This is a genomic window from uncultured Cohaesibacter sp., assembly GCF_963556055.3.
Lineage (GTDB): Bacteria > Pseudomonadota > Alphaproteobacteria > Rhizobiales > Cohaesibacteraceae > Cohaesibacter.
The window spans coordinates 56,841-287,526 of record NZ_CAUVYE020000013.1; the positions used below are offsets into that span (position 1 = coordinate 56,841).

At 52.5% G+C, this 230,686-nt stretch carries 212 protein-coding genes, 1 tRNA gene, 1 other RNA gene, 2 pseudogenes and 1 CRISPR repeat array (2 of these 217 only partly in view); of the genes and pseudogenes, 87 read left to right on the top strand and 129 right to left on the bottom strand.

Translation table 11 applies throughout. The features are described from left to right. Together ACHZB8_RS08940 and ACHZB8_RS08945 are read right to left on the bottom strand one after the other, a co-directional pair. Window positions 1-395: the 5' portion of a TRAP transporter small permease gene (locus ACHZB8_RS08940; RefSeq protein ID WP_316859915.1), read on the bottom strand. It extends 130 nt beyond the left edge of the window; only the first 395 of its 525 coding nucleotides appear in the window; the start codon lies at window positions 393-395; its stop codon lies beyond the left edge, outside the window. A 228-nt stretch (window positions 396-623) separates the two neighbouring features. Then, window positions 624-1,604, bottom strand: coding sequence for a DctP family TRAP transporter solute-binding subunit (locus tag ACHZB8_RS08945; RefSeq protein ID WP_316859916.1), 981 nt, complete (start codon window positions 1,602-1,604; stop codon window positions 624-626). A 572-nt stretch (window positions 1,605-2,176) separates the two neighbouring features. On the opposite strand from ACHZB8_RS08945, the gene ACHZB8_RS08950 reads away from it, so the two are divergent. After that, window positions 2,177-3,529 (top strand): sigma-54 dependent transcriptional regulator, encoded by a 1,353-nt coding sequence (locus ACHZB8_RS08950; RefSeq protein ID WP_316859917.1) that lies wholly within the window; start codon window positions 2,177-2,179, stop codon window positions 3,527-3,529. 27 nt (window positions 3,530-3,556) lie between these two features. Here ACHZB8_RS08950 and ACHZB8_RS08955 read toward each other — a convergent pair whose 3' ends face one another. Continuing rightward, on the bottom strand, window positions 3,557-5,230 hold the full coding sequence (locus ACHZB8_RS08955) for an ATP-binding protein (RefSeq protein ID WP_316859918.1): 1,674 nt from the start codon (window positions 5,228-5,230) through the stop codon (window positions 3,557-3,559). 250 nt (window positions 5,231-5,480) lie between these two features. Here ACHZB8_RS08955 and ACHZB8_RS08960 point away from each other — a divergent pair, with 250 nt between their 5' ends. Beyond that, the gene (locus tag ACHZB8_RS08960) at window positions 5,481-5,885 is read left to right on the top strand and encodes a hypothetical protein (RefSeq protein ID WP_316859919.1); all 405 of its coding nucleotides are present in this window, start codon (window positions 5,481-5,483) and stop codon (window positions 5,883-5,885) included. Between the two features lie 368 nt (window positions 5,886-6,253). On the opposite strand, the gene ACHZB8_RS08965 is transcribed toward ACHZB8_RS08960, so the two are convergent. The 9 genes from ACHZB8_RS08965 to ACHZB8_RS09005 form a co-directional block, all read right to left on the bottom strand. Then, window positions 6,254-6,793: a hypothetical protein gene (locus ACHZB8_RS08965; protein WP_316859920.1), complete on the bottom strand. Its 540-nt coding sequence runs from the start codon at window positions 6,791-6,793 to the stop codon at window positions 6,254-6,256. Window positions 6,794-6,883: 90 nt separating this feature from the next. Further along, window positions 6,884-7,126, bottom strand: a complete 243-nt coding sequence (locus tag ACHZB8_RS08970; RefSeq protein WP_316859921.1) for a hypothetical protein — start codon at window positions 7,124-7,126, stop codon at window positions 6,884-6,886. Beyond that, window positions 7,123-7,854, bottom strand: a complete 732-nt coding sequence (locus tag ACHZB8_RS08975) for a DNA/RNA non-specific endonuclease (RefSeq protein ID WP_316859922.1) — start codon at window positions 7,852-7,854, stop codon at window positions 7,123-7,125. Before ACHZB8_RS08975 ends, ACHZB8_RS08970 begins: the two co-directional genes overlap by 4 nt. Before the next feature lie 120 nt (window positions 7,855-7,974). Next, window positions 7,975-8,196: a hypothetical protein gene (locus ACHZB8_RS08980; protein WP_316859923.1), complete on the bottom strand. Its 222-nt coding sequence runs from the start codon at window positions 8,194-8,196 to the stop codon at window positions 7,975-7,977. Between the two features lie 2 nt (window positions 8,197-8,198). Beyond that, window positions 8,199-8,387: a hypothetical protein gene (locus tag ACHZB8_RS08985; RefSeq protein ID WP_316859924.1), complete on the bottom strand. Its 189-nt coding sequence runs from the start codon at window positions 8,385-8,387 to the stop codon at window positions 8,199-8,201. Window positions 8,388-8,396: 9 nt separating this feature from the next. Beyond that, entirely contained in the window at window positions 8,397-8,981 is a 585-nt protein-coding gene (locus ACHZB8_RS08990; protein ID WP_316859925.1) for a glycosyl hydrolase 108 family protein, read from the bottom strand. A gap of 61 nt (window positions 8,982-9,042) precedes the next feature. Further along, on the bottom strand, window positions 9,043-9,420 hold the full coding sequence (locus tag ACHZB8_RS08995) for a phage tail assembly chaperone (RefSeq protein ID WP_316859926.1): 378 nt from the start codon (window positions 9,418-9,420) through the stop codon (window positions 9,043-9,045). Window positions 9,421-9,423: 3 nt separating this feature from the next. After that, on the bottom strand, window positions 9,424-10,560 hold the full coding sequence (locus ACHZB8_RS09000) for a hypothetical protein (RefSeq protein WP_316859927.1): 1,137 nt from the start codon (window positions 10,558-10,560) through the stop codon (window positions 9,424-9,426). Further along, window positions 10,560-11,330 carry a hypothetical protein gene (locus ACHZB8_RS09005; RefSeq protein ID WP_316859928.1) on the bottom strand — a complete coding sequence of 257 codons (771 nt, stop codon included), beginning with the start codon at window positions 11,328-11,330 and terminating at the stop codon, window positions 10,560-10,562. The genes ACHZB8_RS09000 and ACHZB8_RS09005 overlap by 1 nt, the downstream gene beginning before the upstream one ends. A gap of 136 nt (window positions 11,331-11,466) precedes the next feature. Between ACHZB8_RS09005 and ACHZB8_RS09010 the strand changes: the two genes are divergently transcribed. Then, entirely contained in the window at window positions 11,467-11,847 is a 381-nt protein-coding gene (locus tag ACHZB8_RS09010; protein ID WP_316859929.1) for a hypothetical protein, read from the top strand. Window positions 11,848-12,056: 209 nt separating this feature from the next. On the opposite strand, the gene ACHZB8_RS09015 is transcribed toward ACHZB8_RS09010, so the two are convergent. The 14 genes from ACHZB8_RS09015 to ACHZB8_RS09080 all read right to left on the bottom strand — a co-directional run bounded on the left by ACHZB8_RS09015 (window position 12,057) and on the right by ACHZB8_RS09080 (window position 30,137). Further along, the gene (locus ACHZB8_RS09015; RefSeq protein WP_316859930.1) at window positions 12,057-13,958 is read right to left on the bottom strand and encodes a hypothetical protein; all 1,902 of its coding nucleotides are present in this window, start codon (window positions 13,956-13,958) and stop codon (window positions 12,057-12,059) included. Between the two features lie 282 nt (window positions 13,959-14,240). Further along, entirely contained in the window at window positions 14,241-18,029 is a 3,789-nt protein-coding gene (locus tag ACHZB8_RS09020; protein ID WP_316859931.1) for a hypothetical protein, read from the bottom strand. After that, complete coding sequence (locus ACHZB8_RS09025) at window positions 18,029-20,677, bottom strand: hypothetical protein (protein WP_316859932.1); 2,649 nt, start codon at window positions 20,675-20,677, stop codon at window positions 18,029-18,031. Before ACHZB8_RS09025 ends, ACHZB8_RS09020 begins: the two co-directional genes overlap by 1 nt. 9 nt (window positions 20,678-20,686) lie before the next feature. Beyond that, the gene (locus ACHZB8_RS09030) at window positions 20,687-21,211 is read right to left on the bottom strand and encodes a hypothetical protein (RefSeq protein ID WP_316859933.1); all 525 of its coding nucleotides are present in this window, start codon (window positions 21,209-21,211) and stop codon (window positions 20,687-20,689) included. A 2-nt stretch (window positions 21,212-21,213) separates the two neighbouring features. Then, the gene (locus ACHZB8_RS09035) at window positions 21,214-21,681 is read right to left on the bottom strand and encodes a hypothetical protein (RefSeq protein WP_316859934.1); all 468 of its coding nucleotides are present in this window, start codon (window positions 21,679-21,681) and stop codon (window positions 21,214-21,216) included. Next, window positions 21,681-23,726 (bottom strand): hypothetical protein, encoded by a 2,046-nt coding sequence (locus ACHZB8_RS09040; protein WP_316859935.1) that lies wholly within the window; start codon window positions 23,724-23,726, stop codon window positions 21,681-21,683. The genes ACHZB8_RS09035 and ACHZB8_RS09040 overlap by 1 nt, the downstream gene beginning before the upstream one ends. After that, complete coding sequence (locus ACHZB8_RS09045) at window positions 23,726-24,331, bottom strand: hypothetical protein (RefSeq protein ID WP_316859936.1); 606 nt, start codon at window positions 24,329-24,331, stop codon at window positions 23,726-23,728. Before ACHZB8_RS09045 ends, ACHZB8_RS09040 begins: the two co-directional genes overlap by 1 nt. A gap of 76 nt (window positions 24,332-24,407) precedes the next feature. Beyond that, a complete protein-coding gene (locus ACHZB8_RS09050; RefSeq protein WP_316859937.1) occupies window positions 24,408-24,689 on the bottom strand; it encodes a hypothetical protein in 282 nt (93 codons plus the stop codon). Continuing rightward, window positions 24,682-25,110, bottom strand: coding sequence for a Bbp16 family capsid cement protein (locus ACHZB8_RS09055; RefSeq protein ID WP_316859938.1), 429 nt, complete (start codon window positions 25,108-25,110; stop codon window positions 24,682-24,684). Before ACHZB8_RS09055 ends, ACHZB8_RS09050 begins: the two co-directional genes overlap by 8 nt. 20 nt (window positions 25,111-25,130) lie before the next feature. Beyond that, a complete protein-coding gene (locus ACHZB8_RS09060) occupies window positions 25,131-26,165 on the bottom strand; it encodes a major capsid protein (protein ID WP_316859939.1) in 1,035 nt (344 codons plus the stop codon). An 11-nt stretch (window positions 26,166-26,176) separates the two neighbouring features. Then, entirely contained in the window at window positions 26,177-26,887 is a 711-nt protein-coding gene (locus ACHZB8_RS09065; RefSeq protein ID WP_316859940.1) for a hypothetical protein, read from the bottom strand. Beyond that, window positions 26,884-27,213: a hypothetical protein gene (locus tag ACHZB8_RS09070; protein ID WP_316859941.1), complete on the bottom strand. Its 330-nt coding sequence runs from the start codon at window positions 27,211-27,213 to the stop codon at window positions 26,884-26,886. The genes ACHZB8_RS09065 and ACHZB8_RS09070 overlap by 4 nt, the downstream gene beginning before the upstream one ends. 8 nt (window positions 27,214-27,221) lie before the next feature. After that, on the bottom strand, window positions 27,222-28,883 hold the full coding sequence (locus tag ACHZB8_RS09075; RefSeq protein ID WP_316859942.1) for a portal protein: 1,662 nt from the start codon (window positions 28,881-28,883) through the stop codon (window positions 27,222-27,224). A 246-nt stretch (window positions 28,884-29,129) separates the two neighbouring features. Beyond that, entirely contained in the window at window positions 29,130-30,137 is a 1,008-nt protein-coding gene (locus tag ACHZB8_RS09080; RefSeq protein WP_316859943.1) for a hypothetical protein, read from the bottom strand. A 39-nt stretch (window positions 30,138-30,176) separates the two neighbouring features. On the opposite strand from ACHZB8_RS09080, the gene ACHZB8_RS09085 reads away from it, so the two are divergent. After that, on the top strand, window positions 30,177-30,377 hold the full coding sequence (locus tag ACHZB8_RS09085) for a hypothetical protein (protein WP_316859944.1): 201 nt from the start codon (window positions 30,177-30,179) through the stop codon (window positions 30,375-30,377). A 112-nt stretch (window positions 30,378-30,489) separates the two neighbouring features. Here ACHZB8_RS09085 and ACHZB8_RS09090 read toward each other — a convergent pair whose 3' ends face one another. After that, on the bottom strand, window positions 30,490-30,972 hold the full coding sequence (locus ACHZB8_RS09090; RefSeq protein WP_316859945.1) for a terminase small subunit: 483 nt from the start codon (window positions 30,970-30,972) through the stop codon (window positions 30,490-30,492). Beyond that, the gene (locus ACHZB8_RS09095; RefSeq protein WP_316859946.1) at window positions 30,972-31,244 is read right to left on the bottom strand and encodes a hypothetical protein; all 273 of its coding nucleotides are present in this window, start codon (window positions 31,242-31,244) and stop codon (window positions 30,972-30,974) included. Before ACHZB8_RS09095 ends, ACHZB8_RS09090 begins: the two co-directional genes overlap by 1 nt. Window positions 31,245-31,617: 373 nt before the next feature. On the opposite strand from ACHZB8_RS09095, the gene ACHZB8_RS09100 reads away from it, so the two are divergent. After that, window positions 31,618-31,794, top strand: a complete 177-nt coding sequence (locus ACHZB8_RS09100; protein ID WP_316859947.1) for a hypothetical protein — start codon at window positions 31,618-31,620, stop codon at window positions 31,792-31,794. Window positions 31,795-32,169: 375 nt separating this feature from the next. On the opposite strand, the gene ACHZB8_RS09105 is transcribed toward ACHZB8_RS09100, so the two are convergent. The 10 genes from ACHZB8_RS09105 to ACHZB8_RS09150 all read right to left on the bottom strand — a co-directional run bounded on the left by ACHZB8_RS09105 (window position 32,170) and on the right by ACHZB8_RS09150 (window position 38,016). Beyond that, complete coding sequence (locus ACHZB8_RS09105; protein WP_316859948.1) at window positions 32,170-32,496, bottom strand: hypothetical protein; 327 nt, start codon at window positions 32,494-32,496, stop codon at window positions 32,170-32,172. 239 nt (window positions 32,497-32,735) lie between these two features. Further along, a complete protein-coding gene (locus ACHZB8_RS09110; protein WP_316859949.1) occupies window positions 32,736-33,311 on the bottom strand; it encodes a hypothetical protein in 576 nt (191 codons plus the stop codon). A 341-nt stretch (window positions 33,312-33,652) separates the two neighbouring features. Further along, window positions 33,653-34,555, bottom strand: a complete 903-nt coding sequence (locus ACHZB8_RS09115; RefSeq protein ID WP_316859950.1) for a helix-turn-helix domain-containing protein — start codon at window positions 34,553-34,555, stop codon at window positions 33,653-33,655. Further along, window positions 34,552-34,938: a thermonuclease family protein gene (locus ACHZB8_RS09120; RefSeq protein WP_316859951.1), complete on the bottom strand. Its 387-nt coding sequence runs from the start codon at window positions 34,936-34,938 to the stop codon at window positions 34,552-34,554. The genes ACHZB8_RS09115 and ACHZB8_RS09120 overlap by 4 nt, the downstream gene beginning before the upstream one ends. Then, on the bottom strand, window positions 34,935-35,330 hold the full coding sequence (locus ACHZB8_RS09125) for a hypothetical protein (protein WP_316859952.1): 396 nt from the start codon (window positions 35,328-35,330) through the stop codon (window positions 34,935-34,937). Before ACHZB8_RS09125 ends, ACHZB8_RS09120 begins: the two co-directional genes overlap by 4 nt. Further along, window positions 35,327-35,590, bottom strand: coding sequence for a hypothetical protein (locus tag ACHZB8_RS09130; RefSeq protein ID WP_316859953.1), 264 nt, complete (start codon window positions 35,588-35,590; stop codon window positions 35,327-35,329). Before ACHZB8_RS09130 ends, ACHZB8_RS09125 begins: the two co-directional genes overlap by 4 nt. Continuing rightward, on the bottom strand, window positions 35,583-35,849 hold the full coding sequence (locus tag ACHZB8_RS09135; protein WP_316859954.1) for a hypothetical protein: 267 nt from the start codon (window positions 35,847-35,849) through the stop codon (window positions 35,583-35,585). The genes ACHZB8_RS09130 and ACHZB8_RS09135 overlap by 8 nt, the downstream gene beginning before the upstream one ends. After that, a complete protein-coding gene (locus ACHZB8_RS09140) occupies window positions 35,846-36,535 on the bottom strand; it encodes a hypothetical protein (RefSeq protein ID WP_316859955.1) in 690 nt (229 codons plus the stop codon). The genes ACHZB8_RS09135 and ACHZB8_RS09140 overlap by 4 nt, the downstream gene beginning before the upstream one ends. Window positions 36,536-36,751: 216 nt before the next feature. Then, a complete protein-coding gene (locus ACHZB8_RS09145) occupies window positions 36,752-37,333 on the bottom strand; it encodes a hypothetical protein (RefSeq protein WP_316859956.1) in 582 nt (193 codons plus the stop codon). 155 nt (window positions 37,334-37,488) lie between these two features. Further along, window positions 37,489-38,016 carry a hypothetical protein gene (locus ACHZB8_RS09150; RefSeq protein ID WP_316859957.1) on the bottom strand — a complete coding sequence of 176 codons (528 nt, stop codon included), beginning with the start codon at window positions 38,014-38,016 and terminating at the stop codon, window positions 37,489-37,491. Between the two features lie 688 nt (window positions 38,017-38,704). On the opposite strand from ACHZB8_RS09150, the gene ACHZB8_RS09155 reads away from it, so the two are divergent. From ACHZB8_RS09155 to ACHZB8_RS09190, 8 genes are all read left to right on the top strand, one after another. After that, entirely contained in the window at window positions 38,705-39,484 is a 780-nt protein-coding gene (locus ACHZB8_RS09155; protein ID WP_316859958.1) for a helix-turn-helix transcriptional regulator, read from the top strand. A gap of 223 nt (window positions 39,485-39,707) precedes the next feature. Beyond that, window positions 39,708-40,169 carry a hypothetical protein gene (locus ACHZB8_RS09160; RefSeq protein WP_316859959.1) on the top strand — a complete coding sequence of 154 codons (462 nt, stop codon included), beginning with the start codon at window positions 39,708-39,710 and terminating at the stop codon, window positions 40,167-40,169. A 449-nt stretch (window positions 40,170-40,618) separates the two neighbouring features. After that, window positions 40,619-43,825: a type II CRISPR RNA-guided endonuclease Cas9 gene (cas9, locus tag ACHZB8_RS09165; RefSeq protein WP_316859960.1), complete on the top strand. Its 3,207-nt coding sequence runs from the start codon at window positions 40,619-40,621 to the stop codon at window positions 43,823-43,825. Beyond that, the gene (gene cas1, locus ACHZB8_RS09170; RefSeq protein ID WP_316859961.1) at window positions 43,801-44,721 is read left to right on the top strand and encodes a type II CRISPR-associated endonuclease Cas1; all 921 of its coding nucleotides are present in this window, start codon (window positions 43,801-43,803) and stop codon (window positions 44,719-44,721) included. The genes cas9 and cas1 overlap by 25 nt, the downstream gene beginning before the upstream one ends. Then, window positions 44,718-45,047, top strand: coding sequence for a CRISPR-associated endonuclease Cas2 (gene cas2 / locus ACHZB8_RS09175; protein ID WP_316859962.1), 330 nt, complete (start codon window positions 44,718-44,720; stop codon window positions 45,045-45,047). Before cas1 ends, cas2 begins: the two co-directional genes overlap by 4 nt. 58 nt (window positions 45,048-45,105) lie before the next feature. Further along, window positions 45,106-46,990: a CRISPR direct-repeat array (repeat unit 36 nt; unit sequence AGCTTACCACAGGGAAATCGGTAGGGAAGCCACGGC). Window positions 46,991-47,287: 297 nt separating this feature from the next. Next, on the top strand, window positions 47,288-47,734 hold the full coding sequence (locus ACHZB8_RS09180) for an HNH endonuclease signature motif containing protein (protein ID WP_316859963.1): 447 nt from the start codon (window positions 47,288-47,290) through the stop codon (window positions 47,732-47,734). Between the two features lie 495 nt (window positions 47,735-48,229). Further along, window positions 48,230-48,484, top strand: a complete 255-nt coding sequence (locus ACHZB8_RS09185) for a DUF2312 domain-containing protein (RefSeq protein WP_316859964.1) — start codon at window positions 48,230-48,232, stop codon at window positions 48,482-48,484. 62 nt (window positions 48,485-48,546) lie between these two features. Continuing rightward, window positions 48,547-48,711: a hypothetical protein gene (locus ACHZB8_RS09190; protein ID WP_316859965.1), complete on the top strand. Its 165-nt coding sequence runs from the start codon at window positions 48,547-48,549 to the stop codon at window positions 48,709-48,711. Here ACHZB8_RS09190 and ACHZB8_RS09195 read toward each other — a convergent pair. From ACHZB8_RS09195 to gpt, 3 genes are all read right to left on the bottom strand, one after another. Next, window positions 48,695-50,038: a DUF6538 domain-containing protein gene (locus tag ACHZB8_RS09195; protein WP_316859966.1), complete on the bottom strand. Its 1,344-nt coding sequence runs from the start codon at window positions 50,036-50,038 to the stop codon at window positions 48,695-48,697. The genes ACHZB8_RS09190 and ACHZB8_RS09195 overlap by 17 nt on opposite strands. A 147-nt stretch (window positions 50,039-50,185) precedes the next feature. Beyond that, window positions 50,186-50,271, bottom strand: a tRNA-Leu gene (locus tag ACHZB8_RS09200). Window positions 50,272-50,560: 289 nt separating this feature from the next. After that, window positions 50,561-51,052, bottom strand: coding sequence for a xanthine phosphoribosyltransferase (gpt, locus tag ACHZB8_RS09205; protein WP_316859967.1), 492 nt, complete (start codon window positions 51,050-51,052; stop codon window positions 50,561-50,563). A 354-nt stretch (window positions 51,053-51,406) separates the two neighbouring features. On the opposite strand from gpt, the gene ACHZB8_RS09210 reads away from it, so the two are divergent. Continuing rightward, complete coding sequence (locus ACHZB8_RS09210) at window positions 51,407-52,396, top strand: alpha/beta hydrolase (protein WP_316859968.1); 990 nt, start codon at window positions 51,407-51,409, stop codon at window positions 52,394-52,396. 146 nt (window positions 52,397-52,542) lie between these two features. Here ACHZB8_RS09210 and ACHZB8_RS09215 read toward each other — a convergent pair whose 3' ends face one another. Further along, on the bottom strand, window positions 52,543-53,301 hold the full coding sequence (locus ACHZB8_RS09215; protein ID WP_394706153.1) for a competence/damage-inducible protein A: 759 nt from the start codon (window positions 53,299-53,301) through the stop codon (window positions 52,543-52,545). A gap of 166 nt (window positions 53,302-53,467) precedes the next feature. Between ACHZB8_RS09215 and sfsA the strand changes: the two genes are divergently transcribed. From sfsA to radC, 3 genes are all read left to right on the top strand, one after another. After that, window positions 53,468-54,169 carry a DNA/RNA nuclease SfsA gene (sfsA, locus tag ACHZB8_RS09220; RefSeq protein ID WP_316859969.1) on the top strand — a complete coding sequence of 234 codons (702 nt, stop codon included), beginning with the start codon at window positions 53,468-53,470 and terminating at the stop codon, window positions 54,167-54,169. A 121-nt stretch (window positions 54,170-54,290) separates the two neighbouring features. After that, the gene (map, locus tag ACHZB8_RS09225) at window positions 54,291-55,124 is read left to right on the top strand and encodes a type I methionyl aminopeptidase (RefSeq protein WP_316859970.1); all 834 of its coding nucleotides are present in this window, start codon (window positions 54,291-54,293) and stop codon (window positions 55,122-55,124) included. 17 nt (window positions 55,125-55,141) lie between these two features. Beyond that, window positions 55,142-55,840, top strand: coding sequence for a DNA repair protein RadC (gene radC, locus ACHZB8_RS09230; RefSeq protein ID WP_316859971.1), 699 nt, complete (start codon window positions 55,142-55,144; stop codon window positions 55,838-55,840). A gap of 19 nt (window positions 55,841-55,859) precedes the next feature. Here radC and cueR read toward each other — a convergent pair whose 3' ends face one another. Next, a complete protein-coding gene (gene cueR, locus ACHZB8_RS09235; protein WP_316859972.1) occupies window positions 55,860-56,258 on the bottom strand; it encodes a Cu(I)-responsive transcriptional regulator in 399 nt (132 codons plus the stop codon). 468 nt (window positions 56,259-56,726) lie between these two features. Between cueR and ACHZB8_RS09240 the strand changes: the two genes are divergently transcribed. The 11 genes from ACHZB8_RS09240 to ACHZB8_RS09290 all read left to right on the top strand — a co-directional run bounded on the left by ACHZB8_RS09240 (window position 56,727) and on the right by ACHZB8_RS09290 (window position 66,902). Then, entirely contained in the window at window positions 56,727-57,641 is a 915-nt protein-coding gene (locus ACHZB8_RS09240; protein WP_316859973.1) for a branched-chain amino acid ABC transporter permease LivH, read from the top strand. Between the two features lies 1 nt (window position 57,642). Further along, window positions 57,643-58,935, top strand: coding sequence for a high-affinity branched-chain amino acid ABC transporter permease LivM (livM, locus tag ACHZB8_RS09245; RefSeq protein WP_316859974.1), 1,293 nt, complete (start codon window positions 57,643-57,645; stop codon window positions 58,933-58,935). Further along, window positions 58,932-59,801, top strand: a complete 870-nt coding sequence (locus ACHZB8_RS09250; RefSeq protein ID WP_316859975.1) for an ABC transporter ATP-binding protein — start codon at window positions 58,932-58,934, stop codon at window positions 59,799-59,801. The genes livM and ACHZB8_RS09250 overlap by 4 nt, the downstream gene beginning before the upstream one ends. Beyond that, window positions 59,798-60,523, top strand: coding sequence for an ABC transporter ATP-binding protein (locus ACHZB8_RS09255; RefSeq protein ID WP_316859976.1), 726 nt, complete (start codon window positions 59,798-59,800; stop codon window positions 60,521-60,523). Before ACHZB8_RS09250 ends, ACHZB8_RS09255 begins: the two co-directional genes overlap by 4 nt. 15 nt (window positions 60,524-60,538) lie before the next feature. Further along, the gene (locus ACHZB8_RS09260) at window positions 60,539-60,871 is read left to right on the top strand and encodes a DUF6867 family protein (protein ID WP_316859977.1); all 333 of its coding nucleotides are present in this window, start codon (window positions 60,539-60,541) and stop codon (window positions 60,869-60,871) included. Between the two features lie 244 nt (window positions 60,872-61,115). Continuing rightward, window positions 61,116-62,222: a branched-chain amino acid ABC transporter substrate-binding protein gene (locus tag ACHZB8_RS09265; protein WP_316859978.1), complete on the top strand. Its 1,107-nt coding sequence runs from the start codon at window positions 61,116-61,118 to the stop codon at window positions 62,220-62,222. A gap of 169 nt (window positions 62,223-62,391) precedes the next feature. Further along, entirely contained in the window at window positions 62,392-63,396 is a 1,005-nt protein-coding gene (locus tag ACHZB8_RS09270; protein WP_316859979.1) for a P1 family peptidase, read from the top strand. 195 nt (window positions 63,397-63,591) lie between these two features. Continuing rightward, the gene (locus ACHZB8_RS09275) at window positions 63,592-64,065 is read left to right on the top strand and encodes an Lrp/AsnC family transcriptional regulator (RefSeq protein ID WP_316859980.1); all 474 of its coding nucleotides are present in this window, start codon (window positions 63,592-63,594) and stop codon (window positions 64,063-64,065) included. Between the two features lie 175 nt (window positions 64,066-64,240). Further along, window positions 64,241-64,918 carry a ribulose-phosphate 3-epimerase gene (gene rpe / locus ACHZB8_RS09280; RefSeq protein ID WP_316859981.1) on the top strand — a complete coding sequence of 226 codons (678 nt, stop codon included), beginning with the start codon at window positions 64,241-64,243 and terminating at the stop codon, window positions 64,916-64,918. A gap of 65 nt (window positions 64,919-64,983) precedes the next feature. Next, window positions 64,984-66,312, top strand: coding sequence for an adenylosuccinate lyase (purB, locus tag ACHZB8_RS09285; RefSeq protein WP_316859982.1), 1,329 nt, complete (start codon window positions 64,984-64,986; stop codon window positions 66,310-66,312). A 35-nt stretch (window positions 66,313-66,347) separates the two neighbouring features. Further along, entirely contained in the window at window positions 66,348-66,902 is a 555-nt protein-coding gene (locus ACHZB8_RS09290; RefSeq protein ID WP_316859983.1) for an alpha/beta hydrolase, read from the top strand. Between the two features lie 139 nt (window positions 66,903-67,041). Here the strand turns inward: ACHZB8_RS09290 and ACHZB8_RS09295 are convergent, their stop codons facing one another. From ACHZB8_RS09295 to ACHZB8_RS09305, 3 genes are all read right to left on the bottom strand, one after another. Beyond that, window positions 67,042-67,254, bottom strand: coding sequence for a hypothetical protein (locus tag ACHZB8_RS09295; RefSeq protein WP_316859984.1), 213 nt, complete (start codon window positions 67,252-67,254; stop codon window positions 67,042-67,044). A gap of 412 nt (window positions 67,255-67,666) precedes the next feature. Next, window positions 67,667-67,888, bottom strand: a complete 222-nt coding sequence (locus tag ACHZB8_RS09300) for a hypothetical protein (protein ID WP_316859985.1) — start codon at window positions 67,886-67,888, stop codon at window positions 67,667-67,669. A 499-nt stretch (window positions 67,889-68,387) separates the two neighbouring features. Continuing rightward, window positions 68,388-68,711 carry a DUF1476 domain-containing protein gene (locus ACHZB8_RS09305; RefSeq protein WP_316859986.1) on the bottom strand — a complete coding sequence of 108 codons (324 nt, stop codon included), beginning with the start codon at window positions 68,709-68,711 and terminating at the stop codon, window positions 68,388-68,390. A 619-nt stretch (window positions 68,712-69,330) separates the two neighbouring features. On the opposite strand from ACHZB8_RS09305, the gene purC reads away from it, so the two are divergent. The 7 genes from purC (at window position 69,331) to grxD (ending at window position 74,594) form a co-directional block, all read left to right on the top strand. Further along, the gene (gene purC, locus ACHZB8_RS09310) at window positions 69,331-70,098 is read left to right on the top strand and encodes a phosphoribosylaminoimidazolesuccinocarboxamide synthase (protein ID WP_316859987.1); all 768 of its coding nucleotides are present in this window, start codon (window positions 69,331-69,333) and stop codon (window positions 70,096-70,098) included. Between the two features lie 92 nt (window positions 70,099-70,190). Beyond that, window positions 70,191-70,430: a phosphoribosylformylglycinamidine synthase subunit PurS gene (purS, locus tag ACHZB8_RS09315; protein WP_316859988.1), complete on the top strand. Its 240-nt coding sequence runs from the start codon at window positions 70,191-70,193 to the stop codon at window positions 70,428-70,430. 80 nt (window positions 70,431-70,510) lie between these two features. Further along, window positions 70,511-70,696: a phosphoribosylformylglycinamidine synthase-associated small membrane protein gene (locus ACHZB8_RS09320; RefSeq protein ID WP_316859989.1), complete on the top strand. Its 186-nt coding sequence runs from the start codon at window positions 70,511-70,513 to the stop codon at window positions 70,694-70,696. Between the two features lie 44 nt (window positions 70,697-70,740). Then, window positions 70,741-71,430 (top strand): phosphoribosylformylglycinamidine synthase subunit PurQ, encoded by a 690-nt coding sequence (gene purQ / locus ACHZB8_RS09325; protein WP_316859990.1) that lies wholly within the window; start codon window positions 70,741-70,743, stop codon window positions 71,428-71,430. Continuing rightward, window positions 71,427-73,625, top strand: a complete 2,199-nt coding sequence (gene purL, locus ACHZB8_RS09330) for a phosphoribosylformylglycinamidine synthase subunit PurL (protein WP_316859991.1) — start codon at window positions 71,427-71,429, stop codon at window positions 73,623-73,625. The genes purQ and purL overlap by 4 nt, the downstream gene beginning before the upstream one ends. A gap of 313 nt (window positions 73,626-73,938) precedes the next feature. Further along, window positions 73,939-74,172 carry a BolA family transcriptional regulator gene (locus tag ACHZB8_RS09335; protein WP_316859992.1) on the top strand — a complete coding sequence of 78 codons (234 nt, stop codon included), beginning with the start codon at window positions 73,939-73,941 and terminating at the stop codon, window positions 74,170-74,172. A gap of 101 nt (window positions 74,173-74,273) precedes the next feature. Then, entirely contained in the window at window positions 74,274-74,594 is a 321-nt protein-coding gene (gene grxD / locus ACHZB8_RS09340; RefSeq protein ID WP_316859993.1) for a Grx4 family monothiol glutaredoxin, read from the top strand. Between the two features lie 107 nt (window positions 74,595-74,701). Here grxD and ttcA read toward each other — a convergent pair whose 3' ends face one another. The 6 genes from ttcA to alaS form a co-directional block, all read right to left on the bottom strand. Next, a complete protein-coding gene (gene ttcA / locus ACHZB8_RS09345) occupies window positions 74,702-75,586 on the bottom strand; it encodes a tRNA 2-thiocytidine(32) synthetase TtcA (protein ID WP_316860731.1) in 885 nt (294 codons plus the stop codon). Between the two features lie 199 nt (window positions 75,587-75,785). Then, window positions 75,786-76,403, bottom strand: coding sequence for a 30S ribosomal protein S4 (gene rpsD / locus ACHZB8_RS09350; protein WP_316859994.1), 618 nt, complete (start codon window positions 76,401-76,403; stop codon window positions 75,786-75,788). Between the two features lie 253 nt (window positions 76,404-76,656). Continuing rightward, window positions 76,657-77,475, bottom strand: a complete 819-nt coding sequence (gene murI / locus ACHZB8_RS09355) for a glutamate racemase (RefSeq protein WP_316859995.1) — start codon at window positions 77,473-77,475, stop codon at window positions 76,657-76,659. A gap of 41 nt (window positions 77,476-77,516) precedes the next feature. Beyond that, window positions 77,517-78,260 (bottom strand): RNA methyltransferase, encoded by a 744-nt coding sequence (locus ACHZB8_RS09360; RefSeq protein WP_316859996.1) that lies wholly within the window; start codon window positions 78,258-78,260, stop codon window positions 77,517-77,519. 338 nt (window positions 78,261-78,598) lie between these two features. After that, a complete protein-coding gene (locus ACHZB8_RS09365) occupies window positions 78,599-78,880 on the bottom strand; it encodes a hypothetical protein (RefSeq protein ID WP_316859997.1) in 282 nt (93 codons plus the stop codon). Window positions 78,881-79,138: 258 nt separating this feature from the next. Continuing rightward, on the bottom strand, window positions 79,139-81,799 hold the full coding sequence (alaS, locus tag ACHZB8_RS09370; protein WP_316859998.1) for an alanine--tRNA ligase: 2,661 nt from the start codon (window positions 81,797-81,799) through the stop codon (window positions 79,139-79,141). A 182-nt stretch (window positions 81,800-81,981) separates the two neighbouring features. Here alaS and ACHZB8_RS09375 point away from each other — a divergent pair, with 182 nt between their 5' ends. Beyond that, complete coding sequence (locus ACHZB8_RS09375) at window positions 81,982-82,218, top strand: hypothetical protein (RefSeq protein ID WP_316859999.1); 237 nt, start codon at window positions 81,982-81,984, stop codon at window positions 82,216-82,218. A gap of 48 nt (window positions 82,219-82,266) precedes the next feature. On the opposite strand, the gene recA is transcribed toward ACHZB8_RS09375, so the two are convergent. From recA to ACHZB8_RS09405, 6 genes are all read right to left on the bottom strand, one after another. Next, complete coding sequence (recA, locus tag ACHZB8_RS09380) at window positions 82,267-83,334, bottom strand: recombinase RecA (RefSeq protein ID WP_316860000.1); 1,068 nt, start codon at window positions 83,332-83,334, stop codon at window positions 82,267-82,269. A 342-nt stretch (window positions 83,335-83,676) separates the two neighbouring features. Beyond that, window positions 83,677-84,825 carry a lactaldehyde reductase gene (gene fucO, locus ACHZB8_RS09385; RefSeq protein WP_316860001.1) on the bottom strand — a complete coding sequence of 383 codons (1,149 nt, stop codon included), beginning with the start codon at window positions 84,823-84,825 and terminating at the stop codon, window positions 83,677-83,679. A gap of 152 nt (window positions 84,826-84,977) precedes the next feature. Then, window positions 84,978-85,292: an L-rhamnose mutarotase gene (gene rhaM, locus ACHZB8_RS09390; protein ID WP_316860002.1), complete on the bottom strand. Its 315-nt coding sequence runs from the start codon at window positions 85,290-85,292 to the stop codon at window positions 84,978-84,980. Between the two features lie 59 nt (window positions 85,293-85,351). Continuing rightward, window positions 85,352-86,197 (bottom strand): rhamnulose-1-phosphate aldolase, encoded by an 846-nt coding sequence (gene rhaD, locus ACHZB8_RS09395; RefSeq protein WP_316860003.1) that lies wholly within the window; start codon window positions 86,195-86,197, stop codon window positions 85,352-85,354. Between the two features lie 12 nt (window positions 86,198-86,209). Continuing rightward, a complete protein-coding gene (locus tag ACHZB8_RS09400) occupies window positions 86,210-87,457 on the bottom strand; it encodes an L-rhamnose isomerase (protein ID WP_316860004.1) in 1,248 nt (415 codons plus the stop codon). After that, window positions 87,454-88,959 (bottom strand): rhamnulokinase family protein, encoded by a 1,506-nt coding sequence (locus ACHZB8_RS09405; protein WP_316860005.1) that lies wholly within the window; start codon window positions 88,957-88,959, stop codon window positions 87,454-87,456. The genes ACHZB8_RS09400 and ACHZB8_RS09405 overlap by 4 nt, the downstream gene beginning before the upstream one ends. A gap of 175 nt (window positions 88,960-89,134) precedes the next feature. Here ACHZB8_RS09405 and ACHZB8_RS09410 point away from each other — a divergent pair, with 175 nt between their 5' ends. Then, window positions 89,135-90,148, top strand: coding sequence for a helix-turn-helix transcriptional regulator (locus tag ACHZB8_RS09410; protein ID WP_316860006.1), 1,014 nt, complete (start codon window positions 89,135-89,137; stop codon window positions 90,146-90,148). Here the strand turns inward: ACHZB8_RS09410 and ACHZB8_RS09415 are convergent. The 6 genes from ACHZB8_RS09415 to ACHZB8_RS09440 all read right to left on the bottom strand — a co-directional run bounded on the left by ACHZB8_RS09415 (window position 90,138) and on the right by ACHZB8_RS09440 (window position 95,400). After that, on the bottom strand, window positions 90,138-90,992 hold the full coding sequence (locus ACHZB8_RS09415) for an SMP-30/gluconolactonase/LRE family protein (protein WP_316860007.1): 855 nt from the start codon (window positions 90,990-90,992) through the stop codon (window positions 90,138-90,140). The two genes, ACHZB8_RS09410 and ACHZB8_RS09415, sit on opposite strands and share 11 nt — an antisense overlap. Window positions 90,993-91,123: 131 nt before the next feature. Beyond that, the gene (locus tag ACHZB8_RS09420) at window positions 91,124-91,888 is read right to left on the bottom strand and encodes an SDR family oxidoreductase (protein ID WP_316860008.1); all 765 of its coding nucleotides are present in this window, start codon (window positions 91,886-91,888) and stop codon (window positions 91,124-91,126) included. Between the two features lie 110 nt (window positions 91,889-91,998). Beyond that, window positions 91,999-93,435 (bottom strand): deoxyribodipyrimidine photo-lyase, encoded by a 1,437-nt coding sequence (locus tag ACHZB8_RS09425; RefSeq protein ID WP_316860009.1) that lies wholly within the window; start codon window positions 93,433-93,435, stop codon window positions 91,999-92,001. After that, the gene (locus ACHZB8_RS09430) at window positions 93,432-94,166 is read right to left on the bottom strand and encodes an SDR family NAD(P)-dependent oxidoreductase (protein WP_316860010.1); all 735 of its coding nucleotides are present in this window, start codon (window positions 94,164-94,166) and stop codon (window positions 93,432-93,434) included. The genes ACHZB8_RS09425 and ACHZB8_RS09430 overlap by 4 nt, the downstream gene beginning before the upstream one ends. Window positions 94,167-94,174: 8 nt before the next feature. Beyond that, window positions 94,175-94,849 (bottom strand): ChrR family anti-sigma-E factor, encoded by a 675-nt coding sequence (locus ACHZB8_RS09435; RefSeq protein WP_316860011.1) that lies wholly within the window; start codon window positions 94,847-94,849, stop codon window positions 94,175-94,177. After that, entirely contained in the window at window positions 94,846-95,400 is a 555-nt protein-coding gene (locus tag ACHZB8_RS09440; protein WP_316860012.1) for a sigma-70 family RNA polymerase sigma factor, read from the bottom strand. The genes ACHZB8_RS09435 and ACHZB8_RS09440 overlap by 4 nt, the downstream gene beginning before the upstream one ends. A gap of 232 nt (window positions 95,401-95,632) precedes the next feature. Between ACHZB8_RS09440 and ACHZB8_RS09445 the strand changes: the two genes are divergently transcribed. Genes ACHZB8_RS09445 through ACHZB8_RS09455 form a run of 3 tightly spaced genes read left to right on the top strand, consistent with a single transcriptional unit; the run spans window position 95,633 to window position 99,117 of the window. Beyond that, window positions 95,633-96,988 (top strand): FAD-dependent oxidoreductase, encoded by a 1,356-nt coding sequence (locus tag ACHZB8_RS09445; protein WP_316860013.1) that lies wholly within the window; start codon window positions 95,633-95,635, stop codon window positions 96,986-96,988. 28 nt (window positions 96,989-97,016) lie between these two features. Further along, window positions 97,017-97,877, top strand: a complete 861-nt coding sequence (locus ACHZB8_RS09450; RefSeq protein ID WP_316860733.1) for a DUF1365 family protein — start codon at window positions 97,017-97,019, stop codon at window positions 97,875-97,877. Next, window positions 97,861-99,117 carry a cyclopropane-fatty-acyl-phospholipid synthase family protein gene (locus ACHZB8_RS09455; RefSeq protein WP_316860014.1) on the top strand — a complete coding sequence of 419 codons (1,257 nt, stop codon included), beginning with the start codon at window positions 97,861-97,863 and terminating at the stop codon, window positions 99,115-99,117. Before ACHZB8_RS09450 ends, ACHZB8_RS09455 begins: the two co-directional genes overlap by 17 nt. Window positions 99,118-99,202: 85 nt before the next feature. Here ACHZB8_RS09455 and ACHZB8_RS09460 read toward each other — a convergent pair whose 3' ends face one another. From ACHZB8_RS09460 to ACHZB8_RS09470, 3 genes are read right to left on the bottom strand one after another with little or no spacing between them, the layout of a single operon-like run. After that, window positions 99,203-99,643, bottom strand: coding sequence for a nuclear transport factor 2 family protein (locus ACHZB8_RS09460; protein ID WP_316860015.1), 441 nt, complete (start codon window positions 99,641-99,643; stop codon window positions 99,203-99,205). Next, complete coding sequence (locus ACHZB8_RS09465) at window positions 99,640-100,401, bottom strand: SDR family NAD(P)-dependent oxidoreductase (RefSeq protein ID WP_316860016.1); 762 nt, start codon at window positions 100,399-100,401, stop codon at window positions 99,640-99,642. Before ACHZB8_RS09465 ends, ACHZB8_RS09460 begins: the two co-directional genes overlap by 4 nt. 49 nt (window positions 100,402-100,450) lie before the next feature. Next, the gene (locus ACHZB8_RS09470; protein ID WP_316860017.1) at window positions 100,451-100,978 is read right to left on the bottom strand and encodes a CBS domain-containing protein; all 528 of its coding nucleotides are present in this window, start codon (window positions 100,976-100,978) and stop codon (window positions 100,451-100,453) included. A gap of 418 nt (window positions 100,979-101,396) precedes the next feature. Here ACHZB8_RS09470 and ACHZB8_RS09475 point away from each other — a divergent pair, with 418 nt between their 5' ends. From ACHZB8_RS09475 to ACHZB8_RS09505, 7 genes are all read left to right on the top strand, one after another. Then, entirely contained in the window at window positions 101,397-102,746 is a 1,350-nt protein-coding gene (locus ACHZB8_RS09475; protein WP_316860018.1) for an extracellular solute-binding protein, read from the top strand. Window positions 102,747-102,884: 138 nt separating this feature from the next. Further along, window positions 102,885-104,210 carry a carbohydrate ABC transporter permease gene (locus ACHZB8_RS09480; RefSeq protein WP_394706183.1) on the top strand — a complete coding sequence of 442 codons (1,326 nt, stop codon included), beginning with the start codon at window positions 102,885-102,887 and terminating at the stop codon, window positions 104,208-104,210. An 11-nt stretch (window positions 104,211-104,221) separates the two neighbouring features. Further along, window positions 104,222-105,058 carry a carbohydrate ABC transporter permease gene (locus tag ACHZB8_RS09485; protein ID WP_316860019.1) on the top strand — a complete coding sequence of 279 codons (837 nt, stop codon included), beginning with the start codon at window positions 104,222-104,224 and terminating at the stop codon, window positions 105,056-105,058. Further along, entirely contained in the window at window positions 105,058-106,116 is a 1,059-nt protein-coding gene (locus tag ACHZB8_RS09490; protein WP_316860020.1) for an ABC transporter ATP-binding protein, read from the top strand. The genes ACHZB8_RS09485 and ACHZB8_RS09490 overlap by 1 nt, the downstream gene beginning before the upstream one ends. Further along, the gene (locus ACHZB8_RS09495; protein ID WP_316860021.1) at window positions 106,116-107,651 is read left to right on the top strand and encodes a glycerophosphodiester phosphodiesterase family protein; all 1,536 of its coding nucleotides are present in this window, start codon (window positions 106,116-106,118) and stop codon (window positions 107,649-107,651) included. Before ACHZB8_RS09490 ends, ACHZB8_RS09495 begins: the two co-directional genes overlap by 1 nt. Then, window positions 107,648-108,670, top strand: coding sequence for a LacI family DNA-binding transcriptional regulator (locus ACHZB8_RS09500; RefSeq protein ID WP_316860022.1), 1,023 nt, complete (start codon window positions 107,648-107,650; stop codon window positions 108,668-108,670). The genes ACHZB8_RS09495 and ACHZB8_RS09500 overlap by 4 nt, the downstream gene beginning before the upstream one ends. A 4-nt stretch (window positions 108,671-108,674) precedes the next feature. Further along, entirely contained in the window at window positions 108,675-109,508 is an 834-nt protein-coding gene (locus ACHZB8_RS09505) for an inositol monophosphatase (RefSeq protein ID WP_316860023.1), read from the top strand. A gap of 34 nt (window positions 109,509-109,542) precedes the next feature. Here ACHZB8_RS09505 and ACHZB8_RS09510 read toward each other — a convergent pair whose 3' ends face one another. Further along, window positions 109,543-110,424 carry a LysR family transcriptional regulator gene (locus ACHZB8_RS09510; protein ID WP_316860024.1) on the bottom strand — a complete coding sequence of 294 codons (882 nt, stop codon included), beginning with the start codon at window positions 110,422-110,424 and terminating at the stop codon, window positions 109,543-109,545. A gap of 137 nt (window positions 110,425-110,561) precedes the next feature. On the opposite strand from ACHZB8_RS09510, the gene ACHZB8_RS09515 reads away from it, so the two are divergent. The 3 genes from ACHZB8_RS09515 (at window position 110,562) to ACHZB8_RS09525 (ending at window position 114,101) form a co-directional block, all read left to right on the top strand. Continuing rightward, window positions 110,562-112,064 (top strand): CoA-acylating methylmalonate-semialdehyde dehydrogenase, encoded by a 1,503-nt coding sequence (locus tag ACHZB8_RS09515; RefSeq protein ID WP_316860025.1) that lies wholly within the window; start codon window positions 110,562-110,564, stop codon window positions 112,062-112,064. A 173-nt stretch (window positions 112,065-112,237) separates the two neighbouring features. Beyond that, on the top strand, window positions 112,238-113,164 hold the full coding sequence (locus ACHZB8_RS09520; protein WP_316860026.1) for a carbohydrate kinase family protein: 927 nt from the start codon (window positions 112,238-112,240) through the stop codon (window positions 113,162-113,164). Between the two features lie 19 nt (window positions 113,165-113,183). After that, window positions 113,184-114,101 carry a pseudouridine-5'-phosphate glycosidase gene (locus ACHZB8_RS09525; RefSeq protein ID WP_316860027.1) on the top strand — a complete coding sequence of 306 codons (918 nt, stop codon included), beginning with the start codon at window positions 113,184-113,186 and terminating at the stop codon, window positions 114,099-114,101. Between the two features lie 113 nt (window positions 114,102-114,214). Here the strand turns inward: ACHZB8_RS09525 and cckA are convergent, their stop codons facing one another. The 7 genes from cckA to flgB all read right to left on the bottom strand — a co-directional run bounded on the left by cckA (window position 114,215) and on the right by flgB (window position 120,452). Next, window positions 114,215-116,848 carry a cell cycle histidine kinase CckA gene (gene cckA, locus ACHZB8_RS09530; RefSeq protein ID WP_316860028.1) on the bottom strand — a complete coding sequence of 878 codons (2,634 nt, stop codon included), beginning with the start codon at window positions 116,846-116,848 and terminating at the stop codon, window positions 114,215-114,217. A gap of 69 nt (window positions 116,849-116,917) precedes the next feature. Further along, window positions 116,918-118,003: a flagellar biosynthesis protein FlhB gene (gene flhB / locus ACHZB8_RS09535; protein ID WP_316860029.1), complete on the bottom strand. Its 1,086-nt coding sequence runs from the start codon at window positions 118,001-118,003 to the stop codon at window positions 116,918-116,920. A 40-nt stretch (window positions 118,004-118,043) separates the two neighbouring features. After that, the gene (fliR, locus tag ACHZB8_RS09540; protein ID WP_316860030.1) at window positions 118,044-118,805 is read right to left on the bottom strand and encodes a flagellar biosynthetic protein FliR; all 762 of its coding nucleotides are present in this window, start codon (window positions 118,803-118,805) and stop codon (window positions 118,044-118,046) included. A 43-nt stretch (window positions 118,806-118,848) separates the two neighbouring features. Further along, a complete protein-coding gene (gene fliQ / locus ACHZB8_RS09545; RefSeq protein WP_316860031.1) occupies window positions 118,849-119,112 on the bottom strand; it encodes a flagellar biosynthesis protein FliQ in 264 nt (87 codons plus the stop codon). Between the two features lie 67 nt (window positions 119,113-119,179). Beyond that, entirely contained in the window at window positions 119,180-119,500 is a 321-nt protein-coding gene (locus ACHZB8_RS09550) for a flagellar hook-basal body complex protein FliE (protein WP_316860032.1), read from the bottom strand. Window positions 119,501-119,560: 60 nt separating this feature from the next. After that, on the bottom strand, window positions 119,561-119,971 hold the full coding sequence (flgC, locus tag ACHZB8_RS09555) for a flagellar basal body rod protein FlgC (RefSeq protein ID WP_316860033.1): 411 nt from the start codon (window positions 119,969-119,971) through the stop codon (window positions 119,561-119,563). Between the two features lie 73 nt (window positions 119,972-120,044). Then, entirely contained in the window at window positions 120,045-120,452 is a 408-nt protein-coding gene (gene flgB, locus ACHZB8_RS09560) for a flagellar basal body rod protein FlgB (protein ID WP_316860034.1), read from the bottom strand. A 310-nt stretch (window positions 120,453-120,762) separates the two neighbouring features. Between flgB and ACHZB8_RS09565 the strand changes: the two genes are divergently transcribed. Further along, on the top strand, window positions 120,763-121,833 hold the full coding sequence (locus tag ACHZB8_RS09565) for a flagellar biosynthetic protein FliO (protein WP_316860035.1): 1,071 nt from the start codon (window positions 120,763-120,765) through the stop codon (window positions 121,831-121,833). Continuing rightward, entirely contained in the window at window positions 121,830-122,648 is an 819-nt protein-coding gene (gene fliP, locus ACHZB8_RS09570) for a flagellar type III secretion system pore protein FliP (RefSeq protein WP_316860036.1), read from the top strand. Before ACHZB8_RS09565 ends, fliP begins: the two co-directional genes overlap by 4 nt. A 34-nt stretch (window positions 122,649-122,682) precedes the next feature. On the opposite strand, the gene ACHZB8_RS09575 is transcribed toward fliP, so the two are convergent. The 5 genes from ACHZB8_RS09575 to ACHZB8_RS09595 all read right to left on the bottom strand — a co-directional run bounded on the left by ACHZB8_RS09575 (window position 122,683) and on the right by ACHZB8_RS09595 (window position 129,788). After that, complete coding sequence (locus tag ACHZB8_RS09575; protein ID WP_316860037.1) at window positions 122,683-126,708, bottom strand: hypothetical protein; 4,026 nt, start codon at window positions 126,706-126,708, stop codon at window positions 122,683-122,685. A gap of 143 nt (window positions 126,709-126,851) precedes the next feature. Next, complete coding sequence (locus ACHZB8_RS09580) at window positions 126,852-127,565, bottom strand: magnesium transporter MgtE N-terminal domain-containing protein (RefSeq protein WP_316860038.1); 714 nt, start codon at window positions 127,563-127,565, stop codon at window positions 126,852-126,854. Then, the gene (locus ACHZB8_RS09585) at window positions 127,562-128,113 is read right to left on the bottom strand and encodes a DUF6468 domain-containing protein (RefSeq protein ID WP_316860039.1); all 552 of its coding nucleotides are present in this window, start codon (window positions 128,111-128,113) and stop codon (window positions 127,562-127,564) included. Before ACHZB8_RS09585 ends, ACHZB8_RS09580 begins: the two co-directional genes overlap by 4 nt. Beyond that, window positions 128,113-129,282: a flagellar motor switch protein FliM gene (gene fliM / locus ACHZB8_RS09590; RefSeq protein ID WP_316860040.1), complete on the bottom strand. Its 1,170-nt coding sequence runs from the start codon at window positions 129,280-129,282 to the stop codon at window positions 128,113-128,115. The genes ACHZB8_RS09585 and fliM overlap by 1 nt, the downstream gene beginning before the upstream one ends. A gap of 8 nt (window positions 129,283-129,290) precedes the next feature. Then, a complete protein-coding gene (locus tag ACHZB8_RS09595) occupies window positions 129,291-129,788 on the bottom strand; it encodes a flagellar basal body-associated FliL family protein (RefSeq protein ID WP_316860041.1) in 498 nt (165 codons plus the stop codon). 293 nt (window positions 129,789-130,081) lie between these two features. Here ACHZB8_RS09595 and ACHZB8_RS09600 point away from each other — a divergent pair, with 293 nt between their 5' ends. Genes ACHZB8_RS09600 through flgH form a run of 4 tightly spaced genes read left to right on the top strand, consistent with a single transcriptional unit; the run spans window position 130,082 to window position 133,436 of the window. After that, window positions 130,082-130,822, top strand: a complete 741-nt coding sequence (locus tag ACHZB8_RS09600) for a flagellar hook-basal body complex protein (protein WP_316860042.1) — start codon at window positions 130,082-130,084, stop codon at window positions 130,820-130,822. A 25-nt stretch (window positions 130,823-130,847) separates the two neighbouring features. Next, the gene (gene flgG, locus ACHZB8_RS09605; protein ID WP_316860043.1) at window positions 130,848-131,633 is read left to right on the top strand and encodes a flagellar basal-body rod protein FlgG; all 786 of its coding nucleotides are present in this window, start codon (window positions 130,848-130,850) and stop codon (window positions 131,631-131,633) included. 10 nt (window positions 131,634-131,643) lie between these two features. Next, on the top strand, window positions 131,644-132,675 hold the full coding sequence (flgA, locus tag ACHZB8_RS09610; RefSeq protein WP_316860044.1) for a flagellar basal body P-ring formation chaperone FlgA: 1,032 nt from the start codon (window positions 131,644-131,646) through the stop codon (window positions 132,673-132,675). A gap of 2 nt (window positions 132,676-132,677) precedes the next feature. After that, window positions 132,678-133,436 carry a flagellar basal body L-ring protein FlgH gene (gene flgH / locus ACHZB8_RS09615; protein ID WP_316860045.1) on the top strand — a complete coding sequence of 253 codons (759 nt, stop codon included), beginning with the start codon at window positions 132,678-132,680 and terminating at the stop codon, window positions 133,434-133,436. 248 nt (window positions 133,437-133,684) lie between these two features. Here flgH and dksA read toward each other — a convergent pair whose 3' ends face one another. Together dksA and ACHZB8_RS09625 are read right to left on the bottom strand one after the other, a co-directional pair. Beyond that, window positions 133,685-134,101 (bottom strand): RNA polymerase-binding protein DksA, encoded by a 417-nt coding sequence (dksA, locus tag ACHZB8_RS09620; RefSeq protein WP_316860046.1) that lies wholly within the window; start codon window positions 134,099-134,101, stop codon window positions 133,685-133,687. A gap of 150 nt (window positions 134,102-134,251) precedes the next feature. Then, window positions 134,252-134,674: a flagellar assembly protein FliX gene (locus ACHZB8_RS09625; RefSeq protein ID WP_316860047.1), complete on the bottom strand. Its 423-nt coding sequence runs from the start codon at window positions 134,672-134,674 to the stop codon at window positions 134,252-134,254. A 329-nt stretch (window positions 134,675-135,003) separates the two neighbouring features. Here ACHZB8_RS09625 and ACHZB8_RS09630 point away from each other — a divergent pair, with 329 nt between their 5' ends. From ACHZB8_RS09630 to flaF, 8 genes are all read left to right on the top strand, one after another. Further along, window positions 135,004-136,113 carry a flagellar basal body P-ring protein FlgI gene (locus ACHZB8_RS09630; RefSeq protein ID WP_394706163.1) on the top strand — a complete coding sequence of 370 codons (1,110 nt, stop codon included), beginning with the start codon at window positions 135,004-135,006 and terminating at the stop codon, window positions 136,111-136,113. Next, window positions 136,113-136,427 carry a rod-binding protein gene (locus tag ACHZB8_RS09635; RefSeq protein ID WP_316860048.1) on the top strand — a complete coding sequence of 105 codons (315 nt, stop codon included), beginning with the start codon at window positions 136,113-136,115 and terminating at the stop codon, window positions 136,425-136,427. The genes ACHZB8_RS09630 and ACHZB8_RS09635 overlap by 1 nt, the downstream gene beginning before the upstream one ends. Before the next feature lies 1 nt (window position 136,428). After that, window positions 136,429-136,935 (top strand): hypothetical protein, encoded by a 507-nt coding sequence (locus ACHZB8_RS09640; RefSeq protein ID WP_316860049.1) that lies wholly within the window; start codon window positions 136,429-136,431, stop codon window positions 136,933-136,935. A 556-nt stretch (window positions 136,936-137,491) separates the two neighbouring features. Further along, the gene (locus tag ACHZB8_RS09645) at window positions 137,492-137,878 is read left to right on the top strand and encodes a hypothetical protein (RefSeq protein WP_316860050.1); all 387 of its coding nucleotides are present in this window, start codon (window positions 137,492-137,494) and stop codon (window positions 137,876-137,878) included. 510 nt (window positions 137,879-138,388) lie between these two features. Continuing rightward, window positions 138,389-139,807, top strand: a complete 1,419-nt coding sequence (locus ACHZB8_RS09650) for a flagellin (RefSeq protein WP_316860051.1) — start codon at window positions 138,389-138,391, stop codon at window positions 139,805-139,807. A gap of 358 nt (window positions 139,808-140,165) precedes the next feature. After that, window positions 140,166-141,518, top strand: coding sequence for a flagellin (locus ACHZB8_RS09655; protein WP_394706165.1), 1,353 nt, complete (start codon window positions 140,166-140,168; stop codon window positions 141,516-141,518). A gap of 268 nt (window positions 141,519-141,786) precedes the next feature. Then, complete coding sequence (flbT, locus tag ACHZB8_RS09660; RefSeq protein ID WP_316860740.1) at window positions 141,787-142,185, top strand: flagellar biosynthesis repressor FlbT; 399 nt, start codon at window positions 141,787-141,789, stop codon at window positions 142,183-142,185. Next, window positions 142,163-142,531, top strand: coding sequence for a flagellar biosynthesis regulator FlaF (flaF, locus tag ACHZB8_RS09665; protein ID WP_316860053.1), 369 nt, complete (start codon window positions 142,163-142,165; stop codon window positions 142,529-142,531). The genes flbT and flaF overlap by 23 nt, the downstream gene beginning before the upstream one ends. A gap of 167 nt (window positions 142,532-142,698) precedes the next feature. On the opposite strand, the gene ACHZB8_RS09670 is transcribed toward flaF, so the two are convergent. The 3 genes from ACHZB8_RS09670 to ACHZB8_RS09680 are packed head-to-tail and all read right to left on the bottom strand — an operon-like array spanning window position 142,699 to window position 147,506. After that, the gene (locus ACHZB8_RS09670) at window positions 142,699-144,198 is read right to left on the bottom strand and encodes a hypothetical protein (RefSeq protein WP_316860054.1); all 1,500 of its coding nucleotides are present in this window, start codon (window positions 144,196-144,198) and stop codon (window positions 142,699-142,701) included. A gap of 37 nt (window positions 144,199-144,235) precedes the next feature. Then, window positions 144,236-146,095: a flagellar hook-associated protein FlgK gene (flgK, locus tag ACHZB8_RS09675; RefSeq protein WP_316860055.1), complete on the bottom strand. Its 1,860-nt coding sequence runs from the start codon at window positions 146,093-146,095 to the stop codon at window positions 144,236-144,238. 58 nt (window positions 146,096-146,153) lie between these two features. After that, a complete protein-coding gene (locus ACHZB8_RS09680; RefSeq protein ID WP_316860056.1) occupies window positions 146,154-147,506 on the bottom strand; it encodes a flagellar hook-basal body complex protein in 1,353 nt (450 codons plus the stop codon). A 674-nt stretch (window positions 147,507-148,180) separates the two neighbouring features. Here ACHZB8_RS09680 and ACHZB8_RS09685 point away from each other — a divergent pair. From ACHZB8_RS09685 to ACHZB8_RS09700, 4 genes are all read left to right on the top strand, one after another. Further along, complete coding sequence (locus ACHZB8_RS09685; RefSeq protein ID WP_316860057.1) at window positions 148,181-148,759, top strand: histidine phosphatase family protein; 579 nt, start codon at window positions 148,181-148,183, stop codon at window positions 148,757-148,759. Window positions 148,760-148,980: 221 nt separating this feature from the next. After that, a complete protein-coding gene (locus ACHZB8_RS09690) occupies window positions 148,981-150,546 on the top strand; it encodes a YcjX family protein (protein ID WP_316860058.1) in 1,566 nt (521 codons plus the stop codon). Continuing rightward, window positions 150,543-151,637 carry a TIGR01620 family protein gene (locus ACHZB8_RS09695; protein ID WP_316860059.1) on the top strand — a complete coding sequence of 365 codons (1,095 nt, stop codon included), beginning with the start codon at window positions 150,543-150,545 and terminating at the stop codon, window positions 151,635-151,637. Before ACHZB8_RS09690 ends, ACHZB8_RS09695 begins: the two co-directional genes overlap by 4 nt. Window positions 151,638-151,816: 179 nt before the next feature. After that, on the top strand, window positions 151,817-153,022 hold the full coding sequence (locus tag ACHZB8_RS09700; RefSeq protein WP_316860060.1) for an MFS transporter: 1,206 nt from the start codon (window positions 151,817-151,819) through the stop codon (window positions 153,020-153,022). A gap of 14 nt (window positions 153,023-153,036) precedes the next feature. Here the strand turns inward: ACHZB8_RS09700 and ACHZB8_RS09705 are convergent, their stop codons facing one another. From ACHZB8_RS09705 to ACHZB8_RS09715, 3 genes are all read right to left on the bottom strand, one after another. Then, entirely contained in the window at window positions 153,037-153,690 is a 654-nt protein-coding gene (locus ACHZB8_RS09705; protein ID WP_316860061.1) for a class I SAM-dependent methyltransferase, read from the bottom strand. A gap of 221 nt (window positions 153,691-153,911) precedes the next feature. Continuing rightward, window positions 153,912-154,232 carry a 2Fe-2S iron-sulfur cluster-binding protein gene (locus tag ACHZB8_RS09710; protein ID WP_316860062.1) on the bottom strand — a complete coding sequence of 107 codons (321 nt, stop codon included), beginning with the start codon at window positions 154,230-154,232 and terminating at the stop codon, window positions 153,912-153,914. A 123-nt stretch (window positions 154,233-154,355) separates the two neighbouring features. Next, window positions 154,356-154,679 (bottom strand): Hpt domain-containing protein, encoded by a 324-nt coding sequence (locus ACHZB8_RS09715; RefSeq protein ID WP_316860063.1) that lies wholly within the window; start codon window positions 154,677-154,679, stop codon window positions 154,356-154,358. A gap of 557 nt (window positions 154,680-155,236) precedes the next feature. On the opposite strand from ACHZB8_RS09715, the gene ACHZB8_RS09720 reads away from it, so the two are divergent. Then, the gene (locus ACHZB8_RS09720; RefSeq protein ID WP_316860064.1) at window positions 155,237-160,351 is read left to right on the top strand and encodes a hypothetical protein; all 5,115 of its coding nucleotides are present in this window, start codon (window positions 155,237-155,239) and stop codon (window positions 160,349-160,351) included. Between the two features lie 189 nt (window positions 160,352-160,540). Here ACHZB8_RS09720 and ACHZB8_RS09725 read toward each other — a convergent pair whose 3' ends face one another. Next, complete coding sequence (locus ACHZB8_RS09725; protein WP_316860065.1) at window positions 160,541-161,881, bottom strand: protein phosphatase CheZ; 1,341 nt, start codon at window positions 161,879-161,881, stop codon at window positions 160,541-160,543. Between the two features lie 117 nt (window positions 161,882-161,998). Between ACHZB8_RS09725 and ACHZB8_RS09730 the strand changes: the two genes are divergently transcribed. The 5 genes from ACHZB8_RS09730 (at window position 161,999) to ACHZB8_RS09750 (ending at window position 167,618) form a co-directional block, all read left to right on the top strand. Continuing rightward, window positions 161,999-163,183 carry an MFS transporter gene (locus ACHZB8_RS09730; RefSeq protein WP_316860066.1) on the top strand — a complete coding sequence of 395 codons (1,185 nt, stop codon included), beginning with the start codon at window positions 161,999-162,001 and terminating at the stop codon, window positions 163,181-163,183. A gap of 176 nt (window positions 163,184-163,359) precedes the next feature. Next, window positions 163,360-164,514, top strand: coding sequence for an ABC transporter permease (locus ACHZB8_RS09735; RefSeq protein WP_316860067.1), 1,155 nt, complete (start codon window positions 163,360-163,362; stop codon window positions 164,512-164,514). A 10-nt stretch (window positions 164,515-164,524) separates the two neighbouring features. Beyond that, window positions 164,525-165,355, top strand: coding sequence for an ATP-binding cassette domain-containing protein (locus ACHZB8_RS09740; protein WP_316860068.1), 831 nt, complete (start codon window positions 164,525-164,527; stop codon window positions 165,353-165,355). A gap of 3 nt (window positions 165,356-165,358) precedes the next feature. Further along, window positions 165,359-166,756 carry an MlaD family protein gene (locus ACHZB8_RS09745; protein WP_316860069.1) on the top strand — a complete coding sequence of 466 codons (1,398 nt, stop codon included), beginning with the start codon at window positions 165,359-165,361 and terminating at the stop codon, window positions 166,754-166,756. Between the two features lie 256 nt (window positions 166,757-167,012). Further along, complete coding sequence (locus ACHZB8_RS09750) at window positions 167,013-167,618, top strand: ABC-type transport auxiliary lipoprotein family protein (protein ID WP_316860070.1); 606 nt, start codon at window positions 167,013-167,015, stop codon at window positions 167,616-167,618. 290 nt (window positions 167,619-167,908) lie between these two features. Here the strand turns inward: ACHZB8_RS09750 and ACHZB8_RS09755 are convergent, their stop codons facing one another. From ACHZB8_RS09755 to ACHZB8_RS09765, 3 genes are all read right to left on the bottom strand, one after another. Beyond that, a complete protein-coding gene (locus ACHZB8_RS09755) occupies window positions 167,909-168,913 on the bottom strand; it encodes a glycosyltransferase family 1 protein (RefSeq protein WP_316860071.1) in 1,005 nt (334 codons plus the stop codon). Further along, window positions 168,910-169,719, bottom strand: coding sequence for a UDP-2,3-diacylglucosamine diphosphatase (locus tag ACHZB8_RS09760; RefSeq protein WP_316860072.1), 810 nt, complete (start codon window positions 169,717-169,719; stop codon window positions 168,910-168,912). The genes ACHZB8_RS09755 and ACHZB8_RS09760 overlap by 4 nt, the downstream gene beginning before the upstream one ends. A gap of 383 nt (window positions 169,720-170,102) precedes the next feature. Next, the gene (locus ACHZB8_RS09765; protein ID WP_316860073.1) at window positions 170,103-171,008 is read right to left on the bottom strand and encodes a DMT family transporter; all 906 of its coding nucleotides are present in this window, start codon (window positions 171,006-171,008) and stop codon (window positions 170,103-170,105) included. A gap of 523 nt (window positions 171,009-171,531) precedes the next feature. Here ACHZB8_RS09765 and ACHZB8_RS09770 point away from each other — a divergent pair. Together ACHZB8_RS09770 and ACHZB8_RS09775 are read left to right on the top strand one after the other, a co-directional pair. Next, window positions 171,532-172,467 (top strand): DMT family transporter, encoded by a 936-nt coding sequence (locus tag ACHZB8_RS09770; protein ID WP_316860074.1) that lies wholly within the window; start codon window positions 171,532-171,534, stop codon window positions 172,465-172,467. A gap of 100 nt (window positions 172,468-172,567) precedes the next feature. Next, window positions 172,568-173,014 carry a GIY-YIG nuclease family protein gene (locus tag ACHZB8_RS09775; RefSeq protein ID WP_316860075.1) on the top strand — a complete coding sequence of 149 codons (447 nt, stop codon included), beginning with the start codon at window positions 172,568-172,570 and terminating at the stop codon, window positions 173,012-173,014. Window positions 173,015-173,111: 97 nt separating this feature from the next. Here ACHZB8_RS09775 and ACHZB8_RS09780 read toward each other — a convergent pair whose 3' ends face one another. Continuing rightward, entirely contained in the window at window positions 173,112-174,662 is a 1,551-nt protein-coding gene (locus ACHZB8_RS09780) for a 2-isopropylmalate synthase (protein ID WP_316860076.1), read from the bottom strand. Window positions 174,663-175,299: 637 nt separating this feature from the next. Here ACHZB8_RS09780 and ACHZB8_RS09785 point away from each other — a divergent pair. After that, entirely contained in the window at window positions 175,300-177,012 is a 1,713-nt protein-coding gene (locus ACHZB8_RS09785; protein ID WP_316860077.1) for a methyl-accepting chemotaxis protein, read from the top strand. Between the two features lie 130 nt (window positions 177,013-177,142). On the opposite strand, the gene ACHZB8_RS09790 is transcribed toward ACHZB8_RS09785, so the two are convergent. The 7 genes from ACHZB8_RS09790 to miaA all read right to left on the bottom strand — a co-directional run bounded on the left by ACHZB8_RS09790 (window position 177,143) and on the right by miaA (window position 184,782). Then, entirely contained in the window at window positions 177,143-177,814 is a 672-nt protein-coding gene (locus ACHZB8_RS09790) for a hypothetical protein (protein ID WP_316860078.1), read from the bottom strand. Window positions 177,815-177,909: 95 nt separating this feature from the next. Further along, window positions 177,910-178,833 carry a PhzF family phenazine biosynthesis protein gene (locus ACHZB8_RS09795; protein WP_316860079.1) on the bottom strand — a complete coding sequence of 308 codons (924 nt, stop codon included), beginning with the start codon at window positions 178,831-178,833 and terminating at the stop codon, window positions 177,910-177,912. A 190-nt stretch (window positions 178,834-179,023) separates the two neighbouring features. Next, a complete protein-coding gene (gene ilvC, locus ACHZB8_RS09800) occupies window positions 179,024-180,043 on the bottom strand; it encodes a ketol-acid reductoisomerase (RefSeq protein WP_316860080.1) in 1,020 nt (339 codons plus the stop codon). A 162-nt stretch (window positions 180,044-180,205) separates the two neighbouring features. Next, window positions 180,206-180,949, bottom strand: a complete 744-nt coding sequence (locus tag ACHZB8_RS09805) for a pyridoxine 5'-phosphate synthase (RefSeq protein ID WP_316860081.1) — start codon at window positions 180,947-180,949, stop codon at window positions 180,206-180,208. Window positions 180,950-181,068: 119 nt separating this feature from the next. Further along, window positions 181,069-181,611: an acetolactate synthase small subunit gene (gene ilvN / locus ACHZB8_RS09810; RefSeq protein WP_316860082.1), complete on the bottom strand. Its 543-nt coding sequence runs from the start codon at window positions 181,609-181,611 to the stop codon at window positions 181,069-181,071. A 41-nt stretch (window positions 181,612-181,652) separates the two neighbouring features. Next, the gene (locus tag ACHZB8_RS09815) at window positions 181,653-183,422 is read right to left on the bottom strand and encodes an acetolactate synthase 3 large subunit (protein ID WP_316860083.1); all 1,770 of its coding nucleotides are present in this window, start codon (window positions 183,420-183,422) and stop codon (window positions 181,653-181,655) included. Window positions 183,423-183,813: 391 nt separating this feature from the next. Next, window positions 183,814-184,782 carry a tRNA (adenosine(37)-N6)-dimethylallyltransferase MiaA gene (miaA, locus tag ACHZB8_RS09820; protein ID WP_316860084.1) on the bottom strand — a complete coding sequence of 323 codons (969 nt, stop codon included), beginning with the start codon at window positions 184,780-184,782 and terminating at the stop codon, window positions 183,814-183,816. Between the two features lie 48 nt (window positions 184,783-184,830). Here miaA and serB point away from each other — a divergent pair, with 48 nt between their 5' ends. Then, window positions 184,831-185,724 (top strand): phosphoserine phosphatase SerB, encoded by an 894-nt coding sequence (gene serB, locus ACHZB8_RS09825; RefSeq protein WP_316860085.1) that lies wholly within the window; start codon window positions 184,831-184,833, stop codon window positions 185,722-185,724. A 45-nt stretch (window positions 185,725-185,769) separates the two neighbouring features. Here the strand turns inward: serB and ACHZB8_RS09830 are convergent, their stop codons facing one another. The 6 genes from ACHZB8_RS09830 to ACHZB8_RS09855 form a co-directional block, all read right to left on the bottom strand. Further along, window positions 185,770-187,311 (bottom strand): Do family serine endopeptidase, encoded by a 1,542-nt coding sequence (locus ACHZB8_RS09830; protein WP_316860086.1) that lies wholly within the window; start codon window positions 187,309-187,311, stop codon window positions 185,770-185,772. A gap of 140 nt (window positions 187,312-187,451) precedes the next feature. Then, window positions 187,452-187,637: a DUF2065 domain-containing protein gene (locus ACHZB8_RS09835; protein ID WP_316860087.1), complete on the bottom strand. Its 186-nt coding sequence runs from the start codon at window positions 187,635-187,637 to the stop codon at window positions 187,452-187,454. A 130-nt stretch (window positions 187,638-187,767) separates the two neighbouring features. Then, window positions 187,768-188,727 (bottom strand): protease modulator HflC, encoded by a 960-nt coding sequence (locus ACHZB8_RS09840; RefSeq protein ID WP_316860088.1) that lies wholly within the window; start codon window positions 188,725-188,727, stop codon window positions 187,768-187,770. 2 nt (window positions 188,728-188,729) lie between these two features. After that, a complete protein-coding gene (gene hflK / locus ACHZB8_RS09845) occupies window positions 188,730-189,848 on the bottom strand; it encodes an FtsH protease activity modulator HflK (protein WP_316860089.1) in 1,119 nt (372 codons plus the stop codon). A 320-nt stretch (window positions 189,849-190,168) separates the two neighbouring features. After that, the gene (locus tag ACHZB8_RS09850; protein ID WP_316860090.1) at window positions 190,169-190,690 is read right to left on the bottom strand and encodes a dihydrofolate reductase; all 522 of its coding nucleotides are present in this window, start codon (window positions 190,688-190,690) and stop codon (window positions 190,169-190,171) included. Window positions 190,691-190,703: 13 nt separating this feature from the next. Further along, window positions 190,704-191,498 (bottom strand): thymidylate synthase, encoded by a 795-nt coding sequence (locus tag ACHZB8_RS09855; protein ID WP_316860742.1) that lies wholly within the window; start codon window positions 191,496-191,498, stop codon window positions 190,704-190,706. A gap of 124 nt (window positions 191,499-191,622) precedes the next feature. Here ACHZB8_RS09855 and ssrA point away from each other — a divergent pair. The 4 genes from ssrA to ACHZB8_RS09875 all read left to right on the top strand — a co-directional run bounded on the left by ssrA (window position 191,623) and on the right by ACHZB8_RS09875 (window position 193,179). Next, window positions 191,623-191,993: a transfer-messenger RNA gene (gene ssrA, locus ACHZB8_RS09860) on the top strand. A gap of 139 nt (window positions 191,994-192,132) precedes the next feature. Further along, window positions 192,133-192,711, top strand: a complete 579-nt coding sequence (locus ACHZB8_RS09865; RefSeq protein WP_316860091.1) for a ClpXP protease specificity-enhancing factor SspB — start codon at window positions 192,133-192,135, stop codon at window positions 192,709-192,711. 46 nt (window positions 192,712-192,757) lie between these two features. Then, complete coding sequence (locus ACHZB8_RS09870; RefSeq protein ID WP_316860092.1) at window positions 192,758-192,952, top strand: DUF4169 family protein; 195 nt, start codon at window positions 192,758-192,760, stop codon at window positions 192,950-192,952. 11 nt (window positions 192,953-192,963) lie between these two features. Continuing rightward, window positions 192,964-193,179 carry a ribbon-helix-helix domain-containing protein gene (locus ACHZB8_RS09875; RefSeq protein WP_316860093.1) on the top strand — a complete coding sequence of 72 codons (216 nt, stop codon included), beginning with the start codon at window positions 192,964-192,966 and terminating at the stop codon, window positions 193,177-193,179. Window positions 193,180-193,308: 129 nt separating this feature from the next. Here ACHZB8_RS09875 and ACHZB8_RS09880 read toward each other — a convergent pair whose 3' ends face one another. The 5 genes from ACHZB8_RS09880 to ACHZB8_RS09900 all read right to left on the bottom strand — a co-directional run bounded on the left by ACHZB8_RS09880 (window position 193,309) and on the right by ACHZB8_RS09900 (window position 199,290). After that, window positions 193,309-194,169, bottom strand: coding sequence for a hypothetical protein (locus ACHZB8_RS09880; protein ID WP_316860094.1), 861 nt, complete (start codon window positions 194,167-194,169; stop codon window positions 193,309-193,311). Next, complete coding sequence (locus ACHZB8_RS09885; RefSeq protein WP_316860095.1) at window positions 194,093-194,425, bottom strand: hypothetical protein; 333 nt, start codon at window positions 194,423-194,425, stop codon at window positions 194,093-194,095. The genes ACHZB8_RS09880 and ACHZB8_RS09885 overlap by 77 nt, the downstream gene beginning before the upstream one ends. Beyond that, complete coding sequence (locus tag ACHZB8_RS09890; RefSeq protein WP_316860096.1) at window positions 194,376-194,624, bottom strand: hypothetical protein; 249 nt, start codon at window positions 194,622-194,624, stop codon at window positions 194,376-194,378. Before ACHZB8_RS09890 ends, ACHZB8_RS09885 begins: the two co-directional genes overlap by 50 nt. Before the next feature lie 31 nt (window positions 194,625-194,655). Then, window positions 194,656-197,505, bottom strand: a complete 2,850-nt coding sequence (locus ACHZB8_RS09895) for an AsmA family protein (protein ID WP_316860097.1) — start codon at window positions 197,503-197,505, stop codon at window positions 194,656-194,658. A 363-nt stretch (window positions 197,506-197,868) separates the two neighbouring features. Then, complete coding sequence (locus ACHZB8_RS09900; protein WP_316860098.1) at window positions 197,869-199,290, bottom strand: FAD-linked oxidase C-terminal domain-containing protein; 1,422 nt, start codon at window positions 199,288-199,290, stop codon at window positions 197,869-197,871. A gap of 305 nt (window positions 199,291-199,595) precedes the next feature. Here ACHZB8_RS09900 and ACHZB8_RS09905 point away from each other — a divergent pair, with 305 nt between their 5' ends. From ACHZB8_RS09905 to ACHZB8_RS09920, 4 genes are all read left to right on the top strand, one after another. Continuing rightward, entirely contained in the window at window positions 199,596-200,981 is a 1,386-nt protein-coding gene (locus ACHZB8_RS09905) for a chloride channel protein (protein ID WP_316860099.1), read from the top strand. 222 nt (window positions 200,982-201,203) lie between these two features. Beyond that, on the top strand, window positions 201,204-202,832 hold the full coding sequence (locus tag ACHZB8_RS09910) for a chloride channel protein (protein WP_316860100.1): 1,629 nt from the start codon (window positions 201,204-201,206) through the stop codon (window positions 202,830-202,832). A gap of 287 nt (window positions 202,833-203,119) precedes the next feature. Beyond that, window positions 203,120-205,459, top strand: coding sequence for a UvrD-helicase domain-containing protein (locus ACHZB8_RS09915; protein WP_316860744.1), 2,340 nt, complete (start codon window positions 203,120-203,122; stop codon window positions 205,457-205,459). Between the two features lie 67 nt (window positions 205,460-205,526). Beyond that, entirely contained in the window at window positions 205,527-206,402 is an 876-nt protein-coding gene (locus tag ACHZB8_RS09920) for a 50S ribosomal protein L11 methyltransferase (protein ID WP_316860101.1), read from the top strand. A 670-nt stretch (window positions 206,403-207,072) separates the two neighbouring features. On the opposite strand, the gene ACHZB8_RS09925 is transcribed toward ACHZB8_RS09920, so the two are convergent. Beyond that, the gene (locus ACHZB8_RS09925; protein WP_316860102.1) at window positions 207,073-207,207 is read right to left on the bottom strand and encodes a hypothetical protein; all 135 of its coding nucleotides are present in this window, start codon (window positions 207,205-207,207) and stop codon (window positions 207,073-207,075) included. Window positions 207,208-207,510: 303 nt separating this feature from the next. Here ACHZB8_RS09925 and ACHZB8_RS09930 point away from each other — a divergent pair. Next, window positions 207,511-209,335: pseudogene (locus ACHZB8_RS09930) on the top strand (aminopeptidase P family protein). Window positions 209,336-209,426: 91 nt separating this feature from the next. Here the strand turns inward: ACHZB8_RS09930 and ligA are convergent. From ligA to ACHZB8_RS10015, 17 genes and pseudogenes are all read right to left on the bottom strand, one after another. Then, a complete protein-coding gene (gene ligA, locus ACHZB8_RS09935) occupies window positions 209,427-211,547 on the bottom strand; it encodes an NAD-dependent DNA ligase LigA (protein ID WP_316860105.1) in 2,121 nt (706 codons plus the stop codon). A gap of 3 nt (window positions 211,548-211,550) precedes the next feature. After that, window positions 211,551-213,231, bottom strand: a pseudogene (recN, locus tag ACHZB8_RS09940) (DNA repair protein RecN). A gap of 164 nt (window positions 213,232-213,395) precedes the next feature. Further along, window positions 213,396-214,220, bottom strand: a complete 825-nt coding sequence (locus ACHZB8_RS09945; RefSeq protein WP_316860106.1) for an outer membrane protein assembly factor BamD — start codon at window positions 214,218-214,220, stop codon at window positions 213,396-213,398. Window positions 214,221-214,584: 364 nt separating this feature from the next. Continuing rightward, on the bottom strand, window positions 214,585-215,550 hold the full coding sequence (gene lpxC / locus ACHZB8_RS09950; RefSeq protein ID WP_316860107.1) for a UDP-3-O-acyl-N-acetylglucosamine deacetylase: 966 nt from the start codon (window positions 215,548-215,550) through the stop codon (window positions 214,585-214,587). A gap of 298 nt (window positions 215,551-215,848) precedes the next feature. After that, window positions 215,849-217,735, bottom strand: a complete 1,887-nt coding sequence (ftsZ, locus tag ACHZB8_RS09955; RefSeq protein WP_316860108.1) for a cell division protein FtsZ — start codon at window positions 217,733-217,735, stop codon at window positions 215,849-215,851. Between the two features lie 202 nt (window positions 217,736-217,937). After that, a complete protein-coding gene (ftsA, locus tag ACHZB8_RS09960; RefSeq protein WP_316860109.1) occupies window positions 217,938-219,263 on the bottom strand; it encodes a cell division protein FtsA in 1,326 nt (441 codons plus the stop codon). Continuing rightward, window positions 219,260-220,192 carry an FtsQ-type POTRA domain-containing protein gene (locus ACHZB8_RS09965; protein ID WP_316860110.1) on the bottom strand — a complete coding sequence of 311 codons (933 nt, stop codon included), beginning with the start codon at window positions 220,190-220,192 and terminating at the stop codon, window positions 219,260-219,262. Before ACHZB8_RS09965 ends, ftsA begins: the two co-directional genes overlap by 4 nt. After that, window positions 220,180-221,103, bottom strand: coding sequence for a D-alanine--D-alanine ligase (locus ACHZB8_RS09970; RefSeq protein WP_316860111.1), 924 nt, complete (start codon window positions 221,101-221,103; stop codon window positions 220,180-220,182). The genes ACHZB8_RS09965 and ACHZB8_RS09970 overlap by 13 nt, the downstream gene beginning before the upstream one ends. A 225-nt stretch (window positions 221,104-221,328) precedes the next feature. Then, window positions 221,329-221,700, bottom strand: coding sequence for a phosphoribosyl-ATP pyrophosphohydrolase (locus ACHZB8_RS09975; protein WP_316860112.1), 372 nt, complete (start codon window positions 221,698-221,700; stop codon window positions 221,329-221,331). 77 nt (window positions 221,701-221,777) lie between these two features. Further along, a complete protein-coding gene (gene murB, locus ACHZB8_RS09980) occupies window positions 221,778-222,737 on the bottom strand; it encodes a UDP-N-acetylmuramate dehydrogenase (RefSeq protein ID WP_316860113.1) in 960 nt (319 codons plus the stop codon). A 12-nt stretch (window positions 222,738-222,749) separates the two neighbouring features. Continuing rightward, the gene (gene murC / locus ACHZB8_RS09985; RefSeq protein ID WP_316860114.1) at window positions 222,750-224,159 is read right to left on the bottom strand and encodes a UDP-N-acetylmuramate--L-alanine ligase; all 1,410 of its coding nucleotides are present in this window, start codon (window positions 224,157-224,159) and stop codon (window positions 222,750-222,752) included. After that, window positions 224,156-225,262, bottom strand: a complete 1,107-nt coding sequence (murG, locus tag ACHZB8_RS09990; RefSeq protein WP_316860115.1) for an undecaprenyldiphospho-muramoylpentapeptide beta-N-acetylglucosaminyltransferase — start codon at window positions 225,260-225,262, stop codon at window positions 224,156-224,158. The genes murC and murG overlap by 4 nt, the downstream gene beginning before the upstream one ends. Before the next feature lie 47 nt (window positions 225,263-225,309). Beyond that, window positions 225,310-226,449: a putative lipid II flippase FtsW gene (gene ftsW, locus ACHZB8_RS09995; RefSeq protein WP_316860116.1), complete on the bottom strand. Its 1,140-nt coding sequence runs from the start codon at window positions 226,447-226,449 to the stop codon at window positions 225,310-225,312. A 2-nt stretch (window positions 226,450-226,451) separates the two neighbouring features. Next, on the bottom strand, window positions 226,452-227,876 hold the full coding sequence (gene murD / locus ACHZB8_RS10000) for a UDP-N-acetylmuramoyl-L-alanine--D-glutamate ligase (RefSeq protein ID WP_316860117.1): 1,425 nt from the start codon (window positions 227,874-227,876) through the stop codon (window positions 226,452-226,454). 77 nt (window positions 227,877-227,953) lie between these two features. Continuing rightward, window positions 227,954-229,039 carry a phospho-N-acetylmuramoyl-pentapeptide-transferase gene (mraY, locus tag ACHZB8_RS10005; protein ID WP_316860118.1) on the bottom strand — a complete coding sequence of 362 codons (1,086 nt, stop codon included), beginning with the start codon at window positions 229,037-229,039 and terminating at the stop codon, window positions 227,954-227,956. A gap of 33 nt (window positions 229,040-229,072) precedes the next feature. Then, window positions 229,073-230,488 (bottom strand): UDP-N-acetylmuramoylalanyl-D-glutamyl-2,6-diaminopimelate--D-alanyl-D-alanine ligase, encoded by a 1,416-nt coding sequence (locus ACHZB8_RS10010; RefSeq protein WP_316860119.1) that lies wholly within the window; start codon window positions 230,486-230,488, stop codon window positions 229,073-229,075. After that, a protein-coding gene (locus tag ACHZB8_RS10015; RefSeq protein WP_316860120.1) for a UDP-N-acetylmuramoyl-L-alanyl-D-glutamate--2,6-diaminopimelate ligase crosses the window boundary here: on the bottom strand, window positions 230,485-230,686 show its final stretch. Its footprint extends 1,295 nt past the window's final position; 202 of the gene's 1,497 nt are visible here — the last part of the coding sequence; its start codon lies beyond the right edge, outside the window — the gene reads right to left on this strand; the stop codon is at window positions 230,485-230,487. Before ACHZB8_RS10015 ends, ACHZB8_RS10010 begins: the two co-directional genes overlap by 4 nt.

Genomic DNA, 230,686 nt, shown 5'->3' on the forward strand with positions numbered 1-230,686 from the left:
ATCATATAGACATAGCTCATCGAAATGCCGAGGCCCGGCGATGTCTGGAAGGTCATCGTCTCGGTCATTTTCCAACCCTGAGTGATCAGAAGAAAGATGAAGACATAACCGCAAACGTTGATGAAAAGGTTGAGTGCAAAACCCGGCACTGTGCCTTTCAGAAGGCGCGGCAGCAGTTCCACCGCCAAATGCCCGTCTTCCCCCATGATCAGCGCAGACCCAAGGAAAACCACCCAGACGAACAGGAAGCGCGCCAATTCTTCAGACCATTCCAGAGAGAAGCCGAAAACATACCGGGTGATCACTTGCATGAAGATGATTGCCAGCATGACAAGCATCGCAACAACGGAAATCCCATAAAGGGTTTTGCGCAGGGCTTTGAAGATGATTTCCATGAAATGAAACCTTTTTTAAGGGCGCGAGAAAAGCGCATCGCTAACACCCGGACCCATCATTCTTATGGCCCGCGCACAATTGAAGAGATGCGATGGGCCGATCCCAGTGTGGGAGCCCGGCAACTGGCCTTGCATGGTCCGGGATAGCCAGCTCGCAACGAAGGAAACGGGCCGGAGGAAGAGGAATGCAAAGGCTTGGGGAACCGGGCCCCCGGGGGCTATTGGATGTTATTTGGCTGCCAGGGCGTTGATCTTGTCGATATTGTCCTGACCGACAGTTTTGGCAAACATTTCAATTACAGGGGCAGTGGCTTCCTTGAATTTGGAGCGGTCGACGTCAATCACTTCCATTTTTCCGGTTGCGATGATCTGATCCCAGTATTTGTTGTCCTGATCTTCAGAAACTTTGCGCTGCCATGCGATTGCTTCTTTCGCTGCATCCTGGATGATCGCTTTTTGCTCATCATTCAGTTTGGACCAGCTGATCATGGAAATGATCATAGGTTCCGGCGAATAGGCATGTGCGGTTTTGGAAGCATATTTCTGAACTTCATAGAAGCGCTTGGTAAAGATGTGAGCTGATGGGTTTTCCTGCCCGTCAACGGCACCCTGCTGCATGGCAGAATAGAGTTCGCTAAAGGCCATTGGAGTTGGGGAAGCACCCAGCGCTTTCATCATCTCAACAAAGATCTTGTTGGTCATGACGCGGATCTTCAGATCAGCCATATCGGCAGGCTCATTGATCGGACGCACATTGTTGGTCACATGGCGGATCCCATTTTCCATATAGCCAAGCAGCTTGATGCCACGTTCTTCAAGTTTCTTGCCAAGGTCCATGCCAACGCTATCAAGCGACTTGTAGGCGTGTTCGCGGTCTTCAAACAGGAATGGCAGATCGAAGATGGAAATCTGTGGCTGGAACTGACCGAGCACGGCGGTACCGACCAGAGCCATGTCAACGGCACCGAAAACCATGCCTTCAATCAGATCCTTCTGGCCACCGAGCTGCGAGCTAGGGAATACCTTCACTTCCATGCTGCCATTGCTTTTTTCCGCAACCAGTTTGGCGAAATAGTCTGCACCCTTGCCATAAGGATGATCGGACACTGCGATATGGCCAAGTTTCAAGGTTACATCAGCTGCCCAGGATGGAGCGGCAAGTGACATAGCCACAAGGCCGGCACCGAGGATGCTTACAAAACGGTTCATTAGGTTTCCTCCCTATATTGCCGTTGGTCAAATTTGATCTCTGGCAAACCCTGCTTTCCTTCGAAACAGCAGACTTCACCTCCCAAAACCGTCTGATGGCCAAAAGTATGACCGCAGATTTCATTCGGCTCATGCGGCAAAGTCAGCAAGCCCCGTGCCAACCTGAATTTGAGGAAGTCCAGATTAGAGTTTCATTGAAACCGAAACAAGTTCCCGTCAAGCATTCTGAAAAGATAAACCCTTCAGTCTTAGATCTTTTTTATCCCTGACAGAAAAATCTTGCTGCGTTAATTTAGACGAATGAGCACCAAACAGTAAGACCAAAGTTGCAACCAAGAAACGGCAATGAAAATCAGGACACCCGGAACAGTCTTGTCAAGATGTGCAAGATCCCAGCCAACGAAGAATTAAGTTGTCACAAAATCCGCACACTTTCTTCGGTGAGTTATGAATTGGTATGCTGGATTTATTGCGAGTTCACAATCTGTCACTCTATTTAAACTTTCCGATTAAACTGAAATAGGCCTATCATGGCCCCAGAATCCAAATACAGTCCGTAGTGAGTCCTGTCAGTGAACCAGATTGAAATCTCAGTCATTTACGTAGAAGACGATGCCAGCGTTCAATTCGCATATCTCCAGTCCATGCAGATGGCGGGCTTTTCAGTCGTGGCCACAGACAATGCCGAAGATGGACTGGAGCAACTGAAGAAAAATCGAAACGCGATCATTCTTTCCGACATTCGCCTGCCAGGCATGTCCGGCATAGAGCTCGTCAAGAAGGTTCAGAAGATCGACAGCACCATTCCGGTTATCCTGATCACCGGTCATGGCGATGTGGAAATGGCTGTGACGGCCATGAAGATCGGTGCTTATGACTTCATTGAAAAACCCTGCAATAACCAACGCCTCACTGAAATCCTGCATCGAGCAATCGAGAAACGCAGGCTTGTTCTGGAAAATACGCAAACAAGATTGGCGGAAAATGCAGAACGTGGTCCGGTCATGCTGGGTCAGAGCAGCGCCATGCGGAACATCAGGGAGATGATCCTGAATATCTCCGACACCAATGCCGATGTTCTGATCGAAGGCGAAACAGGCACCGGCAAGGAGGTCGTTGCCAATACGATTCATGCCTGGAGCAAGGGGCGCAACGGGCATTTTGTTCCCCTCAATTGTGCTGCCTTTGCCGAAACGCTATTCGAAAGTGAAATGTTTGGCCACGAAGCCGGATCATTCACCGGTGCCACCAAAAAACGCGTTGGCAAAATCGAATATGCCCACCGCGGAACGCTGTTTCTCGATGAGATCGAAAGCATGCCCATAGACATTCAGGCCAAATTCCTGCGCGTGCTCCAGGAACGCACCGTCGCCAAACTGGGCACCAACGAGCTGATCCCTGTCGACTGCCGTGTCGTGGCAGCAACCAAGGAAGATTTGCACACGCTTTGCGAAAGGCGGGGCTTCCGGCAAGATCTCTATTACAGGCTCAACGTTGTCACGATCCATATCCCTCCCTTGCGGGACCGGCGAGATGACATTCCCGAGCTATTCCACCATTTCGTTTACAAGGCTTCCCAGCAATATCGACGGCCCATGCCAGACATCAAGCCAGAACAGATCATCTGGCTGCAATCTCAGGCGTGGCCGGGAAATGTGAGAGAGCTGAAGCATTTTGCGGACCGATATGTCCTCGGCTTTGTCGCACCCGATAGCGAGAGCTTTGTTCTCTCGGAAGATCACCGCATGAGCCTTACCGAATGCCTGGACCAGTTTGAGAAAAGACTGATAGAGGACGCCCTGCAACAAACTGGCGGCCATGTCGGCCGCGCGGCCAAGAGCCTGATATTACCGCGCAAAACTCTTTATGACAAACTCAACAAGCATGATATCAAACCCGACACCTATCGCTCCGGAGCGCATTAACCCTTGCGCAAGCGCAGTCACTCGTTATTAACGCTCGTCGTTGCCCTTCCCTCGCCACTCTTGCCATTTGATGACGAACTCCGCCCCGCCTTCAGGGTGGGTCCGCGCCTTGATCGTTCCATGAGAATGTTCGATGATGCCTTTGACAATCGCCAGCCCCAAACCGGTTCCCGACTGTTTGGTCGAATAGTAGGATTCAAAAATCCTGACAGTGTCCGGCAACCCTGCCCCATTATCCCGAACCGTTAGCAAGACCTTGCCATCGGTTTTGTTGATCAACACGGAGAGTCGTTTCTTTTCCTGACCTGCCAACGCCTCGATTGCATTTGTAATCAGGTTGCTCAAGATCTGCTCAAGGCCGATCTCATTACAGGGCACGTAAATAATATTGTGACTGGACTGAAAAAAGAGCTGGATATTGTTCTTCTTCAGGATCGCCTCGAACAGACTGATCGAAGAATTGGCAACAGCAACGATATTGGCACTCCCGCCGGGTACCCGATGACGGCTGGCAAAGGATTTGAGATTGGAAATCTGCGTGGTCATGCGCTCGATGTGAGACGAAATCAGTGCCAGATTGTCATCAACCTGCTCGTAAAGCTTACGTCCGAGCAAAAGCCGGGTCGTATCCAGGAGCATATAGATTGCTGAAAGCGGCTGATTGAACTCATGCGACAATTCAGTTGCCATCTGGCCGATGGAAGCCAGCTTACTATTCTCGACAAGCTGATTTCTGAGCAGTTGCAGACTTCTCTTGTGTTTGTTCTTGAAGTTGCGATAGGCGAATATGATGATCACATAGAGCAAGATCGCCACAGTAAAGGCGACAAAGGCAAACAGGAAATAGATCCTCAGATCCTGAAAATGCAATACAGTCCAGCCATACTCGATAATGCGTTCCTCAATCGAGATTTTTCCCGGAACAAGGCAGCCAAACATGGAGTCGCTGTATAAGGTGATGCTGCCGAAATGATAGCATTGGGAAATATTGACCGGCTGAATGAGATTTTTCGCAAACCTGTTTTCTGATTCAACCCTCTTGATTGCATTGGCGCTGATGTCACCAATCGACTTGTTCTTCCAATCGGGATTGGTGCTAATGAAAATGATATTGTTGACATCCATGACGACAACATCATCGGGGCCTGAACTCCAGATTTCTTCGAGATCGGACAAATTGATTTCGATGACAATCGCACCAATGATGGCCTCCCCCGATTTCAGGCCGTAAGAAATGAAGAAACCCGGCTTGAGTGACGTTTTGCCGATACCATAAAACTGACCGAGCCGGCCTTGCATCGCCGCATTAAAATAGGGCCAGGACGCATAATTCTTGCCGATATAGCTCTCTTGCTTGTACCAGTTGCTCGATGCCACCACGGTGCCTTGATGATCCATCACAAATACGGTGGAAACATTCGTCGCATATTTGATCCGCTGCAAGAGATAACCACTGGATGTCCGGTCCAGATCACCAGTCGCAATATCGACGACCCTGTTATTCTGGGACAGGATGAAAGGCAGGAACTTGTAGCGGTAAATCGCAGATTCGAGGCTCGTTTTATACATGTCGATGTTGAGCTCGCTCGCAATCAGCCGGTTCTTGATTTCACCGTAAAACAGAAACGAAACCGCCACGATGGTTACACTTACCATCAGCAGATGAAACAGGACGATCTTGGCTTTTTGAAAAACCCGCATTTTTCTTCCGATTGCAATCGAAGCACAAGGCTGAGCAAAACAAGGCTTGGGCTCATAATCAAGCATAAAGATTGCTGACTGTGATTGACAGGGCTCTCCGAATGGCCAAGTGCGTCACAAATTGGCACGCCACGATCAGCGAAGACGACCTGCAACCGTCAGAACCGTGTTTTAACGACTACACCAGCCCCCATTTTCGCTGTAAAGAATTGACGATACTCAAGATCTTTTTTTTTGAGAGGTTTGAAGAATGCGTCTCTTTTCAGCTTTGCTTTTTTGTTGCCTGATATCGACTCCCTTGCTGGCAGATGAACTGGAAATTCCAATCGATGGCGCTTTTGCACTGGAGCGGTCGTGGGTGGAAACCAAGGAGATCGATCCCGCCAATGACACACCCGAGCTATTGATCGTTGATTATTCGGGCGGCGTGCATTGCTGTTCCGACTTGACGGTCATCACCAAGACGGACAAGGGCTGGAAGCTGCTGAGTTTCCCCTTCCATCTTGATGGTGAGAACTTCTTCAATGATGTCGACGATGATGGCATTCCCGAATTGCTCGCCGACAAGGTCTATCAGGTCCGTGGTGGCAAGGTCTATTCCCGCCCCTGCAAAGACTGGGTCGAGTGGAATGACATGAAATATTGTGGCGGATAGCGCGGCATTGTTGTCAAGCTCGCACTGAAAGCTAATATCTGGCAAATCCACCGGCTCGAGATCTGCTTCATTTCAACGGCAAGGCAGGCATCCAGCCCGTTCCCCTGGGCCCGGCAAAATAGCAGCTTTCACATTTTTGGGTGGTACGGGCGGCGGGAATCGAATGGCCTTGACAAGTATTGAATTTACTATCTTTTTCCAAAAATAATAATTAAGTGATACCCATTTTGATACCCATTTTGATACACAGATGGTGCGGAAAAATTGAACACTTTCTCTAACGTCAGACTCCATTCATTTCATTTCGCTGTTTTTGCTTCAGCTTGCTATCCAAGCGTCTCTGTTTAATCAGAAGAATGGTTCTGTATCTATTCTCTCTCAGAGAGTTGGAACTCATGACGAACGGCATCCACTTTCTCAGCGAATTGGTCTATGTTTACAGCTTCAGTAAGTTTCTCTAATACTGTTTGTCGAATTTTCTTCGTATTTGGCAAGGCTCGCTCAGGAACAACGTAAAACAGCCATTGGTGAGGATTGCAGTGATCAGCGCTCTCATCCACTATCGGATGATAAGCAAAAACATACAGATTTGCTTTTCGCCCTGGAGCCGAAACCCATCTATTGTCTCGCCATTCTTTTTTTCGTGCGGCTATATCGAACTCACACTTTGTTCGATCGGTATCTTTGGTATGCCAACTCTGTCTTGCCGCCGATTGTTTAACCTCTAGTTTCGTTCCGTCGATGTGCTCAAAATCCCAAAGTGACCAATCTTCAGAACACCACTTCCAGCCGTCGTCTAAAAGCAGATGAACAATAGCTTCGGCAACAATACCGCGCTGCACATTATTTATCAGTGGCTTCTCGAAGCTTGCCTTAGAAGCTGCTTCCATCACTTGAGTTCTATCCATAAGCCTCCCCGAATTTTTATTTCAATTTGGTCCTCCTAAACTTATATCACCGATAATTTTCCAATCTTTAAAAGCCAATTTTTTCTTCGTTCATGGCAGCAAGGCAACGATTTTAGTCCTGAAATAATACAGGATCGCAGAGACGGAAGCGAAGGCGCCAGCGAACCAGATCATCTTCTTCTCAACCTTTGAAACTCGTCCATCAAGCGAAGTGACTGTATCCTTCAAGGTTGCATGATCTTTTGCCAGTCTGTCCATGTTTGAGAGGATGAGATCCTGCTTTCCTTCTATGCGGCCTAAGGATCTGTTCAAGGCGTTTTCGTCATCACTCATTGGACCTCCTCCCGAAGACAGCCTGTAACCGGCTCAGGAATCCAGCGGAACTGCTTTTGATCTTCGCTGAGAGCTGGAACCATATAGGCTCCTCGTTCCGCTTCTAATCGATCGATCGATGTCAATCTGCATTCAATAGGCTCATGGTTTGTGGCCACGTATGCCCAAGCCCCTTTCTCTGTAACGACGATTTTGAAGATGGCCTCTGGGATCGGTATTCTCTGGGATAGATAGTCAGGAACCCCGCCGTAGAGAGGCCCAGAAATAATGAAAGCTCCACCATGTTCTTCTGCAAGGTCTCTGGTTTGGCGTTCTATTGATCGCCATAGCTTTCGATTAAGGTCTGGCAACTGCGGAACCATGTTAGCTAGATGACAGGTTTGCTGTTGGTTTATTCCAAAGTCACCGGCTGGAGCCATATGACCACGATCATATCCAGAATGCTCATAATCGCTGTTCTCTGCCCCGTCCGTTACTCCATCGAAAGCTTTGATATAGCAGTCACGATTGTACGCCTCTGCTTCTTGAATGCTCGCCGGTGTGAGATATTGCGCGACCCATAAAGGTGAACGGAGCAAATCTGAATAACCGATGGTATATCCAGGTTCACAAATTCTCGTATCGATCACAAGTGTTGGTTCTCTGCCGCCCATAAGCGGAGAGGAACAGTCAGCCAAGGCCGGCCAAGATAGGCATAATAGAATGGAAGTAATGAAAAGCCTCATCATTTGTCTTCTTCCTTGCATAACGCATCCCACTTTGCATTGTGCTTTCTGATTTGATTGATGGTTTCCAAGCTGTCTTGACTTGCCGAGTATGTGATAGAAACAAAAGCAGAACAAGAGGTATCAATCACGGTTGTGCGGGTCGTCAGACAGCCCGTCAAGATCAACGACAGGCTCAATACGATTGGCAGCATTAAGGGCCTTTTCAAAACGCTCCAATTGAAGTTTGAGGGCTTCATTTTCTGCCTCTGCTTTGCCTGCCTGAATGAGTTCGCGGTTGCGTCTGTTCTCGACAATGATCAAGACAATTTGCAGCAGCAACCGCGCGAATTTTAGCCAGTTCATTTTTATTCAGCGGAAGCGGATTTGATGGTTTCCTTATTGTGGTAGAACCACCAGATGAAGGCACCGGCATCAATCAAACCGCCGATAGCCGCCTGATAAGAAGCACCGTCCGCGATATCCTGCCCGAGAAGTGCAGAGCCAACCGCATACATACCAATACGGATTACCTGTTGAATTACGTCCCAAGTCATGGGTCTCTCCTATTTGAGTTCAGATTTTGTTTGAGGGATTGGGGAAGCAAACCGCTTTGAATGCTCCCGGACGTCATGGACACGACTAGACCAGCCACGCCCAAAGTCTTTCCATGCTCTCAGCCCTTGCATGAAGGCCAAGCGCTGATCGCAAATTTCATCAATGATCTGGAATGCCGATTTCCCGCATGATTGGATAGCTTCCAAGGTCTTTGGCCCAACCGTGCCATCAGCCTTGGCGCCAACAACCTTTTGCAAGGTCTTTGCCGCCCTGCGAGTCCCAGAGTTCACCGAGTAGTCAGCAACGCAATAGTCAATGCCTGCTGGCAGATTGTCCGCCTTCACAGCATCCCAATATTTGCGTTTGAGGATGAATTCAGCCTGATCCCGGCTAAGCTCCATCATCTCATCGCGAGTTATTTCACGATGACGGATTGCCTTTAATGTTGGAGCAGACACACCATGATTGGTCCCAACGAGGCGGCCAATGCCAATTTTCCCACCGGTCCAGTTGCCGGGGTCTTTGAAATTGTTTGTGTAACCACCCTCATGTTCAAACAACAAAGGTTTGATTTGAAGGAATGTGTCATACATTGCTCACTCCATAAAAAAAGGCCCCTTGCGGGACCGGTCAAACTGCTGGATTTTTGGGGTGTTAGGCTAGAGGATCGTCAGGCCACGTTACGCTTGACGGGAAGCCTGATTGCTCTGGCACAGCACGCAAGGCCGCTCGATAGGCCAGCAACGCTGTTCGATCTTCGGTCAAAGTGGCGCCTAGCTCTGTTTCCTCATCGGAACGCATAACGCGCCAGTCAGTGGCAGACAAAAGAGCGTCTCGTTGAGCCCTTACCTCTGCTTCGGTCGCTTCAGGCTCTTCATAAGCGTCAGGCGTTGGCGATCCATCAGCCACCCACTGTTGCCACACGCGTCCGCCGCCTGCCGGTCCCCCGGTCTCAGGGTTCCAAGGCACGATTGCCCCGTCGCTTCGTTGAACAATATTCTGGTCTTCATTCGAAAATTGATATGTGTTCATGACCTATAACTCCGCGTCTGCTTCATAAATGCCCTGAAGGGCTCGATAGGTTCCTGCACTGGTAACGGTCAGCCTGTGCGCAAGCCCTCTTTTTGAGGAGACGAGCGAGCCACTTGAGCAGCTTGAATATGTAGGGGCAGTCAGGATTGACGCCGTTGGCTCTGTTCTCATTTCTGTTTGAAAGCTCGCAACTGGACCTTGCATGCCGCTACTCGCAGAAGCGTACAAATAGGAAAGCCCTTGGTCATCCGCATCCCCCTGCCAATAATACCGCTGGCAGAGCAGTATTTCGATGCCATCAGAACGCGGCTCGAATGTATCAGTTTCAGAGCTGGCATCCCCTTCAACGAGACTCATATGGGCGATTTCATAAATACCTGCCTGGCGGGGAGACAGTTCCCAGGCAAGGGCGAGATAATCGTCACCATTGGAGCCGTAAGTCATGCCGGAAATCGAAGGAACATTAAAAACCGCCGACCGCGCCATGCTGGATGAATTATAGATGGTTGCAACATCAAGACTCGTTGCCCCTGCGGTAACCTCGCTTGAGGGAGAGCCACCTGTGCCGAAATTCTGCACCACCTCCGCAGCAAGTGTTTCGGCACCAGTGGGCCCATAGAAATAGCCCCGCGCCGTTGCCGTCTTCCCTGCCAGTTTTTGAACACCCTCCACGCGCTGTTCGACGCGAATGGTCCCGCTGGTCGGAGCCGTGGCAAAGGTCAATTGTACCTTATATCTTGGATTACCGGGAATGTCGGTTTGGCCGAGGGTAACCTCGCTTTGATCGACCGTCACAGACTGATCGGTATCGTTGGTCACAAGCCATCGATCGAGGATATAGGCAGAACCACTCGCCGCGATGGTGAAGCTGGTTCCTCGCTGCGCAACAACAAAATCGCCGTTGATCAAGTAGTTCTCAGGCGGACGCTCGGATACTTCATCTTGAATTGCATCGACAACATCTTGGATATTCTCCAATTCCTGGTCATAAGACCGGATGGGGAACCCTCCCACCGTCAAGCCATCATGCAGCCTGAGCGCAGGTGTTTCCTTGTCAATAGTGACCTCGCCTTCAGCGCCGGTAAATGCGTCGTTTTTTGCCTTGGTGTCTCTGCGCCATTGCCATGGAATGCCAGTCATTAACTCAAATCTCCTAAATCAGTGGGGAAGTATGTATCGCCGGAAAGGTCGCCAAGATCATAAGCGCCACCATTGAGAGCAAAGCTGACTTGTGTCCATTCGGTCAGTTGCTCTTGAACGGCCTGTGCAGATGCAAGCGTTGAGGTGGCAATAGCAGCATAGGTCTTTGCGGTTTTCGCCTCATCTTCGGCATCCTCAGCCGATTGCTCAGCGTCTTTTACAGCCTCTTCAGCCGCCGCTTGGGCTGCTTGAGCCTCCGCAACGTATGTTGGCGCCATTTCGAGGTAATAGGCTGTTGGCCCCGCGACAATCGATGTGCCATCGTCATCGGCAATCAAAACCTTGCCTGCCTCGATTTCTGTTAGCAGGATACCGGTCAAACCGGAACTTATGGACGTTTTGACGTTTCTGTCTGCTGACCCTGCAATGTCCTGAACCTGCATCGCCAACAGGTCCAAATCTTCCTCAACCTGTGCAGGAGGAACCGCCCCTTGGTTTGAATAATCGGTTTCTTGTGTGTTTGGAACATCGCGGGAAATGTAATAGATCAAACCATCCGCAGGGGCAGTGTCAAACGTAATTTCACCAGAACTGTCCGTGAGCAGATCAATCGAAAACCCATCAGTCACTTCAACATCGCTACCAGTTGAAGTCTCTAAAACGCTCAAGTGGCTTTCATCGACAACCCGCATCCCTGTCCATGAAAACACGGTTGTTGCCCCATTCCCAAGAAAAGGCCCCTTGGTACTGGCGCTATTTGAAACCGTCATTTGCTAACCTTTCCGACATAGAAAAAGGCCCCTTAAAGAGGAGCCTTGGAATTAATCTGTAATTTCAAAGCAAAAACCAGACTCGTCTACCCGTTGCGTTGTGCTACGCTACTCGCAAGAGCAGGAGGATATTGCTGTGCGTGTTTTTATTCTTGTTTTGAGTCTTTTGTGGTGTTCACCGACGCTAGCTTTCGACGATTTCACAATGAAAGCAAAAACGGCGCTCGAGCTATGCTTATCCGTAAATATTTGGCACTACGCAGGCCAAACCTGCGAAACCGTCGAAGCAGTTGCCGTTGCGGCAAGAGGTGCATGTTCAAAATCAGAAGAAAAGTTGTTATTAGCCATACAGACAGATAAGTCTGTGCCAAACAGAATTAGCGAAAAAGAGGCACGGACAATGATCAACGGTTTGTTTGAGCAAGCAAAGCCATCCTTGTATTCATCAGCAATTGAACACCGCATAAAATCCGGCAAGCGATGTGGCGTGCAAAAAAAGCGACTTTTAGCACGATGAGCTATTTGCTACTCCGTAACAAGCTCCATTCTCACCAAAGTATGAAACACCATTGATCCCCCCGATGAAGAATAGAGCAATGAAGAACAGAAAAACACAAATGAGAACTGGCTTGCTACCAGACAACCGCAATTGATATGTCAAGTAGTCGTGAAGCTTGTACAATCCCCACGTCCAAACTGCAAATCCAAGAATCTCGATCGCCCAGATCACTCCACGGCCTCATTTGCCCAAGGTTTGACACCTGCATACATGCCAGTTCTAACCCCCGGCAAAGACCCTCCGGGAACTTGCCGAATGATTGCTCCAACACCTGATTTCTTCAAGTCTCCTTTAGACAATTGGCTTGCAATGGTGGCTATATCCTGAAACGCCCCGGCAGAAGGCCCCAGAACGACCCCTAATTGATTTCTCTGTGCGTAACGGGAGACACTCCCAGACCGATCCGGATCGCCCGCAGCGGCTTGCATACCCGTTTGGATACCAAATGGAATTCCAAGCTTTTCAGCCGAATTGCTTATTTCGAATGGAACTGCAAGGATGCCGGATCTGTCCAACCCTTCCGTAACCCATAGGCCGGGATTCTCGATAAGACGGTTTGCTCCTGCTTCATCGCCTCTCTCGATGTATTTCAGATAGCCAATCATCATTCCAAGCGCAGAAGCGAATACCATATTCTCAGCCAGTCTAAGCGGGTTTTCCTGAAGACCTGCAATCAGAACTCTTTGGTGTGTGGCAAGGGCAAAACTTTTGAACTGTGTGATCAATTTGCCTGTGTTAGTGCGCGTCCAAAGGGGTTGATCTGCAACGCCTTTGGTAACAATCGTCCGATCAACGTCCTTATTCAGTGCCGCCGCCCATGTGCGAGCCGCAACAGCATCGTCCCATTTGCTTACATTTGCGCCCCAGATGCCTTTTTCTTGAATGCCGTGTCTCTGGATCTGTTTGGCAATGCGCCCCGCCATCATTTCGTCAATGCCGAGGAAGGCCATATAAGCCTGTTCATTTTTTCCAGCCGCTTTCCAGTTCATTGCATTTTTTGCCATTCGGTTCTGTGTCATGACCGAAGCAATGGTTTTCATACCATCGTTCCAATATGCAAGACCTGTTGCCTTTGAAAACACATTGGATGCATTGGAAAGAAACCGCTCATAAACAGAGCCGTGAGCATATGGGTCTTGGATATCGGCCAAGGAAGCAAGACGGGTTTGAAGAACCGCTTCAGTTATCGCGCCCAGGTCCCTTGCATCGGCCCGAGAAATCTTGGCTGACTTAATGCCAGAAACAAGGGCAGGAAGAGCTTCGCGCATGGTTGCTCGGAGCCCATGCACCCCTACAAGCCTTGCTGCATCCGTCATGCTGGTGAGCGTCACACCACCCAACAGACGCATATAGTTCCAGGTCAAAGCAGCTCTTGTAATTCTGGTCCAATCGCTACTTTCTTCCGCCGCACGATAAGTGCCGCGAATTAGGTCTCTAAACGCGGTCAGGTTTTGAATATCGCGCTTCTCAGCCTTGGTTAGTTTGTTTTTTTCTTTCTCTGATTTTGCAGCAAGCCTTAGGTCATCATATTCTCTTGAAATGGCTTCTAGCTGGTCCTTCATGTCAGCGCGGCCGAACTTCTTGGCGAGCTCCACTTCAGCGCCCATCGTGCGCGTGTAGTAGCGCAAAACCTGCTCCATGTCATTTTCAAGGAAGTCTTCGACCATCTCATCTGGGATGTTGAAAGTTCTTTCCTTGAGCGGACCACGAGTAACCGGGACGATATAGTCAGGAACATCGCCGCCCCCGCGCCCTGTCAGGTTATCAAATACGGAGACAATAACCTCGTCTATATAATCGTCTCTGTCCGCATCGTCGATAAATTCAGGCAATTCCTTCCTGATATCCGGTGTCATTGCCTTAAGCTTATCGGCCTGTTCTTTGGCCTTGATCACCCGCCCGTCAATATCGGTCTTCTGGCTCCAAAGCTTTTGACGCTCAAAATATAGGTCATCGGTCAGCTTGCCGACTTTTTCAACGCCATCAATAGCCTTTATCCGGTTCTCTACTTTGACTTGCTCGTACCGTGCCTTTCCGTAAGCCCGCCGAGCGAGAGCATAGTCAACCATGATTTTGACTTTTGGGGAGGCATCGACAAGATCGCGAATGCCTGCAATTTCCTTCTCAAGATCTTCCAGAGCGTCTGAAAAGTTTTTGGCTTCACCTTCGGCAGTAAGCCTTTCCCTGCGAAGCCATTCCGTTGCTTCGTCAAACCTGTCAAGGTCTTGCTCCATGCGAGTAATCGCCGATCTATTTCGGACAGCCCTTTCTCCGCACGGGATATTTCATTGAGGTGTTTGCGAACGTCTCCGATTGTAGCACCATCATCCAGCCCGATGCTTTTAAGCCATTCAGAAATGTTTTCTTCCGCAGCTTCGAAGGCTAATGCCCTCATCACTTCGGATTGGATTGCCAGCCATTTCGTCGGCAATTGCGTCAAGAATAGCTTCTTGATTGACATAGCCGTTTGCGTCGGTCGGAAAATTGCGAAAAAGGTCGTCTTCACTGGCAACAAGGTTATCGACTGCCTTTAATCCGCCGTTGGCCTTGAACAGTCCAGGAGCTGTATGAGAACTAACACCAATTGCCCTCAGCTCATCTGCAAGCATAGAATTCTTATCAACCCCACCCATGGCTTTCAGTTTGGCTAGCAGAGGCTTTTTGACCGCCTTCGGAGCTTTTGGTATGCCCTTCATTACAGTAATCAGAGTATCGCTGTCCTTGGCTTCAGAAACGGCCTTAAGCACGTCTCGCGATGGGCGAGAAGACAACAGTTTTGTTCGAGCAGATTCCTTCTGTTTGATGGCGCCAAGTTTGTCGGCCCGCACCGCTTCACGTTCCTTTAGTCTCACTTCAAACGAGTCAAGACGGGACAAGGCTTGTTGCAGCTTTTCCTCTGCATCAAGCGCCCGAACAACGGTCTTGCCTGCTTTCGCTTCATCTTGCCTAAACTGGACCTTGTCGAGCATGTCACTGAAATATCGCTTAGCAATTGCTCGGAATTTATCCTCTTGAGCAATCAGCATTTGCCTATTCCACATGCGAGTAAGATAGCTCATTGCAGTTGTTACGTGGACATCATCCGGCAGCAGTCCGGCATCTATCGCCTGCTGCAAGGTCGGGTCAAAGATATATTCTCGCGCATTCTGCGCTGCTTTAGAAACAAACTCATTTCCAAACTCATCAGTATCGCCCCGACGCGCAGCGCGAGCTATTCGCGTGTAAAAGTCCTTCTTGGTCCCGTCCCATCCTGCTTTTCTGGCCTGTTTCCAGAGGTCTTTGGTTTCCCCGATCCATTTTGCCAAAGCCCCGCGTTGAAGCTGTTTCACAAGGTTTTCGGCGGATGGGCCGAGCGTTTTGCCTTCCATTTCCATTTTCGTGTAAATGCCATTGTCAACCATTTGCTGATAGGTGGTCCGAACCGTCTTGGAAGGGCTGTACATGGTCTGAACACCGGGATTGATTGCCAGATATTCCGTTGCCTTGGCAACAGACTGCGCAGGCTTGCCACCCCCAACGCCAAGATCGGAAATATCAATCTCGTCAACAGATGACGCGCCAACTGACTGCATGCGGGAAACCCCGATGTCGATCACGTCAACAGGATCATCATAGGCCAGCATGTCATCAAAGACCTTGCGGACCTCATCCGAAGGCTGGACATTGAGGTTTGCCAGGTTGCCATAGACTTCCTTGAGCCATTCTGCAAAGCGCTCGAAGACGTTTTTCAGCTCCGGCGTCGGTGCCTTGCCAGTGCCGAGATAGGTCTCGAAGGCCCTTGCAAACTGCTCATGGGTGGCGCGGGAAATAGCCTCATCCTTTGCCGCATCGCCAGTTGTGCCAAATTCCAGCCAATCTTCGATATCGGCCTTTGAATGGCCTTCTCCAGCCTCTGTGGCAATAGCATCGCCATTGTCCTTCCACCAGCCGCGCACAGTATCGCGCATTCCCTTGATGTCTGAAGGAGCATCTCCAGCCCTGGCCATGTCATCCATGACACTCAGGAAAAAATGCCCCGTTTCATGCAGGAATGTTGATTTGTTCGCGGTTTCAAAAAGGGAAATCACCGCCTTGCTGTCAGGACCTTTGGGCAGATGAATGGAGCCTTTTACCCCTCCTTGATACAGCCACGGCTTGGCGTTATCGGGAATTTCTGTTATTCTGATAGCCTTGCTGGGGTTGCTTTCTACAAAGCTTCTGCCCAGACGCCCGTCCCCCGGCAACGTTTCGGACGTAGAGATGAGGCTGTTGATTATTTCATCAGATTTAATCCCCGGGGGCATCTTTCTCATGGAGACGTTTGCCATCTGACGCCTGCCTGTGCGGGCTTCCTCGATATAATAAAATCGACCGTCCGCACTCTCAGACAAATACCCAAAGCGCTCGCGCCCCCTCCAAGGCTCAAGACCGGTTACCACATGGGTAGCTCTGCTCAGGAGTTCCGGGATTGCCTCAATATCAGCATCAGTTATTGCGACCTGTCCGCGCGATTTTTCAACCTTGGCATTGCCGTGACGTTTGAAAATATGGCGAATGGCATGGGCATCAATGGTATGGTCAAAACCGTGAACATCAATGCCGGTCTGTTCTTTGATGATATTGGCTATACCATCTGAGACCTTGGCCACCTCAACAGTCTTGGTCTTGTCCCCTGGGTTGCTTCTCACGAAATCCAGCAATCCCTGCATTTTCCCACGAGCCTTGGTCAACTTCTTGCGCAAGGTGGCCTGATACAGAATCCTTGCATCGTTGGGGTCGAACGTTCCGCGATTGTTGACGGATTTGATCTGCGTTGAATTGAAGGCAACATACGTGTCAGCGACTTCACTATCAGCATTCCAGCCGTCGCGGATACCTTTAATGATAATACCATCATGACCGCCCTGTCGCGCACGGTAAACAACATCCCTCATAGTCCCATAATCAAACATGCTGTAATCGTTAAAGCGCTTGTTTTCCAGAACATTACCGTCAACCTCAAACGATTTTGTTTCAGACGGCCAATCAATGATAAACGGGTTATTCAGCGTGAGGTAAGTTTCATGCACAACACCATCCCCGGCACCGGCATATTCGCGCGCAAGAGCTTTCGACGATGAGAAGAAAATTCCCAAATCCCCATCCGCAAGATCTGGGTCAAAGAAATCAAGCTTTTCGCCAGTCCCGTGATAGACAACCAGCGGCTTACCATCGGCATCAACAACCTTACTATCACCAAACCAGCTCTTGAATTCTGGCGTGTCAATGGCGGGAGATGACTGGAACAAACCCTCCTCTGCATCGGCAGCAGCGGCCTTTTTCAGCTCTGGCAATGGATAGCGCTTCATCATGGTGTCAATAGACATACCGGCACGATCGGACATGGTCTGATAAAATGAGCCGTAAAGCGTAGCATTGGCGTCGGCTTCGTCCGAAGACATGCCGATATCTTCCAAGCTTTTCTTGACGCTGCTCTTTACTTCAGGCGAAAGCCGGTTTTCCATGCCAAGCGCTTCGTTGCGTGCAATCGCGCTCAATCTGGTCCATTCGCCCTTGGTCAGAAACTTGGCGATCCCGAAGCCAAAGGCTCCGCCAAGGATTGCAGAGCCGCCAATAGCCGCAGCACTTTCAATCCCGGATCTGATTTCCTGTGTTGCCTGAAGCCCGGCCTCTTGAACAGCCGCGCCAGATGCCGCGCCAAGAGCCACAGCCCCCGCAGACTTCAAAGCCCCATATCCGACCCTTCCAGACCGAACCAAGGCCCCTCCTGGGACAAGAATAGTCGGGTCTGCCATAGCAGCGCCCATGGAAAGGGCCGCCCCGGTCAATCCGCTTTCGTCCAGAATTTGGCGGTCTTCTCTTTCCCGGTCTATGTTGGCTTTTATCGCATCTGTTTTTTGTGGGTTATAGGATTCCGTGAAGTGGTCAACATAGTCTTCATACCCCTTCAGAATGTCGCCTTCATACGGGTTATATCCCTTCTCAACCCGGTTCAGCTCAAATGATGAAATATCCGTTGTATGATCAACCGCCACCGAGCCGATCAGATTTTCTTGGCGAAAGGCTGCACCAAGCGTATCAAGAAAAGCCGGGGCTGGATCGTCATATTCGGACACGCCAAACCCGACATTTGCAAGGCGCTGGCTTTTATCGACTGGCATTAGCGGTTTTTCCTTCTGGACCGACGCGAGCGAGGATCGCCGCCTTTTGGCTCTTCTGGAGTGGATTCAATGATGGGCGCTGCATTCTCTACAAATGGAGTCACATCTTCCGCGCTAAATCCGAGCAAGCCTTGAGGCTTTTCAGATTCTTCCCCACCATTGATAAAATCCGATAGCATTTCCACGGTCGGTGTGGCCCGTGCCTTGTCGCGCCGCTCTTTGCGAGTTTCTCCAAACTCTTCCCTGTGCCGGAGATTTTCGGCATATTCCTGCTCTGCTTCCATTGCCTTTGTCTCTTGGTCAAGCATGGCCTTTCCTTTGACCTGCTTCATTGCCGTGGCAGGATCACCATAGAAAGGAAATGGATAGGCATCGTCTTGCCCGTCTTTGCGATAGACAATTCTGTAAGGAACGTCCTTACCTGATCTGGCGGCCTTTGCAGTGCTTACGCCACTGCTTTTCTCTGGCATGATTGGTTCAAGATAGACATCATCAAATTCAATGCCATCCGCTTGAAGGGCTTCTTTTGCCTGATCCAAAAGATATTCGTGCGATCCATTGACTATAGGATAGGTCTTTTCTGGCGGATAAGGGATCACGATATCTTCGCCAATCCGGGCGAGGCTCGTTGCCCCGTAAGAGCGGTTGAAGCGTGTTGTTGCCAGCTTTTTAGCCAAGGCATCATCACCGTTTGTCTCAACAATCGCTTCTTCATAAAGACCTTTGTAAGTCGACGTCATTGCATCACCAGCCACATCATTAATCCCAAGCTTGAAATCAAAGACATTGCCGCTACCAATAGAAACCTGATCAGCGACAAAATCACGGTCTATGGCCTTTAGATTTTTTTTGACGGGATCGGATTTCAAAAGCGCTTCGCTCTTGGCAATGCGCTCGGGGTCGTTCATATCAACGAATTTCCGGCCAATTTCTTCGTCACCCAAACCAAGATCAAATTTATAATGCTGGAAGGCTGTTGCCGCGTCTTCGATATCTTTGCCATTTTCTGCCCCAGCGACGGCTTGCTGAGCATTGTCATTGAGGCGATAGGCAAGTGCAGCCGCTTCGAATGTGGCCGCCGCGTTGGTGCTGTTAAGACCATTTCTAAGGCTGTTTATGTAGGTTTTGGGAATGATCCCCTTTTCAACTGCCATTCCTTCGGCGGCTTGCTGAGCACTTGCTCCCTTGTCGACTAGATCATTATAGGCCCTGTCGGCCAAAGCCCGGTCATCTGTATCAAGCGGATTGGCACGATCCCCAGACGTGAGGAAATCAGTTGCTTTCTGGCTTTCTTTGAAGCGGGCCATTTCTGTCCGCAACTTCCCGATCATCGCGTCTTTCTGGCCTGCATCAAGATACTGATCATTTAGAATATCATTCTCGCTAACCGACGCCGGGTCTGTTCTGATTTGCAAGCCCATTTGCTCTTTATGCTGAATAATCACCGCGTTTCGGGCAGTCTTGGCATCGTTCTGTTGTTGCTCACCCCAATTCAACAACTTTTGACGGGTCTCTGGCGTGATCGCCGAAAAGTCACTTGCGCCACCGACTTTCTTCACTGTCCATGCTTTGATATCGCCAACAGTTTTACCGCGGAGAATTGGGTTTGCCTTGATAATGGCAGGTGCCACAATGTCAGCCATCTTGGTATCATCAGAATGGCGTAGAACATTGACCGCCCCTTGAGCCCCGAAAAAGTGGGCCATATACAGGTTGCCATTTGTCGTTTCAATCCCGTTTGCAGTAAGGATTTTGGCATTGTCGGCCGTAAAGGCCCTCATTGCCTTTTCTTGCTGATCCGGGTCGTTTTTCCCCGCGACGGTTAACCCAAGCTCAGGATGGGCTCGCATTACGCCTTTCCATGTCCCATCAGTGAATTGGTAAAGTCCCGATGCAGTTTGCCCCGGCATTGGATTTTTTGCGTTTGGGTTGCCGCCACTCTCGGACATTTTGACTGCGCCGTAATAGTCGCCACTTGTTTTTAGATCTTTTACGGCTTGCTCTGGGTTTTGTGTGAATTTCCATTTCCAATTGCTGATCTGGGCGTCTTGTTCCCACGCAACCAAACGCTGAAGCTTCCAGCTTTTATCACGGTTGGCGGAGTTGATCAGATCAACCCCTTCCTGTTTCAATAGGCCTATATCGCCGCCGTTCTGGATTTGTTGCCTGAAACCATCAAGCCCCTTGTTGGTCATCGTGTCATAATAGACACCCTTGAGCTGGTTTTCGTGGCTATCGGCTTTTGCAAAAAGGGAATTGCTATAGGAAATAACGGAAGACTGATACTTGGCGAGCTGGCTCTTTGAAAGGCCCGCAAAATTCTGCTCACCAAACTGTTTGACCCGTTCAGCGTAGCCATCCATATAGGTTTTCGTAAAACCAATACCTGACTCACTCGCATTGTCCTGTGCTTCCAGGAACCGCTTGGTTTCATCTGCCTGAAACTGAGCCCATTTGACCTGGGCATTAAAGCCGGCATTGTCTTTCGCACTTTGAACGGTCTTCTCTTCGAGCCCTGAAAGAGCATCTCCAAAAGACGCCAATCCCTGCACGAGTGCAGAGACGTCGACCTGTGCCGCTTTGCGAGGGACTAAGCGTTGTGGCTGAGTAACCGCAGTGCGTTCAATTGGCTTGATTATTGGGACCATGAGTTACCCTCAATAAGCATAGGACGCGTAGCGTTTGCCGACTGACGAAAAGCCGGAAAACAGGGTTCCGATAAGACCAATCCCGGCAGAGGACCGCGCAGAATCCGCCATATTTCGATAATTTGTCGCCTCTTCTTCATAAGCGTTGCCTTTTCGAGTCCCGCTTTCACGCATGGCAAAGGTATCTTCTTCAAGTATGGTTCTCTGATCATCCAGCAAATCCATTGCAAATTCGCCAGACACATCAATTCCTTGAGCGGCAAGAATGGCTTTGTTCTTCGCAATCTGGGAAACACCTTGTCTGCGACGAATATCGCTTTCGTCTTCGGACTCTTCCAATGATTGGATTGCCGATTTGTGCGCGGCTTCGGCGGATGCTTCATAAGCCGCCGCTTGCGCCATTGCATTTTGATATTGCGCGATACCGCCAATAATCGAACTACCCAGAGAAGCGATAGTCCCAAGACTACCGAGCAGAGACGTCGACCCGGCTGTACCAGCCGCCGCGCCAAGCCCAAGCATTGCAAAACACATGATTAGCGCTCCATCTTGAATTTCAGAAACCGGTTGCCATCGATTTCAATATTTGACCCGTCGAATTCAAACCCAAGCCACTTAAGCCACCTGATAGCGATGACGTTTTTTTCGCTGCACACATTCCAGAGCAACCGGAAAGGAAAAGACACAAGCTCAAATTCGGATCTGGAATGCTGAATGAATGCCCTTCGGCCTTCCCTGGTTTCAACAAGTGGCGTTGCACACAGCCAGGGGCTTCCAACTGTTGAAAGTGCAGACATCGCAGGAACCACCCCGCCAATCGCCAAAAGCTTGCCATCAAGATATGCGGCTTTTGCTACAAGCGTTCGTCTGTCCAGATCTTCCAGACAGTCGCGCATGGACCAGCCGCCAGACATCAAATCGAATTCAAAGCGATCCATCGGGCGCATTTGCTTTTCCATGCGTCGCAGATCTTTTTTGTCAATAAGCTTGGTTTGATAATCCATCAGCTCCGCCCTACCGAAATTTCGGGCGAAATGCCTAGGATTGTCATGGGAAGAGGGTAATCCTGGCGCACGGTTATTGTCCCGGCTTTGTTCCAAGACGGTTTCAAATCAATGCTGTCCATACCGGTTGTGAGCGGAATCTGTAGTGCAAGATCCCCAGACGCCTGAATATATTCGGTACTTTCTTCAGTATCAGCAGCCCACGCTTTTATACCTCGCGTTTTTTCCATCTGGAAATAGGCTTTGGTGATCTTGTGCGGCCGACCGCGACTTGAGCCAACATCCTGCAAATCAAGCGCAGGAGGAAGAGTTTCAAATTCAGCATAGTAAGGAAGGCCCACATGCACCGTTTCGGCAGATCGCCCGAGACTAACGGTCCCACCGCTCACCGTCAGCCCGGCAATGACATTACCATCAGCCAAAGCAACAACTTCCTCACCTTCAAGATGATCGAGCCCGGAAACCTCCGTGACCGCGGCTCCCTCATATGTCAGGCCACAATCAACGAAATAGCAGTCTTCGGGAGTGTCATCGGTGAAGCTTCTCTCATGGAGGCGTTCAACATAGCGCCTGGTATCCCCGTTGATCGTCCGCTTTACAATCATATAAACGGCATCGAACGCGCCTTCGGTCACAGAAGCAATGCTTTCGACGTCCCCGCCTAAATCGTGCTCACACCAAGCCCACACTTGATGCTCGCGCTTGTAGGTGAATGAAAGCAATGTCCCGTCGTCTAAAACAACCCAGACAATTGAGAACGGGTTTTTTGCATAAGCCCAGTCTTTGATTTGTTTGCCTTCGAAAAAGTGAGGCGCCCAAACACTCAAGTCGTTCCCGGTATAGTTGTCAGACTCATAGGTGTATCGGAGATCGCGGACATTGCGCCCGGTTCGATCAACAAAAAGAGCTGTATCGTCAACAACAAGCGGTTTCAGCGCGATTGACCCGGAGTAGCCATACTGTGTCTGGATCGGTTGAGTTGCGTCCATGACGCCATCTGGACCACTCAAAGAGAATTCACCGGCAGAGGTGAAAATAAGAAGCTCTTGAAGCTGAAGCATCCCCCGAATGGCGTTGAGTTCTTCGCCGGAAATATCAAGCTCAATACTGTCCGTGGCTTTGAGTGTGCGGGACGAAGTGAAATTGCGATAGTCGCCAGTCCTTGACATCCAAAGCGTTTCCGGCTGTTTGTTGGAAGCCCCAAAAATCAATCTTTGTTGATAGAGAATTGCCCGCGCCGGGTAATTCCCAGCTGACCCAAAAAAATCCGACGCCTCAACTGGTGTTGTCGTCAAGTCTGCATCAATATAATCGTCTCTAAACGAAGTACGGTCTGTATAGCCAATATAGCCGTAGACATTGTTGCGCTCACGATAGACATAATATTCGTCAGCGCCGGTATCATTCCATTCAATGGTGTTGCGAGCTTCCGTTTCTGGCAAATATTGGCACAAGGTTCTGGTGAACGCGGAAGATGGAAAACCCTCAACACCATTTTTAATCGCCGCGACCTTGTATTTGTATGTGTAGCCCCCTTCAGCTCTCGGCGTGACTGCGCTGATAGTTGGTGCAGTCACATCCGGATCAATCACAAGATCCGAGAATGTCCAACTCGTTGCACTGGCCCTTTCCATTTCTTTTGGATAATGGCCAGGATGAGCAAAGAACATTACATCAACCGATTGCACATAGGACAAGGCCTCAATCTGTTCTGACGTGAATGGAGTAGATGGATTGTAATCGGCACTACCGCTCTGGACCATGCCACCCTCGAAGATGATTTTCATCTCTTCATCGCCCATGAGCATCACATAATGCTGATCGCCATCGCGCTTGAACGGGATGAGGCGGTGCTTTTTATCGCTGTCCATAACTTCGCAGATAAACTCTGTTCCGGCACGGTTTGAAACCCCGCCATGAGCATGGACAAAAACGTTATAGCCTTCCTTCAGGCCAACATCATATTTGGCGGTATCAATTCGGCCATGCAGCCCTGGACCCAAGACCCCAGCGGCAAAGGACGGCTGAAACTTTGCAGTCGGCACTAGAGGCCCCTCAATTTCAAATGGTGTGGAATGCTTTTGTGCTTGACGGGATATTCATTAGCACTGTCGAGCATGATCGCCTGATCGATCAGGCGTTCATATTGCTGGTAGGCGAATTCTGCTTTCTTGATATTCTCGGTCAAGGCGAGACAAATGTTTGCAGCCAGAGCAGCGCTCACCAGATTTGCAAAATAGGCCGGGTAAGAGGACGGATCGCTAATCAGCTTCGTAAACTGGCAAGCCGCATAACCGACATCCGAATAGACATATTCGCCAAAGACTTCTCTTGGCGTGTCAGGGCTTTCCCCACGATCAATGAGGTAGCGTGCCGTTTCACCAACATTTACCCACTGGATCGTTAGCGCACTGGCAGGCCTGATATATTTATAGGCCCACTCGTTTTCTCTATCGTTTTCGGTTTCCGCGAGGATTTGCCGACCTCTGGCAAATGTCCAATCATATGTTTCAAAAACAGTCTGCAGCACGTCATCATAATGGAGATTGCATTCTTTGGCCCTTGAGTTGTCCTCAGTCAGGCTGTTAATGCGAGAGGCCCCCAAATAGGCAGACAAAGCGCGGTTGCAAATTTGAATTTTCGACGTCATGAGCTTACCTCAGATATAAAAAAGAGGGACAAGAAGCCCCTCTTTCATTGGTATGTTTTGCAAATTCAGTCCGGGATTATTCAGGTTCGGTCGCTTCTTCGAGAGCTTCTTTCAAACTCTCGATGGACGAACGCCGATCCTTCTCAATCCCCAACTCAGCAAGCTGAGCAATCAGAGTATCTTTCTCCGCGTTTTCAGCTTCCTTGTCGGTTGCCGACGCGGTCGCCTCTTGCTCGACCTTCACCATCCAGCCAGAAGAGAACTTGTCTTCATCGATCGTGAAGACTTCACCTTCCTTCGCCCATCGACGGTTCGGCTTTTGGCCCCTTTTAAGAGCCTTCACCTTGATATCAGCCATTGGTTTGAAGCCCTCCTGCAATCCCTGCCGTAATTGCGCCGGCAGTCGGAGCGGTACCCGTCACCGTGTAGTAGAGGCGCATATACTGCTCGTTTGTTTCGAGCGGGATATTGAAAGGAGGAATCTTCTTCCCAGCGACCAGGTTCGCCAAGAGCACAGTTTCGCTCACAACAGTCGTTGGAGAGGAGAAAGAAGGATTGTCATCAACCTGAACAGCCACGGTAAGGCTCGTCAGATTGTCAAAAGCTTCCGTCACCTGGATCAAAAGCGGGATGTTCTGCGCACCCCCGTAATCCCGATTGAGTGCGGCAGGAGCGCCGGGAGGAGTGACAACATCACCAAAATTGATGTAATTGGTTGACGCTGCCGTTGCGGTAATCGCCTGATCATCAGAGAACAGGGCTTGAGCATCAAGTAGCATAATTATGTTCCAATCTTGGGTTAGAAGGTGATCGCAGCTTCCGCATCGGAAATGGAGTCGATACGGCGGACCATGTAGTCACCCCACATCGTCACGCGTTTCCCGGCAACCTGCTCAACCGTCAGGTTGACATTGGTTTTGTTGAGTGCCTGCTTGCGCAAAAACTTGGCGATAGTCCGACCGACATAGATCACGGTTTTGCCTTCAACCAAATTCCCGTTCATGTCGATGCCAACCGCCGACGTTGTATCAAGCAATTCTTCAGCATCGATCATCAGGTCGAGGAGATCCGCACCAGAAGAAGCATCTTTGGTCAGGTTCGAAACATCGATGTTGCAAATACGGGAACAGGACCGCCAGTCGCCAAGCGTCAGGCCAATATCCCACTTCATGTGATCAAGATAGATCTGCTGAAGCTCGCGGGATGTTCCGGAGCCTTCCTGTTTGGTGGTTGTGCCAAGGTCATTGTGCTGGAAGCCAGCCTTTGAGCCTTTTGGATAAAGCAACTGTGTGCCACGCGGACCCCAAGTCACGAAGAAAATTGAGGTATTGTCAGAGCCAGTGCCTCCACCATCAACAAGCTGACGACCTGATGCTGCTGTTGGATCATTCAAGCGAGCATCAAGCCCAAGAAAGCCCTCTGGTGTCACGTCAGTGTCACCATAGAACATGTTGTGAGCCACAAAGTTGTTGAAGCCCTGCACTTTTGCGACCACTTCAGAAGCACGGAAAGACGAAGCGTTGCCGGACAGATCGGCCAAAGCCTTGTCCACCTCGCTGTAATCTTCAATCATGCCAGTGGTATCAACGACTGGGACAGTGGTCGATTTGGAAGGCTGGACGCCCTGGTTATATTTACGGAATGCCGGTTCTGGGATGCCGGTACGAATGACGGTCTGATGTTTCGAACCATCATTACATTCTACAAAAACCGCGTCAGCGATGATCGGGTTTGATTTTTCCGCCACTTCAAGAATGGTGGAGATTTTGCCATCAGGGTCAGTGCGTGAAAGCACATCCGCCAATGTCGGGTTTTGAATGCCAACTTCAGCCATTTGCTAGGCTCCTATTTGTCGCCGTAGATAGCGTTCGAGAAATTCTTTCTCCCCTTGCCACCTACATTCTGTTTTGCTGGGGATTCTGCGAGGAACTTTTGCGCATAGAGAGCGAGTGCCTTGATCACGACCGGATTAGAGCCGTATCCAGATTGCTCAAGAAGTCCAAGGAGTTTGCCGTCATCACCCGCATGCTCAACGGCTTTCATAGCAAGGGCTGTTGTTTCCCCCAGCTTCTCGCCGCCAAATTGAGGGTCCGCCTTTAGTGCCTCGGTCCATTTGTCTACGTTTGCATTGCGTTCGGTCGCAAATTCATCGGCCTTTTTCATCTGCTCGTCATGAGCAGCCTTGGCCCTTTCCATCTGCTGACCAGCAGCCCACTGCAAGGCCTCGCGTGCCGTTGCGTCCGGGTGCTCTTTGCTCCAGTCAGCAAAACTTGTTTCAAACGCCTTTACGTCGTCGTTGAAAATTTCGTTCCCTTTCGGAACATCGATTTTGAACGCTTCGATGACGTCTGGCTCTATATTTTCGTCGCCCTGATCCGCTCCACCATCAGGAGCAGGTGTTCCTTCGGCCTCATCTGTTGACTGCTCAGCGTCAGGCGCTGGCGTTTCGGGAGTGGGTTCGGCAGGCGTTTCAGGCGCTGTAGCTTCAGGGGCAGGCGTGCCGCCTGTCTCTGCTTCATGGGCAATCCGGATCATGCCGAGAGTCTTGAAAATCATTCTTCTGTCCCTTCCGTGTCTTCTTCGATTGCCCGAAGAATTTGCTTGTTGCGCTGTTCTGCTTCGAGCAGCATGTCAGTGTAAAATTTCATGCCATGAGGGAAGACAAAGCGCTCAAGCACGTCACCGCCAACCGATCGCTTGCCATTGGCGAAGCTGTCTCTTTCATCGCCGAAAAACTCGTGATTTGAGTAACCAGTCAGATCAAGGATTGACCACAAAATGAGCCGTCCCGCCGCCTGATTGAGAAGTCCGGACCATGCATTTTGCAGCTCTTCCTCATGCACCCGATTAACCAGATCTTGCTTGGTCTGTTCGTCCTGCATTCAATGTCCTAGAGAGTGTCGGAGGCTTCGACGCTGCGAGCGTTGGCTTCCGAAATGAGTTTTGCGGCATTGGCCATCGGCTGGACTTGCTCCATTGCCTGTTGCATCTGAGCCGCTTGTGCCTGTTGTGCCGCCTGTTTCTGCGCTTCTTCAGTCGTGACAATCATTTTCGGAGGTGGTCCGGCCTGATCAACAAACTCGTCGATTGCCTCAAACGCATTCAGCTTGAGCAAAGCCTCCGGCTTGAGTTGTGCCAGTGTACCGACAAATCCGATTGTCCGTTCAATGGCAGAAATGCCGACTGCCTTTTGTGCCTGTGCCAGCAGGGAAACAAACTCGACCTTGATCGGAGCGCCGATCAGAGATTCAGGAGCAGGAGGGATGATCCTTGCTTCCTGCATGTAGTGGAACACATTTTCAATAAGAGGCGTCAACAAGCCATGGTCCAAGCCTTCAAGGACAGGGCCAAGAGCAATCAGCTTTTCTTCATGCATTTCCGCCATTGCTGTCGCCGTGACGTTCTTCAAGCCCTCAACGCCGAACTGAGACGCCATCCGGAACAGATCCACATAGAAAGCGGCTTCAATACGTTGTTGTGTTTCCTGAATGTCCAACACAAGGCCGGAAATGTCTGGCCGGACCTCATGAGTTGGACGCAAGCCGCCCTTCTGAATATCTGACGAAGAGATTTTTATCACGCGGCCCGGTATGGCCTTATAGCCAAGAGCAAGGTTTTGAGCCGGTGCCTGCATCGGCGGATCATAGGCGAGCTTATTCGCCATAGCCTTGTCTTTATGCTGCTCTTGGAGTTGCAATGCATCCCCCAGCGCTTCCATACCAGGCGAAGAAATCGACCAACTTTCGCCTTGGATGACTTCCCACCGAGGAGCAAGCAGCCCATTGATGACACGCCCGCCATTCTGCAACAGTTTGTCTGTCTGCCCCTGCTCCCAAGCATAGACAGCGAATGGCTTCTCTGAATTGAGAGGTGATCCAGGAACATGGTTTTCGCGTGGCTCTATCGCACACCGAATGTCAACATATTCCGAGTGGTTGCCCGCTTTATATTGGTTCTGGACACGAGTTGAACACTGCTCAAAACCAAACTCGTTGACGCACTGACGAACAGTCATTCGACGGTCCCAGTGCAGCACGTCAACAAGCTGATCCTCATTGTCTGAAATCAGATACAAACCAATCGGGAAAGACTGGCACTTGAAAACAAGCTCGTAATCTTGTGACATGAGCCCTGCAAATGTGCCAAAAAGCCCAAGATCCGCATAGCATGCATCCAACATCCGATATGTGTTGGTGCCGCGAATGACCGTATACATCCGGCTTTGAACCGTATGCAGCCACGCCTTGACCTCCGGATTTTCCTTGGCTTCCTCATCATACAGGGAAAGGACGAACCAAGGCCGTGAAGGCGAAGTCATTCCCGCCATTAAACCAGAGCGAAGCGTCCGCAGCCCTCTCCGCGCAGTTGCATCAATCAATCGCTTGTTGAGCGTCGAGCTTGACCGGCTCTCACCAAGAGAAAACCGCCCTCTGCTTGGCTGAATAGCATCCCGGAGTTCTCGAAAGTGAGGCTCCCAAGATTCATATTCGTTCCTCATGCTGGAACGGTGACGCTCTAGCTCTTTGATAATGTTTCTGTCTTCAGAGGACATTTAGGCCTCACTGCCCGAGGAGCGTTTTTTTGCTGGTTGACGTGGAAGACCCGCTACTTGTCCCACTTGTCAAAATCGTTGAGCGCCGACCAACGGACGAAGTGGAAGACGAGGATGCATAGTCAGGCGTCTTGGCCGTCTGATACGTGGTTGTGTCGGTACTTTCGTATGATGGAGTGGAAAAGCACATGTTGACCTCACCGCCACAAAATGCAGCAGCGCCTTTTGTTAAATTGCTGTGTTTGGTTAGTTATGCCGGAACCCGAATGGATCGTATTCGTCCGCTTGCCGGTCTTCTTCCGCCTGTTGAATGGCGTGAGCAATGACCGGATAAGAGTAGGTCAGTGCGAGAGCATCCGCGATATCCGGCGAACTGATCCCGCGCTTCTTCATGTCCTCTTTTTTTTCAAGGAGGATTGCATTGTTTGAATCGTATGAGTAATTCGGTGCAAGCAGTTCAAAGGCAAGACGATCATCATCGCGGATTGCAAGACCAGTTTTTAGAGCCTGGTTCATGTTCTCCCAAATCTGGGAACGCTTGTTTGCTGTCTTTCTTGCCCCATCAACAGAGTGATCAGCAGCAGCCCCAAAATTGATCCCAATCGCGTCAAAACCAAGCTGTCTCAACCGATCGACAACACCCGCGCCCAAACCCGTTTCATCAACAAACACAGCATCTGCTTTGTATTTGTTGATTGCCTCCGCGACCCTTGCCGACAGTTGCATCGTATCCAGCTTTTCGTAAAGCTCATAAGGCATGGTCTGTGCGTCACGACCACGACGCGGATAAATGCAAGACTTGTCATCACCAAAGCGGGCGACGTCAACGCCAAGAACCATCGGATCATCAATCGCAGATACCGCTTCCAGTTTGCGAGCCCTCGCAACAGCCTCAGAGGAAATAAACTGCTCGTCAGTATCCGCCTCAAATGAGCAACCATATTCCTGATCAATGCGGTTTTCGCTCATGCCGGAATCCCGTTCCCTCTGGATATCTTCCGCACTCAACAACCCAGTGTCATACCAAGCCAGCCGTTCAGCCAACCAGTCATCGTTATGGACTGCCATCTGATGCGTCGAGTAAGCGTGGTTTCGTCCTCGCGGAGTGGTGATGAACAGAGCCCAGCCTCCATTCTCAAGAAGGATTGGCCGGATATAATCCCAGGCGGCAGGGTTTGCGAGCGCCCATTCCGAGAAGACAACTCCAACCGGGTTAGACCCAACCAAGCTGTCATAGTTGTCAGAGCCAGCCATTTGCCACATAGACCCGCATTTAAGCTCTATGAGCATTTCTTGCTGGCTAACGCGGCTTACAATCCCTTGACCCTGTTGCCGGTTGACTGCCTTTCGGAAGCCGGGAAAGACCTGATCAAGAATGCGCCTTCCCTGCTTGTCGATCCCATTCCAGATTGCCTTTCTGGCTTGCGTCTGCTCTGGGAACAGGTGCCAATAAGTACCCGGCCTTTTGTGCATATCCCGGCATGTCAGGTTTAGGCCGGTGCTGTCCTTCCCAGCCCTTCGATGCCAAATGATCGAGCCTCTTTGATATCGTTTCCCATGCCCGAAATTGTTATAAAGGTTGAGCTGATGGGGTCGCGGCTTCCAATCATTTGGTATCCGGATCTTCGAAATTGTCGATCACCTCAATTGTAACAGCACTTTGTATAGCGCCGCCATTCTTGCCGGTTAGCTCGCTTTTATCCGCGAGGCCCAATTCGCGGGCAATTATGTTGGAATTAAGCAGATCCGCAGCCGCCCCGGTAAACTTCTGTTCGAAGATTATGTCTTCTACGCGTGTGATGACTCCGAGAAAATCTTCCCCTCTGTCCTTGTAATTTTCCAAGGTCTGCTGGTCGATACCAAGATGCAAACAAAGACCTCTCTTGGTCATTGCTCGCATTTTATTGAGTTCAATGCGCTCAAAACTGTCCTTGTATTTTACAATTTCTTCTTGTTGCAAAGGATTATCTTCACACCACTGAAAATATTTGACGCAAGCCTTCCAGAGCTTTTGTGGTGTATCAAAGACCGGCTTACGGCCAGAAGAAGACCGCAGCGTCCAATAACTGTTTCCCTTTGGTGCGGGCATCAGACGGACAGCTGCGCCGAGCTAAGGTCATCAGCCATGACCTTGAGCTCTCCAATGGTCGAGTAGCCTCCGCTCACCCCGGCTTTCCAACGGCTGTGACTGTCGTCCGCGTGGTAGGCAACGCAGAAAAGCCCCTGCAAGTCACCTGACCGTGCATCCGATAACATCCTCTGCAGCGTCTCGATCACATCTTGACACACTTCCCCTGCTTGAGGCACAGGACCTCCATCGAGCGACACAACATTGCTTTTGCCACCGCTCTCTTTTGTCATGTCCTGCCTCCTTTCGAGCAGACGGGATTCACCCGTGTCTACGCCCGCCTTTGCCATGTTTGACAGGCCCACGCCCCGCCTGCTCGTCGCTGGGAAATTGCCAATAAAAAACCCGGCAACCGTTTCCGGTTCCGGGCGCACTTCTTGATTATGCCAGAACCATGGTCTTGATCTGTCACATTGTCAATCGAGCCTTCATGCGGGTGTGGATTGCAGAAAAATACCAATGTGCCGCCCCTTGAGCGAATTTCTCATGACTGGCATTTTTCAGAACCGGTAGTTTAATTCCATCCGCATTTTTAAATCTGGAAGTGCATGACAACAGCCTTACACCAACTCTATAATTGGTTCTGTCAATTTGGAGGATGATGTGATGAGCGAAAAGCCTTGGCAACAAATCAACACCTTGCTGAATCGTGCCCGCCTGCTTTGTGAAGATAGAGAAGAAGCCGCGCTTTTGCGCTACATAATTGACCAAGCATGTGATGAGCTTGAAAACCTAAAAACCCAGATAACGATTGAGCGTAAGGACCCGTTCCTCTTTCACTAGGTGACTTTCATTCCGCTCCTATCACGCATTCGCTTAACTCATGAAATTCGCGATTTTGTTCTTGTGGCAGATTGAGCATTGAAGGCTCCGTGTCTCAATCCCCTCTAGTAGTGGCATTCTTTTCTTTCGTGAACGAACCGAAAGGACTAATGATGGCAAGCTCTATCGAAATCTTTGCCGGCTTAAGTGCACTCGCAGCAGTTATTGGTGCTGTGGCTACGCTCATTACGGCTTATCTAGCGCTTAAGAAGTGGAAGAAACAGTCTTCGGAAAAGTGAGAAGCGCCCCGCCGCTAAAGCGGGGAGATGACTCAAGCGAAAATGTGAGCGGCCCAATCACTGGGGCCGCTCTGAGAACTAGGGTTTGACCTGCCGCCTAGTAGATAAAATGCCTATCCCTTATTTCTCTCCATATTTCTCGGTCACGATAGATAAAGTCTGTTTGAACAGGGCCCTCAGTAGGCTCTAAAGCAACAAGTCTTTTATCCAAATCCTCACACGTTTTTGCAATGTCTCGGAGGCTTTTGTTGATGTCAGAGAGATGTGCCCTCAGTTGCTCTTTAAGCTCTTCATAATCCTTGTCGCTTTTGTCCTGGGTGGAGCGCAGGTCTTTAACTTCAAACTCCGTAATATGCATAAACCCAAGCTCTTGAATTAGCTTTTGTAGAATTCCTTTATCCATTCTGGTGATATCTTCAGCCATGTTGTTCCCCTCCATCTTGGCTACAAGTATTTTTAATAAGACCAATCATGGATAGAAAACTTTTGATTGTTCAACTAATTTTATGCAATGAGTTTTTAATGCGACTTTATGCCGCCAAGAACCTCAACCTAATCTTCAGCCCTTGGCCTTGCGTCTGCGGTTCTCCAGACTTGAACTTGACCCGTCTTTTCGCAAAGCCACGATGTCTAAGAAAACCAAATCAATTTTTCAAATCCTATTCACCTCACTATAAGCCCGAAGCTCTCGGCAACCGCATTAAGCCCCATGAACAAACAGCGGTTGACATAAGTCCGCGCCCCTCGGCTTACCCCGCCATTTTTCAAGTCATCCACCTTGCAAGCATAATCCATCGCAACAGCAGACACCCCTTCCCCATATCCGGCAATGCGTCGAACAATGTTGAAGCCGTTCCGACCAAGTTCCAGGCAAACGGCCTCTTCCACTTGTTTCAGTGTCTTGGCGGCTGTGAGCATGCGCATGGTCATATCTCCAGATCCGCTACAATCAACACGAACGCGCTCTGGATCAATTGAACCAATGCAAACTCCCATCCCTTCGACAGCCCGCCGCACGATGTGCGCCGCCTTATGCTGCGCATCGTCCAGATCTCCGCGTGAAAACAGCTTTTCAATCGGGTCCGCCACCCGCTTCAGGACTGGCTCCATGGAGCCTTTGCAATATGGATTTTCCACCAGGTCCGAAATCAGATCCTGTTCGGATGCCATCACGCCAGCGGTTTTTGGAGCAGCTTGTGTTTTCCGCCGTACCTTCTCGCTTGCTGCCCGATCAACCATAGTAAGGGCTCCGCTCGATCTGGTCTTCTGGTTCTCTGAATTGTTTGTAAATTTTGTTGACCCGATTGACGACATCACCATGAAAAACTCTGAGCTTTTTCGCGATTTGGCGGTAAGAGGCATCCCCGCCCCTCATTAGAAAAATGATATCGTCATATTCGCCGCGTCGAACTGCCTTACAGCGTTTGCTGTAGTCTATCTCCGCCTGGGTTGGCCTCTTGCTTTGTACTGTCATCCTCAAACCTCTTTTCGCCGGTTTGAGTGTGCTGGCATTCCCGTTTTCTTTTCCGGATGGGCTGTTTTGCCTCTTTCCGGTTTATGCTTCGGCGCTAGTGGCGTCGTTAGCTTGCATTGCGATGTTCATCATTTTGGCCCGGAGGAAACAGGCTGTCAAACCACCATCCCGGTTTTCCATTGTCTGGATGATGCGTGATCGGGATAGGTCGCTGTCGATGCTTTCGCCACGCATCCCACCCCGCACTATCCTGCACAACGAAGACCTGTTTTCGGACTCCACCGCTGGCGCCGGCAGTCTCAAAGCCCTCCCACAAATGCTGACCCAGATAGGTCCGCGCAGCCGTTTTGCGGCTGTTGCCCTTTGCTGTGTTCTGATAGCGCTCTGCAAATTTGACGGCCTTGCCTTGGTCAAACACATCCAGCTTCTGCCACGCCCGTTTGGCTCGCTCGAAACTGTCCCCCGGAGCCAATCTCCATTTCTGACAAAAGCGGTCCCAATCCGATCCAAGATCCTCTTCAGCCAGCGCAGCGCCCCTCCCAGCCCCCTTGGGGGTTAGGGGGGTATTATTTATTCCGGTTATTATTCCTATTAATGGGGTGTCACCAGTGTCACCCCCGAGGGTGTCAGCAGTGTCACCCTCCTCCGTGTCAGATTGACACCCTCCCCCCGACATTTCGTTCTCTTCCTGTTCTAGGGAGGGTGACAATTTGGCACCCTCATATTGTGTTTCACAGCGGTCCAAATTGAGACGATAACGGTTAGAGGTTTGACGGCAATCTCTATCGAAAGATCGCTCAATCGTGAGGTAATTTTCGTCTTCCAACCATTTGATATGGCGCTGCACAGACCGCCGCGACATGCTTGCTTCAAGGGCCAGATTGTCAATTGATGGAAAGGCATAATCCATCCTGCTGTGAATGTGGTTTGCAATGCACACCAACACCAGTTTCGCGCCGGGGTTTTGAATGTCCTGGTCAAGCACCCACCCAACATCTTGTATGCTCATTTACGCCACCACCTTTCCCCGTCTGGCCATTCTCGCGCCAAGCGGTTATTGATCAGCATCGGGCCAATCTCCTGCCCGTCAGACCAGACGCGCACAAGCGAGCGCCCGAACCGGTCTTTCCCCATCGGCAAGAAATAGAGCTGGTGTCCACTCAGGGCATCTCTGAGAGCAATTGTAGCCTTCCGGGCCAGTTCCCTGCCCTGCTTGTTCTTCTCGTCCGTTTCCGGCGTATCTACACCATGCAGCCGGTATTTCACGCCACCGAACCAGAAAGTGTCTCCATCCACCACACAAGTGATCCGCTTCGCTTGCCCACAAATAGGCATGGCCACCGAAGGGCAAGCAACAAACAGCAAGAAAATGAAAAGCCCTATTCTTGTCATTCACTCTCCTCCAGCTTCAGCATGGATATGACGCGGGCGGTGTAGTGATCTTGAGCGGCAGCTTGTGCAACCGTTGCGGATCCTCCAACTTGATGCCCAATTGAGCCGTTATCAGACCAAAAGCCGATGCCGTTTCTCTCCCACACAGTGTATGTGCAAAATTCTGTATGGGCCTCCCAATCAAGTGAAGGCCGGTCAATATTTCTCCACACCAGCTCCTTAACGATGCTCTCAGGCTTGTCTTTCGGTATCAGTTGATAGTCTTCCTTGATGATGAAAAGGGCTGCACGTGCTTGTGCGTGTCTGTCGATCACAACCGTGAATAAACCAGATTGCGTTTCAGATACTGCACTGGAAATAGCTGTCTGAATCTTCTCGATAATGTCAGTCATGACGTATGCCCTCCGACAAACATGCATGAGATGGCATTTTCAGGCGATAGAATGAGATAAGTTTGGCCGTGTTTTATGTAGCTCTTTGATTTAACATGATTGATAAGATCCATTTCAGTCACGCCATCAAACCCATTGAACCAATCGACGTTTAAGAATGGAATTTGTTGCCCACTGCCAAAGCAAAAGCCGCTGCTCAATTTTTTAGGAAGTTCATAAACAAAAACCATTGTTTCATTTTGCAGTATTTGCTTAGTCATGGCTGTCTTCCTCCACACGGCAGGCGTGAGCGAAAAAGCGAAAGGCTAGGTCACGCTTCATCTGTTTACGAATGCGGCCATCTGGAACACAAGCAAGACGCTCAGCCTGCATTGCGACAAGCGCCACCATCACTGAGTTTGAGATAGGCGTTTCGAAGCTTTCGGACGCGGAGTAAACAGCCTCACGCATTGCTGTAAAATATGCTTGAGCTTGCGCCTCGTATTCCTTCTGGACTTCTGTTGAAATTGTAATGTTCATGCCACAATCCTTTGCGCCGTGCCTTCTGTGATTGGCTTCCACTGGTTGGCCATTGCCTGGGCAATTCCGGGAAAAAACCGGGACCGCTCAATGCTTCGTTCCGGGCCGGGAGGAAGACGGTGTACCCGATTCCATGCTTTCCATTCGTCAGACCCTTTTTCAGGAACCTTCAGTTGGTTCGTCGGCACGAGTGAAGGAAGATTTTTCAGATAAAGGCCTGTTGCCTTGAACTCCGGGTGTCCGAATTGATGTGGCTGTACGATCTGCGGTTTCGGCAAATCATCAGGCATGCGATCCTTTGCAAGATCGTGCATTTCTGGATTTTCGACGGCAATGTGTGGAACAGGAGCATTCCAACAGGCCGAAAACAGCTCAACACCCGCCTCAAACTCTTCAATCAGACTTTCCCATGTGCGCCCTTTTGGTAGCTTTTTTGGCGGTGTCATCTTGCCGGGACCGGATAGCCAGCGCCGACCAGATCGGCAATTCCTTGTGCAAGGCGGATGAGCAACCACCAAAAGGTCCCAGCCCGCATCAAGATGATTGCGCACATCGTCAGTTATGTGCCGATTTTTGTGACGATGCTGGGCAGGTTCAATGTCGCAAGAAAAGGCGTTGTATCCCGCCTCGAGCAAAGCCTCCAGCACGGTGCCGAATTGTTCGCAAGCAACAAGTGCATCAGCCATCACAACTCCCTCATCTTCCAATTATGGATTCTCTTGAAAAGCTCTATCGCCGCATCCCCGCGCTTGAGAACCTCGCCTAGATTCATGCTAAAGGCATTGCCAATGCTGTATTGTCACTCGCCCTAATGACCTCCTGACAGCAATCGAGAAATTCGGTGTCTTCCTCTAACCCGAGATCCTTTGCCCGCCTCAATAGCCCTGCGTGATAGCTTTTCATCACCCATCCCGCCGCAGAAAATGAACTTCCGGATTGCCTTCAAATCCGCGCTGCCAGACAAACCATGCAAAATCCTTGGTCCCGCCACCCGGCTCAATATTGGCCTCGACAACAGGTCCCGGAGGCATAGAAGGACGAGGAGCAAGAATATGGACCCTACAAAGGGGCGTAGCTTCCAAAAACCGCGAGCGTTTGGCTCCTGTCAGCCAGGAGAGCGGCAACAGAAAAACAACCTTGCCATCTGCCAGCCGTAGAGCATGGCGCAAAAACTCTTCAGCTCTCCCAAAAGGAGGGTTGGAAACAATATTCCGCCCTCGCGGCGTATAACATTCGAGAAAATCAATCACCTTGTCACAGAACGCTGACCGCTCAACAATATCGCTCCCCGTTGTCGGGAGCCCTGCGCATTCGGCAGCATGGAGCACACGACCAAGCCCACAGGCAGGGTCCCAGATTGCCCCGTCAAACTCTTCAGCCTCAAACAGGCGTCTGTTGCACCAGTGCGGTTCTACATACCAGTCTTCCGGGTGCCGCTCCCAGATGTGGGCCTTCAACTCTTTTTTCTCAGCTGAATGTTTCATCGAAAAACCCCTTTACCCTAGGCAAAGTGACGATATTTTTAGGAGAATAGTTGCCAAGCCGATAGACAAACTGAGGCAGCCCAGCAGAATTAACCCGGCGTTTCTTGGTCCAATTCTGATTGGAATATCCAATAGCGCTCTTGCGCCGCTGCTTCTCAGGCTTTGACATTTTTTGCCTCCATCTCTCTGCGATAATTGCGCTTTGCCTTTTCCTCTATCTCGGCAAAAGCATCTTTTGCATCCGCTGCTTCCTTGGCGATCTGTTGCCATTCCTCAAGCGTTTGCTTTCCGTCCGCTTCTGCTTCCAGAATGGTTTCATGCGCTTCAGCCGCTTCCTTGACGCTCCTCGCCATCAGACCGAGAAGGCTGTCTCCCCGACCAGCGTTTCTCTTGACAAGATCGTAGCCCTGAACATCAGCCAGAAAGGATGCAAAATGCGGATAATCGAGAAGAGCCTCCATCTCCACCGCAATATCCAGCGGCATGATGAGAGGGTCTCCTTCATCCTCATAGCGCTTGATTTGTGTGTTGCTGACCCGTGTCACACTCGCCAGAGCGTCCCGCCCTCTATGGCGCCCATTGCGACAAAGCCGCATGTAACGCTTCGTCATGCGAGAAATGTCCTGAACATCTTCGAGGGATATGAGCCGTTGGCTCCCGTTCGGATTGACTATCGCGGTCATGGCCTACCGTTCTTTCTGCCTGAACTCATCCGGTGACAGGACAAGTGAGGCGTGAGATAAAAAACTCAGGCCACTAAGGCCTGAGAGGTGGAGGGGCTGAAAAGCTTGGGAATGCCAGCACACCTCAAATTCATTTGCCCGGCGGGAAGATCAAAGGGGACAGATGATCCCTCCCGCCGAGCATCAACGGACCTCAGGTCCGCCGCATTCATCGCGCTTCGCGCTAAATTTGGAGAGAGAGACAGGCCGCAGCGTTGCCTGGTTTTGCCTGTCTCTCTCCGCTCCTCTTCGGGAGCCCCAGTTTCGGGCTAGTGCCAAACCCGCACTGGTTAAACTCTTTGATGACCGTCAAGCCGCGTCTGTTCGCTCCGCCACCGATGGGCGAGGAACATCAGAAGGCCACTCAACATCAGAGGGCCAATGGTCAGAGAAAGCCTGCATGGTGCTTTCAAAATTACGGACCGTTAGTGTCCCCCCTGCTTCAATTGCGGCCAACCTTGAGCCGTTGTTGAAGAATCTGCGAGATACTGCACTTAGGGGCTTTTCTGTTGCTTCACTGTAGGTACAAGCAACTGCCAAAAGTTGTTCAGTAAGTGTCATCATAAAACAATAATGGGATTAAAATACCATCCTGTCAAGGTATTTTAATCCCAGTGAACAATGTTCATAATTGGGATAATATACCCACATGAATCAGACACTCGCCGACCGCATAGAAACACGTCTTCAAGACTTGAATCTTTCCGTCACCGCAGCAGCAAAGCGTGTGGGGAAGTCTCGAGATCTCATTCGCCCTTTGCTATTGATCAGAAGCCGGGTGCCGAGAGCAGATAATTTGAAGCTTATTGCCGAGGCTCTGGAAACCTCTCCTGAATGGCTCCTTGAAGGCAAAGGTCCAAAGGAAGCCACCGACCGGGTGACCCCCACCAATCATGATCATTTCTTCGAGGAACAAATAACACTGCCGCGTCTCGGTACCGTTGCTGCTGGGCTCTGGCGAGAATATCAGAATACTCAGGAATTTCCGGGAGAGCATCGGTCCCACATGTCTCCCAATCCGAAGTATCCGCTCAATGCGCAATTCACCGTCATGGTCGATGGGCCATCGATCAACAAGCAATACCCACATGGCTCAGAACTGCTCTGCGTGGAATTGGCTGGATATGGACTGAGCGTCGAAGACCTGAAAAACAATGACCTGGTAATCATAGAACGCCACCGAGAGGACGACGGTACCTTCGAATATACCGCCAAATATGTTTTCCTGAATTTTGATCTTAACCGGATAGAGTTTCACCCCTGGTCGACAGACCCAAATTTCCAGAAGCCGCTCGTACTGCCAGAACACTACCGGAATGCTCCAGACAAAGAAGAGCTCATCCAGGTCAAGGATTATGAATCCGTATTCGTGAAGGCTATTGTGATAAGTGGCATTGTTCCGGCCAGCGCAGCTCGCCCTTTCGGATAAACGGCCCACCCCAAGCAGTCGCTGGATGAGCTATGCAGCAACTGCGTTCCAGAAATTTGCCATTGGTTCCAAAAACAGTGTGCCGCGGGCGTCGGACGTCTGCTATGCGGGCGAAGTTGCCATTCAATCCAAAGGACAAAGGGGACGGGCTTTAAAACAATCGTAGAATGTTCGACAACGCTTTTTCCTATATCCTAATAAAAAGAATTTACGGGAGGTTTTAATGTTTGGGCTTCGTAAGAAAAACCGCAATATTGAAACACTTCTAAATGATTGCGTAGTTTTCACAGAAAAATCTGAGAAAAACACTCAAAATCTCGGAATCTATACATGTGATGGATTATCTTTGATTCTCAACACATTAAATATTTCTTATTTTGACAACGACATAGAAGATGTTATGTCGCGTATTGAAACTGCTCTGCCTGAAGCAAATCTTCGTGAAATTCATTCTGCGATAATGGCTGATATTGAAAATGAGGAATTCTGTGAGGCAAAAAAGTTGGGATGGGGGTTAGTAGCTTTTTGGTTACTGCGCGCCGCAGATTGTTTGCATAAGGATCAAAAAAACCGAAGATTTTATGAAGCATACAAAAAGATTGTTCTAAATAGTTGGCAGGTCTTCTCACCACAATACAAAAATCTCATAGATAAAAAGAACAAAAAAGAGCCAAACTTCGGATAAAAATTTTTACTTTTGATCTGAAACGATCATTTAATATCGCTGTATTCGAAAACTTCCTCGACGCCTTTCTTTAACTTATCGAAGTTCCAAAATGGGATCAAACCGGTCTGACGCACCTAATCATTGCCCGAAATTGCACATCTGGGATCATGATTAGTATTTGAGACCCATTGCGGATTCTCGCGTACCAACAGATGCAACATTCCATACCCATGTATTTCTAAAGCAAAATAGCTGGATCGCGAAATACCTCAACGACAACACGCTGCAGCCAAAGCATACAAACCCACCAAAAAGGAACGCCCGGAACATTTGCATGATCCGGGCGTGAACCTCCGATGGGATTACCATTTACCGTGGCTTTCCTACCGATTTCCCAATTTCAATTTACATAGATTTGTTTCTCTGTCAATATAAAATCACAGGTTGCATATGTACTGGGTGATTTTATGCGTATTCTTGGTTTGGATGGCGGAATTTCAAGTGTTGGCTGGGCAGTGGTTGATCTTGATGTCGAAGCAGGCACCGGACGGATTGCGGCGTGCGGAACGCGCATGTTCAATTCGCCCGAGGGTCAGAGCAGCACAGGCAAACCAGTTTTAAAGAACGCCGAACGCCGAACAAGCCGGGGCCAAAGAAGGGTGATAAGGCGACGCCGTCAACGCATGGCGCAAATACGCTCTCTCTTCCAGAAGCATCTGTTGCTGCAATCCGATGCAAAGGACGCTCTTGCCGGACAAGGATCAGATCCTTGGGACTTAAGAGCATTGGCACTGGATGAAGCACTCAGCCCACGGCATTTTGCCCTCATTCTGGGCCATATCGCCAAACATCGCGGTTTCAAGTCCAACAAAAAGGGCGCGCGAGCCAACAAGGCCGATGATGCCAGTAAAATGCTGACCGCGATTGATGCCACGCGGGACAAGTTGGCGCAATATCGCACGGTGGGAGAGATGTTCGCACGCGATCCGGCATTTGCGGCGCGCAAACGTAACCGTGAGGGCGATTATACGCGCTCGATTCTGAGAGACGATCAGGCACTGGAAGTGAAAGCAATTTTTGCTGCACAGCGCAGATTTGGCAATGAGCGAGCAACAGCAGAGCTTGAGGAAGCATTTAATAGCATTGCTTTTTTCCAGCGTCCCTTGCAGTCAAGTCTCGAACTGATTGGTGATTGCCCCTTCGTCGAAGGGCAGAAACGGGCAACGGCCTTCGCTCCATCCTTTGAGATATTCCGTTTTCTGAGCAAACTTGTCACGGTGCGGATTGTCGAGGGTCATGATTTGCGCGCCCTGGCACCGCAGGAAATCAAGAATGCCTTCACTCATTTTGGAAAAACCAAAGCCTACACCTGGAAAAGTCTTCGCAAGGCGATAGCTCTTCCCCCTGCCGCATCCTTTGCCCATGTCAGCCCGGATAAAGAAAGCAAAGATTTTGTGCGCACCTCAGGAGCAGCAGCAGGAACCAAGACCCTGATGGATATTCTGATCCCCATCCTTGGTGCAGTGGAAGCAAAGTCGCTTCTAGCTAGGGCCAGGCCTCTCGACGAGGCCATGACCGTCATTGCCTTCAACGAGGATATGGAAGAAATTGTCAAAGGCCTGAAGCAGTGTGATCTGCCCGCCATGGCCGCAGATGCCCTGTGTGAGGCGGCAGCGCATAACAGCTTTCAGTTTGTCAAAGGGACAGGGCATATCTCCAGCGCGGCGGCGCAGCGGCTCAATCCGCATCTGGCGGAAGGTCTTCGCTATGATCAGGCCTGTGCAGCCGAGGGGTGGGACCATGCCGCCCAAAAGGTCTGGGAACTCGATGACATCACCTCGCCTGTGGCCCAGAAGGCTGCGCGGGAAATACTCAAACAGGTCAAGATACTGGAGCGGGAAAATGGCCCCATTGATCGGGTCCACGTGGAAATGGCGCGCGATGTTGGCAAGAGCATTGAGGAGCGGGGGGAAATCGAACGGGGCTTGAAGAAGCGGACAGACCAACGTGATCGCGTGGCGCAAGATTTGAGAGACACGTTTGGCCTTGCTCGTGTGGCTGGTGATGACATTCTGCGTTATGAACTCTGGAAGGAACAGGGCGAACGGTGCCTTTACAGCGGCAAGGGAATAGAAGCCGGACAATTGTACGCCAGCGACAATGTTCTGCAGGTTGATCACATACTTCCCTTCAGCCGCTTTGCAGACAATTCTTTCCATAACAAAACTTTGTGCTTCACCGTAGCCAACCAGCAAAAGAAAAACCGCACCCCCTTTGAATGGATAGGCGAGGAAAAGCCCGGTGACTGGGAGCGCTTCCGCCTGGAGGTCGAAGGCCTCAAATATCTCAAGGGAATCAAGAAGCGTAACTATCTGCTGATGGATGCTCCGGAGAAAGAGGAAAAGTTTCTCAACCGCAACCTCAACGATACCCGTTATGCATTGAGGGTCGTGCTTGGCTTGCTGCGACAATCCTATCCGGATATTGCAGATGGAGTGGATAAAGAGGGCTACCAGATCATGCGGCGGCGGGTTTTTGCCCGCCCGGGCGCGATCACTTCTGCCCTGCGCAGGGCCTGGGGAGTGGAGAGCCTAAAAAAAGATCCCGAGACAGGTGAGCGGCTTCCCGATGATCGTCATCATGCGCTTGACGCGATAGTGACCGCCTGTTGCTCCGAGACCTTATTGCAGCATGCAACACGCCATGCCCAGGCACAGAAAAGGCGGGGAGAGACCTTTGAGTTGCGAAATTTGCCGCCGCCTTGGGGTGAGCCTGGCGCTTTCCGGCGCGAGGTCATGCAGGCGGTCGAATCCGTATTTGTTTCAAGACCGGAATCTGGGCGCTTACGCGGCAAAGGACACGAAGCCAGCATCAAGCAGATTCGTGACATAGATGGGGAAGAAAAAATCTTTGAACGCAAAGCTGTCACGGATCTGACGTTGGCCGATATCGATAATATTCCAACACCCGAGCCTTATGGGAAGATTGTTGATCCCGCAAAATTACGCGACCAGTTGGTGGAAAATCTGCGTACCTATATCAAACAAAGAGAGGCACTCAAGGTAGCGATCAAAGCAATCAAAGGCAGATCGGATGAAAAGACCGCTCTTCAGGACCGGTTGGCTGGCCTCTTCCCCCTGTCACCGAAGGGGGATGTGGTTAAGAAGGTACGTCTGCAAGCCAAGTCTAAAAAAGCAGTTGAGGTGCGCGGTGGCAGCGCGGACCGATCAGATATGGTGCGAGTGGATATATTCACCAAAGCCAATAAGAAGGGTGTGAAGCAAAATTATCTGGTGCCAATCTATCGTAGTGATGTCTACACAGCAGATTCTGCTTTTATCCAGAACCCACCCAATCGTGCTGTTGTCGCCAACAAAGCTGAAGAAAACTGGCCTGTGATGGATCGAACATATCAGTTTCTCTTTTCGCTTCACAGTTTTTCCCTGATTGAAATTGTGCGCCCCGATGGTGAGATCCTGCTGGGATATTTCCGTGGTTTGGATCGAAGCACAGGTGCAATTGCAATCTCATCGCATGAAAATTCCACACGTCTGATCCGGGGCATCGGTGCGAAGACATTGCGTTCGTTCAAAAAAATCCGTGTAGATCGCCTTGGAAACCGCTTTGAAGTCAAAAGGGAGAAGCGCACATGGCGTGGAAAGGTGTGCATCTGACGCGCCCTGCGCGTCTCTCGGTGAAATCTAGGCAGCTATTTGTTAATCAGGATGATGGAGATACATTCGTCGCGCTTGAAGATATCGCCTGGATCGTTGCGGACAATCACCAGACAACCCTGAGCGTTGCCTTGCTGTCGGCCTGCGCGGAAGCGGGCATAGCGATTATCACATCTAACAGCAGACATATCCCGTCTGCCCTCACACTTCCCTTCCACTCGCATCATCGCACTGCCGCAGTAGCCCAATTGCAAGTGGCTGCAAAAGGCCCATTGCGTAAGCGGCTGTGGCAAGCAATCACAAGAGCAAAAATCCAAAATCAAGAGGCTGTGCTGCACCGGCTAGAGCGCAAGAAGCCCCCGCCTCTTTCGCAAATGGCGGCAAAGGTCCGCTCAGGTGACCCGGATAATGTGGAAGCAAGGGCCGCCAGGGATTACTGGCCATGCCTGTTCGAGGGTTTTGTGCGCAATGACGAAAATGATCTGCGCAACAAAGCCTTGAATTATGCCTATGCGGTGCTGCGTGGATGTGTGGCGCGCGCATTAGTGGCGGTGGGGTTGATACCTGCAATCGGCCTGCATCATGGAAGCCAGACAAATGCGTTCAATCTTGCAGACGATTTGATCGAACCATTTCGCCCATTGGCCGATCTGATCGTATTTCGACTATTACAGGACAGCGATCCAGAGACAGATCTGAGCCGGGATATGCGCCAAGTTCTCGCTGCCATTCCCATGTGCGACGTGGAAGTGAGTGGTGAAGTGCTATCCATCCTGCATGGCTGCGAAGTTGTGGCGCAGTCTCTTGTTCGTGTTTTGGAATGTGGGGATGTCAGCAAATTTCAGCTGCCCACTCTTCCGTCTGCGCAAGTCGAGATGCAAGGGCTTGTGCCATGAAACCAGAGGAGGCGCGCTTCATGTGGTTGATGGTATTTTTTGATCTTCCCGTTGGGTCGAAAACCGAGCGGCGCACCGCGACTCGTTTCCGCAACTTTCTCAAAAATGACGGCTATCTGATGCTGCAATTTTCGGTGTATGCTCGGGTCTGTCGAGCAGAGGAAGGTGTGGATAAGCATCTTTCAAGAGTGAAAGCCAATTTGCCTTCCAAGGGAAGCGTGCGAATCTTGCAGGTAACCGACAAACAATATGCACGGATGAAGCTACTTGTGGGCGAATCGAAAAAATCCGAGAAAAAAGCCACTGAACAGCTGGTTTTGCTATGATTTTTATTCTGATTATTCGAGTAACAACACAGCAAATTCAACATCTTGTAGGCAAGGCAGCTTACCACAGGGAAATCGGTAGGGAAGCCACGGCCCACGATCCTTGCGGAACATCTTGCATTCAAAGCTTACCACAGGGAAATCGGTAGGGAAGCCACGGCCAAGACCGCCTGTTGCATCTTCTGGGCGGCAGCTTACCACAGGGAAATCGGTAGGGAAGCCACGGCGCATGGGGCGGGTTCGAGAACGATGCGCAAAGCTTACCACAGGGAAATCGGTAGGGAAGCCACGGCCCAAACAGCTGCAATCTGCCTTGGGAATGGAGCTTACCACAGGGAAATCGGTAGGGAAGCCACGGCTTCCTGAGCGTCAACAAGTGGCTTGACGGCAGCTTACCACAGGGAAATCGGTAGGGAAGCCACGGCTCAGTGACGCTCCTAGGCCCGTTGCGGAGCAGCTTACCACAGGGAAATCGGTAGGGAAGCCACGGCAGCAGGAACGGCATTGACAAACGAGAAGTAAGCTTACCACAGGGAAATCGGTAGGGAAGCCACGGCCCAGATCTACCACCAAACGAAGACGCGTTAAGCTTACCACAGGGAAATCGGTAGGGAAGCCACGGCGCGGATCAGATGGACAGCCATTGACCATTCAGCTTACCACAGGGAAATCGGTAGGGAAGCCACGGCTGGCGATGAAGTGATAGGCGATCTTGCCAGAGCTTACCACAGGGAAATCGGTAGGGAAGCCACGGCACGTCCCCCCGACAGTGTTTGACACGCTGCAGCTTACCACAGGGAAATCGGTAGGGAAGCCACGGCGGCAGAGCCGGTGCGCGAAGCGCCAGAGTGAGCTTACCACAGGGAAATCGGTAGGGAAGCCACGGCTGTCTTCTAAGGGCAATGCGTACCGCAATAAGCTTACCACAGGGAAATCGGTAGGGAAGCCACGGCCCGCTAAAAAAAAGCGCCTGAGAGAGCTTTAGCTTACCACAGGGAAATCGGTAGGGAAGCCACGGCCCAAGAAAGAAGCGCTCAAAAGCTTCCCGGAGCTTACCACAGGGAAATCGGTAGGGAAGCCACGGCTGCCGGAATGGCATTGACAAACGAGAAGTAAGCTTACCACAGGGAAATCGGTAGGGAAGCCACGGCCAGCCTAGAGGTTTGGTTCTGTGGTCTGTCAGCTTACCACAGGGAAATCGGTAGGGAAGCCACGGCCAACCCGCACACCGTCGCCCCAAATCGTCAAGCTTACCACAGGGAAATCGGTAGGGAAGCCACGGCTGACTTTCAGCTTCACGCCGCGTCGCTTCAAGCTTACCACAGGGAAATCGGTAGGGAAGCCACGGCCAGCGCCCCGGCCCGGATGATGCGCGCGATAGCTTACCACAGGGAAATCGGTAGGGAAGCCACGGCCTGGAAGGAAGACGCAAAGACGGTCACATTAGCTTACCACAGGGAAATCGGTAGGGAAGCCACGGCACATCAGAAGAGCGGCCGCACCGGCCATCTAGCTTACCACAGGGAAATCGGTAGGGAAGCCACGGCAGGGTGAATGGGGTAGACACTCCCGAAAAAAGCTTACCACAGGGAAATCGGTAGGGAAGCCACGGCTTTGTGCATCACCACATCTCATCTTCAATTAGCTTACCACAGGGAAATCGGTAGGGAAGCCACGGCACGGGAATTCGTTGATGGACAGCCTGAAAAAGCTTACCACAGGGAAATCGGTAGGGAAGCCACGGCACACTTGGACCGTGCAAACAAGGAAGCATAAGCTTACCACAGGGAAATCGGTAGGGAAGCCACGGCGTCCATTGCCAAGGCAATCAGGGAAGGCAAAGCTTACCACAGGGAAATCGGTAGGGAAGCCACGGCGGCAGGCTTGATCGAAAGCAATCGGTTCAGAGCTTATCACAGGGAAACCGGTAGGGAAGCCACGGCACAAGAATGCGTGTGCGGCGCGACCATACGAGCTTACCACAAGAAAATCGGTAGGGAATGTGCATACAGAAGCAAGATGAGTAGTTATTAAGAAGCTCATCGCAATATTGCGATGCATCATGTCCTCTATCCACCCACTCTGTCACACCTAGTCATGCCCAATAGTCAATTACGAAGTTTCTATGACCACATCTGGCTTGCATTCATAATTGGTATTTTAATCCCTAATTATTCTTGACTGGTATTTAAATCCCATTTATATTGCTCCCCATCGAACGCCACCGATGAGGGTAGAAAATGCTTGCCGTACTCGAAAAAGAACCGGCTCAGAAGCTGGTGACTGTCAGAGAAGAGTTTTCCAAGAAGACCAAAGCAGAAGCCTTCCTGCGTGATGGTGGCCGCTGTGTGAAATGTGGCACCAAGCTTTCTCCTGATGCCACCGAATATGATCACATCGAGCCTTGCGGTCTGGGTGGAGATAATTCACTCGATAACTGTCAGTGCCTTTGTGGCGAGTGCCACAAGGAAAAAACCAAGGGCGATGTAAAGACCATTGCCAAGGTCAAACGCATACACAACAAGCATGTTGGTATCGAGACCCGCAAAAAGCAAAAGCTCCCCTCCCGCCCATTTCCCGGTTCCAAACAATCCGGCTGGAAAAAGAAGTTGGATGGCTCGGTCGAGCGCAGACAGAGCGCACCTGGTTCCAAGGCCCTCGGGAGACAGATGAATGATTATTCGTGACATTCTGGCACTTGGTTCCCTGATCACTTTCCTTTCAATGCTGATGACCTGGACTGCAATCTTCTGCGGCTAGCAAAGCGGAACAAGTCAATTCAACCCGAAAAGTAAAAAGGATCTCGCTATGGTCTCTGCTGTCTCCTTTTCAGCTCACCTAACCTGCTCAGACCTCCTTGAGAATATCCGCAAGACCCAACTCGGGCAGGCCCATTTTGCCGGAACAGGACCTGTTGGCAAAACATGTAGGGAGTGCGAACACTTCTATTGCAAAACTCAGGATGGAAAGAAGCAACACCGCTATCGCTCAATCGACAACAAACCCGATGGGCCGGAAAAGCTCGTTCACCTGCAGTCCGCTCATTGCAACTGCCCAATTCCGAACAAGGCACACAGGCTTATACCGCCAAACGCGGAATGCTGCCGTCATTTCAAGGCGAGCCTTACCCCCCCCTCAGAAACGCGCAAAGACCAGCGTTACAAGCAGAATAGGAGCAAATCATGACTAACCCCGGTGGAGTAGCAGCCGATCAGTTACGTGCCTTTGTCGAGCGTATCGAACGGCTCGAAGAAGAGAAAAAGGCTATTTCCGACGATATCAAAGATATCTATGCCGAAGCCAAGGGCAACGGCTATGACGTGAAGGTTTTGCGTCAGGTTATCCGTATGCGCAAACAGGACAGCAATGAACGCCAGGAAATGGACGCTCTACTAGACCTCTACCTCCATGCCCTTGGAATGGCTGGCGAAGATTAAACACCTTCACAGGATGAGAAGACACCACAAGCCACCGAAAACCAGTCAAACCGTATGCGACAATGAAACAGCAGGAAGAAATCACGGCAGAGCGGATATATGCCGCCATAGTGAAGCTGGCTCAGATCCATAAGATCGATCCGCATCCGGCTCACTATTGCCTGCTGGAAAGACTGGAAAAAGAATATGCCGCCAGAACACAGGACCCGTTCAACAAATATCTTTGAAGAGTGCCTTATCAAAAGGAAGCTCGATCTTTTTCACCGCTTCCCATTTTTTCTTCAGGCTTGCAAACGAACCATACTTCTCGCGGTCGATCTCATGACCCATGAGGTACTTGCGCATTTCCACATCAACATCAGCTTCCTTCATTCGGTCCTCGAAAGAATGTCGAATGCTGTACATGGATTGCCCCGCTTCAAAGAAGCTATTTTCGCGGCAGAACTTATTGAGCGCCGTAGAGAGCCCTTTCCTCCTGGGGCGATAATGAGGGAAGCCACCGACTTTTTCCGCAATCTTAGCCGCTTCCAATGAGATCCCTACCAGAGGCAAAATCCTGTTGGAGTTTTCCGTCTTGAGAATGCGGCCCTCTCGCTCAAATATCATGACGTGGGGATAGTCACCCTCCAACCTGAAGTCTTCAGCCTCCAGAGTGGCAAGCTCGCTCATTCTGGCACCCGTTTCAATCATCATGTAGGCAATGAGGCGTGCTTCAAGGTTCATTTTCTGAAACGCCCCAGGCTTCAGAAACAACGCTTCGATCTGCGATACCCGAAGTGGAATCCTCTGCCCCTTCTGCTTTTCACCAAAAGAGAAACCGTCAAAGGGATTCTGGTGGTCCTCACCGACATGAGCCCAATAGTCCTTCAGCAATGAGCGCAAATTGCCGATATGCCGGTTTGCATACTTGCCCGTGATCTTGGGCCCGTCATTCCCGAGAACACGCTCTTTCCAGTAATTGAAGAATGTGCGCCCATCCTCTCGGGTGATGCTTCCAATTGGGATGTCACCACAAACCTGCACAAACAGATCGATGGACATCTGCTTGAGCTTGGTCCAGTCCTCTTTGCCTTCCTTGTCCTTGCCAGCCAGTTCCGCCGCCCTAATCTCGTTCTGCAAAACCTTGAAAGCATCGGCCAGGCTCACATCCGGTTTGGAAACACGACCAAGCAGGGCGTCGGAGTTCGCCTTACTGTAGTCTTCTCCGGCGGGCAGTTCCTCTACTCGCTTAACGATCTCAGCGAGATCTGCACCAGCCGCCAGCTCAGACGCTGGAACATATTTATAGCTAAGTGCAATTGCCCGATTGATTGCCTGATCATAGCGCCGCGATGCAACGTCACTCGCCTGCCCTTCCATTCTCATGTCAGACCACAAGGCATCATCGGCATACTCCATTGCATCACGCCTGATTCGAGCCTCAGCCAAATCAGAAGTTTTCAACCGCTTGCGAATATACTTTGCAGAATAGTGATCGGTAAGGTCGATGGGAACGCGACGAACATAGTACCAGCGCTTTCCCCGCTGCTGTAGAAATCGGTCGGCTCGATCCACTTTTTGTCCCCTCGACAATCAAGATGATACCCAAAATGATACCCATTTTGATACACAAAAATTCGAGACGACGCAAGACGCAAAAACAGCATCTCTGTTTAAGTGACTGAATTTAAAAGGAAAATAGAAATTCTTGGAAAGGAATTTTGGTACGGGCGGCGGGAATCGAACCCGCACGGCCTAGGGCCTCAGGATTTTAAGTCCTGTATGTCTACCAATTCCATCACGCCCGCGCATAGATGGTTCGAACATTGCTAATGCGCTTGTCAGAGAATTGCAAGCAATGGCGATTGCCCCATCCACAAGGCATGAAACGGCATATCGCATGCGACGCGTTCAGATTGTAAAAATCATCATGTAAAAGCTTTGCAGGGACTGGGAGCAAGGACTGGGAGCAAGGACCGGGAACAAGAAAAGGGACCGGGGTTTGACCCTGCGTTAAGCAAGGCCAGAAAGGGCATACGGCTCCATCGCAGGAGAACCGTTTTGGATACCACCAGATCCCCTGATCTCGCCATGGGCCTAGGCAATCGGCGCCTGAAACTGAAGGCCCATATCCCAGGGGAAATAGATCCAGGTATCCTGAGATACTTCGGTCACGAAGGTATCAACCAAAGGCCGCCCCATGGGCTTGGCATAAACGGTTGCAAAATGCGCCTTGGGAAGCATCGCACGCACCACTTTGGCGGTCTTGCCGGTATCGACCAGATCATCAATGATCAGAACGCCCTCGCCTTCACCACCCTCGACATCAATGACCGAGGCGTCAATGGGCTTCAGAATCTGCATTTCACCCTGACTCTCGTAATCATGATAGGACGCCACACAGACGGTATCGATCATGCGGACACCCAGCTCCCTTGCGATGATGGCGGCAGGCACCAGCCCGCCACGGGTGATGCAAACAATCGCCTTCCACTCCGACACGCCTTTCAGCCGCCAGGCAAGCGCCCGGCAGTCGCGGTGAAATTGCTCCCAGTAAACGGGAAAGGCATTGGATGTTTGATCGACCATTATTCTTCCTTTTGCTTTCTCTGCTTGGTTCCCTTGTAGCGACAACTCAGATAAGACATAAATGCCCAGATCAGGCAATCCCCTATCCGGAAACCAGTATCCACGTCATAAATCTGTATGTGGAACATGAGTCTGCCGCAACTTTTGGCATCTTGGACCCAAAGGGCAAGATTTTTCTCTTCATAGCCTCAATGTACAAATGTGAAGACAAATAGAAAAGATCTTAATACACATTTTTGATCGCAATTTGGGTCAAAGCCTGTCATCATCGCCAGCAAAGAAACCAAGCTTCGAATCCCGTAACAATCGGAATTTCATACCAATTCATAGTTGCCAATCATATTTGCCAGAAAAATGCCCACGAATTTGCCTAATGAAATCCTGTTCAACATGCCTGCCCGCCTGTATTCAGCCCTGAAGAAAACCGGCCTTGTCCTTGTGATTGCCATGTTGGGGCTGGCGGTAGGGTCATGTGCGATGATGCTGCCTGAACGCGATGTTCCTGCGCGCAAAATCGCTCTGAAGAACCACGACGGCAAACAGACGATAGAGCTCAATATTGAAGAATACGGCAAGCGGGGCACGCCCATTCTGCTGATCCACGGATTTGCCGGAACGACCTATAGCTGGCACAAGATCATACCCAAACTTGAAAAAAAACATCGGGTCTTTGTCGTTGACCTCAAGGGTTTTGGCCATTCGGACAAGCCATTTGACGGCCACTATTCCCTTTACGATCAGGTAGATCTGATCAATCAGCTGATCGACAAGCTGAAGCTTAGAAATCTGACTGTGGTGGGCCATTCCATGGGTGGCAGCGTGGGGATGCTTCTTGCGATTGAAGAAACCAAAACAAGACAGCGCCGCATCAAAAAACTGGTTGTTGTCGAAGGACCTGCACTCGATCAGGAAAATCCGTCGCTTGTTTCGGTTCTGTCAGTGCCGGTTCTCTCCCCACTGATGATTGCGGCTGGCCCTCCCGAGCTGATTTCGAAAATCGGCTCCAAGATGACCCATCCAAGAGGATACAAGACCAATCGTGAAGAAGTCTTGCGTCAGGCCCAGCAATTCTATGAGCCGGGCGGAAAATATGCCTTGCTGAAAACAGCAACCAGTATGATCAGCTTCGACACAAGCGAAGTCGCCTCATCCTATCGCAAAATGAATTTGCCGACCTTGCTGGTCTGGTGTGACAATGACGAAATCGTGCCGATATCCGTGGCCGAAAGGCTGAACGAGATCTTGCCGAATTCTCGCCTGCAAACGCTCAAAGGATGCGCACACGCACCGCAATATCTTCAGCCCGACGAGTTGGCCAAAGCCATCGCCCGATTTGCAAACTGATCACCGGACATTGAACCGAGCACGAGCAACGCGCAAAAGCGAGGTGCCACGGCATTTCAGGCTATCCTGACCTAAAAAAGAGACGACGCTTGTTTCAGACCCGCGCCGTCTCTTTTTCGGACAAGCAGAAATGCAAAAGCCCTGATTTACAAGATCATTTGCTTCTTGCCGCGCAAACTCTCAATCATGGCGTGAACAGCAGCCTCGGCTGTATCGAGATCATCCTTTTGCCGACAGCGCAACACGATATTCGTGGCAAAGACGTCATCCTTCATATAAGGATAAGAACCGATGATGACAGCCGGATGCTCCTTTGCTAGCTCGGCAAGCGGACCGGCAACCAGCCCCTCACCCATACCGCTATCCACCGTCACACTCAGAACCTGAGAATTGGTTTCGAGCGTCGGAGCGATGGCATCCATCATCGCCTGCATCACCATTGGTACACCTGCCATGACAAACACATTGTCCAGCTTGAAGCCCGGCGCGCTCGAAACCTTGTTCTCTATAAGATCCGCTCCAAATGGAATGCGGGCCATGCGTTTGCGGGCTTCATTGAATTCCATGTTGGCAGAGCGATCATAATAGGCCTTCAAAATCGCCATGGCCCGTGGATCATGATCGATACCGACACCAAACGCCGCCGCCATGGCATCTGCGGTAATGTCATCGTGGGTGGGGCCAATTCCTCCGGTCGAAAAAACATAGGTCCAGCGCGCTCTCAAGGCATTGACCGCCTCGACAATCGCATCCTGATCGTCCGCAACAATGCGAACCTCTTGAAGGTCGATCCCCATTTGAGTGAGATAGTCTGCAATGAAGCCGATATTCTTGTCTTTGGTCCGCCCAGAAAGGATCTCGTCTCCAATGACAAGAATGGCTGCTGTAATCACGTCTGTATTCATTATTCTGTCTTCCAATAAGCTAAATGATCGCTCGAGAGAGTCCGCTTGAAAGCTGTCTTGACTGGCGAAAACGCATTTGGCTGGTCAAATTGTCGAAAACAAGATAGCACAACCACCAAATCCTCCAAGTGAGGCACATGCAACCCCAAAGACTTAAGACGAGCCCATGAAATTCGACAAGCCCCTTATCCCCGGTCGCCTTCTGAAAAGATATAAGCGCTTTTTGGCAGATGTCGAACTGGAAGATGGCCAGATCATCACAGCCCATTGCGCAAATCCCGGCTCGATGCTCGGTCTGAAGGATCCCGGAATGCGCGTCTGGCTCTCCAGATCGGACAACCCCAAACGCAAGCTAGCCTACAGCTGGGAATTGCTGGAACTGGAGGATGCCATGATCGGCATCAATACCGGCCACCCCAACAGAATCGTCGAGGAAGCGATTCTTGCAGGCACGATCGAAGAACTCAAAGGCTATGAGATCCTGCGTCGGGAAGTGAAATATGGCACGAACAGCCGGATTGATCTGCTTTTGCAGGATGATGCCAAACCGGACTGCTATGTCGAGGTCAAGAATGCTCATCTGTTGCGCCAACAGGGTCTCGCCGAATTTCCCGATTCGGTCACAAAGCGCGGTGCCAAGCATCTGGACGAGCTCGCCGCGATGGTTAAGGCTGGCAAGCGAGCGGTCATGCTCTACCTCATCCAGCGCACGGATGCGAACCGCTTTGCCCTTGCCGCCGACATTGATCCCAACTATGCCGAGCGCTTCAGGCTGGCCCATGATCAGGGCGTCGAAGCATATGCCTATCTTTGTGAGATCACGACAAGCGAAATCAAACTGACCAATGCCGTCCCCATCCTCTTGTGACCCCTTATGGCAAAGCCCCTCAACGACTGCGCCAAATTCGCAAAACTTGCATTTCCGGTTTGCACATTCTTCCTCAGAGCGATATCCATAAGAAAACCAAGAAAATTCGGAAAAGGCCAAGATGGTAAACTATATTGACGCAAACAGTGCTCCCTTGCGCAACACCGGCGATATTCGCCTCTATGACGAAGAGGCTTTTGAAGGAATGCGCCGCGCCGGGCAAGTTGCTGCCAGAGCATTGGACGGCATCGCAAAGATCGTCAAACCCGGGGTTAGCACACAAGTTATCGATGATTTTGTCCGAGACTTCGGCGAAGAGAATGGCGCACTGCCTGCAACCCTCAACTATCGCGGCTACAAGAAATATACCTGCACATCAATCAACCATGTCGTCTGTCACGGCATTCCAAACGACAAGCCCCTCAAGGAAGGGGACATCATCAATGTCGATGTCACCTATATTCTGGACGGTTGGTACGGCGATAGCTCGCGCATGTATACGGTCGGCGCAATCAAGCGTGCAGCTGAACGCCTGATTGAGGTGACCTACCAATCATTGATGATCGGTATCGAGCAGGCCAAACCGGGCAAGACAACCGGCGATATCGGTGCCGCCATTCAGGAATATGCGGAAGGCGAGAGATGCGGCGTGGTGAGGGATTTTTGTGGCCACGGTGTCGGTCGCCTGTTTCATGATGCCCCCAATATCCTGCATTATGGCCAATGGGGACAGGGCATCGAACTGAAACCGGGCATGATCTTCACAATCGAGCCAATGATCAATCTGGGCAAGCCCCACGTCAAGATTCTCAATGATGGCTGGACGGCTGTCACTCGGGACCGGTCCCTGTCCGCCCAGTTCGAGCATTCCATAGGCATCACGGAAACGGGCTGTGAAATCTTCACCCTGTCGCCGGAAAATCTCCACAAGCCCCCTTACGATTGCATCGACTGAAGAAAAGGGCTGCCATCATGACTGACAAGAAGGATGGATCGAGCCAACCACATTATGCCGGTCACCGGGAAAGGCTGCGCCAGAAATTCCGGGATGCAGGGCCTGAGGCCCTGCATGATTATGAATTGCTGGAGCTGATCCTGTTCCGCTCCATCCCGCGCAAGGACACCAAACCCATCGCCAAAGATCTGATCGATCGGTTTGGCTCCTTTGCCGAGGTGCTCTCGGCCCCCGAAGCCCTGTTGATGGAAATGTCGGGGATCAAGCAGTCTGTTGTAACAGACCTGAAACTCATTCAGGCAGCAGCAACCAAATTCACCCACGGCCAGGTCAAAGACAGACCCATTCTGTCCTCATGGACGGCCTTGATCGATCATTGCCGTACGGCAATGGCCTTCAATGAAATCGAGCAGTTCCGGATCCTCTTTCTCGACAAGAAGAACGCCCTGATTGCCGATGAGGTTCAGCAAACCGGCACGGTAGACCATACACCGGTCTATATCCGGGAGGTGGTCAAGCGGGCGCTCGAACTCTCTGCAACGGCAATCATCATGGTGCACAATCATCCAAGCGGAGATCCGACCCCGTCTCGCGCCGATATTGACATGACAAAACAGGTGGCCGACGCCGCCGAACGCCTAGGCATAACACTGCACGATCATCTCATCGTCGCCAAAAACGGCCACACCAGTTTCAAGGGGCTCGGGTTGCTATAACAGCCTCCGGCAAGACGGCTCACCGCCCCTTTCCGGATTGCGCCAAATCATTCAGGATCGCGCAATCCGCATCATCATCACCTCGACAGGCGGCGACAAGGGGGGCAAGATCCTCTCGCATCATCTGTAATTCAGCTATTTTCTGATCGATTTCCTCAAGATGGGCCAATGCAATTCGTTTGACATCGGCACTGGCCCGATGCTGATCTTCATAGAGCAACAGCAGATTCCGGCAATCCTCAATCCCGAACCCGAGTTTTCGGGCCTTGCCGATGATTCTCAGCCGATTCACATCTTCATCGCTATAGTCGCGATATCCATTGCCTTTTCTTGAAGGCACAACCAGACCGATATCTTCGTAATAGCGCAGGGTTTTTGAAGGGAGGCCAATTTTCTCTGCCGCTTCCCTGATTTGCATGGACGTCTCCCTTTCTCAAAGCCACTGCAATGATAGGCAATCCTGACGCACACTGCAAAACCGATCAGACACGCACCAGCGATCCGTCTGGCAGTAAAACCAAATGCTTTTGCATAAATTTCGTGCAAAACCAAACAAAACCTCACCCAAAACCGGCAATATTGCAAATGAATTAGACATGCGAGAAGGATTATCCCACAAAAGACGGTTATTAAGCAGCCATTCTTCTAATATACGGCCAGAAGCACGCAAAAAAATAGAGCAAAACAGCAATTTCTGACTATATTTTGATCAATTTTACGTCAGGTCACTAATATTGACCATTTTTCGTACTGAAGCAATTGTATCCAATCCGAGTTCTTGCTAGAAATTTTTAAGGGAAACTTTTCTCAAAAAAAATTAACAACAACACCTTCCTACCAAATAAGCGGAGATTAAGCCGCAGAGAGTTTAGGAACAGCGAGTCAAATGGAATATTTTATACAACAGCTGATTAATGGCGTCGCATTGGGGTCAATCTATGGCCTGATCGCCATCGGCTACACCATGGTTTATGGCATCATCGGCATGATCAACTTTGCCCATGGTGACATCTTCATGGTCGGTGCATTTATTGCATTGATTTCACTCCTGGCAATTACAGCAATGGGGGTCACTTTCCTCCCGGTCGTTCTGTTGATAGTGCTGATCGTTTCCATGTTGATGACATCGGTTTGGGGCTGGAGTGTTGAGCGCATCGCTTATCGCCCATTGCGTGGCTCATTTCGCCTTGCGCCACTCATCACCGCCATTGGCATGTCAATTGTGCTGCAAAACTTCGTGCAGGTTGTTCAGGGTGCACGCGTCAAGCCTCTTCCGCCGCAAATCACCGGTGGTTTCACCCTCATGGAGAAAGACGGCTTTCTGGTTCAGCTTTCCTACATGCAGATCCTGATCATCGTCACAACCGTGCTGCTCATGGCTGGCTTCACAATGCTCATCAACAAGACCTCTCTTGGCCGGGCCCAGCGTGCCTGTGAACAGGACCAGAAGATGGCTGCTCTTCTGGGCGTGAATGTTGACCGCACCATCTCCCTCACCTTCGTGATGGGGGCAGCGCTTGCCTCAGTGGCTGGCGTCATGTTCCTGCTCTATTATGGCGTGATCGACTTCTATATCGGCTTCCTTGCCGGTGTTAAGGCGTTTACCGCGGCAGTATTGGGCGGCATTGGATCGCTACCGGGCGCCATGCTCGGCGGATTGCTCATCGGGTTGATCGAAACCTTCTGGTCTGGCTATTTCACGATCGAATACAAAGACGTGGCCGCCTTCTCGATCCTCGCAATCGTGCTGATCTTCATGCCATCCGGACTTCTCGGCAAGCCAGAAGTGGAGAAAGTGTAAGATGTCAGCTTTCACTCAAACCCGGATGGGATCTGCATTGAAAGATGCAGCACTCGCCGCGGTGATCACGCTTCTGCTTGCCTCGATCATGGTGGGCATGAAGACAGAAACCGCAATGGGCGGGTTGATCCTGAAAAGCCAATGGCAAATGGTCGCGATCATGGTCATCGTCGTCTTTATCGGCCGCCTGATCATGAGCCTGTTTGTCTTCCAAGGCGAAAACGCGCTTTCTGGGGCCTTCAAAACCGTCACTCCCAGCAGCGAAACATTGTCGAAAATTGGCAAGCTGGTTGGTCCGGCGCTGTTGCTCTTCGCTGTGACCCTGCCAATCTATGGCAACCGCTACGCCATTGACCTCGGCATTCTTGTGCTGACCTACATCATGCTCGGCTGGGGTCTGAACATTGTGGTTGGACTGGCCGGACTGCTCGACCTTGGATACGTGGCCTTCTACGCAGTTGGTGCCTATTCCTATGCCCTGTTCGCGCAGTATTTCGATCTTTCCTTCTGGATCTGCCTGCCACTTGCCGGCATACTCGCAGCCTTCTGGGGCATGATCCTCGGCTTCCCGGTCTTGCGTTTGCGCGGTGACTATCTGGCCATCGTCACTTTGGCCTTTGGCGAGATCATTCGTGTGGTTCTGCTCAACTGGTATGAATTCACCGGTGGTCCTGATGGCATCTCGCGCATTCCGCGGCCATCATTCTTCGGCCTTGAATTCGATCGGAAAAATGGCTTTGCAGACTTTTTCGGCATCGATTACTCGTCCATGCACAGGGTTATCTTCCTGTTCTACCTCATTCTCGTTCTGGCCCTGGTCACCAACTTCGTAACCATGCGATTGCGCAAGTTGCCTATCGGCCGCGCATGGGAAGCCCTGAGGGAAGACGAAATTGCCTGCCGCTCACTGGGCATCAATACGACCAACACAAAGCTGACAGCCTTTGCGCTCGGGGCGATGTTTGGCGGCTTTGCCGGTGCCTTCTTTGCAACACGACAGGGCTTTGTCTCGCCTGAAAGTTTCACCTTCATGGAATCGGCAATCATTCTGGCGATTGTGGTTCTTGGTGGCCTTGGCAGCCAACTCGGCGTCGTCGTTGCCTCCATCGTCATGATTGGCGGGTTCGAAGTCTTCCGTGATCTTGAAGATCTCCGCATGCTCGTCTTCGGCCTTCTGATGGTTGGCATCATGATCTGGAAACCACGCGGCATCGTCTCCAGCAGGGCACCATCGGTCTTCCTTAAAGAGAAGAAGTCCGTTTCCGGCGATCTGGTAGCGGAGGGCGAAGGATGACCACCTGGCAAGACAATCCCATTCTGACCGTTGAGCATCTGACCATGCGGTTTGGCGGTCTGGTCGCAGTCGATGACCTCTCATTCGAGGTTGGTCGGAACGACATCACCGCCCTCATCGGCCCGAACGGCGCAGGCAAAACCACCGTATTCAACTGCGTCACCGGCTTCTACAAGCCGACCGAAGGCCGCATCACGATGAAGCGATCCAACGGGGAAGAGTTCCTTCTCGAACGCATTCCCGACTTCCAGATTGCCCATCATGCGAGGGTTGCCCGAACCTTCCAGAATATTCGCCTCTTTGGCGGCATGACCGTTCTGGAAAATCTCATGGTGGCCCAGCACAACAAGCTGATGGACGATTCCTATTTCTCGATCGGAGGGATTTTCGGCATCAAGTCTTTCCGGAATTCTCAAAAGGAATCCATCGAAAAGGCACAGGCCTGGCTCGAACGCATTGATCTGATTGATCGGGCGGATGATCCGGCCGCTGACCTGCCCTATGGTGATCAGCGTCGTCTCGAAATCGCCCGAGCCATGTGCACCAACCCCGAGCTGCTTTGCCTTGACGAACCGGCCGCAGGCCTGAACCCGAGGGAAACTCAGGAGTTGAACGGTCTTTTGCGCTCAATCCGCGAGTTGGATGACACCGCCGTTCTGTTGATCGAACATGACATGTCCATGGTCATGGAAATTTCCGACCATGTTGTGGTGCTCGATTATGGCGTCAAGATCTCCGATGGCGATGCCAACTTTGTTCAGAATGATCCCAGCGTGATTGCCGCCTATCTCGGCGTCGATGATGACGAGGTGGAAACGGCCGAAGCAGAAGCACGTTTTGAGCATGCAGAAGGAGAAAAATCATGAGCGATATACTCCTCAGCCTCAAGGGCGTGAAAACCTATTACGGCAAGATTGTTGCTTTGAGAGGCATCGACCTTGAAGTGCACAAGGGCGAAATCGTCACAGTGATCGGTGCCAACGGTGCTGGCAAATCCACCACCATGATGACCATTTGCGGGGTAACCCGTGCCCGTGAAGGGCAGATCATCTATAATGGCGAGGATATCACGTCCCTGCCGACCCATACCATCATGCACAAGGCGATTGCCCAGTCGCCCGAAGGACGCCGCATTTTCGGCCGCATGACCGTGATGGAAAACTTGCAGATGGGTGCCTCCATCATCAACTATGAGCATTTCGATGAAGACCTGCGCATGGTATACGACCTTTTCCCAATTCTGGAAAAGCGGCAGAATCAGCGCGGCGGCACCCTGTCAGGCGGAGAGCAGCAAATGCTTGCAATTGCGAGAGCCTTGATGGCCCGTCCAAGATTGCTGATGCTTGACGAACCCTCTCTTGGTCTGGCCCCACTTGTGGTCAAGCAGATTTTTGAGGTGGTCAAGGAACTGAATGAAAAGCAGGGCCTGACTGTTTTTCTGGTGGAACAGAACGCCTATCATGCATTGCGCCTTGCACATCGGGGCTATGTCATGATCAACGGACAAATCACGCTGTCGGGTGGCGGGACCGAGCTTCTGGCAAATCCGGAAGTTCAGGCCGCCTATCTCGAAGGTGGTCGACATTAACACGAGGCAAGAAACATGATTTGGGAAACAACCTTTGGCACTTTCTTGCTGATGACAGTCATTCTGGGTGGCGGTGCTGCATGGATGGCAGGCCGCGGCATTGCCCTGTCCTGGAAACCGGCCAAGCAGATTATCATATACATGATACTGTTGGCAGCAGCCGTTCGCTTTTTGCATTTTGCCCTGTTTGAGGGCACTCTGCTCTCGCTTCATTATTATCTGGTCGACCTGATCACGCTCTTGATCATCTGCGCGCTGGGCTTCCAATTCACGCGCACCAACCAGATGGTGAGGCAATATCATTGGCTCTATCAAAAAGTCAGTCCTCTTTCATGGAAAGACCGCTAGACTGATAGCCAATTTTGACACGATTGGGAGTGACGGCCACCGCCACTTTCATACTTCCATCAAGTTGAATGGAAAAAATTCCAAGGCTTCAGACGGTTACATATAGGCCCGAATTCGTGTTCCGATCTCGACTGAGCCGGAACTCCGGGTAAAAGACCGTATGGTTCAAAAATAATAACACCTAAAGAGTTGTGCCGATGATTGGCACAATGGAACACAGCAAACATCTCATGGGAGAGTTTTCATGAAAAAAGCACTTTTGGCAGGCGTCGCTCTTGCAGCATCTGTAGCTATGTCTGGCGCGGCAATGGCCGAAATTCTTATCGCGACCGCAGGTCCGATGACCGGTCAGTATGCTTCCTTCGGCATGCAGATGAAAGCCGGCGCTGAACAGGCCGTTGAAGATATCAACGCAGCCGGTGGCATCAACGGCGAAATGCTCAAACTGGAAATCGGCGATGACGCTTGCGACCCGAAACAGGCTGTTGCTGTTGCCAACCAGATGGTCAGTAAAGGCGTAACCTTCATGGCTGGCCACTTCTGCTCTGGGTCTTCTATTCCTGCTTCTTCTGTTTATGACGAAGAAGGCATCATCCAGATTTCTCCTGCTTCCACCAACCCGAAATTCACCGACGAACGCCCAAATCCAGATGGCGGCGTTTATCGTGTTTGCGGTCGTGATGACCAGCAGGGTGCTGTTGCAGGTCAATTGCTCTGGGACGAATACAAAGACAAGAACGTAGCGATCATCCAGGACAAGACCGCTTACGGTAAAGGCCTGGCTGACCAGACCAAAGCTGCGTTTGAAGCTCTTGGTGGCAAACCGGTGATGTATGAAGCATACACCGCTGGTGAAAAAGACTACACCGCTCTCGTTTCCAAACTGAAACAGGCCAAAATCGATGCTCTGTATGTCGGTGGTTATCACACCGAAGCAGGTCTGATCGTTCGTCAGATGCGCGAACAAGGCATGGACACCGTTCTGATTTCTGGTGACGCTCTTGTGACCGACGAATACTGGTCTATCACCGGTGAAGCAGGCGAAGGCACTCTGATGACCTTCTCTCCTGATCCGTCTCTGAACCCTGAAGCTGCACAGGTTGTTGAGAAATTCAAAGCCAAAGGCCAGACCACCGAAGGCTATGTTCTCTACACCTATGCTGCCATCCAGGCTTATGTAGACGCTGTCAAAGCCGCTGGCTCCACCGATTACGACGCCGTTATGGAAGCTCTGAACGAAGGCGAATTCGCAACCGTTCTTGGCAACCTGTCCTTCGACGAAAAAGGCGACGTCACCCTGCCAGGTTACGTTTGGTACAAATGGAGCGATGGCAAATACGCTTACAAATAAGCAGTTGGCTTCCTTGAGAAGCTGATATTTGCCCTAGCTTTGAACAATCTGGAAAGCCCCTTTCAAAGGGGCTTTCTCTTTTTTTGTCCCGCCCTTATGCTGTTTCTATTCCACAGAGCGATAACAAATTACGCCACCGGCATCTTGGCCAGAAGCATCGGACAGCAGTATGAAAAATCTGATCACCGACATCGACGGCATTCTCGTGGGCAATGCCAGCAATGAAGCCCTGAAATCGGGGACGACAGCGTTGATTTGCTCCCACCCGATGGTTGCCTCCTATGCGGTTCTTGGCGGGGCTCCCGGAACAAGAGAGACAGACCTGCTCATGCCAGACCAGACCGTTGAGCAGATCGACGCCTTGGTCCTTTCAGGCGGCTCGGCGTTTGGCCTTGATGCGGCTGGCGGGGTTCAGGGCTGGCTGAGAGATCAGGGACGAGGGTTTGCCGTCGGGCCGGTCCATGTCCCGATCGTTCCGGCTGCCATCCTGTTCGATCTCATCAACGGCGGCGACAAGGCCTGGCAGGGACAGAGCCCATACTGGGATCTTGGCTGGCAAGCAGCTGCCGAAGCCAAAAGCGACTTTGCTCTGGGCAGTCATGGCGCGGGAACGGGAGCATTGATTGCTGGCCTCAAAGGCGGACTTGGCTCGGCATCCATGCGTCTGGACAATGGCATAACCATCGGCGCTCTGGTCGCGGTCAATGCTCTGGGGCAAGCAACGATGGGGAGTTCCAGGCATTTCTGGGCAGCCCCCTTCGAGAAAAATGGCGAGTTTGGCGATCTGGGCCTGCCCGCAACTCTTCCCGCTCATGTGAGCAGGCCCTTGACCAAGGGCGATGCCATGAAAAATGGCGGCGCAAAAAACGCCAACACAACAATCGGAATCATCGCAACAGATGCCCGTATCGGCAAAGCGGCTGCACGACGTCTCGCCATCATGGCTCACGACGGATTTTCTCGCGCCCTTTGGCCTTCCCACACACCGATGGATGGCGATCTGATTTTTGCTCTGTCATCAGGTAAAAAAGATCTACCCAATGATGATAAGGCCTTCCTCGAATTGGGAGCCGGTGCTGCGGCCACTATGGCCCGCGCCATTGCAAGAGGCATCTATGAAGCGCAAGCAAGGCCGAATGACATATTTCCCACCTGGCAAGATAAATTCGGATGACAAACGTGGTTCGGCAACCTCCAAGGCATAAGATAAAAGTCATCCCAAATTTTACCTGTTCAGAATTTATTTCGTGATATCGAAGCGATTTGCACCAGAATTTTCCCACTTCTTCCCATTTTTATCAAAAACCTTGTATACAAATCTTCCTTTTCTCGATAGCTTCTTACGAAGTCATTCCAAAGAGAGCGAGATATGGACAAAACGACACTCGATTCCGGTGACATTCGCATATTGAAAGTTCTGCAAGACGATGCCTCCCTATCCATCGCGGATATTGCCAAAAAAGCTGGCATGTCTCAGACCCCCTGTTGGCGGAGAATAAAGAAACTCAAGGAAACCGGTGTTTTAAAGCAGATCACAGCAATCATTGATCGCGAGTCGGTGGGCCTTGGATTCGTGTCCTATGCCTTTGTCAAACTGACGGTCCCAAGCCGGAAAAACATGGATGAGTTTGACAAGCTGATGCATGAATGGCCAGAAGTTGTGATTTGCGAACGCATCACCGGTGCTGTTGATTACATGATCAAAGTCGTCACCGAAGACATCAAGTCTTATGACAATTTCCTTCGCAACAAATTGCTGAATTCTGAACTGGTCTCTGACGTTCAATCTCGAATTGTCGTTTCAACGGTTAAAGATACCGTGTCGCTACCTCTTTATGAATAGCAGATGGACTGACGGTCACGTTCCAAGCCCGACCGTCAAATGATGACAATTCGGCATCATAAGATAGTATATTTGGCAACATTTATATCGAACATCTTTGGCCTTCGCCTTGCCCGCCTCCTCGCAATATGCTACCGCGAGGCCAGTATTCTCTCTGCAAAGGATGTTTGATATCATGGTGCGACCAATAAAAATCGCTCCCTCCATTCTTGCCTCTGATTTCGCCCGGTTTGGCCAGGAGGTCAAAGCCATCGACGAGGCTGGTTGCGACTGGGTTCATGTTGATGTCATGGATGGCCATTTTGTCCCCAATATCACATTCGGGCCTGAGGTCGTTCGGGCAATCCGTCCCTATACGCAAAAAACCATTGATACCCATCTGATGATTTCGCCCGCCGATCCATATCTGGAGGCTTTTGCAGAAGCCGGGGCGGACATGATCACGGTCCATGCCGAAGCCGGGCCCCATCTCGACAGGTCCTTGCAGGCGATCCGCGCCATGGGCAAGAAGGCCGGTGTTTCAATCAATCCGGCGACCCATGAAAGCGTTCTGGACTATGTGCTGGACAAGATCGACATGGTGCTGATCATGAGTGTCAATCCCGGATTTGGCGGCCAGTCCTTCATTCCATCAACCATTGAAAAAACACGCCGCGTCCGCGCCATGATCGGCGACCGCGACATTGATATCCAGATCGATGGCGGCGTGACGACAGAAACAGCTCCACTTGTTGCGGCGGCAGGCGCCAATGTTCTTGTTGCTGGATCGGCCATTTTCAAAACCGGCTCGGTTGAAGGCTATCGCGACATGATCGCACGCATTCGAGACGCAGCTGAAAAGGCTCAGGCCTGATAGCGCCGACACAAGCAAGCACTCTTCATCTCATCTCATAACCCCATGTTTGACAGGCAAACCTCATGATCCCTCGTTATTCCCGCCCCGATATGGTCAACATCTGGACACCGGAAACCAAGTTCCGCATCTGGTTTGAAATCGAAGCCCATGCCTGCGATGCCCTGGCCAAACTCGGTGTCATTCCGACTGACGCTGCCAAGACGATCTGGGAAAAAGGCAATGCCGCAACCTTCGATATTGACCGGATTGATGAAATCGAGCGCGAAACCAAGCATGACGTCATCGCTTTTCTCACGCATCTGGCAGAGATTGTCGGCCCAGACGCCCGTTTTGTGCATCAGGGCATGACCTCATCTGACGTGCTCGATACCTGCTTCAATGTCCAGCTGACCAAAGCCGCCGACATTCTGCTTGCCGATATCGATGCGCTGCTCGCCGCATTGAAGCGCCGGGCGCTCGAGCATAAGGATACCGTCTGCATTGGCCGCTCGCACGGCATTCATGCTGAACCCGTCACCTTTGGTCTCAAAATGGCAGAAGCCTATGCGGAATTTGATCGCTGCAAGACCCGCCTCATCGCCGCCCGTGAAGAAATCGCCACCTGCGCAATCTCAGGCGCGGTCGGCACCTTCGCCAACATTGACCCCACGGTAGAGGAACATGTGGCAGAGGCAATGGGGCTGAAAGCCGAACCAGTCTCAACCCAGGTCATTCCGCGTGACCGCCATGCAATGTTCTTCGCAACCCTTGGCGTCATTGCGTCCTCAGTCGAACGCCTCTCAACGGAAATTCGCCATTTGCAGCGCACCGAAGTGCTGGAAGCGGAGGAGTTTTTCTCCAAGGGCCAGAAGGGCTCTTCGGCCATGCCGCACAAGCGCAACCCGGTACTGACCGAAAATCTGACCGGCCTCGCGCGTATCGTCCGCTCAGCCGTCACTCCTGCACTTGAAAATGTCGCCTTGTGGCACGAGCGGGACATCTCCCATTCGTCCGTCGAGCGCATGATCGGTCCGGATGCAACCGTCACTCTCGATTTTGCCCTCGTTCGCCTTACCGGCGTTATCGACAAGCTGCTGGTCTATCCAGAACGCATGATCGGCAATATGGATCGCCTTGGTGGACTGGTCCATTCCCAGCGCATTCTGCTGGCTTTGACTCAGGCAGGATCGTCCCGCGAAGACGCCTATCGCCTCGTCCAGCGCAATGCCATGAAAGTCTGGGAAAGCTATCATGTAGCAGGCAGCGCATCGGTCGACTTCCTCACCGAACTTCTCAATGACAAGGATGTGCGCAAATATCTCTCTGAAGACGAGATCAAGAGCCGCTTCGATCTTGGCTATCACACCAAGAATGTCGACGTGATTTTCAAACGGGTTTTCGGTCAGGACTGAATACCTGACCATGTGGGAATGAAAGGTTTGTAGGAATGAAAGCAGCAGAAGCAGACATTTTTATTATTCCCGGGCTGGATAATTCCGGCCCCACCCACTGGCAATCCCGCTGGGAAGACAAGATCCGCTCTGCCCGTCGCATCGAGCAGGAAGACTGGTCAAATCCACAGATGGAAAGCTGGGTCTCAAAGATCATCGCAGATGTCGAGCAGGCGACCAAACCGGCCATTCTGGTTGCTCACTCCCTTGGTGTTGTGGCCGCAGTCAAGGCAGCCCCGGCGATCACGCCCGGTATCGTCAAGGGTGCCTTTCTCGTCGGCATGCCAAATGTCGAAAGCGATGATCATGTCCCATCTCATATTCGACATTTTGCACCAATCCCGGAAGAGCCATTGCCCTTCCCTTCCCTTCTCGTCGCCTCAAGGTCTGATCCTTACTGTGCCTTTGAAACGGCCGAGCATTTCAGCAAAAAATGGGGATCAACCTTCATTGATGCAGGCGAAACCGGCCACATCAACGAGCATAGCGGACAAGGCCCATGGCCCGAAGGGCTGATGACCTTTGCCAAATTTCTCAGCAATATTAACTGAACAGGAAGTGACAGATCGATCACACCTGCCCCGTGGCATCGCAAGCCCATTCAAGGGCCAGCACCAGCCGACGACCTGTTGAACAGATTGCTAAAGTACAACAAAGGGCAAGAGACGAGATCGCTTGCCACCTTCAGGATCAGGCTGCCTTTTTTGCCGAAATGAGAGCGTCCACCCGCTTGGCAACAAACCATGAGACCGGAAGCGCCAACACGGTTCCCGCCACGACAAATGCGATCAGCATATTGGGATCAACAGACAGGGTGCCAACCATGGTCAGAGGAACCAGAGCAAAAATTCCGGCGAGCGTTGGCGCAATAACGATGAAAAAAAGAGCCATAAGCTTAAGCATGTCGGTCTCCTGGACATTGACTTGATTCGGTCACAAAAAAGTGTATCTCGCGAGTGAAAACCCGGAATGTCCGGCGCGACCACCCCGTCGCTTCAGACACTCCGATAGCCATTACCCTCATGCTATCCCAACAGCCCATCACGTCGCTGCCGAGGCATCACCCATTAAGATGCAACATGCTTGCATGATTTCGAACTTTCGATGATGTAAATCAAACAGCAGACACCTCGTGCCTTCCTTTAGCCCAAGGGATGAGAGACAGCCTCAGACTGTCCCCGAGCCGCTCCTCCAACTGTTCATATCACGCAAAAAAGCCCACCCGATTGGGTGAGCTTTCAAAACAAAAAGCCCTGATCACAGCCTGCTCAACCAGCTTGCATCTGAAAAGATAGTGCTGATAGCGCGCACGGAATTACAGGGACAAGGAGGTGTCCCGCTTCAGGATTGTCGTATAAACGTATCTTGCGGTCATCCAGGCAAGCAGCAAGGACAAAGATACGCTGAACACCCAGTAAATGCCAAAAATGAGTGGTTTGAACTCATCGATACCATGAATGATCATGGAAACGACAGTGCACATACCAACAATGATCGGGGCGATGATGACAAACAATAGACCTGTTATCTTGAGCATAACAGTCTCCCTCCCTTTAACTTGCATCAACAACAGCCAACGTTCCGTCGTTGATGACTAACCGGCCAGTTCAAACCGATCAGGCCCCCTACCAAGAGCCTTGACCGATCTTAAGAACCTGATCTTGCAAGATGTCTTCCTTCCATCTCGCAAGTCTTGCCTCTTAATGGCCACTTCCTTTGTGATCTTTGCATAGCATTGCGGCGAGTTACCCTTCCCCGGCTTTGCCGCATGTCGCTAAAAGACCTTCTGCATTACTTCAAGGATCAACCATCCTGTAAAAACGACCAAGAAGCTCAAAAAACTTGAAGCCGATAGTCTGACCTCATTCCACGTCAAAAGTAGAATTAAAAGCTTCGATAGCTCCCCTAAAGGACAATTGCAAGAAGAAAAACCGAAATGGATTCCGCCTCCTCAGCGAAAAACTTTCAGATGCACCTCCTAGCCGTGAGTGTACAAAAGAACATCGCCGAGTCCAGATATTCGAAAGGCCATGTTGTTATTGATTACTTGCCAATTGCCGCAGTGCAACATTCATCATTTCGCGAAGTTTCTGACGAATTCTTCTTCTCGGTGTTTCAACACGGTATTTATTGAAATCATTACTAATTTTACCAACAAGTTGTTCGTCCCCGGCAGGCTGAAACGCGGATTTCACAGCCTCTTGTGCATATTGCTCCGCATCATCATCGACATATCCGAGTTTCTGTGCGGCCCAATGCCCCACCAATTTGTTGCGCCGCGCAGTCGCTCTGAACAGAGCTTCCTGATCGCGAACGAACTTGGCTTCAAATCCGGCTCTTCTTTTGTCAAAGATTGTCATGACACCCCTCCTTCTCGGTCCTCCATCCGAACAAGCAAATTGACTAAGACCAATGGATTTGAAGAAAATGTCAGAAAATCAATTCATGTTTGAAAGACTGATTAATCTTTAGAATAAGGGCGTTCCCGTAAGTAGATATTACCATATTTTACCGGAAACGGAAAGATCTGAAATGCACGGACACGGGATTCTCGATGGATATGTGCATGCCCGTGCACTCATCTTGAGAATTCCGAAGGCGGGTTTGATGCCGATTGGTCAGCACCTGCGAATTAAAGGCAGAAATCTGCGCTTGTTCGCACTTCAATGATTGTATAACGCGCCAGAATTCGCTAATCAGCAGCGCAAGGAAACACCGCTCGCCAGAAATGCGCTGTTGTGAAAAATACCGTACAATCCCACCTTGGCCTTCAAATGGGATATAGTGCGATTGCAGCATGGCTTGATTCTCATTGTCGGCTTCCATCTCCTGATTTCGGGAGCAGAAACCGGACAGGAAGACATTCGCCCGAGCGATTAGGAAATTTCAAGATGAAGCTGAACGCACTCCCTATGATGCAGCGAGGCTTTCCAACCTAATAACCGCCCAATTCGGGCAGAACTGAATGGTAAAACGCTCATGAACCGTCGTCGTAAGATATATGAAGGAAAGGCAAAAATTCTTTATGAGGGCCCGGAACCCGGAACCCTTGTTGCCCATTTCAAGGACGATGCCACCGCATTCAACAACAAGAAGCACGAAGTCATTGACGGCAAGGGCGTTCTGAACAACCGAATTTCGGAATATATCTTTGCCAGCCTGAATGACATCGGCGTTCAGACCCATTTCATCAAGCGCCTGAACATGCGTGAACAGTTGATCAAGGAATGCGAGATCATTCCTCTTGAAGTCATCGTGCGCAATGTTGCCGCAGGCTCCATCGCAAAACGGCTGGGCATTGAGGAAGGCACCCAGTTGCCGCGCTCCGTCATCGAGTTCTGCTACAAGAATGACGCCCTTGATGATCCGATGGTCTCTGAAGAGCATATCACCGCATTCGGCTGGGCAAGCCCACAGGAAATCGACGACATCATGGCCCTGGCCATCCGCATCAATGACTTCCTCTCCGGCATGTTCCGCGCCGTCGGCATCCGCCTTGTCGATTTCAAGATCGAATGTGGCCGCTATTTCGAGGGTGACACCATGCGCGTCATTCTGGCCGACGAGATTTCTCCTGACTCCTGCCGTCTGTGGGACATCGAATCCAATGACAAGATGGACAAGGATCGCTTCCGCCGCGACATGGGTGGCATGATCGAAGCCTACCAGGAAGTTGCCCGCCGCCTCGGCATCATGATCGAGAACACTCCCGAGCGCAAAGGCACCGGCCCTGTTCTGGTAAAATAGAGTTTGAACTCAAGGCAGGGCAAAGGTCCTGCCTTTTTGCATTTTTCCCGGCATACTCATCTGACAGACCGGAAACCAAGGAAAGCATGAAGATGAAAGCACGCATCACCGTCACACTGAAAAACGGCGTACTGGACCCTCAAGGCAAGGCCATTGAAAGCTCACTTGGCGCGTTGGGATTTGACGGGGTCAATTCCGTTCGGCAGGGCAAGGTGATCGATATCGAGCTGGCCGACAGCGACAAGCAGACCGCCAAGACCAGACTTGCCGACATGTGCGAAAAACTTCTCGCAAACACCGTCATCGAGAATTACCACATCGACATTCTCTGATTGGCCAAGCGGATCAGTTTGCTTTGTTTCCAGCTGAACCAGAGCAAGCCAAACGGAAATGAAGAAAAGGGATGAGAGGCATGAGCGGGCCTGAAAAGGGAAATGACGGCGAGCCAATGGCGATCATCGCGGAAACCCCATCTCAATCCACTTTCAATCAGAAAGAAGAAGCTGCAAAAGCCCTGCGCTTCATGGCCATCAAGGCGGCGATCTTCATCCTCATTCCCGTTGTCGCGTCAGCACTCGCAGTCATTTTTCTTATGTAACGGAGGCCCCGCCTCCCCAATTTGAAACAAGGAGCAGATCTTTCATGAAAACTGCCATCCTCGTATTTCCCGGAACCAACCGTGAGCATGACATGGCTGCTGCCGTGCGCTCCGTTTCCGGCAAAGACCCCATGATGGTCTGGCATGCGGAAACCGAAATCCCCGATGCAGATCTCATCATCCTGCCTGGAGGCTTCTCTTATGGCGACTATCTGCGCTCTGGTGCGATCGCCGCACGATCGCCAATCGTGGCCGACCTTCTGGAAAAGGCCAAACAGGGCGTTCGGATCCTTGGGGTCTGTAACGGCTTCCAGATCCTTGCCGAAACCGGAATTCTGCCCGGCGCGTTGATGCGCAATGCAGGACTGCACTTCATCTGCAAGGAAACCCTATTGCGCATCGAACGCAACGATACCATCTTCACCTCTCGCTATACCAAGGGCCAGGTCATGCGCTGCCCTGTCGCTCATCATGACGGCAACTTCTTTGCTGATGACGACACCCTGAAAATGCTTGAAGAAGATGGACGCGTTCTGTTCCGCTATTGCGACGAAAAAGGCGAGACAACGCCCCAAGCCAATATCAATGGCTCGCGCAACAACATCGCCGGCATAATGAATGCTCGCGGCACAATCCTTGGCATGATGCCGCACCCCGAAAATCTGATTGAAGACCTGCATGGTGGCCTTGACGGTCGCGGCCTGTTTGAAAGCCTGTTGGAGAAGGTGGCATGATTCCAAATGAAATCCAGATCACCCCGGAACTGATCGCCGAACATGGCCTGAAACCGGAAGAATATGACCATATTCTCGAACTGATCGGTCGCGAACCAACATTTACCGAGCTTGGCATTTTCTCGGCCATGTGGAACGAGCATTGCTCCTACAAGAGCTCGAAAAAATGGCTGCGCACCTTGCCCACCAAAGGCCCGCGCGTATTGCAGGGCCCCGGTGAGAATGCCGGTGTCGTCGATATCGATGATGGTCAGGCCGTTGTCTTCAAAATGGAAAGTCACAACCACCCCTCCTATATCGAACCCTATCAGGGAGCAGCCACAGGCGTTGGCGGCATTCTGCGCGATGTCTTCACCATGGGAGCCCGTCCGGTTGCGGCAATGAACTCCCTTCGTTTCGGTGAGCCTGACCATGAGCGCACCCGCCACGTGCTTTCCGGTGTTGTGGCTGGCGTTGGTGGCTATGGCAACAGCTTTGGCGTTCCGACCGTCGGCGGTGAGGTCAATTTTGATCCGTCCTATAACGGCAACTGTCTTGTCAACGCCTTTGCGGCAGGTCTTGCCGACAGCGACAAGATCTTCCTCTCGGAAGCCAAGGGCGTCGGAATGCCTGTGGTCTATCTGGGTGCCAAGACAGGCCGCGATGGTGTTGGCGGCGCAACCATGGCCTCAGCCGAATTTGACGATGACAGCGAAGAAAAGCGTCCAACTGTTCAGGTCGGTGACCCCTTCAGCGAAAAACGCCTGATGGAAGCCACCCTCGAGTTGATGCAGACCGGCGCAGTTATCGCCATTCAGGATATGGGGGCAGCTGGCCTTACATGCTCTGCCGTTGAAATGGGGGCAAAAGGCAATCTCGGCATCGACCTTGACCTCGACAAGGTTCCGGTTCGCGAAGAGAATATGTCCGCCTATGAAATGATGCTGTCCGAATCCCAGGAACGCATGCTGATGGTGCTGCATCCTGAAAAGCGCGAAGCGGCAGAAGCTGTCTTCCGCAAGTGGGAACTGGATTTCGCAGAAGTGGGCAAAACCACCGACAGTCTGCGTTTCTGCATCTTCCATCACGGCGAGCAGGTCGCTGACCTGCCGATCAAGGAACTGGGCGACGAAGCCCCTGAATATGATCGTCCATGGGTCGAAAGCGCCAAACTCGACAAGCTCGACAACGCCACGGTCGCAGCGCCTGAGGATCTGCTCGAAAGCCTTGTTGCGATGATTGGCAGCCCCAATCTTTGCTCGCGCCGCTGGGTCTGGGAACAATATGACACCATGATTCAGGGCAACACCAAGCAGCGCCCCGGAGGCGATGCTGGCGTCATCCGCGTCGACGGCACGCAAAAAGGCCTCGCCTTTACCGTTGATGTCACCCCGCGCTATTGCAAAGCCGACCCATTCGAAGGCGGCAAACAGGCGGTTGCAGAAAGCTGGCGCAACCTTAATGCCGTTGGTGCAGAGCCTCTTGCAACAACCGACAACCTCAATTTCGGCAATCCCGAAAAACCTGAAATCATGGGCCAGTTCGTCGGCTGTATCAAGGGCATTGGCGCTGCCGTCGAAGCCCTCGACATGCCAATCGTTTCGGGCAACGTCTCCCTTTATAACGAGACCTCAGGTGAAGCAATTCTGCCGACCCCGGCTATTGGTGCCGTTGGCCTGCTGCCTGACGTCTCGAAATCTGTCGGCAACAGCTTTGTTTTTGAAGGCGATGCCATTTTGCTGGTTGGTGGTCATGGATCTGAAATGGGCCAAAGCCTCTATCTGGCCGAAGCATTGGGACGCCAGGAAGGCGCACCGCCACCGGTTGATCTCGAAACAGAGAAAAAACATGGTGCCTTTGTCCGCGAAGCGATCCGCTCAGGCGAAGTCAATGCAGCCCACGACCTCTCTGACGGGGGCCTTGGCATAGCACTGGCCGAAATGGCACTTCGCTCGGGTTTGGGATGCACCATTGACCTGCCATCCGAGACACCCCATATCGCCTTCTATGCAGAAGATCAGGCCCGGTATCTGATCACCTGCACCAAGGACGAGACAGACGCATTGATCGCCAAGGCACAGGCGACGGGCGTTTTGGTCGAACAAATCGGAACTGTTGCGGGCGATGCTCTTTCCGTAACCGGCCATGGTTCGATCACTGTGTCCAAACTTGTCGAATGCCATGAAGGTTGGTTCCCCGCTTACATGGCAGGGTAAACGAGGAAAATCAGGTCAAGTGCCAAAAGTTTGGATGGTGATTGTCCGAATTTTCAACTTGACCTCACCCCTGCAATCAGGGGACGCTGGGCATAACCATCTCGCTTTGAGAGTGGCTCAAAAAGCGGGATGGGCCAGGACACAGAAAAGTACATACGAACAATTGCGTATCAACACTTTCTCTGCCAATATCATCCCGGCCTGCATGCGCAAGGAAGCTTTTGGAACCCAACAGCGCGTCAGGCAAAAGCAATGACTGGAATATCCGTCTCTCGGTCGTGACTGAGGATTGATATTCTGCGAGGAGACCAGCATGCCAATGGACGCAAGCGAAATTGAAACCCTGATCAAAGAGGCGCTTCCGGATGCCAAGGTCGTCATCCGCGATCTTGCCGGCGATGGCGATCACTTCGCCGCCGAGGTTGTCTCTGAAAGCTTCAGAGGGAAATCTCGAGTGCAACAGCATCAACTGGTCTATGAAGCACTTCAGGGCAATATGGGCGGCGAACTGCATGCTCTTGCGCTGCAAACATCGGTTCCGGAATAGTCTGGCTTCCCACCACCCATATAAAAGCATGTGGTGACTGCTATATCCTGGCAGGATGGCCAATGCTGATGGTTAAATGGCAAAGTTTTAAGGACGGATATATGAGCGAAATTCAGGCCTGGATTGACAATGAAGTGAAAGCCAACGAAGTGGTTCTCTTCATGAAAGGCACCCCAACTTTCCCGCAATGCGGATTTTCCGGCCAGGTTGTTCAAATTCTGGACTATTTGGAAGTGCCTTACAAAGGCATCAATGTGCTGGAAAATGACGATTTGCGGCAGGGTATCAAGGATTATTCCAACTGGCCGACCATCCCTCAGCTCTATGTGAAGGGTGAATTCGTCGGCGGCTGCGACATCATCCGCGAAATGTTCCAGAGCGAAGAATTGCAGGAAATGCTCGGCAAAAAGAACAAGGCCTAAGGCATCTTGCAAATCAACCGCTGTGTCATGAAGACAAAACCCGGACCATCGCGTCCGGGTTTTTTGTAAATGCTGGCAACCCGGAAAGAAAACGACCAGCCCCTCACTTAGTCCTCATGCATCCGTAAGAAGCCCTCGGAAAGCTTCGAGACTGCGGCGCAACCATCCCCGTCATCACTGTCATCCCCAGCCCTGTCATCCTCCACAGAGAGCCCCTGAAAATCGAAGAGCTTTGTATCAAGCATATGCGAAGGCCTGATATTGGCAAGCGCCCGGAACATAACCTGCGTACGTCCCTTATGCTGTGCTTCGAAGCCTGCGAGCATCGCCTTGACTTCCTGACGTTGCAGATTGTCCTGCGAGCCACAAAGTCCGCAGGGAACAATGGGAAACTGCATCAAATTGGCAAATTTGGCGAGATCGGCCTCCTCGCAATAGGCAAGAGGCCGGAACAGCATCAAGTCTCCTTCCTCATTCTTCAATTTTGGTGGCATGGTCGCAAGACGTCCACCATGCAGCAGATTGAGAAAGAAGGTTTCCAGAATATCGTCCCGATGATGACCCAGAATGACCGCATCGCACCCATGCTCGCGCGCCACACGATAAAGGTTGCCGCGCCTCAGTCTTGAGCAGAGCGAACAATAGGTATTGCCCTCGGGGATCTTCTGCTTGACGATCGAATAGGTGTCCTGCCTCTCGATATGATGGGGAATGTCATGCTCTTCGAAAAAGCGGGGCAAGACATCGGCGGGAAAGCCTGGCTGAGCCTGATCCAGATTGCAGGCGAGCAGCTCCGCATCCAGCAAGCCACGCCATTTCAGATCGAGCAGAACGGCCAGCAAGCCGTAGGAATCCTTGCCTCCCGACATGCAGACAAGCCATTTCTGTTTTTGGCTACGCATATTGTAATCATCGATAGCCGCACGGACATTGCGCAAAAGCCGCTTGCGCAGCTTCTTGAAGGAGACGGAACTGGGCGCAGTCCGAAACATCGGATGACACAGATCGTCCTCATCCACCTGAATGGTCAGGCTATCGGAGGCGGGCGATGCAAGATCGTTCATGAGCGTATTTCCCGGTCAATTCATGTGCCCTGCTTTATCAAATCGGGCATCAAGCCTCAACAAAAACGACAAAAGGCTGCCCGCAACAGGCAGCCTTTCTTGAAAACTCGACAGTAAGCCCGGTCTCTTAACGAGAATAATATTCGACAACCAGGTTCGGTTCCATCACGACAGGATATGGAACGTCAGCCAACTGAGGAAGAGCTTTGAATGTAACGGTCATTTTGTTGTGATCGGCTTCAACATATTCAGGCACGTCACGTTCAGCAAGCTGGATGGATTCCAGAACGATGGCGAGCTGTTTGGAGCGATCACGAATTTCGATCACATCGCCAACTTTACAGCGATAGGAAGGAATATTGACGCGCTGGCCGTTTACTTTGACATGGCCATGGTTCACGAACTGACGGGCAGCGAATACGGTGGGAACAAATTTCGCACGATAAACGATGGCGTCCAGACGGGATTCCAACAGACCGATCAGATTTTCCGAGGTATCGCCTTTCATGCGGTTTGCTTCTTTATAGATGCGCAGGAAGTGTTTCTCGGAAATGTTGCCGTAGTAACCTTTCAGCTTCTGTTTTGCACGCAGCTGCAAACCGAAGTCGGACAGTTTGCCTTTACGACGCTGACCATGCTGGCCAGGAGCATATTCGCGGCGGTTAACAGGAGACTTTGGACGGCCCCAGATATTCTCGCCCATGCGGCGATCAATTTTATACTTCTGTGAATGGCGCTTTGACATTCGCGTGTTTTCCTTTTTCTAGGATATTATAAGAAAACGCGCCCCTCCTAGGATCTATATCGGCCAAGGCCGGATCCGACAGAAGACAAAGGATGCGCCCCTTCATCTTCGCGGGTGCGTTAAAATCAAAGGGGGCCCGACAAAAGGCCCCACCAAGATTGGATGCTGTTTAGAGCCTTTACTCGCCTGAGTCAAATCGAATCCGAGAAAATACGGTCAAACCGTCAAAAAACTGCAACAGAATGTGCCAATTTCATCTAACCATGTGAGAAAGAGCATCCCAGGCACGACGCAATCGATCTGCGCCGCCGCTCGTCGCAGTAAATTCGCAATATCCACTCCGATCTTCCTGACCGGGTGTTGTTGAGACAATACAGTCCTGCCACTCCTGCCCAAGTAGATGCATGACCCGACGCGCCACCGCATGTGCCGGATCGATCCAGAGCACGGACCTTGGTGCCACGCCCTCCAGAACGGGCAGTAAAAGCGGATAATGCGTACAACCAAGAACAATAACATCTGCTTGCTCGCCATGTTCCCCCGAAAAGGCCGGAGCGATTTCCTTGCGGATTGCCTCCATATCGCTCAGACCTTGCAACAAGTAGTCTTCTGCCAAGCGAGCCAGGCCTGTACAAGCAATCAGACTCACGTCACAATCGCCCGCAAACTCGGTAATCAGGTCACGTGTATAAGACCGGCGGATTGTTCCCGGCGTCGCCAGCACCGAAAAAGCCCCCGTCTGCGTAGCATTTGCGGCTGGTTTGATCGCCGGCACGATCCCCACGATGGGAAAGGCAAATCGGTGCCTCAAGGCACCAAGAGCAATGGTCGATGCAGTGTTGCACGCCACGACAAGCAGATCGGGGCTCTTGACCAGGCAAGCCTCTTCGACAAGGGTAACAAGCCCGTCAATCAGATCCTCGTCTGCCAGATCCCCATATGGAAATCGCGCGTCATCCGCCAAAAAGACATAATCCGCGAACGGCATGGTCTTGACGAGGGCACGCAAAACCGACAAGCCCCCCAGCCCGGAGTCAAAGACCAGAATTCTGGGATTCCGTTTTCTGACCATCCCTTATCCCCTTCCGCCCAAACGAGTGGAGCAAACAAACATCAAGAGGAGCTGCGATCACGCAAATGGCGACGCTGCAAGGCGGCGATGACACCACGCAAGGTCTTGACCTCTTGCTCGGCCCAATCGCCCTTTTGCATGATATTGCGCAAATTCTGCACCATATGCTGCTTTTTTTCTGGAGGGCGGAAGAAGTTGACCTCATCAAGAGCTTCCTCCAGATGGTCAAAAAGCCGAACCATATCATCCTTGCTGGCCCGTGGAACATCGGGGGTCTCAAATGGCAACTGCTCCTGCCGATCGCTCCCCGACATGCGCCATTCATAGCAGATGATCAAGACCGCCTGCGCGATATTGAGCGAGGAGAAGTCAGGGTCTACCGGCAGGGTGAGAATTTCATTTGCCAGTGCCACCTCATCATTGTTGAGCCCCCAACGCTCGCGCCCGAACAGAATGCCGACCTTGCCACCCTTGTTCACGGTCTCGCGCATGATGTGCGCCGCCTCCACAGGATGACGAACAGGCTTGAGCATGTCCCTTTGCCGCGCTGTAGTGGCATAAACCAGCTCCAGATCAGCGACAGCCTCTTCCAGCGTTTCGAAATTCAGCGTCTTCTCGATCACATGATCGGCCCTGCTCGAAGCATTCCGCGCCTTCTCACTGGGCCATCCATCGCGCGGCCGAACAAGCCGCAAATCTGTAACACCAAAATTGGCCATAGCACGCGCGGCCATGCCGATATTTTCACCCAGTTGTGGTTCAACCAGTATGATGACCGGATCCATCTCTTTTCTTTCTTCTGGTTCAAATGGAAACGATATCAAAGCCGTCAAAAGGACAGGATCGTTTGAAGCTGTTTCATGATATCGAGACGAAGTAGTGGCGCATGTGCGTGCAAAATTCAAGCCCTCAAGAATAAATCAAGACTATACGCATCATAGGCAAAAAGAATTGGCAACGTAAATTACTTATAACTTTACGTAATGATGGAATGACAAAAATGAACTTGGAAATAGAAAGATATTAAATTTAGTAAAAAAAATAATTCCAAAAACAAATCAAGTTGTACAATTACTTATGGCCAAGCTGGGTGATTTCCAAAAATATTTCCAATTATTGAAATCTAGAAGCGCAATAAATAGAGAATTGTCTGGATTAAGTAAAAAAGCGCATTTACTAAGGTAATTTTTTTCCTAAAGTCAAATTGGCCAATATGGCCCGTGACTACCCAGTCACCCGCTTGCCCACCACCAAAATTGACTGGGTAGTCACATACCGCTTCAGTATTTGAAGAGAAGACATTGCGCATTAGTCTTGAAGCTCGATCCGTTGAAACGTTTCTAGACCAGACCGCCTCGTTGGCCCCAATCAAGGTGCAAATCAACATATGAACATAGTCAGGCATTAAATGCCCTTCCTCGATATCGCATCTCTTCTGGAAGCCCATTTCGTAAAGTGATCTCACAACCCAAGCCGGAAGTCCCCATAAAGACATTTGATACGGCATCCAGCCCGAGAATCACGCCAATGGTTCAAGTAAGGAAGTCTCTTACTGAAAATGCATAACTTGCCCAGTCCGCCACCGGAGGTGGAGATCCATTTCAGATAAAAAAAAGGCCACCAATTGGCGGCCTTTCTTTCTGCATAAACATGATACAGAACATTATCCCGCAAGAATCATCTGCTTGATGGCATCAATAGCCGCATCCGCCTTGTCGGCATCCTTGCCGCCAGCCTGCGCCATGTCGGGACGTCCACCACCACCGCGTCCGCCGAGGACCTCAGCAGCCTTCTTGACCAGATCAACGGCGCTGAAACGATCTGTCAGATCTTTTGTCACACCAACAACAATACCGACCTTGTCATCTTCTGCGACAGCGATCATTACAACAACACCAGAGCCAACACTCTCCTTGCCCTGATCGACGAGCCCCTTGAGATCTTTTGGAGATACGCCTTCTGCCACTCGCGCCATGAATTTGACGCCGTTGACATCTTCCGGGGCATCCCCTCCGGCGCCACCGCCACCCATGGCAAGCTTGCGTCTGACGTCGGCCAGTTCTTTTTCCAGCTTGCGACGATCCGCAACCAGTGTCTCGACACGCTCGACCAGATCGGAAGGCGCGATTTTCAAGACCGAAGCGGCATCTCTCACACGCTCATCCTGCATCTGCAAATAGTTGCGGGCTTCCTTGCCGGTCAACGCTTCAATTCTTCGCACACCGGCTGCCACGGCACTTTCGGAAACGATAGTGACCAGCCCGATATCACCTGTGCGATTGACATGAGTGCCGCCGCAAAGCTCAACTGAGTAGGCTTTGCCAACCTTTTCGCCACGGATGGCCTTGCCCATCGAAACCACACGCACCTCGTCGCCATATTTCTCGCCGAACAAAGCCATTGCACCGGCTTCGATGGCATCATCTACAGCCATGACCCGTGTCTCTACAGGACTGTTTTGCAAGACAATTTCGTTGACCAGTTCTTCGATGATAACCGTCTCGTCAGCGCTTACCGGCTTCTGATGAGAAAAGTCAAAACGCAACCGCTCCGGCGTAACCAGAGACCCTTTCTGAGCCACATGATCGCCCAAGGTTGCGCGCAACGCCTCATGCAGAAGATGCGTTGCCGAATGGTTGGAACGAATGGCAGTCCGCCGACCGGTATCCACCAGAAGCTCCAGCGCATCACCAACCTTTACCGTACCCTCGACAAGCTTGCCAGCATGCAGGAACATGCCATTGGCCTTTTTCATTGTATCGCGTACTTCAAAGCGCACACCGTCAGCCAGCATCAGCCCCGTATCGCCCACCTGGCCACCGGACTCGCCGTAGAATGGTGTCTGGTTGAGAATGACGACGCCTTCTTCGCCTTCTCCCAACTGTTCCGCCGCATCGCCGTCTTTCACCAGTGCGACCACAGCCCCTTCGGTTCGTTCCCTCTCATAGCCGAGAAAATCAGTTGCCCCGACCTTGTCAGCAAGATCGAACCAAATCGCTTCTGTCGCCGCTTCTCCGGAACCGGCCCAATTGGCACGCGCTTCGGCCTTTTGGCGCGACATGGCTTCGTCGAATCCATCGGTATCCACGTCGATGCTTCGCGCCCGCAACGCATCCTGAGTCAAATCGAGCGGGAACCCATAGGTATCATAAAGCTTGAAGGCAGTCTCACCATCAAGACGATCCCCCTTGCCCATGCCATTGGTCGCATCGTCCAGCAGTTGAAGACCGCGGCTGAGGGTTTTACCAAAGCGTGTTTCTTCAAGCTTGAGGGTTTCGGTGATCAGCGCTTCCGCACGCGCCAGCTCAGGGAAAGCCTGCCCCATCTCGCGAATGAGGGCTGGTACCATTTTATAGATGACCGGATCTTGAGAGCCGAGCAGCCGCGCATGACGCATGGCTCGGCGCATAATGCGGCGCAAAACATATCCTCGACCGTCAGATGAAGGCAAAACACCATCGGCAATCAGGAAGCTGGTCGAGCGCAAATGATCGGCGATAACGCGATGGCTTGCCTTTGCATCACCAACCTCATCCGTCCCTGTAAGATCGACGCTGCTCTGAATGAGTGCACGGAACAGATCCGTCTCATAGTTGTCATGGGTGCCTTGCAGAACCGCCGCGATGCGTTCCAGCCCCATCCCGGTATCAATGGAAGGGCGCGGCAAATCAATGCGCTCATCCTTGGTAATCTGCTCATATTGCATGAAAACGAGGTTCCAGATTTCGATAAATCGATCTCCATCTTCCTCCGGGCTACCCGGAGGACCACCCCAGATATGGTCGCCATGGTCATAGAAGATCTCGGAACATGGACCACACGGGCCAGTCTCCCCCATCGACCAGAAATTGTCACTTGTCGGAATGCGAATAATCTTGCTCTCAGGCAACCCGGCAATTTTCTTCCAAAGATCAAAGGCCTCGTCATCTTCGGAATAAACCGTCACGAGCAGTTTCTCTTTTGGCAGACAGAATTCTTTGGTGATCAGATTCCACGCCAGATCAATGGCATTTTCCTTGAAATAGTCACCAAAAGAGAAATTACCCAACATTTCGAAGAAAGTGTGATGACGCGCAGTATAGCCAACATTGTCGAGATCGTTATGTTTGCCACCGGCCCGCACACATTTCTGAGAGGACGTCGCACGGGAATAGTCGCGCTGTTCAAGTCCGGTAAACACGTTCTTGAATGGCACCATGCCAGCATTCGTAAACATCAAGGTCGGGTCATTACGCGGGACCAAAGGCCCTGATTCCACGATCGAATGCCCGTTCTTTTCGAAATAATTCAAAAAAGTCGATCGAATTTCATTAACACCGCTCATGATGCACCAATTTTCTTTGCCTGAGGAAAGACTTGAAGCCTCTCGTCCAATTGGGCAAACCCTCTCATCTGATCTGATCACAAAAGACGAAAATGTCTGCCATTCCCAACAATCGCTGAAACAGAAACCTGCCCCAAAACATGCCTTTTTTTCGGCGTCTCCGCCCCAAGAGCGCGTGTTTCATGGAAATTGAAACCACCTGCTTTGGTGTCGAAGGTATTTTATCTTTTCGAGGTTTTAGCGAGCCTCAGCTCGCCTGTCTATCATTTTGCATTCTTTGCCGCGAGCTTTCGGCGGATTTTTTTGAAATCATCCTCAAAATCATGTGGGATTTTGGCAAACACGGCCAAAATTTCAAAACCGGCTTCAGCAAAAGAGAAAGGGCTGCAAATTGCAGCCCTATGCCTTGCATTGCCTAACATGGCACGAACAATTTGCATGCGTGCTTCACAAGCACACCATACAACTCATGCCTCATCTTCGGCGTCAGGGGAGGCCTGATCAATCAAACCAGCATTAAGCCCAGCGCTCTGTCGGATTGCCACCTCGATCTCATCTGCCACTTGAGGATTTTCGCGCAAGAAGGTCTTGGAATTCTCACGCCCCTGCCCGAGCCGTTGGCTATCGTAAGAGAACCATGCGCCGGATTTTTCGACGATACCGGCTTTCACCCCAAGATCAAGCAATTCGCCAAGCTTGGAAACGCCCTCACCATACATAATGTCAAACTCGACCTGTTTGAAAGGAGCGGCAACCTTGTTCTTGACGACCTTGACGCGGGTCTGGTTACCGACCACTTCATCACGATCCTTGATGGACCCGATTCTGCGAATATCCAAGCGAACAGACGCATAGAATTTGAGAGCATTGCCACCCGTCGTGGTCTCGGGGCTGCCGAACATGACGCCGATTTTCATGCGGATCTGGTTGATGAAAATCACCAGGCAGTTGGTGCGGGAAATTGACCCGGCCAGTTTGCGCATGGCCTGGCTCATCAGACGCGCCTGCATACCGGGCAACGCATCGCCCATTTCCCCTTCAAGCTCGGCACGAGGTGTCAAAGCAGCAACGGAGTCGACAACCAACACATCAACTGCCCCGGAACGCACCAGTGTATCGGCGATCTCAAGAGCCTGCTCGCCGGCATCAGGCTGGGAAATCAAGAGATTGTCGATATCGACACCCAACTTGCGCGCATAGATCGGATCAAGGGCGTGCTCTGCGTCAACAAAGGCGCAAATCCCGCCCCGTTTCTGGGATTCAGCAACCACATGCAGGGCCAATGTCGTTTTACCGGACGATTCCGGCCCGTAAATCTCGACAATCCGCCCTTTGGGCAAACCGCCAATACCGAGCGCAATATCAAGCCCCAGCGAACCGGTCGGAATAGATTCAATCTCAACCACCTCACGCTGACCCAGCCGCATCACGGAGCCCTTGCCAAACGCACGGTCAATTTGTGATAGGGCGGCATCCAATGCCTTTGTCTTGTCCATGCTGCTTCCTTCAACCAACCGAAGACTATTCTGTGCCATTTTGGGTTCCATTCTTCATAGCAGACGCAACTGTGCAACCATGATTAATGTACACATTTTGTTCTCTTTCGCAAGACAAAATATAACATATTGAATAATTATATCTATTTTGATTTGTTCACGACATGTCTCAGTGGAAAAGCCAATAGTCGACACGAGAGGACAGATGTCACGCCAAGCAGGCAAGGACGATGATTCGAACAAACCGAAGCGTAGATCCTGCACCTCACTTCCAAGTGAACAGGCCCGGCACGCTTGCCAAAAAATGGAAAACCGCTGCCGATCCGACAGCGGTTTCGGATTGAACGAACGAGGCCATCAACGGGCCCGCCCTCACATCGACTACATCAAGGAGCGATACAGCTCCTTGACATCTTCGATCTTTGCTTCGCGCGGATTGCCGCCCGTGCAGACATCTGCCATGGCAGCTTCTGCCAAAGCATCAATATCTTCAGCTTTTGCGCCCACATCCGTAAGCTTGGTCGGGATTTTCACATCAATCGACAGCTGACGAACGGCATCGACCGCAGCCTTTCGTGCTTCTTCCAAAGACATCTCGGCAACGCCCTCAACGCCCATGGCAACAGCAATGTCGCGATATTTCTCACCTGTAAAGTCAGCATTGTATGCCATCAGTGTCGGAAGCAGAATTGCATTGGCAACCCCGTGTGGCGTGTCGTAGAAAGCACCCAGCGGATGCGCCATGCCATGCACCAGTCCAAGGCCAACGTTGGAGAAGCCCATGCCGGCCACATATTGGCCAAGCGCCATGCCTTCAACGCCTTCTGCCTTGCCCGCGCAGGAATCCCGCAAGGATCTGGCAATAATCTCTATTGCCTTAATATGCAGCGCGTCGGTAAGCTCCCATGCCCCGAGCGTGATATATCCCTCAATCGCATGTGTGAGAGCATCCATGCCCGTAGCTGCCTTGAGCGAAACCGGCATGGATTCCATCAACTCGCTGTCGATGAATGCGACTACTGGAATGTCGTGCGGGTCGATGCAAACGAATTTACGACGATTTTCCTCATCCGTGATCACATAGTTGATTGTCACTTCCGCAGCGGTACCGGCGGTTGTCGCAACTGCGAGGATGGGAACCGATGGCTTCTTGGTCGGAGCAAATCCCTCAAGACTGCGAATATCCTCAAATTCCGGGTTGTTGACCACGATGCCGATCCCCTTACAGGTGTCCTGGGGGGACCCGCCACCAATGGCGATAAGATAATCGGCCGCCGCTTCCTTGAAAGCGGCGATACCGTCTTTCACCGCATCAATGGTCGGGTTCGGCATGACCTTGTCATAAATGGCATAGCCAAGACCGGCCCCATCCAGCAGCGCCGTTACCTTGGCAACAACCCCGGCCTTGACCAACACTTCATCGGTCACGATCAGAGCCTTGCTAAATCCTCTTCGCTGAATTTCTCCAACCAGTTCAGACCGACATCCTGCGCCAAAATAGGATGTTTCGTTCAAAATCATGCGTTGCATTTCAACCACTCCTTCCAAGCTTCGGTGAGTTGCAAATATCAAAAAGTAAAATCGTCGGTCATCCGTAAGTCATAAGGGGCTTGCGGCCCGGCGCATCGATCATCAAGGGTCCCGGCCTGACCCAGGGGTTTCAGCCAATCCATTGACACCATTTACGGCAGATAGAACATTTCCTCCAACGGCTTGCTCACCGGTTCATTGTCCGGCTGCACATCCATGAGCGGAGCGTTCCATTCCCACCATTTTCGGACGATCTCCTTGTTGGGAAGATCATCCATCCCATGCCCGTCCTGCCGACACAGAACAGCAAACAGTTTGCCCGTTTCTTCATCGAGAAAGATGGAATAATCAGAAACGCCAGCTTCTTTCAGCACGGCCACCATTTCCGGCCAGATCTCATCATGCCGTTTCTTGTATTCGTCCTTGACACCTGACTTGAGCTGCATGGTGAAGGCGATGCGTTCCATGGTTTCACTCCTCTTTCAAAAACAAGGCCGGACCCCGACAGGGCCCGGCCATGAAGTCTTTACTTGCTATCCAGAAAGTCCGGTTTGCAAACAAGCAGGCGTTCGAAATAGTCGGTCAGTTCTTTCAGCAACTCATTCGAAATTGACTGTTTCTGACCACCGCATGACAGTATCTTGCGATGCATCGCGGACGCTTTTTCAATTGTTTCGACAAGACCGAAGACCTTGTCCGGATTCTCTTCAGAGGCAAAAATCCCATGATGAGACCAGGATATGACACGCCCCTGCTCCATTTCCTTGACGGACGCATCGGCAATGTCCGTTGTACCGGGCAACATCGGCGGCACCACCCTCACACCATCGGGAAAGATGACGATGCATTCGGGCATCTTCTGCCAAAGCGCCAAGGTCAGTTCCTTGCTGTCGAGCGGCATCAGGAAGCTGAGGGCGATGAATTCAGGTGCATGGCAATGCAGGATGATCCGCTCTCGTCCCTTCGAGACCCGCTTGCGCACGGCATGTCCGGCCAGATGGGTAGCAAACTCAGAGGTCGGACGACCACCATTGTTAAAGCCCCAAACGGTCTGATAGGCCGTACCCTCATCCACAATCTTGACGATCCCGAAGACCTGATCAGGATATTCGGTTGCATGCCGGAAATACTGCCCCGTTCCGGTGACAATGAAATACTCCCCGTCAAGGGTCGGCTGTGGCTGTGGCAGCTTGACTGGTTCGGAAGGGGCCACATTGGGATAGCGGCGGGCCAGAACGCTTTCGACCTCTTCGGTCGGCAACCGCCAGGAAATATTGCCGCCATTGGCTTCGTTCCAGCCCATTTCCCAGCATAAACGGGCAAAGGGAGCAACCTGCTCAACAAAAGGGATGGGATGAGAAAAGCTCGTCATAGAAATAGGTCCTTATCCGCGGTCAGCAACGCTGGCCTGATAGTTGTTGAGATTGGCAAGAAGTGCCTTTCCGGTTGATACATCCTTGCGCACGCAGAATTCCTCCCAGACCGTCGCAAACGGCAGATCCTTGAGCTCTTCGGTGAGAATGAAGCGATCACTGAAATTGAGTTCCTGTTCGACCTTTTTCAACTCTTCCTGCGGCATCAAAAGGGCTCTGAGCAGTGCCTTTTGCATGTTGCGCGTGCCGATGACCCAGGCCGCCGTGCGCGAGATTGTGGCATCGAAGAAGTCAAGGCCGATATGGGTGCGATCAAGAAGATTGGTGAAGACCAGTTCCTGAGCCATGGCGAGAATGTCATCATTGAGCAAAATAACATGATCGCTGTCCCAACGCATGGGACGAGAGACATGGAGCAGAATCTCATCCACCGACAATGCCACTGAGCTCAGTTTGTCGGCAATATTCTCGGTCGGATGGAAATGCCCCATATCGAGGCAAAGCAGAGTGCCCTTGCGGATTGCGTAGCCCATGTAAAATTCATGACTTCCCACTGTGCAGGCTTCCACACCGATGCCGAACAGCTTGCTCTCCACTGCATCAAGCAAATGTGCCTTGTCATAGTCGGTTGCAAGCATCGCATCGATGGACGCTTCGAGCCTTTGACGCGCGGCCATCCGATCAACGGGAATGTCTTTGTAGCCATCGGGCACCCAGATATTATCAACGCAAGGTGACCCCAGCTCTTCACCGAACCTTGCAGCGATCGCACGACAGCACTGGCCATGCCGGATCCAGAAATCGCGAATACCCTTGTCGGGGTGCGAAAGCGTCAGATTGTCGTCTGCCTTTGGATGAGCAAAGAATGTCGGATTGAAGTCAAGCCCCAGTCCCTGCTCCTTCGCCCAATCGACCCAGGTCTCGAAATGCTTGTAATCCAGCGCATCCCGTTCCGGCTGTTCATCCGTATCCGGATAGAATGCATGAAGGTTAAGCCGATGCTTGCCCGGAATCTGGCTGTAGGCAAATTCGAGGTCGGCGCGCAATTCGGCAACATTTCGGGCTCGACCCGGAAAATTCCCTGTTGCCTGAATGCCTCCGCCACTACCGGCGCTCAGTTGTTCAAAGCCGACAACATCATCACCCTGCCAGCAATGCATCGAAATGGGAATGGTTGCAAGCCGCTCAATGGCTGCCTCGGTGTCCACTCCCCACTCGGCAAACTGATCTCGGGCCGCATCATAATCAAGACGGGTCATGAGGTGATATCCTCCTGTTTGGTTCTGGCCAGAAGCGCGTTATAACGCTCGGCGATTTCTTTGTGTTGCGGGCCGGTTTGCGGCTCGAAGTGAAGCAGTTCCTGGCTTTGTCTGATGATCCGACGGGCCTCGGCAATATCAGAGATCCAACCCAGCCCGATCATCTGAACCACCGCATTGCCAAGTGCCGAGGCTTCAAACGGACCGGCAACAACCGGACGACCAAGGAAATCAGCGGTCATCTGACACAAAAGCGCGTTGCGCCCTCCCCCGCCGACAATATGCAATTCCGGAATCGTCTCGCCCTTGGCGAAATCATGAAGAACATGAGTGAATTGAAGAGCCAGACTTTCAAAGATGCAGCGTGCCAATTCCCCGTGGCTCTCAGGCACAGGTTGACCTGTCTCCCGACAGGCCGCCTGTATTTCGCTCACCATTGATTCCGTTCTGAAATAGCGTTCATCCATGGGCCGAATGAGCGAACGCCCCGGTTCGGCCCCCTCGGCCGCCTTGACCCAATCGGCAAAATCACTTTCGGGTGCCAGTTCCTCGCGCACATTCTGGATGAACCAGAGGCCCGAGACATTGCGCAACTGGCGATAGCTGTCAAACACTCCGCCTTCGTTGGAAAGACCGTGTTCATGTGCATAGTCGGAAAGATCCGGTACCGGAGCCTCACAGCCAACCAGTGCCCAGGTTCCGAGCGATATGAAATAGGGTCGTTCTGCAAGCGATGGCAGCGCGGCAACGGCAGAAGCGGTGTCATGGGTCCCGCCAAGGACCACCTGCGGCGCGGCATCAGCCGCCACGGGGAGATTCCAGGCTTTGCAGAACTCCGGCTTGATCGGCCCGAGAATCTCGCCTGCCTGACGGATTTTCGGCATTGCTCGCAAAGGCATTCCCACCTGTTGCAGGAGATCGGGGTCCCAGTCACGATCATGCACACTGAGCATTTGCGATGCGCTGGCATTGGTATATTCACTCGACCAGAGGCCAGTCAGCTCAAAGTGTATCCAGTCAGGCAGAAGCATGAAGCGATCAAGCGCCTGATAGCTTTCAAGCGGATGATCCTTGAGGGCAAAAAGCTGATAAAGCGTGTTGAACTCGAGCGATTGAATACCGGTCTTCTGGAAAAGCTCCCGATCCGTCAGGCCACAATCTGAAAGAAAACGCTCGACAATCCCCGATGTGCGCTCATCGCGGTAGCTGACAAAAGGCAGAAGAGCATTGCCTTTCACATCAACGGGAACAAAATCAACCGCCCAGCTATCCGCCCCGATTGAAGCAATCGTCGGATCTGCCTCGAATGCAAGGCCAAGTCCCTCGCAAATTCCGGACCACAAATAATCCAGATCCCAACACAGATTGCCATCCACCCGCTGCGGGCCATGCGGAAACCGATTGATTTCCTCAAGCGTTAATTGATCATCGCCAAGTGAGACCTTGACAACGCGCCCAGATGACGCACCAAGATCAACCGCCAAGACAGATCTCCCAGCCACAATCTCCTCCCAATCTCTTTCTTTCACCTGCTTTCATCAGGTGCTCACGGCACCATTCTGAGCTGGAAGCCACAAAAGGAACAGGGTAAAAACGGGTGGATTTTCCAGTTTAATGGCGTAAAATGACCACAAAGCTCTCAAGCCACGTCACGGGCCGCAGCCTCGAAGGTTTCCTATGCTATCCCCCTTGCATCTTGATATTGCATTGCCTCAACACGTCACCCAGGTGACCCGATCTCGCTATTTTCACAATCTGTGGCTACCCGTTCAGGTTTCCAGGCGAGATCCCCAACCGCATTTCCCGCTGCACAATCACGATTTCGATGAAGTCGCCTATATCCTGAAAGGCCATGGCGTAAGCTTCATGGAAGGTTCCTTCAGGCTGTTGCTGCCGGGCAATATCACCTATTTGCGCGCATCGGACACCCATGCCTATCCGATGGTCGATTCCCTGCATCTTCTGAATCTTTTTTTCGATCATGAAAGGTTGATCAAGAATTTCCCGAAAATTGGAAGTCTGATTGAGGATTTTCATGCGCTTCAGGCTAACCGCTCACAGCTCTTCACCGATTACACCGCCTACACCCGGCTGCGCGCCCTCGCTGATCTGCTCGATATGGAAACATATCATTCAGACGATTATTCCGAACATGCGGCGATGGCCTATCTGGTCGAGTTTTTCGTTCTGGTCTTGCGTCAATATCAAAGAAGCGAAAGCTACAAGCTGAAGGATCCGGACGAACAGGTTCGTGACAAACTGCTCAAGATTTTCGAAGCCCCGCAACTGACCGAAGCCAAAGGCCGCAAGGATCTCGAAGCCCTGATCGCCATCCATGATCTTTCATGGCGGAGCTTTGAGCGCAGTCTGTCTGAAATGGCAGGCCTCACCCCGCACGGCCTTTGCATTTGCAATCGGTTCATTGCATTCCTCAACAGCCTCATTAGGCAGCCGAACAGAAGCCTTGACGACGCCAGCGAAGCCGCCGGTTTTTCAGACTATCGCTCGATGTCGCGCAATTGCCGCCAGTTCCTGCAAATGACACCCAAGGATGTGCGCGACAGGATCAAGAGGTTTGTCACCACACCTCCCCAGACATCACCCCTTGGTAACGTGCCTTCAGATAGCCAGAACACGCGCCCCAGAAGTGCGTATCTCAAGGCACTGGACCATATGCCCGCTACAAGATGATACGGTTGTCCTGCTGGCCTACGAAATCGACATCGCAAACGAAGGTGGCGCCAGCAAGAGGCTCCCTTTGAAGCTCCTCCTCTTTTGCACCCGCTCTGGCAGATGTCACATAGAGGGTCTTGAAATCCTCGCCACCGAAGGCCGGGCAGGAAACGCGTGTCACTGGGAACGTCTTTTCGCACACGACAGTCCCATCAGGAGCATAGGCCCTGACAGCATGGATACCCCAATGAGCGATCCACACATTGCCCGCTTTGTCGAAAAGAGCACCGTCGATATTGAGATCCTGTTCCCGGAAATCGAGATAGATGTCGGGCTCGCCAACCGGCCAGCCCTCTTCATCCAACGCCACTCTCATCAAAAGGCGGGTCTTGGTATCGGTGTAACAGGCCCATTTGCGATCCGGTGTGAAACAGGTTCCATTGGTCACGGTTATGTCGCCAAAAAGCTTTCTCAGCTCGCCCTTGTAATAGCGATAGATTGATCCGGCTCCGGGGTCCGATTTGATCCCCATGGTTCCAATCCAGAAACCGCCGTAAGGATCGGCACGCCCGTCATTGCAGCGGTTGCCCGGCATATCCGCTTCGAGATCGCAAAGCGTCTGCTTTTCTCCTGTCTCTATATTGAACAGGACGAGAGACGAGCCTGTTGCCACGACAAAGTGATCATGATCGACCCAGCCACCGGCGCTGACATGGTCGTCGAAATCCCAGCGCAACTGTTCTTCCCCATTCCGGGAAAGCATTGCCTTGCCATTGATATCAAACCAGAAAAGCTGCTTTCGCTGCGGATGCCAGATCGGGCCTTCACCAAGCATACAAAGTCGGTCATCGAACACAGGCATTTCAATCTCCCAGTTTCTTCAAATCGGTTGACGCATGACGTTTTGTCACAAGCCTGCCCTGAACAGCACAAGCCAGCCCCACCGACATAGACGAAAGAAGAAGGCAAATCCATCAAAAAGGCCAGCCCGCGTCATCCCGTAACAACAACACCTCCATCAACGACAAGCGACTGGCCGGTCATCATCCGACTGGCCTTTGAAGCCAGAAACAGAACCGGATCAATGATGTCCTCGGGCAGGATGGACTCTTTGAGGCATTGCTTGGAAAGATGATTGGCAAGGCTTTCCGGCGTCACCCACATGTCCTTCTGCTTCTGGGTCAGCACCATGCCCGGAGCCAGCGCATTGACGCGGATATTGTCCGGCCCCCATTCCCGCGCCAGACTTCTGGTCATGCCATTGATGCCGGAGTTAGAGGTCACATAGCAGGTGAGATCTTCATGCCCCATCATATAGGCGATGGAAGAAAAATTGATGATAGATCCACCGCCCATCTTGCGCATCCCTTCCACGACGGCCTGACAACCAAAGAAATAGGATCTGAGATTGAGTGAAATATTCCAGTCCCAATAATCCTTTGTCACGTCTTCAGCCCGGTGACGATCATCATTGGCCGCGTTATTGACCAACACGGTCACAGGGCCGTTCTGCTCGGACGCCAATCCAATTGCCGCCCGAAGCTTCTCCACATCGGTGATATCGCATGGAATGAACAAAGGACGCTCGCCGATGTCCTTCTGCATCCGGTCGCAAAAAGCTGTAGCATCGGACCGTTGGACAAAAGCAACCTTGCATCCCTGACGAAGAAATCCTTCAGTCAAAGCAGCCCCGATCCCGGAACCGCCACCAGTGATGAAAACCGACTGTCCTTCAAGATCTGGAAAATTTGCAACCATGTTGTCCTCCTCAATGTGTTATTTTGAAGAGTAAAACAAATATCGAAAGCTTTCCTAGCGCTCAAAAAGCGAAAGTCACAAGCAAAACAGGAAGCCTACGAAAAGCAAAATCAGCCTTCACTCAAACGCTTGTAGGCCTCTAGTGCCATCTCTCGGCTGTGCTTCAAATCAACAACCGGGTTGGGATAGCTCTCTCCCGGCGTGACGCCTGCCTCTTGCAATGTCGATGAGGGTGCCTCCCATGGCCTGGCCAGATATTTATTGGGCAACTTGGCCAGCTCAGGCACGAATGTACGGATATAGATCCCTTCAGGATCGAACTTTTCAGCCTGCAAGACCGGATTGAAAATACGGAAAAAGGGAGCAGCATCGGCACCGCATCCAGCGACCCACTGCCAACTGGCAGCGTTGTTGGCCAGATCGGCGTCCACCAGTGTATCCCAGAACCAGGCTTCCCCTTGCCGCCAGTCAATGCGCAGATTCTTGATAAGGAACGAGGCGACAATCATTCTGACCCGATTATGCATATAGCCGGTCTGCCAAAGCTCCCGCATACCGGCATCAACAATCGGCACCCCCGTCAGACCACTTTGCCAGGCCTTGAGCAAAGCCTCATCACTCTGCCATTCGAAATCTGCAAATTTTGCCTGAATCGGAACCGACGGCAGATCGGGATTGTAATAGAGCAGCGAATAGGAAAATTCCCGCCACGCAAGCTCACTTCGAAAATGATCGATATCCGCAGCTGGGACACCCTGGTCCTCTGCCAAACGCTCCGTCGCATGCCAGACCTGATTGGGAGAAAGCTGGCCGAAATGCAAATAGGGAGACAAGCGTGATATATGCGCCAGAGATGGAAAATCCCGTCCCGTCTTGTAGCCATCAAGCCCACCATCAATGAACTGAGCCAAGCAATCAGCTCCACCTTTCTCGCTCACCTCCCAATAAGGCTCCAGGGTGTCATGCCAACCGATTTTTGACAACAACCCAAGATCGCCAAGCGACAGAGCCCCATCATTCGCTTTTGCCGCGCAAAAGGCGATGGAGTGAGGGGCAGCCATCGGCATGGCAGGAGCCGGTGCCTGCAAGCATCCCTTACGATAAAAAGGCGTAAAAACCTTGTAGGGTGTGCCGTCCTGCTTCTTGATGCTCCAGGGCTCCCACAACAGCGAGCCGTTGAGCCGAATGGTTCTGCATCCTGCCAACTCAAGCCTTGATGATATTGTCTTGTCCCGTTTGATCCGCCAAGGCTCATAACACCGGGTCCAGCTAACGGTCTGGGCATCATAGATCTTTACCAGTTGTGGCAGGATCTCCTCCGCCTTGCCGCGATAAAGGCGCAGCTTGCCACCCAACTGTCGATCAAGCGCCTCAAGAGAGCGATGCAACCACCAGCGACTTGCTCCGCCCATTCGAGCCTCACCCGCGGTGTCGTCATCAAGAATATAGATGGGCAGCAAACGCCCCGCTTCGACGGCTTTTGACAGGGCCGGATTGTCTGCAAGGCGCAAATCCTGCCGAAACCAATGAATAGCAACAGACGTCACGGATCGATCTCCTTCCCGGCCCAATCGTAACAGCGCCCCGAATCCGCATGGCTGCGGGATAACAACACATCAATGAGCGCTTTGGCTGAAAAAGCCGGATCAAACAATTTCTCCATTGGCACGTTGGCCTGAAAGGGTTTGGATAGATCGCTGTCGACGGTTCCGGGATGAAGCCCCACGACGATCGCTTCGGGATTGCGTCGCCTGAGTTCGATCGCAGCACCTTTTATCATCATGTTCAGCGCCGCTTTCGAGCTGCGATAGGCATACCAGCCTCCGAGCCGATTGTCCGATATGGACCCGACCCGTGCACTCAGAAGCCCCATACGAAAAGCTCCCTTGCGCGGCACTTTCGACAGGAAACACTTCATCAAAAGGCTTGGCCCAATAAAATTGATCGCCATCACTTTCTCAAGGCTCGATTGGTCCAGCGCCGTGAGACTACGCTCTGGCGCAAAGCCATCCCCATGAAGCACACCTGTTGCGACCAGAACCAGATCTGGAAAGCCTTTCTCGAGCACCTTGGAGCAGAGCGCCTCGATGCTTTCCTGACAGGTCAGGTCGAGACCGGGGAAGTGCCGAACGCCCTGCTCATCCGGCAAAAGAAAAGACAATCTGCCGGATCGCGAGACAGCGCATATATCAGCTTTGGGATAGCGCGCTTGAAGCTCGGCCAGCATGGCCCCTCCAATAGCGCCAGACCCTCCGAACACAGCAATATGCTCAACCATCGCGGCACTCAAATTCCCAAGATCGGTTGTAAAAGTTTGGGGATCATGCCCTTGAATTCGAGCGGCGCATCGGTGCAGACAAGGCAGATGCACTCTTCCTCGGTGTCAGCCATCGGATGATGATGGGTCTCTTCATCCGCATCCTGAATATCTCCGACACAATAGCGCCCCGTGTCATCTGAAAAGGACCCTTTCAGTACCAATGTCAGCTCACTGCCATGATGGCTGTGTTCGGGAGTCACGAATCCGGGCGAGAGTCGCAAGAGCCTAACCTTTTCACCTTCCGAATCCTCAACAGGCAAGAGATATTGCTTGATCCCCGGACCAACCGAGCGCCATTTGATCGCGTCATAGTCTGAACCGACCAAAGCCTCCAGCAACCGGGGTGTCGACACTTGTCCCAACGCACGCTCCGCCCATCCGGAAGCCGAAGCAGGCGTGGCGGACAAGGGCATTGAATCGTCATCAATATCCATGAGAATGCGATCAAACAGATCATCGGATAGAGACGCCTCATCGCAAGTCTCGATCATCGCGCCACCGATCATTTCGGCCTCGGCAACGCGGGCTGCACAATGGGGGCAAATATCAAGATGACACGCCACCAGAAAGGCTTGTCCGGCCGATAGTGTTCCGGCCCCAAAGGCCATGATCATTTCATCGCTCAAATGATGATTTATCATGCTTCCACCTCCGACAGGATCTTGCGCAGCCGTCCGAATGCCAACCGCATTCTGGATTTGACGGTGCCGAGCGGCAATGCCAGTTTCTTGGCGATCTCGGCATGGGTCGCATCTTCATAAAAGGCCATATTGACAATCTCTGCCTGATTGGTTGGCAACAAGGCCAGCGCTTTGCCGACGCGATCAACCAGCTCATTGCGATGAAGATCCCTCGACTGCTCTTCATCGGTAATCAGTTGCGAGGCAAAAAACTCCTGATCCTTGTAGACGACGCTTTTCTCCGAGCGAAGCCGGTCAATGCGCTGGTTTCTGGCGATTGTAAAGATCCAAGTCGAAGCCGCGGCCTTGCCCGGATCATAAAGATGCGCCTTGCGCCATATCTGAGTAAATGTCTCCTGAACCAGCTCTTCAGCCATTTGCGGATTGGTGCCAGCCTTCAAGTAAAAGCTTTTGATGCGCGGCGCAAAATGCTCGAACAGCGAACGAAAAGCTGTGCGGTCCCGGTTTTCTCCCAGCGCGACAAGCATGGCAGTAAGGTGCCTTGCGGTCATCCCTGTGCCTCCTCCTGAGCTATTTTCAAGAGCTTGCAATATCGTCATGAACAAATCCACCCCTAAAGTGACATCGTAGCTTTTACCTAATGAGTGAAAAAACGGATCACTGGATGAGGAGAATTTTTTCCCGCCCATTAAGCCCCATTCAGCTCTCGAGCCAAATAAAAGTCATCCCAGGTGATCCACGCCGCATCCTGGACCGAATAAAAGAAAAATTGCGGAGACCACCATGCAAATAGCTGTTATCGGATCAGGCATTTCCGGACTGTCGGCCGCCTGGCTGTTGTCAAAAAACCATCAGGTCGATCTTTTCGAGAAAGACGACAGGTTAGGCGGCCACGCCAATACCCAAACAGTTTTGACCTCCACCGGACCGGTCGATGTCGACACCGGCTTCATTGTATTCAATGAAAAAACCTACCCGAACCTGACACGTCTGTTCGACCATCTCGGTGTCGAGACGGCCTTATCGGACATGTCTTTTTCCGCCAGCCTGCGTGATCAGGATCAGGAATATAGCGGTCGCGGTTTCAAAGGGCTATTTGCCAAACCATCCAACGCGATCAATCCCCGGTTTCTGCAAATGCTGGCCGATATTCGCCGCTTCTACTCCCAAGCTCCCAGAGACATTACGGACAAGGCCATCAGGGCCTTGACCCTTGAAGACTATTTGCAGGAGCGTCGCTATTCCGATGCCTTCATCAATGACCACCTCATTCCGATGGGAGCGGCAATCTGGTGCATTCCATCTGCGGAAATGATGAAGTTCCCTTTTGAAGCCTTCATGCGCTTTTCCATCAATCATGGCCTTGTCCAGTTTCGTGACAGACCCAAATGGCGCACCATTCCCGGCGGCTCCCAACGCTATGTCGAGCGGATAGCAAAAGAGATTTCAGGCGAGATTTTTCTCAATCAGGCGATTACCGACCTCATTCGCAAACCGGGGTCGGTCACGATCAAGTCCCGTCAGGGTTTGGAAAGGCGCTACGACCATGTGGTGCTTGCCTGTCATGCCGATCAGGCGATGCAGATTCTGGCCGCAGGCAATGGTTCGATTGATGAAGAAGAGCAAAGGCTACTTTCGGCCATACCCTATCATCGCAATCTTGCCATTCTGCACAAGGACCCGGCCCTGATGCCAAAGCGACGGGCGGCATGGGCGAGCTGGAACTATATCCAAAGCGCAAAAACAGAGACAGGCGAGGAGGAAAGCCGGCTTTGCGTATCCTACTGGATGAACAAGTTGCAGCCACTTGCCTGCGAGGACGATCTGTTCGTGACACTCAATCCAATCGAACAACCTGCTGAAGGAACCGTTTTGCGATCGCAGCTTTATCATCACCCGGTCTTCTCCATGGAAGCGATCAAGGCACAGCGTGAACTCTGGACCTTGCAGGGCAATCGCCGGACCTGGTTCTGCGGTGCCTATTTCGGTTACGGCTTCCATGAAGATGGAATCCAGACGGGTCTCGCCGTCGCCGAGCAATTGGGAGACATGCAGCGCCCGTGGTCGCTCAAGGAACCCTCATGTAGAATTGTCGTAACCTCTTCCAATACACAAATGGGAGCAAGGATTCCGGCCTGACCGGTCCCTTGGCAGCGGTGAAATGATGATGAAAGACCCAAATGTCTTTGCGCCCAGGCCTTGCCTCTATCAGGGGCTCGTAACACATAGTCGGCGTGGTGCTCTAGAGCATCGCCTCGCTTATCGGGTAACCTCGCTGCTGTTACCACTCGATAGTCTTGAGGATGCAAGAGGCCGATCAGCCCTCTTTTCCGTGAACAAATTCAACCTGATCAGTTTTCATGAAAAGGATCACATGGAGGAAGGCTTTGCCAACCTTCAAGACTATCTGACCCATCTGCTCACCATCTCGGGTGAATTCCAACCCGGAGATCAATTGCCGAAGCGCTTCTCGCTCCTGACTTTCCCGCGCCTATTGGGGCACAGCTTCAATCCGCTGACGCTTGTCTTTTGCTGCGATGAAACGGACAGGCTTCAGGCCATCATCTATCAGGTAAGCAACACATTCGGTCAGCGGCATCATTATATTTACCGCATTCCACCGGAAGATGCAGATTGCGCACAGAAAGAACGCCTCCACCACGAAGGCGAAAAAAAATTTTACGTGTCGCCTTTTCTCGAAATCGAAGGGAAATACAAGTTTTCCATAAAGCTGCCTCATGAAAAGCTGTCCTACTCGATTCAACTAATTGGTAAACAACCATCTACCCTCGTGGCGACCTTTGTCGCCCGCAGACGCCCCTTGACGACTGGAAATCTACTCTCGACATTTGTAATATCATTACAAAGCGGATGGAAAATCCTCGCAACCATACATATCGAAGCCTTTCGGTTATGGCGCAAAGGAGCTCCTTTTTACAGGCGACCCCCAAAGCCTGAAGAAAAGATCACGGCACTCCATCGCTCAAACCTTTTTGCAAAGGATCACCTTCATGACGTTGCAGAGTAATCACGCGCAAACCAAGTCTGACAGATCCGGTTCCATGTCTGTTTCAAAAACCCCGAGACTGCAAAGCCGCATCTGGCACCGTTTTCTGAACCCGATCTTCTCCGGCATGCATCATGGACGTGTGGAATTCACATTGCCAACGGGAGATCAGCTCATTTATGGCTCGGAAACCAGCAAAGAACAGTCCGTTCAGGTTTACATCCATAAGAACAGAACGCTTTGGAACATCCTGACCAAAGGCACCCTAGGCATTGCGGAAAGCTTCATTGCCTCACACTGGAGTTGCGACAATCTTTCAAAGTTGTTTGATCTGTGTCTGAAAAATCGTTCGGTGTTCGAGATGATACGATCAAACGGAAAGATCGCGCGCTGGTTTGCCCATCTCAAGCATCTCACTCGCGCCAACAGCATCAAGGGCAGCCGCAAGAATATTTCCTTTCATTATGATCTGGGAAATGACTTTTATGAGCTGTGGCTGGATCCGAGCATGACCTACTCTTCCGCCTTCAAGCTTGGTGATCAGGAAAAGTTGGAAGAGGCGCAAATCCGCAAACTCGACCGCGCTCTCGAATTGAGTCAGGCGTGCAAAGGCCAGTCCATTCTCGAGATCGGTTGCGGTTGGGGTGCCTTTGCCGAGCGGGCCGCGCTCAAGGGATGTCAAGTTGACGGGCTCACCCTGTCAAAAGAGCAACTCGACTATGCCAATGAACGCGCCAAGCAAAAGGGGTTCGCTTCGAACGCCCGCTTTCATTTTCGCGACTATCGTCATGAGCAAGGTGAATATGACGCCATTGTCTCCATCGAGATGATTGAAGCGGTAGGCGAAGAGCATTGGCCGACCTATTTCAGGCATTTGCACGACAACCTCCGGCCCGGTGGACGCGCAGCACTTCAGGCGATCACCATCGACAAGGCCAACTATCAGAAATATCGAAATGGCGCCGACTTCATTCAGGCCTATATCTTTCCGGGCGGCATGTTGCCCACCGAAGAGCATCTTCTGGAACATGCCAAAAAGGCCGGGTTGATCCCGGTCTTCAGGGAAACATTTGCGCCCGACTACGCCAAGACACTGGCCAGGTGGAGAGAACGCTTTCTTGCACAATGGCCCAAAATCTCAAAGCTTGGCTATGACGAGCGGTTTCGCCGCATGTGGCTCTTCTATCTTGCCTATTGCGAAGCAGGTTTCGCCAACAAGACAATCAATGTCGGGCATTATTGTTACAAAAGACCGACCTGAGGGACCGGGTTCTGAAGTATTCAGCAAGGAAACATGAAAGCGGGCAGGCTAGACGGCAGCCCGCTTTGTTTTGGCGAAGCTCAAGTCAAATGCTCGCCTTTTTCGAAATCTGCCTGATCATCCAGCCGACAAAGGGCAGTTTACGATAAAAATGTCGGCTGGCGTCCCAGTAATCATAGTGGGCGCAGATCAGCCCGTCCGCATCAAATTGCAGCTCGGTTATGCCCCTCACAGTCCATTGGCCAATGACCGGTGCCTTGCAGGAAAAATCCCAGCGCATCAGACACACCGTATCCGTGAAGGCCAGATCAAGGATCCTGAATTGTGGGTCTTCTACATCTTCGAACATCTTTTCAATCACCCGAACAAGATGCTTGCGGCCTTTCACATCATTGAACGGGTCGACGAAGTGAATGTCATCGCTGATGAGAGGATGAACTTCTGCAATAGTCTCGGAATGCAGATGCTCGAAATAGTCGGCATAATGTCGGGCAACACTCTCTCGCTTTTCTGGCGAAATCGTCATGACAGCATCCTTCCAGTCAGTTTGAAAAAGAGTCGATAAGGCAACAGACGCATCAACCGCAAACCGAGCGCCAGACGCGCAGGAAAAGCGATTTCAAAAGCAGACCGCTCAACTCCCTTGAAAATGCGAAAAGCCGCTTCGTCAGCCGACATGAGGAATGGCATGTCGAACGCATTTTTTCGGGTCAATTGCGTATCGATAAATCCCGGATTGATGAGATAAAGATCAAGCCCCATACGATCAAACTCCGGTTTGAGCGTTTCGCACAAACTCGCCAGGGCAGCCTTGGTCGGGCCATAGAATGCCGCCATCGGCAAGCCACAATAGGAAGTCAGTGAAGAAACGATCGCAATCCCGCCACGGCCTTTCTGCTTCAATTTGGGCAACAAGGCTTCGATAACGCCAACCACGCCGAGATAGTTAATGCGCATGTGGCGCTCTGCCTCCTTGAAGGTCAGCGCCTCAACGCCTCCGGGCTCATAGACAGCAGCGCAATAAATGGTTAGATCCGGCAATAGGCTTTGCTCTTCCAGTGTCAAAAGAGCGTGCATAATGCTGCGTGTATCAGCGACATCGAGAGGCAAGGGGTAAAGGGAGGGATTTAGCGCGGCAAGCGTGTTGAGCTTTTCCGTCCTGCGGGCGCTTATGATGACCCTTGCGCCCGCCTTGGCAAACAACTGTCCAAGGGCCGCCCCTGTCCCGGAGCTTGCCCCTATGATCCAGACTGTATGCCAGCGTGTTTTCAACTCTTCAGACATGCGCGATCCCTTTTGCTACAAGGGTATACGAGATCGCACCTGATATGGATCAGCCAACAACAAGCTGTTTGAGACGCAAGGCCTCGAATTCCACTTCCTTGACCCGATGCATGACGATGTCGCGGATCGAAATCACGCCTTCCAGTCTATCGCCATCGACAACAGGCATGTGCCGGAAATGTCCATCGCTCATGATTTTCATGACATCAACGATCTTGTCACCCCGCACACATTTCTTGGGATTGGCTGTCATGAAATCTTCGGCTGACATTTTCAGCGCCTTATCCCCCGCCTCGGCCACAGCCTTGATAATGTCACGCTCGGAAATGACGCCAACCAGCCCGCCATTTGCATTGACCACAGGCAAGTTGCCGATTTGTCTTGCGGTCAATTCTGCCGAAACCGCAAGAAGACTCATGCTTTTGGTAACCGAGAAAAGGGAAATCCCCTTTTCTTCAAGCAGGTCCCCGACCGTAGCTTGGCTATAGGCATGCTCGAATGCAATCCTCGCATCCTGCGATGCACTGCCTTGCACCTTGGTTTCCACTCGGGGGCCCTGATACGAGCTAGGCGCCATTTCTAGTCTCCCTCGTCATGCAATGTCGAAAGACTTGCGTTGATTGACCAAATTCCAATTGAACCCGCAGCCTATCAAAGCCTGCGACAATTTGGCAATGCACCCTTCGCTTAACCTCGCCGAATACAACGAGAAGCGTCGGGGAATCATGAAAACTCAATGATCGAACATGTAACAAGCCATTCATTCATTTGAAAAACATCCCTCGATCAGCCGAGAAAAAGCTCAATGATTTCAGCAAAAGCGGCAGATCCACCTGTCATAAAGATACTGACAAACCGTAATATTCCTGTCACGAAAGACTCGTAATCTCTCAGAGTGCACACGTGTGCAAGAACACAAAAATTCCGTCAAACCGCACCCGCGTGCAAAATTGCCCTTTTCCAATTCTGGCAACTTTTTTCATGGAGAAATAGGGATGACCATTTCCAAAACTCTGAAAGTCGCAGCCCTCACCGCTGCGCTCGCACTGTCTAGCACCGCTGTATTTGCTACCGATTACACCATTAGCGTCTGGGCTGGTGGCACCGGAGAAAGCTCCCACTATCGCGTTGACAATATTGAAATTGCCGCTGACCTGATGATGCGCGAAGCCGCTGTCCGTGGCGAAGAGCTGAACATCACGGTTGAAAAGAAAATCTTCTCCGGCTGGGATGATTTCAAACAAGCCTTTACCCTGGCCGCAGAATCCGGCACCGCACCAAACATTGCCGTCACAGGCCATGAAGACATCGCCCCTTGGTCCCAGGCTGGTCTTATCCGCCCGATCGAAGACTATATCGACCTTGATGCATGGCCGGTCAACTCGATCTATCCCAACCTGATCGAGATTTCCTCTTTCAACGGTCAGGTCTGGGGCCTGCCGCAAGATGCCGAATCCCGCCCATTCTTCTTCTACAAGCCTCACCTCAAAGCAATCGGTTACACAGACGAGCAGATCGACGCTCTGCCTGAAAAGGTTCTGGCTGGCGAATACACCCTGTATAACGCTCTGGACGACGCCAAGAAAATGCAGGATGCGGGTCTGGTTGAAGCAGGCAAAGGCTTCTCCCCACGCGTTTCCAACGGTCCCGACTATTGGCAATTCTACGTCAGCTTCGGTGGCGAAATTCTCGATGAGGAAACCGGCAAGCTTGTCTTCAACAAACAGGCCATGACCGACATGTATCAGTTCTTTTCTGATGCGGTTAAAATGGGCGTGACCTCTGCCACGCATCTCGGTTCCGACTGGGGTCAGTGGTACAACGAAGTTGCCAACGGCAAGGCTGGCACCTGGCATGGCGGCACCTGGCACTATGGCCGTTACATCAAAGAAGGTCAGGAAGATTTCTTTGGCAACATCCAGTTCACTCTGATCCCTGCCGGCAACAAAAACGGCAAGGCCAACACCGTGACCCATCCTCTGGTCTATCTGGTGTCAAGCACCGGTGACGATGCCGTCGCCGAGGTTGCAGCCAACCTGATCTCCATCGCATCCGAGCCTCGCCTCAACACACTGCATGCGATTGCATCTTCACATCTTGGCATCAGCGATGCACAGGCAAGCATCCCGCTTTATGCAAATGACCGTTGGGCATCCGAAGCCACCGAGCGTCTCTTGCCACATGCTGTCTCCATGCCGAACAGCACCGAATTTGGCGCTTTCTGGAACATCATGTTCAAAGGTCTCGAAGCATCATGGACCGGCCAGAAGTCCGTTGCCGATGCGGTTGCCGAAGTGGAAGCAGAATATAAATCCACCATGGCCGACGCCATCATCATCAAATAAGACGATGCGCCTGTGATCCAAAACGCAGGCACAGGCAATCCCCATTTCATCAAAGGGCTGGGCGGCACGCTCCAACGCCCGGCCCGCCCTGAGCTGCACGGCACCCGCCGCCCCGCTTCGCCATCCCGTTCACAGGAAATGTCGATCATGCGCCCCAAAACAAGTTTGCTAGGCCTTGCCTTTCTGACACCAGCCTTGCTCATGGTCATCTTGTTCTTTCTGATCCCGGTCGTCCTGACCGGAGTCTTCTCCTTCACCAATATGAGCACCGCCACCGGCATCAGCGGTGGTGACTATATGGTGTCGCCTGTCATCATAAAACGACTGGCCGACGATCCCGATTTTGACCAAAAGCTGCTCGAGCAATTGAATGCGACGACTTACAAGGTCGACGACAACGGCTTCGCACGCGCCGTGGAAGCGAACCTCAAGCCGGCATTTATCAAGGAAATCAAAGGAAACCTTGACGGCAAGAGCTTCAAATCCCGCCGCGATTTCGAACGTGCGCTCAAAAAGCTGAAATCACGCCCACGAAGCATGCGCGAACTCAAACTCGCGGCAGAGCCCTTCTCGAGCACCATTCTCAATCAACGATACGCGACCATTGACGATTTGCAGACAGCCATTGAAGCCCTCGGCGTTTCATTGACCGATGCGCAGCGCGAGACATTGTTTCAAAAGGCCTATACCGGATGGAGCTGGACAACAGAGAATTTCGAAAAGCTCATTTCAAAGCCCGGCACGCAACAGATCCTGTTCAATACGCTTTTCTACGTCGTTGTGACGCTGATCCTGTTCAATGTCGGATATGCACTGATATTGGCCGTGACCACGTTCTATCTGCCCGCAGGACAAGCGGCCATTTTCCGCGCTCTGTGGCTGCTCCCGCGCATCACCCCCGCTGTCATCTATGTGCTGCTATGGAAATGGACGATGTGGGATAATGGCTTTATCTCCACCATCACCACATGGTTTGGCATGGAGCCTTTCAACTATATGAAAGGTTCTGTGACCGGGGCATGGACGTCTGTCATTCTCATAAATGGTTTTGTCGGAGCCTCCATGGGCATGCTGATTTTTTCTTCTGCCATCAACAGCATCCCTTCATCGATGCTCCATGCCAGCGAAGTGGATGGTGCCTCCCGCTGGCAACAGGTGCGCCACATCATTTTGCCACAACTAAAGTGGCCGATCCTGTTTGTTACCTCTTATCAAACCTTGTCCTTGCTCACCTCGTTTGAACAAATCCTTCTGTCCACCAACGGCGGTCCGGGAAGTTCGACAACCGTGTGGTCGCTGGAAGCCTATTTCACGGCGCTCAACAACTATGCGGGCAATCTCGAATATGGCTTTGGTGCAAGCATGGCACTTGTTCTGGTAACCGTCGGCATCATTCTCTCGCTTCTGTATTTGCGCCTGTTCAAATTTGATGAACTGGTCACCAAACCACGCATCGAAAACTAAGAGGCAGGACCATGAAAAGAGACACCTCCCGCAATTTTTCGGATTGGCCGATTACGCTGTTTCTCGCGCTGATGTCGTCGCCGATCATCATCATGTATTTCTATCTGATCCTTGATACCTTTACCAACTCCCCAGCCGGTTCGTTGGTGCCGAACGAGTTCACTCTGGAGCATTGGCGCTTTCTTTGGGGCGAGGCAGAAGGGGTAAGCGGTCTTTGGAGTGCAACGCTGAACACATTCATATTCGCCAGCGTGATGGCGACGTCCATTCTCGCCATTTCCCTGACCGCAGGGTATGCGGTGTCACGCCTCAATCTCCCCTTCCGGGCGTTTCTGCTGGGAGGCATGTTAACGCTTCATGCCTTTCCAACGATAACATTGGTCATCGCGCTATTCCTCGTGCTGCAAATGGTCGGCCTCTATGACACCCTGATCGGCGTAATCCTCATCAAGTCAGCCCTGTTCCTGCCCTTTGGCATCTGGATCATGAAAGGTTTCTATGACTCGGTCCCGTGGGAAATCGAAATGGCAGGCATTCAGGATGGCGCCAGTCGTTTCACTGTCTGGCGGCGCCTCGTTCTGCCCCAGATCAAGCCCGGCATCATTGCCCTTGGCGTTTTTGCCTTCCTTGACGGTTGGAACGAGTATCTGATGCCGCAGATTTTTGCTCCGAGTTCAGATGTTCGTGTGCTTTCGGTCCTGCTTGCCGAGCTTATCCAGGACAACGAGAAGTTCGACTTCAACCTCTTCAAATCCATCGGGCTCTTCTATGTGATCCCGGTCATCATTCTTTATCTCATCTTCCAGAACAAGCTGATGAATATCTATGGCGGAGGCACGAAAGGCTGATGCGTATCCTACTTGAAAACTTCACCAAACGCTTTGGTAACACCACCGTCATCAACGAGATGACGCTCGAGATCGACAGCGGCGAAATGCTGGCCTTGCTCGGCCCCTCCGGTTGCGGCAAGTCCACCACGCTGTTTGCCATTTGCGGCATCCATCAGGTCTCTGGCGGTCGCATCCTTTTCGGTGATCGTGAGGTGACAGACACCACGGCACAATCACGAAATGTCGGGGTGGTCTTTCAGAATTATGCTCTCTATCCGCACATGGATGTATATGAGAATATAGCCTTCCCGCTGACCATCCGCAAAAGGAAGAAAAAGGACATTGAACGCGAAGTCCATGCGATCGCCGAACTGGTCCATATCCCCGAATTGCTCAAGCGCAAACCGGCACAATTGTCCGGCGGACAGCAACAGCGCGTGGCCCTCGCCCGCGCCCTCATCCGCAAACCGGACGTTCTGCTGCTTGATGAGCCGCTCGCGAACCTTGACGCAAAATTGCGCCTTGAAATGCGCTCTGAAATCCGCCGCATCCAGCAGGAAACGGGCATCACGGCCATTCTTGTGACGCACGATCAGGTCGAAGCCATGTCCATGTGCGACCGCATTGCCATCATGAAGGACGGCAAGATCCTGCAAATCGACACCCCGACCGGAATGTATGCCAACCCGAAAAATGAATTTGTCGCGGGCTTTCTTGGCAACCCGCCAATTGCTTTTCTTGAAGGCAGCGCGAAAAACGGTCATTGCGCACTTGCCAACACCGACATCAGCTTGCCGCTGCCTCTGCATCTTGGTGATTTGAACAGCGATCATCCGATCAAACTCGGCATTCGCCCCGAGCTCGTGGGGAACAAGGGGAGCTCCGAAATTTCCGGCACTGTTTCCTTTATTGAAACCCAGGGCCGCGAAAATCTGTATGATATTACTCTGGCCAACGGCTCGGTCATTCGCTCGATCCAGCATGTCCGGGACGATATCAAACTCGGTGACAAGATCACCTGGCCGATTGATTGCAGCAAAATGCTGATCTTTGATAATGATGGAAACCGCCTCTAATGTCCTTTGAAGAAAAAGTCAGAAATCTGGGTTGGCCCCTTGATGAAAATGGCAACCCGCAAAGCCGCTTCGGCGGACCAATGATCATTGGCCACCGAGGGGCCTGTTTCCACGCCGTAGAAAACACCCTTGCTGCCTTTGAGTTGGCATCAACTCTTGGCGCTGACATGTGGGAGCTTGATGTTCGCAACACCGCTGACGGCTTCTGTGTCGTCAGCCATGACGATGATTTATCAAGAACATTCGGAGTAGAAGCCAGAATATCGGAACTGACCCTCAAAGAGCTACAGAGCTTTGTCGACGTAGAAGTCCCGACATTTCAGGAGGTCGTTCTTCTGGCAAAACATCTTGGTACCGGCCTCTATGTCGAGATCAAGGGCGAAGGTTCCAACATGAGCGCATGGAAAATCCTCGAGCAGGAAGGGTACCCCTTCGCTTCTATGGGATCTTTCTACCCCCACCATGTCGCGGAACTGGCCGAGCGCAATTGTCCCTATCCGCTATCCGTTCTGGCCCGTCTTGGTGATGATCCCTTCGAAATGGCCCGCCATGCCAAAGCCGATATCATTCACCCCTGTTGGGAAAGGGCCAGCGAGCGCCCTGACAGCCTCCTCACCGATGAGCTGTTCGAGCAAGCCAAACAGGAAAAACTGCCGATCGTGCTCTGGCATGAAGAACGCCCCGACGTCATCAAGACTGTCATGAAAATGGACGTTCTTGGCGTCTGCTCGGATCGTCCCGAATTGCTGGTTCCCTATGCTTCGTCACCGTCCCGACCCTCAGGACTACCAAAAGGACCTGAGATTGTCTGCCACCGCGGCATTAACAAGCTTGCGCCGGAAAACACAATCGCTGCTGCAAAACTGGTCTTCGAGCAGGGCTTCGACTGGCTTGAACTGGATACGCACGAAACCGCCGATGGCCACTTGATCGTGATGCATGACGACAATCTGGATCGCACCTCCAACGGAACAGGTCCCATCGCCGAGAAAAGTCTTGCAGAATTGAGAGCCCTTGATGCTGGCGGTTGGTTCGGCCCGAAATTCTCTGGCGAACCAATCCCGACCCTTGCCGAACTGATCGATCTGGCCAAAGCTTGGAACAAGAAAATCTATATTGAGATCAAGCATGCAAACCCACAGACCGTGCTTGATCTCGTCAAGGAAAAGGACTTTCTGAAAAACTGTTTCTTCTGGAGCTATGGATGGGACCAGATAGAGGAGTTGGCGCGTCTCGACCCGGAAGTCCAGATCATGGCTCGCAAAAGCGATTATCCAACCATCTCGGACCTGTTCAAGGCGGTATCCCCTTACGTTGTCGAGATCGGCTATGGCGAGGAAGCGCCTGATCAAATGAGGGAAATCAGGCAGAATGGTGCAAAAGCCATGATCTGCTACATGGGCGAGGATGCTACAATCTTCGAGCGAATCAAGGACCTGAAACCGGACATGGTGAATCTCAATCATTCCCATGTCTGGAAAGACGTTTGGCATCATGCCTGCCGAGCTGAGACCGGAAAGGCCCAGGCAGAATGAAAAGGGACGATGAGAGAGCAAAGTCGATCACCTCGGTTGACGTTGCGAAACGGGCGGGTGTGTCGCGCTCAGCGGTCTCACGCACCTTCACGCCCGGAGCCAGCGTCTCCTCCGAAACACGTGAGAAGGTTCTCAAGGCGGCTGAAGATCTTGGTTATCGCGTCAACCAGTTGGCCAGAAGTCTGACCAACAAACGCTCAGATCTTGTTGGCATTGTCGCGGCTAACATGGACAATCCCTTTCGCGCCGAGCAAATCGAACAGATCACCCGCAAGCTGATCGAGCAAAATTTCCGTCCCATCCTGATGCCTGCCGAAGCCTCCGAAGATCCAAGCCGCATCATTGGCATGCTGCTCGAATACAGCGTTTCGGGCGTCATCATCACTTCGGACACCCCGCCACAATCCATCTGTCAGGAATGCGTCTCCCTCGGCGTGCCGATTGTCCTGGTCAACAAGAAGGAGATCGACGCGCCTGTTGACCGAGTTCTGATGGACAATGTCAAATGCGGGGAAATCGCCTTGCGAACACTCCACCGCAAGGGAGCAAATCGCCTTGCGATCATTACTTCGGAAAAGCCTTCCTATTCCTTGGAAGTGCGTCAGAAGGCGTTTATAAATCTGGCCGAAAGCCTTGACCTTGCACAGGTTGAAATCTACACAGGCAGCTTCCAGAATTATAATGGCGGAGCAGAAGCGATGCACAAATTGATCGCCTCTGAACGCTCCTTTGATGGTCTGTTCTGTGTCACGGATTACATGGCTTTGGGCTCGCTTGACGAATTGAGATTAAGCAGTACTTTGTCGGTGCCTGACGATCTCCAGATTATCGGCTGTGACGATATTCGCCAGTCATCCTGGCAGGGCTATGCTCTGACCACAATAAGACAGGACACGGACAAATTGGCCCAAGCCGTGGTCCAGACGCTGCTGGATCGTTTCGAAACGCCAGCCGCCCCCGCAACAACCCGTCTGCTTGAAGTCGAATTGATCGAACGAAGCACAACGCAGAAGAATTAAGAGAATGCAGCAAGTCCAGAGCATCATCGACCAAGAGATGCAAATCCGTTACGACCTCACCAAGCGTCTGGCCCGAGAGGCCGGTGCATTGGCGCTCGAAAAGCTCCAAGAGCTAAAGAGCGGTGCGATAGAGATCGAATCCAAAGGCATATCCGATTTTGTCACCAAGGCTGACAGGGAAGTCGAATGCTTTATTCGCGACACAATCGCGGCGGAATTTCCAGACGACGGTCTCTTGGGCGAGGAATATGCGGCCACCGATAGCCAGAACAGCATCGTCTGGGTCATTGATCCCATTGATGGTACGGCCAACTTCATTCGAGATCTGGACAATTGGGGTGTTTCCATCGCTTGTGTGCGCGATGGCTGTTGCGAGATCGGGGCCATTTATGACCCGAACAAGGACTTTCTGTTTCATGCCGTTAAGGGCGGTGGCGCCTTCAAGGAAACCACGCCGCTACATCACGGCCACAAAACAAACACCCCCCCCAACCCCGTCATGGCGCTTGGCCATTCTCGCCGCTTGCCACTTTCGCTATATCTCAACACCATCCAGTATCTTTTCGACGAGAGGATTGAACACCGGCGCGCCGGATCTGCCGCCATTGCCTTGTCGCAAGCCGCTGAGGGCAAAGTGGATGGCTATTTCGAGGGGAACCTCAACGCCTGGGACTGTATGGCGGGTCTTTTGATCAATAAGGAAGCGGGCAATATCATCCAGTGTGGCGATGACATTCAGCGAAATCTGAGCAATGGCGCAGTACTGGTTGGCAATCCCTATCTGCTCCCCCAACTGGAAGCGCTCGAACGGATCTGCCGATCAGAACTGGCCCAATAGGACCACGGCAGATCCTTGGCAACAGACAGAGCCGCTAACTGAAGATCTCCCGTTCCCGCTCAACGAGCCCGTAAACGAAATCGGAAACAGCCTTGATGCGGCCCAGTTGCCTCGTGCTCTCGTGATAGACTGCCCAATAGGCCCGTTTGATCCGATATTCGGGCAGGATCTCGATGAAATCGTCATCTTCCCGCGCGATGAAACTATGCAGAATGCCAATGCCCAGACCAGCCCGAACCGCTTCGGTTTGCCCCAAGGCACTGGCACATTCAAACTGCGAATGATGCACGCCCATCATCTCGCTGCCATAGTCAAGCGAGGGAGAGTAGATCAGGTCCTCAACAAAACCGATGAGGCGATGCTTCGCCAGCTCTTCACGCTTTTCGGGAATGCCATGCTGTTCCGCATAGTCCCTCGACATGTAGAAGCCCAGAGCATAATCCACAAGCTTACGCACCACCAGGCGCCCCTGGGTGGGCCGATCGACAGTGATCACGATATCCGCCTCTCTGCGATCAAGCGAAAAGCTCCGCGGCACCGGCACCAATTGAACCTTCAGGGCTGGAAACTGGTCCAGGAGCGGTGAGAGTCTTGGGGCCAGAAACGCCACCCCGAAGCCATCCGGAGCCCCGATGCGAACCTCGCCAGAGACTTCAATATCGGTCTCGCCAATCGTCGCTCTGGCATTCAGCATCTCGGTTTCCATGCGCTCGGCGGCAAGAAGAAAGGCTTCGCCCTCTGCTGTCAGCTCACATCCAGTGGTACGCCTCTCCAGCAGTTTGGTCTGAAGTGCTGTTTCGAGTGCAGACAGCCGTCGCGCCACCGTCGCATGATTGACCCCGAGCCGCCGCGCCGCCTGCAAGATCTGACCGGCACGAGCTACCGCTAGAAATACCCTGACATCATCCCAATTCATGCCTATTCCGCCTTTACCACATATTTATTGACTTTAATATTCGCACAACAGATGAGAAATATCGACCATTGATATGCAAATTTTATCGACACAAAATGTCGGACAGAAACCGATAATTTTCATGATGGGAGGATTCCATGCCCCAAGAGATAGGCCACTTCATCAATGGCGAACTGGTTCCCGGCACGTCTGGCCGCTTTTCAGACGTCTTCAATCCGGCAACCGGCGAAGTTCAGGCAAAAGTCGCACTGGCAACCAAGGCAGAACTGAATGCCGCAGTTGAAGCGGCAGCAAAGGCGCAAGTGGCCTGGGCCGCCGTCAATCCGCAGCGTCGCGCCCGTGTCCTGATGAAATTCGTCGCCCTGCTCAACAGAGACATGGACAAGCTGGCCGCTGCTCTTTCCGCAGAGCATGGCAAAACCTTTCCCGACGCCAAAGGCGATGTGCAGCGCGGTCTGGAAGTGGCTGAATTTTGCATCGGAGCCCCGCATCTGTTAAAGGGCGACTTCACCGATGGCGCAGGCCCGGGCATCGACATGTATTCCATGCGCCAACCGCTTGGCGTCGTCGCAGGCATCACGCCGTTCAACTTCCCGGCAATGATTCCAATGTGGAAATTCGCACCGGCCATTGCCTGCGGCAATGCGATGATCCTCAAGCCCTCCGAACGCGACCCATCCGTACCATTGATGCTGGCGCAGTTGATGACGGAAGCCGGCCTTCCCGATGGTGTGCTGCAAGTGATCAATGGCGACAAGGAAAGCGTCGATGCCATTCTGGACAATGAGACCATTCAGGCAGTCGGCTTTGTCGGCTCCACCCCGATTGCGGAATACATCTATTCCCGCTCCACAGCCAATGGCAAACGTTGCCAATGCTTCGGCGGTGCGAAAAACCATATGATCATCATGCCGGACGCCGACATGAACCAGGCCGCGGACGCTCTCATTGGTGCAGGTTATGGAGCTGCCGGTGAGCGCTGCATGGCGGTATCGGTTGCCGTTCCGGTTGGAGAGGAAACCGCCAATCGACTGGTTGAAGCGCTTGTACCGCGCATCGAAAAACTCAAGGTCGGCCCTTACACCGCAGGAGATGATGTCGACTTCGGTCCGGTTGTCACCGCCGCTGCCAAACAGAATATCCTTCGCCTTGTTGAAACCGGCATCGAGCAAGGTGCCGAACTGGTCATCGATGGCCGAGACTTTGAATTGCAGGGCTATGAAAACGGCTTCTTTGTCGGTCCGCATCTGTTCGACAAGGTCACCCGTGACATGGACATCTATAAAACCGAAATTTTCGGCCCTGTCCTGTCGGTCGTCCGCGCCAAATCATACGAAGAGGCACTTGGCCTCGCCATGGATCACGAATATGGCAACGGCACTGCCATTTTCACCCGTGATGGAGATACCGCACGCGATTTTGCCAACCGCATCAATATCGGCATGGTCGGGATCAATGTTCCGATCCCCGTTCCCCTTGCCTATCACACATTTGGCGGCTGGAAAAAATCGGCATTTGGCGATCTGAACCAGCATGGACCAGACGCCTTCCGCTTCTATACGCGGACGAAAACCGTCACGGCCCGTTGGCCTTCGGGCATCAAGGAAGGTGGCGAATTCGCCATGCCGATCATGGAATAGTCAAGCCCCTTTACCTAAGAGGCCATAGGCATTATACCGAATTGCAATGACAACCGTCGCCGGAGCCTCTGGCGGCGGTTTCGTCCTATCCCGGGCGATGAGACAGATAGCAGTTTCGAAGCGCCATTGTCCCGTTTCCCACTTAGCGGCCCCAACAGTCCGAGCAATTGGCAATGTCCCAGACCTTCGAACCCGACATCCTCATCATTGGTGGAGCGCACATTGATCGCATCGGGCGCTCAACCGCTCGCCTCGAACCGGGTCAGTCCAACCCCGGCACCCTCAAGCGCAATGTGGGCGGGGTGGCTGGCAACATCGCCCAATGCCTCGCCCGGCTCGACTGGAACGTTACTCTTTCATCCATCTGTGGCCGGGACGCTGATGCAGATCTGATCCAGAGTGAGCTGACCAAGGCCGGAATCGACCTTGCTTTTCTGGTCACAGAAGGCAGCAAGCCAAGCGCAAGCTACACCGCTATCGAAGACAGGGACGGCTCGCTCATCGCAGGCATTGCCGACATGTCGATCTATGACAGCTATCCCCCTGAAAAGCTTGCCGATTGCCTCTCTGGCCTTTCAGAGCCGACAATCATCGTAGCAGACACCAACCTGCCGGTTTCCGTCCTCGATGCCTTGGCAGACAAAAAGGGAAATCACTTTCTGGCAGTTTCCGCCGTCTCGGGTCCGAAAGCTAACCGGGCAGCGGAAATTCTTGAGAAAGTGGACCTGCTCTTCTGCAACGAAGCCGAGGCAGCTATTCTGGCGCAGGAATTTGCAGAACTGGATGCCCTGCCAGAAATACTGATGGAAATCGGCGTAAAAGCGGGCATCATCACCAAGGGAGGTGCTGGCCTGTCGGCATGGCAAGACAAGGAATTTTTCTCCCGCCCCGCTCCTCCGGTGAAAGTCCGCTCCACCAATGGCGCTGGCGATGCCCTCGCAGCCTCAATGCTGCATGCCCTCTTGTTGCAAACCCCTTTTGACAAGGCACTGGACTATGGCATGGCCGGAGCGAGCCTTGCCTTGATGAGCGAACAAACCGTCCCGGACATGCTGAACAGAAGCATGCTGGAAGCCTGCATCGCGGACATTCCGACCTGACGTAAGGAAAGAAGACACCATGACCGAAAAATCGAGCAACGTGCCAATCATTTTCAGCGCGGAAGTCACAAGCGCCCGTGAAAATGGAACGCCTATCGTTGCGCTGGAATCGACCATCATCACCCACGGCATGCCCTATCCGGAGAATGTATCGACCGCGCTCGAAGTGGAAGAGATCATCCGCGCCGAAGGGGCCTGCCCCGCAACCATCGCAGTGCTTGACGGCGTCATCAATGTGGGCCTTGAAAGGAAACAGATCGAGGATCTCGCCCAGCGCGACGACATTCTCAAGCTTTCCCGCGCAGACCTTGCTTATGCACTGATTTCAGGTAAAAGCGGCTCGACGACGGTGGCCGCCACCATGATCTGCGCAGCGCAGGCTGGCATCGCAACCTTTGCCACGGGTGGCATTGGCGGCGTGCATCGGGGTGCAGAAGTCAGCTTCGATATTTCTGCCGATCTACAGGAATTGGCCAAAACGCCGGTCATGGTCGTCTCTGCCGGTGTCAAGGCGCTGCTCGATATTCCAAAGACGCTGGAGCTTCTGGAAACCCTCGGCGTTCCGGTCGTCGGCTTTCAAACTGATGCATTTCCCGCCTTCTGGTCCCGCGAGAGTGGCGAAGCCTGTCCTTTGCGTCTGGACCAACCGCAAGAGATTGCCGCCCTTTACCAAATGCGTCAGTCGCTTGGACTTGAAGGCGGCATGATCATTGCCAATCCGGTGCCACAGGCGGACGAAATTCCACGCAATGAAATGGAAACCGATATTCTGGAAGCCATCGCAGAGGCCAACCGCCACCATGTGGTAGGCAAGGAAGTAACGCCTTTTGTGCTCTCCCGCATCAAGGACCTGACCAATGGTGAAAGCCTTGTCACCAACATCGCATTGGTCAAGAACAATGCGCGACTGGCAGCAAAAATCGCAAAGGCCTTATAGGAAGGCTTTATAATGAGTTGCGCCATTGGATGACTGATCGTCAATAGAAAAACAGCCTGCCAAACGATTTTTGGCAGGCTGTTTTTTTGCGATCTCATACAAGTCAGCCTGGGCTAGTCGTCAAGCATTTCCTTGATTTTGGTCGCCAGTTGCTTAAGCGAGAAGGGCTTGGGCAGGAAGCCGAATTCCTCATTGTCGGGCAGATTTTTCCGGAAGGCCTCTTCCGCATAGCCCGACATGAAAATGACCCGCAATTCCGGTCTCTTCTTGCGCAGCTCTCCGAGCATGGTGGGGCCATCCATTTCCGGCATCACGACATCAGAGACGACCAGATCGACGGGCTCATCAATCTCGTCAATCAGTTCAAGCGCTTCAGAACCGGACTCGGCTTCATAAACCTTGTAGCCGCGGGAAGCCAACGCCCGCGCGGCAAAGGCTCGCACGGCCTCTTCATCCTCGACAAGAAGGATTGTGGCCGTACCAGTGTAATCGGTGACTGCGGTTTGAGTTGATGCGGCTGTTTCAGAAGCAACGGCGACATCATCTTCGCTTCCTTCGCTGCCAAGGCTCTCGACCAGCTCGGCAACCTTGTCTTCCTTGACATGGCGCGGCAGGAAAATGCGGAAGGTCGTTCCCTCTCCCAACTCGCTCTCGAGGAAAATGAAGCCACCTGTCTGTTTGACAATGCCGTAAACCGTCGAAAGACCGAGGCCGGTTCCCTTGCCCACATCCTTGGTTGAAAAGAAGGGCTCGAAAATCTTGTCACGAATATCGGCAGGAATACCGGTTCCGCTATCGACCACTTCAAGCAGCACATATTCGGCCACATCAAGCTGCTTGTATGGCATCTCCCGCGATTCTTCTTCCGACAGGTTTCGGGTCTGGATCGTCAGATGTCCCCCATCCGGCATGGCATCGCGAGCATTCACAGCCAGATTGACAATAACCTGCTCAAGCTGGTTAAGGTCAGCCTTGACCGGCCAGAGATCCCGGCCATGCACCAGCTCCAGATCAACCTTCTCACCAAGCAAACGATCGAGCAGGATCGACAGGTCCGCCAAGACGTCACCAAGTTCCAGCACTTGAGGTCGCAGGGTCTGACGACGAGAGAAAGCCAACAACTGCCGGACGAGCGAAGCTGCCCGGTTGGCGTTCTGCTTGATATTCATGATATCCTGAAAAGCCGGATCGCTTGGGCGATGACTGGTCAACAACAGGTCCGAGAAGCCGATGATTGCCGTCAGCACATTGTTGAAATCATGAGCAACCCCACCGGCCAACTGGCCGACCGCCTGCATTTTCTGGCTTTGCGTAAACTGGACTTCCAGTGCGCGCTGCTCGGTCGTCTCCAATGCATAGACAATAATCTGCTCATCATCCCCTTCGCTATCTTCGACACCGGAAGGGAAGAAACGCACGGTTCTGGTGGCATCTTCTGCAAGTTCGCATTCAACGGGCAGAATATTGCTTTTCCCCTTGAGAGCCTGCTCGATGGCAGCGGCCAATGCCTCGCGTTGTTTTTCGGAAACCAGATTGAGAATTGTAGGCGCAGGTGCCTCACTGTCCTCGCCCGGTGTTCCAGGAACGATCGAGGCGAACATGCGGGCAAATGGCGCGTTGGTCCGCAAAACATGCCCTTCGCCGGTGAGCGCAGCAATTGCAATCGGCGTATTGTTGAAGAAGCGGGCAAAGCGCACCTCTGCCACCCGCAGTTCCTCTGAAATATCCTCACCCGGACTGCGATTGATAACGATCGTGCGCGAGGCCCCCGGCGTTCCGTCAGACGCCATCGGAACACGATGCATCAGGCGGACAGGAAGCCCCTGCCCATTCTGCTTGACCAGATCGAGATCGATCATTTCGGTCTTGGGCATGCTCGGAACGCTATTGGCCGCAGACAGCAAAGCGGTTCCATCGCCAGACACCAGTTCGCTGAGATTGAGTTGACGCGGTTCAAACTGTGCCAGATCATAGCCCAACCAGTCTGCGAGCGTCGCATTCATGTAGATCACGCGCCCATCAGGCTCGGCCGAGAAGAAGCCTGCCGGAGCGTGATCGAGATAATTGATCGCCAGTTGCAGTTCCTGAAAGATGTTTTCCTGCCGCTCTCGATCCCGCGTGATGTCGGAGACTTGCCAGACAGACAGGGTGTCGTGCTTGCCGCTTGCCGCAGTCTGCTTCAGAGGCCGAACACGAATGCGGAACCAGCGTGCCTGCTGTTCCGTTTCCTCGCCTACCTGTCCGTTTGGAGCTTTGAAAAGCCTGAATTCTTCCAACGCCGGACGCCCCGAGCGGACCGCTTCGGACAGTCTGTAGATCGCCTCTGCCGCATCGGGCTCACCACCGAAACTGCGTTCGATGGAGCGGATCGCCTTGGCACTGTCTGCCCCGGTCAGCCGTGCATACTCGCTGTTGGCATAAACAATACGTTCCCTGGCATCACAGACAACAATGCCATCTCTCATGCTATCCACAAATTGCCGCGTCAAATGCGGGGCAGGTGCACGATTGCCGAACTGAAGCAAACCGACGCTGAGGCCAAGCAAGGCCAAAATGCCAACACCGGCCAGAAGGCTAAGAAAGACCAGTTGCAACTGGCCCCACAAGGCACCTTTGAAAAAGACCAGAGCCACAGCGATGCCGACCAGAAAAACAGCAGACAAAAGCAGCCATTTCACGCTGCCCGAGCGTTCTGCGTAATCAATCATGGCCGGCTCGAGTTCGTCCTGACTCAACGGCTTTTTCATTCATCTACCCCTGCTTCGCCGAGCGGCTTCATTGCCAAGAATCGACATTACCCAAATTGCCTCAAAACTCTAGTTTCGGCTAGACCAACTTGACCGATTTTTTAGTTTCATGATGTAGCTGATTACCTCTGCCACAGCTTTGTAGTGTTCTTCAGGAATTTCACCGTCGATTTCCACCGTGGCATAAAGAGCACGGGTCAATGGCGGGTTCTCCACGATCGGCACGTCATGTTCGCGCGCGACTTCGCGAATCCTCATTGCCGTATCATCGACGCCCTTGGCCAGACAAACCGGCGCACGCATGCTGTTTGAATCATATTTCAAGGCCACCGAATAGTGGGTCGGGTTGGTCAGCACGACCGAGGCTTCAGGCACCGCGGCCATCATGCGTTTGCGACTGCGCTCCATTCGGATCTGGCGCAATTTGGCCTTGATGTGCGGATCACCTTCCTGTTGCTTGAACTCTTCCTTGATTTCACGCAGGGACATTTTCTGTTTTTCATACCAACGGTTCCGCTGGTAAAGAAAATCCATACCGGCAATCAGGGCCATGACCAGAATGACACCGATAACCAGCTTCAGCGCCAGCCCCTGAATGAAGGGCAACAGCTCAATCGGCTCAAGACCGATCACCACATCCAGTTTGTCCCTCTCTGGATAGAGAATGATCCAGAAGAGCGAGGCAACAACCCCGAGCTTGATCAACCCTTTCACAAAATTGACAAGACTCTCTTTTGAAAACAGACGCTTGAAGCCACTGGCAGGTGAGACCTTGGACAATTTGGGCTGAATGGGTTCTGACGTGAAAACGAACTTGTGCTGAACCAGATTGCCGGCAATCGCCACGACCAGAAGTGCCAACATCGGCAAGATCAGGACACCGAGCATGGCATAACCGACCTTGCCCCACAATTGCCCAAGCAAGGAGCCGTTCAGATGCAGCTGATAGGAGTGTTCGAGAAACCCCCGAAGATTGAAAGCAGTTCCCTTGGCGACATATCCCCCAAGCACAGCAACAACGAGACCGGTTCCCAGCATCGAGAACCAGGCGGTCACTTCCTGGCTTTTGGCCACATCGCCTCTTTTTATCGCGTCATCGAGACGCTTTTGCGTGGGCTCTTCCGACTTTTCAGCATCATCATTTTCTTCGGCCATGACGGTCTCCTAAACCTGTCCATCACTATGCGCCTTGGGTTTAGCGTATAATGAACCTGCCAATTACAGCTTCGATATGTCCCATATACCAACTCATCATGGTGATCAGCATTATCATGAACAGCATGAGACCGACCAGAATGTTAGCCGGCATTGCCAGAAAAAAGACCTGCAATTGCGGCATGAGACGCGAAAGAATACCAAGGGCAAAATAGAAGATCAGCCCATAGGCGATAAAGGGAGAGGCAAGCTTCATCCCGATGATGAAGGCCTGTGTCAGTGTTTCGGTCGCAAATTGCGCGATGTCGGCAACGGGCAAGGGCTGATTGACCGGGAACAGCTGATAGCTGTCATACATTGCAGCAATCATCAGATAGTGAAGATTGGTAATGAAAATCATCGCCACCGCCAGCATGCTCAGAAAGGTGCCAATCTGAACCGTCTGCTGCCCGCTGGTCGGATCCGACCCCATGGCAAAGCTCAGCCCGAGCTGAAAGGCAATCGTCGTAGCCGCGATCTGCAAGGCCGCCATGATCAGTTTGACGGTAAGCCCGATCAAAACCGCAATCGCCATCTCCTTGCCCATCGCAAAGAGAATGGCCGGGAAATTCTGAGGCACGACGCCATAATTGCTCGAAACCAGCGGATAAAGAACAAGGCTGGTCATCAGCGCCAGAATCAACCTTATGCGCGTTGAAATCGATTGCTCGGAAAAGGCAGGCAACAGCATGAACAGCGTGCCAATGCGCGCAAAGATGAGAATGAATATATAGGCTGTCTGAGGAAGGAAAGTGATGAGCATGTGCGTTCAGTCCCTGCCAGGGTCAATAACGACATTTGTCGTTTCAACCCGATATGGCACGCTCCATCAACATTCTCATATATCCGCTCAGAGTCGCACCAAGAAACGGCATGGTCAGCAGGATCGTCACGAAAATCGCGATGATCTTGGGGACGAAAACAAGGGTCATTTCCTGAATCTGGGTCAAGGCCTGAAACAGCGCGATGACGACACCAATGATGAGCCCCACCAGCATGATGGGGGCTGCAATTTTAATCAGCACCCAGACACCTTCCCTTGCGATGTCGAGGACTTCCGGACCAGTCATCTCAAATCTCCTTCAGAGACAAAATTCCAATGCAAAAACCGGCCCGATTGATCAGAGAAGCGAAAAATCAGATTGGCATCTGCATGATTGACTCATAGGCAGATATCACCCGGTCCCTGACAGAAACCATCGTTTCCAGAGCCACCTCGGTTTCAGCAACAGCCGTTACCACATCGACAACATCAGCCTTGCCCTGAACCATGTCGGTTGCGGTATCTTCAGCGATCTTGCCTTTGTCGAGAACACCGGTTACGCCGTCCTTGACCATGGCACCGAAGTCGGGCTTGGCGTCGGCTGCCTTTTGAAGCGTTTGATCCGATTGTGTCTGATTCGTGAGCCTTTGGGCTAGACTATAAGCGTTTGCCGCACTCAAAGAAGTATTGATCATAATGTCGCTCGCCTGCCGCATAATCGGCGCTTGATAGGTTACGTTCTACTGATACAAGGATCAGACTTTCAGAATTTCCAGCGTTTTGGAGACCATGGACCGAGTGGCCGTAATCACGTTGAGGTTTGCCTGATAGCTTCGTTGCGCCTGTTGAAGGTCTGTAATTTCCGTCAAGTTGTTCACATTGGGCAACTTCACATAGCCTTTGTCGTCTGCCGCCGGGTTTCCCGGATCATATTGAACGCGGAATTCCGACTTGTCGGGAAGCACGCGCCCCATCTCGACCAGATTGGCCTCCACCTCCTGGTCAAAACGCGACCGAAAAGACGGGATTTGTCTCCGATAAGGATCTCCGCCCGGCTCACGCGCGGTGGAATCAGCATTCGCAATATTCTCTGAAATCACGCGCATACGACCACTTTGCGCATGAAGGCCAGAGGCTGCAATCATGATTGATTTCAAAAAATCCATCTTGTTCCCTTCCCTCGCTCTCGAGCTTGACGAGCCAGTTTCCTATCAGACGCGACCATTCGGGCGAAAAGGCCTAGCCCTTGCCCGCCGCGGTTCGGATCATACCCAGCCCTTTGGAGTAGAGACTGGCCACAGCCTGATAATCCATCTGGTTCGCGGTCACTTTCATCATCTGCTCTTCAAGGCTCACATTGTTCCCTTCAGGCGTAACCTCGAACCCGTCAGACTTCTGCTCCCAGTCCATTCCATTGGGGAAAATCGCCCTTCCCTTCAAATGTTGCGAACTGGTCAGCCGTGTTTCCAGACCAGGTGTTTGCCTGCGATCAACCATCGTGTCGACATCAAAAGCCTTGAGATCCTTGGCGTCATAATTCGGACTGTCGGCATTGGCCACATTCTCGGCCAGCACTTTTTGTCTTGCCTGATGCCAATGCATCTTCGAGCGCAGCATCGAAAAGAGTTTCAGATCCGAGATTGCCAATTTCCGGCTCCATGAGGTTTGGAAGCAGCAGACATGATGCGGCAGCAAATCACGCCCTCTTTAGGCAAATTTTGCCTATCAAATGGTTAACAAGATCTTAACAATTTGGATTTGGCTGCAAAAACGGCAGAAACCGGGCTTCTTGAAGAAAATGGCAACAGGCAGGAATTGCATCTTGCACAGAAAAACACAAAAAAATACTTCGAAATCGTTAAGATACTGTGGCAAATTCAGATTCGCATAGGATGCAGTTGCCCGCATCCCTTTTGGACCAATTTGAAAGACTGAAATAGAGAAGATTGGAAAACTCATGTTAAGTGATGAAAGCGGCCTGCTCGTACAATTTCTCCTGGCCCTTGGTGTGGTCTTGATCCTGATCCTTCTTCTCGCCTGGATCATGAAGAAACTGAACGTGGTATCCTCCAGAATTGTCCATCAGGGCGGAGACCCTCGCCTCTCCATCAAGGAAGCCATTGCAGTTGACCACAAGCGCAAACTTGTTCTTGTCAGCCGGGATCATGTCGAACATCTGCTTCTCATCGGCGGCGACAATGATCTGCTTGTCGAACATCACATAATGCCGATGCCTCCACAACAGCAGCCACATGCGAACGCCCCGATCCAGCAGCCGCCAAGAGTTGCTAATCCGGCGCCCGGAGGACACAGACCTCTCGCTCCGCAATCGGGACCGTTGCCACATCGCGAGATGGGCAATACCCAGCAAATGCCCGCAAATGCGGTACGCGCGCCAGCACCCGTCGCTCCAGGTCAGGCCCAGCCAGCTCTGCGAGACGCCGATTTGGCCGCAAAAGTCTCCTCCGCTTCCATTGTAGCGGCAGCAGCGGAAGCGCTTGGCGAGCCCCGGCCAAAAGATCGTGCAACCAACCAGCCCGCACAAAAGGGATCACGCTTTCAACCTCCCCTCAACAATCCGCCAAAGACCACGACCGCTTCCTTCGAGGATACATCTCGCCAACCTATGTCAAAACGAGAAGAAACGGCGGAGGAACCAACAGAGCCACCAATGGCCCCAACCAAACCGGTCGTGTCCTATTCCGGACCTGAGGAAGACAGGACAAAAGCACCAGCGCTGAAAGCTCCCGAAGTGACCCTGTCAGACGCAAATGCGACAGCAGACGCCGCGCCAGCACAAGAAAAAGAGAAAGCGGGCCACACCAATGAAATCCCGATGGAAATGACGGAGAAGCCAACGCAGGAAGAACCAGAAGCAACCCTGGACATCCCTCCTGCCGAGGACGATCCCGAAGCAGAGACGCCAGATGCCTCTACCGAAGAGCACCATCAATTGAGGCCAGAAGCATCATACGATGATGAAATCACTCGCCTTCTGAACGAGCTCTCAAGCGAAATCAAGAAATGAACGACAGCTGTTCCGAAGAAAAATCAAAAAGCGAGCATAGTTGGCTGAAGCGGCATGTTTCAAAGCGCTCAGCCATCTTTTTCGGCGTCCTGCTTGCGACCTTGTCTGCACTTGCCCTGTTCACGACAAGTGGGCCGGCCCTTGCCCAGCAGCTTTCAATCGGCTTTGGAGATGACCTGACCCTGACAGAACGAGCGGTACAGCTGGTTGCCTTGCTGACGGTCCTCTCGCTCGCCCCATCCATTCTGGTCATGGTGACGTCCTTTACGCGGATCATCGTGGTTCTTTCACTGCTGCGCTCCGCCCTTGGTCTTCAAACCTCGCCACCGAACACCGTCATGGTCAGCCTCGCTCTGTTCCTGACGGCCTTCATCATGGCACCGACCTTTGATGAGGCTTATGACACGGGCATAAAGCCGCTCGTGGATGGTGCAATCGAGCTGCCTGAAGCCTTTGACCTTACGGCAAAGCCTTTCCATCTCTTCATGCGTCAGCAGGTGAGAGAAAGCGATCTGGAGCTGTTTCTGGATATGGCAAACCAGCCTGCACCCGCGACACCTGAAGACCTCAGCCTGCGCATTCTGGTGCCGGCATTCATGATCAGCGAATTGCGTCGAGGCTTTGAAATCGGATTTTTGGTCTATTTGCCATTCATCATCATCGATCTGGTCGTTGCCTCCATCCTCATGTCCATGGGCATGATGATGTTGCCGCCGGTCGTCATTTCCCTGCCGTTCAAACTGATCTTTTTCGTTCTCGTCGACGGCTGGAATCTGGTCACTGGCTCGTTGGTCAAGAGCTTCCTGGGCGGATAGGCAGATGCTGATGGTTCAAGCGAGCGCGAAGATGTCAGGCTTGCGGGGTGGTTGTCGCAGGAGCCGCTGACTGCTCACCAGCCGCCGCCGGAGTGGCACCCTCAGGCAAGACCTCATTCTCCGCTCTTGTGCTGCCACTTGTGCCTTTCTGCAAATAGCGGCTCCGATATTCAGTGAGGAAGCGCTCCATCGTGCTGATACCGGCTATTTCCTGAGCAACTGTTTGGAATTCCTGACCATCGCGCTGTTCTACCGGTAGGGTGACAACATCAAAGGCACCAGAGACTTGCGTATCCGACATTTGCTTGGAGAATTTCCGCCGCAAGCGGTCAAGCCCCAAGCGGTCATCGGACAGCGAGTAGGCAATGCCGGCCCTCAGGATATTTGTCTGCTCCTCGGTGTCAAGCGGGCTGGAAACGCTCCAACGGTCCCCAAGCATCTGCTCGATTTGCTCAGCGGCTTCCTGCCAGCGTTTGGCACGCCAAAGGACATCGGCCTTCAGCTGCTCGACGTCATTGCCTTGCAAGGGCTTGACAAGATCAAGCGCCAGATCAACCTTGTTCAACTCAGCAAGAGCCTTGGCCTCAACCAATCTGCGTTGGCGCTCCAGGGACAAGGGCAATTGAGACTGCCGCGTCCGGCGCAGCACATCAAGCGCCATATTGGGTTTCTGATCAAGCAGATAGATAACAGCAAGATCGGCAGCAATCTGGGATCGCGCTGCCCCTTTCAAACGGTTATCCACCTGATGTTTCAACAATTCCTCGGCGCGATCCAGCAAATCCACTTCAACCAGCTTGTCGGCCAGACGCCGCACCATCTCGTCACCCCGTCGGCCAACCGGTGTCAGCTCGCGGAAATCGTAATAAAGCGAAAGGGCCTTGATGGCAGAAAGCTCATCGACCTTGCCGTCGAGGAACAAAGACGAGAAAACGCCATTCATTTCCTCTTGCAGCACACGGGTCACATCGGAGTTGGCGTTTGACGTCGTCGCAGATTTCAGCGTCTCGAAGGCGTTTCGATATTCGCCCTTGTCGACATAGAGATGAGCCAAAGCGCGCAAACCATTCAATTCGACATCATCCCCGCGCCAGATCATGGTCAGGCCCTCGAGCTGATCGATTGCCTGTGCATCATCAATTTGCTTTTCCTGATGCTTGAGCTTGATTTCCTGCAACCAGGCATCATTTGCAATCGGCAGATAGTCGGTTTCGCGTGACGCCTTGAAGGCTTCAAGAGCCTCTTCAGGCTGATTGCGGGCAACGGCGATTTTGCCACGCAAGAGATTGTAGCGGGCTACCCCTTCAGGGTTCAAATGTGCAGGATTGACCTCGGCAAGCGCGGCCTGAGCGCTGCCAAATTGCTGATCGAGAAGCGAGATCTCAACCCCGTCCAGCAGCATCATGTTTCTGATATAGTCGCTATAATCCTGCGCGACGGTTGCAGCCAGATCAAGCGCATCCTCTGCCTCGCGCCAGCGACCTGAACGAGCGGCGGCCAAACCGCGCCAGACCGAAGCATCGGCATCATTTTCGAACTCGGGATGATCCAGCCTGCGAAACGCAGAATCGGGCCGCCCTGCAAAAAGCTCGGTCGCCGCAAAAAGGGTCCTGAATCCACGACCACGTGCAAATTCGGGGGCGGACGCCTCGATGATCTGCAAATGCCCCAAGGCTTCGTTCGAATATCCATTGGCAAGAAGCAGCTTGGCAAGCGCCATTTCGCTCTGGATTGCCATGAGATCATCAAATTGCGACAGCTTTCTCTCAAGCGCCTGACGTTCACGGGCAAAGGCTACGGGGCTCTTCGCAATCAGGGATTCAAGATTGAGATAGGTCTCACGAACCTTTCCCGTCGCGCTTGAAAGACCGGAAAGATCGGCCTTTCCAACCTTGGCATTGGAGAGCGTCAACCCGCGGCTGGAACTGACATAGACAAAGCCACCATCCCTTGCGACCTGCAAGTCATCGACATTTTCAACCAGCGCAATACCATGCGCAGAAACCAACGTGGAAAAATCGACAAATTCCTGCGTCTTGACAAATCCGCGTGCAGGACCCAGCCCCGTCACCACATGAACATTTTCTCCGGTGCCGGGATCGCGAAGTTTCAGAATACTGCCCGTGCCTTCAAACTTCACCCGCATGGCTGATCTGCCGCCACTGATTTTCGTGCGCGCCATGTGCAGAGGCTTGGTCGGCTCGACAACCATGTCTCCGATGGTCATCAACCAGCCATAACCTTCGGGTGAAAATGTCACCAGCCGGGCATTCTTCAGGGGAATCCTCAAGACGGCCGTATTGCCAGACCGCCAGACTTCAAGGTCATCTGCAATCGCAGCCAGTTGAGGCCGCACCGCAGACACATCAAGTCCCAGACTGGTATCGAAAATAGCCCAGATCACACCGCTTTTCTTGAAAACGGCTGAAGCGGTCGGGTCCTTGAAAGGAAAATACAAGCGCACGGAACGTCCGAACGCCTTGGCTTCAACAGGGAGCATTTGCGCAGTCAAATCCTGACCGTATCCGACCATCTGCTCCGCATTGCCTTGCGTCGCGCCATTCCCTTCAAGAGTTTGCGGGTTGCCTTGAGCAATCTGCTGCGCATCTGTCTGGCCAGGCTGAACTGTCTGGCCGGGTTGAACAGCTTGTACGGCCTGATCGTTTCCACCCATTTGCAGTTGTTGCGGCCTCACCGTTTGCGCGTCAACACCGGTTGGGGCAACAGGTGCAGAACCTTGATCTCCGAGCTGCTCTCCATTCCCGATTGGCATGATCTGATCGGTTGTCACCTGGCTTGCGCCACCACCATTTCCATTGATCTGCGAAGGAGGAACAGTTGACGGCTGCAATACCTGCCCCCCGACGGGAGCCCCGTTCTGTTGAACCAGATCCTTTTGCTGATTTGGCAAAAGTGGCTCGGTAACCTGCGCATTGGTAAACAGCTCCGAGCCCGCAGGTTCGCCATTGGGGCCGGGACCAAGGACCAGTGACTCGCCACCACCGACCATCAGATCTCCCGAATTTGAGCCACTACCAGATGTCCGCGGATCGAGATTGACGCCATTGGCGATCAGAACCCCTGTGTCACCCTCTCTTGAAACGGCGCGCGTTATATTGTCCTGCGCGTCCTTGACCTCGAACAATCGCTTATCACCGGTAATATCGACAATATAGGAATTGTCCTCACGGAAAGCGCGAACGTCAGATGTCGGATCCACCGTAATGGTGAAGTTCGTCCCGCCATTTTCGTTGGATGAGATTATGTCATTGACCAATGGAGGCAGGTCTGCGCGCAAAGCCGATAAATCGACATCGGTTTTGTGATTAAAGAAAACCCTGACATCGCTCCCCTGCCGCTCGAAAGTGGAATCAAAGGAAATGTTCCAGATAAAAGCGATGCGGGTAAAGGTGGGATGATCCCCCACCCGGATATCAAGGACCGGGCGAACCCGTGAACTCTGCTTGGACTGCTCCAAGGACCGCGCCAGCCGCAAGGCTTCTTCCGCCCGCTTGGCAAGCTCCCGCACCACATCGGCAGGGAGAGAGGGCGGCAGCCCGGACCAGCTTGTTGGCAAGAGATCGACATAGAGGCGCTCGCCCGCTTCCATGGTGTTGATGCGGATATCGGGCTTGAGCGCGATACGCAATCCTTTTCCATCGGGATCAAGGCGAGCAATGATGATCGCGTCAGGCAGAATACGCGGCAATGAGGTAACGGATTCCGCTTTGACCGGCTCGTCAAAACGGATCACGAAAATGCTGTTTTCCTGCTTGATCGAATATCCGGGAAGAAGGTTTCGTCCGACAAAATTCAGGACGATGCGGCCATATCCTTCCTCTTGAGTCACAGCAATCTGCAATTCGCCCGTTTCGTCAGCATTGTCGGCCCCTGCGCCCACCGCCTGTTGGGCAAGCGCGCCAACGACACCAAGATGAAAGAAAAACAAACCAGCAACAACGAACAGCACGGACAAAACCGCAGAAGGCGCAAACAAGGAATGCGCCATATCCGTCAGTTTCTGCCATGTTAGCCCATGCCGTAGAGCTGGTTGCGACATTGAAGATCTCCGAACCCCGAAATACCCCTGTCAACCGACTGCATGGATTGACAAACTCATAGGGCTCCCACCAAACTAATTGAAAATGCTTTCTCGCGGATTACCAAAGTCAGCAAATTTCTAATCCTATCGATCACGAGGCCTCAGTTTCCGATCTGCGGCAAGGCCTCCATCGACATCGATTCCACCTCTTGTTCCAGCGAACGGCCCTTGGCGATAGCCGCACTGAGCGCACTTGCCTTATCCGGATCCATCGCCCCCATGATCGCCGCCATCTTGCGCGACTTCATGGTTCTGACAACATCCAGAAGAATGTCCTGATCGAGCATTTCGAAAATCTGCGCGGCCTGCGATGCTTTCATGGATTCATACATAGCCACCAGCCTCGCGACATCCTCACTCTGCTGTTCCTTGCGTTTCTTGGTTGCAAGTTCGATTGATTGCTCAAGGGACTTCAATTCGTCCACCCGTTGCTGAAGCCTCTTTTCGGCGGCTTTCAGCAAAGCTTCTCTCATCTCGAGACTCTTGGCTCTCTCATCAAGCTCCTCGCGACGCTTGGCAAGACGTTCGAGAATTGCAAGTTCGGATCTCGAACTCTTGGCAGGATCAATAAGCATGCCCTCGACCAGAGACGGTGGCTCATCGCCGGCAGGAAGCGCAGCGTCCTGTGCCCCTGCCGCAGCCTCGGCCCCACCCTCTGCACCTTGTTCAGGCGCTGTAGTCTGGGCTTCCTGAGCCAAAACGGGAGTCGTCGACCCTGCAATCATGTCACCATTCGCAACCAGATGAACGACTTTCACAAAAAGCAATCCGGTTACCGCAATCAGGAGAGTGGGAAGAAGACGAACCTGGGTCATGCAGCAGCACCCCTCTTCTGCCTGATTGCCATCAGTCGTTCTGACGTCGCAGCAGCAACATCCTTAAGTCGACGTGGGCTTTCTACGGTTTCCACCAACGGAGCTCCGCTCCTTCTGTCGACCGGTTCATATCGTTGTTGTGCGCCATAGCCGACACCAACCTGATCATACAGAGGATCCTGTTCCATGGCCGCACGGGCAGCAACCCGACGGGCTGCACCGGCGTCGCGCACCGCATCCGAGATTTTCACGAGCCGACCGACGACACCTTCCCCCTGAGAAACATAATATTGCAACTCCGACGAGAGGCGTTCGGCTTCCATAAGGCGGTGTGCCAAATTCTTGTCGCAATCACCAGCGGTTGCCTTGAGACCCAGAATGGCCCTTTCCGCAATTTCGGTCGCAGTAATCAGCTCTGCAATTGTTGCCCGAAGAGCCTCTTCGTCATTGCGAAGACGCTTCAGTCGACGGTTCAAGGTCATACAATAGCCGATCGTCAAAACGAGCAAAAAAGCGACAAGCAATTCAATCATCATTCCAGCAGACATTACTCACCCTTTCCAGATCCGCCCTGAGCGGCTTTCTCAAACGCGGCCAAAGTCGTTTTTGGCTTGGCCAGTTTATCGGACACTTGAACAGAAATATTGCCGTTATGCTGCCCCATCACCCCATTTGTCAGATAAATGCCACCGCATTTGAGATTGACAGGATCTCCGGGGCCGGTCTCCAGCATGAGAGTCTGCCCAACATCAAGTTTCATCACTTCATTGAGTGACATTTTCTTTTCAAACAGCAAAGCATCTATCTGAATATCGGAATGAAAGACTTCCGTTGCCAGATGTCCTTCCCAGATCGGATCCCGACCGAACTTCTCGCCCATGAACATTTGCAGCAGCAAATCACGGATCGGTTCGATCGTCGCATAGGGAAGCAACATCTCAATCTTGCCGCCCCTGTCTTCCATATCAATGCGCAATTCAACCAAGATGGCCGCGTTGGCAGGACGAGAAATGGCAGCAAAGCGGGGGTTTGTCTCAATCCGCTCGAGCTCGAATTTAACCGGGGAAAGAGGCGCAAACGCCAATTCCGCATCTTCCAGAACGATCTCGATCATCTGACGAACCAGATTGAGCTCGATCGTGGTATAGGGGCGCCCCTCAACACGAATCGCCGACGTGCCCCGACCACCGCCAAGCAACACATCAATGATCGAATAAATCAGGCTGGAATCAACCGTTATCAGCCCAAGGTTATCCCACTCCCTGGCCTTGAAAACAGTAAGAATGGCTGGCAGCGGAATGGAGTTCAGATAGTCGCCAAACCGGATGGAGGTAATGGAATCGAGCGAGACTTCCACATTGTCCGACGTGAAATTGCGCAAACTGGTTGTCGTCATCCTGACCAGTCGGTCAAAGACAATTTCCAGCATCGGCAAACGTTCATAGGAAACGATTGCGGAATCGATAAGGGCCCGCACACCGCTACGCTCACTGGCGAACCCGTCATCAAGACTGAAGCCCAGAAGGTTGTCGATTTCTTCCTGATTCAAGACACGGTCGGCACCACGCGAGGCGCTGTCATCCCCGTCCATAGGCTCATCGATCATGGCCGCCCACTGCGCAGCCATCTCATCGGCACTGCCAGCACCCTGCTCTTCAAGAGCGGCGCCCCAGTCGGCCATCAGGTCTACACTGTCATCGTCGTCGTCGTCAGCCATAACAAACCCTATTGAATAAGGATTTCCTTAAACAGGATATCATTCACCTTGACCGGATAAATTGCATCATTGATGCGTTTGAGAAGTTCCCTTTTCAACCTGAAAAGCCCTGCCGACCCTTCAAGATCACTTGTCCTCAACTCACGCAAATAAACCTGAAACGCATCGAGAACCCGAGGCATGAAAGGCTCGATTTTACGTGACTGTTCCTCACTCAGCAATTCCAGAGACACCTTCAGGCGAAGATATTGCGCCCTGCCGTTGTTGGAATTCAGATTCACCGTCATTTCGGGCAAATCGAAGAAATAGGCTTTGCTTTCAGGTTCGGCATTCGGATCATTTTCCGGCGCAACCACGTCTTCCGAAGAAGAAAACAGGAAAAAATAGGCTCCAGCACCGCCGCCACCCAACAAGATCAGGGCCAATGCGATGATTATGATCAGCTTTTTCTTGCCACCGGACGAACCTTCGCCGCCTTCTTCATCAATGTCGACTTCTTCGGACATGCCGGACCCGATCTTTGATAACGATTCATCAATCTTGGTTAATGACTCTTATTAATTACGTCAGAAAAGGTTAACAAATCCTTTCCAAACGTTAACGACTTCAAGCGCGGCAACTTTTTCCCACTCGGCAATTTTGCCCCTGAATCCCTTGCCCTCCAGCGGCCGCAAGCGAAGCAAATTCATTGAAATATATAAAGAATTTCAAATGGCACGCATCATGCTTAATGAACTGTGAACGCATTACGCTGGGGAGCAACGATGCGCATCAATTGGGAGCAAAGTGGTTAACAGTTATGGAGAACTCACAACTTATAGGCCTGACGCGGCAGATGGCACTGCGGCGCAAGATGGATGTTATTGCCAACAACTTGGCTAACATCAACACATCGGGCTACAAGTCTGACAATCTTCTGTTCAAAGAGTTCATTATGCCGGTCGCCAAGATGAATGACTTTCGTTATTCGGACCGGAAATTGTCTTACGTTCAGGACGATATCATCGCAAAGGAATTCAAGCCCGGTGGAATCATTGAAACCGGCAACCCTGTCAATGCGGCCATCAACGACACATCGTCCTTCTTCGTGATCGACAGCCCGAACGGCGAACGCTATACGCGCAACGGCCAGTTTGAGATCAACAGCCAGGGCCAGTTGGTAACGACCGAAGGCTATGCCGTCCAGGGCATGGACGGCCCACTCAATTTCACCCTTGAAGACACAGGCATTCACATTTCTCGCGACGGCCTGATCACATCTGATCGTGGAGAAATCGGACGGCTGAAAGTGGTCACCTTTGACAATCTGGGAGCGCTGAAGAAAGAGGGCAACTCCCTATTTATCGGCGACAACCCCATTCCTGTCGACGATGCCGACATTCTCGGCGGGCGCATTGAACAATCCAATGTTTCGGGCGTCGTGGAAATTTCCCGCATGATCGAAGTGAGCAGAGCATACGAATCCTTGGCCAATGCACTCAAGGCAACCAACGATTTGCGAACCAACGCAATCGATACCCTGGGCAAGCTCCAGGCATGATGTCGGTTAGGAAAGGAGATCGAACATGAGAGCACTCCATATCGCAGCCACCGGCATGTTGGCCCAGGAACGAAACGTTGAGGTAACCTCGAACAACATCGCCAACATGCGCACGACAGGTTTCAAGAAGCAACGGGCCCAGTTCCAGGACCTGCTTTATCAAGACCTGCGCCGTGTCGGATCGAATACATCAACCTCGGGAACCCAGGTGCCCGTTGGCGTTCAGATCGGTTCCGGCGTCCGTCTCGCTGCAACGACAAGGATCATGTCGCAAGGCGAGCTTGAAGGCACAGACAAGGAACTGGATGTTGCCATCAACGGTGAAGGCTATTTTCAGATCACCCTCCCCGATGGACGAACGGCCTACACTCGGGACGGATCATTCGAGCTTGACAGTGCCGGCCAGCTTGTTACCGCAGACGGTTATATTGTGCAGCCTGGCATCACCTTCCCCGACGACACCAGCGACATCACCGTCAGCAGTGATGGTGAAGTTCAGGTGACGATTGGAGACGAGACCACCACGACCACCCTTGGACAATTCACGCTTGCCCGCTTCGTGAACAAAGCCGGATTGGAGCCGATGGGGGAGAACCTGTTCCTTGAAACTCCATCGAGCGGCGCGCCACAAGTGGCCGTTCCCAATGATGAAGGGTACGGGTCTCTGTTGCAGGGATATCTCGAAGCAGCAAATGTCAATTCGGTCACCGAGATTTCTGATCTGATCGCCGCACAGCGAGCCTACGAGATGAATTCCCGCGTTATTCAGGCAGCCGACGACATGTTGTCCGCAACATCACAGCTAACCTAGGCCCGGTAAGATGAACAGCTCAATCATAAACCAACTCAGACAAGGGCCAATCTGGAAGAGAGCATACCTTGTTGCATCTCTTTCCATTGCTTTGGGCCTGTCTTCACTCTCGACGGCTCTGTCCAGCGAACCGGCCAGAGAGCCTGCTCGCCTGCGCGGCAACGTCACCGTCGAGGCCCGCCTGGTAACGGTCGGTGATCTTTTCGAGAATGCCGGACAATATGCTCACAAGGCGGTCTTCAGAGCCCCTTCGATCGGTCAAAGCGGCAGCGTTCGGGCAGAACGTGTCATCGATGCGGCGATCCGGGCAGGATTGCGCAATATCGATCCAAACAATGTGGCTGTTGTGAGAGTTGCCAGAGCATCCGAGCTCGTCACCGAGAGTGATGTCACCGAAAGCCTCAAGGCCATATTGCAGAGCAAGGGATTTGTATCCGCGACCGACCGGGTCGATGTCGAGTTGAACAGTGGATTTGTCGACCAGCACGCTGCTGCTGGCGGTGTTCGTCCCTACGACATTCACAATCTTCGGTTTGATCGACCCAGCGGCCGGTTTGCCGCAACTCTCTCGCTCTATGGCAGAAATGACATTGGCGACATCCGACTGACAGGCCGGGCAATCGAAAGCATGCTGGTCCCGGTCATGACACGCACTGTCAGCAAAGGGGAGATCGTCAGCGATTCCGACATCACCTTGAGATCGACCCCCAAACAGCAGGCAATTCTCGCAAAACCGGCAATGATGAATGACATCATTGGCATGGCGGCGAAACAGACCATAAGAGCCGGAACGATTGCCAACAGCTCTTATTTCACGCCACCCGATATGGTGAAACGTTCCGATACCGTGACCATCATTTTCGAAACGGGCAATCTGAATCTGTCCATAAGCGCCAAGGCACTGGCAAACGGAGCCAAGGGTGATGTTATTCCGGTTCAGAATTCCCAGACCAACCGCATCATTCGAGCTGAAGTCATCGAGCATGGCTTGCTTCGGATCACTCAGCCGACGCAAACCGTCGCATCTCTGGGGAGCAACTGATCATGAAACTCGCCCACACACTGTCCATATGCCTGATGGCCTCGACCCTTGCGGCTTGCGGCACGGCTGACAGACTGAAAAACATCGGCAAGGCTCCCGCATTGACGGCCATCAACAATCCGACAACGCAAAAAGGCTACAAGCCGGTCCAGATGCCAATGCCGACCGTTCAGCCAGCCAACTATAGCCCCAACTCCCTGTGGCAAACCGGTTCCAGAAAGTTTTTCAAAGACCAACGCGCCAGCAAGGTGGGGGACATTCTGACTGTCCAGGTCAGCATCACAGACAGCGCCAAGATTGACAACACGACGTCGCGCACGCGCTCCAACAACGAAAGCTCCGGCCTGTCGGGCGGTGTCGGATCCGTACTGACAAGCGCCCTGTCGGGACTGAACGAAAAGCTTGATACAGATATCGACGCATCATCACTGGCCAACGCGACATCAGGATCGTCCTCATCTGGCACCGGAGCGATTGACAGATCGGAAACAATCACAACCTCGGTTGCAGCCGTTGTTCTTCAGGTTCTGCCCAATGGCAACCTTGTTATTGAAGGCCGCCAGGAAATTCGGGTCAACTTCGAGGTTCGCGAAATACTGGTCGCCGGTATCGTCCGGCCTGAGGATATTGCATCTGACAACACCATTGAATCGGAGAAAATTGCTGAAGCACGCATTGCCTATGGCGGACGCGGTCAGTTGAGCGACGTCCAGCAGCCAAGATATGGACAGCAGGTCATGGATATCATCTTGCCATTCTAGCCAATTCGAACCCCGGACAGATGAAAAGGTCAAGACAAGATCATCCATGAAAAGCCGAGAAAGCCATAACAAAGCTCCCCACCAGCCCCGATAACCACCGGGTCTGGTATCGGTGAGGCCTGCTCCCAATATGGGCCCCACCGAACCGTGATGAGGTCAATGCTCCCAATCATGACCTGATCACAAAAAAGAAGGCGCGGTACTTAGAAAAGTATCGCGCCCTTTTTATTAGCAAATAGCCAAATAAATCAGTCGTCCCGATAGACCTTTTCTCGCCTTTCGTGGCGCTCTTGCGCCTCGATGGAGAGCGTCGCAGTCGGGCGCGCGTCCAAACGTTTTAAAGAAATTGGCTCGCCTGTATCTTCGCAATATCCATAAGATCCGTCCTCGATACGTTTCAAGGCCGCATCAATTTTCGATATCAGCTTTCTCTGACGGTCTCGTGCGCGCAATTCAATCGCCCGGTCCGTTTCCGACGACGCCCTATCCACCAGATCGGGATGATTGGAGCTGTCATCTTGCAGATTTTGCAGCGTCTCTCGGCTTTCCTTAAGAATATCGTCTTTCCACTTATTCAGCTTGCGACGAAAATACTCCACTTGCCGTTCATTCATGAAGGTCTCATGGTCCGACGGACGATAGTCATCATCTATCTCGATGGACATGGGCTACCCCTTGGTTCCCTAGAAAAGACGAGGTCTATATAGAGGCAGCAAGGCTCCGAGACAACTATTCTTTCTGAAAAAAAATCAAAGAGATTAATTCTGCGCGATATTTTCAGTAAGTAGATTTCCAATTCGCGCCAAATGCCCTGCCTAGGAGTTCTTTTCGAGCTTTGCAATTTCAACCTGAGCCCGTAACACAATTTCTTCCAGCAAAGCATCGATTCGCTCATCGCCGCTGGGTTCAGGATCAGCAGACAGGCGTTCAAGCTGCTGCAACACTGCCATCGGCAGATTGCCGGACAAAAGCCCCATGCGAATATCCTCAAGCAGATCAAGCATCTTGTTCCCCTTGCGAACAGCCTTTCTGCGCTTTCCCTGCAACGCATCATCAACCGTCTGCAAGGCAAGCAGGGCGGAAACATCCTGAATGGCGCTACTCTGAACGGTCTGCTGTGTCTGGGTGGCCTCTTCCGTTTCCTGAGGGAGAGTAAAACGGCTTGAACCGCCTTGGGTGCGCTTGGTACCGCCGCCCTTGCCAACCCGATTGCTGCCATTTCCACCTTGCACACGCATTTTAAGGCCCTTCCTTTCCTGTAACGCTTTCCTTGCATTCATCCATTTACGGCGAGACCAAAGCGTATGAGAGAAATGTCGCTCAGACTTGCTTGGGAAAAGATTAACTCAATTGGTTAACGAAGTGTTAATCAACCCGGCAAATTTTGCACACCTGCGTTAAGTCGATATTTTTAGATTTATTATAAAATTTCACAAAACGGCGTTATTTCAATCACTTGCTATCATTTCGTGCTTTTTCGCTCATTGGCACGACCTTTGCAACTACTCATGCAAAATGAAAGACCGCCGCGATTTCGAACATCTTGCTTGAAAAGGTTTAACATCAAATGTCACTTCGCTCATATGTTATGATGCTCTTGGCTGCATTTGTTTTTGCAGCAACACCGGCACAAAGCGCGTCCCGGATCAAAGACATCGTCGATTTCGAAGGCATTCGAGACAACCAGCTCATCGGATATGGTTTGGTCGTCGGTCTGAATGGTACCGGGGACTCCCTGAATAGCGCACCATTCACCAAGCAGAGCTTGCAGGCCATGTTGGAACGCATGGGGGTCAATATCTCGGGCGCCAACCTCAACACTAAAAACGTTGCCGCAGTCATCGTCACGGCGACCCTGCCTCCCTTCACGGTTCAAGGCTCACGCATCGATGTAACCATAAGCGCCTTGGGCGACGCCAAGAGCCTTCAGGGCGGCACCTTGATGGTTACCCCCCTGATGGGTGCGGATGGAGAGACCTATGCAATCGCTCAGGGCCCCATCGCCATCGGCGGCTTCACCGCTGAGGGCGACGCCGCAACGGTTACCCAAGGGGTTCCGACGACCGGACGGATCGCCAGCGGAGCGCTCGTTGAACGCGAGCTTTCTTTCCAGCTTGCAAGCATGACCACTCTCCGCCTCTCCTTGCGCAATCCTGACCTGACAACCGCTCGCCGGATCGCCCAGTCGATCAATGACCTGATCGGTCAACCGGTTGCCGAACCCCTGAACCCGACGGGTGTACGACTGACATTGCCGCTCAGTTTCAATGGCAACATGGTCGATCTGATCACCGACATCGAACAACTGGTCGTCGAACCGGATCTTCCGGCCAAGATCGTCATCAATGAAAGCACGGGCATTATCGTAATGGGGCAGGAAGTGCGCGTCAGCACTGTCGCGATTGCGCAAGGCAACCTCACAGTGACGGTCTCCGAAACACCACAGGTTTCTCAGCCCAATGCGCTTGCTGCGGGTCAGACCACCACCGTGCCACGCACGAATGTCGACGTCTCGACCGGTTCCGAAAAGAAATTGGCATTGCTCGAAGGCAGTGTCCCACTCAGAGATCTGGTGTCGGGCCTTAACGCCCTTGGCGTTGGCCCGCGCGACATGATCTCCATTTTGCAGGCGATCAAGTCAGCCGGTGCCCTTCAGGCAGAAATAGAGGTGATGTAATGGCTTCCATCAACGCAGCTCCATTTTCAATCACACAAGGCAATGGCATCCAGTCGAACCTGAGCAACGAGGAACAAGCCCGTCAGGCTGCCCAGGAATTTGAAGGCGTCTTCATCTCACAGATGCTTTCCAACATGTTTGAAGGTGTGGGCGAAACCGGCCTGACAGGAGGCTCTTACGCCAGCAGCACCTATCAAAGCCTTCTGACGGAAACCTACGCGGACGAAATAACAAAATCAGGCGGTATCGGCATTGCTGACTCAGTCATGCGCGAGTTGCTTTCACTTCAGGAAATGAACCCTACGGGACAATAAGATGACAGAAAACAACAACACAGCTTCCAATCCCGTAACGCAGGCCGCCGCCTTGGCGAAAGCACCGATAGGCAGCGTCAGTGACTGCCAACGCCTGATCGGAGCGATCGAGCAGATCATGGACGCGCTTGATGGTGTCCTGATCGAGGAAACCGATCTTCTGCGCAACGGCAAACTCAATGAAGCTCTTGATCTGGTCGAAGCCAAGAACCAGCTCTCAATACAATATATGCTGCTGCAAAAAGCGATTGCAGCCAACGCATCAGTCTTCAAGCAACTGGCCCCTCAGGATTCCGAACAGTTGGCCCGCCGCCATCAATTGTTCCAAAATACGCTCCAGGCAAATCTTGCCGTGGTCGCAACGGCAAGAGAGGTTTCGTCCGAGCTGGTCAGCGGCATCAATGAGCAGATACAGAAAGGTGCCAAGGCACAAACCTATGGCAGCGTCGGCGAAGCGCCCGAAAAGGTATCTCAAAAGCAGGGCATCTCCATCGATACCCGCTCCTGACACAAATCCGTGCGGCTGCGCTGACTAATCCAGAACAGCCGCACGCTTTCTTTCGTCATCTCCCAATGCCAGCGCCAGATCTGCAAACAGCCTCCATCATGCTCACTCTCTCAGTAGATGAGAGGAAGAACAGAGATATTCTCTCTCGCCGTTTTGCGTTTTACCCTCTGCGACGACCCGCGCACGACCAACACGCACAGACATTTGACACCATTCCCAAGCATATCGATGAATAGGATGAAGCCTGACGGCCATTTTGTCAGGTCAGGCAAGCAATATCAGCGTCCGGAAGCAGTCAGTAAATTATAACCTGGACTAGATCCGCTCCAAGACCAGAAAACACAAAGCATATTGAACTACGATTCGTCTTATCAAGCTTTCAACTGCTCGCTTGCTACTCGCCAAAGAACAAATACGGGCGCTTTTCCAGTAAAAGAAAACTGAAATTTCATAAACTTAGCGACAGTATTTGCGAATATTTACATCAAAAATGACAAACGCCACAAAATAAGCTATAATTTTGCGAGTTGAACACTTGTTGAGTTTGAGGCGACCTATGGACATATCAGTCCAAAAAATGCAGCCGCCTGCCACCGTACAAGGCAAGTCTGCGGCAAAGAAAACCAATCTGGGGACCACAGAAGATGCCGTCGAGACGGCAGAGGCTGACCAGGAAGTAGAATTCAAGCACGGCAACACCGCCTATTCTTCCGTTGATCCTGATGAGCGCAACGGCAAGAATGGTCATGAGCAAGAGCGTAAGGGTCGGCGGAAAAATCGCCAATTACTCTCCCAGGACGACCTGAGCGAGCTGACAACCTCAATAGCAGAACTCCAGAAAGAAGCGAAACCGGCCGACGGTCTGTTGCACATGCGCGCCTATCAAGCCCCTTCAGAACCGGAAGAGGATGATGAAAGGCCCCATTTCGAAGTCAATATATAAGAGACGGAAAAGCGGACCTCTGGTTCCGGAATTTTCGACAGCGACCGAGCACACGGCCTAAACCGTCTCCTACATCGCTTTTTTTCACAACATGGCCTGAAAAAAGGGTCAAAACACATCGGCAAAACCGCTTCGGCGGCATCAAAAACCTTTCCGCCCTTCGAACATTTTTAAAAAATTTTGTCCAAATTTCTAATGGGATGCCCTCCGTCCCTTCTCAAAGCGTGTGTTTCTTGGCGATTTCCTCACAGGCCAAACCCGTTGCCGCCTCCCCGAAAACCGTCAAACAGATCCCTCAACCATTTGAGAAACATACAAAATCAGATCATTGGTTGAATTCTGTAGGATTTTGGTAACCATAGTCCATTTTCAATAACCTCAAATTAACCCTGATATCCGTTAACCATATATTTTTACAAATGATTCTGGATTGGAGCGCATGCTTCCCCTGACCACGAATGGTCTTGTCCAAGAAGGACGATGAGTACAAACCAGAAAGGTTATGGGGAAATGTCAGATATTACGCTTTCCGCCGGCGTACGCGCCAACTTGCTCTCTTTGCAGAACACTGCAGACATGATGGCAACCACACAGAACCGTCTTGCTACGGGTAAATCTGTGAACTCTGCACTTGACAATGCAACAAACTACTTCACCTCTGAAGGCTTGAATGCACGAGCCAACGAGCTGAACAACCTGATGGATTCCATCGGCACCGCTACTAAAGTGCTTGAAGCTGCCGACAATGGTATTTCCGCGATCACCGATCTGATCGAGAGTGCCCAGTCTACGGTCAAGCAGGCTCAGGCCAACAACAGCGATGCTTCTGGCACGAATATCCAGAGTGACTCCAACATCGACACCACAGGCACCTCAGGTGCAACCACCAAAGCTCGCGTCGAATCCCAGACCCTGACAGCCTTGGGCATGACGGGTGTTGGTAGCAGTGGCGCCACCGACTCCAACTTTGTCATTACATCCACTTCGGAAAATGGTGTCACCAGCACCTTTGACCTGGACGCACATTTTGCTGCAACCGGCAAGACGCTTGCTGATGGCGATCCTGATACGGCAGGCAACCAAGCCTACACGGTTTCCGACCTGGTCGACGACATCAACGCTTCAGGTGTTGCAACTGCCTCCATTACCGATGACGGTCGTCTTGACCTTCAGGCAAGCGGCAACGCAAGCCTCAGCCTGACAATCACCGACGCCGACGCCACCGACAGCACCACGCAGAACGGCTCCACCGGTACATCCATCGCCGCAGCGTTCGGCTTCGCAGCCTCTGCTTCCGAAGACTTGAACGCCGATGCGGACTATCTGGATGCAGGCGAGACGGCTGTTACCTGGGCTGACGGTTCCGCTGATACCGACGTCGATACACTGACAATCGTTAATCAGGCCGGGTCAACCGATGCCGACAACTCCGAACTGGTTTCCCAGTTCAACGAGATCCTTGATCAGATCGACGAAATGGCTCGCGATGCAAGCTATAACGGCATCAATCTGATCAACGGCACGGGCAATGACCTGACCGTTTCCTTTAACGAGTATCGCGACGCCAACAAGTCCGAACTCACGATCGCATCCGCTGACTTGAGCTCTTCGGGCCTCAACCTGACCGATGCATCATCACTGAGTTCCGACGAAACCAGTCTCAAACTGGACTCCCTGTCAGAAGCCCTGACCTCGCTTCGCAGTCAGGCATCATCTTTCGGTTCAAACCTGAATACGGTTACCATCCGTCAGGAATTCACCGAAAACATGATGAATACGCTTCAGACCGGTGCTGACGAGTTGGTTCTTGCCGATACCAACGAGGAAGGTGCAAACATGCTGGCACTTCAGACCCGCCAGTCTCTGTCCACCACCGCCCTCTCTCTGGCATCCTCCGCAGACCAGGCAGTTCTCAGCTTCCTGCGGTAAGAGAAGTCAGAAATGGAAATCAGAAACGGGGCCTCTTGGCCCCGTTTTTTTATGCAAAATCGAGTTATCAGGAAATATACTTAGATTTTTCATTTCCAATTTTTTCCAAATTTCCCATCATTTACAAATACTTGTCCAAGTTGTCCAAATAGAAAGATAACTATTTGTTTAGGTTAATAGGAAAGGCTTGGTTAACCTTAAATTAGGGTTTAGGCGCGAACATTCAATTAAGCCTCAGAAGGAGGCGCAACAATATCTGTATGTGAGTACCCAGAAAGGTAACCCAATGTCTTCTGATATCACTCTCTCGGCCGGCGTGCGTTCAAACCTCTTGTCCCTGCAGAAGACTGCAGACCTGATGTCGACAACGCAAAATCGTTTGGCAACCGGTAAAAAAGTCAACTCGGCGTTGGATAACCCAACCAACTTCTTTACCTCGGAAAGTCTCTCAGCCCGTGCAAATGACCTGAGCAACCTGCTGGACGGTATCTCCAACTCGATCAAGACGATCGAAGCGGCAGACAACGGCATTTCAGCGATTACCGATCTGGTAGAAAGCGCCCAGGCGACTGTACGCCAAGCCCAATCCAACAACAACGATGCTGCATCCACCAACATTCAGGGTGACTCCAACATCGATACTACCGGCACGAGCGGCACCACCACCAAGGCACGCGCAGAATCTCAGACACTGACAGCGCTTGGCATGACCGGTGTTGGCAGCGGCGGCGCCACGGACTCCAACTTTGTCATCACGTCCACTTCGGAAAATGGTGTCACCAACACCTTCGATCTGGATGCTCACTTCGCGGCAACGGGCAAAACCCTCGCCGATGGCGATCCTGATACGGCTGGCAACCAAGCCTATACAATTGCCAACCTGGTTGATGACATCAACGCGTCAGGTGTTGCTACCGCCTCCATCACGGAAGACGGTCGTCTTGATCTGCAAGTCAACGGCAATGCAAGCCTCAGCCTGACGATCACCGATGCCGACGCCACCGACAGCACCACGCAGAACGGCTCCACCGGTACATCCATCGCCGCAGCCTTCGGCTTTGCAGGCTCTGCCTCCGAAGACTTGAACGCTGATGCGGACTATCTGGATGCAGGCGAGACGGCTGTTACCTGGGCTGACGGTTCCGCAGACACCGATGTCGACACCTTGACCATCGTAAACCAGGCAGGATCTTCCGACGCTGACAACTCGGAACTCGTTGATCAATATAACGAAATTCTGGATCAGATTAATGAGTTGGCCAATGACGCCAGCTATAACGGCATCAACCTGATCAACGGCTCAACCAATGACTTGACCGTTTCCTTCAACGAACATCGCGATGAAAACAAATCGGAACTGGTCATAGAATCCGCTGACCTTACCGCTTCCGGCTTGAGCCTCACCGATGCATCCTCACTGAGCACGGACGAGTCCAACCTCAAACTTGATGCACTCGCCGACGCTCTGGTAACCCTGCGCAAACAGGCTGGTACCTTTGGCTCGAACCTTTCCACCGTGCAGATCCGCAAGGACTACACCAAGGAAATGATCAACACTTTGCAGACCGGTGCAGATAACCTGGTTCTGGCAGACTCGAACGAAGAAGGTGCCAACATGTTGGCCCTGCAAACTCGTCAAACGCTGTCCACCACCGCACTGTCTCTTGCATCGCAGGCCGACCAGGCCGTTACCAGCTTCCTTCGCGCTTAACAAGAAAGCGCTTAAGGCGGTCTATAATCCACAAATCAGAAAGGCGGAGAAATACTCCGCCTTTTTTGGGAAATACAGAAAACAACTATTCTTCTTTTCGGCTTTTCAATGGCAGAGGAATATTCTAGAGCATATCTTTGAGAAGAAACGACGCTTTATCCAAGGATACCAATCGCATCGACTTGAGCCCGGATCTCTTCATTGACAATCAAGGCTCCATGGATGCATCGAATACATGGTATTTTCGCAAGCGGCGAAAGGAAACAGGATGTCTCTAAAAATTGAGCTGCGCCCCGGTGAGCGCATAGTAATCGGCAGTAGCATTATTACAAATGGTGATCATCGCACTCGATTCTACGTGGATGGCCAAGCACCGATTTTAAGAGAAAAAGACATTCTCACCTCGGAAACGGCAAATAGTCCCGCCAAACGTATTTATCTTTGTATTCAGCTTATGTATCTCGACCAAGATATCGCCAAGCATAAAGAAATTTATTTCTCACTTGTGAACGATTTTTTACAAGCAGCACCAAGTGCATTAACATTGGTGGACAACATAAATAACAAAATTTTAACGAATTCAATTTATCCTGCTCTAAAAGAAGCAAAAGCTCTCATCAAATACGAAGAGGAGTTACTTCGTAATGTACAATCAATCAGCAGCTAGAGCTTATCAGAATGCAAGCTCTCAAGCGAGTTCTCCCAGAGAACGCGAAGCCGCACTGTTGATCAAGGCTGCTGCCAAATTGCAGCAAACAAAATCTGAAGATAGCACCCGCGAGCAACTTGATGAGGCGCTGACTTTCAATCGCAAGATCTGGACCCTTTTTGTTGGCGAACTTCTCAGCGAAGACCATGAAATGCCGAAGGAACTTCGTCAGAATCTGGTCAATCTGGGCGTTTTCACCTTCAATCACACATTCCGCATCATGGCGGACCCCGAAAATGCGTCGGTTGATAGCCTGATCAATATCAATCGCAACATCGCCGAAGGCCTCCGCGCACACGAGTAGGCTTTGCCTACAGGCTGCCCGCAAGGGAAAACACCAAGAAACCAAGCGCCCTCAAATTGAGCTGGCGCTTTTTTATTGGCACCCGCAAGACCAACAAAACAAAAAACAGCCAGAAGGCTGTTTTTCTGAAGTCTCATTTCGAATTTGGAAAGTATCGCTGCGAACGATCAGATGAAGTTGGTCAGCGAGAGTTGGTATGTCATGGATGCGGCCTGATAGGATGACTCGATCGTCGACATCAAGGTCATTATCTTTGCGGCCACTTCCTCATCATTGATCCCCTCCACTTCATCGGAGGCGGTTTCAAGCATGCTGAGCGTCATGACATGCCTCCCGTCGGCGTCTTCCATCACCTTATTGGCAACGCCAAGCTCGGTCAGGATGGTCTTGACCACATCGCCCTGATGGACACTGGAAAGGCCAGCCGACACCGCATCGGCAAACGAGGTGTACCGTCTCTCATCCAGATCGCTATTCTGATCATAGGTCGGAAGCGCAAAAGCGGTCATATAGGCAAGCTGCCGCGCCATGCTGTCTTCATTTGCACGGGCACCAAAGGAAACCTCAAGGCCATTGTCGATTTGCACCTCGGCAGTATCGCGGGAATTTGTGGTTCCATTCTCACCGACATACCAATTCAAGGTTGGCTTGCCTGCAACGGTCGCCGTATCCAGTGTGGTTGCGGTTTCCGGTGTCCCGACGACGCGCATTGGCTCGCTCCCGCCCGACGTCATGTAAAAATCCATTGCCGCCTGGATGCGGGACGCAGCCTCCCCTTCAGCCGCCACATTTCTCTCAAGTTGAAAAGCCAGTTCATCCTCGATCGCCTGAGCAATCGTGTCCGGGGTTCCGACAAGCGAAAAGGTACCATCTCCCGGTTCTGTCACACCGGTCGTTGCGGTCATCGAAATGACTTCCGTCGACCCATCGGGCAAGTTGAATGTAAAACTGAGCTGTTCCCCCTGCTCGGGAGCGGCTGTCACGTCAACGGCAATACTGGCAGGACTGCCCGCAGGCCCGGTAACATTGACATTGCTGAGGGTGTTGGAAACTGCGCTCAGTTTGTATCCAAAGTCGGTTGCTTCTTCCGTGATCGTCATGGTTGAAGCGACAGTCGAAACGCCAAGCCGCCCTCGCCCATCTGCCCCGGCATCGGCGCGGATCCGTTCGTCAGTGACCTCGATGAGTCCGTCCTGGCCATTATAGCCATAGACAATCCGATCATAGCTGAGCGCCGGAGCGACATCTGTTGTTGTGCCGGAGAAAACATAATCGCCGTCAACTTCGGTATTGAGAAGGCCGATCATTTCCTTGACCAGCGTTGCGGATGTTTGCTGCCCAACCGACTGGTTTTTTGAAGTGATGTCAAATTGTGTGCCATCAGCCGAGCCACTCACCTCAGAGCCGATCTCGACAATCCGCTCCAGCGACAGATTCATCATCGACAGTTGCAATTGTGCCTGCTCGATGCCCTCTTGATAGCCTTCGATGGCGCTGATCTGCGATCGCAGCCCGAGTGACATACCAACATCACGGCCAAGCCCCCCATAGGTCTGGGACTTCTTGCCCGTGCTGAGCTGGATGGTGAGATCTTGCATGAGGCTGGAATTGTTTCTCAGCACATTCATCATGGCAGACGATGAATAACCATTAAGGGCACCGATCATTTTCTCAATCCTGTTCTAGGGGCATCAACAGCAGGGATCAGACTGTCAATAGCGCATCAAGCATGCTTTTCACGGCGGTCATGACCCTCGCATTGGCGGAATAGGCTGTTTGCAACTCCAGAAGACGAGCCAGCTCCTCGTCAACATCGACGCTGGCACTTTGCTCCAGCCGGGACAGAACATTGTTCATGACAATTTCCTGTCCCTCATTTCGTGTTTCAGCCGTTGCTGCCTGTTCTGCCTGATAACTTATAAGCTGGCGGGCATAGTCATCCACGGTCATGGAGACCGGCGCACCGCCATCCTGAAAACTGAACGACAACTTGTTTGTCGCAAAAGCATCATAAAGTGCAGTGGGGCGGGTCTGATCTGCAATTCCGACGCTGCTATCATACTGAACCAGCAACGTCGGATCATTCAGCAGATTGGCGTTCACGCTGATCCGGCTGGCAAACCCGACCTGTTGCGACACGCCATCAACACTGCCCGAATAGATGCCGGGTCCAGCCCCGCCATCAACGAAGAATGGCAAAGCCGAAGCTGTCTGCTGCAATCCGGTCGCTGTCGCCTTGGCATCAAGGGAGTCTATGGTAACCGTATTGGCCGCCCCGTCATCCAATATCTGCAATGAGCTTCCCGACGGATTACTTACCGTGAAGGCCGCTCCAAGCGCCGCTTGCACCTGCGTGACGACATTGGCCATTCCGCTTGAGAAATCGATGCCGACAACGGTGTCATCATTGCGAGACGTCACATCATCGGAAAGAGGCAAGGATGCAGCCTCATCAACCCGCACGAACGTTACAACGTTGGTCTCTCCCGTTGCCACATCCTGATAGGTAAGGGTGAATTCGTCCCCTGCCTGCAAATCGGCAAGATCGACATCAAACCCGTTCTGTGCTCCCGCAGTCGCTGCCGTGCCCGCAACATCGAATTTCCCGAACGCATCGGCAAGACCATCGGCAAGGCTGTCCAGCTGATTTTGTGCTTCAACCAGAATATCGTCGCGAAGCTCGAGCAGCGCCCCGATCTTGCTGCCCCGAAAGCCATCGGAGGTGGTAACATCATAGAGCTGCCCGCTTGTGCTCTGAAGATAGATCGAGCCCAGTTGACTGGTCGCGCTGTCATTGCTCCAACTGGTGTGGGCGCTGACACTGCCATAAGCGGTAAAGGACAGATTCGCGGCTTCCACGTCATAAAGGGTCAGGCCACCCGTCGTCGAAATCTGCACCGAATTGTTGTCAACCTGCTCCACCCGGATAGGAACGAGTTCGGACAATTGCGTGATATAGGCGTCCCGCTGATCCATCAACCCGGCCGGATTTTGACCCGACGTCAGGGTGACTTCCTGAATCTGCAAATCGATTTTTTCAATATTGTCCAGAATCTCGTTCATGTTCGAGACGGCTTCCTCGATCGCAAACTCGGCGTCCTGACGCAAATCCTGAATCGTGTTGGCCGCTTTGTTGATGGCATTGGTCACGACCGAGGCGTCATTGAGCACCTGCAATCGCGTCGAGGCATCATCGGGACTTGTCTTGAGGGCCTGTAAAGACTTTGAAAATTCATTGACCAAGGAATCGAGCGCATTTTCATCACCCGGCTGACCGAACATCGCATCCACCTGGCTCAGATAGTCATTGATCGTCCCGGAATAACTGGTTGCGCCGGTTTCGGTCCAATATTGTTTCTGGGCCACCAGATCGATCGAGCGTTGGACAGAGGTCTGTAGGACCGCCGTCACCTGCCCGTTCAGTACCATATCTTCGCGGCTAGTGGTCTTTTTGGTGTAACCAACCGTGTTGGCGTTGGCGATGTTGGAGGACACGACTTCCATGTCGCGGTTTGTGGCTTTCAAACCCGAAGTCGCTATCGATAACGCTCTACTCAATGCCATTTGCCATCCTCCACCCCCTTGCCCTTACAAAAAGGACAAAGGGGACTAGATCACCCAGTTACCGGATCACCTGCATGACTTCACTCAACATGTCCCTTGCGGTTGAAAGAACGCGCGTATTGGCCGTATAGGCCTGCTGGGACACGATCATCTTTGAAAACTCGTCAGCGATATCCACGTTGGATGATTCCAGAGACGAGCCACGAATGGATCCGGTTGCGCCGAGAATCGCTTCACCTGAATCCTCTGTAGCACGAAACGCGCCGCCACTCTCGCGGGCCAGATAGTTGTCACCATCAAAGGAAGCCAAAATGACTTCTGCCATGTTGCTCGACTTGCCATTCGAATAGTTTGCAACCACATAACCGGAGTTATCGATACTGATGCTGGAAAGCTCGCCGGCAGCGGCACCATCCTGAGAAAGATTCATGTTGGCCACACCAGTCTGCGTCGAATAGGCAGTGATCCCGTCTCCGCCATGATCAAGAATGATATTGCCAAGACTTGTGCCATCGATTGTCATACCCGCCACGGTGACACTGGCAACCGGCGCAGTCATGCCTCCTGAAGAGTTGAACACATAATCCGTACCCACGTTGGTCCATTTGGTAGCCCCACCGGTCGCAGTGGAGTCAGACTGATAAAACAGGTTCCATGTATCTGGGCTATCGGAGATCTTGCCCCAACGGAGCTGAACCGAGACATTTTCACCATTCGCCACATAGGCGGTAATGGCACCGCCGGAAATGGATTGCGAAAGGAACTGCGTCTCATCCTGCGCCTGAATAACCCCTGCCCCCGTGCTTCTGGGATCAACGGTATAACCGGTCAGAGGCGTAATCATGCTGCCAGATGTATCAGTCGTTGAAGGAACAGCGGGAAGGTTGCCGGTATAGGTAATGGTCGTGGTCGCTTCGGCAGCCATGAAGTCTTCTTCGAAGGTCGCCGGAGTTGGCACCGAACTCACAGGGTTGCCTGTGGCGTTATCAAGCTCGATAACAGCCAGATAATATCCGGCTTCATTGACGAAATATCCGTCTTCATCAAGCGTGAAATCACCACGACGCGTATAAAGTGGCGTCCCCTCAAAAATCGGCATGCCGTCAATCTCGGAGATCTTCTCATAGACGACGAAATAGCCATCACCGCTGATTGACATATGGGTCGTGGTATCAGATGCATCGACCGAGCCGGCAACCGTGTTCGTCTGACGCGAGTTGGTCAGAACGGACCCCGAAGTCTGGGCACTTTTGTTCGAGGTATAGTTACTGACCAGATCCACAAACGCGGTATCCACCCGCTTGTAACCTGTCGTGGAAACATTGGCGATGTTCCCCGAGATATTTTGCATTGCAGATGACTGCGCACTCATACCGGCGACGGAAGTTGTAAGCGCTGAATAAAGACTCATGGCACATCCCTTTGACCAAACACAAAATCAAGTGCCAGTTTCTTTGCAAGTCGCGGGCCAATTTTATTTTCAGAAATATTTTTATAAATTCAGACACTTAGCGTTCTTAACCATTCATTAAGTAGGTAATTTTCACCCAAGCCCCCTTCAAAAGGGGAAAAAAATGCATAGTTAACAAGACCTTAATGGAAATTTACATTTGCCCCTCACACACCAGCCCAAACCAGCAAGGCACAAGTCCGATCAGGATCCCCTTTCTCCAAGGCAGCACACGTCAAGCCCCCCCCACTTCCAGAGCAACCAGCCCTCAATGCGACCAAAGCGATAGAGGACCATGAAAAAAGTCAAAAAGGTCGTGTTTGTCATGAAAATGTAGCCTTGCTCAGAGAAAAAGCTCCAATCAGCTCATGTTTGCCGCCGGCCGGCCGACGAACGTGCAAAAAGGCTCACACAACCAAAGAAGCGTTTGGCTTCAGTCACGAACCATATTAATCAGATCCAACCCCGTCCCGGATGCCAGGATAGAGCTGTCCCCGGACCAGGTCGGGAACCGATCAACACGCTTGTTGTCTTTCGATACCAAAGGCAGAAACAAAACGGCATTGGCTTAAGTCTTTCGCGTTTGATTGACGCGGCAAAAGCCAAGGCGAGCATCTCAAGGAGGATGTCTAGCAATGATCAGGCTTTATCTTCTGCGCCACGCAAAATCATCCTGGTCCGATCCGTCCTTGCATGACTTTGATCGCCCACTGAACAAACGTGGCAAAAAGGACGCCCCAAGAATAGGGCAAGCCATGAACATGCGCGGCTATCACCCTGATCGTATCCTTTGCTCCTCATCCCAGCGCACCAAGGAGACACTGGCAGGCATCGTACCGGGGCTGACGGGTGAAGTAAGCCTGCATTTGCTGGATGCTCTTTATGAAGGCAATGCCCCCGACTATCTGAGCCTGCTAAAAGCCAATGCCAGAAACAGCAAGCATTTGATGCTTGTCGGGCACAATTCCGGTTTACAGGACGTCGCTCTCAGGCTTGCAGGGTCGGGCGACCCGCTTCTCATCAAGAAAATGCGCTCGAAATATCCAACCGCAGCCCTCGCCGTTCTGGATTTCGACTGTGACCATTGGGACGACATCACTTTGAGAAGCGGCCATCTTGTTGACTTTATCAAGCCCAGAGACCTGGATCTGGAGTTTGACACAGACGAAGACATCATCGTCGAAAATCCGGCACCGACCTTTTTCCGCCGATAAAAGCACCCCACTGATCATTCCTCTCCCTCCGAACTCTCCCCTTGAGCAAGCGACAAAGCGATTGGCAGCCCACCCTTTCGGTGGGTCGCTCCGCTTCCGGTTTGCATTCTCCCCTATCCATGCCTAAATGCATAGGAGACGTATCTGGAGCGCGAAAAAGGGCTTTTGCCTCTGATCCGTTGCCCTCTCTGTCAGGAGCCTGATGCAAGAGGACCTGCCGGATGCAACGACTAGGTGTTGAAATGAAAATCTTTGAAGAGCTACGCATTGCGACTGCCAATCTGGCAGATATCGCTGGCGACATGACCGAACCCAGCGTTCGGCTGGGCGTAACCGGGCTTGCCCGCTCCGGCAAGACGATTTTCATCTCTTCAAGTCTTCACAACATCATCCACGGCGGTCGATTGCCTCGCTTCGAGGCCCATTCCACGGGAAGGATCGGAACCGCGGAGATAAGCCCTCATCCGGACAGTCTGGTCCCCCGCTTTCGCTATGAAAGCCACATCTCGGACTTGACGGACAAAAAGATCTGGCCCTCTTCAACCAGTCGCACAAGTCAGGTGCGCCTGTCCCTTCGCTATCAATCAAGGGATAGCTTCAAGCGGACCTTTCGCTCTGATCGACTGGCCCTTGACATTGTCGATTATCCCGGTGAGTGGCTACTCGACCTCACCCTGATGGACCAGAGTTTCCGAGATTGGTCACGCAAGTCCTTCAATCAGGCGAACCACCATCTCTACAAGCCTTTTTCCTCTGACTGGCGGGCCTTCTCGGAATGCATAGAACACAAGCTTGAAACCGAAGAACAGGGCGATGAACCGATCCTCGAGACAATCGCCCGACAAGCAGCCAGCAACTTTACCGATTATCTGCTCACCGCCAAAAAGGAGCGCGGAGCCTATGCTCTTTTGACACCGGGACGCTTTCTCATGCCCGGCGATCTGGAAGACAGCAATGCGCTTACCTTCGCCCCTCTTCCGGACAACCTTTACTGCAAGGACCGCAAGAGTCTGTGGGCGTTGATGGAGCGCCGGTTTGAAGCCTACAAGAACGAAATTGTTCTTCCCTTCTATCGCAATCATTTCGCCCGGCTTGATCGCCAGATCGTCTTGATAGATCTGCTCGCGGCTCTCAATGAAGGCCCCGAGACCCTCGCCGAACTTGAAGACACGATCACGGAAATCCTGCGCGCCTTCCGCCCCGGCTCGCATTTCTGGCTGCGCAATCTTGTCTCGCGCCGCATTGACAAAATCCTCTTTGCCGCCACGAAAGCCGATCACCTGCATCACACGTCTCACGACCGATTGGAACGCATTCTCGAACGCCTCGTCGAACGGGCGTCAAGCCGTGTCAAGTCCGCAGGTGCAGACTGCGAAACCATGGCAATTGCCGCCATCAGGGCCACACGGGAAGCCACACTTAATCTGGAAGGTGAAGAACTTCCCTCACTGATCGGATATCCGATGGAGGGTGAATCTCTGGGAGAGGATGAATTTGACGGCGAAACCGAATTTGCTCTATTTCCCGGCGACTTGCCAACCGACCCTGATTCAGTTTTCAAACCAGTTGAATCGAAATCTCAAGCAACTGCGGAATCGATACTTGAAGAAAATGCGGCAAAAACTGAATCAGTTTCTGAGCAACCTGCAAGCCAGATGGATCCGACCTGTTTCGTCCGCTTCCGACCGCCAGACCTTGACAAGACATCCGAAGGCCTTGCGCTGTCGCTCCCTCATATTCGCCTTGATCGCGCCCTGGAATTCCTGCTGGGAGACATTCTGAAATGAACGAGACCAAAAACTCAAACCAGTCCCAGACCCGAAAACCAAGAGCCATCCGGCTTGATCGCGGTGCTTATGGCGACGACATCGCCCGTCCTTCTCCCGAGACGGGAGCAACCCTTTCCATTACGCCGGAATATACGCTGGACAGCGAAGACTATTCCGAGATGCTCGAGACCGGTGCTGCATCGGTCTACAAACCCGTCCGGAAAAAGGGATGGTCTCTGTCTGCCCTTTTCTGGTCGGCCTTTTCTGGCGTTCTGATGCTCGCTCTGGGCCTTTGGCTCGACCGCCTGATCCGCGATCTTTTCGACCGCTGGGACTATCTGGGATGGATCGGTCTGGCATTGGTTGGCATTGCGATCTTCTCCCTTCTGTTTTTCGTCGCGCGGGAGCTGCTCGCTCTGCGGCGTCTGGCTCACCTTGATCACTTACGCGCCAAAGTTGCAAAAACATATGAAGACGGAGATCGGAAGTCAGCCACACAGATTGCCAACGAGTTGATCGATCTCTACCAGAAACAGCCCTCGCTGTTCCGTGCCCGCCAGACGCTGAAAGCGGACCTGCCGCATCTGTTCGACCGCGAAGACATCCTTGCCCAGACCGAACAGATCCTGATGCCTGCCATTGACAAACTGGCAACCCACCGCGTCCATCAGGCCGCAAAACGCGTCGCTCTGGTCACCGCAATCAGTCCCCGTGCCCTGTTCGACATAGTGGTCGTTCTGGTGGAGACCGTGCGCATGATCCGCGCCATTGCCGAAGCCTATGGCAACAGACCCGGCTTCGTCGCCATGCTGCGCCTCACCGGGCAGATCGCCAGCCATCTTGCTGTCACCGGAGGCATGGCCGCAGGTGAAAGCCTGTTGCAACAGGTCATCGGTCACGGCCTTGCCGCCCGCCTGTCTGCCAAACTTGGCGAAGGCGTACTCAACGGCATCCTGACTGCACGTATCGGCCTGTCCACCATAGCCCTTTGCCGACCGATGCCATTCATCACGGAATCCCAGCCGCAACTGGGAGCCGTCATCAAGACCCTGCGGGCCCAAACCGAGGAAATGGAGCAGGTGCAAAGCGCCAAGCCCGAGAAGCCATAGACAAGGCTGTCTGGTGTCCCGGGCAGGCAACGTGCGCGAACCCACCCCGGAAAGGCCGAACAAAAACGCGGCAATTCATTCGATATGGTTCATTTTCGATCAAACTTCTTGATTTGACGAAATGAATTCTGACCTGATAGTCTCGACCCATTCGTTGCAATGATCCAGGCTTTCCAGACATGACTTCGCCTACCAAAGCCGCCAGCGACTGGCGCACCCCTTACGTATTGCTCATGCTCATGGCTGCGGCCTGTCAGCTCAGCTTCGCCAGTTGGAACAATTTGCTCAACAATTTCGCTATCACCGAGGTTGGCTTCACCGGGCGGGAAATCGGCATCCAGCAGTCCATCCGGGAAATTCCCGGCTTTCTGGCCTTTACCGCCATTTTCATCCTGCTCATCATGCGAGAGCAGACCATGGCCTTTCTCGCCCTTGCCTTTCTTGGTATCGGCGTCGCCATGACGGGGTTCCTGCCTTCGGTATACGGGCTGTATTTTTCCACCATCATCATGTCTGTCGGCTTTCATTATTACGAAACGGCAAACCAGTCACTATCGCTGCAATGGCTTCCCAAAGACAAGGCCCCGGCCATGATGGGCCGTATCCTGTCCGTTGCCGCCACCGCGCAATTGCTGGCCTACTGCATCATTTTCGTAACATGGAAAACCCTGCACCTGTCCTATCAGACCGTTTTCATGATTTCCGGCTCTCTGACCCTTGTGGTCATGGCCTTCCTGTGGCTCAGCTTCCCCAAATTCGAAGCCCCGAACCCCCAACGCAAACGCCTTGTCCTGCGCAAGAGATACTGGCTCTATTATGCCCTGACCTTCATGGGCGGAGCACGTCGCCAGATCTTTACCGTCTTTGCGGGTTTCATGATGGTCGAGAAATTCGGCTATCGCGTCGATGAAATCGCTGCGCTCTTCTTCATCAATTGCCTGTTCAACATGATCTTTGCTCCCTATATCGGCAAATTCATTGGCAAGTTCGGCGAACGGCGCATGATGGCAATTGAATATGTCGGCCTGTTTATCGTCTTCACCGCCTATGCCTTTGTTTCGAGTCCCTGGATGGCAGCGGCCCTTTATGTCATCGACAATGCCTTCTTCGCGATGGCCATTGCCATGAAAACCTATTTCCAGAAAATCGCAGACCCGGCCGACATCGCCCCGACCGCAGGCGTTGCCTTCACCATCAACCATATTGCCGCCATTATCATCCCGTTCAGCTTTGGCCTCATTTGGCTGATCAACCCATCATTCGTCTTCCTGCTCGGCTCTGCAATGGCCGCAACATCCTTCATCATTTCGCGTTTTGTACCGCGCAATCCGGTTGAAGGCCATGAATGGGTTGGCAAGGCCCCCGCTGCACAGGCAGCAGAATAGGGTTTGGAGCGTCTCTAGCCTTTGCGTGCGATCCCCAGATGGTGGGTTCCCAGAATTCGAGTACCGAAGCCGAGATCGTAAATGCTATACTGCTCCAACGCAAAGCCGGAAGCTTCGATCAAGGAACCGGTTTCTCGGTTGAGGTGACAGCCGGCAGCGACGGCACGCCAAGGAGCATTGAGCGCATCCTGAAGAAACGCAACATCCCGCTTTGGCGAACGGCCATGCTCACAAAACAGCAATCGTCCGCCGGGACGAAGGATCCGATGCATCTCTGCCAGGGTGGCGGAAACATCAGGAATAGAGCATAGGGAATATGTGACGACCACCGTATCGGCACTTTGGGATGGAAGCGACATTTTCTCAGCGCTCTCAACCAGCAATTCCGTGTGCAAATCCTGTCGTGCAATTGCTTTCCGCGCCAGATCAGGCAGGCCATCATCGGGATTGACCCCAACAAGGCTTCGAACCGCCTTGCGGTCATAGTGCGGCAAATTGAGCCCCGACCCGAAGCCGATTTCCACGACATCGCCCTCTGCCAGCGGAACGATCTTCTGCCGCTGACGGGTTACAACCGGCAAGCCGCACACAAGGTGAACGCCACGAGGCATAAGCCCGGAAAACAGGGAACTGGATTTGCACGAAGCGCAGGAGCAACTGTCGGCCATAAGAACCTAAATATTCTAAAATACGAAAGTTCAAAAACACTAACGTGTCCGGCTTCCAGCGTCAACGCATCTTTCCGACGTGCCGAACCGGCCCCTGGTCATAAAATCGCATACCACCATCCGTGATCAGCACCAAGCATTCATGCTCCGAGGAAAGCCCGAAGCACAGGCCCGTCCCTTCTTGCAGACAGGGCGAACAGCATGTGCCTTTCAGCCGGTTTCTAGGCCTGGCTTTCCGGAATGCGGATAATCAGACCATCCAGATTGTCATCAATCTTGATCTGGCAGGAAAGGCGGCTGGTTTCGTTGGCGTCCTGAGCGAAATCGAGCATGTCTTCTTCCATGGCGCTCGGCTCACCGGTTACCGCCGTCCATTGTGGGTCCACATAGACATGACATGTTGCACAAGAGCATGCACCACCGCATTCCGCTTCTATTCCCGGAATTCCGTTTTTGATTGCGGTTTCCATGACCGTAGAGCCGGTTTTGGCCTCTACTTCATATTTGGTTCCATCAAAAGCGATATATGTAACTTTAGGCATTCGTTTTGCTCGTTTGTCTCGACAGTCTGTTGCATTGGCTATAGCCCAATTGCCCCGCAGAAAACAGAGGGCTAATTGTAATGAAATGTATATTTATGTAGCGAAACCGCATTCAGCGGCGCGTCATGAGGTTTCAAGCAACAGCCGAGCGTGATGCACTGCATCCTCCATCGCCCTTGCAAGAAGAATAATGACGTCTGCTCTGGGCCCCTTACCTCTTTCGAGCTGCTCAGCCACATTGGCGACCTGCCAGGCCCCCACCCCCCTTGCTGACCCCTTGATGCTATGGGCAAGTGCATCCAGTTCCGACATCTGCTTTTGCAATTGCTCGATCTTGTCCGTCATCTGTTTGACGAAGATGGAGAGAATTTCCCTTTGCAACTCTGGATCTGACATCGTCTGGCGAGCCAAATGCTCCAGATCGATTGGCGCATTTTGTAGGTCCATGATTAAATATCTCCCAAAACATCTCCAAGTGTGAAGGAATCAAAAAAATCCCAAAATGGTTACCGGACGTTAACCATAATCGCCCGATTCGTAACAGATCGAAGCAAATAATGTGTGCAACTGCCAGATGGATTGAAAGTGACAATATCGAATCAGAAAAATCACAAAAACCACATTATATTCAGATAATTAAGAGCACGGACCCACCCTCGGAACCGTTAGGATAAAAATCCCAGGTGAGCAATGGTTAACAAATTGCTACCGTACCAACAAAATAGTAGTTCCTTTGACTTTGCTCTCCTTGTACGATGCAACGCAAAAGTTTGATGCTTGCGGACTCCCCAAATCCGTCGATCATGAGCGTGCCCTGAATTTGATTTGAGGGCCGGTTGCAGGATTTGAAACACCGGGCGCATCAGACAAGAGTGTGGTTCGAGAACGAAATTAAACCAACAGGGGAAATTGCAATTTTCGAGAGGCTATCCGTCAGCCCCGCTGATAGGAACGAGTATTGCAGGACTGTGGCGAGTATTGAGTAGGATAAGGCTAGATCAGACATGGTAAGAAAGTCTCCAAAAATTCAGGATCCGACAGAAGCGGCTCTGTCGGCAGTTGAAGATGCTTTAAAATTGGACTTTGATGTCTCCGATGAAGCGGAGGAGTCCGGCAAGACTTCCGAAGCATCCTCGGATATGGCGGTCGAAAACACGGCTCTGAGAGACGAGGAAAGCGGCAAGTCCGAACCTCGGAGCAGCAAGATCAAACCGCGGCCTGCCAATGATGACGAGCAGACTGTCGGTCACATGCTCCATGCCTTGCAACAACCACCAAGCTCGGCCCCCTACATGTTTGCAACGATCCTGTCCCTGTTCTGGGTCGCGATCAGTGGCGGCATTTTCTTTGTAGGCGTTGGTGGCAGCGCATTTGTTGAGGGTGGCGTTTCAGCCCTTCTCAACTCACCGGCTGCTCTTGCAGGTCTTGCCGGGGTTGTCCTGCCGGTCATTCTCTTCTTCATGATGGCCTATATTGTCATTCGCGCGCACGAAATGCGCCAGGTCTCACACACCATGACGCAAGTCGCGATGCGTCTGGTCGAGCCGGAGAATGTTGCCAAGGAATCCGTGGTCAATGTCGGTCAGGCCATTCGCCGCGAAGTGGCCTCCATGAGCGACGGCATCGAAAGGGCCCTGGCGCGCGCTTCTGAACTGGAAGTGATGGTTCACAATGAAGTGTCCTCGCTCGAACGCGCTTATTCGGAAAACGAGTTGCGCATCCGCTCGCTGATCGACGATTTGATCACCCAGCGTGAAGCCATCGTCAGCAATTCCGAGCGTGTACGCGCTTCGATTTCGGGGGCTCATACCAGCCTTTCCAACGAACTGAACACGACGAGCGAGTCCATTTCCAAAAGCGTGTCCGACGCTGGCTCTCGCGTAACCCTTTCACTGGCGGAAAAAGGCGAACAGATCACCATTGCTCTGGCCAATGCGGGCGAGACGATGGTCAATGTTCTCTCCAACCGTGGCTCAGATCTCGTTGACCGTCTTTCGACGACCGGCGCAACCGTGACAGAATCCCTCACCGATGCAGGCCAGTCGATCACCAACCAGTTGAACATGTCCAGCATCGACATTTCCCAGAAACTGGAACAGACGGGGACAGACCTTACCAGCCAGCTCGCAAGCATCGGTCACGAAGTGACAGACCGCTTTATCGGCGCAGGCCAGGAACTGACGACTACCCTCTCCCAGACCGGCGAAAATGTAACCTACAACATCGCCAGTGTAGGAGAAGGCATCAACGAAAATCTTCAGGCCATCGGCACCAGCGTAACCGAAAATCTTGCCAACACGGGCAATGCGCTCAGTGGCGAATTGCGCACCATCAGCTCTGAGGTTACGGAAAATATTGCCGGAACCGGTCAGGCACTTACAGACAATCTCAGAAGCTTTGGCTCTGAAGTTACCACAAATCTTGCCAATACCGGCGGAGCCATCACGGGCGAACTGAGAGAGATCGGCACATCGGTAACAAGCAGCCTGTCTGAAATCAGCGCCACCATGACCCAGTCCATGTCTGAAACAGGTTCAACCGTTGCGGACAACATCCGGACACAAGGGTCTGAAATCGTCTCCGCCATCACGGAACGGTCCGCTGAAGTCTCCGAAGCCCTCAAAGGCACCGGCGATGCGCTTCTGGTTGATCTGTCTCTGCGCGGGAACGAAATCAACGAGAAACTGGACGACACTGGCAGCAAGGTGGCACAGACCATTTCCTCGACAGGTATGGACCTGACCCAGAGGATGACGGAAACCGGAGCGCACATCTCCGAAACCCTGTCCTCACAAGGCGACCAGCTTGCCGGGCGGCTGGATGAAACCGCAGAACGGATTCATCAGACTGTTACGGTCAAGGGTGGCGAACTCAACACTCAGCTTGAAGCCCATGCAACGAATCTCGGCTCCATGCTTGATGAACGCACCAGCAGCATGAACACTGTGTTGCAGACGCAATCTGCGGCCATGACCGAGAATCTGGAAAAAGCCTCTCATATCGCCACAGATGCTCTCAACAGTCGCTCGATGGAAGTCACCGAACGTCTGGCCATGGTCGGAACCGAAATCGCCAAAGTCATCGCCCAGCGCGGCAACAAGGTCAAGGACCTGTTCGAAACCGCAGGCGGCGAACTGACCAATGCCCTTCAGGGCCAGAGCGAAGCCATCCGCATCGCAATGGAAGAACGCGTCAAGGCATTTGATGATGTCGTCTCCGTACAGGGCACCAATCTGGTGAGCCATCTCGGTGATCGTCTCGATTCCCTCAGCAACTCGATGGATCAGCGCATCAATGCGCTCGATCAGACCCTGTTTGCTCGTGCTGGCGAAATCGAAACCATGCTTGACACGCGGCTTGAAGGCTTCTCCGTCAATGTGACGACCAAGGCCGAGGAAGTCGCCAACACCCTCACATCTAGTGCCCAGAGCTTTGAGCAGGACATCACAAGTCGCCTTGGTGGCTTCGAGGACAATATCTCGAGTTTGACCATGAATTTCGCCTCCAAGGCGGACACGCTCAACAATGCGCTCGAAGAACGCACCGGCAAACTTGATGAAACGCTCGACACGCGCGCGCGCCACATCAACGAAACCCTGCTGGAACGCACCCGCGATATCGCTGCGGCCTATTCCCAAGGCCAGCATGATATCAACGAGAGCATGGACAAACGCCTCACGCTCGTCGGCGAAACCCTGTCACGTCAGGCTCACGATCTGACCGAGACCCTGTCGGATCGCGTTGCAGAAATCAACGTGTCACTCGGCAGCAAGGTCTTCGAGGTAGCAGAGACCCTCGACAGCCGTTCGGCACAGATCGAGGCCATTCTGAATGATCGTCTCAACGCGATCTCGACCAACTTCGCGACCGAAAGCGCCAAGGCAAGGGATGCCCTTGCATCGACCCTGACCACGGCAAGCGCCGAGATCACCGAGAAGACCGAGAATTTCAATGCGGTCCTCGGCTCGCGGTCTGCCGAGCTTTCCGCAATCCTTGATGAAAAGGGCAACTCGGTCGTTCAGGCTCTGGACAGCCGCTCTGAAAACATCACTCAAACCTTCCAGAAGGCTGGCGAAAGCATCATTCAGAGCCTCTCCAGCCGCGGCGGTGAAATTGCCAGAGCTGTGGCACAGGAAAGCGCCCGCGCTTCCCAGACACTGGCGCAGACCGGTGAAACGCTGGTCTCGGCCATCACCGAAAACAGCGTTCGCGCAACAGAAACCTTGGAAGAAAGCACCAACAAGGCAGTTCAGGCCATCAACGAAAGCACGGATCGCTCTGTCAACTCTCTGGCAAGCAGCACCGAGCATGCAGCCCAGACCATGACGGGCAGTGCACAGAAAGCACTCCATGCGCTGGAAGAAAGCACATCCCGGACCAGAGAGGTTCTCACCTCCAGCGTTCAGGTGGCCGTCGATACGCTGAGCGAAAAATCGACCGAAACGCTGTCTGCCATGGATGAAAGCTCCAAACGAACGGTGGAAGCACTCACAATCAGTTCGGAGCAGGCAAAAACTGCACTTGAAGCCTCTTCAAGCAATCTGGTCAAGGCCATCGCCCAGACCAGCCACGACGCGATCATCAATCTTGACAATTCCAACAAACGGATTGTCGAGGCGATGCGCGTTGCCTCCGAGGAAGCAAGCCAGTCCATGAGCAGCACCAACGAGTTGCTGCGGTCTGACGGAACGGAAATCGTCGAGCGTCTCAAAAACGCCAACGACACCCTGTCCGAACTCCTGCTCAATGCCGGACACAGCCTGTCGACCATCGAAACCAGCCTTTCCGATCAAACTGGCCGCTTCCGTCAGGTTGTCGAAACGGTTGTTCACGAAGCTGGCAGCTCGGCCAACCAATTGACCGATCAGGTTCAGGATCTGCGGAATGTCTCAAACAACATTCTGGGTCAGGTCGCGTCTTTGACCGACAAGTTCGAAGAGCAGGCAACGGCTCTTGTCAACAGCACGCGCCTGATGGAATCGACAAACAGCCGACTGGAAGGCACCGTCGAGGAACGCAGAGCCATGCTCTCGGCAATGACCGAAGATCTGGTTCACCGGACCGAAGCCATCGAGAATGTGCTCAACAACTTCACGTCCATCATCGCAAGTACCCTGAGCACAGCCGAAGGACGCGCCCGCGACGTTGGCATGCTTCTGAGCCAGAGCACCGAAGGCGTATCCAAGGAAGTCATGGATCAGCTCGAACAGCTCCGCATCAATGCCGCATCCGAAGGCCGCCGTGCTGCCGAGTCCATTCGCGCCGTTCAGCGCGAAATGAGCGAGGAAATGGCACAGTCCATGGCCGAAGCCAATTCCCGCTTCGAGCAGGCAACCATGGATATCCGCTCGATCACGCAAGAGATCAAACGCGATCTTGACAATACACGTGCGGAACTCAAGCATGGCCTGACTGAATTGCCCGGCGAAACACGGGAAGCAACCGGAGCCATGCGCAGGGTCGTATCCGAACAGATCGATGCCCTCAAGGAGCTGTCCCGTGTGGTTCAGCGCCATGGCAACATGTTCGATACCGTGCAGTCTTCCGAGCGAACCAGCTCCAGCCAGCAACGTTCGATGAGCCAGCCGCAGCCGCAACAACAGCGTCCGCTGCCGCCGGTTCAACAAACCCAGATGCGTCAACCCGAACCACCTGCTCAAACCGCAAGTGCTTATACCGCGCCTCAACATCATGAGGATGACGGACGGTCCGGCGGCTGGGTCTCCGATCTGTTGCGCCGTGCATCCCAGCCGGAAGACAACATGCCTCAGCCGGGCGACGCAGAAGCCCTTGCTCCGATCTCGAAAGACATCATTCGCGGCATCGACAGCACCAATCAGGCAGAAGCCTGGGAAAGCTATCGTCGCGGCGAAGGAGGAAGCTTCTCTCGTCGGCTCTACACACTGAAGGGCCAACAGACCTTTGAAGATGTCCGCATGCGTTATCAGCGTGACACCGATTTCCGCAACACGGTCAATCGCTATGTCGCAGACTATGAGCGCATCCTTGATGACATTTCCCGTCAGGACCGGGACGGCTCGCAAACGATGAGCTATCTCACCTCTGACACCGGCAAGGTCTACACCATGCTGGCCCATGCCAGCGGGCGCCTCGGATAGGGAAGGTTTGACCCATAAGGGGCGAATGCCCCGAGAAATGGCAGAAAGACAAAAAGGGTGCCTGATGGCACCCTTTTTTATTCGACAGCCAAAAGCGGATCATCACGCTTCGATAGCGCAATATTGCGTCAAAGGCTGCCGCAAACTGCTCGGCAGCAAGCGTCCGAAAGCAATCGGCAAAGGCGTGGTTCAGCTATATTGGGCGACGCGATCACGCAAATCTGCCGGCTCTTCATCATCGCTGACTTCCTCGGCAAAGGCCATTGCAGCAGAAAACTCGTCAGACACCATTTTATCGAAAATGTCTGCATCGGACGCGTCTTCATCGACGTCGAATGAAACCTCTTCGTCTGCTTTGGCCTCTGCGTCAGTTCCATCGGCTTCACCGTCATCCTCATCAACGGTTGCCGCGGCAAACACATCAGCCTCGCCCTCTTCCGTTTCAATCGCTTGATCCTGCGATGGGTCAACCGTCTCCAGATAGTCCTCTGCTTCGGTTTCGCCTTCAGAAGCCCAATCGAGATCGCGCATGTCGACAAATTCTATGCCGTCATCCTCGGAGTCCGGATCAACCGCAACAACATCGCTTTCATCCATGGCGATATCGTCAAAGTCCACAGCGGGTTCGGCCTCGTCTTTCTCTTCGGAAGAGAGAGCCAAATCGACATCGCCCTCTGCCATGGCCTCGGCGTCCATGTCTGCAACATCGACATCATCGGACCCATCAACCACATCTTCGAGTGTCTCTACATCAATGGTGTCGAACAGAGCATCAACATCGTCCTGATCGGCTTCTTCATGCAGATCGACCTGATCGAACAGCACATCAACGTCATTCTGACCAACCCCCTCACCATCAAGCGCAGGACCATTGAGCAAATGGGCATCCGGGCGAGCGTCGCCCCGCTTGATATCGTGATGATCCACCTCGACACCATCGGATTCAAAGCCCCAGATTTCAATCATCTTGTTGATACGCGTTTCGACATAACGCATCGCATCAACAATCTTGCGAATTCTCTGTCCGGTCAAATCCTGGAAGGAGCAGGCCATATAGATATTGGTCGCTTCCATGTCCAGCTCGTTGCATTTTTCTTCGTCAACGCCCTGTTCACGCAGCGTCCAGGCATATTCCTGAATTTTCTCGGCCGACCCCAGAATGTCGCCGGTTGCGGATTCCGTTTGTGAAACGATAGCATCGAGCTCCAGCGTGGCCCTCTCGAACCGCTCGGACCCCTTGTTGTCTTCATGCTTGATCTGTGCGATTTCGCGCTTGGTCTTGTCAATCGCGGCCGCCATGTCTGCCAGATCCATACGAACCTGATTCATCAGCGATGAAGGTGCTCTCTCCCGGACAATTGTCTTTTCCAGTTTATCAATTGCCGTTAATAGGGTATCTGTGTCCGCATTGCGGTTCCGCCGAGCATATTCAGAAAGAAACCAGCGACCACGCGCAGTTTCCATCACAGCGGCTTCAATTGCCAGATAGTCCTCTTGTCGCAGGGGCGAAGGTGGCATTGGCTTGCTCATGGTTCTGACCAAATTCCTATCTAAAATGGCTCGAATCAGCGCAAATATACGCATTCTCACGATGATGCTACAGATGAATTATTAACGCACTTTTACTTTTTGTCGGGCAAATTGACAATGAAAGCAACAAATCAAGGCAAATATGCGCTGCGCATGTCCGGTTTTTTTGCCGGTTATTTCTTCCCATTCGGGATCTATATCCCCTTTTTTGCCGTTTGGTTGAAGAGCCTTGATTTCAGTCCCGAAGCAATCGGCCTTGTGCTCACGATCCCAATGGTCACCCGTGTCCTGTTCACACCGGTGATGGCGGCGCTGTCCGACAAGCTGGGCAATCGCAGATTGGCCCTGCGGATCTATTGCGGGCTGTATGGCCTCACCTTTGCGCTTATCCTGCTCAATGACAGTCTGTGGTGGATCGCCCTGATAATGGCGATCTCCCATATTTTCCAGAGCGCAATCATTCCTGTGGCCGATTCTCTTGCCCTGGCGGGAACTCGGCGTTTTGGCCTCGACTACGGACGCATGCGCAGTTCCGGATCATTCTCCTTCATGCTGGCCAATCTGGCTGGTGGCTTCATACTGGGATGGCTGGGCGCGGACAAGATCATCTGGCTCATGGTTCTTGGCAACATACTGCATATTCTGTTTTCCTTTTCCCTGCCCGTCGATCCCAGACTGATCGACAATCGCACCTTGTCCAAACAGACAAAAATGGATTGGCAACAGCTGAAGCAATTCGCCCAGATCGGCTTCTGGATTGTCCTTATTGCCACGTCGCTTATTCAGGCCTCCCACAGCATGCTCTATTCCTTTGCGACAATTTACTGGCAGAAAATTGGCATCCCGTCGAACATCACCGGTCTTTTGTGGTCTGTGTCCGTTCTGGCAGAAGTGCTTCTCTTCACATTTTCCAAAAAAATCAGCTCATTCCTCAATTGGAAACAGCTGATGAGCGTCGCAGCCATAATGGCTTGCCTGCGCTGGACACTCTTTCCGTTTGAATTGCCGATCTTTGTCTACTTCATTTTGCAAATACTGCATGCTGGCACATTTGCTTGCGCGCATCTGGGCGCGATGTTTTTCATCAATGAAATCGTCGATGACGCGTTATCTGGCACCGCCCAGGGCCTCTACACCATGCTGACCGGGTTATTATCGGCAATCGCCACAACAGTTTCGGGATACCTGTTTGCCCAGTGGAGCGGCATGGCTTTTTTGTCCATGGCAATCGTGAGTCTAATGGCCCTTTCGCTGCTGATCACGGCCCGGTCTTTCATCCTTGCTCCCATCAAGGCTGATTAACCACACAGCCTTGAGAAAAAACATTGATACATCCGAATGCTGAAAATACAGTTTGAAAGCTATCTTTTTGCCAGTATTAAGAATAAAAATGAATGTGTGTTAACTTAATTTGCACGTCGCCCCTGATCTTTTCAGAACAGATGTGACAGGCCCGGACTTCAAGGTGCGACGGAGACATGGCCCCACAGGGATCAGACATTGCGATTAATGGGCAACCGCCCTATTTGACGGCCGATATCGAGTCTGCGCCGGGCGTGCTTGTGATCTCGGGCGACTGGACTATCGAGACGCTCAAGGACGCAGATTTACTTGTAACTTCCTTTCTGGAAAGCAACAAGGGCGCTTCGTACCTCGATCTGTCGGGCCTCTCGTTGCTCGACACATCCGGTGCCTGGGTCATCATCCGCCTCATGCGAGCCTTGGCCATCCCTCTGACAGATGAAACCCCCATTCGCCCCGATCACCGTTCCCTGTTTGAAGCGGTAGCAGAAACGAACAACACACCACCGGAGCAGAATCGCACCAGCTCCCCAGTCATAAACGCCCTTGAGAAGACCGGGGAAGATGTGGTCGAGATCTACTCGGACATCAAGATCCTGGCCCATTTGATGGGCGGGGTCATGGCCAGTCTGTTTACAAGCCTGATCCACCCACGCCGATTGCGTCTGACCTCGATTGTCCATCACGTCGAACAGGTGGGTGTGAAGGCCATTCCGATCGTCGCGATCATGTCCTTCCTCGTCGGAGCGATCGTTGCTCAACAGGGCGCATTCCAATTGCGCAAATTCGGAGCACACACGCTGGTTATCGACCTGGTGGGTATCCTTGTCTTGCGCGAGGTGGGGATCCTGCTGACAGCCATTCTGGTCGCGGGGCGTTCGGGTAGCGCCTTTACCGCAGAAATCGGCTCAATGAAAATGCGCGAAGAAGTCGATGCCATGCGCGTGATGGGATTGAATATCATAGAAGTGCTCATCGCTCCGCGCGTCATTGCCCTGATCATCGCGCTGCCACTGCTCGGCATTGTCGCCGATATCTCCGCGTTGGCTGGCGGCAGCATGCTTCTCTGGATCTATTCCGACATCACTCCTGCCTCCTACATCAACTGGCTGCGTGAAGCGGTTGCGGTCAATACGTTCATGGTCGGTATCATCAAGGCCCCCTTCATGGCCCTGATCATTGCGCTGATTTCATGCAGCGAAGGCCTCCAGGTGGGCGGCAGTGCTGAGAGCCTTGGACGCAGAACGACGGCCGCCGTTGTCAAATCGATCTTTCTGATGGTGCTTGTCGATGGCGTCTTTGCGATTTTCTTCGCAGCCGTCGGATATTGAGGAGGTGACAATGACCGATATCATCCAGCCTCAAGCCTCCGTCCAGACGCATCCCTCAAGGGAAAGCGGCACCAATACGCCCCCTCCACTTCTGAAGGTCATGGATCTGACCGTCGGCTTTGATGAGGACAATATACTCGAAAATCTGCAACTGGAAGTTCAGACCGGAGAGATCCTCGGGATCGTGGGGGCCTCCGGGACAGGCAAGTCCGTATTGCTCAGAAGCATTCTGGGCCTGATTCCGAAACGGTCCGGACGTTTTGTCATTTTCGGGCACGACATGGAACAACTCTCGGCCAGAGACAGACTGAAGGTGGAAAGGCGCCTTGGTGTGCTGTTTCAGCATGGCGCTCTTTTCTCTTCCCTGACGGTGCTTGAGAATATTCAGGTGCCAATGAGGGAATATCTTTCGCTTCCCAAGCGCTTGATGAATGAATTGGCCCTCTCCAAAATCGAGCTTGTCGGACTGCATCCGGATGCTGCTCACAAATACCCCTCCGAGCTATCAGGGGGCATGATAAAACGGGCAGCCCTTGCGCGAGCCCTTGCGCTCGATCCGCATCTGGTGTTTCTCGACGAGCCGACTTCAGGCCTTGATCCGATCAGCGCCGAAGAGTTTGATGACCTCATTTCAACCTTGCGCGACACTTTGGGTCTGACCGTCTTTATGGTAACCCATGATCTGGATAGTCTCAGTCAGGCGTGCGACAGAATCGCAGTTTTGGCGGATCGCCGCGTTTTGGCGACGGGCTCCATGCATGAATTGCAGGGCAATTCTCACCCCTGGATCAAACGATATTTCACCGGCAAACGTGCCGTCAGACAATGGGACAAGAGCTGACAAATGGAAACCAAAGCCAACTTTGTGGCCATCGGCCTGTTCACACTGATCCTCACAGCAATCGGTTTCGGCTTCATCTATTGGGTGGCCAAATATGATGAAACCAAGCCGATGAAGGAAATTGTCGTGCAGTTCGAGGGGTCGATTGCCGGCCTCATCAAGGGTGGCTCGGTTCTGTTCAATGGCATCAAGGTCGGCGAAGTGACCAATCTCGAATATGACGCCAACAACCCGCTTTTTGTAAAAGCGAAATTGCTGGTCGACGCCGACATCCCACTTAAAAAAGACAGCAAGGTTGAATTGTCGTTTCAGGGCCTAACCGGTGTTGGAACCGTCGAGATCAAGGGAGGCAGCCCAAACCTTCCCGATCTGCTGGACCAACAAGAGGTCCCCACGATGAAAGCCAGCAGTTCGGCGATGGAAGACTTGATGAAAGGCGCTCGCCAGGTTCTCGCCAGAGCAGACAGCGTATTGTCAAAAGTCGAGAAGATTGTCGACGAGAATGATGATCGCATTGGCAACTCGATAGAGAATATCGAGATTTTCACGACCTCTCTCAAAAACAATGCCGACAATGTCGACACATTCCTGGCTGATGCATCTGGTGCCGCCAAGGGTCTGACCTCTCTTTCCGCGCGGTTGGAAACGCTGAGCGACCGGGCAGAGTCCCTGCTTTCTGCGGTTGACCCGCAAAGCATCAAAACCAGCGTCGCAAATGTCGAAACATTTACGACCAGACTTGCCAGCGCTTCGGACAAATTTGACGAAGTCGTCAATGATGCATCCATGGCCGCAAAAGGCATAAACGAATTTTCAGGCAACCTCAGCCAGTCTCTGGCCAAAGTCGACACAATCGTCGAAAGCGTCGAACCTGAAACCGTGCGCGAAGCGGTTGGCTCCCTGCAAGCTTTTGCAACCAAACTCGACAATTCTTCAAAGGACATTGACGAAATTCTGGACAATGCGAAGCTTGCAACAGCCAACATCAATGACTTCTCGAAAAGCCTTGCGACGCGAACCGATGACTTCAACCACATTGTGACGGAGGCCAAGGAGCTGGCAACCCGCCTTAACAACGCCTCCAAACGGGTGGACACAATCCTTGGCAAGGTCGATGGCGTCCTGTCAGATGAGGAAGGCACAAAAGGTCTCGTTCAGGAAGTCACCCTGGCAGCGAGATCCATCCGGCAAGTTGCAGAGAAATTCGACAAGAAGGCCGACCAGATATCCAACGGCCTAGCCCGCTTCTCAGGCAAAGGACTGAGAGATGTCGAGAGCATGGTCTCCGACGCCAGACGAACAATCAATCGTCTGGAAAGCACAGTGAAGAAGCTCGAGAATGATCCATCCAGTGTCATCTTTGGTGGCAACAAGGTGCGAACTTACAATCAAAGATACTAGTTTCCGGTTTGAAAAACTGAAAAGTTTTGATACTGATCTACTTGTCTTTAGAAATGCAGGCGTTTGGGATTCGGCCCTAACATGAACCCCTTACCAACAATTACTGAAGCCCATATTATGCCAGACAAACATCCCGATGTTGCAAATTGGCAAAAATGACAGAAAAAACGCCCGACTCGTCAAAAAAATAATTGGCAGGTCGGCAGTCTCCGTTACAGTGGAGATCTAGTTAAGGCAGTGAACCGAGGTGCGACCCTTGTCTTTTTCCCGCCAGCTAAGACAGATCACGATATTGCTAGTCCTTTCTGTGGCTTTGGCATCCTGCACGGTCATAGGTGGCGGCAAGGAACTCACCACCTACGACTTGAGCGCAGCAAGTGATCTCTCCGACATAAACGGCCGGAGCAACGCGCAAATTCTTGTTCAGGTTCCTACCGCCTTGAAATCCCTCGATAGCGAAATGATTGTCGTGCGGCCCAATAGCTCGGAAATCACCTATTTTGGTGATGCTCAATGGAGCGACAGCCTTCCCAGGGTTCTGCAAGACAAGCTGATCCAGACTTTCGAGAATTCAAATCGTATCCGCTCGGTTGTCAAACCGGGAGACGGTGTCTCTGTAGACTATAAACTGGCCACTTCGATCCGGGCTTTCGAACTGATCGATGATGATCAGACAGTTGCCAAGGTTTCGCTGTCCATCAAGCTGATCAATGACCGCACAGGACGTGTGCGTGCCTCTCGCCAGTTTCAGGCGGTCGTTCCTGCCAATATTCAGAGCACTGCAAAAGCCGTTCACGCTCTTGATGTGGCATTGAACTCCGTCCTTCACGACATATTGGCGTGGGTTGTCAAAACGATCTGACGCCCGACAAGCAAGTAATCCTTTACAGCAGAGCCCGCGCGAGATGAACGGGACGGCGAGAAGCCTCCGCAGTCCTTCCTTGTTCATCCACTATGCCGAGGCAAGTCGATCAAGAAGACCCGCATACGTGACGGCGATCCTTGCTGCTGACCACCATACACGGGGCGGAAACAAGCATCCTGCCTTTGGCACCTTGTCTTGTCCTGAGACGAAGCGTTGCCGAACCGGGTAAATGCCAGCCTAGCCGGCAGCGGCAAACCCCGAGATCCGCAACAATCGAACGGCTCTGTTTATGCCCCATCCTTTTCGAGATTGGACCAGAACTGTCTGGAGCATGCTTCCCAGCTGAACTGCTTGGAGTAGTCGAGGCTGACCTGCGGGTCGATCGTCAAGGCCTTCTTGACAGCAACAGAAAGATCCTCGTCGAGCGCTCCAGCTCCGCTATCGCCAATCACGTCCAGCGGACCCATGACAGGATAGGCAGCGACAGGCAACCCGGACGCCATGGCTTCCAGGAGCACAATACCGAACGTGTCTGTTTTCGATGGGAAGACAAAGACATCGCAAGACGCGTAAATCTCGGCCAAATCTTCCCCTTCATGCAGACCTAGGAACTTGACATCCGGATATTGCTTCTCAAGCTGGCCCCTTTGCGGCCCGTCACCAACGACGACTTTGGTGCCCTCGACATCGAGATCGAGAAAGGCCTGAATGTTTTTCTCCACCGCGACGCGACCGACATAAAGCAGCAAGGGGCCCGGATAATCCAGCACCTTTTTTTCGCGCGGACGAAAGAGGCCCAGGTCCACCCCGCGTCCCCAGTAGCAAAGCCTGGAAAATCCACGCGCTTCCAGATCCCGTTTCAGGCTTGGTGTTGCCACCATGCAGCAACGCCCCCGATTGTGGAACCAGCGCAAGGCCGCATAGCTCCAGGAAACGGGCACGGGAAAGCGGGCAGCAAGATATTCAGGGAAGCGTGTGTGATAGGAGGTCGAAAAGGCTTTGCCCCGTTTCAGACAATAACGCCGCGCCAGAAACCCCAAAGGTCCCTCTGTCGAAATGTGAATATAGTCCGGATTGATCTCGTCGATCTTCTTGGCCACCCCCCTTGTCAGGGTCAAGGAAAGCCGAATCTCGGGATAGGTTGGACAAGGCACGGTCTTGAATGACAGCGGGGTTAGATAATTGACGTCAATCCCCTGTTTCGTCAATTCCTGCCCCAAACGATCCAACGAGCGAACAACACCATTTACTTGTGGATGCCACGCATCCGTCACTATTAGAAGTCCACTCATGCAAGCGCCTTGGTAGAAGTTGTACTATCGATTTGCGGAACTGTTTTAGAGGCATCGCTCCATTGGATCAACTCGAACCTTCCGTCCTGATGTTCCACGATCGCGGTGCAGCTCTCAACCCAGTCCCCGGTATTGTAGTAGGAGAGACCGAATTTGTCGTGCATCTCGGCATGATGGATATGCCCGCAAATCACACCATCCACGTTGAATTTCTTAGCTTCATTGGACAGTGTTTCCTCAAAGGTGCCGATGAAGTTGACAGCATTCTTGACCTTCATCTTTGCCCAGGCTGAGAGCGACCAATAACTAAAGCCAAGCCGTCTGCGCACCACATTCAGAACCGTATTGACCCCAAGCGCAAAACTGTAGGCCCAATCACCCAAATGAGCCAGCCATTTGGCATGTCGCACCACCATGTCATACTGGTCACCATGAATGACCAGTAACCGCCGCCCGTCAGCCGTTTCATGGATGTTATGTGCCATGACCTCAACACCACCGAAATGGGCACCGTAATAGTTGCGCAGGAACTCGTCATGATTCCCCGGCACATAGATGATCCTGGCACCCTTGCGACCCTTGCGAAGCAGTTTCTGCACGACGTCATTGTGGCTCTGAGGCCAATGCCAGCGGTTCTGCAAACGCCAGCCATCAACAATATCACCGACGAGATAGATGGTTTCTGCATCGTGATATTTTAGAAATTCAAGCAGCATCTCTGCCTGACAACCGCGGCTACCTAAATGAACATCAGAAATGAAAAGTGTCCGATGTTTATAAAGCCCTTCTTTGCTGGACTGTTTCATGAGTTCGCTCTGATTCACTAGCTGAAAGTATTTGTGCCACTTTTAAGAATGCGCTGTCTCACTTTTGTGACAATCAAAGAAATTGGAGATCAAAAGATTTGCAGATTTGCACAAATACTCTGTCAGGCGCCGTTCCTGTTCACAACAGCAAGTCATCAAGGCCCAAATCCGTCTCTATATCCTTCGGATACGAGCAACAGGACCCAATAAAAATCAAAAGAACAAAAGACCCCGCTGGGCCATTCAAAACAACGAAAAAACAGGTCCGACAGGAAATAGCATGACTCGATAGTCATTGGCCGAGACCGGACGCGTCCAAACCAATACAGACGCAGCCTTGCTTATTGCCTCAAGCCAATGAAATCCTGTAAACGCGGCACCTTCTAGACGCTTTTGATCTGTTTCTCTGCTCTCTGGGCCAAACCAAGCTGCCGCTCGCGATAGAGAACAAAGAGCCCCGCCCCGATCACAAAAAAAGCACCGACAAGAACTGTGCTCGTCGGATATTCCGAAAACAGAACGATACCGATAAAGACGTTCCAGATCATGTTCACATAATCAAACGGAGCAAGCAAAGACACCTCGGTAACGCTCACCGCCTTGGTCATGATTATCTGCCCCAAACCACCAAAGACACCGGCAAGAATGAGCAAAATGGACGTTTTCAGATCGGGAAGCACCCAGCCCCAATAAAGGCTGACCAGCGAAAAGACCGATGTCGCAACAAAGAAATAGAAAACAATGGCAGCGTTTTTTTCTGTCTTCGTCATATGCCTGATGAGAATACCAGCCGACGCCATGAAAAAGGTCGAGGTCACACACAGAATTGCCCCCACCAAGCCCACATCACCTGATGACTGCGACAAACGAGGCCACAGAATGATCAACACTCCGAAAAATGCCAGACCAACAGCACTCCAGCGATAGATGCGGACGACTTCCTTGAGGAAAATCGCAGCAAGTGCAACCACCATCAAAGGATTCAGGAATGAAATGGCGGTTGCTTCAGGCAGAGGCAACATGGAAACCGAGGAAAACCAGCAGAACATGCCACCGGCCCCAACCACAGAACGCCGAACATGAGCCCACGGATTTTTCGTCCTGATACAATCGCGCCAGTCCCCTTGAATGGCCGTAACCAGCACAAGAGGAAACAGGGCAAAGAAACAACGTGCAAAAATCACTTCCCCGATTGGTACATCGCTCGAGGTATATTTGATGATGGCAAGCATCACCGCAAAAAAAACCGTCGACAGGAGCTTTAGACCAATACCGTACATCGAACTCATGGCGTCACAATTCCTCAAGAAAGAAAGGTGCAAAACCAGAAGGCATGAAGCTGAATCTGGCGTATATAAAAAGCACCACCGGCCAATGAAACAATGAATTGACGGAGGCTAAAGGCACCCCTGGCGGACAAAACCAGGATAGCTGTGATTATTACCGCTAAACATTGCGATTACTGACAGGTCAAAATGCGGATCTGAGAGGAATTGCAAAAAAAGGGGCGAGAAATTCAATTCTTCATGCTTTTCTAAAAAGATCAAGCTGAATTTCCTCTGACTTTGGATTGACCTGATCAATAAAATCCCTATTCAACGTCCATGAAAAGCAGCATTGTCAGACTTCTCAAGGGCTCCTTCCCGGCTTGCGACGGCACATTGTAGCGCAGGATGACATTTACATTTTCAGGATCATATGCTAAATCTGGTATCCCACTCCACCATTCAGACATATGCGTAATCCACCAGATTCACTTGGCAAGTCACCAGCGCGCCGAGGCGTATCTCTATATTCAAGGTTTCCCTCTGCATGGCATTTTCATCGCTTTCGAGCAGCAGAATCATTACGGTATGTCAAAATCTTCCCTCCAACATCCAGGCAGTGGCGATCATGTTCATCGCCATGATCTTCTTCACGGCGCAAAGCGGGATAATAAAGGAACTTGGGCAAACGCTGCACGTGACGCAAATCGTCGTGATCAGACAATGGCTCATGGTCCTTCTTTTGTTCCCCCCCCTTTTGAAGTCGACGAAAGGCCACCTCAAAATCAACCGCAAAGACCTCTTGCTCATGCGCTCATGCCTGACGTTCGTCAGCATATTGGCAGGCCTGACAGCAATCATCGAATTACCACTGGCAACTGCAACAACACTGAGCTTCACAAAGACATTTTTCCTGACGGTCTTTGCAATCCTGATCCTCAAGGAAACAGTGGGACCGAGGCGGATTGGCGCTCTTGTTGTCGGCTTCCTTGGCATCCTGATCATTGCCCGGCCAGCTGAGTTGCTCCGCTCCGGCATCGACATCAATATAACCCTGTCTCTCCTTTCGGCGGCTGCGATCGCGGCCAATCAGATCATTGTCCGAATTCATTTGCGCTACGATACGCCAACCCTCATCGTTGCCAGTCAGGCTTTCATCATCGGCGTCGCGATGATCCCACTGGCCTATTTTCACTGGATCCCGCTAAGCTGGAATGACTTTTTCTGGATTGCCGTCACCGCCGGCATCGCCAGTTTTGCCCAGTGGATGATGGTCCATGCCTTCAAGCGGGCCGAGACAACGGCCCTCGCACCTTTCGACTATATGAGGCTCATCCTTTCGACAATCGTAGGCTGGTATATGTTTAACGAATGGCCCGACGCCTTTACCTGGATTGGGGCAGCGATCATTTTCGCTTCAACTTTCTACATCATGCGCCGTGAGGCCAAACTGGAAAAGGCCAAGGCACTGGCCATTGAGTAGAAACTGCCTTTCAGACCCGTTTGTGGCAGGAAGCCGAGACCACACTTGCTTCTTGCCACAAACCGAATCCAGACAATGAGATCATGGCGACCGAAATGAAATGATGTCACACCACGAAAAACTGAGCGCAGCTTTGGCCCATTTCACCGCTCACTGCTTTTTCGGTGATGCAAGCCTGTTGGACAACTGCCCCAAAGACGCCGGAATATATCTCGTGGCCATAGAATTGAAGCACGCAGCAGCCCTCAAGCGCCCATCTGCCATGATGCTCAAAGCAGGCCTTTACGTCTATGCAGGGAGCGCCCATGGTCCAGGAGGCCTCAAGGCGCGTTTGTCACGCCATCTGAAGAAGGAGAAGACACTGCGCTGGCATATCGATCAGCTTACAACGCAAGCATCATCGCTAACCGCATTTGGCTGGCTTGATGGCACTGAATGCGATCTCGTCAAACTGTTGAGCAACAATCCCGATTTTTTCCATCCCGTTCCCGGTTTTGGCAGCTCTGACTGCTCCGATTGCACATCGCACCTTTTGGGATTGAAATGAAAAAGCGCCATCAAGTCGAAACAGAGACAAACCGGACATGAAAAAGGCGGAACAGGAAACCCTGCTCCGCCTTTTCAGATTTGTGAAGTTCAGGCAATCAATCCGATGCGTGGTTCCGCTGCGGGTTCTGTACTTCCTTCTCGCGTCTCACCGCCAGCTTGTTGAGAGCGGACACATAGGCGCGAGCCGAAGAAACCATTGTATCGGTATCGGCTGCCCGTCCCGTCACTGTTGTATCGCCTTCTCGCAACCGGCAAGACACCTCGGCCTGCGCGTCGGTGCCTGCGGTCACGGCACTCACCTGATACAGCATCAGGCGTGCCTTGTGCGGGAACATCTGCTTGATCGCGTTGAAAATCGCATCAACCGGACCATCACCCGTTGCTTCCTTGGTGACATGTGTACCGTCCATATCCAGCGTAACGATTGCTTTCTGAATACCGCTTGTACCCGCAATGACGGTCATCGCAATAACCTTGATCTTGTCCGAGGCCGCTCCGACTTCATCATCGACCAGCGCCTCGATATCTTCGTCAAAGATATTTTTCTTCTTGTCAGCCAAGGCCTTAAACCGGTTGAACGCATCTTCGAAAGCATTCTCGCCCAACTCATAGCCCAGCTCGACCAGCTTCTCCTTGAAAGCATGGCGGCCTGAATGCTTGCCCATCACCAGATCTGTGCCACCGACGCCAACATCCTCGGGCTTCATGATCTCGTAGGTCTCGGCATTTTTCAGCATACCATCCTGATGAATACCGGACTCATGCGCAAAGGCATTCTTGCCGACAATCGCCTTGTTATACTGCACGGGGAAAGCTGAAACCGCAGAAACCAGCTTGGATGCTCTGGTCAGCAGCTTGCTATTGATGCCGGTTTCATATGGGAACATGTCATTTCTGGTACGGATCGCCATGACGATTTCTTCCAGCGCCGCATTGCCTGCCCGCTCTCCCAGACCATTGATGGTACATTCGATCTGCCGCGCCCCACCCTTGGCCGCAGCCAGAGAGTTGGACACCGCCATGCCCAAATCATTGTGGCAATGAGCCGAGAAAATGGCCTTGTCGGAATTTGGAACCGTTTCGATGATACGGGAAAACAGCGCGGTAATCTCATCCGGAGCGGTATAACCGACCGTATCGGGAATATTGATTGTCGTTGCCCCGGCATTGATGGCCGCTTCAACGCACCGGCACAGAAAGTCGAATTCCGTGCGCGTGCCATCTTCCGCAGACCATTCCACATCATCGGTCCAGTTGCGTGCGCGCGTAACCGACTCGATCACCTTCTCATAGACCCGGTCCGGCTCCATCTGCAATTTATATTTCATATGCACCGGACTGGTGGAGATGAAGGTATGAATGCGTTTGTTCTCAGCGTGCTTGATCGCCTCACCTGCCCGATCAATGTCTTTCGAACTTGCCCTCGACAATCCGCAAACCGTCGCATTCTTGACGATCTTGGCAATTTCAGACACCGCTTCGAAATCGCCGTTGGATGCAATAGGAAACCCTGCCTCGATAACATCAACACCCAGCTCATCCAGCAACCGCGCAACTTGCAGCTTCTCCTCCAAAGTCATCGAAGCTCCCGGAGACTGCTCACCGTCACGCAAGGTCGTATCAAAAATTACAATTCTGTCCGTCATTGAATTTGTCCTGATTTTTTGGCCGCTCCAGCAAAGAGGTCCTGATCATAAAAACATGCTGTCGAGCGGCGGAATTCGTTCTGCTGCTACTTGATGTCCTCCCCTGAAGATCCGCCGCAAACCGAAGCCTGCGCCTGTCGATGTTCAGGGGCACATAAGGAGTAGAAGTTCAGAAGCACGAGCAAGAGCAGCGGGAGCCGTTGGCTCAACCGACTTTGTCCGACCGATTATGCTCAAAGGAGCGGTCATACGTCTCTCTCTTGGCTCTCAAAAGGAACACATGGGCAAACATCACAAGATGTATATCTCCCTCTGTAAAGGAACTGGGGCACCGATACAAGAATAAAGTGAGAAAACACCCAAGGTAATTTTACCAAACTCTATAGTGGCAATTTACCCAATCACGACAATAAAACAATCTGAAATTGAAAGTATTAATGACATAATAACAGATTGGACTAACGAACAAATCAACACATGGGAGACTAAAATTAATCAAAACTACAATAAAAGCCATATGTACCGATAAAAACAAACAGAATTTTAGGAATTTACTTGAACTATGTAGAAATGACCTCGCGACAAAAGTCAGAATTATATGCAGACCAGTGCAAAAAACACGTGAAAGGCGACCATAATGCGTGTGATAAACAAAGCAAAACTTACGCAGAAAGTGACATTTCTTATCATTGGATCTGTTGTCATTTGCATGCTCTCACTCGCCGGAGCCACCTGGTTCACCATCAGCAACAAGATCAAGACCGATGTCTTGCATCAACAATCGGTAAGCATTCGGGTTGCTGCTCAGGTCTTCGAGTCAAGGATTCCTGATGTCAAGGTGACAAGAAACGCATCAGGAGACATAACGCGTCTGACCATGAAAGACGTTCCCGATTTTGACAGCCACGACATGATTGACAATGTCGGCAGCATTACCGGTGAGACCGCGACCGTTTTCAAATGGGATGAAGAAACCCGCGATTTCTGGCGAAAAACGACCAACATCAAAAAGCCGGACGGAAATCGGGCCATTGGCACACCTCTCGGCCAGAAGGGCGCCGTCTATCCGGTCATCACCCAAGGCAAGACCTTTGTTGGTGAGGCTGTCATTCTTGGCATTCCCTACTACACGCTGTATCAACCGATCTTCTCGGAAAGCAATTCAGTCATCGGCATTCTCTATGTCGGGATAGAGAAATTCAGAGTGGATTCGATCCTGAGAGAAGTGTCCTACAGCCTCTTGCTGTCTTCGCTGCTTGTCGGTCTGGCCATCGTCGCATTTGCTTTCGTTGCCGGCGCACGCCTGATGAAACCCCTGCCCGTGATGACAAGCCTGCTGGACCAGATCACCAAGGACGTATCGCCTCCGACAATCCCATATCTGGATCGTCTTGATGAAATTGGTGACATGGCAAAAGCGGTTTCTGTTCTGAACGAAAAAAACAGCCATCGCATCGAACTTGAGCAGAACAAGACTCGCACCGATGAGGAACGTGAAGCGAGACAAACAAGCATTCTCAAGGCCATCCGGGAATTTGATGAAGACATCAAGATCGTGCTGGACAGCGTCGACAGCAATTCCCGCACCATGGCTGAAACGGCACAAAAGCTGACAGAGATTGCGGAGTCAACTGAGGCTCAATCATCAAACGCGGCCTCTGTTTCCAATGAAGCGGCAAGCAACGTCCAGACCGTGGCCTCCGCGTCCGAAGAACTATCCGCTTCAATCGGCGAAATCTCGTCCCAGCTTGAGAAAACCCGGACCGTTGTCGCGCTCGCATCCGAGGAATCTGTCGCCACGAATGAGAAGGTTGAAAGCCTCGACATGGCAGCCCAGAAAATTGGTGACGTCATCAGCCTCATTCAGGACATTGCGGAACAGACCAACCTGTTGGCACTCAATGCGACAATCGAAGCCGCTCGCGCTGGCGAAATGGGCAAGGGCTTTGCCGTGGTTGCTGCCGAGGTCAAGGAGCTTGCGAACCAGACGTCCAAGGCAACAGAAGAAATCTCCAGCCAGATCACCAACATTCAGTCTTCGTCTCAAGATGCGGTGTCTGCCATCGGCAAGATTTCCGAGACCATGAGTGAAGTCAATGAATATACCAATTCGATTGCCGCGGCAGTCGATCAACAGGGGGCTGCGACTCAGGAGATCAGCGCCAATGTGCAACAGGCCTCCGAAGGGACGAGCGGTGCCAGTGAAATGATGGTCGCGGTCAACAGCTCCGCCTCCGACACGCACCAATCGGCAAGCAAAGTGCTGGAAGCGTCTCATGCAGCAACCGAGCAGGGCAACAGGCTGCGCGCGCGCATCGAGATTTTCCTCAAGGAAATTCAAGCCGCCTGACGGATTGGAATGCAGGCAACAGGATCCCCATGAGGGATACGGCAACAAACAAATGGCACGGCCCTTCCCGGACCGTGCCATATTTCTTTTTCTGCATCAGACATGGTCAGGCCCGAAACGAAGCATCGCCTTATCTGTAATGATGCAACAGATAGGTACGCGTGGCACTCAAGGCAGACCAGACATGTTGAGCTCTTGGCGATGTGCAGTAGGCAAGCGATGGCGCCATCGAAACCTGCCCAACGCCAACATGGGTGAATTTTTTATCATTGAGAAGGAAATCATCCATCGCCGTAATACAGGCCTGTTTGTAGCCTTCCAGATCACCGGACAGGAAAATGTCCCAGATATCGGGCAACAAGATGGTTTCAACACCAATGGATTCTGCGCCAGTCACATCACGGCATGTCTTAAACAAGCCCGCCGTTGCATCGACTGTTGAAGGCGCGGTAATGAGGATGGCAATATCGACACGTCCCGGATTGGACATTGCATTCTTGAAAAGAGCATCTGCCAGCAGGCGGTCAGTCCTGATCACCGGAGCCCCTTCCACCATCAAGCGATCCGCTATTGGGCTAAGCGTGGAACATGTGACAAGCAACAGGTCAACACCTCGTGCACATTCCAGAATAGCACGTTCGATTTCGGCCCCTATATCGGCGTCGATATAACCGAGTTCGGTTACCTTTTGGAGCAGATCATTTCGAACATGATGCGCTTCGGGAACCAGATTGGTCCCCTCAAGCGCTTCGGAAAAAAGCGCGATGTTACTCTCAACGCTGTGGAGAAAGGAAAATGACATTACTGTAGCCTGAAGCTTTGGTCGGAAAAATTCGAACAGGGCCGAGCCTGTTCCTCGGGCTGAACAATAAAACCAAACTCCAGCTAATACCAGTGCTAAATATACAGTTTTCCTTCAGAGACAAGCACAACACTGCCACCAACATATTCATTGGTAAGGCGTCCATCGGACACTTCTATTTCCAGCTCGATAATTGAGGGACGTCCCATTTCAAAGCCTTGTTCCAGGCTGAACCGGTGACTCCCCTGCCCCGGTTTGTCAAACTGGCAAATCACACCAGCAAAGGCAGCGGCAGCCGATCCTGTGGCGGGGTCCTCGACAATTCCCATACCCGGAGCAAACATGCGCGCGTGAAAACTGGAGGAATGGCGTAGCGTCTCGCGCGTATAAAGATAGGCATCGTTATGCTCATGAGAGCCAAAGGCCGTATTCCAGCTCGCCATCACGGGACGCGCTCTGCGCATGGCGTCCAGATTGCGCACGGGCACCATGACGAAGGGAACACCTGTCGAATAGGCGGTCGGCACATGATTTTCAAAGCCGATATCCCTGATATGCAACCCAAGCGCCGCAGCGATTTCATCCTTTGAACCAAGCTGGATAGTGAACGGTTTTGAAAGCTTTGGCACTTCGAAAACAGCCTTGCCCACTCTGTTCGGCTTGATTTTCACCTTGGCACGAATACGCCCCACCTTCTCTTCAAGCAACATTACGCAATTCTGATTGCCTTCCAGATCGGGAAAGCGCAAGAAGCCCAGAAGAACGGCAGTGCCAACCGTCGGATGACCGGCAAATGGCAACTCATAAGCAGGCGTAAAAATGCGAAGGCTTGCACTATGGGCAGCATTTTCCGGCTTGCAGACAAAAACAGTTTCGGAGAAATTGAATTCCCGCGCAATGGTCTGCATTTGTTCATCCGACAGCCCATCGGCATCAGGCAGCACCGCGAGTTGGTTGCCAGCAAAGGCCTCATCGGTAAATACATCCAGAATGAAATAGCTGCGCTCGGATTTTGCCATTCTTTTTCCCTTGAGCATGAAATGCAGAATATGGACATCAAGTATAGTCACATCGCACCCGAATGAACCAGCTCCAAACAGGTCTATACCACCCTAATCTGACAAAATGGCTTTGAAAGCTAAATAATCCCTAAAGAAAATCCCGACCCAAAGGGCCGGGATTCCTGTAACTCACACCAAAGACAGAGACTTAGTTCTTGTCTTTGTTGACCATGGCTTTTTCTTTGATCCATGGCATCATTTCGCGCAGTTTGGCACCCACTTCTTCGACCTGATGGGCATCATTGCGTGCACGGATTGCTTTGAAAGAAGTCTGGTTGACCTTGTTTTCCAGCATCCAGTTGCGCACGAAGGTGCCGTCCTGAATGTCGGTCAGAACATTTTTCATTTCTGCCTTTGTTTCAGGCGTAATCAGGCGAGGACCGGTACAATATTCGCCATATTCAGCGGTGTTGGAAATGGAGTAGTTCATGTTGGCAATACCGCCTTCATAAATCAGATCCACGATCAACTTCATTTCGTGCACGCACTCGAAGTAAGCCATTTCCGGAGCATAACCAGCTTCAACCAGCGTTTCGAAACCGGCGCGCATCAGTTCAACAACGCCGCCACACAGAACAGATTGTTCACCGAACAGGTCGGTTTCACACTCTTCCTTGAAGGTGGTTTCGATGACGCCAGCGCGGCCACCACCATTGGCGGAAGCATAGGACAGGGCCAGATCATGGGCATTGCCGGTCGAATCCTGCGCAACAGCAATAAGGGTCGGCACGCCAGCACCACGAACATACTCGCCGCGAACCGTGTGACCAGGGCCTTTGGGAGCGACCATGGCAACATCCAGATCAGCACGAGGCTCGATCAGGTTGAAATGCACGTTAAGGCCATGAGCGAAAAGCAGCATGGCGTTTTCCTTGAGGTTCGCGTGCATGCAATCATAGTAGATGTCTGCCTGCAACTCATCAGGGGTCAGCATCATGACAACGTCGGCCCATTTGCAAGCCTCCGCGACATTCATCACTTTCAGACCTTCGCCTTCAGCTTTCTTGGCAGAAGAAGACCCTTCACGCAGACCAATTACAAGATTGGCAACGCCGGAATCACGCAAGTTCAGCGCATGAGCATGGCCTTGCGAGCCGTAACCGATGATGGCAACATTTTTGCCTTTGATCAGATTGATATCTGCATCGCGATCATAATATACGCGCATTATTTCTTCCTTTTTTCTCGCCGGCGGGTCACAAAATTTCCCGAACAGCCTCATAATTGGTCGAAACCGAAAGATTTGAACCCGGCCTAAAAGAAGACAGAGGCAAGGTCAAGTCCTAAGATGAAAAGAACGATCATTAATACGTTCCGGATTGATCCAGCCCTAGAGCTCTCCCATCGCACGTTGAAAGCGGTGCACACTTTCAGCAAAGCCATGGATCAGGGCATCCGCAATGAAGCCATGTCCGATGGAAACTTCCCGAATGAACGGAACCTCTTTGATCAGGGCTGGCAGATTTTCAGGTGTAAGGTCGTGGCCGGCATTGACGTCAAGTCCGGCTTCCTTTGCTGCCTTGGCGGTTGCAACCAGCTCTGCCAGCCTGTTGCGCTCAGACACTTCATCAGAATGGCAGGCACCATAGGGACCGGTATAGATCTCGATGCGATCAGCACCAACAGACGCCGCCTTGGCGGGCTGTGCCGGATCGGGATCAACAAACAGGGACACCTTGATGCCCGAGCGCTTGACCAGCGCGATCACACCACGCAGCATGTCTCCGTTGGCTTCAAAATTCCATCCATGATCCGAGGTCTGCTGCGTCGGATCATCAGGCACAAACAGAACCTGATCGGGACGGCATTCCTCGCACAAGGCCAAAAACCGGTTGTCAGGATAACCCTCAAGGCACAATTCCTTGCCGGGAAAGTCCTTGCGGATCATGTCTGCAAGTTCCCAGACGTCCCTGCGCCTGATATGGCGTTCATCAGGACGCGGATGGACGGTAATCCCCTTTGCTCCTGCTTCCAGAGCTATGCGTGCCATGCCCGTGACGCTCGGCCATGGAAGATCCCGCCTATTGCGCAAAACCGCAACCGCATTCACATTGACGCTCAACCGTGTTTTCATCGTCTGTCAGCCCTTCTCGACTAATCCCATTGTTGCTTTTCTTATCAAGCAACAAACGGCAAGGAGCGCTTTTCGTCAAGCGGCGAAAAGGCCCCTTCCCTCAGCTTGGCAAACCCTTGTCAGGTTTTCTCACGCCCCCGGCGCAACGCCACCACACCGGTTCTGCAAACCTCGACCAGTCCAAGCGGTTGCAGGATATTGATAAATTGCTCGATCTTGGTTTGGCGGCCAGTGATCTCGAAAACGAAATGATCCGTTGTGGCATCGATAACCGTAGCACGGAAAGCTTCCGCCAATCTGAGAGCTTCCACGCGCTTGTCGCCAGCACCCACGACTTTGATCAGTGCCAACTCTCGTTCAAGAGGCGGGATGTCAAAAGTCGACAGATCCGCAACTTCGTGCACCGGAACGAGCCGACCCAATTGGGCACGAATTTGCTGCAAGACCTGCGGCGTCGCCGTGGTTACGATCGTGATGCGGGAAATATGATCCTCATGCGAGGTTTCCGACACCGTAAGAGAGTCGATATTGTAGCCTCGGCCCGAGAAAAGACCGATAACCCGTGCCAGAACACCCGGTTCGTTGTCCACGAGAATCGATAGCGTATGTGTTTCCTGAACACTTGATACTTCTTCGATGAAATAGGCAGATCCCTGTTGCATCTTGCCGTTCCTCCTATTGGAAATGGTTTGAATAATGCCGGTCAAACAAGTCTCTTTCCGGCATCGTCAATGGCATTTGCAATTTTGCTGTCGTCCTCGGCTTCATCCGAGAACAGCATGTCGTTATGGGCTCGGCCCGATGGAATCATCGGGAAGCAGTTCGCCAGTTTTGCTACCCGGCAATCAAAGATGACGGGCCCCTCATAGGCCAACATTTCATCAATGGCGGCATCGAGTTTGTCGGGCTTGTCGCAAACAATTCCCTTGGCTCCATAAGCATCGGCAAGCTTCACGAAGTCCGGCATTGCCTCGACATAGGAGTTGGACAGGCGGTTGCCGTGCAAGAGCTGCTGCCACTGGCGCACCATGCCCAGATGCTCGTTGTTGAGGATCATGATCTTGACCGGCAGATTATGCTGGATCGCCGTTGACAGCTCCTGAATATTCATCTGGATGGAACCATCGCCCGCGATATCAACCACGATGCTGTTAGGGTGGGCGGTTTGGACGCCAAGCGCGGCAGGAAATCCATATCCCATGGTTCCAAGCCCGCCAGACGTCATCCAGCGATGCGGCTCTTCAAATTCCATGAACTGGGCCGCCCACATCTGATGCTGGCCAACTTCGGTGGTGATGTAATAATCCTTGCCCTTGAGTTTTTCATTCAGGCGCTGCAAGGCATATTGCGGCATGATGACGTCATCATTCGGTCGGTAGGCCAGACAATCGCGTTTCTTCCAGATACGAATCTGCTCCCACCAATCGGCAAGCGCTTCGCGATCCGCTGTTTTGCCACTGGCGCGCCAGATACGAACCATGTCTTCCAGCACATGGCCAACATCGCCAACAATCCCGAGGTCGACCCGAACGATCTTGTTGATCTGCGAGGGATCGATATCGATATGGATCTTTTTGGAGTTGGGTGCAAAATCGTCAAGACGACCGGTAATGCGGTCATCGAACCGGGCACCAACGCAGACCATGACATCACATTCATGCATGGCCATATTGGCTTCATAGGTTCCGTGCATTCCGAGCATGCCCAGCCATTCCTTGCCTGAAGCAGGATAGGCCCCCAGACCCATCAGGGTCGAGGTTATGGGATAGCCGGTCAATCCGACAAGCTCGCGCAGGATCTGACAGGCTTCGCTCCCCGAATTGATGACGCCGCCACCGGTATACAAGATCGGCCGCTTGGCATTGATCATCATGTCAACCGCCATCCGAACCGCATCCAGATCCGCCCGGACCTGAGGATGATAGGTCTTGTGGGTCACATTCGACGGGCCATGATACATGCCGGTCGCAAACTGAACGTCTTTGGGAACATCAACGACCACCGGCCCGGGACGACCGGACTTGGCAACCAGAAAGGCCTCGTGCAAAATCCGGGGCAACTCATCAACCGAGCGAACCAGATAATTATGCTTGGTACAAGGGCGCGTGATACCTGAGGTATCACATTCCTGAAAGGCATCAGTGCCGATCAGTGAAGTGGGAACCTGACCGGTAATGCAAACCAGAGGAATGGAATCCATCAAGGCATCGGCCAGCGCAGTGACAGCATTGGTCGCGCCCGGACCGGAGGTCACCAACACGACCCCGACTTTACCTGTCGAACGGGCATAGCCCTCTGCTGCATGTCCCGCACCTTGTTCATGGCGCACGAGGATATGACGAATGTCTTCCTGCTGAAAGATTTCATCATAGATCGGGAGGACAGCGCCCCCAGGATAGCCAAAGATATGATCAACACCCTGATCCTTCAGAGCCTGGATGACCATCTCAGCACCCGTCATCTGCCGTGTCATGTTTCCATTCCTTAACCCTGGGCATTTGCATCTTGCAAAATGCTCCATCTGACTTTTTTGTCACCATCCCGGTACGAGAAATTCATGCCCTCCTCTCCCGGTCGTCGGCCACATTGGTCCAAACGAAAGGAAAATCTTGCCTTGTTCGAAATGTGTCTTGTTCTCTGTGGTTGGGCAATAAAAAAGGGCCCTTTCAAAGGACCCGGACGCGCACCACCATTTGCAAAGGATTTCAATCCATCGCAGCAGCGCGCCTACCCACTAGAATCACAAGAATATTTCGCATAACAGTCACAGACTTTCCGTTCGTTTCGCGTGGCACGTTAGTCAATGGAAGGTATGAGGTCAACCCGCTTTGAACAGGTATTTTCAAAAAATGAGTAATATTAGACTAGTTTCCCACCTTGTTTTTTTCCATTTCTATCAAAAAATACTCAATCGCAGCCTCAGCAGTTTCGAACAGGGACCAATCAGACATCTGATTTCGGATCCAGGTCATCTGCCTTTTTGCATATCGACGCGTGTCGCGCTTGCATAATTCGATGGCCTCTTCATAGGAAAGCTCGCCCTTGGCATGTTCCCACAACAGCGCAACACCAATGGCTTTCATCGCCGGCAAGTCGGGATCAAGTCCAAGATCATTCATGTGCACGGCTTCCTCGATACCGCCCAATGCGACCATATGGTCGAAGCGGTCTTCGATCCTGCGATAGACATCTTCTCTCGGAGGACAAAGAACCAGACGCATCGCGTCGGCAACGATTGCAGGGTCATGACGCATGTCATTGCTTTTCTGCCATTCAAGCAGCGACTTGCCTGTCGCATCAAGAATTTCCAGCGCACGCAGAATTCTTTGCCCATCAGCCGGTTTCAACTGCGCTGCGATATCCGGATCCCGCTCGGCCAACACCGCATGCATCGCCTCTGGCGAACCCAGCCGCTGTTGTTCGGCCATCCAGTAGGCGCGGATTTCGAGCGGAACATCGGGAACGCTGTTCAGTCCCTCTAGCAGGGCCTTGAAATAAAGCCCGGTGCCACCGACCAGAACAGGGCACTGACCTTTGGCACGAACGTCCCTGATCGCCTCGACAGCATCATCAAGCCACCGCCCCACAGAGTAACGCTCGGACGGATCGACATACCCGTAGAGTCGGTGATCGATCGTGCCCATGTCTTCCGGCTTGGGCCGGGCAGACAGAATCGACAAGTGATCATAAATCTGCATCGAATCTGCGTTGATAATCACGCCATCGACTAATTCAGCAAGACGGATCGCAAGAGAAGACTTGCCGCTGGCCGTCGGCCCGGCTATCAACACCGCAGTCGGTGCGGGAATTCGTTGTGTTTGGTTCCTTGTCACGTCTTCATTTCAGCCTCTGAAACGAGGTTCCCTTATATCGGAGCTTTCATGTCCTTCACTTTGACCCTTATCAGCGCACCCGCTGCTCCGGCAGTCAATCCTGACCTAGCAGCTGAAATCCGCTCCATCATCAAAGTCGATACAGACTTCACCTGGCTGATGGAAGGGGTTGCCTGTGATTATACCATTCCTGAGCATCTAGACTATGCCAACCTTCGTGCAGAGCTGCACCACTATCTTGCAGACAAAAAGGTGGATATGGTTTTGCAACCATCTGTGGGACGCAAGAAAAAGCTGCTGTTGGCGGATATGGATTCAACCATGATCCAACAGGAATGCATCGATGAGCTGGCTGATGAGGTTGGCCTCAAGGAAAAGATCTCCGGCATCACCGCCCGTGCCATGAATGGCGAGATCGAGTTTGAACCGGCCCTCAAGGAACGCGTCTCCCTGCTCAAAGGCCTCGACCTTTCCATTGTCGACACGCTTTTTGAAAATCGCATTACCTTCACGCCCGGAGGCAAGGCGCTGGTCCAGACCATGAAAGCCAATGGTGCCTATTGTGCCCTTGTGTCGGGGGGCTTCACCCTCTTCACATCCCGCGTTCGTGAGACGCTTGGCTTTGACGAAGACCGCGCCAACAGCCTCATCGAACAGGGTGGCAAGCTCACCGGGGAGGTCGGCATGCCCATTCTTGGCAAAGACGCAAAATTGTCTCGTCTGAACGAGCTCACCGCAGAACTCAAACTCAAACCGCAAGAGACCATGGCAGTGGGAGATGGTGCCAATGATCTGCCCATGATTCTTGGAGCAGGAGCAGGCGTTGCCCTCCATGCCAAACCCAAGGTCGCGGCACAGGCCCAGCATGTCATAAACAATGGCGACCTCACCGCCCTCCTGTTTATTCAGGGCTACAAAGCGGAAGACTTCATTCTGGGATAAGAAATTACGCGAGCCCGCCTGCCGGACATGAAAGACTCATTTGTCTTACGGCAGGCGTTCCATCATAGCCGACCCAACATCTCCAAGCGCCAGCGTCACGAATTTGAGTGCCCCTCCATCGGGGTTGGCAATGAGCAGCAACAGATCTTTCTCAGGCGACTGAATCCGCTTCATCACCCTGTTCCTCACATCCTCGGCCGATGAAACGATTTCCTGATCGCATTCCACGATCACCATCCCCTTTCGGATGCCTTTCCTGTCCGCAAGGCTTCCCGGCTCGACAGTCTGAACAACCACACCATCAAGCTCGGCACCGAGATTGTGAAGCTTTCGGTCGATCAGTGTCAAACGGCTCAGCTGCATCCCAAACAACGTGGCGGCAGGCTGCCCATTGGCTTCCTCCGCGAGCGGGTCATTTTCCCGCTCCTCCAGCCGGGCAACAACCGTTTCGATCTTCATGAGCCGACCCTGTCGAAACACTTCGAGCGTCACCGTTTTCCCCACTTCGGTATCAGCAACAAGCCGGGTCAAGTCCCTGACCTTGTTAATCACGACACCGTCAAATTTCAGGATGACATCGCCCACTTTGACACCGGCCTTGTAGGCGGGGCCAGTCTCCGAGACCCTGCGAACAACAGCGCCCTTCACATCATCAAGACCCAGATCTTCGGCAACTTCGCGGCTGATCGACTGGACGTGAACACCGAGCCATCCCCGGCGCACCATCCCCGACAGTTTGAGCTGCTCAATCACATGACCCACAATGTCGGAAGGGATCGCAAAACCGAGCCCCACCGAAGCACCGTTGGGCGAGATAATGGCCGTATTGACACCGGCCACCTGACCATACATGTCAAAAAGCGGACCGCCTGAATTGCCGCGATTGATTGCAGCATCGGTCTGAATGAAACTGTCGTAGGGACCGTTGTTGATATTGCGATTTCGCGCCGAAACGATCCCCACCGAGACTGAGCCACCCAACCCAAAGGGATTGCCAATCGCCATCACCCAATCCCCGACCCGCAGTTTCTCAGATCCACCGAAAGCGACTGTGGGCAGCGCAAGAGGTGCATCTATCTTGAGCAGGGCAAGGTCCGTCCTGCTATCAAACCCGACCAGTTCAGCACCATAGTGCGACCCGTCATGCAATTTGACATTGATCTGATCAGCATCGGAAATCACATGGAAGTTGGTCACGATCAAACCGGTTGGATCGATAATGAACCCTGACCCGAGTGACTGGAGGTTGCTGCGATGCTCGCTTTCGCCTCCCTCGCCATCGAAATAGTCATTGAAGAATTTTCGAAAGGGAGATCCTTTCGGAACCTCTGGCACCGGAATGCTCGTATCCGGCTCCACAACAGACACGGTCGAGATATTCACCACCGCAGGGATCAAACGCTCGGCAAGATCCGCCACGCTTTGCGGCCCCCGCATGGTCTCGTGAGCTTGAGCCTGTTGAGAGGTTTGGCAAATTCCGCCATGGGTGAAAAGAAAAAGACACGCAAAAACTGAAAGGCAAGCCCGGACAATCCCCCAGGCATTCCACGAAAACCATTCCTTTGAAGCGATTTGAAAAACACGCATAGTGCATTTCCTCAGAAGCAAGACGCTTTGCTCGAATAACCTTCAGTGCCTGCAATCCCAAGACTGCAACAGACTAGCAGCCAAAAATGAAAAAAGCCTCATTTTCGGCAAGAAAATGAGGCCTTCTCCCGATTGAATTTTCAGCTCCGGACCATCCAGACGATGACAACGCCAACACACATGGCGATCAAACCACCAACGCGCAGATTTGCCCCGGATATGACAGCAATCTCTGTCATCATCCGCTTCATGCGCTCGGGCATGACGGCCCAAAGCAGACCTTCGATGACGAAAACCAGCCCGATTGCGGCTAGAAAGTCTGACATAGGACCCTCTTCAGTGGGATGCTCTTGCTCCAGACAGACTCATGAGATGCCTTTGCCAATAGGAGCAACAAAGCGGAGTAGAAGAAAAAGCACGCACGATCAGAAGACCGTGCGCACTCGCTATATTGCATCAGTTGCTCGCCGCTTCGGCTTCACTGGCAGCTTCAGGCGCTTCATTCGAATTCGCCGCAGGTGTTTCAATCACAGCAGGCTTGGCACTGACCGGAGAGTCTCCCGCATTGCCAAAATAGCTGAAAAATTCCCCGCTAGGTGACAGAACCATGCGTGTATCGCCATTGGCAAGACTGTTTTCATAGGCCTGCATTGAGCGATAGAAGTTGAAGAAATCGGGATTCTTGCCGAAGGCTTCGGCAAAGATCGCGTTTCTCAAGGCATCCCCTTCACCACGCTGGATTTCAGCATCACGCTTTGCATTGGCGACAATCACTGTTGCATTACGATCAGCCACTGAACGCATCTGCTGGGCAACCTTCTCACCATCGGCGCGAATACCATTGGCTTCCTGCTGACGTTCCGTCTGCATTTGGCGATAAACGGCCTCGGAGTTTTCTTTCGGCAGATCAGCACGACGAATGCGATAATCAACCATCTCGACGCCGAGACGCTTGGTTTTTTCATCGACGCTTTCGCGAATAAGCTCAACCAGTTCATCACGTTTGTCACGCACGATATCCTTGAAGGTATATTCGGCAACAACGTCACGCAATGACGCTTCCATGAAGCCAGTCAACTGACTTTCGAAGTTGGAAAGGAATTTGGCCTGACGTTTGAACAGGATCGGATCGATGATGCGATAACGGGCAAAGGAGTCGATCAGAAGACGTTTCTTGCCAGACGCAATGACTTCCCGTTCGGACTGCTCAAGATAACGAGCCCGTTTATCCAGAAACTCAACACCTTGAATGAAAGGCAGTTTCATATAGAGGCCCGGTTCACGAACGGCCCGTTCAATACGACCAAACTGGGTTACGACCGCTTGCTGATGGGGATAAACAAGAAACAGCGAGCCATACAGAAGCACAGCCACGACAACGGCAACAATCAATGCAAAGACAGCTTTGTAAGACATGATTATTTCTCCGCTTTCTTGGTCAGTTCATTCAAGGGCAAATAGGGGACAACACCGCCGCCTCCAGCCTTGTCATCAAGAATGATTTTTTCGGAGTCACCCAGTACCTTTTCCATCGTTTCCAGATAGATACGTTTACGCGTGATTTCAGGAGCCTTTTCATATTCTCCAAGGATCTTGGAGAAACGCTGGGCCTGACCTTTCGCATCCGCAACAGTCTGTTCGCGATAGGCATTGGCAGCTTCGACAATTTTCGCTGCCTGACCTTCAGCCTCTGGAACAACCTTGTTTGCGTAGGCTTGAGCTTCGTTCTGCATGCGCACCTTGTCCGCCTTGGCGGTCTGCACATCGCGGAACGCATCGATAACTTCTGCCGGAGGTTCGACGCCCTGCAACTGCACCTGAATGATCCGGATGCCGGCTTTGTATTTGTCGAGCATTTTCTGGGTCAGTTCTCTGGCCGCCTGCTGAATGGCAACACGGTCACCGGTCTGAACCTCATCCATGGTGTTGCGGCCCACAATCTCGCGCATGGCCGATTCCACAACCTGTTTGACGGCAATTTCGGGATTGTCGACATTGAAGAGATATTGCTGCGGATCCTTGATGTTCCACTGAACCTTGAAATCCACGTCAATGATATTCTCGTCACCGGTCAGCATCAGGCTTTCTTCAGGCACATCCTGCTTGCGAACGCTTCCGCGCTGGGTGGAAAATTCTCGCGACCCGATGGTCTCGTCACGGATCTGGTCCACGTTGACCGTTTCCGCACGTCCAACCGGATAAGGCAGATTATAGTTCAATCCGGATGTTGAAACGGCGATTGGCTTGCCGAGCAGCAATTCCACCCCAAGCTCACCCTCTTTGACCGTGTAGAAGCCGGTCGCCATCCAGAGCGCGAGCGCTGCAAGCACCAAAAGGCCAATGCCTTTCATGCCCAGCGAACCGCCACCACCCGGGAAGGCCTGTTTGAGGCGTTCCTGACTTTTGCGAATGACTTCTTCTAGATCAGGGGGATTGGGTCCTGAATTCTGAGGGCCTTGGCCCCATGGACCGCCATTACGACCTCCGCCGCCCCCCCAGGGGCCGCCTCCACCACCGTTCTGATTGCTCCAAGGCATAATCTATCCTTATGTTAGGAACCTATTGAATATTCATCAGTCAACCTGCTGCCAGGTGAACCAAACACTATTGCACAAAAGTTGACCGACCCTAAAGCGTCGCCCTGATACGCGATACATCCCGCTCCAAGCGAACGCCTTTTCCTCATGATCCTGCGATTTCCTATCAAGATGGATCCCATATAGAGGACAAAAAACGCAAGTTGCAAACGCAACTTTCGTGAAGAAGTGGTGAGCCGAAGAGAAAAAATCAAGACCGACAAGATATCTCACCTTCCATTTATCAAAGGAAAGAGCTGAAGAAAACGTCTTTGCCGAGCTTATTTTCGTTCATAACAGGCATAAGAGAAGGCCGCACTGTCATTTGCACCCTGCTCTTGCAGGTCTTTCGAGACGAGAGACCAGCGGTTCATGTCAATCGCGGGCATGAATGTATCCCCTTCCGGGGCACAATGGATATGGGTGACCTGCAACTTGTCGGCTCGGTCCCATAGCGCATTATAAACTGACCCGCCTCCCATGATGACGATTTCATCGACACCATCGCGCTGTGCCACAGATCGGGCCGTATCAAGCGCGTCCTCAATGGAAGCAACTTTGACAATCCCAGCTTCGTCAAACCCGTTATCGGCGCTGATCACGATGTTGGTTCTGCCGGGCAGCGGTCGACCGATCGATTGATAGGTCTTGCGCCCCATGACCAATGGCTTGCCCAAGGTCATCGCCTTGAAGCGCTTGAGATCCGATGAAATATGCCAAGGCATGTCATTGTCCTTGCCAACCACACCATTATCGGCAACCGCATAGTAAAATACGAGCTTTGGCTCTTTGTCTGCGCTCATGTCTTTCCCCCGATCAAACGGCAACGGCCCCGGCTATATGCGGATGCGGATCGTAATCGACAAGCTCGAAGTCATCATAGACAAAATCAAAGATGTTTATCTTGTCCGGATTTATCTTCATCTTGGGAAGAGCGCGAGGCTCGCGAGTGAGCTGCAAATGTGCCTGCTCGAAATGGTTCGAATAAAGATGTGCATCCCCCAGGCTATGAACGAAATCGCCAAGTCCGAGATTGCAGACCTGAGCGATCATCATGGTGAGCAGCGCATAGGAGGCGATATTGAACGGCACCCCAAGGAAGACATCGGCTGAGCGCTGATAAAGCTGGCAGGACAATTTGCCATTCGCCACATAGAATTGGAACAGACAATGACAGGGGGGCAAGGCCATCTGGTCAACATCAGCCGGGTTCCAGGCAGAGACAATTAGGCGACGACTGTCCGGATTGTTCTTGATCTGGTCAATCAACTGACTGATCTGATCAATCGTGCCACCCTCGCGTGCTGGCCAAGATCGCCATTGATGACCATAGACCGGACCGAGATCGCCATTTTCATCGGCCCATTCATCCCAGATGCGCACCTTGTTGGCCTTGAGATAGGCGATATTGGTATCGCCAGACAGAAACCATAGCAATTCGTGAATGATCGAGCGCAAATGCAGTTTCTTCGTCGTCAGAAGAGGAAACCCCTCAGACAGATCAAAGCGCATCTGATAGCCAAAAACCGAACGCGTGCCTGTACCAGTCCGGTCGCCCTTGTCGACACCGTTATCCAGAATATGCTGCATCAAATCAAGATAGGTCTGCATCATGCGCCTCGTCGAAAATGGTAGATCCAGATCGGTGTTACCTGATTCTCCCAAAAGACACTAAGCCAATGAGACGCCAATCCATTCACAGCCACCCGCAGATATTGCCTATTGAGCCATATTCCCACTTTAAAAACGAAGTGAGCGACACTATATTCAGCCTGTTGCGCAAGTGACTATGGCAATAAATGGCCTTTGTAATAAGCCTATCGGACCCGGGGGCGGTACCCGGCGCCTCCACCACAAGCACCGTCAGGAAAAATTTTTCTTCACGGTGTTTCTGCTGGGGGCGAAACAGGATCGACGAGGGTGTAAAGATTGTGTTTTTGCTCGGCATTGTACCACCGTTATCGGGCTAATTGAGTAGTTGCAAATGACAACTATGCAGGCTCTCGTCTCGCTGCTGCTTAAGCAGTGCGGCTAGCCACATAAAGCCCTAGCCGGTATGCTCGGTTAGGCGGGGTTCGGGGGCACCTGGCAACAGAAGCCCTCACCAAGCAACCGAGCCTATTGTAACAAAATGGCAACGGTTGATATCTCTTGCCACAAACAAATTTTCCTCGCAGTTTGCTTGACTTTCGTCATTGGCCTCAGACATTGTGGCGGCATAATTCTACCAATTCTCGGAGGCCCCATGAGCGAAGACCTTATCCGGTATGACATCCTTGCACAGGATGCGTTGCGCGGTGTGGTTAAAACGGTGCTGACGGAAGTGGCACGCACGGGCCTCCCCGGCGAGCATCACTTCTATATCACCTTCAACACACAGGCGCCGGGTGTGCGCATTTCGCCCAGGCTTCTGGAAAAATATCCCGATGACATGACGATTGTCCTCCAGCACCAGTTCTGGGATTTGCAGGCCAATGAGCAAGCTATCGAGATCGGTCTGTCTTTTGATGGCATACCCGAGAAGCTCTATATCCCCTATACGGCCATCGTCACCTTCATCGATCCAAGCGTCCATTTCTCTTTGCAGTTTGAAATCGAAATGGAAGAAGAAGAGATCATGGAAGATTATGACCAGTCTGAACTGGACGATGAAACCATCTTGACGGTCATGAGCCCGAGTGATGAAGATTTCATCATGCCTTCGGAAGAGGAGCTTTCTGTAGATCAGGAAGCGGACGAGGGTACTGAAGACGATGAGCACACTGAAGACAAACCCAAGGAAGGTGCTGAAGTGGTTTCCCTTGACGCCTTCAGAAAAAAATAGAAACGGACACACGCTTTCTGCGAATTACCAGCATTCGGATTGAACTATGGCAACGATTGTCAACCTGCGGCAGGCACGCAAAGCCAGGGCCAGAGCCGAAAAGGAAACAAAGGCCGAGAGCAATCGTGCCAAATTCGGTTTGACCAAAGCGGAAAAGACCAAGCAACGTCTGGAAGCCAAGAAGCTCAGAGATCACCTTGATCAAAGCAGATTGACGGAAAAACAGGACAAAACGGATTAATTGGTTTGGTGATGAAAAAACATTCCGTCACCATCGCGGGGCATCGCACGTCAATCTCGCTGGAGGAAGAATTCTGGCAGGGCTTGAAGGACCTCGCTCGAGATCGCAATAAATCTCTGGCTGACATCATCCGCCAGATTGACAGGGATCGCGGCCTCAACAATCTTTCATCTGCGATCAGAATTGCCGTGCTCGACTATTACAAAGCACAAATTCCCGGAAAGTAACAGGATCAGTCGGGCCACGTTTCAACAGATCGTGCGCGCAAAACTGGACGAGCGCTGTCGCCCCCCTTATTCGAAAACTGCCACTTCGAAAACTGCCACCATTCCGCAAAACCAGACCCGGACACGCCTTCAATATTGTTGAATGATCGTGTCCGATGAATAGTCTGGCTCTGACGAAAAACTATTGGTGATGCTTGGCGGAATGATATTTGGTAAATCGAAGGAAAAGGGCTCAAGCACAGGTGGGGCAATCCGGTTCTTTGGCAACACCCAGAGCTGCAATGGCATGGTCGGAACCTGCATGGGCGTATTTTCGTCTGAGGCCTGCACCTGACCTTCACCGATCCCTTCGGTCGTCAACCCGTTAAGAGCCCTGCCCTCTCCTCCATTAGAGAGTTTGGTCGTTTCAGGATTTGCCTGCTCTTCAGCCTCGGGCTGCACCTCGGGAGCTGCCTCGGTCGAAGATTGAAGATTTTTCAACCTGAGTGCTTCTTCTTTGGCCTTGCGAGCCTCCTCAGCCAGTTTTTCGGCTTCCCGGCGGGCCGCTTCCACTTTTGCCGCTTCTTCTTCGGCACGTTTCTGGGCCTCTTCGGCAAGACGCAGCTTTTCTTCTGCCGCGATTCTTGCTTCTTCGGCCTTGCGTGTCTGCTCGGCAATCCGCGCCGCTTCTTCTGCCGCAAGACGTGCCTTTTCAGCGGCAGCCTTGCTCGCCTCTTCTGCCTCAATCTTGCGCTGTTGTTCGGCTTTCAAAGCGTCCTCGGCCTCGCGCTTGGCCTTTTCCTCCGCCTCAAGACGCGCTTTCTCTTCAGCAGCCTTGCGAGCCTTTTCTTCCTCTGCTTTTCGGCGTGCCGCCTCGGCAGCTTCTCGCCGCGCGATATAGGCAGCCTTTTCAGCCTCCAGCTTCTTGATCTTTTCATCCTGCTCCGCAGACTTGCGAATGCTGAGATAGCTGACAAACGGAGCCACTTCCCACCGACCGCTCTGGCGCATCCAGAGCCCCCGCAAAGGAGAGATCAAATTCAGGGAAATTCTCGCCATCCGACGTCAGAAAGGAATCCTTTGCAGGCAGGAACTTGACCGACCAACTGCTGTCTATGCTATTGGCAGACAGATTGATCGTCGCACTGCCCAGAGACTGGAATTTTCCCTGCTCTGTCTCTGCACTGTTGGAATTGTTCGAGCGAACGACACCACTATCAAGAAACAGTGTCCATTCCATTCCCGACAGGAAAAAGCGACCCGGCATCCATCTCATCAAGCAACGCCGCCTTGATGGCTGCCGGCTCATTTTTAAGACCATTGTCAACCGCTTCGACCACATGGACGACAGCATCTGGATTGATGTAATGCAACTCGGGATCCTTCAGATTGAGCTGCCCATTTCCCGAAAGACCGGATACCAGAGCAGCCAAAGATCGTCCGCTGCTCTTGACGTTGAGGCTCAAATCAAACGTCCCTTCCGCCACAGGCTCACCGTCACGCCGCCAGACGAAACGGACGCAGGTCGGATTCCAGAATGGCAAGATGACTGTTGAGCGTTGCCTCGCCATCGACCGTCTCCAGTTGCAGGCTCCCGGCGACTTTTCCTCCTTGCAGAATTGCATCGAACCCGTTGATGGAAAGGCCGGAATCTCTCCAGACCAGTTCGAAGCTCGGGTCTTCGAAGATCGTCGGAGCGGTCAATTCAAGACTTTTTGCCTTGACCTTCAGCTTGACGATAGTCGGACGCTCCTGTTCCAGTCCGGACAAATAGGACGCAAAAGGCATATCGGACCAGTCTTGCGTGTCGGAGGTCAGGGTTCCCACGCCAAGCACGGTTTCACCGAGCCAGATCCCATCGATATCGCCAACCTCCAGCGAACCGGTCAGCTCACGACTGGCAATCGTTTCCTCATAAGTCAAATCACCGGCAACCTTCTGGTCTTCCCAATCCCCCTTGAGGGATTTGAAAGACACTTTGCCCTCGTCAAGAAGGAAACGGGAGGAAAGGGAAACCGGCAACCCCTCACCCTGATTGCTCAACGGCAGACCTGCCGCAAGCATGTAAGTTGCAAAATCATCAACATCGAGTGTGACCTGCCCTTCCGCACCGAGCCCCTTGATCGGATCAAACAGCAGTTTTCCCTGATAATCGAGACTGTCCTGTCCATCGGCTGTTGCGAGGCTGGCTTCAAGGTCGGCACCGTCCGACATTGCACCCTTGAGTGCAACGCTTGCATTCATTGCCGGTAACTCCATGACGCCATCCCCGACACCGAGCAGCTTCAGCAATTTCTCGCCATCCGGATTGTCCAGCGCGAGATCAAGCGACAAATCACCTTTTTTCCAGTCCGCAAGCGTGCCCTTAAGCTCGCCTGTGAAGTCGATCCGCCCACCCCCGAACAAACCAGAGAGCTTGCCTTGCAAACCTTCATCTGTCTCATTTCCATTCAGCGTGAAGGATACATCGGCGGGAGACATGACCTCGTGATTGACTTCAAACCAGTGCGCAATATTGGAGTCGGGCAACAAATCTCCGACAAAGGATGCCAGACCCTGCAACTGTTTTGCCTCAACCTTGCCCTCGATCTTGCCATTTGGCACACCAGAGAGATTTCTCAAAAGCCCTTGCGCCGAAAGATTAGACCCCGCAAAGTCTTCGACAGTCAGTTGGTTGATCTCGATTTCACCCTTGGAAAGATGGAAATTGGCACTCAGTTCCTTGCCTTCGAAATCGCCGGAAACGAGACGTTTTGTATGGACATTGAGCGCGATCTGTTCAAGCGGTGCCGCCTCTCCGGACGCATTTCGAAGCAACAGGGAGCCAACGCCCAGAACCGCATCCAGATCGGCCCGCTCCGCATCTAGCCTGATATCAAGCGCACCACCTTCAGAACCGGCATCGCCACCCCCGGAAAACCAGTCGATTTGCCCCGTGGCCTGATCCTCATCCATCAGCAGATCGAGATCGGAAATCTTGACATGGCCCGACTGCAACAGCAGATGGCCAGTAAGATCAAACGGTTTGAGCCGGGTATTCTTCGGAGCATCCTTAAGCCACCATTTTGCAAAGGCAACAGGCTGCGCAGACTGCAAACGGGCCTCCCCTTCAAAAACATGAACGAGATCGGAGACAACCAGCTGGCGAGAGAACAGGCCCGACGTGATGGTAAGGTCGGTCTGGCCTGGAAAGCTCGCCGAAAATGCATTGATTTTCCAGTCGCTTTTTTCAAGCTCGGCATCAAGCTCCAGAGACCGGATGATCCCGCCTCCCAGAATAACGCCGGGAACATCGAACCGGACCTTGCCCGGCATCGCTGGCAACGGCATCTTGGTCAGCGCATCTGCAAGATGGGCGATACCGTCTTGCAGATGGATCGGCGCATTCGGTCCGTTGCCAAGCGCGCGATCCAGATCGAGCTGGCGCGATGAGACGGCAATATCGAACCGCGGATCAGAGCCGAACAAAATCTCACCTCGACCATCCAGACGATAGGCTTGATCGACCGGGCCGTGGGAAAACTCGAATTTAGGCATGGAGAGCGAAGAAACCGTAAGGTCGCTTTCGCCACTTAGTGACCATGGAATGGTCGCATCTTCCAGACCATCAATGGCATTTGTCAGCTGGGATGTGCCGACATAATGATAACGACCATCCTCCTGCTCTTTGACATTGCCGTCCATATTGATCAGGACAGCATGATTGGCAGGGGTCAGAAGACTTTTGACGCGCAAACCGGTCTCGCTGGCCATACCGGTGGAAAGCATCAGCGAATAGGGTTCACCATCCATATGAAAGGCGGCCTCGATTTTGTAAGGACCAATCAGGGTGCGCGCATCGAGCGTCCCGTTCAACGAAGCAATCTCCTTGCTGCGCCCTGTACTTTTATCCTTGAAATCGATCCGGCCATTTTCAACCCGCACATCATTGAGGCGGATTTTCTCCATGTCGCGTTCCCAGAATCTGCCGCCGTCCTGACGCCAATCAAACTGTCCCTGCTCGTCGATCTCAAGCTTCAGAACCGGGTTGCGCAAAGTCATGTCAACGACTTCGATCTTGCCCTGGACAAGGGGAAAAAGCTCGACCCGCACGTCGAATTCGTCAACGCTCAGGATCGGTGCGTTTTCTTTGGGGCCGACATGGACACTCTCGAAATGCAGGTGAGGCAAAGGCAGGATTTGCATATCTGCCGCCCCCAGAACATGAACCGGCTGCCCAAGAGCATTGGTTGCCTCGCGCTCGAAAGCGGCACGGTAGGAAGTCCAATCAACAAACAACGGTCCAACCAGCGCGACGATCAGCGCCAACAAAATCGTTCCACCAATTGTGAAATAAAGGCTATTCACAATCCCATCCCCCTGGAGAGCCGAAAAAGCATAAAGACGGCGCGATCACCGACATGCACCACATCCCGTCAGTTTGCACCGTCTGAAAAACACGACCGACCACCGGCCCGGCGCTCGTTCCGATCAATCGAATCTCGTCATATCTGCTTTGGTTGACAGTCTAATGTGCCCATCCATCTGTCAGAAAGATGGCATTTCCACCAAGGCTCGCAGCAACGATGACAATTCGACCAACCGGCAAGTCCGGAAATCCACGCTCTAGCCGGTTTACACCCGAATGCCCATTTGAAAAAACAATCTCACTTCAAATAGATGTCTGAAGCTACCAAATTTTGGGCGCCGGTATCAAATCTTCATCATCAGTTAACCAAAGTTAGGAACGATTTTCCCCGGATTCATGATATTTTTTGGATCGAGCGCCTTTTTAATCGCTGCCATATAGGCAAGGGCAGACCCAAACTCCTCTTCCATATGCTTCATCTTGCCCTGCCCGACTCCGTGCTCACCGGTGCAGGTGCCTCCCATGGAAATGGCAAGCTTTGCCAGTTGTGAGAGAAACAATTCAGCGCGCTCCTGCTCTCCCCTGTCTTCAGGATCAAGCAACAACTGGACATGAAAATTGCCATCGCCGACATGACCGACAATGGTCGCGATCAACCCGAATTCCTCGATCATCCGTTGTGTTTCACTGACGCAATCGGCCAGACGCGAGATAGGAACACAGGCATCACTGGTGACATTTATCGAACCCGGTCGCAAGGCGAAGCTCGCCCAGTAGGCACTGTGCCGGGCTGTCCACAAACGGCTTCGATCCTCAGCCCTGGTGGCCCACTCGAAATCTGCACCACCACAGTCTTCAACGATATCGGCAAACATGTCGGCCTGTTCAGCAACGCCCCGTTCCGTGCCGTGAAACTCGACAAAAAGCGTTGGCCTTTCCTTGAGCCCGAGCTTGGAATGAAGATTACAGGCCTTCACCTGCATCACATCAAGCAATTCGATGCGAGCAACAGGAATGCCGCTCTGAATGGTCATAATCACAGCATTGCAGGCGCTTTCAAGATCCGGAAAACCGCAGACACCGCCAGAAATCGCTTGCGGAATGCCGGACAGTTTGAGCGTGATTTCGGTGATGATCCCGAGCGTTCCCTCAGAGCCGATCAGCAGCCGGGTCAAATCATACCCGGCGGCACTTTTTTTGGCCCGGCTGGCTGTCTCGATAACGCGGCCATCGGCCATCACGGCCTTGAGCGAGAGAATGTTGTCTCTCATGGTTCCGTAGCGAACCGCATTTGTACCTGATGCCCTTGTTGCGGCCATGCCGCCAAAGGTAGCCTCTGCCCCCGGATCAATCGGAAAAAACAAACCGGTGTCACGCAGATAATCATTGAGTTGCTGCCGGGTGACGCCAGCCTCCACCCGACAGTCGAGATCTTCAGCACTAACCGACACAATCGCATTCATTGCCGAGAGGTCGATGCAAATCCCGCCAAACGGTGCATTGAGCTGCCCTTCCAGCGAGGAGCCAGCACCAAAAGCGATGACAGGCACATCCTTGTCATGACACAGCGAAACCACCTGAGACACGTCTTCGGTATTTTCAACAAAGACGACGCCATCTGGAGCCTGTGTCACAAGACCGGTGGTGGTGTGTCCATGCTGCTCACGCAAGGCCATGCCGGTTGTGAATCTCTTGCCAAACTGATCTGAAAGTTGTTGACAGACTTCTGCAATAGCCTGCTCGTTGATATTTCTGGTAAAATGCGGATCAATTTCAGCAGCCATGCAACTCTCCGGCTTATTTCCATCTATTCATTCCCTGAGACAATAACGCACAATCGACAGCGATTTGCCAGAAAAGAGAGGGGCTTATCCAAAACACCAGCTAATTTGCCCGCAAGCATTATCATTTTAACCAGTTTTACGTTTTGAAAAGCTACAGATGCTAGAATTTGCCAATCAATAGCAATTGCATAGCTCCCCTACGAATTATGCTCTTCCTCCTGAGACGGAGCGATGTTAAGACCAGCACATTCCAGCCAAGTCCGACACTTTTGAGCGCATGAAACATTGCGTGAGTTCGTTAGTCATTGGCAAAATCAGACCATGACACAAACCCCTACCGATCCGCCCTCGTTATGAATTACAAAATCAACCTGCATCTTCCTCACGGTAAGCGCGTCCGCGCTCAAAGACTCATCTGGCAACGGCGGATCATCTTCGGGCTAGGAGGGTTGTTCGTTGGCCTTGCTGCTGTCGGTCTTGCCCTTGGTGCCGACGAAAGCCAGGAGATCTACCGCAAGATCATCAAGATGAATCCTTATGCTGGCCTTTTCATCACGCCAGCGGGCTTTGGCCTGATCGTCTGGATCACAAATCGTTATTTCCCGGGCACGCAAGGGTCGGGCATTCCGCAAGCCATCGCGGCCCGTCGCCTGAAGCGCCCGACAAGTCGTGCCAAGCTGGTGGGGATCAGATCTGCTGTCGGCAAGGTGATCTTGACTTTGGCCGGACTGGTCGTGGGAGCCTCGACCGGGCGTGAGGGTCCCACCGTTCAGGTGGGTGCCGCAGTCATGTTCCTGACTGGCAGCATTGCTCCGAAACGACAGGTAGGGCTCATTCTCGCCGGTGCCGCCGCCGGGGTCGCAGGTGCCTTTAACACACCTCTGGCAGGGATCGTCTTCGCGATAGAGGAAATGAGCCGTTCATTCGAAATGAGAACCAGCGGCATGATCCTGGGCACAGTCATTCTCGCCGGTCTGACGTCCATGGCGATCTTTGGCAACTATACCTATTTTGGCACATCCCACGATCTGCTTCAGTTCGGCTGGGGATGGATAGCAGTTCCTATCGTTGGCTTCATCGGCGGTCTGACTGGTGGATTATTCTCGAAAATCCTCGTCCTGTTCACTTATGGACTACCGGGCAAGTTCGGCTCTCTGATCAAGACCTATCCGATTGCATTCGCCATTCTGTGTGGCTTTGTCGTGGCTCTTGCCGGTCTTTATACCGGTGGAGCCGTCAACGGTTCAGGCTATGAAGCTGCTCGCGATGTTCTCCATGGCGATACAGAACTGCGGCTTGAATATGCTCCGTTGAAATTCCTCGCAACAGTATTCTCCTCGATTGGCGGATTGCCGGGCGGCATCTTCTCGCCCTCTCTGTCCATCGGTGCCGGGCTCGGAGCGGATCTGGCCGACTTTTTCCCACAGATTCCGGTTGGTGCAATCGTGCTGCTGGGAATGGTGTCTTACTTCACCGGCGTCGTTCAGGCTCCCATCACCGCTTTTGTCATCGTGATGGAAATGACGGACAATCACCAAATGATGTTGCCGCTCATGGCCTGCGCCCTGATTGCAAATGCCTCCTCCAAAATTCTTTGCAAGGAAGGCATCTATCATGCCCAGGCAGGCAAATTCTATGATTTTGCCATTCAGCGGGACCAGGACCCTGCACCAGGCACGAAAAAGCAATAGTAAATTAGGCAAACCAGACAAAGCGAAGACCTATCCGACCGCATCAAAGGCATCAAAGTCGGATAGCTTTTTTGCATGGCTTGTTAAAAATTACATCCAAAGGTTTGGCTTGACGTAAGGCTTCATAACTTCGAAAGCTTTAAAGTGAAAAGATGGTGAATGAATATGTTCAAATCCGTCTTGTTGTAGAAGACACTTTCGAAGTTGCGATGCTGAGTAGCCATGTTCTGGGCAAACCCGATAAAAGTGCTGAAAGGCTGGATTGAACCCAACTGGATGGTTTTTTCATCCACTCAACAGCTACGGCTTTGGCTGTTCGCCATTCTGGTTGGATTTCTGGTTGCCGCAGCGGCCATTGTCTTCCGTCTGGGAATTGGGGGCGTCCAATGGTTTTGGCTTGGCGAAAGCGGCGAGAATATCATCGCGACCGTGCAAGCGACCCCCGCATGGATCATCATCCTCGCACCGACCATAGGCGGGCTGTTTGTCGGGGCCTTCCTGCAATATGTCCATCCCATCAAGCGCGCCGAGGGCGTGGCCGATGTGATAGAGGCCCGCGCCCAATGCGGCAAGGGACTGAAATTCTGGCAAAGTCTGGACAGTGCAGCGATAACGATCATTTCGCTTGGCTCAGGAGCAAGTGCAGGTCGCGAAGGCCCGATTGTCCATCTTGGTGCAAGTCTGGCAAATTCGCTCTGCGAGTTTGCTGCGCTTAAACCGGCTGCCCGAAGAACGCTTCTTGCTTGCGGCGTTGCCTGCGCGGTTTCTGCCTCCTTCAACGCACCGATTGCCGGGGTCCTGTTCGCCCATGAGGTCATCCTCGGCCATTACGCATTCTCTGCGTTTGTCCCAATTGTGATGTCCTCTGCAATTGGCGCCATTCTCTCGCGGCTCTATTTCGGCGATGTTGCCTCTTTCATCATCCCCGATTATCAAATCACCTCCTATTGGGAGATCCCGTCCTTTGCCCTGCTCGGCATCATTTGCGCATTGGTCGCGGTCTTGTTCCAATTCTCGCTTCTGGGTACCGACTGGCTGGCGCGTCACATAAAGATGCCGCTCATCTTGCGCCCGGTTCTGGGAGGCTTTCTAATCGGATGCCTTGCACTCTTCTATCCCCATATTCTTGGAGTCGGATATGAAGCGACCGATCTGGCCCTGAAACAACAGTTACCACTGACACTGCTTCTGTCTCTCATCGTTGCCAAGACAGCGGCAACAGCCATAACACTCGCATCGCGATTTGGTGGCGGCATATTCTCGCCCTCGCTCTATATCGGAGCAATGGTTGGCGGCACGTTCGGATTGATAGCACAACAGGTTTTTCCAGAGCTAGCCTCCACCCACGGCCTCTATTCCCTGCTCGGAATGGGAGCTGTTGCAGCAGCCGTTCTCGGCGCTCCGATCTCGACCACCATGATCGTCTTCGAACTGACCGGCGGATACGCCCTTTCCATTGCGCTTCTGTTGACAGTTTCGCTTTCCAACGGCCTTGCAATCGCCTTGCAGGGACGCTCCTACTTCCATTGGCAATTGGCCATGCGAGGGGTTTTCCTCAATGAAGGGAACCATCAGTATCTGGTCAAACAGGTCCGGGTATCTGAATTCTACACTCCTCTTGAAGAGGATGTGGCAATCGAGGAAACCGTGCTGCATCTCGACATGCCGTCTGTCAGGCTGCAAGACAGCCTCGAACTTGCCCTGCATAAATTTGATGATTTGGGTGGCGCCAGCCTTGCCGTCTTGAATCCGGACAAGCCCGGGCGCATCATCGGCTGGGCTCATCAGGTCGACGCCTTGCGCCACTTCAACCAAATGCTGATCGACAGCCAGGTCGAAGAACATCGCTGAAACAGCCGGCAAGGACGGCTTCCGCCTTCCCGCTTCAGCTCTTTTAAGGCCGCGCCAGAGGCGCAATTCAATTCAACGCATGTTATGTCATTTTAGCCCCTGACAAACCACATTTGTTGCTATAATGTTCTTATCTGGATTCGCGCTGACGCGCTTTGGAACGTTTGCGGGTCGTCGCCCGGTTCGTCAGACGCGAAGCCTGAGCCAAACCAGCCAACACAGACTATGGATATATCACCTTGATGCCTGATCTTTTCGCTCACCCTGTCCCTTCCCCATCCAACGTGATGAATGAGGATGACCAGGAGGGAATTCGCTCAAGGCTATCAAGACTGCGCCCGACTCCATATCTTGAAGGCCTCAACCCTGAGCAACGGGATGCGGTCGAAAGCCTTGATGGCCCACTTCTGGTGCTGGCAGGGGCTGGCACGGGCAAAACGCGCGTTCTGACCACCCGGATCGGGCACATACTGGCAACACGCAAGGCGACACCCTGGCAAATTCTGGCCGTCACCTTCACCAACAAGGCCGCCCGTGAAATGAAAGAGCGGATCGGATCGCTGATTGGCGGCTCGGTTGAAGGCATGCAATGGCTCGGCACCTTCCACTCGATAGGCGTCAAGATCCTGCGTCGCCATGCGGAACTTGTTGGCTTGAAATCCAACTTCACGATCCTTGACACTGACGATCAGATCCGCCTGCTCAAACAGCTCATTCAGGCTCAGGCCCTTGATGAAAAGCGCTGGCCTGCGCGCCAATTGGCAACACTTATCGATTCCTGGAAAAACCGTGGTCTGTCACCCGATCAGGTCCCTGCCGATGAGGCCTTTCTTTTCGCGCAAGGCAAGGGCATTGCCCTTTATGCCGCCTATCAGCAACGGCTGAAAATCCTCAATGCCTGCGATTTTGGCGACCTTCTGCTCGAATGCATACGCCTGTTTCGCGAAAATCCCGATGTCCTTGCAAACTATCACGACAAGTTTCGCTATATTCTGGTCGACGAATATCAGGATACCAACGTTGCGCAATATCTCTGGCTAAGGCTTCTGGCCCAGTCGAGCCACAATATCTGTTGCGTCGGCGATGATGATCAGTCCATCTATGGCTGGCGTGGTGCCGAGGTCGACAATATCCTGCGCTTCGAGGAGGATTTCCCCGGAGCAAAGGTGATCCGCCTTGAACGCAATTATCGCTCGACGGCCCATATTCTGGCAGCAGCCTCCCACCTCATCACCTATAATGAAGGACGCCTTGGCAAAACCCTGCATGCGCAGATCGAGGATGACGAAGCAGAAAAGGTAACCGTCGCCTCCATTTGGGATTCGGAAGAAGAAGCCCGCACCATCGGAGACCAGATCGAAGCCTATCAGCGCAATGGCCAAGAGCTCAATGATATGGCCATTCTGGTCCGCGCGTCCTTCCAGATGCGAGAATTTGAAGATCGCTTCATCACTATGGGCCTGAACTATCGCGTCATTGGCGGCCCACGCTTCTACGAACGCGCCGAAATCCGCGATGCGTTGGCCTATTTTCGGGCCGTTGTGCAACCGGCCGATGACCTGGCTTTCGAGCGCATCGTCAACACCCCTCGTCGTGGCCTTGGCGATGCGACCGTCCGTCAGGTCCATACCCTTGCCCGCGCTCAGGAAATCCCCTTGATGGAAGCGGCAAATGAACTGATCGATAGCGAAGAACTGAAGCCACGCCCGCGCAATGCCCTCAAGACCCTGCTGGGGCAGTTTCACCATTGGCGCACCATTCTGCCGAGCATGAAACATACCGAACTGGCCGAAGTCATTCTTGATGAATCCGGCTATACCGAAATGTGGCAAAAGGACAAATCTCCCGATGCACCGGGGCGGCTGGAAAACCTCAAGGAACTGGTCCGTTCGATGGAAGAGTTCGACAGCTTGCCAAGCTTCCTTGAGCATATCGCATTGGTCATGGACCGGGATTCGGCTGAGACCAACGATGCGGTATCGATCATGACGCTTCATTCCGCCAAGGGTCTTGAATTCGACACGGTGTTCCTGCCCGGCTGGGAAGAAGGCCTTTTCCCCCATCAGCGAGCGCTTGACGAAGCTGGTACCAAAGGCCTTGAGGAAGAGCGACGTCTGGCCTATGTCGGCATTACTCGCGCCAAGAAACGAGCCAAAATCTATGTTGCCTCAAACCGGCGCATTCATGGCCTTTGGCAAAATTCCATCCCTTCGCGTTTTCTCGATGAGTTGCCGAACAGACATGTCGAGATCGAGGAAACCCAATCGACTTACGGAGGCTATGGTGCCTCGGGCGTTGGTGGCTCGATTTACGGAAAAAGTCGATTTGACACCAGCGACCCGTTTGAAAACACCTACGACACACCGGGCTGGAAACGCGCCCAGGCCAACAAGGCAACGAAAAGCAAAAGCCCCGACAATCGTAAAAGGCGGGCAGCATCGACAATCGAGGGCGAATTGGTCGCAAAAAGCGTATCCGACAGCCCGTCAAAATTTGCAATCGGCGAACGCGTCTTCCACCTCAAGTTTGGCTACGGAGAGATCAGATCCATCGAGGGAAACAAGCTGACGATCCAGTTCCAGACGGGACAAAAGCGCGTTCTTGATTCCTTTGTTGAAAAGCATTAGGCAATCCCGCTTGCCTTTGGTTTGCCAAAGCGCTATCGACAGACAAACATCAAATCCTGGAGGCTCCATGGCCCAATATCTCTATGCCGAAGGCACAGCCACCGAAATTCAGACCGCAGCAAAGCACTTCGAACAGGTGTTTGAAGAAGATGGCTTTGCCATTGCAAATTTCGAGATTGATGAAGACGCCGGTCTTTGGGCCCTATCGCTCTATCCGCAAGAAGAACAGATTTCCGACGCCTACAGCAAGGCGCTTTCAGAGCTGTCCGCCCTGTCCTTGTCCATCCCGCTTAAAGTCGAGGAGCTTGGAGATGTGGACTGGGTCACCAAAAGTCTGGAAGGTCTGGTCCCTGTCGAGGCAGGCCGCTTCATCATTCACGGCTCTCATGATCGCGGGTTGGACACAATGGGCAAAATTGCAGTCCAGATCAATGCCGGTCAGGCATTCGGCACCGGTCATCATGGCACCACGGCAGGTTGCCTGAAAGTCTTGAGTGAGGAGCTTCGAGGTTTTCACCCGATGCGCATACTTGACCTCGGCACAGGATCGGCCGTTCTGGCCATTGCGCTGGCAAAATGCCTCAAACAGGAAATCGTCGCAACCGACATTGATCCCGTCTCAATCGAAACGGCGAAAGAAAATATCGACATCAACGAGGTCAAACCCTTCGTCAAAACCGCTGTGGCGGCCGGGTTCAGCCATCCGATTTTCAAGGAAAAGGGACCGTTCGATCTGGTCGTCGCCAATATTCTGGCTGGACCCTTGTGCAAGATGGCACCGCAACTGGCTCAGCATACGGCCATCGGAGGACGAGTCATCCTCTCAGGCCTTTTGCCTCACCAGCGCGCAACGGTTCTGGCAGCCTATCGCCTTCAGGGCTTACATCTCCTTCGCACGGTTGAAGAAGATGGTTGGCTGGTGCTTGTTTTAGAGAGATGGTAACCAAATGCTCCGGTTTCAGCTGAAAAATCATGCTTCGGAGACTTTGACGCGGGAAGTTAGATCCCGGCTTTGAAATGACCAACTATTCGTTGGCTTTTTTCACTTCTTTGTTTATTTGAGGGGCATCTGCCTCTCAAATTGCTATTTTACGTTCGTAAAAACGATGTCGCAAACAGATTATTTTTCGTTTTTACTAAAGATCATGTGATCTGCATCGAAATTGATATTATACAATTCGATGTAGTTACGGGCTTCAACTTCACGAGCCTGCATAAGGCGTTCGATTGCATTGTTGAAGAAAGACATTTCTTTTTCCTTTACTTCCTAAACGGCACGATCAACTCGTTGTTTCTGTAATAAATATACATCTTACCTGTGTCTAAAAAAAACTGACAGTTTCTCAGGACAGCCACGCATTATTTGCATAGAAACCCCCATGAGCTATGCTTATCTCAAAATTTAATAAGTAATTTCTCTTATGGAAGTTCATTTTCTACGACAGCCATCGCAAAAGGCAAAACGGAATGCAGATACAAAAAAAGCGAGCCGAAGCCCGCTTGTTTTGTTGGAGTTTTATTTAGGACGGCTTACCTCCTCCCGTCCAATTCATTCACCCGATCTCCACATGGCGTATTGACCATTTCCAAGCCGGGTTCCTGAGACACAGCTCTTAGCCGCGCGGATCAACGCTCATGTCGATCATGCTTTCAAGACCATGGTCAGCCATATATTCGTCTACAAAACGCTGAGCCTGTGCTTCACGAGCGGAAATGACTCTGTCCAGTGCACGGTTGAAGAAGTTCATGATAAATCCCTTTCATTTCTTCTGTTTGGTGATTTCTTGACTTACATCAACAATATGATGCAGTGCATTCATTTTAAAAAGAGCCAATAACTCAAAACTGACATGACAAATATGCATGTCTAAAAATCGAGCCATTCACATTTGTAAATGCGCAACTGAATTGAATGTTTTATTTGCCACAGGAATTTCTCCCTCCACCTTGCTCCCGAGCCAGTTATTTGTCACTCTGATATCCTCTTATGGCCTTGGTCAGCCAATTCGATCTTTGCTGACCGACGCGCCACTTCCCAAAGGATACAAGAAATGTTTCAACAGTTTAGCGACATCAGCAGCCTCGAAACCGGCCGCAAGAACCTCCCCCTTTTGCTTCAATATCTGGATGAGCATAATCTTGACGGGTTCGTTATGTCGCGGGCCGATGAATTTGGAGGGGAAAATATCGCCCCCTATGCCGAACGTCTTGCCTGGTTAACCGGGTTTACAGGCTCAGCGGGAAGCGCCGTCATTCTCAAGACCAAGGCAGCAATCTTTGTTGATGGGCGGTATACGCTGCAAGTGCGAGAACAGGTTGACGGCAAGCTTCTGGAGCCGGTTTCCATCATCGAGACATCCGTGGCGGAATGGCTGGAGGCTCATCTTCAAGGAGGAGAGACAATCGGCTTTGATCCCTGGCTCTACACCTCTGACGCGGTTACAAGACTTGAAAAGGCATGTGCACAAAGACATGCAACGTTGAAGCCCCTGACAGTCAACCCCATCGATACCATTTGGAGCGACCATCCAGAGCATCCCAAGAACCCGATCGTGCCACACCCGCTTGAGCTTGCTGGCCAACCATCGGAACAAAAACTGGCTGCAATCGCCAACATGCTTGCGGGAAAAGCGGACGCCACCTTCATCACTCAAGGCGACAGCATCGCCTGGCTTTTCAATATCAGGGGCAGTGATGTCGCCTGTGCACCGCTCCCCCCTTGCCTTTGCAATTGTCAGCAAAGACGGCGACGCCTGGCTGTTCACCGATCCGGAGAAGCTGTCTGACGAAACCAGGGCTCACCTTCCCCTGTCCGTGAAAATTGAACCCTTCGAAGGTCTGTCTACGGTCATAGCCAGCCTCTCGGGTAGCGAAAAGACATGGATGCTGGACGGCAATCTGGTGCCGACAGCCGTCACCGATATGATCAGGAAGCATGGCGCAGCCATTCTCAATGAACCGGATCCATGCCTCAAGCCCAAGGCTGTCAAGAACAAGGCCGAACTTGCAGGCATGCGCAAGGCTCATCATCGGGATGGTCTTGCCATGTGCCAGTTTCTCCACTGGCTTGATGTGATGATCCCAACGGGAACCCTTGACGAGATAACGGCAACAAAGGCACTCGAAGACTTCAGGGCCGCATCAGGCTGCCTCAAAGACATTTCCTTTGACACGATAGCCGGCGCCGGACCCAATGGAGCCATTGTGCATTATCGCGTCACCGAAGCCACCAATCGCAAGTTTGAGCAAAACTCGCTGTTTCTTGTCGATTCCGGCGGTCAGTATCCCGATGGGACGACCGACATCACCCGGACGATTGCAGTTGGCGCCCCCGATGCTGAAATGAAAGATCGTTTCACCCGCGTTCTCAAAGGCGTGATAGCCCTGTCTCTGGCGCGATTCCCCAAAGCCACCAAAGGCATTCAACTCGACACATTGGCCCGTCAGCCACTCTGGGAAGCAGGGCTCGACTATGCCCATGGCACGGGACATGGCGTCGGCTCGTTCCTGTGCTGCCACGAAGGACCGCAAAGCATTTCCAAACGCGGAACGACCGCCGCTCTTGAAGCAGGCAACGTCCTTTCCAACGAGCCCGGCTACTATAAGGAAGGGGCATGGGGAATTCGCATCGAAAATCTGATGATCGTTGAAGAAGCTCAGGCCATAGAAGGCGGAGAACAACCGATGCACAGCTTTGAAACCCTGACGCTCTGCCCGATCGATCAGCGCCTTGTCGACACGAACTTGCTCAACAAGACAGAAATCGACTGGCTCAACGACTATCATGAACGTGTATTCGCCGAACTGTCGGCGGAACTGCCTGAAGAAGTTCGCGCATGGCTGGCCGAAGTCACCAAACCGCTTCAAAAGAGCTAAAACCAGGCGAGCAGCATCATACGCCGCACCCGCAAGAAAAGCCCGTCACGATGGGGCACACCCTTTGTCAGGGTGGCCTTGTCGTGATGTCCTACCCTTCAATCAGGGAAATCCATTCATCTTCGCTCAGAATGGTGATCTCGAGTTCCTGGGCCTTTTTCAGTTTTGACCCCGCTCCCGGTCCAGCAACCAGAATATCGGTTTTTTTGGAAACCGATCCAGAAACCTTTGCGCCAAGGCTCTCAGCCTGATTTTTAGCTTCCGTGCGCGACAGACGTTCAAGACTTCCGGTAAAGACAACCGTCTTGCCAGAGACAGAGCTGTTCGTATCCACCGCCTCGGCCTCTTGCGGGCTGACTTCCTGGAGCAAGGCATCAAGAACATCCTCGTTATGTGCCTCATTGAAAAACTCGACAATGCTGCGAGCCACCACAGCGCCGATCCCGTCGATATCGAGAAGATCCTGCCAGACATCGCTATCATGCCCGCCAGCTGCTTTCATTGCCTCTCTGAGCGCAGAAAACGAGCCATAATGACGAGCAAGGAGTTTGGCCGTGGTCTCACCAACATGGCGAATACCAAGCGCAAAGATGAAGCGATGAAGCTCAACCGAACGCCGCTCGTCGATGGCGCTGAACAAGTTGCGCACGGAGGTCGGACCCCAACCATCCTGATCCCGCAAGCGCTCGCCGCGCCCCTTGGCGTCGTCCCATTCCCGCAAATGGAAGATATCAGCAGCGGTCCGGATCACGCCTTGCTCGAAAAAGGCTGCAACCTGCTTCTCTCCCAGTCCATCAATATCCATGGCATTGCGTGAGACAAAATGCTTGAGCTGCTCGACCGCCTGCGCAGCACAGACGAGACCACCGGTACAGCGCCGAATAGCATCAAGCTCGCCATTTTCCTTTTTCTCGCGTACCGCGTGGGAGCCACACACAGGACAGGTTTCCGGGAAAACAAAAGGCTTTGCATCATCAGGTCGATGCTCCAGCACCGGACCCAATATCTGCGGTATGACATCTCCTGCCCGCTGCACCATGACCATATCGCCGATCAGCACATTCTTGCGCAGGATCTCATCCTCGTTATGCAGCGTGGCATTAGACACCACAACGCCGCCAACGGTGACAGGTTCCAGCTTGGCAACGGGCGTCAATGCTCCGGTCCGGCCCACCTGAATTTCAATATCGAGCAGTTTGGTCACGGCCTTCTCAGCAAGAAATTTATGCGCAATAGCCCAGCGCGGGGCGCGAGACACGAAGCCGAGACGAGACTGCAACGCCAGCCGGTTCACCTTGTAAACGACCCCGTCGATATCATAATCAAGCGTGGCCCGTGCAGCTTCAATTTCATGATAATGAGCCAACAGGGCATCCACTGCCTCAAAGCGTTGCATCAGGGGATTGATGACAAAGCCCATCTCTCCGAGCCGTGCAACAGCATCATATTGGGTTTCCGCCAGAGGTTCACTCACCTCGCCCCAGGCATAGGCAAAAAAGGCCAGATTTCTGGACCGGGTGATCTCGGCATCAAGCTGACGCAAGGATCCGGCTGCCGCATTGCGCGGATTGGCGAACTGTTTGCCACCACTCTCGGCCTGTCGCTCATTAAGGGCAAAAAACTCGGACCGCGGGAAATAGACCTCGCCCCGTACTTCGACAATCTCGGGAATGGAGTTTCCTGCAAGCCTGTGCGGAATGGATGCAATGGTCTTGAGATTCGCCGTGATATCTTCCCCTACGGTCCCGTCACCGCGCGTCACGCCATAAACCAGCTCGCCCTGTTCATAGCGCAGCGAAGCGGAGAGCCCATCAATCTTGGGCTCCGCCGTAATTGTCAGACCCTCACCGCGTCCCATTCCCAGAAAGCGCCGCACCCGCGCATCAAATTCAACAACATCTTCGTCGCTGAAAGCATTATCCAGCGACAACATGGGAACGACATGGGTGATCTTGGCAAATTTTTCAGATGGCGTAGCACCAACGCGAAAGGTCGGACTGTCCTCGCGTCGCAAATCAGGATAGCGCAATTCGAGCGCGGCATTGCGCCTGCGCAAGCCATCATAGGCTGCGTCAGTGAGAGCAGGCGCATCTTCGCTATGATAAAGCCGGTCCGCTTCGGCGATCTCTTCAGCGAGAAAGGCAAGCTCTTGCCTGGCCTCTTCGGCGTCAAGCTGATCAACCGGTTTTTGTCGCAAAAGGTCTCGTTTCACGCTTCACGCCCCCGCCTTCTCGCCAGCGATCAGACGTCGTGCCGCCGCTCTTGCCTCATCGGAAATCACCTCGCCGGCCAACATGCGTGCGATTTCTTCCTCCCGATGGTCTCCGTCAATGACCATCACCCCGGTCGCAACGCGGTCTTCGCCCTCGACAGAGGTTTTGGCAATTCTCATATGTGCATTGGCACGGGAAGCGACCTGAGGCGCGTGGGTGACAGAGAGAACCTGCACGGTGTTGGCAAGACGAGCCAGACGCCGCCCGATGGCTTCCGCCACAGCCCCTCCGACACCGGTGTCGATTTCATCAAAAACCAGAGTTGGAGCAGATCCCTTGTCGGCCATGGCGACTTTCAGCGCCAGCAGAAAACGTGACAATTCGCCACCGGAAGCAACCTTCATCATCGGGCCAGGACGGGTTCCCGGGTTTGTTTGTACCCAGAATTCGATCTGATCAATTCCGTCTTCGGTGCGCGCTGTCTCATCGCTGCTATGTTCAACAAGAAAACGGGCCGCTTCCAGCTTGAGAGACGGCAACTCGACCATGACCTGTTCAATCAAATGCCCCGCAGCCTCGGTCCGCGCCTTGCTCAAGAGACCTGCGGCAGCATCATAAGCGGCCTTGGTTTTTCTGGCAGCAGCGCGCAAGGCCACCAGCCGCTCTTCACCATGATCAAGCGCGTCCAGCTCTGCGGTCATTTTATCAAGCAGGCCGACCAACTCGTCGGCACTCACCTTGTGCTTGCGCGCAAGCCCGCGCAGGGCGAACAACCGCTCCTCGGTTTGCTCAAGCTCTTGTGGGGTCGAAATCCGTCTGGCGCTGCGCCTCCTCAAGGCTCCCGCGCGCATCTTCCAGCGCATTGAGTGCGATGGTCAGATGGCCAAGAGTCGGCTCCAAAAGGACGGGCATTTGATCACTCTTGCGTTCAAGCCGCCGCATCATGCTTGCAAGGGTCGGGATAGGAGATGCATTGCCATCGAGCACTTCATGGGCTTCATTCAGATCGGTCGCTACCTTTTCGGATTGCATCATCACGGTCCGGCGCGAGGCCAACTCTTCCTCTTCCCCGACGATGGGAGCAAAAGCCTTGAGTTCAGCAACCGATGCAGTCAAATAGTCTGCCTCCGCCCTCGCTTCATCAATGGTCTTTTCTAGTACGGCAAGATCCTTTTCAGCCTTCCGCCAAAGCTTGAAAGCGCTCTGCACATCACCAACCTGAGCCTGAAGACCGCCAAAAGCATCGAGCAACGCACGATGGATCGAAGCATCCACCAAGGCGCGATCATCATGCTGACCGTGAATTTCAACCAGCCCCTCACCAATAAGGCGCAAGGTGCCAGCACTGACCGGCTGGTCATTGACATAGGCGCGCGTGCGCCCATCCGCATTCTGCACGCGTCGCAGAACAAGATCGCCGTCATGATCAAGCCCCTGTTCTGACAGATGAGCAAATACGGGATGTGAGGGAGAGACGTCGAACATGGCCACCACCTGGCCCTGTTTCTGACCGGCCCGCACCAGACCACCATCTCCACGCCCACCAAGCGCCAGAGAGAGCGAATCCAGCAAGATCGACTTGCCCGCCCCCGTCTCGCCGGTCAGCACGGTCATCCCGTCTCCGAACTCCAGATCAAGACGATCAATCAGGACAATATCTCTTATTGAAAGGGAGGCTAGCATGAAACCCTCTTGGATCAGACAGCACTCATTTGTCTATTGGCTGACTCGATTTCGACGCCATGCTAAGACAATTGCCTGACCAAAAGCAATCAAGCAATACATGTCTGATACGAACAAAACATGATCATTTCAACAGGAATTTATATTTCGGCTAAGACGCGTGATCAGTTTGTGCCAACAAGGCGCGCCATCCAGGACCCTTTGTTCACTTCAGGAACAACGCCATCCTTCTTGAGCATCGCATAGGCGATCTTGTACCATTTGCTTTCGGGATAATTATGCCCCAGAACAGCAACAGCAGTCTGAGCCTCATGAACGATACCAAGCGCCAGATAGGATTCGGCAAGCCGCATGAGAGCCTCTTCTACCTGTCTGGTTGTCTGATAGTCGGTCACAACGACCTTGAAGCGATTGACCGCCGCGATGAATTCTTTGCGCTCAAGATAATAACGGCCAATCTGCATTTCCTTGCCAGCAAGCTGGTCCATGGTGATACGGACTTTTCTGCGGGCATCCTTGGTATATTCAGAATCAGGATAGCGCTGAATCAGTTCATTCATCGCCTGCATTGCCTTTTCGGCATTTTCCTGATCGCGGGTAACGTCAAGGACCTGTTTGAAATAGGACTGACCAATCAGATAGTAGGCATAAGGCACGTCTTCATCACCAGGAAACAGCGTGATGAACCGCTTTGCCGCCGAAATACATTCGGTATATTGACCGCTCTTGTAATGGGTATAGGCGGTGAGGACCATCGATTGACGCGCAAAATTCGAATAGGGGTGCTGGCGATCCAGCTCTTCGAATTTCTTGTTGGCCTCTTTCCTGTCGCCCGACTGCATGGCCACAAGACCCTCGGCATAGAGCTTTTCAGCAGGAACCTCTTCAAACGCAAGATCAGATGGGTCTTTGCTGGCACAGGCGCCCAAGCCGGTCAGAACAAGCACCGCAAGACCCAGACGAACCCGATTTGTATAAAGAAAACCCATCGATACAATAACCCTTCAAACAGATTAGGCCGTTTTTCACCCAATTTGCCAACAGCACATGAAGTCAGATCGTTATCGCCCGTCTAAAAGAAGACTGTTTGAGCAAATCACCGCCCGACCAGAAAACCATTCTCACCTGACTGGCTTTCAAATTGACGTCTTACCAAAAAAACAACCAGACACGCCACCAGAGATATCACAATTTGGGAAAAATTGTGTCCGTTCGGCGCTCTGACCGCTCAAATCTACACATCAATCAACCCATTGCAAGGCATACTGCCCCAAAGCATCGCAATTAGAAGAGCTAAGACACAAAAAAGGGTGACCAACGCCACCCGTTTTTGAAAAGCCAGAAAGACAGGGCTCAGTTGGTTTCAGGCCCCATTGCAACCTGAATGGCACCAGTTTCATGAGATGGAGCCACTCTGGCAGAATTGCGAGACGGAACAGAAGCCTCCACCCACTCCCAATTGCTATCATCGGAAAACAGAGCTTCGAGCATGTTGAAATTCAGCTTGTGGCCGCCCTTGTATGAGCGATAATGAGCAAGCAGCGGCGCCCCTGCCAAAGCCAGATCGCCTACAGCATCCAGAGTTTTGTGACGAACAAATTCGTCTTCATAACGCAGGCCATCCGGGTTGACGATTTTCTGATCATCCCCGATCACGACCGAATTTTCCAGCGACGACCCAAGCGCATAACCTGCGGCCCAAAGGCGTTCAACATCGGAGACAAATCCGAAGGTCCGTGCAAGGCTGACTTCTTTCTTGAAAATGTCTGGCGTCATCTCTTCATCGAAGTGCTGAACGCCGATTGTTTCGCAATCAAAGTCAATCGTCACATCAAACCGGGTACCGTTGTAAGGAAGCAGTTCCCCAACCGAGTCTCCATTCTGCACGCGAACCGGCTTCAACACGCGAATATAACGACGAGGAGCACTCAGCTCTTTCAAGCCGACCTGATCGATTGCATCGATATAGGCGCGGGAGCTACCGTCCATGACGGGAACCTCATCGGCATCGATCTCAACCAGAACATTGTCGACACCATAACCGACCAGCGCAGCCATCAAATGCTCGATCGTTGCGACCATCCCCTTGTCAGGATGACCAACAACTGTGCAAAGGCGCGTATCGATCACTGAAGAGAATGAGCCTTTGATTTCGAACTCGGTTCCCTTTTCACGGTCAACACGAAGGAAAGTAATACCGGAATTGCGATCCGCCGGATGCAGGATCATCTCCACCGGCTTTCCGCTATGGACACCGACACCGGAAACAACAACACGATCTCGCAAAGTCGTCTGCTTGGAATTAAGCAATTTGGCCATTCTTTTGCCCCTAATCGTATTTAAGTCTCTTAGCCTGAAATAAGCGAAACCGACACGTTACAAACTTGTTCGCCATACACAAATGTTTGGCACCCATTATTATGGTTCGAAGTCAACATACCTTGGCAGGGTTGTGTTTACCAAATCACGCTTTATTACCCAATGTTACGATTGACGGCTTAGTTAACTCCCTCACCAAACACCCAGCAAAATTCATGCTTTTCAAATAGTTAGGGTCGGCACTAGAAAAAGTACCGACCCTAATAACTCTTGCAGAGAGTAGCCTTGTAACAAACTGTTACCGAGCCTGGCGACGGAGAAACGCAGGAATTTCAACCTGGTCTTCCTCTTTGAGTCGCTGATTTGGCTGAGCAGGGTTTGTCACGACACGACCCTGCGCATCAAGTTGACCCTGCTGAGGCTGATAACCGGCGTTTGGAGCAGGACGCTGCGGACGCGGAGCAAACTCATTGAGCGGAGAGCCTGAAGCAGGCATACCGGCATGAGATGACATCGGAGCCTGTGGCGCTGCCGGAGCACTCATGCGTGGCATGACCGGAAGATCCTGAGCTTCCATTTGCTGACGGGTCATCTGTGGAGCACGTGTTGGCGCAGGCTGATGCTGGGCAACTGGAGCAGCCTGTTCCCTTGGAGCGGCTTCGTGCGTATCAACGATATCGAGTTCGTCTTCACGACGGCCAAGACCAACGGCAGCCAGACGTTTCAGCAGGCTCATCGGGCGATTTTCATCGTCATGATGCCCGGCATCTGCTCCATTCCGATAGGCTTCCAGTTCGCGCTGAACGATTTCAGGAAGCTCATTCATATTCGGCATCATCCGGGCAGTGGTTTCGGGAACCTCGGCAACCGAAGGGATGAACGGAGCGGACGCATCGATATTGTCGCCAACAACCGCTTTCGGTGTATCGAAATCCTCATCAAACACCGGATCGCTTGCCGCTTCCGGTTTGAAAGAGGTGATCGAGATATCGGGGTCCTGAGCGGATGGACGGGAAACGACAGGCTTTTCAGGCTGGCGCAGAGCCGTCTCGATGCTCTGTTCAACGGCTGCTGTGACTTCTTTCTCCATGTCAAGATCAAGAGAAGGAGCTTTCGGAGCTTCGGGTTCATGAACAGCAGGCTGGGCGGCGACCGAGCCATGCAGGCGCTGATTAAGCTCTTTCATGCGCTGGTCCGCAGGAATGACATTTTCGATCAGAAGCTGATCAATTCCCGTGGCCACGACAGACACACGGATTACGCCCTCCATGCTCTCGTCGAAAGTCGCACCGAGAATGATGTTGGCATCCTCGTCAACTTCTTCGCGAATGCGGGTTGCCGCTTCATCCACTTCGAACAAGGTGAGATCCTTGCCGCCAGTGATCGAGATGAGCAGGCCTTGAGCCCCTTTCATGGAAATATCATCAAGCAACGGATTGGCAATTGCCGCTTCTGCTGCTGCAAGGGCACGTCCCTCACCGGATGCTTCGCCGGTTCCCATCATGGCTTTGCCCATGGCACGCATGACCGAACGCACATCAGCGAAGTCCAGATTGATGAGGCCCTCTTTGACCATCAGATCGGTAATGCAGGCAACGCCAGAATAGAGAACCTCGTCCGCCATGGAGAAAGCGTCAGCAAAAGTCGTTTTCTCATTGGCGATGCGGAAAAGATTCTGGTTCGGAATGACGATCAGAGTGTCGACATTCTTCTGCAACTCTTCAATGCCGGCTTCGGCAAGGCGCATGCGGCGCTGACCTTCAAAATGGAACGGCTTGGTGACCACCCCAACAGTCAGGATGCCCTGTTCGCGCGCGGTCCGCGCAATGACAGGAGCAGCACCGGTGCCCGTTCCACCACCCATACCAGCGGTGATGAAAACCATGTGAGATCCATCGAGATGATCATTGATTTCATCAATCACCTCTTCAGCCGCAGCGCGACCCACTTCAGGCTGAGATCCGGCACCAAGACCCTCCGTCACCGCAATGCCCATTTGCACGATGCGCTCTGCTCTGGACTGTGTCAGAGCCTGCGCGTCTGTGTTGGCCACCACGAAATCGACGCCCTGCAAACCGGTGTCAATCATGTTGTTAACGGCATTTCCGCCCGCACCACCGACACCGAACACCGTAATCCTCGGTTTCAATTCGGTAATATCGGGCATCTTCAAATTGATGGACATTGTACCCTCATCTCACTGCATGGATCGAATTGCTACCGATCTCAATCCGCCTGTTATGAAGTTCCCTGAACTCAAGGCAACTTCGGCTACTCTACTCACTTCAAAGCTGGGATACAGGACGAATCATCGTCAACAAACATAACCCAACCTATTGATTCCGATCAACGATTCACAAATGTTTCACGCACTTATCCGACCGAAATCAGAAGCTCTCCTTAAACCACCGTCCCATTCGAAACAGATAGCCGTCCGTGCCAGTCAATTTCGGCTTGACTGTCACTCTTTCAAATTTCTCAATCTGGGCGACTTGCGGATAAATCAGCAAACCAACCGCAGTTGCAAAAGCAGGCCCCTTGCCACTTTCCGGCAAACCTGCAACACCGAGCGGACGCCCCAGACGCACATTGCGTCCCAATATCCGCCGTGCCGTTTCAACCATGCCGGTAAGCTGGCTCGCCCCACCGGTCAGAACGACCCGTTTTCCGACATGTCCTGAAAAACCCGACTCTTCGATCCTGTCCCTCACAACCTCAAGAATCTCTTCGACTCTTGGCTTGATGATCCGGGTCAGAGACGCCTTTGGCACCTGATTGAACAGGTCTCTGTCGTCATCCCCGACCGGTGGCACCGCAACCAGCTCCTGATCATCAGACAGGGAAAGGAGTGCGCTGCCATATAGGGTCTTGATGCGTTCCGCGTCGGCGAGCCGGGTCGACAGACCCCGCGCCAGATCCATCGTCACATGATGACCGCCCATGGCAATCGCATCGGAATGAACAAACTGCCCGTTGGTAAAAATCGAAATCGAGGTGGTCCCCCCGCCAAGATCAACGCACGCCACGCCGAGTTCGGCTTCATCATCCACCAGACAGGACAGACCGGAGGCATAAGGCGTTGCGACCATCATTTCGACCTGCAAATGGCACCGATTGATGCAAAGCTCCAGGTTCTTGAGAGGCGCGGTTTGTGCAGTAACCACATGCATGTCGACAGCCAGATCATCCCCGAGCATGCCGCGCGGATCCTGAATGCCCCGGCCCCCATCCAGCGAATAGCCGATTGGCATGGAATGAACCACAGTCCGGTCCAGCGTCAGAAGATGGCTTGCTCCGGCCTGCAAAACCCGGCGAATATCAAGGTCATCCACCTCATGGCCGCTAAGGGACACCGAGGCGCTCAGCGTATCGCTGTTCAGCCGCCCACAAGACACATTCACGATCAGCGACTGCACCGTCATGTCAGCCTGCTGTTCAGCCGCATCAACTGCCAGACGAATTGAATTCTCAGCCTGCTCGAGATCCACCACAACACCGGACTTGATGCCGCGGGCCTGATGCAGTCCGAAGCCCAGAACCTGAATGGAATGGGTACGGTGTGGCAGCGCATCGCCATGAGGGCGTGGATGCAATCTTGCAATTATGCAGCAGATCTTTGTCGAACCGACATCAAGGATCGTGATGATTTGCGAGCGTTTGTAAATCAGGTGGCGTCCATGCCCGTTGCGTTTACCCAAAGAGGAACCGATCATGTCTGCACCTCTTGCGGAATTTTTGCACCAAGCGTACGCAGCGCAGCACGGCGCTTTGCAGCGGCATCCTTGCTCATGCGCACAAAAGTCCGATCTTCAAGGCGCATATCAACAACAGTGATATCCTTGCGGGAAAGCGAGCCGTCTTCATCAAAGGCAATCAACTTCTCCAGTGCGTCCGCAACTCCAATTTCCGGCAATTTGGCCTGAACACCATTCTTGAAATAGATGTCCCAGCGACGTTCGGACACATAAACGATGGCCCGCGACTTGCGTGCAAGCGAGGGATACTGAGCCAGCAGCTCGAACATAGAGGCAGCCTGACGCTGTGCCCCATGCCCCACAACCAAAGGCAGGTTGGCAAATTCGGGATCGATATGATCGGACAGCACAGATCCGTCATAAGAAATCACCGACAGAAACTCACCCCGCTGCCAGAGCGCAAAAGGCTTCTGCTCGCGCACCATCACCTGCAACTTGTTGGGATAAAGCTTCTGGACGGAGGCCTCCGCAATCCAGCTCATGTTCTCGAGCTTCTTGCGACCATCATAGGCATCGAAAGTCAGCAGCGAGCTATCTTCATTGATACCCAGGACGCGCAGGATTTCCGCTTCGGTCACTTCTTTCTGACCGGAAATAAGCACCGCCTCGATCTTCAACCCGAAAACAGAGGAAACCTTTTCAAGAGTAGTCTGGTTTTCACCACCGATCGACGCACCATAAAGGATCGTTATCCCGAACAGGCCAAGGGTCAAACCCCAACCGAAACCATTTGGAATCCATTCCTCGGCAATCGGGATAATCCGCCGATAAAAGGGGAGCCGACGTTGCTCATAGGCATAGGCGCGGGAATCGAGCACGGATTTCTGCTGTGCAGACCCCTTGCCTTTCCGTTCGCCTTTTATCTTTTTGCCAATCAACGACCGCACGAAGCGTCCTCCACCATCCAGCTAACCAGATCTTCAAAGCTCATACCCATGGTCTTGGCCATATCCGGCACCAGAGACGTCGGCGTCATGCCCGGCTGGGTATTCACTTCCAAACAAATGACCTCACCATCATCACCGACAGTTTCGTCGTAGCGGAAATCGGCTCGCGAAATGCCACGACATCCTAACGCTTGGTGAGCTTTTATGGTTAACGATTGAATATATTCGTAAATATTCGGTTTAAGATCGGCCGGTAAAATGTGTGTCGAGCCACCGGGAGCATATTTTGCATCAAAATCGTAGAATGTATCGTTGTTGGAAACGATGTCGATGATGTCGAGCGCCTTGTCGCCCATCGCCGCACATGTCAACTCCCGCCCGGGAATGAAGCGCTCAACCATGACAATGTCGCCATAGGGCCAATCAGCAGAATAAAGCTCCTGCGGAGGATGAGCTTGGTCCTTGTTGACAATCAGCACCCCGAAGCTCGACCCTTCGCACACGGGTTTGATGACATAGGGTGTTGGCAACACATGGGCCTTGGCTGCCTCAAGCCGATGAACGACCTTCGCTTCGGCCACGGGGACCCCTGCCGCCTTCATGATTTCCTTGGCTTTTTGCTTGTTCATGGCCAGCGATGACGCCAAAACGCCACTGTGGGTATAAGCAATCCCCATAAACTCAAGCAGGCCCTGAATACAGCCATCTTCACCAAATGGGCCATGCAACGCATTAAAGGCAACATCCGGCTTCAGCTCTGACAAAACGGCGGAAATATCGCGCCCCACATCGACCCGGCTCACCTTGTAGCCAGATGCTTCAAGAGCGTTCGCGCATTCACCACCCGTACTTAAAGAAACAGGCCGTTCGGATGACCACCCTCCCATCAAAACAGCGACATGCTTTGCCATTGCCTACGCACCTTTCACTCCAGAAAATGAGACATCAAGGCCTCAACGCCTTTCTGGCTAAATCTTGCACGGCAACAGGACCACACTGTGGCAGGGCATTTTGCCATGCAATTTGCATTTCATCTCCATTGTTATGGTTAAAAATCCCTAACAAATCATAAGCGAGAATCACTTAAGCGGGCCTCAAACCCGCTATTGCGCCTAAAAGATGAGTAACGCACTGTATCAAGGTGTATTTTCTTTGTTGCAAATTGCCGAATTTGGCTCTTTTGCGCAGAAGTGGGCGAACCATTTCTTTTCCAGCGCCCGAACAATATCGATATCCAAATGTTGTGCAAAAAGTAGAAGATGAGCAAAAAGATCCGCGACCTCACTTTGAACAGCGACGGAGATTTCGGCCTCACTTCTGCCGCGTTTCCTCCCTCGCCCGCTCATACTCAAAAATGCAGCATTGAGTTCACCCAATTCTTCAGCAAGCTTTGCCAGATGCCAAAGATCGTCACGATCAATATCAAAGCGCTCAGCATAGATATCAGAAACCCTGACTATCTTGTCTGAAAGGCTGGCCAGCGTGACGTTGGCAGTGTCGTTGTTCATTTTCCCGTTGCCTAAACAGTTTCATGGAGTCATGACCTGAATAGCACTTTCCAACAAAGGAACAAAAGAAGAACTAATTATTTATCCTCGAGAAATGGCTTGATCACGACACCTTCCGGGAAATTGCCAATCCGCTTGATTTCCCAATGCAGCTCAATGCCGGTCATTGCGCGAACCTTTCCACGCACCATCTCGCCAAGCCGCTCGATGTCTTCGGCGGTCGCATCACCCAGATTAAGCAGGAAATTGGTGTGTTTCTGGGAAACCTGTGCCCCACCAAGCTTGAAGCCCCGAAAACCGGCTTCATCGACCAGCTTCCATGCACTCATGCCATCGGGATTTCGGAAAGTCGACCCACCCGTACGTTCCTTGGTTGGCTGATTGTCTTCCCTATAGGCCGAAACTTCGTCCATCTCGGCCTTCAAGGCTTTTGCTTCTCCGGGCTCACCCTGAAAGGTTGCCTCGGTAAAAATATAGTCGGACGGCGCATTGCAGGACCGATATCCATGCCCCAAATCGTCTGGCGTCAGGTCATGAATATGACCTTTGCGGTCCACCGCCCGTGCCCCAAGCAGCCGATCCTTTGTCTCAGAACCATGCGCCCCTGCATTCATCCGCAAGGCACCGCCGATTGCGCCCGGAATACCCTTGTAGAAGCTGAACCCGGCAACGCCCTGCCGCGCCATCTGGCTGGCAAACCTCATGTCGGGCATGGCCGCACCAACCTTGACCACAAGATCGTCGGTCACCGAAACATCGCTGAAAGCTTTGCCCGAAAGGCGAATGACAACCCCTTCAACGCCTCCATCCCGCACCAGAAGATTGGAACCCAGTCCGATGACCGTCACCGGAATCTCTTCAGGCAGGTTTTTCAGGAAAAAAGCCAGATCCGCTTCATCTGCCGGATTGAAAAAGAGCTGAGCCGGTCCGCCCACCCGGAACCAAGTAAAGGGCGCGATATCAAAATTGGACGAAAGCCGTCCGCGCACCTGTTCGGTCCAGCTACCAAAGCCGGCAAGAAGATCATCAAATGCCATGCATTCCACCTGTCAGTCTTTTGCGAGCGCCTTGAGAGCCGTTTCCAACCCGTTCGCCCAAGTGGTGATGCTACCCGCACCGAGACAAACGACATAGTCCCCCGGCTCGGCGATTGCACGTATCCTGGCAGCCAACCCATCCGCAGGACCAAGCAAGGCCGCATTGCGGTGACCATGGCTTTTCAGACCTTCAACCAGTGCATCGGCATCGACACCTTCAATAGGCTTTTCTCCAGCCGGATATACATCGGCCACCAGCACGTGATCGGCAATATTCATACAGGTGCAGAAATCTTCAAAGTGATTTTGCAGACGGGTATAACGGTGAGGTTGCATCACGGCGATCACCTTGCCTTGACTTGCCTGACGCGCCGCCCGCATCACCGCCGCAATCTCGACCGGATGATGAGCATAGTCATCGATGATTTCAATGCCGTTCCAGTTCCCGACATGAGTGAAACGCCGTTTCACGCCACCAAAGCTGGAAAGCCCTTTGCGGATATCGTCTGCCGAGATACCAAGATCATGTGCAACAGCAATCGCCGCCGTCGCATTGGCCACATTATGTTCGCCGGGCATGGGCAGAACCAGCCCCGAAATCTCTTCAACCTCACCAGCACGCCGGTCTCTGATTTCTACCGTAAATCGACTGACGCCCCCTTCCGAACGTAAATCCTTATAGCGCACGTCGGCTTGCGGGTTTGTCCCATAGGTTACAATACGGCGATCCTCGATCTGACCGACAAGGGTCTGAACCACCGGATGGTCAAGACACATGGCCGCAAATCCATAAAAGGGTACATTCTCGACAAAGGCACGAAACGCATCCTTGACTGCATCATAGTCACCATAATGGTCCAGATGTTCGGCATCGATATTGGTCACAATCGCAATATCGGCGGGCAGCTTGACAAAGGTTCCGTCAGACTCGTCCGCTTCCACCACCATCCAGTCACCGCCCCCCATCCGGGCATTGGTGCCATAGGCATTGATGATGCCACCATTGATGACGGTAGGGTCTGTCCCGCCAGCATCAAGCAACGCGGCGACAAGCGACGTGGTTGTTGTCTTGCCGTGGGTGCCGCCAACCGCAATTGATGATTTGAACCGCATCAGTTCAGCCAGCATTTCAGCGCGGCGCACAACCGGTAGAAGACGCGCACGGGCTTCCTTGAGTTCCGGATTGTCCGGTTTGATGGCGGAAGACACCACAACCACTTCTGCATCGCCAATATTCTCGGCAGCATGGCCAACCATCACCTTGATGCCCTGCTCCCGCAGACGCACCACATTGGCGCCTTCAGAGATATCGCTGCCCTGAACTTCATATCCAAGATTGAGCAGAACTTCCGCAATGCCGGACATGCCGATCCCGCCAATCCCGACAAAATGCACCGGGCCAATATTTTGAGGCATTTTCATTTGGCATCTCCTGAAGTCTTCGCCATCGTCTCTACCAGATCCGCCAGGCGTTCTGCGGCATCAAGTTTCCCTTGTGCCCGCGCTGCCTTGGCTGCATCACTCAATTTGTCCGGATTTGCTATCAGCTCTTCAAGCAAATCGGAAATCTCATTAGGCCGTAATCCGCGCTGTTGCAAGACCCACGCCGCGCCTGCCTCTTCCAGAACCATCGCATTGGCATGCTGATCCTGATCGAGAGTTCCGGGCAACGGCACCAGAATGGAGGGGCGTCCGATGGCAGCCAGCTCACTGATCGATGAAGCACCAGAGCGACAAACAACCAGATGTGCCTTTGCAATCTGGCCCGGCAAATCGGCAAAGAAGGGTGCAAGATCTGCCTTGAGCTCCAATTCCCGATATCCCACCTTGACCTTCAGAAGGTCTTCCTTGCGGCATTGCTGGACAAGCCGGATACGATCCCGGATATCCTTGGGCAAACGCCCCAAGGCCCCGGGCATATATTCAGAGAAAAAGCGCGCCCCTTGCGAACCGCCAAAGACCACAAGCCGGATTTCGCCATCATACGTCAATGGCTCGAAATCAATCCTTGCCGCCTCGGCAACCATTGGCCGCACGGGATTGCCTGTCAGAGTGATCTTGCCTTCAAGTCCCTCGGCCCCCTTTTTGATGGGGAAACTCGCGGCGATGGCGCTCACACCCTTGCCGAGAAAGCGGTTGGCGCGGCCCATCACGGAATTCTGCTCGTGCAGGATGGAGGGAACACCGCCAAATCGGGCAGCAAGGATCGGAGGTACCGTCGGATAACCACCAAACCCGACCACGACATCGGGTTTGATTTCCTTGAGCACCTTGCGTGCTGCCAACACCCCTTTCATCAGGGTCATCACGGCTTTTGCCATCTTGAGTGGATTGCGCACAGAAGGCGTTGCGGAAGGAATAATTCTCACGCTCGTGGCAGGAAAGTCATGACCATATTGCTCCGCCCGACCATCGGTCGCCAAATGAACATCCCACCCTCGCGCGATGAGCGCATGCGCGAGCGCCTGCGCCGGAAAGAGATGGCCGCCGGTTCCCCCTGCGGTCAGCAAGATTGTCTTTGTCATGGATATTTCCCGCAAAAAAGGGGCTCCCTCAAAAATGGCAAGCCAGTCTATTCATAGGGCTCGAAAAACTGCCTTCTCTCTAAACCCACTTCTGGGCGTTTTCGCGTCAGCGCCAGAAGAAAGCCCACAGTCATGGCGACTGAGAGAAGCGACGATCCACCATAGGAAATGAAGGGCAATGTCATGCCCTTGGCTGGCATCAATTTCAAATTCACGCCGATATTGATAACCGCCTGAAGCCCGAACAGCAATGTCAAACCGGCAATGGCCAGTCTGCGAAACAGATCCTGCGTATTGAGAGCCTGTTTCAAAGAGCGCACCACAATGAACAGATAAACCGCGATCAGTAACATGCAAACGATGATACCAAATTCCTCGGCCAGAACCGCAAAGATGAAGTCGGTATGAGAGTCCGGCAGAACGCGCTTGACCATCCCCTCGCCCGGCCCGACACCAAGCCAGCCCCCCCGAACAATCGCCTCCATCGCGGTGTCAACCTGATAGGTATCACCTGTGGTTGGATCAAGAAAGCGGTTGATCCTGCCAGTGACATGGGGCACGAGGAAATAGGCCATCGTAAGCCCGCCAACGCCAAGCCCGGCAAATAGGAATATCCAGAATAGCGGCATTCCCGCCATAAAAAACAGCCCCGCCCAGACCAGCGCCAACAGGATCGTCTGGCCAAAGTCAGGCTGCGCAATAAGCAAAGCAACCGATATCAGGAAGATTATGATCGAAAACAGAATGCCCGGTATTTCGGGCCTGCGATCATTTTCTGCAAAAAGCCAGGCAACGATGACAACAAAGGCCGGTTTCAGAAATTCCGATGGCTGCAACGAGAAACCCGCAACAATAATCCAGCGCTGGGCCCCTTTTGCTGAAAAGCCGAAAAGCAACGTCAGCACCATCCCCAGGAGAGACAGGATCAAAACGACGAGCGCCAACCTGCGGATGCCGCGAGGGGTGAGAAATGTGATACTGATCATCACCCCAAACGCGATGGGTAGAAACAGGGCGTGTCGCTTGAGAAAATGAAAGGAATCCAGCCTGAGCCGTTCTGCGACGGCGGGACTTGCGGCCATAGACAATACAAGGCCAGCAAATAGAAGAAGCACAAGCGCAATCAACGTCGGACGGTCAATCGTCCACCACCATTCCGTCAGCAGATTTTTCCGCGTTCGGCGCATTGTCACTCCCCAACCGGTCGATGAGAAAGATCAACCTCGACCGTTCCACTTGCAAGATAGGCAGCAACAGCCTCTCGGAAAATGTCGCCCCGTTTCATGAAATTGGGAAACTGATCAAAGGATGCACAAGCCGGAGAAAGAAGAATGACCCGTTCTCCCGAGCTCATGCTCTCTTCCTTGCAAGCCTTCACGGCATCCGATAGCGCCACATCCATATGCCCACAAAGATGGAAGGCGACACCGTTCCGGGAAAGGGTCTCGGCAAAAGCTTCCGAAGACGCCCCAATCAGATAGGCATGCTTCACGTGGGAAAACAGATCGGTCAGACTTTCGATACCACCAGCCTTGGCAAGCCCGCCAACGATCCAGTGAACCTCCGGGAAGGCAGCCAGCGCACGGGACGCGGCATCGGCATTGGTGGCTTTGGAGTCATTGATAAACAATAGCCCGTCCTTCGCTCCCACCTCTTCCATCCGGTGTTCCAGCCCGCCAAAGGACTTGAGACCATGCGCCAGAGCTGCGGGCGCCAAATCAAGCTGACGCACGACAGCAACCGCTGCCGCCGCATTTTGCGCGTTATGCGTTCCACGCAAGGCACGCGCCTGATCGAGATTGAACAGGAAATCACCTTCCATGCTTTGCAAAATGCCATCGGGAGCCGCCATCATCGCCCGCTCATTGCCAAAGCCAGAAATAGTCACAACAGCCCGCCCCTTGAGCCTTAGATTGCTGGCCACATTGGCACACAGCCGGTCATCAAGGCCAATCACGGCAAGATCGGAAGACGAAACCATCCGAGACTTGATGCGGGCATAGCTCATCAGGTCTCCGTGGCGATCAAGGTGATCGGCGGAAATATTCAGAAGAACCCCAATCGATGGATTGATCGTTGGTGCCAGATCGATCTGGAAGGAAGACACCTCGATGACATAGATCCGGTCGGTCACAAACGGTTCCAGCGCCAGAATGGGTGTGCCGATATTCCCCCCCATCTGCACATCAAGCCCGGCTTCTTTCAGAAGATGCGAAACCAGCGCCGTTGTCGTGGACTTACCGTTGGTTCCCGTGATGGCGATGAAAGGACAATCAGCCCCTTGAGCATTCCGCTCGCGACAGAATAGCTCGATGTCTCCGATGACCTCGACACCGGCCTCTTTTGCATATTGAACGCTCCAGTGCGGTTCAGGATGAGTGAGCGGAACCCCCGGAGCCAGAACCAGAGCGGAAAATTGCGACCAATCGGCATTGCGCAGATCCATGACGTCCACGCCATCGATTGCGGCAGCCTTGTTCCGGCTTTCTTCCTTGTCGTCATAGGCAAACACCAATGCGCCACCTGCCGCAAGGGCCTCAAGCGTCGCAAGGCCACTGCCGCCAAGCCCGAATACCGCAACCTTTTTATCTTTGAAAATGGTAATCGGGATCATCTTGTTCCTCATTCTTGCAAAATAAACGACCAGTCTTCGACCCTACTCCCTGCCAACCGAGACAGGGGCACATAACACTAGCGCAATTTGAGGGTTGCCAGACCGATCAGCGCCAACACCACAGCAATAATCCAGAAGCGAATAACCACCTGAGGTTCGGTCCATCCCTTATGTTCGAAGTGATGATGAATCGGAGCCATGCGGAAGACCCGTCGTCCGGTGAGTTTAAAGGACGCAACCTGAATGATGACTGAAACGGCCTCGAGCACAAACAGCCCGCCCACGATTGCCAGAACCAACTCGTGTTTCGTCACGACAGAAATGGCACCCAGCATGCCGCCGAGGGCCAGGGAGCCCGTATCGCCCATGAAAATCGCAGCAGGTGGAGCATTGAACCACAAGAACCCCAGACCAGCACCAACCATCGCTCCGCAAAGCACGAGCAATTCACCGGTTCCGGGCACATAATGGATCTGAAGATAGTCAGCAAAAATCTCGTTACCCGACAGATAGGCAATCACACCAAAGGTGGCGCTGGCGATCATCACCGGCACAATGGCCAATCCATCCAGTCCGTCAGTGAGATTGACCGCATTGCCAGCACCCACGATCACAAACAGACCAAAGGGGACAAAGAACCAGCCAAGATCAAGCAGGATATCCTTGAAAAACGGAAAGGTGACGGTCGTCGCGAAAGGCGCCTCGCCCAGCTTTGCAACCGCAAGACAGGCCATGCCCGCAATCAGGGCCTCGATCGCCAGTCGGACCCGACCGGAAAAACCTTTGTGAGAAGACCGTGAAACCTTCAGATAATCATCATAGAAACCGATAAGGCCAAAGCCGATCGTAACGAAAAGCACGATCCAGACATAGGAATTGGCCCAGTTTGCCCAAAGCAGGGTCGCCATGATGAGGCCGCTGAGAATCATCAGCCCGCCCATGGTCGGCGTTCCCTTTTTCGTCAAGAGATGGCTTTGCGGCCCGTCCTCGCGAATAGGTTGCCCCTTGCCCTGACGAACCCTCAGGGCCTTGATGATCGTCGGCCCGAACATGAACACGAACAAAAGCGCGGTAATGATGGCACCAGCCGTCCTAAATGTGAGATAACGGAATACGTTAAATACAGAAATTTGATCCGAAATTTCAACAAGATACATAAGCATCTCAAATACAGGCCTTTCAATATCAGCGCCGGGTCAAGATCCGGTGCGTCCTTCAAATCTATCCAACAATGCGGTTACGACAGGTCCCATTTTTGAACCTAGTGATCCCTTCACCATGACCACATCGCCCGCACAAATATCATCTGCAAGCGGTGCAATGAGATCCGCCGATGCTTTAGCATAGGTGCCGCGCATTGCGATAGGTACTTTTTCCAATAGGTGAGCCATCTCCGGACCGCAGAGATAGACGAGATCGATATTTGCTTTCATCAGCGGATCAATCAAGCCTTCATGCAACGCTGCGCTGTCTTCACCCAGTTCCAGCATATCGCCCAACACGGCAATTTTGCGCCTGACGGTCCCCATCAGACCCAGCGCTTGCAAGGCAGCCGCGACCGAAGAAGGATTGGCATTGTAGCTCTCATCGACAAGCAGAAAGGATCCGTCCCCGACGGAAAGCTCATGCCGTTTACCACGCCCCTTGCTGGCCCCATGCCCTGACAGCGCCTGACATCCTGCCTCGGCGCTTCCGCCCACAAGCTCGACAGCACCAAGAACCGCAAGAGCATTCATCGCCAGATGCTCACCCGGTGCCCCGATATGGCAAGACAGGGAACGGCCAAACAGTGACAGGTCTAGATCGGACCCCTCCGGGCTCATTTTCAGGGATACACATCTGACATCGGCATCAGCGGCAGTCCCAAACCTGAAACGACAGTCTATGCCCTGCCCTCTTGCCTTTTCGTCCAAAAAGGAGCTGAACGGGATGTCACCATTGAAAAGGACGGCCCCACCGGGAACCACGCCTTCGAAAATCTCCGCCTTCGCAGCTGCTATCTCGTCAATAGTCGCGAAATTGCCGATATGGGCCGCAACAATAGTGGTGATCATCGCCAGATCTGGCCTGACCATCCCAATCAGGCGTCTGATTTCGCCGGGATGGTTCATTCCGACTTCGAAAATGCCAAAATCGGTATCCTGTGGCATCCGCGCCAGGGTCACAGGCACGCCCCAATGATTGTTGAAAGAAGAGACGGCAGCGTGCACTTTGCCGCTTGGCTTCAGCGCCGCCCAAAGGGCATCCTTCGTGCTTGTCTTGCCGACACTGCCGGTGATCGCGATCACCTTGCCCGACATGCGCTCACGGGCTGCCTGCCCGAGCCGCTCCAACGCCTCGAGCACATCCTCGACAAAAACCACCCGTTCGGACAGATCCGGGAATTCTTTCCTTTGTGCGGTTTCCAGCACAACAACGCTCGCCCCGGCTCCAAGTGCTGCGCGCGCGAATGCGTGACCGTCAAACCGCTCACCCTTGATTGCGAAAAAGGCATCCCCCGGCTGAACCGTGCGACTGTCAATCGAAATACCTTCGACATCCTCGATCAAACCGGGCTGTTCACTCGGTGCAATGGCGGCAATAAAATCCGCTGATGACCAAAGTGGGTTCAAATTTCCTCTCCCTTGCCCGTGTCAATCAAGGCCTTGCCAATGGCTTCATGATCCGAGAACGGCAATATTTCGCCTGCAATCGACTGCCCGCGCTCATGCCCTTTGCCAGCAACGAGCAGAATATCTCCGGCCTTCATCATATCCACTGCAAATGTGATCGCATCCTGACGACCGCCGATTTCTACCCCATTCTCAACA

What these genes read in the sequence shown, in the direction of transcription:
- ACHZB8_RS09050 (WP_316859937.1), bottom strand. Translation starts at nt 24,689, where the DNA reads ATGGCTGATATCAAGGTGAAGGCTCTTAAAAGGGGCCAAAAGCCGAAC.
- ACHZB8_RS09135 (WP_316859954.1), bottom strand. Translation starts at nt 35,849, where the DNA reads ATGAACATTACAATTTCAACAGAAGTCCAGAAGGAATACGAGGCGCAA.
- ACHZB8_RS08975 (WP_316859922.1), bottom strand. Translation starts at nt 7,854, where the DNA reads ATGATGAGGCTTTTCATTACTTCCATTCTATTATGCCTATCTTGGCCG.
- ACHZB8_RS09075 (WP_316859942.1), bottom strand. Translation starts at nt 28,883, where the DNA reads ATGTCCTCTGAAGACAGAAACATTATCAAAGAGCTAGAGCGTCACCGT.
- ACHZB8_RS09470 (WP_316860017.1), bottom strand. Translation starts at nt 100,978, where the DNA reads ATGGCGCCTAGCTCGTATCAGGGCCCCCGAGTGGAAACCAAGGTGCAA.
- ACHZB8_RS09645 (WP_316860050.1), top strand. Translation starts at nt 137,492, where the DNA reads ATGGACATATCAGTCCAAAAAATGCAGCCGCCTGCCACCGTACAAGGC.
- mraY (WP_316860118.1), bottom strand. Translation starts at nt 229,039, where the DNA reads ATGCTTATGTATCTTGTTGAAATTTCGGATCAAATTTCTGTATTTAAC.
- ACHZB8_RS09100 (WP_316859947.1), top strand. Translation starts at nt 31,618, where the DNA reads ATGAGCGAAAAGCCTTGGCAACAAATCAACACCTTGCTGAATCGTGCC.
- ACHZB8_RS09450 (WP_316860733.1), top strand. Translation starts at nt 97,017, where the DNA reads ATGAAAGACCCAAATGTCTTTGCGCCCAGGCCTTGCCTCTATCAGGGG.
- ACHZB8_RS09495 (WP_316860021.1), top strand. Translation starts at nt 106,116, where the DNA reads ATGTCCTTTGAAGAAAAAGTCAGAAATCTGGGTTGGCCCCTTGATGAA.
- ACHZB8_RS09265 (WP_316859978.1), top strand. Translation starts at nt 61,116, where the DNA reads ATGAAAAAAGCACTTTTGGCAGGCGTCGCTCTTGCAGCATCTGTAGCT.
- ACHZB8_RS08945 (WP_316859916.1), bottom strand. Translation starts at nt 1,604, where the DNA reads ATGAACCGTTTTGTAAGCATCCTCGGTGCCGGCCTTGTGGCTATGTCA.
- ACHZB8_RS09795 (WP_316860079.1), bottom strand. Translation starts at nt 178,833, where the DNA reads ATGGCAAAATCCGAGCGCAGCTATTTCATTCTGGATGTATTTACCGAT.
- ACHZB8_RS09105 (WP_316859948.1), bottom strand. Translation starts at nt 32,496, where the DNA reads ATGGCTGAAGATATCACCAGAATGGATAAAGGAATTCTACAAAAGCTA.
- ACHZB8_RS09065 (WP_316859940.1), bottom strand. Translation starts at nt 26,887, where the DNA reads ATGATTTTCAAGACTCTCGGCATGATCCGGATTGCCCATGAAGCAGAG.
- ACHZB8_RS09505 (WP_316860023.1), top strand. Translation starts at nt 108,675, where the DNA reads ATGCAGCAAGTCCAGAGCATCATCGACCAAGAGATGCAAATCCGTTAC.
- ACHZB8_RS09455 (WP_316860014.1), top strand. Translation starts at nt 97,861, where the DNA reads ATGACGTTGCAGAGTAATCACGCGCAAACCAAGTCTGACAGATCCGGT.
- ACHZB8_RS09215 (WP_394706153.1), bottom strand. Translation starts at nt 53,301, where the DNA reads ATGAATACAGACGTGATTACAGCAGCCATTCTTGTCATTGGAGACGAG.
- ACHZB8_RS09600 (WP_316860042.1), top strand. Translation starts at nt 130,082, where the DNA reads ATGGAGAACTCACAACTTATAGGCCTGACGCGGCAGATGGCACTGCGG.
- livM (WP_316859974.1), top strand. Translation starts at nt 57,643, where the DNA reads ATGTCAGCTTTCACTCAAACCCGGATGGGATCTGCATTGAAAGATGCA.
- rhaM (WP_316860002.1), bottom strand. Translation starts at nt 85,292, where the DNA reads ATGGAACGCATCGCCTTCACCATGCAGCTCAAGTCAGGTGTCAAGGAC.
- ACHZB8_RS09440 (WP_316860012.1), bottom strand. Translation starts at nt 95,400, where the DNA reads ATGACCGCAAGGCACCTTACTGCCATGCTTGTCGCGCTGGGAGAAAAC.
- ACHZB8_RS08955 (WP_316859918.1), bottom strand. Translation starts at nt 5,230, where the DNA reads ATGCGGGTTTTTCAAAAAGCCAAGATCGTCCTGTTTCATCTGCTGATG.
- ACHZB8_RS09725 (WP_316860065.1), bottom strand. Translation starts at nt 161,881, where the DNA reads ATGAGCAAGCCAATGCCACCTTCGCCCCTGCGACAAGAGGACTATCTG.
- ACHZB8_RS09680 (WP_316860056.1), bottom strand. Translation starts at nt 147,506, where the DNA reads ATGAGTCTTTATTCAGCGCTTACAACTTCCGTCGCCGGTATGAGTGCG.
- ACHZB8_RS09415 (WP_316860007.1), bottom strand. Translation starts at nt 90,992, where the DNA reads ATGCCTGTGTTCGATGACCGACTTTGTATGCTTGGTGAAGGCCCGATC.
- ACHZB8_RS09275 (WP_316859980.1), top strand. Translation starts at nt 63,592, where the DNA reads ATGGACAAAACGACACTCGATTCCGGTGACATTCGCATATTGAAAGTT.
- ACHZB8_RS09260 (WP_316859977.1), top strand. Translation starts at nt 60,539, where the DNA reads ATGATTTGGGAAACAACCTTTGGCACTTTCTTGCTGATGACAGTCATT.
- ftsA (WP_316860109.1), bottom strand. Translation starts at nt 219,263, where the DNA reads ATGATCGGTTCCTCTTTGGGTAAACGCAACGGGCATGGACGCCACCTG.
- ACHZB8_RS09685 (WP_316860057.1), top strand. Translation starts at nt 148,181, where the DNA reads ATGATCAGGCTTTATCTTCTGCGCCACGCAAAATCATCCTGGTCCGAT.
- ACHZB8_RS09035 (WP_316859934.1), bottom strand. Translation starts at nt 21,681, where the DNA reads ATGGATTATCAAACCAAGCTTATTGACAAAAAAGATCTGCGACGCATG.
- ACHZB8_RS09575 (WP_316860037.1), bottom strand. Translation starts at nt 126,708, where the DNA reads ATGTCGCAACCAGCTCTACGGCATGGGCTAACATGGCAGAAACTGACG.
- ACHZB8_RS09015 (WP_316859930.1), bottom strand. Translation starts at nt 13,958, where the DNA reads ATGGTTGACTATGCTCTCGCTCGGCGGGCTTACGGAAAGGCACGGTAC.
- ACHZB8_RS09130 (WP_316859953.1), bottom strand. Translation starts at nt 35,590, where the DNA reads ATGACTAAGCAAATACTGCAAAATGAAACAATGGTTTTTGTTTATGAA.
- ACHZB8_RS08965 (WP_316859920.1), bottom strand. Translation starts at nt 6,793, where the DNA reads ATGGATAGAACTCAAGTGATGGAAGCAGCTTCTAAGGCAAGCTTCGAG.
- flaF (WP_316860053.1), top strand. Translation starts at nt 142,163, where the DNA reads ATGTACAATCAATCAGCAGCTAGAGCTTATCAGAATGCAAGCTCTCAA.
- ACHZB8_RS09465 (WP_316860016.1), bottom strand. Translation starts at nt 100,401, where the DNA reads ATGTCTGAAGAGTTGAAAACACGCTGGCATACAGTCTGGATCATAGGG.
- map (WP_316859970.1), top strand. Translation starts at nt 54,291, where the DNA reads ATGGTAAACTATATTGACGCAAACAGTGCTCCCTTGCGCAACACCGGC.
- cas2 (WP_316859962.1), top strand. Translation starts at nt 44,718, where the DNA reads ATGAAACCAGAGGAGGCGCGCTTCATGTGGTTGATGGTATTTTTTGAT.
- ACHZB8_RS09705 (WP_316860061.1), bottom strand. Translation starts at nt 153,690, where the DNA reads ATGGCCGACAGTTGCTCCTGCGCTTCGTGCAAATCCAGTTCCCTGTTT.
- flhB (WP_316860029.1), bottom strand. Translation starts at nt 118,003, where the DNA reads ATGGCCGAAGAAAATGATGATGCTGAAAAGTCGGAAGAGCCCACGCAA.
- ftsW (WP_316860116.1), bottom strand. Translation starts at nt 226,449, where the DNA reads ATGCGCCGAACGCGGAAAAATCTGCTGACGGAATGGTGGTGGACGATT.
- ACHZB8_RS09865 (WP_316860091.1), top strand. Translation starts at nt 192,133, where the DNA reads ATGAGCGAAGACCTTATCCGGTATGACATCCTTGCACAGGATGCGTTG.
- ilvC (WP_316860080.1), bottom strand. Translation starts at nt 180,043, where the DNA reads ATGCGCGTATATTATGATCGCGATGCAGATATCAATCTGATCAAAGGC.
- radC (WP_316859971.1), top strand. Translation starts at nt 55,142, where the DNA reads ATGACTGACAAGAAGGATGGATCGAGCCAACCACATTATGCCGGTCAC.
- ACHZB8_RS08970 (WP_316859921.1), bottom strand. Translation starts at nt 7,126, where the DNA reads ATGAGTGATGACGAAAACGCCTTGAACAGATCCTTAGGCCGCATAGAA.
- ACHZB8_RS09780 (WP_316860076.1), bottom strand. Translation starts at nt 174,662, where the DNA reads ATGACGGACAGAATTGTAATTTTTGATACGACCTTGCGTGACGGTGAG.
- cueR (WP_316859972.1), bottom strand. Translation starts at nt 56,258, where the DNA reads ATGCAAATCAGGGAAGCGGCAGAGAAAATTGGCCTCCCTTCAAAAACC.
- ACHZB8_RS09030 (WP_316859933.1), bottom strand. Translation starts at nt 21,211, where the DNA reads ATGTGTTTTGCAATGCTTGGGCTTGGCGCGGCGGCTGGTACAGCCGGG.
- ACHZB8_RS09300 (WP_316859985.1), bottom strand. Translation starts at nt 67,888, where the DNA reads ATGCTCAAGATAACAGGTCTATTGTTTGTCATCATCGCCCCGATCATT.
- ACHZB8_RS09745 (WP_316860069.1), top strand. Translation starts at nt 165,359, where the DNA reads ATGGAAACCAAAGCCAACTTTGTGGCCATCGGCCTGTTCACACTGATC.
- ACHZB8_RS09920 (WP_316860101.1), top strand. Translation starts at nt 205,527, where the DNA reads ATGGCCCAATATCTCTATGCCGAAGGCACAGCCACCGAAATTCAGACC.
- ACHZB8_RS09900 (WP_316860098.1), bottom strand. Translation starts at nt 199,290, where the DNA reads ATGGCTGCTGAAATTGATCCGCATTTTACCAGAAATATCAACGAGCAG.
- ACHZB8_RS09925 (WP_316860102.1), bottom strand. Translation starts at nt 207,207, where the DNA reads ATGAACTTCTTCAACCGTGCACTGGACAGAGTCATTTCCGCTCGTGAA.
- ACHZB8_RS08995 (WP_316859926.1), bottom strand. Translation starts at nt 9,420, where the DNA reads ATGAACACATATCAATTTTCGAATGAAGACCAGAATATTGTTCAACGA.
- ACHZB8_RS09375 (WP_316859999.1), top strand. Translation starts at nt 81,982, where the DNA reads ATGGAAATTGAAACCACCTGCTTTGGTGTCGAAGGTATTTTATCTTTT.
- ACHZB8_RS09790 (WP_316860078.1), bottom strand. Translation starts at nt 177,814, where the DNA reads ATGTCATTTTCCTTTCTCCACAGCGTTGAGAGTAACATCGCGCTTTTT.
- murB (WP_316860113.1), bottom strand. Translation starts at nt 222,737, where the DNA reads ATGGCATTTGATGATCTTCTTGCCGGCTTTGGTAGCTGGACCGAACAG.
- ACHZB8_RS09150 (WP_316859957.1), bottom strand. Translation starts at nt 38,016, where the DNA reads ATGACCGCGATAGTCAATCCGAACGGGAGCCAACGGCTCATATCCCTC.
- purL (WP_316859991.1), top strand. Translation starts at nt 71,427, where the DNA reads ATGATTCCAAATGAAATCCAGATCACCCCGGAACTGATCGCCGAACAT.
- ACHZB8_RS09640 (WP_316860049.1), top strand. Translation starts at nt 136,429, where the DNA reads ATGACAGAAAACAACAACACAGCTTCCAATCCCGTAACGCAGGCCGCC.
- ACHZB8_RS09910 (WP_316860100.1), top strand. Translation starts at nt 201,204, where the DNA reads ATGTTCTGGGCAAACCCGATAAAAGTGCTGAAAGGCTGGATTGAACCC.
- ACHZB8_RS08990 (WP_316859925.1), bottom strand. Translation starts at nt 8,981, where the DNA reads ATGTATGACACATTCCTTCAAATCAAACCTTTGTTGTTTGAACATGAG.
- ACHZB8_RS09550 (WP_316860032.1), bottom strand. Translation starts at nt 119,500, where the DNA reads ATGATCAATACTTCTTTGAGTGCGGCAAACGCTTATAGTCTAGCCCAA.
- ACHZB8_RS09515 (WP_316860025.1), top strand. Translation starts at nt 110,562, where the DNA reads ATGCCCCAAGAGATAGGCCACTTCATCAATGGCGAACTGGTTCCCGGC.
- ACHZB8_RS09630 (WP_394706163.1), top strand. Translation starts at nt 135,004, where the DNA reads ATGTCACTTCGCTCATATGTTATGATGCTCTTGGCTGCATTTGTTTTT.
- ACHZB8_RS09420 (WP_316860008.1), bottom strand. Translation starts at nt 91,888, where the DNA reads ATGGTTGCAAATTTTCCAGATCTTGAAGGACAGTCGGTTTTCATCACT.
- ACHZB8_RS09210 (WP_316859968.1), top strand. Translation starts at nt 51,407, where the DNA reads ATGCCCACGAATTTGCCTAATGAAATCCTGTTCAACATGCCTGCCCGC.
- ACHZB8_RS09145 (WP_316859956.1), bottom strand. Translation starts at nt 37,333, where the DNA reads ATGAAACATTCAGCTGAGAAAAAAGAGTTGAAGGCCCACATCTGGGAG.
- ACHZB8_RS09945 (WP_316860106.1), bottom strand. Translation starts at nt 214,220, where the DNA reads ATGGGTTTTCTTTATACAAATCGGGTTCGTCTGGGTCTTGCGGTGCTT.
- ACHZB8_RS09120 (WP_316859951.1), bottom strand. Translation starts at nt 34,938, where the DNA reads ATGACAAGAATAGGGCTTTTCATTTTCTTGCTGTTTGTTGCTTGCCCT.
- ACHZB8_RS09770 (WP_316860074.1), top strand. Translation starts at nt 171,532, where the DNA reads ATGGCATTTTCATCGCTTTCGAGCAGCAGAATCATTACGGTATGTCAA.
- ACHZB8_RS09140 (WP_316859955.1), bottom strand. Translation starts at nt 36,535, where the DNA reads ATGGCTGATGCACTTGTTGCTTGCGAACAATTCGGCACCGTGCTGGAG.
- ilvN (WP_316860082.1), bottom strand. Translation starts at nt 181,611, where the DNA reads ATGCAACAGGGATCTGCCTATTTCATCGAAGAAGTATCAAGTGTTCAG.
- flbT (WP_316860740.1), top strand. Translation starts at nt 141,787, where the DNA reads ATGTCTCTAAAAATTGAGCTGCGCCCCGGTGAGCGCATAGTAATCGGC.
- ACHZB8_RS09360 (WP_316859996.1), bottom strand. Translation starts at nt 78,260, where the DNA reads ATGGATCCGGTCATCATACTGGTTGAACCACAACTGGGTGAAAATATC.
- ACHZB8_RS09290 (WP_316859983.1), top strand. Translation starts at nt 66,348, where the DNA reads ATGAAAGCAGCAGAAGCAGACATTTTTATTATTCCCGGGCTGGATAAT.
- purC (WP_316859987.1), top strand. Translation starts at nt 69,331, where the DNA reads ATGAACCGTCGTCGTAAGATATATGAAGGAAAGGCAAAAATTCTTTAT.
- ACHZB8_RS09815 (WP_316860083.1), bottom strand. Translation starts at nt 183,422, where the DNA reads ATGACACGGCAGATGACGGGTGCTGAGATGGTCATCCAGGCTCTGAAG.
- ACHZB8_RS09880 (WP_316860094.1), bottom strand. Translation starts at nt 194,169, where the DNA reads ATGCGCCAGAGCGGTCGGTGGGAAGTGGCTCCGTTTGTCAGCTATCTC.
- ACHZB8_RS09410 (WP_316860006.1), top strand. Translation starts at nt 89,135, where the DNA reads ATGCTATCCCCCTTGCATCTTGATATTGCATTGCCTCAACACGTCACC.
- murC (WP_316860114.1), bottom strand. Translation starts at nt 224,159, where the DNA reads ATGAAAATGCCTCAAAATATTGGCCCGGTGCATTTTGTCGGGATTGGC.
- ACHZB8_RS09460 (WP_316860015.1), bottom strand. Translation starts at nt 99,643, where the DNA reads ATGACGATTTCGCCAGAAAAGCGAGAGAGTGTTGCCCGACATTATGCC.
- ACHZB8_RS09650 (WP_316860051.1), top strand. Translation starts at nt 138,389, where the DNA reads ATGTCAGATATTACGCTTTCCGCCGGCGTACGCGCCAACTTGCTCTCT.
- ACHZB8_RS08985 (WP_316859924.1), bottom strand. Translation starts at nt 8,387, where the DNA reads ATGACTTGGGACGTAATTCAACAGGTAATCCGTATTGGTATGTATGCG.
- ACHZB8_RS09520 (WP_316860026.1), top strand. Translation starts at nt 112,238, where the DNA reads ATGTCCCAGACCTTCGAACCCGACATCCTCATCATTGGTGGAGCGCAC.
- ACHZB8_RS09830 (WP_316860086.1), bottom strand. Translation starts at nt 187,311, where the DNA reads ATGCGTGTTTTTCAAATCGCTTCAAAGGAATGGTTTTCGTGGAATGCC.
- ACHZB8_RS09475 (WP_316860018.1), top strand. Translation starts at nt 101,397, where the DNA reads ATGACCATTTCCAAAACTCTGAAAGTCGCAGCCCTCACCGCTGCGCTC.
- ACHZB8_RS09005 (WP_316859928.1), bottom strand. Translation starts at nt 11,330, where the DNA reads ATGACGGTTTCAAATAGCGCCAGTACCAAGGGGCCTTTTCTTGGGAAT.
- rpsD (WP_316859994.1), bottom strand. Translation starts at nt 76,403, where the DNA reads ATGTCAAAGCGCCATTCACAGAAGTATAAAATTGATCGCCGCATGGGC.
- ACHZB8_RS09490 (WP_316860020.1), top strand. Translation starts at nt 105,058, where the DNA reads ATGCGTATCCTACTTGAAAACTTCACCAAACGCTTTGGTAACACCACC.
- ACHZB8_RS09835 (WP_316860087.1), bottom strand. Translation starts at nt 187,637, where the DNA reads ATGTCAGACTTTCTAGCCGCAATCGGGCTGGTTTTCGTCATCGAAGGT.
- ACHZB8_RS09855 (WP_316860742.1), bottom strand. Translation starts at nt 191,498, where the DNA reads ATGCAGACCTATCTTGATTTGATGCAGCATATTCTGGATAACGGTGTC.
- fliM (WP_316860040.1), bottom strand. Translation starts at nt 129,282, where the DNA reads ATGGCTGACGACGACGACGATGACAGTGTAGACCTGATGGCCGACTGG.
- ACHZB8_RS09435 (WP_316860011.1), bottom strand. Translation starts at nt 94,849, where the DNA reads ATGATAAATCATCATTTGAGCGATGAAATGATCATGGCCTTTGGGGCC.
- ACHZB8_RS09735 (WP_316860067.1), top strand. Translation starts at nt 163,360, where the DNA reads ATGGCCCCACAGGGATCAGACATTGCGATTAATGGGCAACCGCCCTAT.
- ACHZB8_RS09500 (WP_316860022.1), top strand. Translation starts at nt 107,648, where the DNA reads ATGAAAAGGGACGATGAGAGAGCAAAGTCGATCACCTCGGTTGACGTT.
- ACHZB8_RS09975 (WP_316860112.1), bottom strand. Translation starts at nt 221,700, where the DNA reads ATGAACAACGACACTGCCAACGTCACGCTGGCCAGCCTTTCAGACAAG.
- ACHZB8_RS09690 (WP_316860058.1), top strand. Translation starts at nt 148,981, where the DNA reads ATGCAACGACTAGGTGTTGAAATGAAAATCTTTGAAGAGCTACGCATT.
- ACHZB8_RS09060 (WP_316859939.1), bottom strand. Translation starts at nt 26,165, where the DNA reads ATGGCTGAAGTTGGCATTCAAAACCCGACATTGGCGGATGTGCTTTCA.
- ACHZB8_RS09875 (WP_316860093.1), top strand. Translation starts at nt 192,964, where the DNA reads ATGAAAAAACATTCCGTCACCATCGCGGGGCATCGCACGTCAATCTCG.
- ACHZB8_RS09510 (WP_316860024.1), bottom strand. Translation starts at nt 110,424, where the DNA reads ATGAATTGGGATGATGTCAGGGTATTTCTAGCGGTAGCTCGTGCCGGT.
- cckA (WP_316860028.1), bottom strand. Translation starts at nt 116,848, where the DNA reads ATGAAAAAGCCGTTGAGTCAGGACGAACTCGAGCCGGCCATGATTGAT.
- ftsZ (WP_316860108.1), bottom strand. Translation starts at nt 217,735, where the DNA reads ATGTCCATCAATTTGAAGATGCCCGATATTACCGAATTGAAACCGAGG.
- ACHZB8_RS09110 (WP_316859949.1), bottom strand. Translation starts at nt 33,311, where the DNA reads ATGGTTGATCGGGCAGCAAGCGAGAAGGTACGGCGGAAAACACAAGCT.
- ACHZB8_RS09020 (WP_316859931.1), bottom strand. Translation starts at nt 18,029, where the DNA reads ATGCCAGTCGATAAAAGCCAGCGCCTTGCAAATGTCGGGTTTGGCGTG.
- ACHZB8_RS09625 (WP_316860047.1), bottom strand. Translation starts at nt 134,674, where the DNA reads ATGCGTGTGCAAGGTGGAAATGGCAGCAATCGGGTTGGCAAGGGCGGC.
- ttcA (WP_316860731.1), bottom strand. Translation starts at nt 75,586, where the DNA reads ATGTTTCGGACTGCGCCCAGTTCCGTCTCCTTCAAGAAGCTGCGCAAG.
- ACHZB8_RS09045 (WP_316859936.1), bottom strand. Translation starts at nt 24,331, where the DNA reads ATGACGTCGAAAATTCAAATTTGCAACCGCGCTTTGTCTGCCTATTTG.
- ACHZB8_RS09915 (WP_316860744.1), top strand. Translation starts at nt 203,120, where the DNA reads ATGAATGAGGATGACCAGGAGGGAATTCGCTCAAGGCTATCAAGACTG.
- ACHZB8_RS09480 (WP_394706183.1), top strand. Translation starts at nt 102,885, where the DNA reads ATGTCGATCATGCGCCCCAAAACAAGTTTGCTAGGCCTTGCCTTTCTG.
- ACHZB8_RS09125 (WP_316859952.1), bottom strand. Translation starts at nt 35,330, where the DNA reads ATGACTGACATTATCGAGAAGATTCAGACAGCTATTTCCAGTGCAGTA.
- ACHZB8_RS09785 (WP_316860077.1), top strand. Translation starts at nt 175,300, where the DNA reads ATGCGTGTGATAAACAAAGCAAAACTTACGCAGAAAGTGACATTTCTT.
- murD (WP_316860117.1), bottom strand. Translation starts at nt 227,876, where the DNA reads ATGATCCCGATTACCATTTTCAAAGATAAAAAGGTTGCGGTATTCGGG.
- ACHZB8_RS09000 (WP_316859927.1), bottom strand. Translation starts at nt 10,560, where the DNA reads ATGACTGGCATTCCATGGCAATGGCGCAGAGACACCAAGGCAAAAAAC.
- dksA (WP_316860046.1), bottom strand. Translation starts at nt 134,101, where the DNA reads ATGTCCATCGAGATAGATGATGACTATCGTCCGTCGGACCATGAGACC.
- gpt (WP_316859967.1), bottom strand. Translation starts at nt 51,052, where the DNA reads ATGGTCGATCAAACATCCAATGCCTTTCCCGTTTACTGGGAGCAATTT.
- fliP (WP_316860036.1), top strand. Translation starts at nt 121,830, where the DNA reads ATGAACGACAGCTGTTCCGAAGAAAAATCAAAAAGCGAGCATAGTTGG.
- murG (WP_316860115.1), bottom strand. Translation starts at nt 225,262, where the DNA reads ATGACAAAGACAATCTTGCTGACCGCAGGGGGAACCGGCGGCCATCTC.
- ACHZB8_RS09485 (WP_316860019.1), top strand. Translation starts at nt 104,222, where the DNA reads ATGAAAAGAGACACCTCCCGCAATTTTTCGGATTGGCCGATTACGCTG.
- purQ (WP_316859990.1), top strand. Translation starts at nt 70,741, where the DNA reads ATGAAAACTGCCATCCTCGTATTTCCCGGAACCAACCGTGAGCATGAC.
- rhaD (WP_316860003.1), bottom strand. Translation starts at nt 86,197, where the DNA reads ATGACGAGCTTTTCTCATCCCATCCCTTTTGTTGAGCAGGTTGCTCCC.
- ACHZB8_RS09115 (WP_316859950.1), bottom strand. Translation starts at nt 34,555, where the DNA reads ATGAGCATACAAGATGTTGGGTGGGTGCTTGACCAGGACATTCAAAAC.
- ACHZB8_RS09730 (WP_316860066.1), top strand. Translation starts at nt 161,999, where the DNA reads ATGAAAGCAACAAATCAAGGCAAATATGCGCTGCGCATGTCCGGTTTT.
- flgK (WP_316860055.1), bottom strand. Translation starts at nt 146,095, where the DNA reads ATGGCATTGAGTAGAGCGTTATCGATAGCGACTTCGGGTTTGAAAGCC.
- ACHZB8_RS09155 (WP_316859958.1), top strand. Translation starts at nt 38,705, where the DNA reads ATGAATCAGACACTCGCCGACCGCATAGAAACACGTCTTCAAGACTTG.
- ACHZB8_RS09565 (WP_316860035.1), top strand. Translation starts at nt 120,763, where the DNA reads ATGTTAAGTGATGAAAGCGGCCTGCTCGTACAATTTCTCCTGGCCCTT.
- recA (WP_316860000.1), bottom strand. Translation starts at nt 83,334, where the DNA reads ATGGCACAGAATAGTCTTCGGTTGGTTGAAGGAAGCAGCATGGACAAG.
- ACHZB8_RS09305 (WP_316859986.1), bottom strand. Translation starts at nt 68,711, where the DNA reads ATGACAATCTTTGACAAAAGAAGAGCCGGATTTGAAGCCAAGTTCGTT.
- ACHZB8_RS09720 (WP_316860064.1), top strand. Translation starts at nt 155,237, where the DNA reads ATGGTAAGAAAGTCTCCAAAAATTCAGGATCCGACAGAAGCGGCTCTG.
- ACHZB8_RS09180 (WP_316859963.1), top strand. Translation starts at nt 47,288, where the DNA reads ATGCTTGCCGTACTCGAAAAAGAACCGGCTCAGAAGCTGGTGACTGTC.
- ACHZB8_RS09270 (WP_316859979.1), top strand. Translation starts at nt 62,392, where the DNA reads ATGAAAAATCTGATCACCGACATCGACGGCATTCTCGTGGGCAATGCC.
- ACHZB8_RS09755 (WP_316860071.1), bottom strand. Translation starts at nt 168,913, where the DNA reads ATGAGTGGACTTCTAATAGTGACGGATGCGTGGCATCCACAAGTAAAT.
- lpxC (WP_316860107.1), bottom strand. Translation starts at nt 215,550, where the DNA reads ATGGCCAAATTGCTTAATTCCAAGCAGACGACTTTGCGAGATCGTGTT.
- ACHZB8_RS09760 (WP_316860072.1), bottom strand. Translation starts at nt 169,719, where the DNA reads ATGAAACAGTCCAGCAAAGAAGGGCTTTATAAACATCGGACACTTTTC.
- ACHZB8_RS09185 (WP_316859964.1), top strand. Translation starts at nt 48,230, where the DNA reads ATGACTAACCCCGGTGGAGTAGCAGCCGATCAGTTACGTGCCTTTGTC.
- ACHZB8_RS09740 (WP_316860068.1), top strand. Translation starts at nt 164,525, where the DNA reads ATGACCGATATCATCCAGCCTCAAGCCTCCGTCCAGACGCATCCCTCA.
- ACHZB8_RS09055 (WP_316859938.1), bottom strand. Translation starts at nt 25,110, where the DNA reads ATGCTACTTGATGCTCAAGCCCTGTTCTCTGATGATCAGGCGATTACC.
- ACHZB8_RS09250 (WP_316859975.1), top strand. Translation starts at nt 58,932, where the DNA reads ATGACCACCTGGCAAGACAATCCCATTCTGACCGTTGAGCATCTGACC.
- ACHZB8_RS09400 (WP_316860004.1), bottom strand. Translation starts at nt 87,457, where the DNA reads ATGACCCGTCTTGATTATGATGCGGCCCGAGATCAGTTTGCCGAGTGG.
- ACHZB8_RS09525 (WP_316860027.1), top strand. Translation starts at nt 113,184, where the DNA reads ATGACCGAAAAATCGAGCAACGTGCCAATCATTTTCAGCGCGGAAGTC.
- ACHZB8_RS09805 (WP_316860081.1), bottom strand. Translation starts at nt 180,949, where the DNA reads ATGAAAACACGGTTGAGCGTCAATGTGAATGCGGTTGCGGTTTTGCGC.
- ACHZB8_RS09715 (WP_316860063.1), bottom strand. Translation starts at nt 154,679, where the DNA reads ATGGACCTACAAAATGCGCCAATCGATCTGGAGCATTTGGCTCGCCAG.
- alaS (WP_316859998.1), bottom strand. Translation starts at nt 81,799, where the DNA reads ATGAGCGGTGTTAATGAAATTCGATCGACTTTTTTGAATTATTTCGAA.
- fucO (WP_316860001.1), bottom strand. Translation starts at nt 84,825, where the DNA reads ATGCAACGCATGATTTTGAACGAAACATCCTATTTTGGCGCAGGATGT.
- ACHZB8_RS09580 (WP_316860038.1), bottom strand. Translation starts at nt 127,565, where the DNA reads ATGACCCAGGTTCGTCTTCTTCCCACTCTCCTGATTGCGGTAACCGGA.
- ACHZB8_RS09775 (WP_316860075.1), top strand. Translation starts at nt 172,568, where the DNA reads ATGATGTCACACCACGAAAAACTGAGCGCAGCTTTGGCCCATTTCACC.
- ACHZB8_RS09870 (WP_316860092.1), top strand. Translation starts at nt 192,758, where the DNA reads ATGGCAACGATTGTCAACCTGCGGCAGGCACGCAAAGCCAGGGCCAGA.
- ACHZB8_RS09295 (WP_316859984.1), bottom strand. Translation starts at nt 67,254, where the DNA reads ATGCTTAAGCTTATGGCTCTTTTTTTCATCGTTATTGCGCCAACGCTC.
- ACHZB8_RS09095 (WP_316859946.1), bottom strand. Translation starts at nt 31,244, where the DNA reads ATGACAAAAGAGAGCGGTGGCAAAAGCAATGTTGTGTCGCTCGATGGA.
- ACHZB8_RS09635 (WP_316860048.1), top strand. Translation starts at nt 136,113, where the DNA reads ATGGCTTCCATCAACGCAGCTCCATTTTCAATCACACAAGGCAATGGC.
- cas1 (WP_316859961.1), top strand. Translation starts at nt 43,801, where the DNA reads ATGGCGTGGAAAGGTGTGCATCTGACGCGCCCTGCGCGTCTCTCGGTG.
- ACHZB8_RS09850 (WP_316860090.1), bottom strand. Translation starts at nt 190,690, where the DNA reads ATGAGCGCAGACAAAGAGCCAAAGCTCGTATTTTACTATGCGGTTGCC.
- hflK (WP_316860089.1), bottom strand. Translation starts at nt 189,848, where the DNA reads ATGCCTTGGAGCAATCAGAACGGTGGTGGAGGCGGCCCCTGGGGGGGC.
- fliR (WP_316860030.1), bottom strand. Translation starts at nt 118,805, where the DNA reads ATGCTCATCACTTTCCTTCCTCAGACAGCCTATATATTCATTCTCATC.
- ACHZB8_RS09595 (WP_316860041.1), bottom strand. Translation starts at nt 129,788, where the DNA reads ATGTCCGAAGAAGTCGACATTGATGAAGAAGGCGGCGAAGGTTCGTCC.
- sfsA (WP_316859969.1), top strand. Translation starts at nt 53,468, where the DNA reads ATGAAATTCGACAAGCCCCTTATCCCCGGTCGCCTTCTGAAAAGATAT.
- ACHZB8_RS08960 (WP_316859919.1), top strand. Translation starts at nt 5,481, where the DNA reads ATGCGTCTCTTTTCAGCTTTGCTTTTTTGTTGCCTGATATCGACTCCC.
- flgA (WP_316860044.1), top strand. Translation starts at nt 131,644, where the DNA reads ATGAACAGCTCAATCATAAACCAACTCAGACAAGGGCCAATCTGGAAG.
- flgG (WP_316860043.1), top strand. Translation starts at nt 130,848, where the DNA reads ATGAGAGCACTCCATATCGCAGCCACCGGCATGTTGGCCCAGGAACGA.
- rpe (WP_316859981.1), top strand. Translation starts at nt 64,241, where the DNA reads ATGGTGCGACCAATAAAAATCGCTCCCTCCATTCTTGCCTCTGATTTC.
- flgH (WP_316860045.1), top strand. Translation starts at nt 132,678, where the DNA reads ATGAAACTCGCCCACACACTGTCCATATGCCTGATGGCCTCGACCCTT.
- ACHZB8_RS09320 (WP_316859989.1), top strand. Translation starts at nt 70,511, where the DNA reads ATGAGCGGGCCTGAAAAGGGAAATGACGGCGAGCCAATGGCGATCATC.
- ACHZB8_RS09335 (WP_316859992.1), top strand. Translation starts at nt 73,939, where the DNA reads ATGCCAATGGACGCAAGCGAAATTGAAACCCTGATCAAAGAGGCGCTT.
- fliQ (WP_316860031.1), bottom strand. Translation starts at nt 119,112, where the DNA reads ATGACTGGTCCGGAAGTCCTCGACATCGCAAGGGAAGGTGTCTGGGTG.
- ACHZB8_RS09090 (WP_316859945.1), bottom strand. Translation starts at nt 30,972, where the DNA reads ATGCCCGCACCAAAGGGAAACAGTTATTGGACGCTGCGGTCTTCTTCT.
- ACHZB8_RS09430 (WP_316860010.1), bottom strand. Translation starts at nt 94,166, where the DNA reads ATGGTTGAGCATATTGCTGTGTTCGGAGGGTCTGGCGCTATTGGAGGG.
- ACHZB8_RS09765 (WP_316860073.1), bottom strand. Translation starts at nt 171,008, where the DNA reads ATGAGTTCGATGTACGGTATTGGTCTAAAGCTCCTGTCGACGGTTTTT.
- ACHZB8_RS09585 (WP_316860039.1), bottom strand. Translation starts at nt 128,113, where the DNA reads ATGTCTGCTGGAATGATGATTGAATTGCTTGTCGCTTTTTTGCTCGTT.
- ACHZB8_RS09700 (WP_316860060.1), top strand. Translation starts at nt 151,817, where the DNA reads ATGACTTCGCCTACCAAAGCCGCCAGCGACTGGCGCACCCCTTACGTA.
- flgC (WP_316860033.1), bottom strand. Translation starts at nt 119,971, where the DNA reads ATGGATTTTTTGAAATCAATCATGATTGCAGCCTCTGGCCTTCATGCG.
- ACHZB8_RS09445 (WP_316860013.1), top strand. Translation starts at nt 95,633, where the DNA reads ATGCAAATAGCTGTTATCGGATCAGGCATTTCCGGACTGTCGGCCGCC.
- ACHZB8_RS09670 (WP_316860054.1), bottom strand. Translation starts at nt 144,198, where the DNA reads ATGATCGGTGCCCTTAATGGTTATTCATCGTCTGCCATGATGAATGTG.
- ACHZB8_RS09080 (WP_316859943.1), bottom strand. Translation starts at nt 30,137, where the DNA reads ATGGCTGGCTCTGACAACTATGACAGCTTGGTTGGGTCTAACCCGGTT.
- grxD (WP_316859993.1), top strand. Translation starts at nt 74,274, where the DNA reads ATGAGCGAAATTCAGGCCTGGATTGACAATGAAGTGAAAGCCAACGAA.
- ACHZB8_RS09365 (WP_316859997.1), bottom strand. Translation starts at nt 78,880, where the DNA reads ATGCCTGACTATGTTCATATGTTGATTTGCACCTTGATTGGGGCCAAC.
- ACHZB8_RS09885 (WP_316860095.1), bottom strand. Translation starts at nt 194,425, where the DNA reads ATGCCGGGTCGCTTTTTCCTGTCGGGAATGGAATGGACACTGTTTCTT.
- ACHZB8_RS09840 (WP_316860088.1), bottom strand. Translation starts at nt 188,727, where the DNA reads ATGTCTTACAAAGCTGTCTTTGCATTGATTGTTGCCGTTGTCGTGGCT.
- ACHZB8_RS09240 (WP_316859973.1), top strand. Translation starts at nt 56,727, where the DNA reads ATGGAATATTTTATACAACAGCTGATTAATGGCGTCGCATTGGGGTCA.
- ACHZB8_RS09070 (WP_316859941.1), bottom strand. Translation starts at nt 27,213, where the DNA reads ATGCAGGACGAACAGACCAAGCAAGATCTGGTTAATCGGGTGCATGAG.
- ACHZB8_RS09970 (WP_316860111.1), bottom strand. Translation starts at nt 221,103, where the DNA reads ATGGCAAAGCATGTCGCTGTTTTGATGGGAGGGTGGTCATCCGAACGG.
- ACHZB8_RS09710 (WP_316860062.1), bottom strand. Translation starts at nt 154,232, where the DNA reads ATGCCTAAAGTTACATATATCGCTTTTGATGGAACCAAATATGAAGTA.
- murI (WP_316859995.1), bottom strand. Translation starts at nt 77,475, where the DNA reads ATGGTCAGAAAACGGAATCCCAGAATTCTGGTCTTTGACTCCGGGCTG.
- ACHZB8_RS09695 (WP_316860059.1), top strand. Translation starts at nt 150,543, where the DNA reads ATGAACGAGACCAAAAACTCAAACCAGTCCCAGACCCGAAAACCAAGA.
- cas9 (WP_316859960.1), top strand. Translation starts at nt 40,619, where the DNA reads ATGCGTATTCTTGGTTTGGATGGCGGAATTTCAAGTGTTGGCTGGGCA.
- ACHZB8_RS09655 (WP_394706165.1), top strand. Translation starts at nt 140,166, where the DNA reads ATGTCGACAACGCAAAATCGTTTGGCAACCGGTAAAAAAGTCAACTCG.
- ACHZB8_RS09160 (WP_316859959.1), top strand. Translation starts at nt 39,708, where the DNA reads ATGTTTGGGCTTCGTAAGAAAAACCGCAATATTGAAACACTTCTAAAT.
- purS (WP_316859988.1), top strand. Translation starts at nt 70,191, where the DNA reads ATGAAAGCACGCATCACCGTCACACTGAAAAACGGCGTACTGGACCCT.
- ACHZB8_RS09190 (WP_316859965.1), top strand. Translation starts at nt 48,547, where the DNA reads ATGAAACAGCAGGAAGAAATCACGGCAGAGCGGATATATGCCGCCATA.
- ACHZB8_RS09025 (WP_316859932.1), bottom strand. Translation starts at nt 20,677, where the DNA reads ATGGTCCCAATAATCAAGCCAATTGAACGCACTGCGGTTACTCAGCCA.
- serB (WP_316860085.1), top strand. Translation starts at nt 184,831, where the DNA reads ATGTCCTTCACTTTGACCCTTATCAGCGCACCCGCTGCTCCGGCAGTC.
- ACHZB8_RS09255 (WP_316859976.1), top strand. Translation starts at nt 59,798, where the DNA reads ATGAGCGATATACTCCTCAGCCTCAAGGGCGTGAAAACCTATTACGGC.
- purB (WP_316859982.1), top strand. Translation starts at nt 64,984, where the DNA reads ATGATCCCTCGTTATTCCCGCCCCGATATGGTCAACATCTGGACACCG.
- ACHZB8_RS08980 (WP_316859923.1), bottom strand. Translation starts at nt 8,196, where the DNA reads ATGAACTGGCTAAAATTCGCGCGGTTGCTGCTGCAAATTGTCTTGATC.